Below are 175,297 nucleotides of genomic sequence, written 5' to 3' on the forward strand. Positions count from 1 at the left end.
CCAGGCCGCCGATGGAGACGGCCAGGACCATGAACAGGGCCAGCAGGCCGACGTTCTTCTCGAGGACTTCATGCTGTTTCATTAGTGGGCTCCTGCTACCGAGAACTTCGCAGCGGCTTCCATGTCGGCCGCCTTGGCCGCGCTAACGGTGCGCCAGGTGTTGTAGGCCATGATCACCATGCCGGCGAGGAAGATCGCGCCGCCGATCATGCGCACGATATAGCCAGGGTGGCTGGCTTCCAGCGCTTCGACAAAGGAGTAGGTGAGGGTGCCGTCATCGTTGACTGCGCGCCACATCAGACCTTGGGCGATGCCGTTGACCCACATCGAGGCGATGTACAGCACGGTGCCGATGGTCGCCAGCCAGAAGTGGGTGTTGATCAGGCCAACGCTGTACATGTTGTCGCGGGCGAAGACCTTGGGGATCAGGTGGTACAGGGCACCGATCGATACCATGGCTACCCAGCCGAGCGCGCCGGCGTGTACGTGGCCGATGGTCCAGTCGGTGTAGTGGGACAGGGCGTTGACGGTCTTGATGGCCATCATCGGGCCTTCGAAGGTGGACATGCCGTAGAAGGCCAGGGACACCACCAGGAAGCGCAGGATGGGGTCGCTGCGCAGCTTATGCCAGGCACCCGAGAGGGTCATCATGCCGTTGATCATGCCACCCCAGCTCGGGGCGAGGAGAATCAGCGACATCACCATGCCCAGCGACTGTGCCCAGTCGGGCAGGGCGGTGTAGTGCAGGTGGTGCGGGCCGGCCCAGATGTACACGGCGATCAGTGCCCAGAAGTGCACGATCGACAGGCGGTACGAGTAGACCGGGCGACCTGCCTGCTTGGGTACGAAGTAGTACATCATGCCGAGGAAGCCGGCGGTCAGGAAGAAACCTACGGCGTTATGGCCGTACCACCATTGCACCATGGCATCCGTGGCACCCGCATAGAGCGAGTAGGACTTGGTCAGGGTGACCGGGATTTCCAGGTTGTTGACCACGTGCAGCAGGGCTACGGTGAGGATGAAGGCGCCGAAGAACCAGTTGCCCACGTAGATGTGCTTGGTGTTGCGCTTGATCAGCGTGCCGAAGAACACCACGGCGTAAGCGACCCAGACCACGGTGATCAGCAGGTCAATCGGCCACTCCAGCTCGGCGTATTCCTTGGAGCTGGTCCAGCCCAAGGGCAGGCTGACGGCAGCCAGGACGATGATCAGTTGCCAGCCCCAGAAGGTGAAGGCAGCCAGGCCGTCCGAAAACAGGCGGGTCTGGCAGGTGCGTTGTACGGCGTAGTAGGACGTAGCGAACAGGGCACAGCCGCCAAAGGCGAAGATGACCGCGTTGGTGTGCAGCGGGCGCAGACGACCGAAGCTGGTCCACGGCAGGTTGAGGTTGAGGTCGGGCCAGACCAACTGGGCGGCGAGTAGGACACCGACGGCCATGCCGACGATCCCCCACACCACCGTCATGATGGCGAATTGGCGGACTACTTTATAGTTATAAGCAGTCTGTGTGATTGATGTGCTCATGTTGAGGGCTTCCATCCACTGTTATGGCGCTGTCACGCATCGTCCAGACGCACGGAAAAACCGCCCGTATGGGGACTTGAGACAGGGTTGGCAAGTTGCGAGGTAAGCATGAGCAATGCAAAGGGGGCGGTTATTGACAAGGATCAATGCCCACACACCTATCAGGGGCTTGAAGGGTGGCTGTTTGCCGCACCTGCCGAGCCCTGGGCAACCCTGTTGCTGGCGCATGGCGCGGGTGCCGGGATGGACAGTGAGTTCCTTGAGCAACTGGTCGCACAGCTGCTGGGCGCGGGCCTGGCGGTATGGCGTTTCGAGTTTCCCTATATGGCGGCACGGCGTACCGATGGGCGCCGTCGACCGCCCAGTCCCCAGGCGCAGCTACTCGATAGCTGGCGTGCGCGTGTGGCGGACGCACGCCTGCGTAGCGCCGGGCCGCTGGTGCTGGCCGGCAAGTCAATGGGGGGGCGCATGGCCAGTCTGTTGGCGGATGAATTGGCATTGCCGGTAGTGTGCTTCGGCTATCCCTTTCACCCGCCGGGCAAGCCGGACAAGCTGCGCATCGCGCATTTGCAGGCGCTGCGTATGCCGGCGCTGATCGTGCAGGGTGAGCGAGATCCCTTCGGGCGGCGCGAGGAGGTGTCCGGCTACGCGCTGTCGGCCAGTGTGCGCCTGCACTGGCTGGTCGATGCCGACCATGACTTCAAAGCCCTGCGGCGCAGTGCTCTGGATCAAGCGGCATTGATCCGCGAAGCTGCCCGGCAGACGGCCGCCTTTGTCCGGCAACAGCTCAGCGATTGAAACGCTCGACCAGGGCCTGTTGGCTGGCCGCTGTCTGTTTGAGCGTTTCACTGAGCTGCGAGGTGCGTTGTGCTTCCTGGGAGGCCTGTTCGGTATGCGTGGCAATGCTGCTGATGCTGTGACTGATCTGTAGGGCTACGCTGCTTTGCTCTTCCATGGCGCTGGCGATCTGTTCGGTCATGCCGCTGATCTCGGCGACTGCCTGATTGATGCCCTGCAGGGCCAGATGGCTGTCCAGCACGCGCTGTACGCCTGCGGCGGCCTGGTCTTGTCCGTTGCGCATGCTGTCCACGGCGGCCTGGGCGGTTTGCTGCAGGCGGCTGATCAGTTGCTGGATCTGCTCGGTGGACTGACCGGTACGTTGCGCCAAGGCACGTACTTCATCGGCTACCACAGCGAAGCCGCGGCCCATGTCGCCGGCTCTGGCTGCCTCGATGGCTGCATTCAGGGCCAGCAGGTTGGTCTGTTCGGCGATGCTGCGGATGACTTCGACCATCCCGCCGATTTCACGGCTATCCTCGGCCACTCGGGCTACCGTGTCACTGCTGCCACTGATCAGAGTGGCCAATTGCTCGATGGCTGCACGGGTACCGTCGGCCACCTGCTGGCCCTGGCCGCTCAGTTGGCGCGCCTGCTGGCTGGCTTGTGCAGCCTGCTGCACATGTTGCGCGACTTCGCCTGTGGTGGCAGCCATCTGCTGTACGGCAGTGGCTACCTGTTCGCTTTCCAGGCGCTGCTGATGCAGGCTGTGGGCGCTGTGTTGTGCCAGTTCCTCGGCCTGGGTGGCTTGCTGGTAGAGGTGCATGGCGCTTTCCTGCAGGCGTGTAAGGCAGGTGCGCAGGTGAGCGCGCTGGCTGTGCATGGCCATTTCCAGGCGTGCTTCGGCGCCGCGGCTGTCGGTGTACATGCTGGCCGTCAGGGCGTCGCAGCTGGTGTCTTCGGCATGACGTAGCAGGCGGCGAATGACCCGCTGTTGCCAGTGCAGGCCAGCCAGGCCCAGGGGGACGCTGAGCAGGGCAGCGAGGGCAAAGCCCCAGCCGCTGCCGAGCCAGCTGCCGATCAGGAAGCCGATCTGACTGATGAGGATGAACGGCAGCCAGTCCTGGGCGAGCGGCAGCCAGCGATGGCTGGAGGCGATGGCCGGTTGTCCGTTGTTCAGCCGGCGGTAGAGTTGTTCGGCGCGCCGGATCTGGCCGGGTGTTGGCTTGCTACGTACGGACTCGTAGCCAGTGATCGTGCCGCCTTCAAAAATCGGTGTGACATAGGCATTGACCCAGTAGTGATCACCGTTCTGGCAGCGGTTTTTGACGATGCCCATCCACGGCTTGCCTTGCTTGAGGTGCTGCCACATGTGTGCGAAGACCGCAGGCGGCACATCCGGATGGCGGACGATATTGTGCTCTGCGCCGACCAGTTGCTCGCGGTCGAAACCACTGATCTGCACGAATGCGTCATTGCAGTAGCGGATGCGACCGTGCAGGTCGGTGATGGAGATCAGGCGCTGCTCGTCCGGGAAACGACGTTCTTGCTGGGTGACGGGCTGGTTGTTGCGCATGGTGAGCATCCATCGGTGTAGGGGCGGGATTCCCCTTTAGGGTGCGACATTTTACCTCATGGGAGGTATTGCATTGCTTAAAACTAGCAGTTGTTGAGCGATAGGGAAGTCGCCGGACGGGCGGGTAATCGTGACAGCGTTTATCATGGGCGCCTGCTGAGGAGCCTTGATCGATGAATACCCTGTTGCTGCACTGCCGTCCTGGTTTTGAAGGTGAAGCCTGTGCCGAAATCAGTGAATACGCCGCAGCCTTGCAGGTGACTGGTTTTGCGCGTGGCAAACCGGCTAGCGCCTATGCGGAGTTCGTTTGCAGCGAAGCCGATGGTGCGCAGCGCCTGATGCACGGATTGCGTTTTAATCAGCTGATTTTCATTCGCCAGTGGGCACGGGGTGGCTGGCTGGCGTTGCCGGAGCAGGACCGTATCAGTGTCCTGCTGGAGGCGCTGCAGGACTATCCCTGTGCGGGTAGCCTGTGGCTGGAGGTGTTTGACAGCAATGCGGGTAAGGAACTGTCGAATTTCTGCAAGAAGTTCGAGGCGCCTCTGCGCAAGGCGTTGCTCAAGGCCGGCAGGCTGCTTGAAGATGCGCACAAACCACGTTTGCTGCTGAGCTTCAAGAGCGGTCGGGAGGTCTTTGTTGGCCTGGCTGAAGCGAGCAATTGCGCACTGTGGCCGATGGGCATTCCACGGCTGAAATTCCCTCGCGAGGCGCCGAGTCGCTCGACCCTCAAGCTGGAAGAGGCCTGGCATACTTTTATCCCCCGTGAACAGTGGGATGAGCGTTTGTCTGGCGAGATGACTGGGGTCGATCTGGGCGCGGCACCCGGCGGCTGGACCTATCAGTTGGTTCGCCGCGGCATGCTGGTCACTGCTATCGACAACGGGCCCATGGCCGAGAGCCTGATGGACACCGGTCTGGTGCAGCACCTGATGGTCGATGGCTTTACCTGGACACCCAGGCAGCCGGTGGACTGGATGGTCTGCGATATCGTGGAGAAGCCCGCGCGTACGGCCGCCATGGTGGAACGCTGGATTGGTGAGGGGCATTGCCGCGAGGCGGTGGTCAACCTCAAGCTGCCGATGAAGCAGCGTTATGCCGAGGTGCGTCGCCTGCTTGAACGACTCCAGGAAGGCTTTGCCGCACGTAAACTCAAGGTCTCCATCGCCTGCAAGCAGCTCTACCACGACCGAGAAGAGGTGACCTGTCACCTGCGGCGCCTGGGTAGATGACCTACGGCGTCCGATGGGGGAGAATGCCGGCCTGTTTGTGGAGTAAGACCATGCCCCTGATCGCTGATGCCACCCTGGATGCCACCGGATTGTTCTGCCCTGAGCCGGTGATGATGTTGCACAACAAAGTCCGCGATTTGGCACCGGGTGCGTTGCTGGAAGTCATCGCCAGCGATCCCTCGACGCAGCGTGATATCCCCAAGTTCTGTCTGTTCCTTGGTCATGAGCTGGTGCAGCAAGAGGCCGAGGCAGACGTCTTTCGCTACTGGATACGCAAGCAAGCCTGAGCAGGCTGGGTGTCAGTCAAGTGAGTATCACGGACGCAATGGCGTGCAGGTTGATGACCTGGTCGACGCCGCCCAGCTTGATTGCCTCCTTGGGCATGCCAAATACCACACAGCTCGCTTCGTCCTGAGCGTAGGTACGTGCGCCGCTGTCATGGAGCTCCTTGAGGCCGCGGGCGCCATCATCGCCCATGCCGGTCATGATGATGCCGGTGGCATTGCGCCCGGCGAAGCGCGCCACCGAACGAAACAGTACATCCACTGACGGACGGTGGCGGTTGACCAGCGGCCCATTGACCACCTCGACGTGATAGTAGGCGCCGCTACGCTTGAGCAGCATGTGCTTGCCGCCCGGGGCGATGAGCGCCAGGCCGGGAATGACCCGGTCATTGTTTCTAGCCTCACGAATCTCGATCTGCGCCAGACTGTTCAGTCGCTCCGCGAAAGAGGCGGTGAACTTTTCCGGCATGTGTTGCACGATCACGATACCCGGGCATACCCGTGGCAAGGCCGTCAACACGACTTCCAGTGCCTGCGTGCCGCCGGTGGAGGTGCCGATGGCGACGACGCGCTCGGTGGTTTGTGCCATCGCCTGCCCGTTGCCTGCGGGCAGAATGACATCGGCATGTAGTTTGGCGGGTACTGGGGGGGCGCTGGCTGCATGTTTGATCAGTTGATTCAGGTTGGCTTGGGCTGCAGCCCGGATGGCAGCTAGCAGTTCCGCGGCGGAGTCCTGCAGGAAGCTTTTCAGGCCAATTTTGGGTTTGCTGATGATTTCGACAGCGCCGGCTGCCAAAGCCTGTAGCGTGGTTTCTGCTCCCTTTTCCGTCAGTGATGAGCAAATCACCACCGGAGTGGGGCGTTCTGCCATGATCTTGCGCAAGAAGGTGATGCCGTCCATGCGGGGCATCTCCACGTCAAGCAGAATGACATCCGGCCACTGCTTGGCCATCTTGCCCATGGCGAACAACGGGTCGGAGGCGGTGCCAATGACCTGTATGTCCGGTTCGCGCTCCAGCAAGGCCAGGACGACCTGACGTACCACCGCAGAGTCGTCTACCAGCAAGACCTTGATTTTCCTCATTGGTACGTCAACTCCCTGTCAGGCGGTGGTGGCGTACCCATACGTCGCCCGTGGCAATATCGAAAAGGACTTGGCGGTGCCCCGTGTGGCCCAGGCTTTCGGCGACCAGTTGCAGTTGATGTCGGGCAACCAACCGACGTGCCGCTGCGATGTTGTTTTCGGCCACGCTGCCCTGTGCGGAAGGTTTGCTGAAGGCAGGAAACATGTTGCCGCCGCCGAACAGTTTGACCTGATATTCCTGGGGTAAGGTGCCATGGCGTGCGGCCTGCCGCAGGAACATCTGCATGGCCTCTTCGGCGTACCTGCCGTCCAGCTCATGGGTGGAGGTATGCCGGCTGGGCAGCATGTAGTGGCACATGCCACCAATGCGGCGTATGGGGTGCCACAGGGTGATGGCAACACATGAGCCGAGCAGTGTCTGAATACGTGTATTGGCACCGCCGAAGTGGAATTCGCCCGGTTGCAGAGTAACGAGTTGCATGCTGTCAGCGGTATTCATGGCTTGCGGTAGATCGACGGGCTGATGAGTTCCAAGGCATCGGTGACGCCATTTAGGCTTTCCGAGTGGCTAACGATGAAATAGCCCCCTGTCCTGAGCAAAGGCAGCATGCGCGCTACGACCTGCTGCTTGGTGGGCTGATCGAAATAGATCATCACGTTGCGCAGGAAAATGACCTCAAACTCGCCTATTGGCGGAAGCGTCTGGTTGAGGTTGATCTGCATGAAGTGCACGCGCTCGCGCAAGTGGCGTTCGATCAAAAAGGTGCCTTCCTGCCTGCCGGTGCCTTTCAGGCAATATCTGAACAGTTGCGGCTTGCCGATGTGGCGTGCACGCGCCAGTGGGTAGTGGCCACTGCGTGCCTGGGCCAGTACCTGGCTGCTGATATCCGAGGCAAGGATTTCCCAAGGCGCACTACCCAGGCAGTCCGCCAGGGTCATGGCAAGGCTATAGGGCTCTTCGCCGGTTGAGCTGGCGGCACTCCACAGGCGAAAAGGCCTGCCACTGAGCGGCTTGCCGAGTACCTGGCTACGCAGGAAGTCGAAATGCCGAGGCTCACGGAAAAAATAGGTTTCATTGGTGGTGAGCAGGTCCAGGGCAATCTGTTGCTCCTCCCCCGGCGTTTTGCTCATGATCAGTTGGAAGTAGTCACCATAGCTTTGCAGTTGGTGGTATTTCAGGCGCTTGCTCAGACGTCCGGCTACCAGAGCTTTCTTGGCAGGGCTGAGGCTGATTCCCGCGGTGCGGTACAACCAGCCGCGGAACTGTTGGAATTCGCCATCCTGTAGTGGGGTGACATCCATCGTATTGCGTCCTTGGCCGAGCCCTGTTCGTTTTAGCTGGGGGTGGCGAGTGCGGGGCCGCTGGCTTCGGAGAGCAGGGTCATTTCATCGACGGACAGCACCTGGTCAACATTCAGCACGATGACAAAGGCGCCGTTGACCTTGGCCATGCCGCTAATGAAGTCCGCACGAATCTTCGCGCCGAACGCAGGTGGCGGTTCGATCTCGCTGCGGGCGATTTCCAGCACTGCCGAGACGGAGTCGACCATCAGGCCAATATCCTGTGTATTGCCATCGTTATCGGCCTCGATGATGACGATGCAACTGCGCCTTGTGACCTCTGCGTTATGCCGCCCAAAGCGCGCCGACAGGTCGATGACGGGCACCACGGCACCGCGCAGGTTGATCACCCCGCGCACAAAGGCCGGCATCATGGGGACGCTGGTGAGCTGGCCGTATTCGAGTATTTCCTTGATGCCCAGTATGCCAATGGCAAACATTTCTCCACCGAGCATAAAGGTCAGGTACTGCGCCTCTTCCTGGGACTGGCGTAGGTCCGTTTCGCGAGTGAGCAGAGCGCCCATGCTGACCTCCTCTAGAAGCGGGTGAAGTCGGCTTCCGCCGGACTGTTTGCGGCATGCAGCGAGCTGTTGGCCTGGCTGTGCAACGGCACGTGAGCAGGCTTGCCGGCGCGCATGGCGCGATGCACGACGGCCTTGTGTGCTGTGCCGGTCGAACCGGATACGCTGAAGAAACTCATGGCCTGCTGCAGTTGCTCGGCCTGGCTGCTCATTTCTTCGGCGGTGGCGGCCAGTTCCTCACTGCTGGAGGCGTTCTGCTGGGTGATCTGGTTGAGCTGGGTCATCGCCGTATTGATCTGCGCCACGCCACTGGATTGCTCCTCGGACGCCGCGCTGATCTCCTGTACCAGGTCGGAGGTCTTGTTGATTGAAGGCAGCATGGCGTCGAGCAGTTTGCCGGCTTTCTCGGCCAGCTCCACGCTGCTGGACGACAGCTCGCCAATTTCCTGTGCGGCAATCTGGCTGCGTTCAGCCAGCTTGCGGACCTCGGCGGCCACCACGGCAAATCCCTTGCCATGCTCGCCGGCCCGGGCGGCTTCGATAGCGGCGTTAAGCGCCAGCAGGTTGGTCTGGTAGGCAATGTCGTCGATGATGCTGATGCGCTGGGCAATCTGTTTCATGGCGGCGACCGTTTGCTGAACCGACTCGCCTCCCTCGGTAGCTTCTTTGGCCGCCTTGCTGGCCATGCCGTCGGTGACCTTGGCGTTTTCCGTGTTCTGGTTGATGCTCGCGCTCATTTGTTCAATGGAGGCGCTGGTTTCCTCGACGCTGGCGGCCTGTTCACTGGTTGCCTGGCTCATCGCTTGAGCGGTGGCGCTGACCTGCTCGGAGGCGCTGGCCAGGCTGTCCGCCGAGTTGCGTACTTCGCCGATGATCTGTGCCAGCTTGCCGACCATATCCCTGATCGAGGCAAGCAGGCTGCTGCCGTCGTCCTTGCGCAGGTTGATATCCACCGTCAGGTCGCCATTGGCGACTTGCTGGGCAATTCTCGCCACATAGCCCGGCTCGCCGCCGAGTTGGCGTGTCAGATTGCGGGTAATCAGCCAGGCGGCGACGAGCGCGATCAGTACCGCAGTGCCTGCGGCAATCAGCATTAGCAGGCGGGCATTCAGGTAATTCTTGTGCGCGGCCTCACCCGAGGCGACCAGCAGATCAGCCTGATAGGCTTGCAGTCCTTTGGCGCTGGTCTGGTAGGCGATCAGTATGGGGCGCAATTCATTTTGCAGGTATTGCCGTGATTGCTCGGGAGAGCCCTGCTCGATGAGTTGCAGCAGTTGATCCTGGCTGGCGACATAGGCCTGGCGGTGCTGGATGATTTCCTGGAGTAGTTCCAGGCCCCTGACGGAGGTCAGTTCCTTTTCCAGTTTGTCGATGATGGCGCCCAGTTCAGCACGGGTTTGCAGAATGGTCTGTCGCTGCTGGGCACGGTCCTGCGGGTCGTCGGTCAGCATCATGTTGCGCAAGGCAATGGCGATGGTGTTGGTTCGCTCCACGATGCCATAGGCCATTTCGGTCCTTGGCCAGCGTTGCTCCATGACCTGATCCAGCGACTCATTGATCTGGCCCATTCGGCTGATGCCGATAAAGGACACAATAGTCAGCATGATGATCAGCACACCGAAGCCCAGGGCCAGCTTGGTTGCGACTTTCATATCGTTGAGCATGAGTTCTATCCCTTTTCTCAAGTTAAGCGATGCGGCAATCTGGCTGACCTGCTGTCGGGCTGGGTCGCGCAACCGTGTCAGTTATCTGTGCTCGATGTGTCTGTCATGGCATGTGCATGGTTCCTTGCTGTGCACCGCTTGTTTAGCGAGCGAAAATCGACAGCGCAGCGGGTCGCTGGGCGGCGTGAGATTCCTGGCGGGTAATCTGCTGCACCAGAGCGGGTACATCGAGAATCAGGGCTACGGCACCGTTGCCAAGAATGGTTGAACCACTGATCCCGCGTAATGTGCTGAACAGCTTGCCCAACGGTTTGATAACCGTCTGGAATTCGCCCAGCAACTCATCGACAACCAGGCCGGCCTTGTGCTCGGCACTGCGTACGACCACTACGTTTTCACGCCGCCCCGGGCTACCGTCGATGTTGAAGTGTTCGCGCAGGAAAATCAGTGGCAGTACCTCGCCCCGCAAATTGAGGTAGCCACGCTCGCGCGTGGCGCGCCGATCATCGGCAGATAGTTCCACGCATTCCTGCACCATGTTCAGCGGCACGACATAGCTGGCCTGGCTGATGCCCACCAGAAAACCATCGATAATGGCCAGGGTCAGTGGTAGGCGAATGCGCACGCGGGTGCCGAGGCCTGGCTGGCTATCCAGCTCCACGCTGCCACGCAGGGCGGTGATGTTGCGTTTGACGACATCCATGCCTACACCACGTCCGGATAAGCTGGTGATGGCACTGGCTGTCGAGAACCCGGCTTCGAAGATCAGGTTGTACAGTTCCGCATCCGTAGGTGTGGCGGTACTGCTGATCAGGCCTCGCTCGCGGGCCTTTTGCAGGATGCGTTGACGGTCAAGGCCGCGCCCGTCATCGCTGATCTCGATAACGATGCTGCCGGAATCATGATAGGCATTGAGGTGCAGGTTGCCTTTGCTGGGCTTCCCGGCAGCCTGGCGTACTTCCGGCAGTTCTATGCCATGGTCCATGGCATTGCGGAGCAGGTGCATCAGCGGATCACCAATCTTCTCCACTACGCTCTTGTCCAGTTCGGTCTCCGCGCCGCTGATATGCAGCTCGATGTCCTTGCCCAGCTCCTGGCTGACATCACGTACCACGCGCTGGAAGCGATTAAAGGTATCGCCTATCGGTACCATGCGCAGACGCAGTGCGCCGTCACGGATTTCTTCAACCAGCCCTCTGACTACCGAGGTGGCTTCTTGCAGCGCTTCGTCCTGGCAGCTCTGTGCCAGCAGGCTGGCTCCAGCTCCTGCAATGACCAGTTCGCCGACCAGGTTGATCAGTTCGTCGAGCTTGTCGGCCTGCACCCTGACGTAGCGCTGCTCACGGCTACGCTGCTCCTGTAGCTGGCTCTGCTTGTCGAGTGCAGCCTGGACGACCGCTGGTTGCACGACGCGCTGTTCAAGGAGAATTTCCCCGAGCAGCTGCTGGGGCTGGTCGCCAGATGGGTTTTCCTGGGCCGCCAGCCCGCGCTCTAGCTCCTGGGGCGTCAGCGCGCCGCTGCTGACCAGCAGTTCGCCCAGGCGGGAAAAGTCTTCTGGTAGTTGCTGGAGCATCTCGATGTATTCAGCGATCTTGCCGTGGGGTGGCAGGATATGAATCTGGCAGTCGTCACGAACGAAGTCGAAGGTTTCGGCGATCGTGGCACGCTCGGCATCACTTTGTAGCTCGATCTCAAAGCCCAGATAACAGCTTTCCGCATCCATGCTGTCCATGGGCGGCATGCTGTCGCTTAGTGTGCTGATGCGCTGAATCGAGCCGATGCTGTTGAGGTAGCGCAAAAAGGACAGTGGGTCCATGCCGTTGCGCAGTACCTGTGGGCCGAAGCGTAGGGAGATGTGCCATAGCTCGGAGCTGACGTGCTGCTCGTCGCACACCTCAATGGTGGGCTCCGGGGCATGCACCACTGGCATGCAGGCTTCTTCGGTGACAGCTTGCTGGTAGCTGTACAGGCGCTCGCGCAAGCCGCACTCGTGGGCATGGGCAGTGGCGTCCAGTTGCCCGCCCTGTACAGCAACGACCTCGATCAGTTGTTGCATGTGATCGCCGCATTCGAGCAAGAGGGCAATCAACTGGGCCGTGACAGCAAGATTACCGTCACGCAGGCGTTGCAGGATGTCTTCGACGATATGCGTAAAACTGACGATAGGATCAAGACCAAACAGGCCTGCCGAGCCCTTGATGGTGTGTGCGGCACGAAAAATGGCTCCGAGTGTTTCGGCGTCATCCGGTGCACTTTCCAGACGAAGCAATGCTGCTTCCATCTCCTCCAGCAATTCGCGGGCTTCGGCGATGTAGGTTTGCAGGGCCTGATCCAGGGATGTGCTCATGGGGCATTCCTTTAGCGTTGGCTCAGCCGTTGGGCGAATGGGCAATCACCAGTGGGTCGCCGAAAAAGGCGGCCAGGTTGCATAGGTCGAAGACCTCGAGCACAGCCCGGCTATGCCGGCTCAGGCGCAAGGCTGTCTCGTTACGACTGGCTTCGCGCTTGGCCAGGATCAGTAGTTGCAGGCCGGCACTGTCGATTTCGCAGACATCGGCCAGGACGATTTCCAGCTCGCCGTCCTGCCCCAGGTGTGGCATGAGCTGCGCCTTGAGGTCGGCGGCGGTGTAGATCGTCATTTCGCCTTCGATGTGCAGCAGCGTGCGTCCATCATGGCTTTCCGTGCGTATGCTCATGGCGGGCTCCTGGCTGGCAGTCAGGGCAATATGAGCTTGGAAACGGCAGCCAGCATTTGTGCCGGCTGGAATGGCTTGACTACCCAGGCTTTGGCGCCTGCAGCCTGACCTTCCTGTTTCCTGGCTTCCTGGGATTCGGTGGTCAGCATGATGATCGGCGTGAATTTGTAGTTGGCGAGCTTTTTCACTTCCTTGACGAACGTGATGCCGTCCATATTTGGCATGTTCACGTCACTGATCATCAGGTGGATTTTCTGTCCGCTGAGCTTGTTCAGGGCATCCTTGCCGTCGCAGGCTTCGATGACCTCGTAGCCGGCACCCTTGAGGGCGATGCTGACTACCTGGCGAACACTGCTGGAGTCGTCGACGACCATTACCGTTTTAGCCATGTGCTTCTCCTAGAAAAAGGTGATTGCCTGTTCCCGCGAGTTGTCCAGTGCCTGTCCGTGGTGAATCTGTCGCTGTTCGGTGGTGGCGTAGGTCAGTGCCATGTCGGCCAGCCAGGCGTCTGCGTCGATTTGCTGGAGCAGTTCTGGTTGTTCAAGGCAGTCCTGCAGGTGACTGTGCAGCGCCTCCATGTTTTTGCGGACATGCGCCAGGATCTGGCTGACCCGATCCTGGAATTGCAGGGCAACCATGACCTCACTGATTTCGTCACGAATGCCTACACTTTCCTGCTGGAGCATTTCGGTGGATTGGCAAAGGCTCTGGGTAATGCCATGGAAGCGATCCAGCACATGCTGGATGCTCTCTTCCGAGCTGCGGATGGAGTGGTTGTCGTTGTCGGCAGTATTGCCGGCGACTTCCACCAGTTGCTGGATGGCGTTGTTGATAATGTCCACCGTGGCAGACATCTTTTGCCCTGTTTGACTCGATAGGCTCGACAGGCTGCGGACTGCGTCGGCGACAACCGCAAATCCCCTGCCGGCTTCCCCGGCACGGGCGGCTTCAATGGCGGCATTCAGTGCCAGCAGATTGGTTTGTGCAGCGATAGCCGCTACTTCGGTGGCCATGCTGCGAAGTTCGCCGGTATATCCGGTCAGTCCGCGGACCTGTTGGAGAAGCTCATCGCGGCTGGATTGGGCCGCCTTGAGCCTGTCGATGACCTTGGTCAGGGCGCTTTCGCTGTGTGCCATCACCCCCAGCACTCCGTCCTGATGATCGGTGGCCAGGTTGCCGGCGGCTTGCTGTGAGGTCTGCACGGCTTCTTGTAGTTTGTCGTAAAGACCGGCGAAGCGTGCAGTAAGGGCGACGATGGCTTCTTCAGTCTGCTCGCGTGAGCTTTCCACTTGCTGGGACCAGATGGGCATTGCGCGCAGGCACACGGCTTGGAGGCCCCGTGAAGTAGCTTGCTGCTGAGTCAGCTGTTGCGCCTGCTGCTCTCTATCCAGGTGTTCCTGCAGTTGCGCCAGTGCCTGCCGATGGCCGCGCAAGACCATGCGACAGGCCAGCGCGGCCAGAGCGAGCAGGCATAGCGTGGCGCCAGCCGTGGCTGTGTTGGCGCCCCCCAGAGCGAGCAGGAACCCACAAGCGACTAGTCCCAGCGCTACTAACGGGCCGAGCAAGACCATGCTGGAGGCCTGGTGGTTGCCGGCAGGGCGGGAATCGACAGGGAAGGAGGCTTGGCTGGGCATGTGATTATCCTTAATCAGTGCGCTCCGTGAGGTGTTGCCATGTTCAGTCTGGTCGCAGGCAGGAGAGGCTGGTTGTCTCTTGCCAAGGTTATTCAGTGAGCAAACCGGCGTCGCAGTGGTTTTGTCTTGATGGCTATCACTGTGGCAACAGCTTGCACCAAGCCCACTACAGGCAATCCTGGGCGGGGTATGGCCAATGTTTTCGAGCGTAGAACAGGTCGTGCTGACTGCAAGGTCAGGTATTGAAAAAAATCGGACAGGCTGACCAGTGGTTTGCCAGGGAGAAGCTGCGTGTTGCGCGGCCAGGTCTTTCTATGGCTCAGCGCAGGCGCCAGCGTGGCTGGCCAGGGGCCATCTGGCAGCTGCGTAGTAGCGCTTGCCAGTGCTCGACATGCGCCTGGCGGCTGGCCTGGAACGACTGCCACAGCGAGTGCTCGGTAGCGCTCAAACGGGCCAGATACTCATCCAGTGCCGGCGGTATGCCGGGTGTCTGGCGTAGCGCCTGCAGGGCCTGCTGCCAGGCCTGTCCCTGTTGTTCCACCTCGGCCAGGTAGGGCTGCAACTGGCCGGCGTAGTAGCGCTGAAAAACCCTCAGCACCGCCTGGGCGCGTGGATTGTCGTAGCCGCCAGGGCACAACGGGCGCTGTAGGCGGGCGCGCAGCAGCACATTGCCGCGCTCCAGGCTCTGTTGCAGGCTGAGCAGGCTGGTCAGCAACTGCGCCAGGCTGTGATTGCGTTGCAGCGCCTGGAACAACTCGTCGCTGACTGGGCGTGGCGGGCCGGCATGCGGTGTCTGACCAATCAGTGCCAGGCGCTGCAGCGCAGCGAGGGCTTGCTGATCCATCGGCTGGCCGGGTGGCAGGCTGTGCCGTGCAGCGCGTAGCAGGTGCTCGAACTCGCTACTGGCATTCAGCGCGTTCCAGAATACCGCGGGCATTTGCGCACGCTTTTGCTGGTAAAGCCCTTGCAGGCGCTCGGCGGCGGCCCCCTGTAGATGAGGTTGACAGTCCTGCATGGCCTGCAACAGTTCGTTGTCAAAACCCAGGCGCTGGCTGGCGGTGAGTTGTCGACCAAGACTGCCGTTGCGCTCGCCGAGCAGTTGCTGCAGGCGCGGACACGGCTGGATGTCGACCAGCAGCTCCAGCAGGCTGATGCGGATTTCCTCGATGGGCAGCAGGCGCGTGCGGCGTGCGGGCAGCCGGTAGTCGCTGCGCGGTAGCGGCTGAGCGCTGGGCAGTGGGCTGTCGAGAACCCGCGCCAGACGCTGCAGGTAATCATCCTGCAGGGCCTGCCCCGTATCCTGAGGCTGGCAGGCGGCCAGGCACAGGGCGCTGAGTATCAGCAGTGCCCGGCCGCGCATCAGGCGTTCCTGATCTGCCGTCGGGCGCTGCGCGCCAGGCGGATGCCGAGCATCAGTGCGGCACAGGTCAGCCCCACCACCAGACCCTGCCAGAGACCGGCCGGGCCGCTGGGCGTACCGAACCAGTGGCTGAGCCCCAGGCCGTAGCCGACCGGCAGGCCGATGCCCCAGTAGGCGAACAGGGTGAGCAGCATGGTCACCCGGGTGTCCTGATAGCCGCGCAGGGCACCGGCTGCAGTGACCTGGATGGCATCGGAAAACTGGAACAGCGCGGTGTAGACCATCAGGCTGGCGGCGAGGCTGATCACCGCCGCATCGTGGGTGTATAGGGCAGCAATCGACTCGCGTAGCCAAAGCATGCTGCTGGCCGACAGACAGGCATAGGCCAGTGCGCTGGCCATGGCCACGCCTGCGGCAAAGCGCGCGGCACGTGGCTGGCCGGCACCGAGGGTCTGGCCAACCCGTACCGTGGCGGCCATGCCCAGCGAGTAGGGAATCATGAACACCATGGAGCTGAAGTTGAGGGCAATCTGGTGGCCGGCTACTACCTCGGCGCCCAGGCCGCCGATCAGCAGGGCGATTACCGAGAAGATGCTGGCTTCGGCGAAGATGGCAATGCCAATCGGCAGGCCAACCGCCAACAGGCGCTTCTGTACAGCCAGTTGCAGCCCGTCATAGCGCTGGAATACCTGGCAGGCGCGGTAGTAGGGCGCCCAGCAGACCCACCAGAGCATACCCAGCAACATGGCCCACATGACCAGGCCGGTGGCCCAGCCGCAGCCGACACCGCCCATTGCCGGCAGGCCGAGTTTGCCGTAGATGAACAGGTAGTTGAGGGGAATATTCAGTAGCAGGCCAAGGATGCCCAGCACCATGGCCGGTCGGGTGTGTCCCAGGCCATCACTGAAGCAGCGCAGCACGTGATACAGCGCCACGGCAGGAAAGCCGCAGGCCACGGCCTGCAGGTAACCCATGGTGGGCGGGATCAGCGCTGCATCGACACCCATCAGGCGCAGCACGGGTTCGCTGTGCCAGAGCAGCAGGCCGCACAGGCCGCCGGTCAGCAAGGCCAGCCAGAGCGCCTGGCGTACCAGTGGGCCGATGCTGGCGTGCTCGCCGGCGCCAAAGCGCACTGCAACCTTGGGTGTGGTGGCCAGCAGGACGCCGGTCATCAGCAGGAACAGCGGTACCCACAGCGAGTTGCCAAGGGCTACGGCAGCCAGGTCGGCGGCACTGACCCGGCCGGCCATGAGGGTGTCGACGAAGCCCATGGCGGTATGTGCCAGTTGGGCGATGATGATGGGCACGGCGAGGCCGAGCAGGGCGCGCAGCTCGTGGCCGATGCGCTGGGTTTTGCTTTGCACGGTGTTCACACAACTTGCCGATAAGGTAGGGCGGCAGGGCAGTCTACGCCTGGCCGGACAGTCAGGAAAGCGCCTGCCCCCAGCGCCTGTCGACTGGCGTAGAATGGCGGCCCCGCGAAGGAGTCCTGCATGCATATCCTGGCTGACGAAAACATTCCCCTGGCGGAGGCATTCTTCGCTGAGTTCGGCACCTTGCGCCGTCTGCCGGGACGGCAGATCAGCGCGGCAGACCTGGAGGATTGCCAGGTGCTGCTGGTGCGCTCGGTCACCCGGGTTGACCGTGAGTTGCTGGCCGGCAGCGCGGTACGTTTTGTCGGTACCTGCACCATCGGCACCGATCATCTGGATCTCGACTACCTGGCCACTGCCGGCATCCACTGGGCCAGTGCGCCCGGCTGCAATGCCCAGGGGGTGCTCGACTATGTGCTGTCGAGCCTGCTCTGTCTGGCTGAGCGTAACGGCGAAGCGCTGCACGACAAGGTCTACGGGGTGGTCGGTGCCGGTCAGGTCGGCGGTCGTCTGGTGGCCCTGCTGCGTGGCCTGGGCTGGCAGGTGCGCGTCTGCGATCCGCCTCGCCAGCGCCGTGAGGGGGGGGATTTCGTCAGTCTGGAGCAACTGCTCGCCGAATGCGACGTGATCAGCCTGCATACCCCGTTATCCCGTGAGGGCGAGGATGCTACCTGGCACCTGCTTGACCAGGCGCGCCTGGCAGCCCTGCGCCCAGGCTGCTGGCTGATCAATGCCAGTCGTGGCGAGGTGGTCGACAATGCCGCGCTGAAAGGCTGCCTGCAGGCCGGGCAGGCGTTGCAGGTGGTTCTGGATGTCTGGCAGGGCGAGCCGCTGGTGGATGTCGAACTGGCCGCGCTGTGCCAGTTGGCGACACCACATATCGCCGGCTATAGCCTGGATGGCAAGCTGCGCGGTAGTGAACAGATCTATCGGGCGCTGTGTGCCTGGCTGGGGCAGGAACCACATCACCAGCTGTGCGACCTGCTGCCGTCGCCCTGGCTGGCCGGCTTGGCGTTGAGCGCACAAGCCACGCCGGAATGGCTATTGGCCACGCTGTGCCGTGCCGTGTATGACGTGCGCCGTGATGATGCGGATTTTCGCCGTAGTCTGCAGGGCGACGCTATCCAGCGTCGCCAGCAGTTTGATCTGTTGCGCAAGCATTACCCCATGCGCCGTGAGCTGCAGGGGCTGGCGGTCAGCCTGCAGGGTGACAACCAGCAACTGGCCGCGCTGCTGCAGGCCCTGGGTTGCCGGCTTCAGGCTGGACGTGACTGAGTAGCCAGGCTTTGCTCCAGCTCGCGGCAGGCTTGCTGGATCATTTGCTCGGTGATGGGAATCTCCCGGCCTTCGGCATCGATGATTGCCGCGCTGTACAGCGGCTGGGCGGCACGGCTGGCGGGTTGGCGGGTAGCGGTAGCGTCGAGCTGTTGCATGGAGCGGTCCTCGTCAGATCGGGTTCTAGGCTGGGTACAGGCTAGACGCCGCTGATGACCGCGGGGTTACACGAAGATGTCAGGAATATGCACGGGGAGCAGGTGCTATGCGTATCGGTTTGATCATCAACCCGCTGGCCGGGCTAGGCGGCAGTGTGGCGCTCAAGGGCAGTGACGGGGTGGCCGAACAGGCCCTGGCACTGGGCGCCGAGCCGCGTGCCGTGTGGCGTACCGAGCAGGCCCTGCAGGTGCTGCTGCCCTGGCGAGAACAGGTGGAATTCCTCAGTCTGCCAGGGGCGATGGGCGGTGATCTGCTGGCGCGCATGGGCTTTCGTCATCAGTTGCTGACGCGGCCGCTGCAGGAAACGACTAGCGCAGCCGATACGCGCGCCGCGGTGATCGCTCTGCAGCAAGCCGGCTGTGCTCTGCTGCTGTTTGCCGGTGGCGATGGCACGGCACGTGATGTCGCCGAGGTCGTTGCGCCCGGTCAGGCCGTGTTGGGTATTCCGGCCGGGGTGAAGATCCACTCCGGGGTGTATGCGTTCAGCCCGCAGGCGGCGGGCGAACTGCTGGTGCGTCTGCTGCAGGGCGGTCTGGTGCGCCTAACCCAGGGCGAGGTGCGCGACCTGGATGAACAGGCACTGCGCGAGGGACGGGTGACTGCCCGCTGGTATGGCGAGATGACGGTACCGCAGGAGGGGCACTTCCTACAGCACGTCAAGCAGGCGGGGGTGGAGTCTGAAGAACTGGTACTGCTCGAACTGGCCGACTGGCTGCGTGAAGAGTGGCAGCCAGGCGTGCGCTATGTATTTGGCCCGGGCTCGACCCTGCACGGCCTGGCCAGCCAGCTGGGGTTGCAGACCACGCTGCTCGGCGTGGACGTGATCGAGGATGGGCGGGTGCTGGCTCGCGACGTGGATGCCGCGCAGTTGCTGGCGCTGGTCGACGGGCACGCAGCCCGCCTGCTGGTCACCGCGATTGGCGGGCAGGGGCATATCCTCGGCCGTGGCAACCAGCAGATCAGCCCGCAGGTGGTGCGGGCGATCGGTCTGGACAACCTGCGCGTGGTGGCCACCAAGCGCAAGCTGGCCACCCTGCAGGGGCGGCCGTTGCTGGTCGATAGTGGCGATCCCGCCCTGGATCAGGCCTTTCCCCCCGCGGTGCGGGTATGGGCTGGTTATCGCGAGGAATTGCTCTACCCGCTGGGCTGGACGAGTTCGGCTACGCCTTGCTGATCAGGTTGCCGGCGTGCAGGCCGCACTCCTTGTGAGTGGCTTCCTCCCACCACCAGCGACCTTCGCGCTCGTGCTGGTTGGGTAGTACCGGGCGGGTACAGGGCTCGCAGCCGATGCTGATAAAGCCACGCTCATGCAGCGGGTTGTAGGGAATCTCCAGCATGCGGATGTAGCCCCAGACTTCCTCGCTGGTCATCTGGGCCAGCGGGTTGAACTTGTAGAGCGGCTTGTCGGCTGTCGAGAAAGCGCCATCCAGCTCCAGCGCCGCTACCTGGCTGCGCGTGCCCGGACTCTGGTCGCGGCGTTGGCCGGTGGCCCAGGCACGTACGCTGGCCAGCTTGCGCTTGAGCGGGGCGATCTTGCGCACCCCGCAGCACTCGCCATGGCCGTCCTTGTAGAAGCTGAACAGGCCCTTGTCACGTACCAGAGCTTCGACCGCGGCGGCTTCCGGCGACAACACTTCAATGGCGATGCCATAGTGCTCGCGGACCTGCTCGATGAGCCGGTAGGTCTCGGGATGCAGGCGCCCGGTGTCCAGGCTGAAGACCTTGACCTGCTTGTTCAGCTTCCAGGCCATGTCGACCAGCACCACATCTTCGGCGCCGCTGAAGGATATCCACAGGTCATCGCCGAAGTGCTCGAAAGCGAGCTTGAGGATGTCCTGCGGGGACTTGCTGGCATAGGCCGCGGCGAGGGCGGCGACGTCGAAGGCTTGGCTCATGCTTCAGGTTTCCTCATGGCTGGGTGCTGCGTGCACCTCTGTAGGCGGGCGATGGTAGCAAAGGCGTGTTATTCGCCTAAATAACGAAGTTCCATGATGACTATGGGTTTTAGATATAAGGATGTGCCAGCTCGGATTGCGTGTGTCGCGCGCTGCCGCTAGAGTGCCGCCTTCTCCCACTCTTGCCGAGGATGTACTTGTGGAAATCGCCTGTCTTGACCTGGAAGGTGTGCTGGTTCCGGAAATCTGGATCGCCTTCGCCGAAAAAACCGGAATCGATGCGCTCAAGGCGACCACGCGTGACATTCCCGACTATGACGTCCTGATGAAACAGCGCCTGCGCATCCTCGATGAGCATGGCCTGAAGCTCAAGGATATCCAGGACGTGATTGCCACCCTCAAGCCGCTGGACGGCGCGGTGGAGTTCGTCGACTGGCTGCGCGAGCGCTTCCAGGTGGTGATCCTTTCCGACACCTTCTACGAGTTCTCCCAGCCGCTGATGCGCCAGCTGGGCTTTCCGACCCTGCTTTGCCACAAGCTGATCACCGACGAGACGGATCGTGTGGTGGACTATCAGCTGCGCCAGAAGGATCCCAAGCGTCAGTCGGTGATTGCCTTCAAGAGCCTGTACTACCGGGTCATCGCTGCCGGCGATTCGTACAACGACACCACCATGCTCAGCGAAGCGCATGCCGGCATCCTGTTCCATGCCCCGGACAATGTGATCCGCGAGTTCCCGCAGTTCCCGGCGGTGCACACCTATGAAGATCTCAAGCGCGAGTTCCTCAAGGCCTCCAATCGCTCGCTGAGCCTGTAATCTGCGGCGCTCGGTGGTGGGCCGCTCAGAGGTTTTCCAGGCTGCCCAGCAAGACGCTGACCTTGCTGATCGATTCGCGGTATTCGGCCTCGCAGGCCGAGTCCGCGACGATGCCGCCACCCCCCCAGCAGTACGCCTGACCGTCCTCCAGCAGCAGGGTGCGGATGGCAATCGAGCTGTCCATCTCTCCGCGCACATCCAGATAAAGCAGTGAGCCGCAGTAGATGCCGCGTTGGCAGGGCTCCAGTTCGTCGATGATCTGCATGGCGCGGATCTTTGGCGCGCCGGTGATCGAGCCGCCGGGGAAGCTGCCCAGCAGCAGGTCCAGGGCATCCTTGCCGGGCGCCAGACGCGCGGTGATGCTGCTCACCAGATGATGCACGTTGGGATAGCTTTCCAGGCTGAACAGTTCTGGTACGCGCACGCTGCCAGTGGCGCAGCTGCGCCCCAGGTCGTTACGCAGCAGATCGACGATCATCAGGTTTTCCGCACGATCCTTGCTGCTGGCCAGCAATTCACGCGCCGCTGCCTGGTCGCTGCTCGGCTCGCTGCCGCGTGGCCGGGTCCCCTTGATCGGTCGGGTTTCCACCTGGCCCTGGCTGACCCGCAGGAAGCGTTCGGGGGACAGGCTGAGGATGGCGTTGTCACCGCCCAGCGCCAGGTAGCCGGCAAAGGGCGTTGGACAGGCCTGGCGCAGATGCTGGTAGGCCGTCCAGGGCGAGCCACGGTAGGCCGCCTGAAAGCGTTGTGCATAGTTGACCTGATAGCAGTCGCCGGCGGCGATATAGGTCTGGATACGTGCAAAGGCCTGGGCGTACTGCGCGGCGCTTTGCTGGGCCTGGAAAGGTGCCAGCAGCTTGAAGGGTGGCGCAACGTCTGTTGTCGGCTGACTGAACAGGGCAATCAGGCGTTGCTGCTCTGTCTCGTCGAGGGCCGGATGGAACAGCAGTTGACTGCTGCGTTGCTGGTGGTCCGTGATCAGTGCCCAGGCATACAGACCCAGGCTGGCATCCGCCAGTTGCAGATCGCGCGTGCGAGGTGCCAGGCAGTGCTCGATATGTCGGCCAAAATCATAGCCGAGGTAGCCGAGCAGGCCGCCAGCGAAGGGCAGTGCGCAGTCGGCCGGCAGGCTGGCCGGGCCAAGTGACTGCAGGGCCTGGCGCAGCCGTTGGGCAAACTGCGTGGCAGATTCTTCCGCGTGTGGCTGTAGCTGTTGCACAGGCCAGGCGCTCATCAGGTCAAAGCGCGCGGTGCGGCCATGGGGTTGCCCGGCATCCAGCAGGACGGCGCCAGGCGCCTGGCTGAGTCGGCTGAAATAATGGCTGGGGTCGGCCTGGTAAGGCAGGCGGTACAGGCTGCAGCGGGGCATGGGCTGTTCGCAGGCTACGGGAGGGCGATTGTAGGGCGCAGGGCAGGCCTGGCAAAGAGCTTGGCAGCGGTACAGCGTACCGCTGCCGGGTCACTCAGGCCTCGTTGACGTGACCGAACAGGCTTTGCGAGAAGCGCACGCGCTCTTCCGGAGTTTCCGAGACGCCCTGTTTTTTCAGGGTTTCCAGGTGTGCCTCGATGGCCAGGGTGCGTTTGGCCAGGCCGCAGTCGTTGGCGATCTGGATATTCAGGCCAGGGCGGGCGTTGAGCTCAAGAATCAGCGGGCCTTTCTCTTCGTCGAGCACCATGTCCACGCCGATATAGCCTAGCCCGCACAGCTCGTAGCAGCCGGCAGCCAACTTCATGAAGCCGTCCCAGTTGGGCAATTGCACGCCGTCCACGGCGTTGCCGGTATCCGGGTGCTTGCTGATCTTGTTGTTCAGCCAGGTGCCCTTGAGGGTGATGCCGGTGGCCAGGTCGACCCCAACGCCGATGGCCCCCTGGTGCAGGTTGGCCTTGCCGTTGGACTGGCGGGTTGGCAGGCGCAGCATGGCCATCACCGGATAGCCCATCAGTACGATGATGCGGATGTCCGGCACACCTTCGTAGCTGATGCTCTTGAAGATCGGGTCGGGGGTCACCCGGTACTCGATCAGTACGCGGTCGCGGTGGCCGCCCAGCGAGTACAGGCCGGAGAGGATGCTCGACAATTGCTGGTCGATCTCCTCGCGGCTGATGATCTTGCCGGAAACCGACTTGAAGCGATCTTCGAAACGGTCGGCGATCACGATAATGCCGTCACCGCCGGCGCCTTGTGCCGGCTTGATGACGAAGTCGTTATGGCCTTCGACGATGCGCTCGAAGTTGTCGATTTCCTTTTCCGTGGAAATGATCCCGTACAGCTTGGGCACATGGATGCCGGCGGCGATGGCACGTTCCTTGGTGAGGATCTTGTCATCGACGATGGGGTACAGGTGCCGTTTGTTGTACTTCAGCACGTAATCCGCATTGCGCCGGTTGATACCCATGATGCCCTTGGCTTCCAGGGCCTTCCAGCGTTTGATCAGACCGAACATGGCATCAATCCTTGAGGAAGGCTTTGAAACGGAACAGTTCGGTCAGGCGGTAGCCGCGGTAGCGACCCATCGCCAGCATGAACCCGACCAGAATCAGCAGCACGGCGGGGAAGGTGAAGATGAAGTAGGTCAGCTCATCAATGCTCATCAGCAGGTGCGCCAGGGTCGCAGCGATCAGCGTGCCGACGGCCACCTTGAAGGCATGGCTGGCACCGCGCTCTTCCCAGGTAATGGACAGGCGCTCGATGGTCATGGTCAGGATCACCATCGGGAACAGTGCCACCGACAGGCCACGCTCCAGGCCCAGCTTGTGGCTGAGCAGGCTGATGATGGCGATCAGCACGACCACGAAGGTCAGCACGATCGACAGGCGCGGCAGCATCTGTAGCTTGAGGTGCTCCAGGTACGAGCGCAGCGACAGGCCCAGGGCGGTAATCAGGGTGAACAGCAGGATACCGAAGCCCAACTGGGTTTCCCGGAAGGCCAGGGCAATCAGTACCGGGGTGAAGGTACCGAGGGTTTGCAGGCCGCCGAGGTTGCGCAGGATGAGGATTACCAGCACGCCAATCGGGATCATGATCATGATCTGGTAGGTCTGCTGGGTCTGCAGCGGCAGACCGTACAGCGAGTACTCGAGGAACGCTGCATCGGTATTTTCGTCGGTCAGCTTGGCCAGGCGGATGGCATTCATCTCGCTGTTGTTGAGGGTGAAGCTGACTTCGGCCTTCTTGCCGCCGTCCAGGGTGAGCAGTTCATCGGCACCGGTCCACCAGACCAGACGGTCAGCCGGCAGGCCCTGCTCGCCGGTATCCGGGTTGAAGTACAGCCACTTCTCGCCGTTGAAGCTGCGCACCCAGAGTTCCGGGCTTTGCTGCTGGTTGGCGACCAGGCGAATGGTGTGCAGTCGCTCCAGTGGCACGTGGGCAATCGACAGCAGCAGTTCGATGACGCGGGCCTTGTTGGCGGTGGAGTTGTCACCGCCGAGCAGCAGCTTGACGTTGTCGTCGCCCTTGGCGTTGACGCGCTTGATGGTTTCGCTGATGAAGGTCTCGACATCCGCCGAGTGCTGGCGAATGGGTGCCAGCAGGGCTTCGGCGGCGATCTTCTCGGCGCCGGCTACCGGCAGGCTGTCACGGAAGATCGGGCCCTTCTCGATGGGCCGCTCACCGCTGTAGCGCTTGGTCAGCACCAGGCGATAGTAGAGGGTCTGCTTGCCGTTGGCGCGACGGGCCGACCAGGTCACCTTGCGGTTGCCGTTGGCGCGGTTGATGCTCACCCCGTAGTTATTGGAGATGAAGCTCTCGTTGAGGCTCACGTAGTCCTGGTTGAGCGGCGGTACGTACATCTGCAGCTTGACCGGCTCGCGCGGACTGGCCTGGAACTCGATGCGCGCATCGATATTCCACAGGTCATCGGTTTCATCCTCGGTAACCGGGATGCCGAGGACGAAGATCTGGTAGGCGGTGATCGCCACACCCAGGGTCACCAGCAGGGTAATGAGAACTTTCAAGTGAAGCGAGAGCGCGCGCATGCTGTTTACTCGGCAGAGTTGGCGACGGTGGTTGTGCAGTCGGGTTTGCCGGCTGCGTATTTCTGGCTCGGATCAACCAGCGCATCAAAGGTTTCCAGCGCGGTAGAGCCGATCAGCAAGGGGTATTCAAAGGCACTGCGGTCGGTCAGGTTGACCTCGATGCGCCGATAGCTTTCGCCCATGCAGACGTTCACATACACCACCGGGCGGGCGGTGTAGGTTTTGCCCTGCTTGGGATCATAGTCGCCGGCACGGCGCTTGATCTTGCTGATGCGTGCCAGCGGTTTTTCGATCTGTTGCGGTTGTTCACTGTCGGTGGCTACTTCGAAGCGCACCCAGGTCTCTCCATCACGCTTGAAACGCTGGATGTTGCGTGCGCTGAGCGATGCAGTCATCGCCCCGGTATCCAGTTTGGCCGGCAGTTTCATGCCGAAGTCATCCAGCAGCACGTATTCATTGAGACCGTAGATGGTTTTTTCCGTGGCCTGCGCTAGGGAGGGCAAGCAACAGAGGCAGCTAAGCAGGACGGCGAAATAATTGGATTTCATGGTGCCTTGGCTGAGACAGAGTGGCACGTCGAGGCGCCGGACAGACGGGAAGCTGTGTGACAGCTTCTTGATGGCGGTCATTCTAGCAGGGCTTTTTTAGCCGGCACAGGTACTTGCGGCTATCTGCTGAAGGACTTTACGGAGCGTGCCGGTAAAAAGTACCCAGATACATTGTCGACAATCCTAAGGTATTAGTTGACGGGTTGTCGGCTTTGTCCTAGTTTTTGCGCCACGCACTCTTGCAGGTTGTCGACAATATGCATTCAGCCGTAGAGCCTCTGCTGTTACCTGAGACTGATTCGGAAACGCTTTCCGAACACGTCTTCCGGCGTATTCAGGCAGCGATCGTCAAAGGCGAGATCCCGCCGGGCAGCAAGATTTCCGAGCCCGAACTGGCGCGTACCTATGGAATCAGCCGTGGCCCGTTGCGCGAGGCCATTCATCGCCTGGAAGGGCAGAAGCTGCTGGTGCGTATTCCGCATGTCGGTGCGCGGGTGGTTTCACTCAGCCATGCCGAGCTGATCGAGCTCTACGAAATCCGTGAATCGCTGGAAGGCATGGCTTGTCGGCTGGCCGCGCAGCGCATGAGCCAGCAGGAAATCGATGAGCTGCGCCGGGTCCTCGACCTGCATGAGCAGGACGCGGCGTTCAAGGCTGGGGTCGGTTACTACCAGCAGGAAGGCGACTTCGACTTCCACTACCGGATCATCCAGGGCAGCGGCAACCAGACGCTGGTGCGCATGCTGTGTGGCGAGTTGTACCAGCTGGTGCGCATGTATCGCCTGCAGTTTTCCGCCGTGCCCAGTCGGCCGCGTCAGGCCTTCAATGAGCACCACCGCATACTCGATGCCATCGCCGAGCGAGACGGCGAACTGGCCGAGCTGCTGATGCGCCGCCACATCGGCGCTTCAAAACGCAATATCGAGCGTCACTTCGCCATGAGCGCGGGGCAGGGCGCACTTCCCAAGACAGCCAAAACCCGAGGTGAGTCATGAGTCAGCTTTCTCCAGGTCAGCGTTTCCGTCAGGCCCTTGCCGAAGAACAACCCCTGCAGGTGATCGGCGCGATCAACGCCAACCATGCACTGCTCGCCAAGCGCGCCGGCTTCCGTGCCATTTACCTGTCCGGTGGTGGTGTGGCGGCCGGTTCGCTGGGCCTGCCGGATCTGGGAATCAACACGCTGGATGACGTGCTCACCGACGTGCGGCGTATCACCGATGTCTGCGACCTGCCGCTGCTGGTCGACATCGACACCGGTTTCGGGCCGAGTGCCTTCAACATCGAACGCACCATCAAGAACCTGATCAAGGCCGGTGCCGCCGCCGCGCATATCGAGGATCAGGTCGGTGCCAAGCGCTGCGGCCACCGTCCGGGCAAGGAAATCGTCTCCTGCGAAGAGATGGTCGACCGCGTACGTGCCGCCGCCGATGCCAAGACCGACCCGGACTTCTTCCTCATCGCGCGCACCGATGCGATCCAGGCCGAGGGCGTGGACGCGGCCATCGAGCGTTGCCAGCGTTACGTCGAGGCTGGTGCCGACGGCATCTTCGCCGAGGCCGCCTACGACCTGCCGACCTACAAGCGCTTCGTCGATGCCCTGAAGGTGCCGGTGCTGGCCAATATCACCGAGTTCGGTGCCACCCCGCTGTTCACCCGCGATGAGTTGGCCTCGGTGGGCGTAGCCATCCAGCTCTATCCGCTGTCGGCGTTCCGCGCCGCCAACAAGGCCGCCGAGGCGGTGTACACCGCGATCCGCCAGAACGGCCACCAGAAGGACGTGATCGAACTGATGCAGACCCGTGCCGAGCTGTACGACCGCATCGGCTACCACGCCTTCGAGCAGAAACTCGACGCGCTGTTTGCTGCCGGCAAGAAATAACCAGAACCCTGAGGAGATATCCATGAGCACCGAGACCACCCCAGGCTTCAAGCCGAAGAAATCCGTGGCCCTCTCCGGCACTGCCGCCGGTAACACCGCGCTGTGCACCGTAGGGCGCAGTGGCAACGATCTGCACTACCGTGGCTATGACATTCTCGATGTCGCCACGGCCTGCGAGTTTGAGGAAATCGCCCACCTGCTGGTGCACGGCAAACTGCCCAACGTCGCCGAACTGGCCGGCTACAAGGCCAAGCTCAAATCCCTGCGTGGTCTGCCGGCTGGGGTCAAGGTGGCGCTCGAGCAACTGCCGCCCTCGGCGCACCCGATGGACGTGATGCGTACCGCGGTGTCGGTGCTCGGCTGCCTGTCACCGGAGAAGGACGATCACAACCATCCCGGCGCGCGCGACATTGCCGACAAGCTGATGGCCAGCCTGGGCTCGGCACTGCTCTATTGGTATCACTTCAGCCACAACGGCAAGCGCATCGACGTGGAAACCGACGATGACTCCATTGGCGGGCACTTCCTGCACCTGCTGCATGGCGAGAAGCCGCGCGAGTCCTGGGTACGCGCCATGCACACCAGCCTGGTGCTGTACGCCGAGCACGAATTCAATGCCTCGACCTTCACCGGCCGGGTGATCGCCGGCACCGGTTCGGATATGTACTCCTGCATCGCCGGCTCCATCGGTGCGCTGCGCGGGCCCAAGCATGGCGGCGCCAACGAAGTGGCCTTCGAGGTGCAGAAACGCTACGACAACCCGGACGAAGCCGAGGCGGATATCCGTGCTCGCGTAGAGAAGAAGGAAGTGATCATCGGCTTCGGCCATCCGGTCTACACCGTGGCCGATCCGCGCAACAAGGTGATCAAGGACGTGGCACGCCAGCTGTCGGTGGAGCAGGGCAACACCAAGATGTACGACATTGCCGAGCGCCTGGAGAGCGTGATGTGGGATATCAAGAAGATGTTCCCCAACCTCGACTGGTTCAGTGCGGTCAGCTACCACATGATGGGTGTGCCCACCGCCATGTTCACCCCGCTGTTCGTCATCGCCCGCACCTCCGGCTGGTCCAGCCACGTCATCGAACAACGTATCGACGGCAAGATCATTCGTCCCAGCGCCAACTATGTCGGCCCTGAAGACCTGACCTTCGTGCCGCTCAAGGATCGTCGCTAATCATGAACAGTCAATTTCGCAAACCGCTGGCCGGCACCGCGCTGGATTATTTCGATGCACCCGCCGCCGTGGATGCCCTGCAGGCCGGCGCCTGGGCGCGCCTGCCCTATGTCAGCCGGGTGCTGGCCGAGCAACTGGTGCGCCGTTGCGAGCCGCAGCTGCTGAATGACGCGCTGCGCCAGCTCATCGAGCGTAAGCAGGATCTCGACTTCCCCTGGTATCCGGCGCGGGTGGTCTGCCACGACATTCTCGGCCAGACCGCGCTGGTCGACCTGGCCGGCCTGCGCGACGCCATCGCCGAGAAGGGCGGTGACCCGTCCAAGGTCAACCCGGTGGTGCCGACCCAGCTGATCGTCGACCACTCGCTGGCGGTGGAAGCGCCGGGCTTCGACCCGGATGCCTTCGAGAAGAACCGCGCCATTGAGGAGCGCCGCAACGAGGACCGTTTCCACTTCATCGAGTGGACTAAGACCGCGTTCAAGAACGTCGACGTGATCCCGGCCGGCAACGGCATCATGCACCAGATCAACCTGGAGAAGATGAGCCCGGTGATCCAGGCGCGCGGCGGCGTGGCCTTCCCGGACACCTGCGTGGGCACCGACTCGCACACCCCGCACGTGGACGCGCTGGGCGTGATCGCCATCGGTGTCGGCGGCCTGGAAGCCGAGACCGTGATGCTTGGGCATCCGTCGATGATGCGCCTGCCCGACATCGTGGGTGTCAAGCTCACCGGCAAGCGCCAGCCGGGCATCACCGCCACCGATATCGTCCTGGCACTGACCGAGTTCCTGCGCAAAGAACGCGTTGTGGGGGCCTGGGTCGAGTTCTTCGGCGAGGGCGCGGACAGCCTGTCGATCGGCGACCGTGCGACCATCTCCAACATGTGCCCGGAGTACGGTGCCACCGCGGCGATGTTCTACATCGACCAGCAGACCATCGACTACCTCAAACTCACCGGCCGCGAGCCGGAGCAGGTGGCGCTGGTCGAGCAGTACGCCAAGACCCTTGGTCTGTGGGCCACTGCGCTGCAGACCGCCGAATATGAGCGGGTGCTGGAGTTCGACCTGTCCAGCGTGGTGCGCAACATGGCCGGCCCGAGCAACCCGCACAAGCGCCTGCCGACCTCGGCGCTGCATGAGCGGGGGATTGCCGACGAGGCCAAGCTGGCCGCGGCGCGTGCCGAAGAAGCCCAGGGCCTGCTGCCCGATGGCGCGGTGATCATCGCCGCCATCACCAGCTGCACCAACACCTCCAACCCGCGCAACGTGGTCGCCGCCGGCCTGCTGGCGAAGAAGGCCAACGCCCTGGGCCTGGTGCGCAAACCGTGGGTGAAGACTTCCTTCGCCCCGGGTTCCAAAGTCGCCAAGCTGTACCTGGAAGAAGCCGGTCTGCTCAGCGAGCTGGAAAAGCTCGGCTTCGGCATCGTTGCCTACGCCTGCACCACCTGCAACGGCATGTCCGGCGCGCTGGACCCGGTGATCCAGCAGGAAATCATCGACCGCGACCTGTATGCCACCGCGGTGCTGTCGGGCAACCGCAACTTCGACGGGCGCATCCACCCCTATGCCAAGCAGGCCTTCCTCGCCTCGCCGCCGCTGGTGGTGGCCTACGCCATCGCCGGTACCGTGCGCTTCGATATCGAGCAGGACGTGCTGGGTCATGACGCCAATGGCCAGCCGATCACCCTCAAGGACCTGTGGCCGAGCGACGAGGAAATCGACGCCATCGTTGCTGCGAGCGTGAAGCCGGAGCAGTTCAAGCAGATCTACATCCCGATGTTCGATCTGGGTGCCGTCAAGGAAGCCGACAGCCCGTTGTACGACTGGCGACCGATGTCCACCTACATCCGCCGCCCACCGTATTGGGAAGGCGCGCTGGCCGGTGAGCGTACGCTCAAGGGCATGCGGCCGCTGGCGATCCTGCCGGACAACATCACCACCGACCACCTGTCGCCGTCCAACGCCATCCTGCTGGATTCGGCAGCGGGCGAGTACCTGGCGAAGATGGGCCTGCCGGAGGAGGACTTCAACTCCTACGCCACCCACCGGGGCGACCACCTGACCGCGCAGCGTGCGACCTTTGCCAACCCGCAGCTGGTCAACGAGATGGTGGTGGTCGATGGCCAGGTGAAGAAGGGCTCGCTGGCCCGCGTCGAGCCGGAAGGTCAGGTCATGCGCATGTGGGAAGCCATCGAAACCTACATGAACCGCAAGCAGAACCTGATCATCGTCGCCGGTGCCGACTACGGCCAGGGCAGCTCGCGTGACTGGGCGGCCAAGGGCGTGCGCCTGGCCGGGGTCGAGGTGATCGTCGCCGAGGGCTTCGAGCGCATCCACCGCACCAATCTGGTCGGCATGGGCGTGCTGCCGGTGGAGTTCAAGCCGGGTACCACCCGCCTGACCCTCGGCCTGGACGGCACCGAGACCTACGACATCGAAGGCCAGCTGGCGCCGCGTGGCGACCTGACCCTGGTGGTCAACCGGCGCAACGGCGAGGTGCTGCGCGTGCCGGTCACCTGTCGCCTAGACACCGCGGCCGACGTGCGTGTCTACCAGGCCGGTGGCGTGCTGCAGCGCTTTGCCCAGGACTTCCTCGAGTCGTCCCAGGGCTGAGGCATCACCGGGGCGGCAACGCCCCGGTCTTCTTTGAGGAGAATGCTTTATGGCTCATGCAGCCCAGATCAGAATCCCCGCCACCTACATGCGCGGCGGTACCAGCAAGGGTGTGTTCTTCCGCCTGCAGGACCTGCCGGCCAGCTGCCAGGTGCCGGGTGCAGCGCGTGATGCGCTGTTCATGCGGGTGATCGGCAGTCCCGATCCCTATGCCGCGCATATCGACGGCATGGGCGGCGCCACTTCGTCGACCTCCAAGTGCGTGATCCTGTCGAAAAGCACCCAGCCGGAGCACGACGTCGATTACCTGTACGGCCAGGTGTCGATCGACAAGGCCTTCGTCGACTGGAGCGGCAACTGCGGCAACCTGTCCACCGCCGCCGGGGCCTTCGCCATCCATGCCGGGCTGATCGATCCGGCGCGGGTGCCGCAGGATGGCGTGTGCGTGGTGCGCATCTGGCAGGCGAATATCCAGAAAACCATCATCGCCCATGTGCCGGTGAGCAATGGCCAGGTGCAGGAAACCGGCGATTTTGAGCTGGACGGGGTGACCTTCCCGGCCGCCGAGATCGTGCTGGAGTTCCTCGACCCGTCCGATGACGGCGAGGAAGGCGCCTCGATGTTCCCCACCGGCAACCTGGTGGACCAGCTGGAGGTCCCCGGCGTCGGTACCTTCCCGGCCACCCTGATCAGCGCCGGCATCCCCACGGTGTTCGTCAACGCCGCGGACATCGGCTACCAGGGCACCGAGCTGCGCGAGGCCATCAACGGCGATCCGGCACAGCTGGCACGCTTCGAACAGATCCGCGTGGCCGGCGCGCTGCGCATGGGCCTGATCAAGAGTGCCGAAGAGGCCTTGACCCGCCAGCACACGCCGAAGATTGCCTTCGTCAGCCCGCCCAAAACCTACACGGCGTCCAGCGGCAAGACCATCGCGGCCAACGAGGTCGACCTGCTGGTCCGTGCGCTGTCCATGGGCAAGCTGCACCACGCGATGATGGGCACCTGCGCGGTGGCCATCGGCACGGCGGCGGCGGTGCCCGGCACCCTGGTCAACTTGGCGGCGGGCGGTGGCGAACGCGGGGCGGTGCGCTTCGGTCATCCGTCCGGCACCCTGCGCGTCGGCGCTCAGGCGGTGCAGGCCGACGGGCAGTGGACGGTAACCAAGGCGAGCATGTCGCGTTCGGCACGCATCCTCATGGAAGGCTGGGTACGCGTGCCGGGCGACCTGCTGTAACAGGCGGTTATTCGACGAACAGGTCGGTCATCAGTTGCCCGGCCGGGTCATAACGGTACTGCTCGAAGTCCGTCTGGCCCTGTTCGCGCAGGATCTCCTCGTCGATCAGCAGCCGGCCGCTGATGCAGCGGCCGCTGCTGCTGAGGATGGCATGGGCGGCATCGGCCATAATCGCCGGCAGGCGCGCGGCCTTCATCACGGCGGGGCCGCCGGCCTCGAACTCGATGGCCGCGGTGGCAATTACCGTCTTCGGCCACAGCGCGTTGACGCTGATGCCGTATTTCCTGAATTCCTCGTGCATCCCCAGGGTCAGCATGCTCATGCCGTACTTGGTGGTGGTGTAGGGGCCGTAGCTGGCGAACCACTTGGGGTCGAGGTTCAGTGGCGGCGACAGGCTGAGGATATGACCCTGGGTTTTCTTCAGGTAGGGCAGCGCCGCCTGGCTGCAAACCATCACCGCGCGGGTGTTGATCTGGAACATCAGGTCGTAGCGCTTGGGCTCCAGATGCTCAACGCCCTTGAGGCGGATGGCGCCGGCATTGTTGATCAGCGCATCGATACCACCGAAGTGCTCGGCAGCCTGGGCCATGGCCGCTTTCACCGCTTCTTCGTCGCGCACGTCCAGTTGCAGGGGCAGGGCTTGCCCACCAGCGGCGACGATTTCCTCGGCTACCGAGAAGATGGTGCCTGGCAGTTTTGGGTGGGCCTCGGCGCTTTTGGCCGCGACCACGATATTGGCGCCGTTGGCGGCGGCCTTGAGGGCGATCTCGCGACCGATGCCGCGGCTGGCGCCGGTGATGAACAGGGTTTTTCCGTTAAGTGACATAGGGCCTCCAAGGCGGCGCTTGCACAGAAATGGGCAAACCCCGCCCAGGATTTCCTGGCGCGGGGCTTGGTATCAGCCATTGGAATTAAGGTCAGGCTTCGTCGGCTTCGATTTCCACCAGCAACTGGCGGTTCTTGACCTGGTCGCCCTGGCTCACGCCAACCCGGCGGACCACACCGTCCACGCCGGCCTTGAGCGGGTGTTCCATCTTCATGGCTTCCAGCACCACCAGGAGCTGGCCCTTGCTGACGCGCGCGCCTTCCTCGACCAGTACGTCGACGATGGCGCCATCCATAGGGGCCTTCACCGCACCGGAGCTGGCGGCGTTCTGGCCACCGGCCGGTTCGTGGGTCACGTCGGTGAGTTCCAGGTTGCCGAAGTGGCCGAACAGCCACAGGCGGTCGCCATCGTGCTGGTAGGCCTGACGGCGGCGAATACCGTCCTGCTCCAGGGTCAGCCAGCGGCCGTCGCTGGCCAGCAGGCGCAGTTCAATCTGGTTGTCGCCCACGCGGGCGCGCAGCTGTGGCTGGGCGCCGTCGCCGAGCACATCCAGCTCGACACTGTGCTTGTGTTCGCCCTGTTTGAGGATGAAGCGCCACGGCGCGCTGCCGGCACTGCGCCAGCCAGCCAGACCGGACTGGTGGCTGCGGCTGTTGGCCGACTCCTGATAGAGCAGAGCGGCGGCGATGGCCAGCTCGCTGGCGGCCGGCGCCTGCGGGGTCAGGCTTTCGTCGCTGGCAAAGTGCTCGGCGATAAAGGCCGTGGTGGCGTTGCCGGCGGCGAACTCGGGGTTGGCCAGCAGGTTGGCGAGGAAGCGCTGGTTGCCGTTGACCCCCAGCAGCACGCAGTTTTCCAGGGCACGCACCAGCTTGCGCCGGGCGTCCTCACGGGTCGCGCCGTAGGCGATGACCTTGGCCAGCATCGGGTCGTAGAAGGGCGTGACTTCCTGACCTTCGACCAGGCCATGGTCGATGCGGGTGCCTTCCAGCAGTTCCGGCTCCCAACGCAGCACGCAGCCGGTCTGCGGCAGGAAGTTGTGCGCCGAATCCTCGGCGTACAGGCGCACTTCCATGGCGTGGCCGGTGAGGGTGATCTCGTCCTGCGCCAGCGGCAGCGGTTGGCCTTCGGCCACGCGGATCTGCCACGCCACCAGGTCCTGCCCGGTGATCAGTTCGGTGACCGGGTGCTCCACCTGCAGGCGGGTGTTCATTTCCAGGAAGAAGAACTCGCCGCTGGCATCGAGCAGGAATTCCACCGTGCCGGCGCCGACATAGTTGACCCGCGCGGCGGCCTTGACCGCCGCCTCGCCCATGGCGCGGCGCAGCTCGGGCGTCATTACCGGGCAGGGCGCTTCCTCGACCACTTTCTGGTGGCGGCGCTGCACCGAGCAGTCACGCTCACCGAGGTAAACGATATGGCCGTGCTGGTCGCCGAACACCTGAATCTCGACGTGGCGCGGGCGGATCACCGCGCGCTCGAGAATCAGCTCGCCGGAGCCGAAGGCGTTCTGCGCTTCCGAACGTGCGGTGCGGATCTGCTCCTGCAGCTCGCTGCCCTGATGCACCAGGCGCATGCCGCGACCACCGCCGCCGGCGCTGGCCTTGATCATCAGCGGATAGCCGATGCGCTCGGCTTCACGCACCAGGGTCTCGTCGTCCTGGGCCGCGCCCTCGTAGCCGGGAATGCAAGGCACGCCGGCTTCGAGCATGGCGATCTTCGACAGGCGCTTGCTGCCCATCAGGTGGATGGCTTCCACGGTCGGGCCGATGAAGACGATCCCGGCGGCCTCACAGGCGCGGGCGAAGTCGGCGTTCTCGGAGAGGAAGCCGTAGCCGGGGTGGATGGCATCGGCGCCGGTTTTCTGCGCTGCCGCGATGATGTTGTCGATCACCAGGTAGGACTGGTTGACCTGCGCCGGGCCGATGCAGACTGCTTCATCGGCCATATGGACATGGCGGGCACCGGCATCGGCCGAGGAATACACCGCCACGGTGCGGTAGCCGAGTGACTGGGCGGTACGCATGACGCGGCAGGCAATTTCACCGCGGTTGGCGATCAGGATCTTGTGAAAGGCGGGCATGCTGCTGCTCCGTTCGATGTTCTTATTGTGCCCAACGGGCAGCGCGTTTCTGTACGAAAGCCATGGTGCCCTCGATGCCTTCGGCACCGGTGACGGCGGCGGCGAACTGCTCGGCGGCGCGGTCGAGCAGCGGGCCGAGGGCCTCCTCCTCGCTGGCCAGCAACAGGGCCTTGGTCGCCGCATTGGCGCCCGGCGCGCACTGGCGGACCTGGCCGAGGACTTCGCCCAGGCGTTGTTCCAGCCCGGCAGCGGAGGCTTCGCAGTAATGCACCAGGCCCAGACGCAGGGCCTCGGTGCCGTCGAAGCGGGCCGCGGTCAGCGCCAGCCGGCGTGCCTGGGTCAGGCCCACGCGCTTGACCACGAAGGGGGCGATCTGTGCCGGCAGGATGCCGAGGGTGGTTTCCGGCAGGCCGAACTTGCAGGCCTGATCGGCGATGGCGATATCGCTGATGCAGGCCAGACCGAAGCCGCCACCCAGCACCGCGCCTTCGAGCAGCGCGATCACCACCTGCGGTGCCTGCTGGAACTCCTCCAGCATGGCGCCGAAGGCACGGTTCAGCTCGCGGTAGGCGTCGCCGCGCCCTTCACCTTGAGAGCGTGCTCTGGCTCCCGCCATGTCCTTGATGTCGCCGCCGGCACAGAAGTGGCCACCGGCGCCGCGCAGAACAATGGCGCGTACCTCGGCGTTGGCACGTACACTGTCCAGCACCGCGCGTAGCTCACCGACCATGGCCAGGCTCATGGCGTTGCGGCTGTCCGGGCGGTTGAGGGTGACGTGCAGCACGCCACCTTCCAGGTTGAGCAGCAGGGTTTCGCAGTTCGGCAGCTCGGCCATGACGTGCTCCTTACTTCTTTTTGCCGGGCAGAATGCCCATCAGCTTGCAGATGATACCCAGCATGATTTCGTCGGCGCCGCCGCCAATCGACACCAGACGCACGTCGCGGTAGGCGCGGGAAACCGGGTTGTCCCACATGAAGCCCATGCCGCCCCAGTACTGCAGGCACGAGTCGGTGACTTCGCGGCCTAGGCGGCCGGCCTTGAGCTTGGCCATGGAGGCCAGCTTGGTCACGTCACGGCCTTTGATGTACATCTCGGTGGCCTGGTAGACGAGGGCGCGCAGGGCTTCGATTTCGGTCTGCAGTTCGGCCAGACGGAAGTGGATGACCTGATTGTCGATCAGCGGGTTGCCGAAGGTGTGGCGCTGCTTGCAGTACTCGATGGTGCTGTCCACGCAGTGCTCCAGGCCCTTGATCATGTTGGCCGCGCCAAACAGACGCTCTTCCTGGAACTGCAGCATCTGCATCATGAAGCCGGCGCCTTCGTGGCCGATGCGGTAGCGCTGCGGTACGCGCACGTTGTCGAAGAACACCTGCGCGGTTTCCGAGCTGCGCATGCCGAGCTTGTCCAGGTGCGGGCTGACGGTGATGCCCGGGGTGTTCATCGGCACCATGATCAGCGACTTGTTGACGTGCGGCTTTTCGTCGCTGGTGTTGGCCAGCAGGCAGATGAAGTCGGCCGACGGGGAGTTGGTGATCCACATCTTGCTGCCGTTGATCACGTAGTCATCGCCGTCCTTGCGCGCGGTGGTCTTCAGACCGGCCACGTCGGAGCCGGCGCCGACCTCGGAGACGCCGATGCAGCCGACCATGTCGCCGGCAATCGCAGGCTTCAGAAACTCTTCGCGCAGCTCATCGGAACCGAAGCGGGCCAGGGCCGGGGTGCACATGTCGGTCTGCACGCCGATGGACATCGGGATGCCGCCGCAGCGGATGGTGCCGAACTCTTCGGCGGCGACGATGGAGTAGCTGTAGTCCAGGCCCATGCCACCGAACTTTTCCGGCTTGGAGATGCCCAGCAGGCCCAGATCACCGGCCTTCTTGAAAATTTCGTGGATCGGGAAGCGGCCGTCCTTTTCCCATTCGTCGACGTGCGGATTGATTTCCTTGTCGACAAAGTTGCGTACGGTGCGGCGGAGTTCTTCGTGTTCCTGGGTGAAGATCATCTTGTTGTTCTCCTGCGATCTCGAATGAAAGGTGGGCGACCGGCTCAGAGCCGGGCTACGCCGAAGGTGTTGGGTTTGAGCGGCCGTACCGCGGCCTCCGCGCAGATGTCGAGCAGAAAGCCCAGCAGCTTGCGCGTGTCACGCGGGTCGATCAGGCCGTCGTCCCACAGGCTGGCAGTGCCGTAGAGCGCGGTGGATTGGCTGTCGAGTTTCTGCGCAGTGACTTGCTCGAGCATGTCGAGCATTTTCGGATCGGCTTCCTTGCCTTCCTTGCGGTGCTTGTCCTCGGTGACGATGCGCAGCACCTTGCCGGCCTGAGCGCCGCCCATCACGGCGGTCTTGCTGTTGGGCCAGGCGAAGATGAAGCGCGGGTCGAGGCCGCGGCCGCACATGGCGTAGTTGCCGGCGCCGTAGGAGCCGCCGACGACGATGGTCAGCTTCGGCACGCTGCAGTTGGCCACGGCCTGGATCAGTTTGGAGCCGTGCTTGATCACGCCGTTCTGCTCGGACTCGGTGCCGACCATGAAGCCGGTGGTGTTGTGGAAGAACAGGATCGGCGTGTTGCTCTGCTCGCACAGCTGGATGAACTGGGCGGCTTTCGCCGCGCCGCGCGGGGTGATCGGGCCGTTGTTGCCGATAAAGCCGCAGGGCTGGCCTTCGATCTGCAGGTGGCCGCAAACGGTCTGGCTGTCGAACTCGTTCTTGAAGTCGAGGAACTCGGAGCCATCGGCGATACGGGCGATGATTTCGCGCACGTCATAAGGCTTCTTGGCATCGGCCGGGACGATGCCCAGTAGTTCCTCGGCCGGGTACAACGGCTCGCGCCAGGTGCGTTTCTCACGAGCGGGCAGTTGTTGGTTCCACGGCAGCATGCCGACGATCTCGCGAGCCAGGCGTACGCCATCGGCGTCGTTCTCGGCCAGGTATTCGGCGGTGCCAGCGACCTGGGCATGCATCTCGGCACCGCCCAGTTGCTCGTCGGTGGCCACTTCACCGGTGGCGGCCTTGAGCAGGGGCGGGCCGGCGAGGAACATCTTGGCCTTGCCGCGCACCACCACCACGTAGTCGGACAGGCCCGGCTGGTAGGCGCCGCCGGCCGTGGAGGAACCGTGCACCACGGTGATCTGCGGCAGGCCCATGGCCGACATGCGCGCCTGGTTGGCGAAGCCGCGTGCACCTTCGACGAAGATGTCGGCGGCATAGTTGAGGTTGGCGCCGCCGCTTTCCGCGAGGGTCACCACCGGCAGTTTGTTCTCGAAGGCGATCTGCTGCAGGCGCAGGGATTTCTTCAGGCCGGTGGGGGAGATGGTGCCGCCCTTGATCGCGCTGTTGTTGGCGATCACCAGGCTGCGCACGCCGGCGATGTAGCCGATGCCGGCGATGATGCCGCCGCCGGCCATGCTGCCGTCCTTGTCGTCGTGCAGCTTGTAGCCGGCCAGCGAGGACAGCTCGAGGAACGGTGCGCCCGGATCGAGCAGCAGGTTCAGGCGCTCGCGTGGCAGCAGCTGGCCACGGCGCTCGAACTTGGCCTTGGCCTCATTGGCCTTGTCCAGCACCTTCTGCTCCACGTCGCGGAAGCTGGCGATGGCGGCAAGCATGGCCTCGCGGTTTTGCGCGAAGCCTTCGCCGTGAACGTCGATTTCCGACTGAATGACAGGCATCGGGTTACTCCTTGAACACGTCGGGCAAATAGGCCCGGTGGAAGCCGTTGTAGGACTCGCTGGATTTCGCCTTGCCCAGGGTCCAGGCGCGGGTGCCCTGGCTGGCGGCGCCATCGATGCGGATGGTATTGCCGCTGATGAAGTTGGCGCCGGGGGTGAGCAGGAAGACGATGGCCGAGGCCACCTCCGACTCGCTGCCGATGCGCTGCAGCGGCACGTGATCCTTGAGGTTGCGGATCATGTTCTTCATGGATTCCGGGTAGGTATCCATGCCGCTGGAGGCAATCCAGCCCGGCGCCACGGCATTGACCCGCACGCCCGAATGGCCCCACTCATAGGCGGCGGTCTTGGTGAAGTTCTCCATGCCAGCGCGGGCAGCACCGGAGTGGCCCATGCCGGGCATGCCGCCCCACATATCGGCGAGCATGTTGACGATGCTACCGCCGGTCTTGCTCAGGCTCTGCAGGTAGACTTCCTTGGCCACGAGGAAACCGCCGACCAGGTTGGTCCGTACCACCGTCTCGAAGCCTTTCTGGTTGATGCCGATCAGCGGGGCCGGGAACTGGCCGCCGGCGTTGTTGACCAAGTGATGGATGGGGCCGTGCTCGGCGAGCACTGCCTTGACCATGACCTTGACCGCTTCCTCGTCACGGATGTCGCACACCTGGAAACTGGCCTGGCCGCCGTCTTCGAGGATTTCGCCGCAGGTCTTTTCCAGCTTTTCCAGCTTGCGGCCGACCAGCACCACCTGGGCGCCCAGGTGAGCCAGTTCGTGGGCCACGCAGCGGCCGATACCGCTGCCGCCACCGGTGACCAGGATGGTCTGGCCGCTGAACAGGCCGGGCTTGAATACGGAGTCGTAACTCATCGTGCGTGTTGTCCTTACAGGCTGTCAGCCAGTGCACGCGGCACCGGAATCGGGAATTCCAGCAGCTGCTGGGCGAAGGCCTTGCCCTGCGGATCGATGCGCAGGCTGGCCACGCCGCCGCCACCCAGGGCGTTTTCCAGCAGGAAGTTCAGGCTGTGGCTGCCCGGCAGGTGCCAGCGGCTGACCTTGCCGCTCTGGCCGTCGAGTACATGCGCCATCCATTGCGCCACGGCGCCTTCGGAGAGCGCAGCCGCGATCCACGCCAGATACTCGGGCTTTCTGGCCATCACGCCGATATTGCTGTGGTTGCCTTTGTCACCGGAGCGGGCCACGGCCAGCTTGACCAGCGGTACCGTTGCATCGGCGCTGCCGGCCGGGGCGGGCAGGGCAGCCTCGCTGGCGATCTGGGCCGCGTCGAACACGGCGACTTCCGGCAGGGTGACCGGCTGGCGCTCGTTGTTGATTTCGATCTCCAGCGCGCAGGCGCTCTTGTCGACCAGAAAGCTGAACAGGCGGATCACCGGGTACACGGTGGGGCGCCCGCCGACGATGCCGGTCAGGCCGGGCGCCATTCCGGTGGCCGCCTGGGCGATCTCGCGGGAGAACAGGATCAGCGCTTCCTTCTTGGCGTGGCGCACGCCGAGCTTGACCACCACTTCGCGGGTGTCAGCGCGCTGGCCGCGCGGGCCATAGGTGGCTTCGCTGCCCAGCAGCTCGATGCACACTTCCTTGTAGGGGCCCCAGCCGCGCTCGGCGAACATCTCTTCGGTCTTGTTGATGATCGCCTGGCTGACCCGTTCGGCCTTGGCTACCGCATCGATACCGGCCAGCAGGCAGCTGGCGGTGCAGCGGAAGCCGTCCGGGTGGGTGGCGCTGACCTTGTACTGGTCGGTCGGCGGCAGGCCCTTGGCGCCTTTCAGCTCGACGCGGTTGGCGCCGACCTGGGTCAGTTCAACGCCGGTGAAGTCACAGACCACATCGGGCAGGTAATAGGCGCGCGGGTCGCCGATCTCGTAGAGCATCTGCTCGCCCACCGACAGGGTGGAGATCAGTCCGCCGCTGCCCTCGGGCTTGGCGACCACGAAGCGGCCATCGGCCTGCATCTCGACGATCGGGAAGCCGATATGTTCGTAGTCCGGCACGTCGCGCCAGTCGGTGAAGTTGCCGCCAGTGCACTGTGCGCCGCATTCGATGATGTGGCCGGCCAGCGCGGCCTGGGCCAGCTTGTCGTAGTCCGTCCAGGCCCAGCCGAATTCATGCACCAGCGCGGCGCTGACCACCGCGCTGTCGACCACGCGGCCGGTGATGACGATATCCGCGCCGGCTTCCAGCGCGGCGACGATGCCGGGGGCGCCCAGGTAGGCATTGACCGACACGCACATCGGCGGCAGCGGGGCGCCGCTGAACATCTCGGTGGTGCCGGCCTTGGCCAGCTCGCCCAGCTTGGGTTGCAGGTTGTCGCCATGCAGCACGGCGATCTTCAGACTCACCCCGGCTTTGTCGCAGGCGGCGGCCAGGGCGGCGGCGCAGGCGCTCGGGTTGACCCCGCCGGCGTTGCTCACCACGCGGATCTTCTTCTGCGCGATCTCGCCGAGCAGCGGCGCCATCACCTCGACGAAGTCGGTGGCGTAGCCTTCGTCCGGCTTCTTCATGCGCGCGCCGGCCATGATCGACATGGTCACCTCGGCGAGGTAGTCAAACACCAGGTAATCCAGTTCGGCGCTGCGAACCAGTTGGGCGGCGGCAGTGGAGGTGTCGCCCCAGAAGGCGGAGGCGCAGCCGATGCGTACGGTTTGGGTCATTGGAGTTATCCGCAACACATGAATAGGGTGAAGTGAACACTACCAAGCAAGCGCTTGGTTGAAAAGAGGGTGTGGCAATTTAATCCAAGCGCTTGCTTGGTTGGCTGCCTGCGCCTAGAGTGCGCGGCATCAGCAGTATGAGGCCCAAGACATGAGTCTGGATGAGCAGAAAGCCCGTGAGGTCATGCAGCAACTGGTGGCCAGCGGCCAGGTCACCGACCCCGAGAGTGCACGCGGCAAACTGCTGCAAACGGCTGCACACCTGTTTCGCAGCAAGGGTTATGAGCGCACTACGGTGCGTGATCTGGCTGGCGCGGTGGGTATCCAGTCGGGGAGCATCTTTCATCACTTCAAGAGCAAGGATGAGATCCTCCGTTCGGTGATGGAGGAGACCATTCGCTACAACACGGCATTGATGCAGGCCGCGCTGGCCGATGCGCAGGATATTCGCGGGCGCGTACTGGCGCTGATTCGTTGTGAGCTGCAGTCGATCATGGGCGGTACCGGCGAAGCCATGGGCGTGCTGGTGTACGAATGGCGTTCGCTGTCCGACGAGGGGCGTACCTATATTCTCGGTCTGCGTGACACCTACGAGCAGCTCTGGCTGCAGGTGCTGAACGAGGCACGGGATGCCGGGTTCTTCCATAGCGATCCGTTCATCATGCGCCGCTTGCTGACCGGTGCGTTGTCTTGGACAACCACCTGGTTTCGTGCCGATGGCCCGATGAGCCTGGACCAGTTGGCAGAGGAAGCCCTGGCGCTGGTCATCAAGGAACGCTGAACTGGCAAACGGCTGGCACTGCGCTAGCCTGACACTTCAGGCGTCCTCATTGATCAGTTGAGGTTTTGATGTCGTTACCCTGGCGCGGGCTGAAGCCGGTGGGCTTGGCCCTCATGCTGTTGTTCCATTCCCTGCAGGCACTGGCCGAACCACAGGATGTGCGTGTCGGCGCCTACCATTTCCCGCCCTATGTCGAGCATCCGGAGCGTGCCGGTGCTGCCGGCCTGTTGCCGGAGCTGCTGGTCTTGCTAAATCGCCAGCAGGCTGACTTTCGCTTCCACTTGGTGCCGACTTCGGCTACCCGGCGCTATCAGGACATGGCACGCGGGCGTGTCGACCTGATGTTTTTCGAGTCGTTGCGCTGGGGTTGGCAGACGCAGCCGGTGCAAACTGTCGATCTGCTGATCGAGGATGCCGAGGTGTATGTGGCCAAGGCCATGGCCGGGCGTGATCAGCGTTATTTCGATGATTTCACTGGCAAGCGCATGGCCCTGTACAGCGGCTACCACTATGGCTTTGCCGGCTTCAACGCCGACCAGGAACAACTACGTCAAACCTTCCAGGCGGTGTTGACCTACTCGCACGACAGTAACCTGCTGATGGTACAGCGCGGTCGTGTCGATCTTACCGTGGTGGCGCGTTCTTACCTGGCCCTGTACCTGACCCGGCACCCGCAGCTACGTCAGGCCCTCTTGGTATCAGAGCGCGCCGATCAGTATTACCAGCATCAGGCATTGCTGCGGGCGCAAGCACCGATCAGTAGCACACAGCTCAGTCAATTGCTCGAACAGCTGCGGGGCACGGCCGAATATGCTGCCTTGCTGGCGCGCTACGACCTGCAGGCGCGTTAACCACGCTAGGCCTGTTCGTCGCGATCGGCCTGGGCGTTGCGCTGGCGTATGCGCTCAAGTTGCTCGGGTGTGAGGTCGATCTTGCGGGCGCTGTCGCGTAGCAGCAGCAGGTTGCCGATGATCGCGCCGAGGGCCAGGGCGATGATCAGCCAGGCATACCAAGGCATGCTGTTCTCCTTGAGGGCGATTGATGGCCTGTGCAGTGTTGCAGAGATCAGGCCGACTACGCCAGCCGGCTACAGCTACAGGTAATTGAGCAGGATATCGTCATACAGGCTTGGGCCGATCTTGCCGGGTAGGCGGCGTACACGATCGAGGGCTTCCTGTAGCTGGCGTACCTGCTGATCATCGGTCTGTGGATGAAAGGCGTACCACAACTCACCTTCCTGCAGCACGTGGACTACTTCGAAATCCTCCGGGTCCAGGCGCACATTGCGCAGGAACCAGCGTGCCACATGCTCGTCGTAGGCCCACAGGTCGATGCGTCCGGCATGCAGCTGGCGGGCCAGGGCATCGGCGCTGGATGAACGCTGCAGTTGCTGGCGTGGCACGCCGACGCGCAGGCTGGCGACTTCGCCGATATCCTCGGGCACTACGCCGATGCGGTATTGCCTGAGCTGTTGTGGATCATCGATGCGGATCTGCCGGCTTTTCAGGGCGAGCAGTACGACCCGGGTCGCACAGATAGGGCCTGCCCATTTGAAGAGTGTTTCACGCTCGGCGCTGCGTGTGGTGGAAAACAGCACGCTGCCAGGCTCCTGCAGGGCCATGCGGTAGGCGCGAGGCCAGGGCAGCAAGCGGATCTGGCTGCGCGTCACCGGCCGGGCGCTGCCCTGGGTGGCGCTGACCAGCAAATCCACGGCAATGCCGCGCAGCACGTTGCTGTCGCTGTAGTTGTAGGGGGGAAAGGATTCGGTCAGGTAATGCAGCACCGGCGGTTCAGGTTGTGCGGCCAACAGGACGCCGGATAGTGTAAGACCGAGCAGGAACAGGGTTGGGCGGGTAAGCATGGGCGTCCTCCTTGGCCGTTGTCGGGCTGATTAACAGCATAGTTGCCTGGGCGCTGGCCTGCCTTGCGCCGGTCGGCACTCCGGCCTGCTAGAATGCCCAGCGTTTTTTTGCCGAGAGCTGTCCATGTCCTGCCAGTCCCCCCTCATCGTCGCCCTTGATTTCCCCAACCGCGAAAGCGCCATGGCGCTGGCTACCCAGTTAGATCCGCAGCAATGCCGGGTCAAGGTCGGCAAGGAGCTGTTCACCCGCTGCGGCCCGGCTATCGTCGAGGACCTGCAGGGGCGCGGCTTCGAGGTATTCCTTGACCTGAAATTCCACGATATTCCCAATACCACGGCCATGGCGGTACGTGCCGCCGCCGAGCTGGGTGTGTGGATGGTCAATGTGCACTGCAGTGGAGGGCTGCGCATGATGGCGGCCTGCCGCAACGAGCTGGACAAGCTCGCCGGGCCACGCCCTTTGCTGATCGGAGTGACCGTACTGACCAGCATGGAACGCGATGACCTCGTGGGTATCGGCCTGGATGTGCTGCCGCAGGCGCAGGTGTTGCGTCTGGCCAGCCTGGCTGCCGAGGCTGGCCTGGATGGCCTGGTCTGTTCCGCCCAGGAAGCACCGGCCTTGAAGCAGACCCAGCCACAGCTCAAACTGGTCACACCGGGCATTCGCCCCGCCGGCAGCGCCGCGGATGACCAGAAGCGTATTCTCACGCCGGCCCAGGCGTTGCTCGCTGGTGCCGACTACCTGGTGATCGGTCGGCCAATCAGCCAGGCGAGTGATCCGGCCCAGGCGCTGGCAGGGGTGCTGGCCGAGCTGCGCTGAGCCGCTCAGGGCGCGCATGATCAATGCGCCGCATGGTCCGGCCATTACCCGGCTGATGATGCTGCCGATGCCAGGCCCGGCATGACTAGACTGCAGGGGTTTTTTACTCAATGCAGAGGATCATGCAATGGCGATGAAGTTTTCCGGGCAGGTCGCCCTGGTGACGGGGGCAGCAGCAGGAATTGGCCGGGCCACGGCGCTGGCCTTTGCCGGCGAAGGGCTCAAGGTAGTGCTGGCTGACCGCGATGCGCACGGTGGCGAGGAAACTGCCGAGCTGATTCGTGCTGCCGGCGGCGAGGCTTTTTTCCAGGCATGCGACGTGACTTGCGCTGAGCAGGTCAAGGCGCTCATCGAGGCCGGCAAGGCGCGCTACGGTCGCATTGACTATGCCTTCAACAATGCCGGTATCGAGATCGAACAGGGGCGTCTGGGCGAAGGCAACGAAGAAGCCTTCGACGCCATCATGGGCGTCAATGTCAAAGGTGTCTGGCTGTGCATGCGCGAGGAACTGAACCTGATGCTTGGCCAAGGCGGCGGGGTCATCGTCAATACTGCGTCGGTGGCCGGGGTCAATGCGGCACCGAAGATGAGTATCTACAGCGCTTCCAAGCATGCGGTGATTGGCCTCAGCAAGTCGGCGGCCATCGAATACGCCAAGAAGAACATCCGCGTCAATGCGGTATGCCCGGCGGTGATCGATACCGAAATGTTCCGCCGTGCCTATCAGGCTGATCCGAAGAAAGGCGAATTTGCTGCCGCCATGCACCCGGTGGGGCGCATTGGTAGCGTCGAAGAAGTGGCCATGGCGGTGCTTTACCTGTGCTGTGACCAGGCGGCCTTTACCACCGGGCATGCCTTGGTGGTCGATGGCGGAGCGACGGTCATCTGAGTCCTTCGGGGCTTGCCAGGCGCCTGTTCAGGCGCCTTTTTTCTGCGCGTTGCCGGGTAGCAGGAGTAGGCACAGCAGCCCGGCGGCCAGGCCCCAGAATGCCGAGCCGATCCCCAGCAGGGTCATGCCCGAGGCGCTGACCAGAAAGGTCAACAGTGCCGCTTCGCGTTCGCTCGGCTCGCTCATCGCCTGGGTCAGGCCGCCGCTGATCGAACTGAACAGCGCCAAAGCGGCAATGGACAGGATCAGTGCACTCGGCAGGGCGCTGAACAGTGCCGCCAGCGTCGCTCCGAAAACCCCGGCAATGGCGTAGCACAGCCCGCAACAGACGGCAGCCGTATAGCGTCGGTGGGGGTCTTCGTGGGCTTCCGGACCGGCGCAGAGTGCAGCACTGATGGCCGCCAGATGGATGCCATGGCTGCCGAAGGGCGCCAGCAGAAGCGAAGCCAGACCGCTGCTGGTCAGCAAGGGGGAAGCCGGTACGTCGTAGCCGTTGGCGCGCAATACGGCCATACCGGGCAGGTTTTGCGAGGTCATGGCGACGACGAACAGCGGAATACCGATGCTGATCGTCGCCGCCAGCGAGAAGCTGGGGGTGGTCCAGTGCGGGGTCGCCAGCTGTAGCTGGAACCTATCGAAGTTCAGCAAGCCGAAACAGCCGGCCAGCAGGCTGCCGGTCAGCAGGGCAACGAGTACGGCGTAGCGTGGCCACAGGCGTTTGCCGAGCAGGTAGGCGAGCAGCATGGCGATGACTAGGACGGGCTGCTGTTCGGCGGCTACGCAGATTTCCAGGCCGATCTTGAACAGCACCCCAGCCAGCAGGGCGGCGGCTAGCGAGCCGGGGATACGCCGCATGAGACGATCAAAGCTGCCGCTCAGGCCGATCAGCACGATCAGTGCGGAGGCCAGTATGTAGGCACCGATGGCTTCCCCGTAGGGCACTTGCGGCAGGCTGCTGACCAGCAGTGCGGCGCCTGGCGTCGACCAGGCGATCATTACCGGTGCCCGGTAGCGCAAGGACAGGCCGATGCAGCACACGGCCATGCCGATCGACAGGGCGGCGATCCATGAGGAAATTTGCCCGTTGCTCAAGCCGGCTGCCTGGCCCGCCTGAAACATCAGGACCAGCGAGCTGGTGTAGCCGGTGAGCATGGCTATGAAGCCGGCGATCAGGGTGCTGGGGGCTGAGTCGCGCCACAGGCGCTGCAAAAACGGCATGCTCATAGGCTACGCTCGGCGAGGATGGGGTAGAGCGACAGTACCAGCAGCATGGCCATGCCATGGTTGAACAGACGCCGTTTGCGCGAGTCCTGCAACAGCTTGCGTAGCAGGCTGCCGGCCACGGTCCAGAGACCTACGCTGGGCCCGTTGACCAGGGCGAACAGCGGGGCCAGCAGCAACAGATTGCCGAGGAAATCCTCTTGGGGGATGTAGGTGCCTATGGCGGTGATCGCCATGATCCAGGCCTTGGGGTTGATCCACTGGAAGGCCGCGGCCTGGACGAAGGTAAAGGGCTTTCCGGGGGCTGCGCCGCTGTCGCTCGGCGCGACGCTGCGGGCGATCTTCCAGGCCAGGTACAACAGGTAGGTCGCGCCGCCCCAGGCCAGCAGCGCGTGCAGCAACGGCCAGCGCTGGAACAGCTGGCCCAGACCCAGGCCGACAGCCAGCACCAGTAGCATGAAACCCAGGCTGACCCCGAGCATGTGTGGCACGCTGCGGCGCAGGCCGAAATTCACGCCGCTGGCCAGCAGCATCATATTGTTAGGCCCCGGGGTGACCGAGGTGACAAAGGCAAACAGGACAAAGGCCAACAGCAGTTCTGGGGTCATGACAGGCTCCGCGACAGCAGGCAAGCCTAGGCGTTGAGCGTGCCGGACGTCACGGTACAGTCAGCGGGTCAGTGAGCCGTACAGTCACGAGCCGACGTTGCGACCGTGGGCCAGGGCCAGATTGACCTTCAGCCAGCCCTGCACGGCGTCTTCGCCCACCTCGGCGAAGACGCGTTGCAGCAGGCGTGCCTGCTCACGGCGCAGGGCCTGTTCCAGGCGTGCACCTTCGGCGGTAAAACCGAGCAGGCGCTTGCGTTTGTCATCGGAGGCCGCCTCGCTCTGCACCAGATGCATTTCCATCAGCTGGCGCAGGGGCGTATTGAGTGCCTGCTTGCTCACCCCCAGGTAGCCAAGTAGTTCCTTCATGCTCAGTCCCGGGTACTTGGCGATGAAGAACAGGATGCGGTGATGCACGCGCGACAGCCCTCGGCGCGCGAGCATTTCGTCCGGCTTGGCGGTGAAGGCCTGGTAGCCGAAGAAGAAGGCTTCCATGGCGGCCTGTTGCACCTGTGGATTTTTTAGGTCAGGCATATTGACGTATCCCTGGGTGGCGGCGTAGTTTCGGTCAATCAGTTTGACTCATCTTTCTTGTCTTTTGCACCCAGGTATTTCCATGGCCTTCTCCGAACGCATCGCCCGCCTGAAAAGCTCCCTGATCCGTGAAATCCTCGCTGCCGCGCAGCGCCCGGAAGTCATGTCCTTTGCCGGCGGCTTGCCCGCCGAGCCGATGCTGCCGAAGGTGGAGTGGGACGAGATGCCGGCGGCGCTGAGCCAGTACGGCATGAGCGAAGGCGAGCCGGCACTGCGTGAGGCGATTGCCGCCGAGGCGCGCCGCCTTGGTGTGCCCTGCGATGCCAGTCAGGTGCTGGTGACTTGCGGTTCGCAGCAAGCGCTCGATCTGGCCAGCAAGCTGTTCATCGATCCGGGTACCGAGATTCTGCTCGAGGCGCCGACCTACCTGGCCGCACTGCAGTCCTTCCAGCTGTTCGGTGCCGATTGCCTGACCGTGCCACAAGAGGCTGATGGCCCTGATCTGGCCGTGCTGCGCGAGCGGCTGCAGCAGCACAAACCGGCTTTCGCCTACCTGATCCCGACTTTCCAGAATCCGTCTGCGGTGCGTTACAGCGAGGCCAAGCGGGATGCCGTGGCGGCGCTGCTGGATGAATTCCAGGTCACCCTGATCGAGGATGAACCCTATCGCGAGCTGGTATTCGACCAGGCGGACGCTACGCCGATTGTCAGCCGCCTCAAACGGGCCAGCTGGATCTATACCGGCACGCTGTCCAAGACCCTGCTGCCGGGCTTGCGCGTCGGTTTCCTGATCGCCACGCCGGATCTGTTCCCTTATCTGCTGCGCTTGAAGCAGGCGGCCGACCTGCACACCAACCGTATTGGCCAGTGGCAGGCGTTGCAGTGGCTGGGCACGGACAAGTACCGCGCGCACCTGGCCGAGTTGCGCGACTTCTATCGCCTGCGTCGTGATGCCATGCAGGTTGCGCTGGAGGAGCACTTCAGCGACCTGGCGACCTGGCAGGTGCCGCAGGGCGGGCTGTTCTTCTGGCTGACCCTCAAGCACAAGCAGGACACTCGCCAGCTGCTGGCGGCGGCCATGGCCGAACAGGTGGCGTTCATGCCGGGTGAGCCGTTCTTCGTTGATCCCGAGGCCAATCCGGGTTATCTGCGGCTGAACTTCAGCCACGTTCCGCCGGAAAAGCTGTCTGAGGGCCTGCGCCGCCTGGCGGCGGTGATCCGTCGGGCGCAGGGAGTGTGCTAGCCATGCTCAAGGTCTATGGCGATGAGCGTTCCGGTAACTGCTACAAGGTCAAACTGCTGCTGAACCTGTTGCAGCAGGATTACCAGTGGCAGGCTGTCGATGTGCTCAAGGGCGAAACGCGCAGCGCCGAGTTCCTGGCCAAGAACCCCAACGGCAAGATTCCTCTGCTGGAGCTGGAGGATGGCAGCTTTCTCTGGGAGTCCAATGCCATCCTCAACTACCTGGCCGACGGCACGGCCTGGATTCCGCACGAGCCGCGTTTGCGTACACAAATGCTGCAATGGCAGTTCTTCGAGCAATACAGCCACGAACCCTATGTCGCTACCGCGCGCTTCATTCGCCTGTTCCAGGGCTTGCCGGATGAGCGTCGCGATGAATACGCGCAGTGCCTGTTGGGCGGCGACAAGGCCTTCCGGGTGATGGAGCAGCAGTTGCAGCGCACGCCGTTTCTGGTCGGGGAGCAGTACACCCTGGCGGATATTGCGTTATATGCCTACAGCCATGTGGCCGAGCAGGCGGGTTTTACGCTGCACGCTTATCCGGCCGTACGCGCCTGGCTGGCACGGGTTGCCAGCCAGCCCGGGCACCTGGCCATGGCCTGTTAGGCGAAGCGTTGCTCCAGATAGGCGATGATCGCCTTGGACTCGTAAAGCCACTGGCTCTGGCCGTTTTCTTCGATGCGCAGGCAGGGCACCTGGATCTTGCCACCCTGTTCGGCCAGTGCCTGGCGATGCTCGGCGTTGTTTTTGGCATCACGCAGAGCAACCGGCACATTCAGGCGATGCAGGGCGCGGCGTGTCTTCACGCAAAACGGGCAGGCGTGAAACTGGTAGAGGGTCAAGTGCTGGGCGGCCTGTTCGACTTCGGCCTGGGCCTGTGGTGTGCGCTGTTGCTTGCGTGGGCGGGTCAGCAGGTCGAGCAGTACGATAAGTTGGCCAAGGGCCAGGCGTAATGTCTTGATAAGCATGATCACTCCTGGTTAGCGACGAATCAGGCTGAGAAATTCACTGCGTGTAGCTGGGTTGTCGCGGAATTCACCGAGCATGACCGAGCTGACCATGCTGGAGTTCTGCTTTTCCACACCGCGCATCATCATGCACATGTGCTGGGCTTCGATAACCACGGCTACGCCGAGTGCGCCGGTCACCTGCTGGATGGCATCGGCAATCTGCCGGGTAAGGTTTTCCTGGATCTGCAGGCGCCGCGCATACATGTCGACGATGCGCGCTACTTTGGATAAGCCCAGCACCTGGCCATTGGGAATGTAGGCAACCTGGGCCTTGCCGATGAAGGGCAGCAGGTGATGCTCGCACAAGGAGTACAGCTCGATGTCGCGCACCAGCACCATCTCGCTGTTGTCCGAGCTGAACAGCGCGCCGTTGGTGACCTCCTCAAGGCTTTGCTGGTAGCCGCGGCACAGGTACTGCATGGCCTTGGCGGCACGCTTGGGGGTATCGCGCAGGCCCTCACGAGCCGGGTCTTCACCCAGTTGTTCAAGGATGGCGTGGTAATGCTGTTGCAGGGGCATGGCAGGGGTCTCTGGCAATACGGGGCGGGTGCGGCAGGCGGACGACTTATTCGTCGCGCCCTTCGAGCATGCTGCGCTTGAGCAACACATAGAGTGCGCCGGTGCCGCCATGACGCGGCAGGCAGGAGGTGAAACCGAGTACTTGCGGATGCTGGCGCAACCAGGTGTTGACGTGGCTCTTCAGCAAGGGCTTGCGGCCATCGAGGCGCGCGGCCTTGCCGTGGGTGATGCGCACGCAGCGCACTTCCAGGCGGGTGGCTTCGGCGAGGAATTCCCAGAGGTTTTCCCGGGCTTTTTCCACGCTCATGCCATGCAGGTCGAGACTGCCCTCGAAAGCCACCTGGCCAGCCTTGAGCTTGCGCAGCTGGCTATCCTGGAGGCCGTCACGCCCCCAGTACAGTGCATCTTCGGCGCCGACATCAATGACGAACAGATCGGACAGACCGTCCACCTGCAGACTACTTGTGGTCTGTAGCGCCTGTTGACGGCGTCGCTCGATCAATTGTCGATCGGCTCGGGGTTTGCCCGTGTCGGCCTGGTCGACCTGTAGCCGGCGTATGCCATGCATCTGGCGAGTGAACAGGAAAAAATCGTCGTCTTGCATCGGGCTCTCCACAAGGGGGCGGCATTCTACCCGGGTTGCCGCCCGCTCAGCGACCCTTCTTCAGCAGGCGTGGATCAAGCACCAGGCTGTTGTGTTGCAGGCGGCGACCCTGACGGCGACGTACCAGCCAGGCACTTGCCAGCAGCAGGCCGGCACCTGCCAGGTAGGCAATGGCCTGTTCCATGTCTGCCGCGGGCGTTGTGCGATAAGGCCAGACGCTGAATCCGGCCAGCCCAGTCAACAGCAGTCCGCCGAGCAACAGGGCGTGGGTGAGGAGGCGCAGTGGCCAGCAGCGCACCGTGTGTTGGCGCAGGCAGCGGGGGTTGAAACCGTTGTTCGACTTCATCGGCGATCCTCGCAGGGTTGGCCGTGAGACCGTATCGGAGGCGAGCGGTTCCTGGAGGATACTCAGTTGAGCGCCTGCAGGTTGTCGACCACGCAGGCAAAGTTGTCAGCCAGGGCGATCAGTTCGGCACGTTGTACCTGCTCGGCTGGCATGCTGCCACCGGTGCGGTCGGGCAGGTCGCGGGTGGCGCAGGCAGACTCGACCAGGGTGACGCGATAACCGTAGTCCTTGGCCGCTCTGACCGTGGTGCTGACACTGGAGTGAGTCATGAAACCAACCACGATCAGGTCAAGATTGCCAATGCTTTGCAGCTGCTCATGCAGTTGCGGATTGGAGAAGGCATTGGGCAGGCGCTTCTCGATCAGCACTTCGCCAGGCTGCGGGATGCACTCGGGGAGATGTGCGCCGCGCGGGCCACTGGGGTCGAGGATGCCACCGGGCACGCCCAGATGACGAACATGCACGATGGGACGTTGCTGTTCGCGGGCCTGCTGCAACAGGCGGCTGATTTCCGCCACGGCACTTTCCAGCGCGGGCAGGCGTAAGGCACCGCTGCGGTATTCTTCCTGCGTATCGATCACCACCAGGGTGGCATTCTTCAGGCTGGCCGGCGCATAGCTGCGCCCGGTCAGCTGTAGCAGGGTCTTGACGCTGGACATTGGCGGCTCCTTGTTGACGGCAGGGCGCTATTGTCAGTCCTCTGCCGTCCGTTGTGAACCGTCGCGACTCAATACAGGGCGAATACCTGATATTGCACGTACCAGGCGCCGAGCGAGCCAAAGAAGTTGACCAGAATGGCCGGCAGGAAGCGCAGGTGGACGCCGAAGCTGTAGCTGCGATCCAGGGTCATGGCCATGATCCCGGCTGCCGAGCCGACGACGGTCAGCGAGCCGCCGATACCGACCATCAGGGTGTTGAGAGCCCACTGGTCAGCGCCCAGGTTGGGTTTGGACATCAGCGCGGCGGCCTCTACCGGCACGTTGTCCATGATCCCGGAGATAACCCCGAGCAGCAGGTTGACCGTGGTCGGGTCGAACATCTCGAACAGTCGGGAGATGTAGCTGAGCCAGCCGACATGGTTGAGGCAGGCCACCGAGGTGATGATGCCGATGAAGAACAGCAGGGCGTTCCACTCGACCTTTTGTAGCTGATCCTGCCAGGGCAGTTCGATGCCGCGGCGCATCAGGGTCCAGGTGTAGAGGGCGACGAAGCCCAGGCCGATGCCAATGGCGAATTCGATACTGACATGCAGCACGACGTTGCACAGTACGGCACCCACCACGGCGAGCAGTCCGACCAGGGCAATACCGGCACCGCCAGGTTTGAGGGCACTGTCGACCGTGTCGCTGACGTCCAGCAGATCTTCACCCTTGAGTGGGCGCAGGTAGAAGAGGTGCATGACCAGGGCGAATAGCAGCCAGCCGATCAGCGCCGAGGGTAGCAACAGCAACAGGCCCAGCAGGCTGATCTTGCCTGCCAGCAGGACCATCAGGCTGGTTGAAGTGCCGAGAAACCAGACGCCGCTGTTGGACGCTACGACGATATTGCACAGGGCGATATGCCGGTAGCGGGTGTGGCTGGACATGTGGGTGATCGACTTGCCGAAGATCATTGCCGTGGTGAAGTTGTTGATGAAGGGCGCAAGCATCGCCGACAGTGCGCCGGTCGCCCAGAACATGCCGCGTGCACCGAGGCCACGCGCTTTCAGCCAGCCATTCAGGGCATTGAACACATTACGTTCATTGAGCAGTTCGACGATCATCCACATGAAGGCCATGAAGGCGATCAGCCCGAACAGCTCCTCTTTGGTTTCGTTCTGCGCCTCGAGGAAACGCGGGAAGCCGCTGGGGTCGTAGAAGGCATAGTGCACGCCAATGACCACCAGCCCGGACATCATGAACATCGCTGGCTTGAACTTGTCCATTTCCAGCTGGGCTTCGAAGATGATCAGCGTCATGCCAATCAGGAATATCGCCAGGACCAGCAAGCCGGTCAGCGAGAAGGGTTCAATAACCATGGTAGGCGTCTCGTAGGATGGGAAAGTGGCGTTCTGCCCGCAGCGGCGACTGCCTTCCTTGGAGAGCTTTGCCCCTGTTAGAGCGCCTGCCGGGCGGTCGAAAAAATTTGTTGCAAACTAGCTGGAAGCCCCGTCTGGGGCAAGATGTCGCAGCCTGGCTGGCAAAATATTTTTTTCAGCTTGACCGGCAGGCTAAACTGCCGGCCCCTTTCAAGGAGCGCATTTCGTGGCCACTACTTCCTCCCTGCGTACCCTGCGCGACCATATCCGCTGGGCGGTCAGCCGCTTTCACCAGCATGAACTGTTCTTTGGTCACGGCACTGACAATGCCTGGGATGAGGCGCGGCAACTGGTTCTGGGCGCCTTGCAGTTGCCCTGGAACATGGCCGATGCCTACCTGGACTGTGCCCTGGAGGACGACGAGCGCGAGCATTTGCAGTATCTCTTGCGTCGACGTATCGAAGAGCGTGTGCCGACGGCCTACCTACTCGGTGAAGCGTGGTTCTGCGAGCTGCCGTTCGTGGTCGACGAGCGTGTGTTGATCCCGCGCTCGCCCATGGGTGAGCTGATCCAGCAGGGCTTCGAGCCCTGGCTGGCCGAGCCACCGCAGCGTGTGCTGGATCTGTGTTGTGGCTCGGGTTGTATCGGTATTGCAGCGGCCTATGCCTTCCCCGAAGCGGAGGTCGTGCTGGGCGACCTGTCTTTCGAGGCGCTGGAAGTGGCTAACCTGAACATCGAGCGACATGGCCTGGAGCAGCGGGTGTACACCGTACAGGGCGATGGGTTTGCCGGGCTGCCCGGGCAGCGTTTCGATCTGATCCTGTGCAATCCGCCTTATGTGGATGCCGAGGATATTGCCGATATGCCGGCCGAGTACCGACATGAGCCCATGCTGGGCCTGGCCTGTGGCGAGGATGGCCTGGATCTGGTGCGTCAGTTGCTGGCCGAAGCGGCTGATCATCTCAATGAACGCGGTCTGCTGTATGTCGAAGTCGGCAACAGCCAGGTGCATGTCGAGGCGCTGTACCCGGAAGTGGATTTCGCCTGGCAGTCGTTCAGCCAGGGTGGGCACGGGGTGTTCATGCTGAGCGCCGAGCAGTGTCGCCAGCACCAGGCCTTGTTTCGCAGCCGCGCGCAGAAGGAGTGATCAGGCTAGGGCCATCCAGATCAGCAGGCCAGTCTGAAACAGGCAGAATACCAGCAGGCTGGTGATGGTGAAGCGCAGACCATGCTCGTCGCGCTTGTGGGCGCGCAGTTGCTCGTCCAGTTGGCGCAGGCGGGCATCCTGCTCGCGCAGGTTCTGGTCAGCCTGCTGGAGCATGTTGGCGGCATCCAGCAGGCTGACCAGCTGGACTTTGTCGCGGTTCCACTCACCCTTGAGCTCGCTGATTCGACAGGGCTTCAGCTGCAGCTGGGTAAACAGTGGATCAAGGTACTCGTAGGCAATGCCCAGGCTGTCCAGCATTTGCTCGCGGCGTTGCCGCAGCTCCTCGTCGAGCGGGTTCTTCGGTTGTAGCAGTTGCCCTTCCAGCAGGTAATGCGCCCAACGCTGGCGTAGCCAGAGAATCGCCTGGGCCAGGATGAAACGGCCCAGGCCGCGGTTTTCCGGGTTGAGGCTCAGGCCGCCGGCAGGCCCCAGGCGAACCCGTTTATGGCCATGATCGACCCATATTTCCAGCAGGTTGTCTTCCTTGTGCAGCAGTTGGCCAGGCAGGGCCAGGCTCAGGCGTAGCAGGCTCAGGCGTGGGTGGTGGCGTTCGACCCGGCCCAGCTCGACAAAGCGCAGGGGGCGCGCACCACTCTTGCGTTCGATCGGCAAGGGGGCCAGGCGCAATAGCTGAAAACGCTCGGCCGGCAGGTCGGTCCAGGGATGCGCCTGGTCTTCCCGTGGGAAAGCACTCGGCAGTTCCTCAGGCTCGCTGGCGAGGGGAGTCTCCGGGCTATGTGGGGCGGTTTCGCTCATGCGCAGGGCCTGTGGTGGTTTTCTGCAGTCTGCCGCAAGCATTGCGCCAGGCCAACAAGCTATCGGCCGCTATGCGCTGCGCTTGAAGCCGCTGTTATACTGCGCGGCCTTTGATCCTGCTGAATTTGCGGAGCTGCTGCATGTCCGGTAACACCTTTGGCAAGCTGTTCACTGTCACCACGGCCGGCGAGAGCCACGGTCCGGCCCTGGTGGCCATCGTCGACGGTTGCCCGCCGGGCATCGAGCTGAGCCTGGCTGATCTGCAGCACGACCTTGATCGTCGCAAGCCGGGCACCAGCCGCCACACTACCCAGCGCCAGGAAGACGACGTCGTCGAAATCCTCTCCGGGGTGTTCGAGGGCAAGACCACCGGCTGTTCCATCGGCCTGCTGATCCGCAATACCGACCAGAAGTCCAAGGATTACTCGGCGATCAAGGATCTGTTCCGCCCGGCCCACGCCGACTATACCTACCACCACAAGTACGGCATCCGCGACTACCGCGGCGGCGGGCGTAGCTCGGCGCGCGAAACTGCCATGCGCGTGGCCGCCGGTGCCATCGCCAAGAAGGTGCTGGCTGCGCAGGGCATCATCATTCGTGGCTATATGAGTCAGCTCGGTCCGATCGAGATCCCGTTCAAAACCTGGGACAGCGTCGAGCAGAATGCCTTCTTCAGTCCCGACCCGGACAAGGTGCCCGAACTGGAGGCCTACATGGACCAGCTGCGCCGCGACCAGGATTCGGTGGGCGCAAAGATCACCGTGGTCGCCGAAGGCGTGATGCCCGGACTGGGTGAGCCGATTTTCGATCGCCTGGACGCCGACCTTGCCCATGCGCTGATGAGTATCAACGCGGTCAAGGGTGTGGAAATCGGTGCCGGCTTTGCCTGCGTGGCCCAGCGCGGCACCGAGCACCGCGATGAGCTGACTCCCGAGGGCTTCCTCAGCAACAATGCCGGCGGCATCCTCGGTGGAATCTCCAGCGGCCAGCCAATCGTCGCGCACCTGGCGCTCAAGCCGACCTCCAGCATTACCACGCCGGGGCGTTCCATCGATGTCGACGGCAACCCGGTGGACGTTATCACCAAGGGCCGCCACGACCCCTGCGTCGGCATCCGCGCCACACCGATCGCTGAGGCGATGATGGCCATCGTGCTGCTCGACCACCTGTTGCGCCAGCGTGGTCAGAATGCCGAGGTGCGTGTACAGACGCCGGTGTTGGGACAGTGCTGAATGTCCCTCTGCCTTGTGTGGCTTAGCCCGGCGCTACTCGCCACAAGGTGATGTCAATGCGCGCCGCCTTGCCCTATTGGCGCCTGTCCGGCTTCTATTTCTTTTACTTTGCCTTGTTGGGGGCTACGGCGCCTTATTGGGCGCTGTACCTCGCCGAGCTGGGCTTTTCCGCGGCGCGCATCGGTGAGTTGCTGGCTATTCCCATGCTTATGCGCTGTCTGGCACCCAACCTGTGGGGGTGGCTGGCTGATCGCAGTGGTCAGCGGCTGCTTATCGTGCGCCTGGGGGCGTTGGCCACGCTGCTCAGTCTGGCGTTGATCTTCGTCAGTCAGCAGTTCTTCTGGCTGGCGCTGGTCATGGCCCTGCATGCGTTCTTCTGGCATGCGGTGCTTCCACAGTTCGAAGCACTGACCCTGGCGCACCTGCAGGAGCGTCCGGAGTTGTACAGCCGCCTGCGTCTGTGGGGGTCGGTGGGCTTCATCGTCAGCGTGGTGGGCCTGGGATATCTGTTGCAGTGGTTGCCGTTGCGCCATTATCCCTGGCTCTTGCTGCTCATCATGGCGGGTATTTTGCTGGCCAGTCTGTGGGTGCCCGATGTGCGCCAGACGGTGGCGGCGGCGCGTGCCGCGAGCGGTTTTCTGCAGCAGTTGCGTGCCCCGGGCGTGCTGTTGTTCTACCTGGCGGTGGCGCTGATGCAGTTGTCCCATGGCCCTTACTACACCTTTATCAGCCTGTATCTGGAAGGTTTGGGCTACAGCCGCGGGTTGATTGGTCAGCTGTGGGCGCTGGGGGTGGTGGCGGAAATCCTTCTGTTCCTCGCCATGCTGCCGATCCTTGCGCGCGTGACGCTGCGCCAGTTGTTGCTGCTTAGCCTGTTGCTGGCCGCCTTGCGCTGGCAGGTGCTGGCCTGGTGGGCAGATCAGTTGGCGCTGCTGCTGTTCAGTCAGCTGTTGCATGCTGCCACCTTTGGCTGTTTCCACGCCGCTGCCATTCATTTCATCCAGCGCCACTTTGCCGCTGGCCAGCAAGGGCAGGGGCAGGCACTCTATGCCACCCTGTCGGGTATTGGTGGTGCGTTGGGAGCCCTGTACGCGGGCTATGCCTGGACTGTCCTGGGGGCGAGCTGGACCTTCGCGCTGGCCAGTCTGGCTGCATTGCTGGCTTTTCTGTTACTGGCCTGGCGCCTGCCTGTTGATCGCTGACCTGGAGTTGCCCATGAGTCGCTTGAGTGTGTTTGCCCTGGCCCAGCCTGCCCAGCCCTGGAAGACCCTGACGCATGCCGAGGATATTGCCACGACCCTGGCTGAGGCGGGCGTGACACTCCTGCACCTGCCTGATACGGCAGCCTGGCGACGTGCTCGTCAGGCTAACGATGATTGGTTGGAAGCCGTGCGCCAGCTCGAGGGTGTGCAAGCGCTTCTGGCCACTCTACCAGCCTTGCAGTTGTTGAGCTGTGGCCCGCGCCAGCCCTTATCGGAAGGCTGCCGGGAGCGCCTGGGCATGCCGCAGCGCTTTGTCGGGGCAGAGGCGCGCCTGGTGCTGGAGGGCAGTTGTCTACTGTCGCTGGTTTGTCAGGAGCAGGTCTGGCAGCTCTGGCTGGATGCGGGGGAGGGGCTAAGCCTGCCCGCCGGCACGCTGCACTGGATGCAGGTGGATTGCCAGCATGACACGCATGTACTGCGCCTGAGTGCGCTCGCCGGTGACTGGCAGGGGCAGGAGGAGTTGGCGTTGTGCGAAGTCGCTCGTCTGATGGCGGACGAGGCGCTCCTCTGAACGCCGCTCCTGGCGGGACTGCATGACCCGCCGGGGCTATCTGGACTAGCGTTCGATCACCGTCTTGATGGTGTCTTGAGGCACCTGCTGAATCCGCCCTTCGCTATCGGTGAACTCCAGCAATCCGTTGTTCTTGTCGAGTTCCGGCTTGCCGTAGCTGGTCAGCACATCACCGTTGTTAGTGATCAACAGGTACTCGCTGGCACAGCCGGTCAGCAGCAGGGCAGCCAGGCCAAGGGTGAGCAGTTTTTCATGGGCAAACTCCTTTTGTGATGGAAACGGTACGCCGGTACGGTGCGATACCAGAGCACTCATCTGACAATAATCCGCTTCGTTGTGGCTTGCCAGCGGATTGCATGTGCTGGGCTGCTGTAGCAGGCGCGATAAGCTGATTGCCAGGTCAAGTTATAGATATGCGACATTGCTGAATGTCTTGCCGACGCTCCGCCGGCTGTGCATCGCGGTACCTGCCGGCTTCCTTTAAGGTGCGCCACTTTGTCAAGCCGCTGCCTCCCACAAGGAGGCTGATGGTCTGTTGTGCAGCCAGCCAACCGCTGGCACGCACAGCGTGCGGCCAACCGCCCGAGCACGCGCCCGAACCGAATACTTTCCGTGTGGTGCTAACGCTTATGAACCAATTGCGCAGCCAGGACCTGTTGGCCCTTGGCTTTATGACCTTTGCCCTGTTCCTCGGGGCAGGCAATATCATTTTCCCGCCCAGCGCCGGGCTGGCCGCAGGGGAAAACCTCGTGCAGGCCGCACTGGGCTTTCTGCTTACCGGAGTCGGTCTGCCCCTGTTGACCGTGGTAGCTCTGGCGCGTGTGGGCGGAGGCATGGATCGCCTGACCGCACCGCTAGGCAAAGTGGCCGGGAGCCTGCTGGCCGTGGCGGTCTACCTGGCAATCGGCCCGCTCTTCGCAACACCGCGCACTGCCGTGGTGTCTTTCGAAATGGGCGTGGTGCCTTTCGTTGGCAATAGCGCGCAGGCCTTGTTGATCTACACGCTGGTGTATTTTTCTGCGGTGTTGTTCCTGGCACTCAATCCCGGGCGCTTGGTCGATCGCATTGGTAAATTCATCACCCCGGTATTGCTGGCCGCCTTGCTGGTGCTGGGTGGCGCTGCGGCGTTTGCTCCGGCTGGAGAGATTGGCCAGGTGGCTGACAGCTATCGCGAGGCGCCGTTCGTGCAGGGCTTCCTGCAGGGCTATCTGACCATGGATACGCTCGGTGCACTGGTGTTCGGCATCGTTATCGCCACGGCTATTCGTGATCGTGGGGTCAGCGCAGCGGCGCTGGTAACCCGCTACTCGGTGATTGCCGGGGTAATAGCTGCCTGCGGTCTGTCGCTGGTTTACCTGGCGCTGTTCTATCTGGGGGCGACCAGCCAGGGCATTGCCGGTGAGGCGCAGAATGGCGTGCAGGTACTCACCGCGTATGTCCAGCACAGCTTTGGCACGTCAGGCAGCCTGTTGTTGGCGGTGGTTATTACCCTGGCCTGCCTGACCACCGCGGTAGGCTTGCTGACGGCCTGTGGTGAGTTTTTCAGCAATCTGTTGCCGGTGTCCTACCGCACAGTCGTCGTCGTGTTCGGTGTGTTCAGTCTGCTGGTGGCCAACCAGGGGCTGACCCAGTTGATCAGTGTTTCGATCCCTGTTTTGGTTGGACTCTATCCGCTGGCCATTGTGTTGGTGGCGCTGAGCCTGGCAGATCGTTTGTGGTTGTCGCCGGCGCGGGTGTTCGTGCCGGTGATGCTGGTGACGCTGCTGTTTGGGCTGTGCGACGGCCTGGCTGCGGCCGGCCTGAACGAATGGGTGCCGGCCTGGATTGGTGGGCTGCCTTTGGCCGAGCAGAGCCTGGGCTGGTTGTTGCCGGTACTGGCCATGTTGTTGGTGGCGGTACTGGTTGATCGCCTGCTCGGGCGCCCGCGCGTGGTTTGCCTGGGTTAAGCGGCGCGCCGCTCAGCGCGCTTGCTGGTGGTAGCTGGCAGCGGCCTGGCGCAGGAAGTTTTCCAGCGCTGCGCCGCGCAGCTTGCGTTGCTGGGCCTGTTGCAGTTGTTCGAGCATGAACGGGCGCATCTGTGGGTTGTCTGCAGCCATGGATAAGGCCAGGTCGCGTTGTGTCCACAGGCGGATGCGCCGGTATAACCAGTAATGGAAATACAGTCCGGCGGCCGTGGTGATGAAAATGATGAAGTAGTCCATGTGCGGCACTCCTGATGATTGGGCTGGCGGGAAAGAGCAGCTATTCTAGGGCCAGTTACGCCTTGCTGGCGTCTCGAAGAACACAAAGGATTGAACCAGATGCCGCTCGCCCTGCTCTAACAGGGTGCAGTCAAACAATGCATGGGCGCCAGAGGCGACCTGCCATAGGGAGAGAGTCATGGGTAAATCGATGTGGCTGGGTGTTACCCTCAGCGCCATGCTGCTGGGGATGGCTGGTTGTACCTCCAACCTGAGCGGCGATACCTACAGTCGGGATGAAGCACGCCGGGTGCAGACCGTGCGCCTGGGGACCATCGAGTCGTTACGTCCGGTGCAGATCGAAGGCACCAAGACGCCGATCGGCGCAGGGGCGGGTGCGGTGATCGGTGGTATCGGTGGCAGTAGCGTAGGTGGTGGTCGGGGCAGTGCCGTGGCCGCGGTGATCGGTGCAGTGGCTGGCGGCATGCTGGGTGCCGCTGCCGAGGAAGGCTTGACCCGCACCCAGGGTGTCGAGATCACCGTGCGCGAGGATGATGGCAGCCTGCGAGCCTATGTACAGGAAGTACAACCCAACGAAATCTTCCGTGTGGGCGACCGGGTCCGTATCCTCACGGTCAACGGCACTAGCCGCGTCGCACGCTGAACCTGCCGCCGCCCCTGTTCTGGGGCGGCTTTTCGTTCTGGCACGGCCTGTGCTAGAAAGCTATCTCATTGCGTGGCCTGTTGATCGGCATATGACGTTCAACGGCCACTCCGTTCGTGTTTGGAAATAATTGCGTACCTGACGATTGTCGTCAGGCTCGTGATAATCCGCGCTTTTGCCGAGTGCACCGCCGAGGTGCTTGGAGGATCACCCTAGATGACCCTGGCGCTGTTGATCGCCCTGCCGTTCCTTGGTGCCGGCCTGCCTTTGCTGGCCGAGCGTTATGGTCGTTCGCTGTGTGCCGTGGCAGCCGCCTTGGCACCCTTACTGGCTTTGGGGCTGCTGCTGGGGCAGGCGGGGGCGGTGATCGATGGCGCGCGTCCGAGCCTGTACTGGCAGTGGTTGCCGCAGTTGGGCCTCAACTTCAGCTTGCGCCTGGATGGCTTGGCGCTGCTGTTCGCCTTGCTAATCCTCGGTATTGGCTTGCTGGTCATCCTCTATGCACGTTATTACCTGGGCAAAGAAGAGCCCATGGGGCGCTTCTATGCCTATCTCCTGCTGTTCATGGGGGCGATGCTCGGGGTGGTGTTGTCATCCAACCTGTTGCTCATGCTGGTGTTCTGGGAGCTGACCAGCCTTTCGTCTTTCCTGCTCATTGGCTTCTGGGGGCAGCGTAGCGACGCTCGGCGTGGTGCGCGGATGGCCTTGACGGTGACAGCGGGTGGTGGCCTGGCGCTGCTGGCCGGTATCCTGCTGTTGGGGCATGTGGTCGGCAGCTTTGAGTTGCAGGATGTGCTGGCGGCCGGTGATCAGGTGCGGGCCCATGCGCTCTATCCCGTGTTGCTGGTACTGATCCTGCTGGGCGCTTTTACCAAGTCGGCGCAGTTTCCCTTCCATTTCTGGCTGCCACAGGCGATGGCGGCGCCTACCCCGGTTTCCGCTTACCTGCATTCGGCGACCATGGTGAAAGCCGGGGTATTCCTGTTGGCACGTCTCTATCCGGCATTGTCCGGGCATGAGCTTTGGTTCTATCTGGTCAGCCTGACGGGGCTGACCACCTTGCTGGTAGGCGCTTGCATGGCGCTATTCCAGCACGACCTGAAAGGCCTGCTGGCCTATTCGACGATTAGCCACCTGGGGCTGATTACCCTGTTGCTCGGGCTGGATTCGCGCTTGGCGGCGGTAGCGGCGATTTTTCATGTGATCAACCACGCCACCTTCAAAGCCTCGTTGTTCATGGCCGCCGGTATAATCGATCACGAGACGGGGAGCCGCGACATGCGGCGCATCAACGGCTTGTGGAAGTACATGCCACATACCGCGGTGCTGGCCATGGTGGCGTCTTCGGCGATGGCCGGGGTACCGCTGCTTAACGGTTTCCTGAGCAAGGAAATGTTTTTCGGGGAAACCCTCGACCAGCACATGCTGGGTAGCTTCAGTTGGCTGATTCCCGCAGCGGCGACCCTGGCCGGGGTGTTTTCGGTGGCCTACTCACTGCGTTTCATCCACGACGTGTTTTTCAATGGTGAGCCGATCAACCTGCCCAAATACCCGCCGCATGAGCCGCCACGCTACATGAAGGTGCCGGTCGAGGTGCTGGTGTTCCTTTGCCTGCTGGTTGGCATGCTGCCGGCTTATACCGTAGCGCCCTTGCTGGCGGTAGCTGCCGAGGCCAGTGTCAATGCTGCGTTGCCGAGCTACAGCCTGGCGATTTGGCATGGCTTCAATCTGCCTTTGGCAATGAGTGTGGTGGCATTACTGGGGGGGATTCTGGTCTATGCGCTGCGCCAGCCACTGTTTCGCTGGTATGCCGGCTTGCCCAGCGTGGACGCCAAGGACTTCTTCGAGCAGCAGGTGCAACGTCTTGTGGCGCTTTCAGGCTGGCTGACCGACAGGCTGGAAAACGGTTCGCTGCAACGCTATCTGGCCTGGATGATGCTGGCCGCCCTGGTGCTGGTGGCCGTCGCGCTGGAGCCGCTACCCAGTCTGGGGGGGACTTTGCCTCGCATGCCGCTGGATGGCATCACGGCGCTGGGCTTGCTGCTGCTGGCGCTGGCCGCATTGGCCACCGTGCTATTTCATCGCCAGCGCCTGGTGGCCTTGCTGGCGGTCGGCGTGGTGGGGCTGATGGTCAGCCTGCTGTTTACCCGCTACTCGGCGCCGGACCTCGCGCTGACCCAGTTGTCAGTCGAGGTGGTGAGCATGGTGTTGCTGATGCTTGCCCTGTTCTTCATGCCGGCCTATACCCCGCAGGAATCGAGCAGCCTGCGCGGCCTGCGCGATTTCCTGCTGGCCGGGGGGATTGGCACGCTGGTAGCTACGCTGGTCTATGCGGTGCTGACCCGGCCCTATGAGAACATTTCCGGATTCTTCATCGACAACAGCGTGCCGGGCGGCGGCGGCAAGAACGTGGTGAACGTTATCCTGGTGGACTTCCGCGGTTTCGATACGCTGGGTGAGATTACCGTGCTGGCGATTGCCGGTGTTGGCATCTACGCGTTGTTGCACGGCCTGCGCCTGTTCCAGCCGAGCACCGATGCACAGGGGCGCAGTTGGGCGCGTGACCGCCACCCGCTGGTGCTGGCCACCTTGTCGCGAATTTTGCTGCCGATGGCGTTGCTGGTCTCGGTGTTCATCTTCCTGCGCGGCCACAACCTGCCGGGTGGTGGCTTTATCGCCGGCCTGGTGACGGCTGTCGCGCTGATCCTGCAGTACGTGGCGATGGGCGTGCAGTGGACGCAGCAGCGCCTGCCCTTCAACTATCACCGTATGGCGGCTCTGGGGGTCATCCTGGCCACGCTGACCGGCCTGGGCAGCTGGCTGTTTGGCCGGCCATTCCTCACTACCGCCTTCGGTCACTTCAGCCTGCCGCTGGTGGGGGAATTCGAACTGGCCACGGCGATGCTCTTCGACCTGGGCGTGTATCTCACGGTAGTGGGTACCACGCTGCTGATTCTTGCCAACCTGGGCAAGCTGACTCAGGAACCCGCTACCAAGGAGGCAACCTGATGGAAGCGTTGTATGCCATCACGCTTGGCCTGCTGACGGCCTGTGGTGTCTATTTGCTGTTGCGTGCCCGCACCTTTGCCGTGGTACTTGGGCTGACGCTGATTTCCTATGCGGTCAACCTGTTCCTGTTTGCCATGGGGCGCCTGAAGAGCGGGGCGGCTGCGGTCATTGGCCAGTCCACTGAATATGCCGATCCCCTGCCGCAGGCGCTGGTGCTCACCGCCATCGTCATCGGCTTTGCCATGACCGCCTTTGTCGTGGTGCTGGCACTGCGCAGCCTGGCCGAGCAGGGCAATGATCATGTCGATGGCGAGGAGCCGCGCCCATGAACCATGCGCTGATCCTGCCTATCCTGCTGCCCCTGTTGAGTGGCGCCTTGCTGTTGTTTGCCGCGCGCCTGAATCTGCTACACCAGCGCCTGCTGTCCTGCCTGGCAACCTGGGCTTCGTTGCCGCTGGCCGGCTATCTGCTCTGGCAGGCTGACAGCGGGCAGCTGTACAGCTATGCGCTGGGAGACTGGCCTGCTCCTTTCGGTATTGCATTGTTGCTGGATCGCCTGGCAGCCCTGATGTTGCTGGTGACCGCGTTGCTGGCCAGTGTCGCGGTGTTCTATGCCTGCCGTGGTGATGATCAGCGCGGTGCCAACTTCCATGCACTGTTCCAGTTCCAGTTGCTGGGCATCAATGGCGCATTCCTGACGGCTGACCTGTTCAACCTGTTCGTCTTCTTCGAGATCCTGCTGATTGCCTCCTATGCCCTGTTGCTGCATGGCGCGGGCGCTGCGCGGGTGCGCGCGGGGCTGCACTATGTGGTGCTCAATCTGCTCGGCTCGTCGTTTTTCCTGATTGCCGTGGGGGTGCTTTATGGCATCTGCGGCACGCTGAACATGGCCGACCTGGCACGCCAGGTGGCCCAGGCTACGCCTGATCAGCAACCCTTGCTGGCCGCTGCGGGGCTGTTGCTGCTACTGGTGTTCGGCCTCAAGGCCGCCGTGCTGCCGCTGTACTTCTGGTTGCCGCGTGCCTACGCCGCCGCCAGTGCGCCGGTTGCCGCGTTGTTTGCGGTGATGACCAAGGTGGGTTTCTACGCCATTCTGCGTGTCTACACGCTGCTCTTTGGCAGTGCCGCCGGCGCGCTGGAAGGCCTCGGGCATGCCTGGCTGTGGCCGATGGCGTTGCTGACGCTGCTGCTGGCGGCGGTGGGTGCGCTGGCCGCGCGTAGCCTGGGTGTGCTGCTGGGCTATCTGGTACTGGTGTCGGTAGGCACCTTGCTGGCCGGCCTGGCCATGGGCCATGTCGAGGCGCTGAGTGCCAGTCTCTATTACCTGCTGCATAGTACCTGGCTGGCGGGTGGCCTGTTCCTGCTGGCTGATCTGATTGCCCGCCAGCGTGGCGACAAGGCCGGCGAATTGCAGCAGGGGCCGGCTATTCTGCAAGGCCGCCTGCTGGGTGGCTTGTTCTTCCTTGCGGCAATTGCCGTGGCTGGCCTGCCGCCTTTCTCGGGGTTTCTTGGCAAGCTGCTGTTGCTGCAAGCCACGCCCGCCGCGCAAGCCTTGTGGCTGTGGCCGCTGCTTCTGCTGGCCAGCCTGCTGGTGTTGGTGGCGCTGAGCCGCGCCGGCAGTACCCTGTTCTGGCGTACCGCGCGGGATGTGCACGGGCGTGCTGAGGTGGATGGCGGGCGTACCCTGGCTTGCGTCCTGTTGCTGTCTTGCAGTCCGCTTCTGGTGCTGCTGGCCGGGCCGGTGCTGGCCTATTGTGAGGCGACGGCGCGCCAGTTGCTCGATCTTGCCCCTTACCTGGCGCTGGTTTCCGGAGGTCGCACATGATCGCCCGCTGTTTGCCTCACCCTTGGCTAAGCCTGACGCTGTTGCTGGTCTGGCTGCTGCTGGTCAACGATTTCAGCGCTGGGCAATGGCTGCTGGGGGCTTTGCTGGGCGTGTTGATTCCCCTGCTCAGTCGCGTGTTGTGGATCAATCCGCCGCGTACGCATCAGCCCTGGCGACTGTTGCCGTTCTTTCTGCGCGTGCTGGGCGATATCGTCGTCGCCAACCTGCAGGTGTCCCGGCGTATCCTCGGTTCCATGGACGATCTGCAGCCAGCCTTCGTCGAAGTGCCGCTGGAGGTGCATGACGAGCTGGCCCTGACCCTGCTGACCAGCATCGTTTCGCTGACTCCGGGTACGGTGTCCGCCGATCTCTCCGATGACCGTCGTCGCCTGTTGCTGCATTGCCTGAATGTGCAGGACAGCGCGGCGCTGGTGGCGGAAATCAAGGCGCGCTATGAGGCGCCACTGCTGGAGGTATTCCCATGCTCAGCCTAGTGATCCCGCTGTGCCTGGTGCTGATCGGTCTGGCGGTGTTGCTGACGCTGGCCCGGCTGTTCAAGGGGCCTGACTTGCCGGATCGTATCCTCGCCCTGGATACCCTGTACATCAACGCCATTGCGCTGATCGTGCTGTTCGGTATCTGGCTGGGCTCGAACATCGTTTTCGAAGCGGCCTTGCTGATCGCCCTGATGGGCTTCGTCGGTACGGTGGCGGTCGCCAAATACCTGTTGCGCGGCGACATCATCGAATAAAGGAGGAGCTATGCATCCCTGGATCGAAGCGCTGGTGGCGCTGTTTCTCTTGCTCGGCAGCCTGTTCGCGCTGATCGGTGCCATCGGCCTGTATCGCCTGCCGGACTTCTATACGCGTCTGCATGGGCCGACCAAGGCTACCACCCTGGGAGTGGGTGGCATGGTCATCGCCTCGATGATCCACTTCAGCGTCAGTGAGCAGAGCCTCAGCTTGCACGAGTTGCTGATTACCCTGTTCTTGTTCATTACCGCGCCAGTCAGCTGCCACATGCTGGCCAAGGCTGCCTTGCAGCAGAAGCTGCCGATTCGCCCCGGTACAGGTGGTCAGCCCTGGGAACAGTGAACACTTAGCGAGCCAGCCAGTGCAGGCTGACATCCAGCATGCGGTTGGCAAAAGCCCATTCGTTGTCATACCAGGCCAGCAGCTTGACCAGTTTGCCCTGTACCCGGGTATGGTTGAGATCGACCACGCAGGACACCGGGTAGCCGGCAAAGTCGCAGGACACCAGCGGTAGCTCGTTGCACTCCATGACCCCCATTGGCAGCTGGCGCGCCAGGCGTTGCAGCGCGGCATTCAGCTCCTCGGCCGGCCGTGGACGCTGTACCTGCAGGCTGAGGTCGAGCAAGGACACTGCAGCTGTAGGCACCCGCACGGCAAGGCCATCCAGGCGTCCGGCCAGTTCCGGGAGAATCAGCCCGATGGTCTTGGCGGCGCCAGTACTGGTGGGGATCATCGACAGGCCCGCCGCACGTGCGCGATACGGATCGACATGCGTCTTGTCCAGCAGGTTCTGGTCGTTGGTGTAGGCATGCACGGTGGTCATCAGACCCTGCTCGATACCCAGCTCCTGATGCACCAGCATGGCCAGCGGCGCCAGGCAATTGGTGGTGCAGGACGCGTTGGAAACGATCTGCTGGCTGTTCAGCAGTGTGTGATTGACACCGTACACCACGCTCAGGTCGGCGCTGTCCAGTGGATGGGAGAGCAGCACCCGCGGGGCTCCGGCCTGCACATGCTGCTCGACCTGGGCGCGGCTCTTGAAGTTGCCGGAGCACTCCAGAACCAGATCCATGCCCAGCTCCGCCCAGGGTAGCTGTCGTGGATCGCGCTCGCGCAGCAGGCGAATCGACTGGCCGTTGACCTGCAGGATGTCGTCATGCTGGGCGACCCGTGCATTGAAACGGCCGAAGGTCGAGTCGAAGCGCGTCAGATGGCTGAGGGTGCTGGCATCCCCCAGGTCGTTGATGGCTTCCAGATGGATCTGCTGTTCCAGGCCGCGTTCAAAGAGTGCCCGCAGGATGGCACGGCCGATACGCCCGTAACCGTTGATGGCAATGCGTAACATGGCGAGCTCCTAGGCTTGCAGGTTTACCTGCAAGCCTAGTGGGCTGTCCGGCTAATTCAACTCGCCGCCCAGGCTACGCGGTTTTGCTCAGTCAGTAGCAGGCTTCAGCGGGCCTGGCGGGCGCCACCGAAATAAGCACAGCCGGTATGCCGCTGGCCATTCAGGCGCAGTTCGGCACGCAAGTGGCTGATCGCCCCCGTCATGCTGTCGACACAGCGCGCGCTGACCAGCCACAGCTGGATATCTTCGCCGTCAGCCTGGCTGCTGACCTGCAGGCGGCCGTCAGGAAGTTGCTCTTCGATGTAGGGCAGGGCCAGTGCGGGCTGTCCTGGGCGACTGAGCAGCAGGCCGCGTTGGCCCAGCTGGATCGACCAGGCCGGCTCGTTGCCCGTGGCGCGCAGCAGCAGGCGGGAGAACGCCACGTCGTTGCACGCGGGTCCTTCACCCTGCAGGCGCCAGCGCTGGGTGAGCTGCAACAGACCATCCTGCTGGGCAGCTGCCTGCAGGTAGCCACCGAGGTCGGCGAACAGTACCGGGCCGGCATCCTCGGCCAGACGTTGCAACTCCTGGTTGAATCCTGGCAGCTGGCGACTATCCAGCTGAAACAGGCGTGCTTCGCCACAAGGCCGCAACAACCACTGGCCATCCTGCAGACGTAACTGGCCTTGCAGGCGTACCTCGTCGGCGGGGGCGACGGGAGCTTCGCTGAACAGCTGGCAACCGCCGAGTAACAGGCTGGAGATGAATGCAAGTAGCAGGCGCATGATGGAGCTCCGGGAAAACCTCGGCGCAGGCTACCGGGCGTGGCTGGGTGGGGCAAGGCTGCTGATCTGCGAATTACTGCACGCTTTGACAGTTCCATGTGCCAGAGACTGGCCAGTCAGCGCCGTGCTGCGCATGATGTGCGACTGATTTTGCCGCGTGGATCGGTGTATTCATGACTCTCGCCAGCCCTTGCACCATGGCCTATTTTGCTGCGCTCAGCGATCCAGGGCAGCTGCGCCCGCATAACGAAGACAGCCTGCTGTGCCTGCCGCAACAACAGCTATGGGCCATCGCCGATGGCATGGGCGGTCACCAGCGTGGCGAAGTCGCCAGTGCCCTGGCGTTGCAGGTGCTGGCGGAGCGCGTACAGGCCGGCGATGAGCTGCTGCAGGCGACTGCGGCAGCGCATCAGGCGATCTGCCAGGCTGCCGAAGACGACCCGGCCAGCCAGGGCATGGGTACCACGCTGGTGGCGGTACGTTTGCAGGCGCAGCGCTTCCAGCTGGTCTGGGTGGGCGACAGCCGTGCCTACCGTGTTGGCCCGCAGCACATCGAGCAGCTCAGCCATGACCACAGCTGGGTGCAGAGCATGCTGGACATTGGCCAGCTGGATGCTGAACAGGCTCGTCAGCACCCACAGCGCAATCTGATCCTGCAGTGCCTCGGCCAGGTGGGCGCCGAGTTGCAGCCCGGCTGGCTGGAGGGCCAGTTGGCCGACAATGAAATCCTTCTGCTGTGCAGCGATGGCCTGAGCAGCGAGCTGGAGGACGCAGAGATTCTGGCCTGCTGCAACACGGCCGCGACGCTTGAAGAGCTGGTCAGCCAGCTGGTTGGCGCCGCGAATGCCGCAGGCGGGCGCGATAATATTTCCTGCCTGGTACTGGCGCCGGCGTTGGCCGCCCGTGCGCTGCCAGCCGACAAACCGGGGCTGCTAGGCCAATGGCTGGCAGCATGGCGCAACCTATGAATAGCCCGAGCAGCATGACCGACAGCGAGATCTTCATTCCCGGGTACAGCATCCATGGCCGCCTGGGCAAAGGCGGCATGGCCGAGGTTTACCTGGCGACCCAGCAAAGCCTGCAGCGCAAGGTGGCGATCAAGGTGCTGAGTGCCGGAACCGATCCGGCGTTGTGCATTCGTTTTATCCAGGAAGGGCACATCGTCGCTTCGCTGCATCATCCGTCGATCGTCACAATCTATGACATCAACCGGCTTGATGACGGTCGCCACTACATGGCCATGGAGTACCTGCCGGGCGGCGACCTGGCTGCACACAAGGGTGAAGTGTTTGCCCCGCAGCGTGCCCTGAAGATCGTCCAGCAAATCGCCAGCGCCCTGGCGGTCGTGCATGAGAAGGGGCTGGTACACCGTGACATCAAACCGGCCAATATCCTTTTTCGCACGCCCGACACGGCAGTACTCACCGACTTCGGGATTGCCAAGGAAGTGCAGCTGGACAGCGACATGACCCAGTGCGGTGTGGCGGTTGGCAGCCCGGCCTACAGCAGCCCAGAACAGACCCAGTGCCAGCGACTGGATGCGCGTAGCGATATCTACAGCCTGGGGGTGATCCTCCTCGAGATGCTCACCGGCAAGAATCCCTATCGCGGCGCCAACTATCCGCTGACCGTGCTCAACCATTTGCAGATGCCCATGCCGGTGCTGCCGGACAGCCTGGCGATGTTCCAGGCGGTGCTGGAACGCATGCTCGCCAAGGACCCGGCGCAGCGCTTTGCCGGTTGCGCCGAGCTGCTCAAGGCGCTCGGGCAGATCGAGCTGCATGACCTGGATGCCACCCAGCTGCTTCCGGCTGTGCCGCTCAAGGCGGCCAGCCCTGCGCCTGTCAGGCCGGCGCGTAGCCCGCAGCGGCGCCGCTGGCTGTTGCCAGCGACGACTGCGCTGGTAGCGCTGCTTACCCTGTTGGCCAGTGGGCTGTACCTGCGTCAGCAGTGGCAGCTTGCCGAGTGGCTGGCGCTGGGCGAGCAGCGTCTGGCGGAGGGGCGCTGGATAGAGCCGGCCGAGGACAGTGCCGAGCATTATTTCAATGCGGTACTGGCGCAACGCCCACAGCATGCCGAAGCGCTGTCTGGTTTGCGGCGTTTGCGTGATGCACGGGTAGCCGCCGCGTTGCTGCTAGGTGAGCAGCGCTTGAGCGAGGGCCAGTTGATCGAGCCGGCTGGCGATAGCGCGCGTGATCATTTCCAGCTGGCGTTGAATCTGGATAGCGACAGTGCAGCAGCGGCCACGGGTTTGCAACGTGTCCAGCAGGCGCGTATCCAGGCCTGGCTGGATCTGTTCAATCAGCGCCTGGCCAGTGGCCACTGGCAGACACCGGCTGATGACAGTGCCGAGTTCTACCTGCAGCTGGCACAAACCCTGGATGCCAGTGATGCACAGGTACTGGCTGCCGCGGCCGCACTGCAGCAGGCGCGTATCAATGCCCTGCTCGAGCAGGCGCGAGCCAGCCTGGCGGACAAGCGCCTGCTGCTGCCGGAGGATGACAGTGCGGTCTATTACTATCGCCAGGTGTTGCTCCTGCAAGCCGATCAGGCGGATGCCCTGGCGGGTCTGGAGCGCGTTGCGCAGATGTATCGTGAGCTGGCTCAGGCCGCCTATGCGCGGGGAGACTTTCCGGCCGCGCTGGCGATGATTGAGCGGGGCCTGCAGGTGCAGCCCGAGCACGGCGAATTGCGGCGCCTCAAGCGCGAACACCAGGGCTTGCTTAATGCGGCCAGGGCCGCGCGCAACGAGCGCAGCCAGCGTGTCGAGCCGGTAGCTGTTGCGCCGGCCAGCGAACCGGCCGAGCCACAGGCGACAGCTCCCAATCCGGTCAAGCGGCTGTGGAACAGCCTGTTTGGCAACTGAAACGCTGACAGAAGAACAACTAGATCATCATGCTCAAACTGCATTTCAAAGACGCTCGCCAGGCACCTCTGTGGCTAACCGAGGAGCGCTTCACCCTGGGGCAGGATCCGCGTAACCAGCTACAGCTGGATGACCCTGGAATCAGTGCATTTCATGCCGAGATTCGTCAGGAACAGGGTTATTACTACCTGTCCGATTGTGGCAGCCTGGCTGGCACCTGGGTCAACGAAGAGCGGGTGACCACCGGCCTGCAGTTGCGCAGTGGTGATCAGATCCGCCTGGCCAGTGTCGAGTTGCAGGTGCTTGATCCGGTCAAGCAGTCAACAGCGCCGCGCGCTGCTGCGGGCGGCTGGTCCTTGCAGGTGCTCAAGGGCGAGCGTGAGGGCAGCAAGTATCCGGTCAATGCCGCGCTGACGCTGGGACGTGCCAGTGATTGCGAACTGTGCTTCGCCGGTGATCAGCAGTTGTCGCGGCGGCACTGCCAGTTCTATCTCAAGGAGGGCGGACTGCATTTCAAGGACCTCGGCTCGGCCAATGGTGTGCTGCTCAACCAGCAACCGAGCAAGGCGGCGCCGCTGCATGCCGGCGACCAGCTGCAGCTGGGCTCCATGAGCCTGCTGGTGATAGGCCCCAAGATCACTCAGCACAGCGCCGAGGAGGATCAGGATGCCACGCGCTTCATGCCCATGGTCAGTGCCCCCCGTGCACCAGTACAGCGCCAGAGCAGTCGCGGTGCGGCGGTCAATCCGGCCCGCGCCAGTGCAGCGGACACGCCGCCAAGCGGGGCCGAGCCTGTGCGCCGTGGAGCCCCCTGGCCTTTGCTCGCCGCCCTGCTGCTGGTCGTTGCAGGCGCCGCGTGGGTGTTGTTGGGACGCTAGGTGATCAGTCTGTGTCGAGTCCAGCAGCTGCCCGAGGCGTTGCCCGGCCGCTGGCTGCTGGTCGATCGTCTGTGGCCTCGCGGCTTCAGTCGTGAACGGCTGCAGGTGCTGCAGTGGATGCCGGGCCTGGCACCCAGCCATGCGCTGCGTCGAGCCTTTCACCAAGATGATGATTTTGCGGCGTTTCGCCTGGCCTATCGGCGCGAACTGGCAGCGCAACCGGGCCTCTGGTGGGGCTTGCTGGACAGTGCCGAGCGAGGCGAGCTGACGTTGTGCAGCGCAGTACGCGACCTGCCGCGTAGCCATGTCGGGGTGCTTGCCGATTGGCTGGATGAAGCACTGGAGCGGCGTGGGCCGCCCAGTTCGTCCGTTTGCTATAGCGGCTTGCCGCCCGAGTAGCTGATCAGGCCTGACGCCGCTCGTCGGCCTGGCAGGCTGCGGCGGTGAACAGTACGTCGGTCGAGGAGTTGAGGGCGGTTTCCGCACTGTCCTGCACGATACCGATGATGAAACCGATGGCCACCACCTGCATGGCCGTCTCCGCATCAATGCCGAACAGACTGCAGGCCAGCGGAATCAGCAGCAGCGAACCCCCGGCTACGCCCGAGGCGCCGCAGGCGCATACCGCAGAAACCACGCAGAGCAGCAGTGCGCTGGGCAGATCCAGGTTGATGCCCAGGGTGTGTGCGGCCGCCAGGCTGAGTACGCTGATGGTGATGGCTGCGCCGGCCATATTGATGGTGGCGCCCAGCGGAATGGATACCGCATAGGTGTCTTCATGCAGGCCAAGGCGTTCGCACAGTGCCAGATTGACCGGTACGTTGGCCGCCGAACTGCGCGTGAAGAAGGCCGTGATGCCGCTTTCACGCAGGCAGGTAAAGACCAGTGGATAGGGGTTGCGACGAATCAGGCTGAATACGATTAGGGGGTTGACCACCAGCGCCACGAACAACATGCAGCCGACCAGCACCAGCAGCAGTCGCGCATAGCCGGCCAGTGCCGCCAGGCCGGCATCGGCCAGGGTGCTGGCGACCAGGCCGAATACGCCCAGCGGCGCACAGCGAATCACCACGCGAACGATCAGGCTGACACCGTGCGACAGGTCGCTAAACAGGTTGCGCGTGCTGGCGCTGCCGTGGCGCAGGGCAATGCCCAAGCCGATGGCCCAGGCCAGGATGCCAACAAAATTGCCGCGCAGCAGGGCATTGATGGGGTTGTCCACCAGATTCATGGCCAGTGTCTTGAGTACTTCGGCAATGCCCCCGGGCGGTGTGCTGCCGCTGGCGGCTTCGCGGAGTACCAGGGTCGTTGGCCACAGGCTACTGGCCAGTACGGCGACCATGGCGGCGGCCAGGGTGCCGATAACATAAAGCAGGAGAATCGGGCGGATATGGGTTGGCTGGCCGGGCGTGTGGTTGGCGATGGCCGAGGCAACCAGGATGAATACCAGGATGGGCGCGACGGCCTTGAGCGCGGCGATGAACAGGCTGCCGAGGAAGCTGACCTGGGCGGTGGCCTGGGGGAAGAACAGGGCCAGGGCGATGCCGGCGAGCAGGCCAAGGGCAATCTGTGCGACCAGGCTGGTGCGCTCGATGAAATGCAGGAGGGGACGAAGAAGCATGGCTAGGTGTTCCTGTGCGGGCAACCGGGCGCGTAGCACGGTGCGAAACGAGCGCCGTCATGCGGCGCTCGGTGAAAGACTGGCCGGAGGGATTGCCGCCGCTGCCAGTCGTTGGTTTTCGCAGGTCCGGCGGACTCAACCGCCGAGGTAGGCGTCGCGCACCTTGGGGTCGTGCAGCAGATCGTGGCCGCTGCCCTGCATGACGATATGGCCATTTTCCAGCACGTAGGCCCGGTCAGCCAGCTTGAGTGCCTGGTTGGCATTCTGCTCGACGAGGAAGATGGTCACGCCTTCCTCGCGCAACTGCTCGATGATCTGGAAAATCTGCTGGATGATGATCGGTGCCAGGCCCAGCGAGGGCTCGTCGAGCAGCAGCAGGCGGGGCTTGCTCATCAGCGCCCGGCCAATCGCCAGCATTTGCTGTTCACCGCCGCTCATGGTGCCGGCGCGCTGGTCGTAGCGTTCCTTGAGGCGCGGGAACAGATGCAGCACCTTGTCCAACTGGGCCTGGTTGTCGGCCTTGCTGCCAAAGAAGCCGCCCATGGCCAGGTTTTCCTCGACGGTCAGGCGGGCGAACACGCGACGCCCTTCCGGCACTACGGCAATGCTCTTGCGCATGATGGCGGCGGAGTCCAGACCGATCAGCTCCTCGCCTTCATAGCGGATACTGCCGCTGGCCGCGCGCGGGTCGCCACACAGGGTCATCAGCAGGGTCGACTTGCCGGCACCGTTGGCACCGATCAGCGTAACAATTTCGCCTTTCTGCACTTCCAGGCTGATGTCATGCAGGGCCTGGATCTTGCCGTAGAACGTGCAGACATTTTCAAAACGCAGCATCAGGCTTCTCCCAGATAGGCTTTGATCACATCGGGGTTGTTATGCACCTGTTGCGGTGTGCCGTCGGCCAGGGGGGTGCCCTGGTTGATCACGTAGATGTGGTCGGAAATGCTCATCACCAGCTTCATGTCGTGCTCGATCAGCAATACGCTCACCGCATGCTGGTCGCGCAGCAGGCTGATTAGCGCCTTGAGATCGTCGGTTTCCTTGGGGTTGAGGCCGGCGGCCGGCTCATCGAGCATGAGCAGACTCGGCTTGGTCATCATGCAGCGGGCGATTTCCAGGCGGCGCTGCTGGCCATAGGCGAGGGTGCCGGCCGGCCGGTTGGCGACGTCCAGCAAGTCGACCTGTTCCAGCCAGTAGGCGGCCAGCTGCATGGCCTCGCGTTCGCTGCGGCGGAATCCTGGAGTTTTCAGCAGGCCGGCGAGGAAGTTGGTGTTGAGGTGCATGTGCTGGGCGACCAGCAGGTTTTCCACCGCGGTCATTTCCTTGAACAGACGCACATGCTGGAAGGTGCGCACCATGCCCTTGCGGGCGATGCGGAAGCCGGGTAGCCCGGACACTTCCTCCCCCTGGAAGCGTACGCTGCCCGAGGTGGGTTGATAAAAACCGGTGAGGCAGTTGAACACGGTGGTCTTGCCGGCGCCGTTGGGGCCGATGATCGAGACCACCTGGCCCTTGTCGATGCGCAGGGCGACATTATTGACGGCCAGCAGGCCACCAAAGCGCATGGTCAGGCCGGAGACTTCTAACAGGGCTTGGCTCATGTGCGCAGCTCCAGATGCGGACGTTTCATCGGCAGCAACCCTTGTGGGCGCCAGATCATCATGACCACCATCAGCAGCCCGAACAGCAGCATGCGGTACTCGTTGAACTCGCGTGCCAGTTCCGGCAGCACGGTCATCACGATGGCGGCGAGGATCACCCCGAGCTGCGAGCCCATGCCGCCGAGCACGACGATGGCGAGGATGATCGCCGACTCGATGAAGGTGAAGGACTCAGGGCTGATGAAGCCCTGACGGGCGGCGAAGAAGCACCCGGCAAAGCCGGCAAAGGTGGCGCCGATGGTGAAGGCGGTCAGCTTGATGTGCGTCGGGTTGAGGCCCAGCGCGCGGCAGGCAATCTCGTCTTCGCGCATGGCTTCCCAGGCGCGTCCCAGCGGCATGCGCAACAACCGGTTGATGACGAACAGGGTGGCGAGTACCAGAGCCAGGGCCAGCAGGTAAAGGAACATCACCCGGTGGTTGGTGTTGAAGGCGATGCCGAAGAATTCATGGAAGGTCTGTGCGCCTTCCGCTGCGCGGCGGTTGAACTCCAGACCGAACAGAGTGGGCTTGTCGATGCCGCCAATGCCGTTGGGACCGTTGGTCAGCCAGGTCATGTTGTTCAGCAGGATACGGATGATCTCGCCAAAGCCGAGGGTGACGATGGCCAGGTAGTCACCGCGCAGGCGCAGCACCGGGAAGCCGAGCAGGAAGCCGAACAGCGCGGCGAGGGCACCGGCAGCCACCAGGCCGGTCCAAAAACCCACCTGAAAGTACATGGCCAACAAGGCATAGCTGTAGGCGCCGACTGCGTAGAAGCCCACGTAGCCGAGGTCCAGCAGGCCGGCCAGGCCGACCACGATGTTCAGGCCCAGGCCGAGCATCACGTAGATCAGCACCAGGGTGGCCAGGTCGATGGCGCCGCGGTTGGCAAAGAACGGGAAGACGATCGCCGCGGCAATCACGAAACACCAGAACAGCCGGCGTACCGCGACCAGTTCACTCAGCTGGCTGATACCGCCCGGCACGCCCGGCAGTGCTGGCAGGCGCCCGCGTGCCGCATCGATCCAGTCGCGCAGGAGGTTGAAGAGGAAGATGAACAGGCCGGCGCCGGCCATTTTCCACAGTACGTCGGGCGTCGCACCGCTGAGGCTCAGGCTGGTGCCTTGCTGCTCCAGGCGTACGCCCAGCAACAGGCCGGTGAGGGCTACCACCACAGTCAGCGAGAGCAGGGCGGCTTTGAAATGCAAACGCTTCATACCTTCTCTACCTCCGGGCGGCCGAGGATGCCGGTCGGACGGAACAACAGGATCAGGATCAACAGACTGAAGGCCACCACGTCTTTGTATTCGGTGCTGAAGTAACCGGCGGTGATAGCCTCGGTAACGCCCAGTAGCAGGCCGCCGAGCACCGCCCCCGGAATGCTGCCGATGCCGCCCAGTACGGCCGCGGTGAACGCCTTGAGACCGGCCATGAAGCCGATGTAGGGGTTGATTACCCCGTAGTACAGGCTGAGCAGTACGCCGGCCACGGCAGCCAGCGCGGCGCCGATGACGAAGGTCAGGGCGATCACGTTGTTGGTGTTGATGCCCAGCAGGTTGGTCATCTTGATGTCTTCGGCACAGGCGCGGCAGGCGCGGCCCATGCGCGAACGGGAGATGAACAGGGTCAGGGCAGTCATGGTGATGAAGGTGACGATGAAGATCACCAACTGCATGTACGACAGGGTGGCGTGGAAGCCTTCCTCCGGGCCGATGCTCCAGCCGCCGGTGATCAGGCTGGGCATGGCGATGTCGCGTGAACCCTGGGCCAGACGCACCACATTCTGCAGGAAGATCGACATGCCGATGGCCGAGATCAGCGGGATCAGGCGGTTACCACCGCGTAGTGGGCGATAGGCGACGCGTTCGATGCTGAAGCCGTAGGCGCTGGTGACGATCATGCTGATGGCAAAGGCGCCGATCAGCATCAGCGGTAGTGAGTCGAGGCCCAGCAAGGCCAGCGCGGCGAGGACGATGAAGGCAATGTAGCTGCCGATCATGTACACCTCGCCGTGGGCGAAGTTGATCATGCCGATGATGCCGTAGACCATGGTGTAGCCAATGGCGATCAGCGCATAGGTGCTGCCCACGGTCAGGCCGTTGAGCAACTGCTGGATAAAGTAGTACAGGGGTTCGGTCATAACTGCGTAACCTGCAAGAGCGGACAGACAAAGCCCACTGCGCGAGCAGTGGGCTTTGTGTTCAGGCGGGGCGGGTTATTCGCCGAGAGCGGTCTTGGTGCCGTTGGCGTGCCACTGATAGACCACGAAGCTGAAGTCCTTCAGGTCGCCTTTCTCGTCGAAGGCCAGCGTGCCGGTGGGGGTGTCGAAGCTGGTGCTGCGAATGGCTTCGGCAACCTTGTCGGTGTCGGTGCTGCCGGCTTTCTGGATGCCTTCGGCAATCACTTGCACGGCGGCATAGGCGGGGAACACGAACGGACCGCTCGGGTCTTCTTTCTTGGCCTTGAAGGCTTCGACCAGATGAGCGTTCTTCGGATCTTCATCGAACGCCTTGGGCAGAGTAACCAGCATGCCTTCCGAGGCTTCGCCGGCGATGGCCGAGATGTCGGCGTTACCCACGCCTTCCGGACCCATGAACTTGGCATTCAGGCCCTGCTCCTTGGCTTGGCGCAGGATCAGGCCCAGTTCCGGGTGGTAGCCACCGTAGTAGACGAAGTCGACATTCTGACGCTTGAGCTTGGCAATCAGTGCGGAGAAGTCCTTGTCGCCGGCGGTCACGCCTTCGAACAGGGCGACCTTGTAGCCGGCGGCTTCGACGGTCTGCTTGACCGCCGTGGCGATGCCTTCGCCGTACTGCTGCTTGTCATGTACCACGGCAATGTTCTTCGGCTTGACCTGCTCGGCAATGTACTTGCCGGCGGTAGGGCCCTGCAGGCTGTCCAGGCCGATGGTGCGGAATACCAGCTGGTAGCCGCGCGCGGTGATTTCCGGGCTGGTGGAGGCCGCGGTAATCATCAGAATGCCTTCGTCTTCGTAAATGTCCGAAGCGGGCTGAGTGGAGCTTGAGCAAAGGTGGCCGACCACGAACTGCACGCCGTCATTGACGATCTTGTTGGCTACCGCAACGGCCTGCTTGGGATCGCAGGCGTCGTCATAGACCACGCCTTCCAGCTGTGCGCCGTTGACGCCGCCGGCCTTGTTGATCTGCTCGATGGCCATCTTGGCGCCGATGAACTGCATGTCACCGTATTGCGCCACGGCACCGGTCACCGGACCGGCCATGGCGATCTTGATGGTGTCGGCGGCAACGGAGTAGCTGGCCATGCCGGCCAGGGCCATGGCTGCGAACAGCTTGGATACGTGCTTGGTAGCCTTGTTCATAGTGCTCCACTCATGGTTGGTCATTGTTCTGTTGCGGATCTGCACCGGCCTGCTGGCAGGGCAATGGCGGCTTCGACGACGCTCGGAAGGGTCGAAAAAACTGTACCGGTACAGTGTAGGGGGCTGTCCAACGCCTTGAAAAGCGTGCAAATCGTCGCCTGTCATGGTCGTGTCGCCTGATTGAAATATTGATATAGAAAAGCGGCATTTATTGACTGCCTGATCAATAAAAAGCCTGGCTGGCGGCGTGGCCAGGCACAGGTATCATGTGCGCCTTTTCCAATGAGGAGAGCCGCATGAACGAAGAGACTAGCCTGCTTTATGCCAAGCTGCTGGGCGAGACGGCGCAGATCACCTGGGCCGAGCTGCAACCATTCTTTGCCCGTGGGGCGTTGCTTAGCGTGCAGCCGGGTGAGGATATGGTGGGGGTGGCCCTGGCCATGGCCGAGAATGACCAGGCGCGTCTGCGCGACTGGTTGCAAGGTGGGCAGTTGGTGCGCCTGAGCGATGACCAGGCGCAGGACTGGCAGGCTCGTGATCCGCTCCTTTGGGCTGTAGTGGTAGCGCCCTGGGTGCTGGTTCAGGAGCGTGACAGCGCTACACTGCCTGGTAACTGACCCGCAGGAGAAAACCCGCATGTTCAAGCCAGGCCATTTGCACAGGCAGCGTGCCCCCGGGGTGACTGATGTGCCGGACTACGTGGTAGACGTCTATTACGAGGTGCAGGAGGAGCCGGGCGAAGGCCTCTTGCTGTGCCTGACCATGCAGGGGGTCGTCGATGGCCGGGCTTTCACCGAGCAGGTGCGTTTGCATCGGGATACCGCCTTCAATTTTGCCGCAGTGCTGGGGCGTCTGGCCGGTCGTTACGGCCTGCCGCGTAATGCCAGTCCGATCATGCGCGAACATGCCGAGTATGATGCGATGTATCGCGACATCCGCGAGCGCCTTGGCGCGGTGAGTGGCGAACCCGTCGATTTCGCACACCTGGAGCAGGACTTGCGCCAGCTGTAACGCTGTTCAGTAGTTTGAGAGACATCATGCAAATCATGCCTTCCCTGGGCTTTGCCGGCATCGGCCTGATGGGCCTGCCGATGTGCCGTCGCCTGTTGGCGGCTGGTTATCCCCTGCGAGTGTGGAACCGCAGTGCGGACAAATGCCTGCCTTTATTGCAGGAGGGGGCCGGGCGTGTCGAAACCCCGGCCGAGCTGTGTGCTGATGCCGAGGTGGTCATGCTCTGCCTGGCAGACACGGCGGCGGTGCGCGAGGTGGTATTCGGCGCGGGTGGCCTGGTCGAAAGCGCCCGTCCTGGCCAGTTGCTGGTGGACTTCTCCAGCCTGGAGCCCGCGGCTACCCGTGAGATGGCGGAGGAGTTGTTGCAGCGCACCGGGATGCACTGGCTGGACGCACCGGTTTCCGGCGGCACGGCTGGCGCAGAGGCGGGTAGCCTGGCGATCATGGCCGGTGGTCGTGCGGACGATGTGCAGCGCGTGCGGCCGATTCTGGCGCATCTCGGACAACGCCTGACCCACATGGGCGAGGTGGGCGCGGGACAAGTCAGCAAGGTGTGCAACCAGATGCTGGTGGCGTGCAATGCGCTGGTGATCGCCGAGGTGGTGGCGCTGGCCGAGCGTAGCGGGGTGGATGCCAGCCTGTTGGCCAGCGCCCTGGCCGGTGGCTTTGCCGACAGCAAACCCTTGCAGATTCTCGCGCCGCAGATGGCCGCGAGCCAGTTCGAGCCGGTTCGCTGGCATGTGCGTACGTTGCTCAAGGACCTGGATACGGCGGTCAAGCTCGCCCGTGAGCAGGGCAGTGCCACGCCGATGAGCGGCCTGGCGGCGCAGTTGATGCGCCTGCATGGCAGCCAGGGCAACCTGTCGCGTGATCCGTCGACGTTGATCGAGATGCTGCGCGAGGCCTGTCCATGAAGATCGCCGCCAACCTCAGTCTGCTATTCAGCGAATTGCCGCTGCTGCACCGCGTACAGGCGGCGGTGGCGGCTGGCTTTTCCGGGGTCGAGGTACAGTTTCCCTATGAACAGCCGGCGATGCTTTGGCATGAAGCCTTGCAGCGCGCCGGCGTGCCGTTGGTGCTGTTCAACCTGCCGGCGGGCGATCTATTGCAAGGGGGACGCGGCCTGGCGGCACAGCCGGATTGCCGCGAGGCTTTTGCCGAGGGTCTGCAGCTGGCTTTGCGCTATGCCGCCTTGCTGCGGCCGCGTGCGGTCAATGTGCTGGCCGGTCGTCTGGTCGCCCCGCTAACCCGCGAAGTGGCCTGGCAAACCCTGGTGGATAATCTGCGGCAAACGGCCGATGCCTTTGCCATACTGGGCATCAAGGTGCTGGTCGAGGCAATCAACCCGCTGGATATGCCGGGATTCCTGATCAATACCCCTGAAGATCTGCTGCGCCTGCTGGATGATGTGGCACATAGCAATTGCCTGGCTCAGCTGGACCTGTATCACATGGCGCGGCAGGGGCTGGATATCCCGCAGGCTATCGAGTGCCTGGCGGGGCGCATCGGCCATGTGCAGTTTGCCGACTGCCCCGGGCGGGGACAGCCGGGCACCGGCAGCCTGGACTTTTCACGGGCGTTTGCAGCCTTGCACAAGGTAGGTTACGAGGACTGGCTGGCTGCGGAGTACCACCCGCAGGGCGAGACGCGCGAGAGCCTGGCTTGGCTGGCACAGTGGCGGGTATCGGGGGTCTGAAGTGAGCAAGGGGCGGGCAGCCTATCACCAGGCCCATCAGGCGCGGGCCGAAGCCGAAGCACAGCGCTTGTGGGCGCAACGTGAGGTTTTGCAGGGGCGCTGGCATGCCTGGGTGGCCCTGCAGCTCTATCAGCTGACACCTGCGCCTTATGCCAGCATGGTGCGCCGTGCGCTGCAGCAGCGGCGTGACGCAGCGGGCGAATGAGCGGCCTGGCAACCAGCCCGCCTTGTGGAAAGCGCGGACTGGTTGCGGCCTCGGTTACAGCAGGGGAATGGTGTAGCTGACGATCAGGCGGTTTTCGTCCAGATCGCCGATCGAGGCGTTGGAGCGCACCATGGCGTTGCGCCAGCGGAACGCCAGGTTCTTCAAGGTGCCTTCCTGGATGGTGTAGCTGATGTCCAGGTCGCGTTCCCATTCCTTGCCGTCGACGTTGCCGACCTTGAACTCGTCGCCGCGTACGTAGCGCACGAAGGCGTTCAGCCCGGGTACGCCGTAACTGGCGAAGTTGAGGTCGTAGCGGGCTTGCCAGGAGCGCTCGCCAGCGCGGGTGAAGTCTAGAATCTGCAGGTAGCTGGAAATTGCCGGATCGGTTTCCTGCAGGAACGGGAAGGGATTGTCGCCGTCACTGTGCTGATAACCCAGGCGGAAGGTATGCGCGCCGGTGTTGGCCGAGAGCATCAGGCTGGTCAGGTCGTTGTCGATTTTGCCGGCCAGCTGGCGGCCGTTCTCGTCAGAGTCGAAATAGCCAAAGACTGCACCGAGTTTCCATGCACCTACGGCCTGGTTGTGGCTCAGTTGCAGCAGCTTCTGGTCATAGACGTCCTGCAGTTCGGAGTACCACAGGCCGACCGCAGTATTGTCCTGGTTGAACTTGTAGTCGCCGCCGAAGTAGTTGAACCGATCACTGGTAGCCGTTGCCGCATAATTGCTGGCACGCATTTTCTGCATGTCGGTGGAGTCACGGTAGTTGACCTCGCGCAGCTGACCGGCATTGACGGTCAGGCCAGCGATTTCCTGCGAGGTCAGCATGGCACCATTGAACACTTGGGGCAGCAGGCGTGCATCACCCGAGGAGACGACCGGCAGCTTGGGCATTAGGCCGCCGACCTTGGCGACAGTCTTGGACAGGCGCACCTTGGCGGCGACCGCCGCTTCGGAATACTCGTCGCTGCCTTCGCTACCGTAGCTGTTGGGCAGCAGGTTGCTGCCGGCGCGATCGTCCGAGGAGCTGAGCTTGACGCCCAGCCCGGCATAGGCATCCAGGCCAAAGCCGATGGTGCCTTCGGTGAAGCCGGATTCGGCCTTGAGAATGAAGCCCTGGGCCCACTCCTCGCGTTTGGCCTGGCTGCCGGGGGCACTGTTGCGCAGGTCACGGTTGAAATAGAAATTGCGCAGTTCCAGAGTGGCCTTGCTGTCATTGATGAAGTCGGCCTGGGCCAGGCTGGGAAGGGCCAGGCCGGCGCCGGCGGTGGCCAGTGCTACCGCCTGGGCGAGCAGAGTGCGGCTCATGGTGGTGAGGTCTCCTGATTGTTCTTATGAATGCCGCCCTGTGCATGGAGGGGGCAATGTTGCAGCGCCGTGACTAAAACACGACAGCCGGCGGGCTGCCCTTAGACCATAGTCGAAACGTGGGAATTAACGCAGGCGCTGCCTGTCGTGCTGCTTCAGCTGGCCAGCAAGTGGGCTTCGCTGCTTTCAATGGCGGCCAGCGGGCCCGCCAGGAGCAGGGTGTCGCCAGCTTGCAGGCGCAATTGCGGAGCGGGGCTGAGCTCCTCGCCATGGCGGCGGATGCCCTGTATCTCGACGCCCAGTTGCTCGAGTTGTAGTTCGTCCAGGCTGCGCTGGCAGGCGCTGGCTTGCGCGCTGAGTGTCACTGCGTGCAACAGGGTGCGCGGCTGTTGATGTTGCCCCAGCAGGTCGGCATGACCGCCATGGTAGAAGCCATGCAGCAAGCGGTAGCGTCCGGCTCGTACGGCATCCATGCTCTGCTGTACCCGCGATTCCGGCAGGCCGAGCATGACCAGCGCGTGTGAAGCGAGCATCAGGCTGGATTCCAGCAGCTCCGGCACGACTTCATTGGCGCCCAATGCCAACAGGGCATCCAGCTTGCTATCGTCGCGGGTGCGAACCAGTATCTGCAGTTCCGCCTGCAGGCGCCGGGCCTGCTCGACAATCTGCAAGGCAGCCTCGCTGTTGTCCACGGCGACCACCAGCAGGCGTGCCTGGGCAATGTTCATGGCTTGCAGCAGATCGGCACGTCGGCAGTCGCCGTAGTGCACGTGATCTTCGCCGGCTGCCGCCTCCTGGACGCGTACCGGATCGTCATCGAGGGCAATGTAGGGGATGTTTTCGCGCCGCAGGAAGCGGCCGATGGATTGGCCGACCCGACCGTAGCCGCAAATCAGTACATGTCCCTGCTGGGCTTCGCCGCTGGCACTGATGGCCTCCAGTGAGCTGTCTCCGCTGTGGCGACGTTGCAGGCGTGCCGCCAGGCGCGGAGCACCACGCAGCAACAGGGGGGTGACGCTCATCGAGCAGAACACCGCCGCGAGCAACAGGCTGGCCAGATTGCTGTCGAGCAGCGTGCTACTTTGCATCTGGGCCAGCAGGGCAAAGAAGAACTCGCCGCCTTGCGCCAGGGCCAGGCCGCTGCGCCAGGCGACGGTTGTGGTATTGCCGCGCAGGCGCACCAGCAGGGCCACGATCAGCCCCTTGATAGCGATCAGCAGCAGCGTCAGGGCAATAATGGTCAGGCCATGACTGAGGAACAGGCGCAAGTCGATGAGCATGCCGACACTGACGAAAAACAGGCCCAGCAACACGTCGCGAAATGGACGGATGTCGGCTTCGATCTGGTGGCGGTAGTGGCTTTCCCCGAGCAGCATGCCGGCGAGAAAGGCGCCCAGTGCCATGGACAGGCCAAGCAGGTGGGTCAGCCAGGCCGTCAGCAATACGATGACCAGGGCCATGAGCAGGAACAGTTCATTGGAGCGTGCTGCCGCCACTTCATGAAACAGGCGCGGCAGCAGCCAGCGACTGGCCACCAGCAAGCCAATGAACAGCAGTACGGCTTTGCCCAGGGTCAGCGGCAACGCCACGTACCAGGCTTGCTCGGAACCGCCGCTGATCAGTGGCAGCAGGGTCAGCAACAGTACCGCGACCAGATCCTGGAAGAGCAATACGCCAATGGCGTTCTGTCCATGGGGGGTAAAAATCTCCCCCAGGCTGCTCAACTCCTTGCTGACGATGGCCGTGGAGGATAGCGCGAGGCCGGCGGCCAGGGTCAGCGACACGGCCAGTGACAGGCCGTATAGATGTAGCAGCGCCGCCAGTGGCAGGCTGGTACAGATGACTTGCAGGCTGCCCAGGCCAAATACCGTACTTTTCAGGGCTAGCATGCGTGGCAGGGAGAACTCCAGGCCGAGGGTAAACAGCAGGAACACCACACCCATTTCTGCAAGGATCGACATGTCCTGGCCGCCTGCGCTGATCCAGCCGGCGGCAAAGGGGCCACACAGCACGCCGACACACAGGTAGCCGAGCAGGGGAGGCAGGTTCAGGCGGCGGAACAAGGCAATGGTGATCAGTGATGCGACCAAAATGATCAGCAGGTTGGCGAACAAGATGAACTTCCCCCATGTCGATCTGCCAAGCATGCGATCTGCGGGTTACGGCGTCCAGCACGTCGACCGTCTGTCGCCTGCCTTGTTGACCTGACTCAAGCGTCGCGCCGCTCTGCCGTCATATAGGCATGCACAGCATGCTGCCAGTGAGGTAAACCCGATGAGCGCTCTCTCTTCCCTGACTGCTCAGCCGCGTGCGGCGCTCATGCCCGCTCCGCTCAGCAACGCCCCCTCGGCCGGCACGGGCGTGTTGGCCAATCGTCTGGCCGAGCGCCTGGGCGTATCGCCGTCCAGCCTGCAGGCGCCTACCGAGCAGTTCACTCCCACGCGGGTCGCCGAGCGTGTCTTGGGCTTCATCGAGCAGCGCTTGCAGCGCGAAGCAGCGGATGGCGCTGATCAGGAAAAGTTGCAGGGGCTTTTGCAGCAGGCCCGCGAAGGTATCGAGCAGGGCTTTGCCGAGGCGCGCAAGATCCTGGATGGGCTGGGTGTGCTGCAGGGCAAGATCGCCACGGATATCGATGAAACCTATGCGCGTCTGCAGGACGGTTTGCAAGGCTTGCAGGCCCGCACACTGCCGGCCGGGCAGGGCGTGGCAGCCCTGCAAATGAGTAGCGAACGTCTGACGGCGCGCAGCGAAACCTTCGAGCTACAGGTAACCACGCGCCAGGGTGATCGCCTGCGTATCAGCCTGGCGCAGGCTGCGCTGGACTATCGGCAGACCGATGTGAGTCTTTCCACTGCTAGCGAAGGAACGCGCCTGAGTGTCCAGCAGCGCAGTACCAGCTTGCAGGTAGGGAGCTTCATGGTGGTCGTGGAGGGCGATCTCAACGACCAGGAGCGTGGTGCACTGAATGACCTGCTGCGTCAGGTGCAAGGACTTTCCGGGCAGTTCTACGCGGGTGATCTGGCCGGGGCCTTCGACAGTGCGCTGTCTTTGAACATGGATGGCAGTCAGTTGGCGAGTATGTCATTGCGCCTGACCCAGACCCAGTTGCGTCAGGCCAGCGATACCTATGCCGCGGTGGCGCAGAGTGGCGGTCAGGGGCGTTCCGTTGGTAATGGCTTGCTGGCCGATTACGCACAGGGCCTGCTGCAGGCACTGCGTAGTGCCGAGACGCTGGTCGAGGCCTCCCGGGAGTTGCTGGAGCCGTTGTTGCAGGCGGCGTTCAGCCTGGACCCGCGCTTGAGCGATGTGCAGTTGCCGCGTGCCGAGCAACTCAACAGCCGCCTGCTCGATGGCCTGCAGCAGCGGCCTGCCGCCTGATAGACTGCGCGTCGGAATGGGTGAGCTGGGGCGCGGCATATGGCGATAGAGGTTCAGTTGCTAGGCACGTTGGGTTGTCACCTGTGCGAACAGGCTGAACAGCTGTTGATGCCCTGGTTGGCACGCGACGTGGTGGTCGAGTTGCTGGATATTGCCGAGAGTGAGGCGTTGGTAGCGCGCTATGGCTTGCGCATACCCGTGTTGCGTCGTGAGCGCGATGGCGCCGAGCTGGGCTGGCCGTTTGACGAACGCAGCCTGGCGGCTTTTCTGCAGGGGGGCTGATGGCAGCAGCCATAAAAAAACCCGCTTTCGCGGGTTTTTTTATGGGTCAACCTTGCTGGCAAGGTGACTCGGGATGTTTGGTCGGAGCGACAGGATTCGAACCTGCGACCTTCTCGTCCCGAACGAGACGCGCTACCAAGCTGCGCTACGCTCCGTTTGATGGCCGGCATTCTACCGAAAAAGTTTTGATGCACAAGGGGTTAGCGAAAGTTTTTTGTCATGCCCGAGGTGTCTGGGCGGCAGCCAGCAGCTCGGGGCTGTTGAGATTGGCCAGGCGTGGGTCGTCGATCGGGCATTGCAGTGTCTGGCAACCGAGCTGGCGCAGTACACGTTGCGGGCTGCGTTCGCCGGCCTGCCAGGCTGCCTCGATCTGTGCCTGCACGGCACGTGGAATCAGGCTGAACAGCGGCTCCAGATAATCGCCGCGCGACAGACAGACAGGCTGTGTGCCGGCGCGCTGCAGCAAGGTCAGGAGCAGTTGGCGATCCAGGCAGGGCGCGTCGCAGGGCAGTACCAGTAGGTGGGCATGGCGTGCCGCGGCCAGGCCAGCACGTATACCGGCCAGCGGGCCGGGGAAGTCTTCCTCGGCATCACGTACCAGCTGGTCGGCATAGGCGACGTAGTGTTCAGCGTTACGGTTGCAGGAGATGATCAGGTCATCGCTGAGCGGACGCACCAGTGCATGCAGCCAGGCAATCAGTGGCCGGCCCTGCCAGTCGATCAGTCCCTTGTCGCGCCCGCCCATGCGCTGGCCGCGGCCACCCGCCAGCAGCAGTACGGAACAAGGGGGCAGGTTGGCTGTGCTCATACGGCATTCTTCCTCAGCGGGGCGCGCTGTATAGCACTGCACTGCTTATCCGCCAAGCCCGCTGGTGGCTTTGTGCTGCTCGCGGTATTGCCCTGGCGTGCAACCGGTCCATTGCTTGAAACTGCGATGGAAGGAGCGTGTCTCGCTGAAGCCCAGGTAGGCGGCAATATCCTGGATGGGCAGTTCGCTGTGCTGCAGATAATGCTCGGCCAGTTCACGGCGCAGCTGGTCGAGGATCTCCTGGTAGCTGGTGCCGGCCTGTTGTAGGTGGCGTTGCAGGGTGCGCAGGGTCATGTGCAACTGCTCGGCAACGCGCTCTTTACGCGGCAGGCCCTCGCCGAGCATCTGTCGTAGCAGATTGCGCACCCGCTGGGGCAAGGGTTGTTGCTCATCGAGACGGGCCAGCAGACCGCTGGCATGTTGCTCCAGGGTGCGCAGCAGGCTGGCATCAGCCTGGCGCAGGGGCAGTTGCAGGTAGTCCTGGGGAATCAACAGGGCGTTGCAGGGTTGCTCGAACAGCACCGGGCAACCAAAGTGTTCCTCGTACTCGGCCTGGCGGCAGTCGGCTGGCCGGGCGTGTTCCAGCCACACTTGCTGCGGTGAGTAGTGCATGTCGGCAATCCAGCGCGCGAAGTGCAGCCAGGAGGCCAGCACGTTTTCGATCAGCTGGCGACGTACCGGCGAGTTGGGATAGTGGCACTGCCAGCTCAGCTGCACCTGCGTATCGTGCGTAGCGATATGGCTGGTGCCCATGTCGCCGACCAGTTTCTCATAGGGCAGGATGCGCGCCATGGCCTGACCGAGGGTGGCGCAGTTCATGGTGATGTAGCCCAGCACGCTCCATGAACCCGGTTGCACATAGCGTGCAGCATGCAGGCCGAACAGTGGATCGCCGGACTGCTCGAGGAGATTGAGCAGTAAGCGTTCGTGTTGTTCGCCGCTGATCCGCCGGCTGTTGTCGCTCAGCAGGTGGTTGTCCAGGCCGGCGGCTCGCAGCGCCGCCTGGCAGTCCAGGCCCAGCGCCTGAGCGTGGCTGAAATATTTGAGCAGAACCGCAACGGCGGTGTAGCCGAGACTGTGCATCTTGCTGATTTTGGCTCGATTGGCGAATGGGCTTGACCGCATCGGACAATGTCCGGCGCGCGCGGCTGGCTAGTATAGGCAGCCTGATCACATCACCGACAAGAGGAGCAGGGCATGCGGCGCTGGAACGGGTGGGGCGAGGAAGCAACTGAAGTCGAACTGCCGGCACATGGGGCGGCGTTTCTAAGCCAGCGGATTGGCGAGGGTCAGCCCTTGCACGATGCCAGCCTGGCCGAGGTGCTGGCCAAGGTGCCGCCGTCGCGCCTGCCCGCCCATCCGCTGGTCAGCACCGATGCCGAGCTGCGGGTGCGTCACGCCCGTGGGCAGAGCCTGCCGGACTGGCTGGCCATGCGCTCCGGGGAGTTTGGCCGGTTTCCTGATGGCGTGGCACTGCCGCAGAGCGCCGAGCAGATTCGCGAGCTGCTGCGCTGGGTGGCCGCCGAGGACATCTGTCTGGTGATCTACGGTGGCGGTACTTCGGTGGCCGGGCACATCAACCCGCCGGCCGTGGAGCGTCCGGTGCTGACGCTGTCGCTGGCACGCATGAACCAGTTGCTGGCGTTGGACGAGCAGAGCCGCCTGGCCACCTTCGGCCCCGGCGCCAGCGGCCCGCAGGTCGAATCGCAGCTGCGCGCACGGGGTTACACCCTGGGGCATTTTCCGCAATCCTGGGAGTTGTCGACCCTGGGTGGCTGGGTGGCCAGCCGTTCCAGCGGCCAGCAGTCGCTGCGCTATGGGCGTATCGAACAGCTGTTTGCCGGCGGCAGCCTGGAAACCTTCGCCGGCACCCTGGAGCTGCCGAGCTTTCCGGCCTCGGCCGCCGGCCCGGACCTGCGCGAGCTGGTGCTGGGCAGCGAAGGGCGTTTCGGGGTGATTTCCCAGGTCAAGGTGCGTGTCACGCCAGTGGCCGAGCAGGAGCGTTTCTACGCCGTCTTTCTGCCGGACTGGACGCGGGCCTTGCAGGCTATCCGCGAGCTGGTGCAGGCGCGCATTCCGTTGTCCATGCTGCGCCTGTCCAATGCCGTGGAAAGCGAAACCCAGCTTGCCCTGGCCGGGCATCCGCGGCAGATCGCCTGGCTGGAAAAATACCTGGCCTGGCGCGGCGCGGCTGCCGGTAAATGCCTGATGACCTTTGCGGTCACCGGCAACCCGGCGCAGAACGCCTTGTCGCTGCGTCAGACGCAACGTCTGCTCAAGGGCTTTGGCGGGGTATTCACCGGCACCCTGCTGGGTAACAAGTGGGCGCAGAATCGCTTTCGCTTCCCCTACCTACGCCATGGGCTGTGGCAGGCCGGGTATTGCGTGGATACTCTGGAAACCGCCTGTGACTGGCCGCATGTCGATCAGTTGTTGCAGGCGGTAGAGCACAGCCTGCGCGAAGGCCTGGCCGATGAGGGCGAGCGGGTGCATGTGTTTACCCACCTGTCGCATGTCTACGCACAGGGTTCGAGCATCTACACCAGCTACGTCTACCGGCCCGGTGGTGATTATGCCCAGGCCCTGGCCCGCTGGCAGCGTCTCAAGCATGCCGCCAGTCAGGCCATCGTTGCCAACCATGGCACCATCAGCCACCAGCATGGCGTAGGGCGTGACCACGCACCTTACCTGGCGGTAGAGAAAGGGGCGCTGGGCATGGCCACTCTGCACAGCCTGGCGCAGCATTTCGATCCGCAGCAGCGTTTGTTGCCCGGCGTGTTGCTGGAGTCCTGAGCATGGTCTGGAATGCGCAATGGCGGGCCGCTGCGCTGCCTGCGCTGCTCGCGCAGCCGTGGGACCTGCTGGTTGTTGGCGGGGGGATCAGCGGGGCGGGGATTCTGCTTGAGGCGGCGCGTGCCGGTTGGCGCTGCCTATTGCTGGAGCAGCGCGATTTTGCCTGGGGGACGTCCAGTCGTTCCTCGAAAATGGTGCATGGCGGTCTGCGTTATATCGCCCAGGGCCAGCTGGGCCTGACCCGGGCTGCGGTGCGTGAGCGCCAGCAGATGCTGCGCGAGGCGCCGGGGCTGGTCGAGCCGTTGGGCTTCCTGTTTCCCCATTACCGCCGGGCGTTTCCCGGGCCACGGGCTTTTGGCGGCTTGCTGGCGCTGTATGACGCGCTGGCCGGTCAGCGCAACCGTGCCTATCACGACCTGTGCCGGCTGGGCTATCTGCAGCCCGGTTTGCAGCCCCAGGAGCTGCGCGGCGCCAGTGGCTTTGTCGATGCGTTGACCGATGATGCGCGGCTGGTCATGCGCGTGCTGCATGAAGCGCGCGCAGCCGGTGGCGAAGCGCTGAGTGGCGTACAGGTGCAGGGGCTGCTGCATGCGCCGGATGGACGGGTCGAGGGCGTGCAGCTGCTTGATCGGGAAAGCGGTCTGCGCAGTGAGCTGCGCTGCCGCATGCTGGTCTGTGCGACGGGCAGCTGGGCCGGGCAACTACAGGCGCCGGCTGGCACTGAACGGATCCGCCCGCTGCGTGGCAGTCATCTGTTGTTGCCGCACTGGCGCCTGCCGGTCGCCCAGGCGGTGAGCTTCATGCATGCCCGCGATGCGCGCCCGGTGTTCGTCTACCCCTGGCAAGGCGCCACCGTGGTCGGCACCACGGATGTTGACCACGCCGAGCCTCTCGACGAAGAAGCACGCATCAGCCCGGCCGAACTGGAGTACCTGCTGGCCGCCTGCGCTCAGCAGTTTCCCCAGGCGCGCATCGTGGCCGGCGACGTGCTGTCCACCTGGGCGGGTGTGCGTCCGGTGGTCAGCACAGCCGGCAGCCAGCGTGCGCCCTCGGCGGAGAAGCGCGAGCATGTGCTCTGGCAGCAGCCAGGCTGCCTGACCCTGGCGGGCGGCAAGCTGACCACTTTTCGCCTGCAAGCCCGCGAGGTCATCAAGGCCTGTGCCGCCAGCCTGGGCGAGGCCGTACCAGCCTGTCCGGCGCATATCTTCTCCTCGCCGCAAAGCGTAGCGTTGCCCGCCGGGCTTGGTGTGGATCAGCAGCGTCGCCTACGGGGCTACTACGGCCCGCTGCTGGAGCGCCTGGTCGAGTTGCTGGCGGTGTGGGGACATGGCTGCGTGGCACATACTCAGGTCCTCTGGGCCGAGCTGGCCCAGGCCTGCGAGGCAGAACAGGTGTTGCACCTCGATGACCTGCTATTGCGCCGTACCCGCCTGGGCCTGCTGTTGCCCGAGGGTGGGCGGGCCTGGCTGGAGCCCATAGGCGCGCTGTGCCGTACCTGCCTGGGCTGGGATGAAACGCGCTGGCGTGAGGAAGCCGAGCGCTACCAGACACTCTGGCAGCAGTGCTATAGCCTGCCCGCCGCCTACCATGACGAGCTCGACTATGCCTGAAGCCAATTACCTGCTGGCCATCGACAACGGCACGCAAAGCGTGCGTGCGCTGCTGTTCGACCTGCAAGGCAACCTGCTGGGCAAGGGCAAGGTCGAGCTGCAGCCCTACTACAGCAGCCAGCCCGGCTGGGCCGAGCAGGATCCCGAGTATTACTGGCAAAGCCTTGCTGAAGCCTGCCGGCGCCTGTGGGCCAGCGTGGATATCGACAAGGCACGGATTGCCGGGGTGTCGCTGACCACCCAGCGCGGCACCCTGATCAATGTCGATGAGCAAGGCCGCCCGCTGCGCCCGGCCATGCTCTGGCTGGATCAGCGCCAGGCGGCACCCGGCCCGGCCATGCGTGGTCCCTGGGCCTGGTTGTTCAAACTGTTGCGTGAGGAACAGACGATTGCCTATTTCCGCGCGCAGGCCGAGGCCAACTGGATTGCCCAGCAGCAGCCGGAGGTGTGGGCACGCACCCATAAGTTCCTGCTCCTCTCGGGGTTCCTGACCCATCGCCTGTGTGGACGTTATGTCGACTCTACGGGCAGCTGTGTCGCCTACCTGCCGTTCGATTACCGGCGTTTGCGCTGGGCCGGCCCGCGTGACTGGAAGTGGCAAGCCATGCCGGTGCGCCGGGAGATGCTGCCGGAGCTGCTGCCGCCCGGTGAGTTGCTGGGCCATATCACCGAGCAGGCCAGTGCGCTGACGGGCATTCCCGTCGGGCTGCCAATGATTGCCGCGGCGTCGGACAAGGCCTGCGAGGTGCTGGGTGCCGGAGCGCTGGATGCGCATATCGCCTGCCTGTCCTACGGCACCACGGCGACCATCAACACCACGCGGGCCGACTATGTGGAAACGGTGCGGCATATTCCGCCCTATCCGGCGGCCTTGCCGGGCCACTACAACACCGAGGTGATGATTTTTCGCGGCTTCTGGATGGTCAGCTGGTTCAAGGAGCAGTTTGCCCACGACCAGCGCCAGCGTGCGCTGGATCTTGGCGTGGAGGTGGAAACGCTGTTCGACGAGTTGGTCAACAGTGTGCCGGCCGGCTCCATGGGGCTGATGTTGCAACCCTTCTGGTCGCCGGGGATTCGCGAACCGGGGCTGGAGGCCAAGGGCTCGATCATCGGCTTTGGTGATGTGCATACCCGCGCGCACCTGTACCGGGCCATTCTCGAAGGGCTGGCGTATGCCCTGCGCCAGGGGCGCGAGCGTATTGAACAGCGTACCGGTACGCCGATCACACGCCTGCGGGTCTCCGGGGGCGGTTCGCAAAGTGATGCGGCCATGCAGCTGACCGCGGATATCTTCGGCTTGCCAGCCGAGCGGCCGCACCTTTATGAAACGTCCGGGCTGGGCGCCGCGATCGACTGCGCGGTGGGGCTGGGCCTGCACGCCGACTTTGCCTCGGCGGTGGCGGCCATGACCCGCGTCGGCCAGGTGTTCATGCCGCAGCCTGAAGCGCAGGCACGTTATGAGCGGCTGTATCGTCAGGTCTACCTGCGCATGTACCGGCAATTACGCCCGTTGTATCGCAGTATTCGCGAGATAACCGGTTATCCAGCGTGAACCTTGCCGGCTGCCTGATGCTGGCGGTTGTCGCGCGGCTGGGCCATGATGAAGGGGCCTGTCCGCTCAAGAGATGAGCGCCCAGGCCGATAGCAAGCCTGATTCGGGGAAAATCCCGTCGTTTTCTCCTGGGGAGCACGCAATGGCCGGCATTCTCGATACGGTGGATCAACGCACCCAACTGGTGGGTGAGAACCGCCTGGAAATTCTCATGTTCCGTTTGGTGGGCCGGCAGTTGTTCGCCATCAACGTGTTCAAGGTGCAGGAAGTTCTGCAACTACCGAAGCTGACCCTGATGCCGCATCGCCATCCTTATGTGTGTGGCGTGGTCAACCTGCGTGGGCAGACCCTGCCGGTGATCGATCTGTCGCAGGCGATCGGCATGCGCCCACTGGTGCCCAGCGAGCAGAGCACCATCATCGTCACCGAGTACAACCGTTCGGTGCAGGCGTTCCTGGTGGGTAGTGTCGATCGCATCATCAACCTGAATTGGGAGTCGATCCTGCCGCCTCCCGGCGGGGCAGGCCGCCAGCACTACCTGACGGCTATTACCAAGGTCGAGGAACAGATCGTCGAGATCATCGACGTGGAAAAGGTGCTGGCGGAAATCAGTCCGATGAGTACCCGGGTGTCCGAGGAAAAGCTTGCCGATCCGGTTCTTGAGAAAGCCCGTGGCCGTGAAGTGCTGCTGGTTGATGACTCCACCGTAGCGCTCAATCAGTTGCGCGAGACCCTCGCGCAACTGGGCATACGCACCCATAGCGCCAGCGATGGCCTGCGTGCCTTGAATCTGCTGAAAAAGTGGGCCGATGAAGGGCAGGACATGACGGAGCGCCTGCTGATGATCTTTACCGATGCGGAAATGCCGGAAATGGACGGCTATCGGCTGACCACGGAGATTCGTCAGGACCCGCGTCTGCGCGACCTCTACGTGGTCTTGCATACCTCGTTGTCGGGAAGTTTCAACGAAGCGATGGTGAAGAAGGTCGGCTGTGACAACTTCCTCTCCAAGTTCCAGCCTGACCGCTTGGTGGAAGTGATCCGCGAACGTTTGTTGCGTGACCGTTGACCGCCTGGGCGAGGCCGCTGGCATAGGCTTGGCGGCCCCTAAAAACAGACGCTACGTAGCGCGGCAGAGTAATCGCAGCGTAACTGCACAAGCTCGGCGCGCGGGGCTACTCTCTTGAGCTGATTGCTCTGGCAGCGCCGCGGGGCCCTTGATCTTTTGTCTGTGCCTGGTCGGCTGTCTGTTCTTGGACTGACCCTCGACAAGGCTATAAACCGCCTTTCAGTGAACGCAGGGAGTGCTGTCGTGTTGCAGTTGAGCCAGCTTTACCGATACCCGTTGAAGTCCGGCGCTGCCGAGCTGCTGCGCAGCGCGTGGATTGATGCGCTGGGCGTACAGGGTGATCGGCGCTGGATGGTGGTGGATGAGCAGAATGGGCGCTTTCTCACGCAACGCCTGTTGCCTGCGTTGGGCCGCATCGTCGCCCGCTGGCAGGGTGAACAGCTGCTGCTATGTGCACCGGGCTGTGCGGATCTGCTGGTGCGGGTCACGGATCACGCTGCCGCCCGGCGCATAGTGCAGGTGTGGCGTGACACCCCGCAGGTGGTCGATGCCGGTGAGGCGGCGGCACACTGGCTCAGTTGCCTGCTGCAACGCCCCTGCCGGCTGGTGCAGATTACCGAGGAGACGGCGCGCCAGGTCGACCTGCAATATGCCCGTCCCGGCGAGCGGGTAGGCTTTGCGGATGGCTTCCCGCTGCTGCTGATTGGTGAGGCGTCCCTGCAAGCCCTGAGTGATGAAGTGGGCCGGCCGCTGGAGATGTTGCGCTTTCGCCCCAACCTGGTGGTGTCGGGTAGCCCGGCCTATGCCGAAGATGGCTGGCAACGTATCGCCATTGGTGAGTTGACCTTTCGCCTGGTGAAGCCCTGCGGCCGTTGTGTGATGACCACTCTGGATCCGCAGACCGGCGAGCGTAGTGCGGACAACGAGCCGTTGGCTACTCTCAAGCGTTTGCGCCAGCACAACGGCGAGGCGTTGTTCGGACAGAATCTGATTGCCGAAGGCTGTGGCGAGTTGCGCCTGGGAATGCCGGTGCGCGTGTTGCAGTAAGTCGCGTAGGCAGGCTTGGCAAAGGGCCAGCAGGCCTTGCAGCCTGCTGCGCATACAACCTCGGGTGTTGTCGGTTTAGCTCTGGGCGGGCAGGCCTTCAGGGTGTGAACTCGCGTTCGTGCCATTCCACCAGTTTCTGCGGGCTGCCCAGCTTCTGTCCGTAAATGACCGCGTAAGTCAGTACGTTTTGTACGTAGCTGCGCGTTTCATCGAAAGGAATGTTCTCTACCCAGACATCGAATGGCAGGTGGCGCGTGTCTTTCAACCACTGGCGCACCCGACCCGGACCGGCGTTATAGGCTGCGGAGGCGAGGATGCGGTTGCCATTGAACTGGCCGTAGACCTGGCTCAAGTAGGCCGCGCCCAGTTGGATATTGGTCTGCGGATTGAGCACATTCTGCGGATTGGCCAGAGGGATCTGGAAGCGTCGGGCAGTTTCCTTGGCGGTAGCCGGCATCAGTTGCATCAAGCCCATGGCACCGGCGTGCGAGCGTGCATCGGCCATGAAGGCGCTTTCCTGGCGGGTGATGGCAAATACCCAGCTGGAGTGCAGGCCGCGTAGTTTTGCCTGTTGCCGCAGTGTCTGGCTGTGCGGCATGGGGAAGCGCACTTCCAGGTCATCCCAGTACTGCGCTTGACTGATGCTGCGGATGGCTGGGAAATACCATTCCATTTCATAACCCAGACGTGCCTGGGCGAGGAGTTCTTCGCGGCTGAACAGGCGGCTGGCGTGGTACCACTCACGACGTGCGTCGACGATCTGCCCACGCGCATGGAACTCCACGGCACGGCGAATGGCCGCAGCGTTGCGAACCTTCTGCATGACCTTGGGGGCGACGGGCGCAGGCTGGTGGCGCAACTGATAGGGCTGCTGCAGCTGGTCGGCAGCGAGGAAGCCGTAGAAGTCCCGTTCATTGGCCACCGGCTGGTAGAGACCGATGGCTGCACTGTTCTGCGGCTGGGCCAGTTGCAGGCTGCGTGCCTGCCAGTAGCGCCAGCGATTGCTGCCGGCCAGCTCGCTGGGCATTTTTCGGGTCAGCTGGTACAGCTCGTCCCAGCGGCCATCGCGCATCAGCAGGCGTGCACGCCATTCGCTGACGGTATTGTCGCGCAGTTGCGGGTCGTACTTGGCCATGATCGCCAGCGCCCGGGCATCGAAGCGGCGCGCCAGGGTCAGGCCGATCTCGCGGGCGATAGCCACTTTTTCCGTATCGGAAAATGCCAGGCGCGGTGAGTAGTGCTCCAGCAGGCGCAGCGCCTGCTCCGGGTCCTGGCGTGCCAGGCGGCGCAGGCCCAGGCTGACCACATCGGCCGTGGCACTGTCGGTCTGATTGAAACGACTGGTTTGGGCGATTGCCGCGGGATTCTTGGCGACCTCTTGGAGCAGGGCGCCCTGCTGCGACAGGCTCGGCAGGTCTTTGATCAGGAAGGCCAGCAGGCCGAAATTACGCTCCTGGGCGGCCAGTTTGGCACGTTGCCAACGCAACGCTTCACTGAGCAGGCCTTCCTCGCGCCAGCGTTGAAACAGCGGATCGCAGGCATTGTGCTGCGATTTGCCGACCAGCCAGAGTTTTTCTGCCTGGGCCCGTGCCTGCGGCAGCAGGTTGGCTTGATACAGGTACAGACCATACAGGCAGTCCAGCTCCGTGAAGTTCAGCGCGGGATCATAGTGAGCAGCGAAACGCGGCCATTCACCGCGTTCAGCCAGCCAACGCAGCCAACGCAGCTTCATCCAGCCGATCTGCGGAAGGTCGCCGTGTTCGATGAGAAACTTCTCGATTTCATCGTTACTGGCCCATTTCAAGCGATGGGTCAGCTCGTCATAGGCGAGGTACGCGGTCAGCGGATAGTCGCGCAAGGCCTGGGCGTGGCGTTTGTAGGGAGCGCTGTCGCCCTTGGCCAGGGCGCGCTTGGCTTCATCGTAGAGCAGGCGCTGCTGGGCCAGGGAGGTGGCCTGGGCGCTGGCCAGGGGGAGCAGGGCAAGCAGCAGGCAGGTCAGCAGGCGAGGTAGAGGCAACAGCATGGCTTTTCCGCGAATCGAACGAACAGGGGGCGCGATGGCACCGGCGGGAGGCTAGATTAGCGGTTGGTCAGGCGTCCCGGAAGCCTTGTGCAAAGCGTTGCAACGAGTTTTCTAGCGCCCGGAAGCAGTGCGACAGGCGTCGCATTATCCCCGTCCTGCACAGAAAAATGCCGGCAATGTGCCACGCTAACTCGGTTAGAATGCGCGCCCTGTTTCCGGAGGCTGCCCATGACCCTGCTCAAGTTCACCGATGTATCCCTGGCCTACGGCGCCATGCCGTTGCTGGACAAGGTGTCCTGGCAGATCGCGCGCGGTGAGCGGGTGTGCATCATCGGCCGCAACGGCACCGGAAAGTCGAGCATGCTGCGCCTGGTGAAAGGCGAACAGAAAGCCGACGATGGTGAGATCTGGCGCGCACCGGCCTTGAAAATCGGCGAACTGCCTCAGGAGTTGCCGCGCGCCGATGAGCGTACGGTGTTCGATGTGGTGGCCGAGGGCTTGTCCGGCGTGGGTGAGCTGCTGGCGCGTTACCATCAGCTCAGTCAGAACATTCACAGTGAGGCCGATCTTGAGCAGCTCATGCATGTACAGCAGGAGCTGGAAGCCAAGGATGGCTGGCGTTTGCAGCAGTTGGTCGACAGCACGCTAAGCCGTTTGCAGTTGCCTGCGGATAAGACACTGGCCGAACTGTCCGGTGGCTGGCGACGCCGAGTGCTGCTGGCGCAGGCGCTGGTTTCCGAGCCTGATCTGCTGCTGCTGGATGAGCCGACCAACCACCTGGATATTGGTGCCATCGCCTGGCTGGAAGAAGCCTTGCAAGGCTTCAATGGCGCCGTGCTGTTCATTACCCACGACCGGGCTTTCCTGCAGAACCTGGCCACGCGCATTCTTGAGCTGGATCGCGGTGGCCTGATCGACTGGAATGGCGACTATGCGAGCTTCCTCGTGCACAAGGAGCAGCAACTGGCGGCTGAAGAAACCGCCAATGCGCTATTTGACAAGAAGCTGGCCCAGGAAGAGGTGTGGATTCGTCAGGGTATCAAGGCGCGTCGTACACGTAACGAGGGGCGTGTGCGCGCGCTCAAGGCCATGCGTGCCGAGCGTGCCGAGCGACGCGAGCGTCAGGGTAAGGCCAGTTTCCAGCTGGAAACGGCCGACAAGTCCGGTAAGCAGGTCATCGTCGCCGAGCAGGTGAGTTTCGCCCATGCTGGGGGAGAAACGCTGCTCAGGGATTTCTCGCTGGTCCTGCAACGTGGCGATCGGATTGGCCTGCTCGGTGCCAATGGCACGGGCAAGACCACTCTGCTCAAGCTGTTGCTGGGTGACCTGCAGCCGAGCAGTGGGCAGATTTTGGTCGGTACGCGCCTGGAAGTGGCATATTTCGACCAGTTGCGTCACCAGCTCGATCCGGAGAAAACCGTCGTTGATAACGTCTCGGAAGGGCGCGACTTCATCAGTATCGATGGCCAGAATCGTCATGTGCTCAGTTACCTGGGCGATTTTCTGTTCAGCCCGCAGCGTGCGCGTACGCCGGTCAAGGCGCTGTCCGGGGGGGAGCGGGCACGTCTCTTGCTGGCCAAGCTGTTCAGCAAGCCGGCTAACCTGCTGGTGCTGGATGAGCCGACCAATGACCTGGATGTGGAAACCCTCGAATTGCTGGAGGAGGTGCTGCTGAACTTCCCGGGAACCGTGTTGATCGTCAGCCACGACCGGGCTTTCCTCGACAACGTGGTGACCAGCACGCTGGTCTTCGAAGGGCAGGGCAAGGTGCGTGAGTATGTTGGCGGCTACCAGGACTGGCTGCGCCAGGGCGGAAGTATCCGTCTGTTGGGCGTGACGGAGCAGCGTACCGGCAACAAGATGCCGGTTGCCGAAGCTGTAAGTAGTGCGCCAGCGCCTGTTGCAGTTGCCAGCACACCGGGCGAGTCGAGCAAGAAGAAACTCAGCTACAAGCTTCAACGTGAGCTGGAAGCGCTGCCGGCGCAGATCGAGTCGGTCGAAAAACAGTTGGCCGAGGTGCAGGCACAGATTGGCCAGCCATCATTTTATCAGCAGCCTGCGGCACAGACCCAGGCCGTACTGGCTCGTTTGCAGACCCTGCAAAGCGAGCTGGATGCCTTGCTTGAGCGTTGGACTGAATTGGAAGCGTAAGCCTTAGGAATGCACGGAGCGGCCATGGCCATTGAGTACCGTATTACCCTGGATGATAACCACGAGTTCAACTATCGCATCGAGGTGGAGCGCCCAGCCGAGCAGCCGGCGGAGGCGCCGAGCTGGACGCGGCTAGAGTACAACCAGTGCAGCAATTGCCCGCTCAAGAAGGAAAGCTGTAGCCACTGCCCTGCCGCGGTTGATCTGCACAGAGTGGTAGAGGATTTCCACGGCTTGCCGGCCTTCAAGAAGGCGCGGGTTTGGGTGCGCACGCCGGAACGGGAGTACAGCAAGCATGTCGGCCTGGAAGAGGCCTTGCGTTCCCTGTTGGGCTTGATCATGGCGACCAGCGCCTGCCCGGTGCTGTCTCGCCTCAAGCCGATGGCCTACCAGCATCTGCCTTTTGCCAGTAGTCAGGAGTTCATCCTGCGCACCATTTCCCTGTATCTGGCTCGCCAGTATTTCAACTTCCGTGAAGGGCGTAGGCCGGATTGGGAATTGCGCGGCCTGGTAAAGAACTTCCAGCAGTTGCAACTGGTTAACCAGGCGTTGTGGCAGCGTATCCACGATACCTGCGAAGGGGACTCCAATCTCAAGGCGTTCCTGTCGTTCTTCTCCATGGCGTCAAGCATGACCTATTCGCTGGAAACCCAGCTGCAGAAGATCCGTCCGATGGTGATGAGTGCCGGTGACGCTGCTGAATAGCGGGTTCCGGCTGGCTCACGCCTGTTCCGGGTGAGTCAGTCGGCCAGGTGGACGGCCAGTACATCCAGCCGGGCGCCGTGTAGTAGTTCGTTAGCCGTGGAACCCAGCAGTAGAGCCAGGCCATGGCGTCCGTGGCTGCCAACGACGATAAGGTCGCAACACAGCTGTTCGGCGAGGCTGTGGATTTCATGCCGCGGCTGACCGCTTAGCAGGTGTCTGTCTTCGTCACGCAGAGCGCTGTATTGCGCAGCGAATTGCCTGAAACGCTGCATGGCTTGTTCGGTCTGTTGTTGCTGGAGCAGTGACAGGTCCATGGGGACGTCGGCAGCAAAGGCCATGGCGAGGGGTTCTATGACGTGTACCAGGCTGAGCCGGGCTTGGCTGCACTGAGCCAATGCCATGGCCCGCTGCATGACCGCATGACACTGTTCGCTGAGATCCACGGCTACCAGAATGTGCGTGTAGGGCATGCTGCTCTCCTGGGGTCAGGGCTGGGTATGGCGCGCCTTGTGCAGTTTGGCGAGCAATTTTTCCTCACTGGCCAGTATGTCCTGTAACGCAGGTCGTGCTACGCAGCGTGCAAAGAGCCCGGCCAGTCCCGGCCAGCGCTGGCTGTCCAGGATTTCTCCGCCATGACGCATGTTGATCAGTTGGCAGCACAGCGCCAGGTCAGCCAGGCTGAATGCATCACCGAGCAGATAGGCCTGGTTGCCCAGCTGTTTTTCCAGGTAATCGAAGTGGGCCGGCAGGCGTTCCTCGAGGGCCTTGCGGACGATCTGCTCGTCGCAGGGTTGCCCCATGCTCGGCTGCAGAACGCGCTGGCGGAAAATCGCGAAAGTGGCGTGTGGCGCCAGTTCATAGTCAGCGTATTTCTCCAGCCACAGTACACGAGCCCGTTGTCGTGCATTGCTACCGTACAGGGCCTGCGGATGGGCGTGGGCTTCGGCCAGGTACTGGCAGATGACGCTTGAGTCGGCTAGTTCGAAATCACCATCGCGCAGGGCAGGAATGCGTCCCAGTGGGCTGAGTTGGTAGTACCACTGTGGTGGATTGAAGGGCAGAACCATCTCCAGCTGATAGTCCAGGCCTTGTTCTGCCAGATACCAGCGCACCTTGCGAACAAAGGGGGAGAGGGCGGCGCCAAATACGCAGAGGCTCATGCTCGGCTCCTTGCTAGTGGACGGTTAAAAAGATTTTTTCTTCCAGTCGTCTTCTTCATCCAGGGCTTGCAGCCCTTCGGTCAGTGCGTTGCTGAGGTTTTCGTCGGGAGCGGAGGCTTGCAGTACCAGCGCATTGATACGCTCGAGCTGCTGTTCAAAAAGTTGCAGGGCTTTCTGATGCTTGGCTGGTTCAGGCTGCTTCTTCAGGTATTGCACGCCGCGCTCGATTGCCAGGCGGGCTTGTCGTGGTTCATTTTTCTGCAGGTAGTGCTGGCCCAGGTTGCTGAACAGTTCGATGTGCGTGTGTACCAGTGCCTGGCGAATCTCGCCGGCCCATTGCTTGCTTTCTGCAGCGCTGAGTTGCTGCTCCTGGGTGGCGCGGGTCAGCAGGCTATGGAAATTTTCCAGGAGAAAACGGATTTCCTTGGCTTGCGCCTCGTTGCTGACAGCGCGAGGTGCATTGCGTACGGGAATGCCATCTGCTTTTGACACCAGATTGCGCAACTCCTCAATACGAGTGCGCAGGTCGCTGTTGTTCTTTTCCAGGGGCAGCAATCGCTCGCTGAGCTTGAGCTCCATGTTGCTGAGTAGCAATTTCATGGCAGGGGTCATCAACTGACCGGGCATGCTTTCCGATACGTCGGCACAGCGACGGATACGGTCTTGCAGGTCGGCGCGCTGGCGTGCCTTTTCCAGTTTGCTGTTTTCCACCACATGGTTGATGTAGGCAATGCTGCCGAGAAGAATGATGCCGATGACAATCAGTAGGGTGATCAACAATGGCGACACGGGACTGCTCTCTTCACTGGATATGCCAAGGAGTGTAGTGCCTAGGCGTGTCGGCTGATAGAGGTGAGGGACTTTTTGCGCCAGGCCGACGTTTGGCGAGCTAACGGATGATACGAAGGTTGGGCTGAAGTCTTTGATTTTAAAAATGTTTGCAAGAGGCTTGACGCCCGTCTGCAGGCTCCATAGAATGCGCGCCACTTCCACTGACAAGCCGCAAGGCGGTTGATGGTAAGTGTTGAAACGTTGGTTTTGCTGCTGTGTCCCCTTCGTCTAGTGGCCTAGGACACCGCCCTTTCACGGCGGTAACAGGGGTTCGAGTCCCCTAGGGGACGCCACTTAAGTGGCGTCACTGGCACGGTAGTGATAGAGCGGGAATAGCTCAGTTGGTAGAGCACGACCTTGCCAAGGTCGGGGTCGCGAGTTCGAGTCTCGTTTCCCGCTCCAGTTTCAAGCAGACGGTACTTTTAGTATTGTTTGTCCCCTTCGTCTAGTGGCCTAGGACACCGCCCTTTCACGGCGGTAACAGGGGTTCGAGTCCCCTAGGGGACGCCATGTTTGCGGGAATAGCTCAGTTGGTAGAGCACGACCTTGCCAAGGTCGGGGTCGCGAGTTCGAGTCTCGTTTCCCGCTCCAAATTTAAAAAGCCAGTCTAACGACTGGCTTTTTTTATTCCTGAAAAAAGCCTTGTTGGCTAGTCCAGCGCAAAGGCTTCCAGTCGTGCTTCCTGTGCGGTGATTTCCAGTGCCCAGCCTTGTTGGTCCCAGTCGCCGAGGACGATGCGTTCGCCTGGTTGTTCGTTGACCTGCAGCGAGTGACGTGCGGGGCGATGCGTGTGGCCGTGGATCAGTCGTTGTACGCCGTGAAGTTGCATCTGGCGCAGAACTTCCTCGGGCGTGACGTCGACAATGTCGTTTGCTTTCATGCGCACCTGGTTGCGGCTTTCGTTGCGCAGTTTGCGGGCTAATTTGTGGCGTGCCGAGAGCGGCAGGTGGCGCAGAATAAACAGCGTTGCCGGGTGGCGCAGGATACGACGTAGCTTCATGTAGCCGAGGTCGCGGGTGCACAGGCTGTCACCGTGCATGAGTAGCGTGGGGATGCCGTAAATATCGATGCAGGTGGGGTCGTTGAGTAGTTGGCAGCCGGCGCGGCGACAGAACGCCTGGCCGATCAGGAAGTCGCGGTTGCCGTGCATCAGCCCTATGCGTGTGCCGTGTTCGCTGAGTTGGCGCAGTTCATCGGCAATTTGCTGCTGTAGCGGTGACATGCCGTCATCGCCAATCCATGCCTCGAAGAAGTCGCCGAGTATGTACAGCGCTTCGGCCTGTCGTGCGCGACCATGCAGGAAATGCACAAACGCCCGGGTGATATCCGGGCGTTGTTCTTCCAGGTGCAGATCAGAGATCAGCAGGATCATCGGTTTACTCGATGATCTCGGCTTTCTCGATGATCACATCCTCCACCGGGACATCCTGATGGCCCATGCGGCTGGTGGTCGCTACGCCCTTGATGGCATTGACCACGTCCATGCCTTCCACGACCTCGCCGAATACCGCGTAGCCCCAGCCCTGCACGGTGGGAGCGCTGTGGTTGAGGAAGCTGTTGTCAGCAACATTGATGAAAAACTGTGCGCTGGCCGAGTGCGGCTCCATGGTGCGTGCCATGGCAATGGTCCCGACCTTGTTGGCAACGCCGTTGTTGGCTTCGTTCTTGATCGGAGCGCGGGTGCTTTTCTGCTGCATGCCCGGCTCGAAACCGCCGCCCTGAATCATGAAGTTGCTGATCACGCGGTGGAAGATGGTGCCGTCGTAGTGGCCGTCTTTCACGTACTGCTTGAAGTTGGCCACGGTTTCCGGGGCTTTGTCTTCAAAGAGGTTGAGAGTGATGACGCCGTGGTTGGTGTGCAGTTTGATCATTGCGGTATCCGTGATTGAGGCATTCTGACCCCGAAAGTGCAGCCGCTCTGTCGGGGGCTTGACAGGTTGGTTATCATACGGACTTTGCCCGAGACGGCCTACCCTGTGCCGCATATCTGCCAAGTTAAGGATCACATGAGCAAGCCCACCGTCGAAAAAGCCGCGAACTTCCTGCGCCCCATCGTCCAGGCCGATCTGGACAGTGGCAAGCACGCCAAGATCATCACCCGCTTCCCGCCTGAGCCCAACGGTTACCTGCATATCGGTCATGCCAAGAGCATCTGCCTGAATTTCGGCCTGGCTCAGGAGTTCGGCGGCGAGTGCAACCTGCGTTTCGACGACACCAACCCGGCCAAGGAAGACCAGGAATACATCGACGCGATCAAGGCTGACGTCGAGTGGCTGGGCTTCCAGTGGGCCGGCGAGGAACGCTACGCCTCCAATTACTTCGATCAGCTGCATGCCTGGGCCATCGAGCTGATCAAGGCCGGCAAGGCCTTCGTCTGCGATCTGAATGCCGACGAGATGCGCGAATACCGCGGCAGCCTGACCGAGCCGGGCAAGAACAGCCCGTTCCGCGACCGCTCCGTGGAAGAGAACCTCGACCTGTTCGCCCGCATGAAGGCCGGCGAGTTCCCGGACGGCGCCCGTTCGCTGCGCGCCAAGATCGACATGGCCTCGCCGAACATCAACCTGCGCGACCCGATCCTCTACCGCATTCGCCATGCTCATCACCACCAGACCGGCGACAAGTGGTGCATCTACCCGAGCTACGACTTCACCCACGGCCAGTCGGACGCGCTGGAAGGCATCACTCACTCCATCTGCACTCTGGAGTTCGAGGATCACCGCCCGCTGTACGAGTGGTTCCTGGCCAACCTGTCGGTGCCGGCGCAGCCGCGCCAGTACGAGTTCGCCCGCCTCAACCTGAACTACACCGTCACGAGCAAGCGCAAGCTCAAGCAGCTGGTTGATGAAAAGCATGTGCAGGGCTGGGATGACCCGCGTATGTCGACCCTGTCCGGCTACCGTCGCCGTGGCTATACCCCGGCCTCGATCCGCACCTTCTGCGACATGATCGGCGTCAACCGCGCCGGCGGCGTGGTCGATATCGGCATGCTGGAATTCGCCATTCGCGAGGACCTGGACGCCAACGCCGCGCGCGCCATGTGCGTGCTCAAGCCGCTCAAGGTGGTGATCACCAACTACCCGGAAGGCCAGGTCGAGAACCTCGAACTGCCGCGCCACCCGAAGCAGGACATGGGCGTGCGCGTGCTGCCGTTCAGCCGCGAGATCTACATCGACGCCAGCGACTTCGAGGAAACACCGCCAGATGGCTTCAAGCGCCTGATCCCGGGCGGCGAAGTGCGCCTGCGCGGCAGCTACGTGATCCGCGCGGATGAAGCCGTGAAGGACGCCGCCGGCAATATCGTCGAGCTGCGCTGCTCCTACGACGAGAACACCCTGGGCAAGAACCCGGAAGGCCGCAAGGTCAAGGGCGTGATCCACTGGGTGCCGGCCGCCGAGAGCGTCGAGTGCGAAGTGCGCCTGTACGACCGCCTGTTCCGCTCCGCCAACCCGGAGAAGAGCGAGGAGGGCGGCAGCTTCCTCGACAACATCAACCCGGATTCGCTGGTCGTTCTCACCGGCTGCCGCGCCGAGCCGTCGCTGGCCAACGCCGTGCCGGAAGAGCGCTTCCAGTTCGAGCGCGAAGGCTACTTCGTCGCCGATCTGAAGGACACCCAGCCGGGCAAGCCGGTGTTCAACCGTACAGTCACCCTGCGCGACTCCTGGGGTCAGTAAATGGCACTTTCCATCTACAACACCCTCTCCAAGACCAAGGACGTCTTCCAGCCGCTGGAAGGCAACAGCGTGCGTATGTACGTGTGCGGCATGACCGTGTACGACTTCTGCCATATCGGCCATGCCCGCGTGATGGTCGCCTTCGACGTGGTCACCCGCTGGCTGCGTGCGCGCGGCTATGACGTGACCTACGTGCGCAACATCACCGACATCGACGACAAGATCATCAAGCGTGCCAACGAAAACGGCGAGCCGTTCGAGGCGCTGGTCGAGCGCATGATCGCCGCCATGCACGAGGACGAGGCGCGCCTGTCCGTGCTGCGCCCGGACATCGAGCCGCGTGCCACCGGGCATATCGCCGGCATGCACCAGATGATCCAGACCCTGATCGACAAGGGCTACGCATACGCCCCGGGCAATGGCGACGTGTACTACCGCGTCACCAAGTTCGAGACCTACGGCAAGCTGTCGCGGCGCAAGATCGACGAGCTGAAGATCGGCGCGCGCATCGAGGTCGACGAGATCAAGGAAGATCCGATGGACTTCGTGCTGTGGAAAGGCGCCAAACCGGGCGAGCCGAGCTGGGATTCGCCGTGGGGCAAGGGCCGTCCGGGCTGGCACATCGAGTGCTCGGTGATGTCCACCTGCTGCCTGGGCGAGACCTTCGACATCCACGGCGGTGGCCCGGACCTGGTGTTCCCGCATCACGAGAACGAGATCGCGCAGAGCGAGGCGGCCACCGGCAAGCTCTACGCCAAGGCCTGGATGCATGCCGGCGCGGTGCGTGTGGACGGCGAGAAGATGTCCAAGTCCCTGGGCAACTTCTTCACCATCCGCGAGGTGCTGGAGAAGTACCACCCGGAAGTGGTGCGCTACCTGCTGGTGTCCAGCCACTACCGCAGCCCGATCAACTACTCGGAAGAGAGCCTCAAGGAAGCCAAGGGCGCCCTGGAGCGCTTCTACAACGGCCTGAAAGGTCTGCCGGAAGTCGCGCCGGCTGGCGGTGAGGCATTCGTCGAGCGCTTCGGCGCGGCCATGGACGACGACTTCAACTCGCCGGAAGCCTGCGCCGTGCTGTTCGAGATGATCCGCGAGGTCAACCGCCTGCGCGAGTCGGATGAACAGGCTGCCGCCGGCCTGGCCGCCCAGCTCAAGCAGCTGGCCGGTGTGCTCGGCGTGCTGCAGCTGGAGCCGGAGGACTTCCTGCAGGCCGGCGCTGCCGGCAAGGTCGATGCCGCCGAAGTCGAAGCCCTGATCGCCGCGCGCCTGCAGGCCCGTGCCGAGAAGAACTGGGCAGAAAGCGATCGCATCCGCGACCAGCTCACCGCCATGGGCGTGGTGCTGGAAGACGGCAAGGGCGGCACCACCTGGCGTCTCGTTGACTGAAAAATACGCTGCACACAAAAAAGCCGCTCTGTAGAGCGGCTTTTTTGTGCTCCCGCCATGGGCGGGAGCTGTTTGCGCTTAGCGCTTGTCCAGCGGATTGTAGTCGCGCTGCGCATAGCCGGTGTACAGCTGGCGCGGACGCCCAATCTTGTACGGGCCGGAGAGCATTTCCTTCCAGTGCGAGATCCAGCCGACGGTACGAGCCAGGGCGAAGATCACGGTAAACATGCTGGTTGGGATGCCGATGGCCTTGAGGATGATCCCCGAATAGAAGTCTACGTTGGGATACAGGTTGCGCTCCACGAAGTAAGGGTCGTTGCGCGCAATTTCCTCCAGCTTCATCGCCAGTTCCAGTTGCGGGTCGTTGATGCCCAGTTCGGCGAGTACTTCGTCGCAGGTCTGCTTCATGACCTTGGCGCGCGGATCGAAGTTCTTGTAGACGCGGTGACCAAAGCCCATCAACTTGAACGGATCGTTCTTGTCCTTGGCCTTGGCTACGAACTTCTCGATGTTTTCCACACTGCCGATTTCTTCCAGCATGGTCAGTACGGCTTCGTTGGCGCCGCCGTGGGCCGGGCCCCAGAGTGCGGCAATACCGGCTGCGATGCAGGCAAATGGGTTGGCGCCCGAAGAGCCTGCCAGGCGTACGGTGGAGGTGGAAGCGTTTTGCTCGTGGTCGGCGTGCAGAATGAAGATGCGGTCCATGGCCTTGGCCAGTACCGGGCTGATCGGTTTGATCTCGGCCGGGGTGTTGAACATCATGTGCAGGAAGTTTTCCGCGTAGTTCAGGTCGTTACGCGGGTACATGATGGGCTGGCCCATGGAGTACTTGTAAACCATTGCGGCAATGGTCGGCATTTTGGCGACCAGGCGGTGTGCGGAGACTTCACGGTGCTTGGGGTTATTGATGTCCAGCGAGTCGTGGTAGAACGCTGACAGGGCGCCCACGATACCCACCATGATGGCCATCGGGTGCGAATCGCGACGGAAACCGTTGAGGAAGCTCTTCAGTTGCTCGTGAACCATGGTGTGGTTCTTGATGGTTTCGAAGAACTTGGACTTTTGCTCGGCAGTCGGCAGTTCGCCATTGAGCAGCAAATAGCAGGTTTCCAGATAGTCGGAATGCTCGGCGAGTTGCTCGATCGGGTAACCGCGGTGCAGCAGGATGCCCTTGTCGCCGTCGATATAGGTGATTTTCGACTCGCAAGAGGCAGTCGACATAAAGCCAGGATCAAAGGTGAACCGACCCGTGGAGGTCAGGCCCCGCACATCGATAACATCAGGGCCTACGGTGCCGCTCAGGACGGGCAGTTCGACGGGGGCTGCGCCCTCGATGATCAACTGCGCTTTTTTGTCAGCCATGCTGGCCTCCTATTTATGCTTGGAATCATCAGTGGCCCCCCACGCAGGGCCCGCATCACTATAGAGGCATAAATGCGAATGTCAATTTGCCTGAGCCCTGTAGTTAGACGGGTTTTTGCCGGGTCTGGCCGGGCAAAAGGGGGCTATTTACGGCATTTGCAAAGGCTCTGCAATCCGCTCTTTGGGTAGGGTGGTCGCGTTGTCATTAGTTCCCTAACTGTCTATACTCGGCGACCGACCGGCAGGGCTTTGCCAGCCTGAATTCTGCCGTTCGGCACTCCCGTGGTGAGGGGTACCTGACCAGTGCACTTCCCGACAACTTGCCTGTTTGTTACGGGCCACAGTGTGAAAATAAAGCCGTGAATAGCCAACGACCTGTAAACCTAGATCTTCGGACGATAAAACTTCCGATCACTGCTTATACCTCCATCCTGCACCGCATTTCCGGTGTCATTCTCTTTGTCGGTCTTGTCGTGATGCTTTATGCGCTCGATAAGTCGCTGGCATCCGAGCAGGGTTTCAAAGAGGTACAGGAATGCTTGTCCAGCCCGCTGGCCAAGTTGGTGACGTGGGGGCTGCTGTCCGCACTGCTGTATCACCTGGTGGCCGGTATTCGCCATCTGATCATGGACATGGGCATCGGTGAGACGCTGGAAGGCGGCAAGCTGGGCTCGAAAATCGTCATCGCCGTTTCGGTGGTGCTGATCCTGCTCGCGGGGGTGTGGGTATGGTAACCAACGTAACCAATCTGTCGCGTTCCGGTCTGTACGACTGGATGGCGCAGCGTGTTTCCGCCGTGGTTCTGGCGGCTTACTTCCTGTTTCTGCTCGGCTACATGGTGGCCAGTCCCGATCTGGGCTATGCCCAGTGGCATGCATTGTTCTCCCAGAACTGGATGCGCATTTTCAGCCTGATGGCGCTGGTCGCCCTCTGTGCGCATGCCTGGGTTGGCATGTGGACCATCTCCACCGACTACCTGACCTCCATGGCCCTGGGCCGTTGGGCAACGGCAGTGCGTTTTCTCTTCCAGGCAGTCTGCGGCATGGCCATGTTCGTGGTGTTTGTCTGGGGCGTGCAGATTCTTTGGGGTGTCTGATCAATGGCTAGCATTCGTACTCTTTCCTATGACGCCATCATCGTCGGTGGCGGTGGTGCGGGCATGCGTGCCGCACTGCAACTGGCTCAGGGTGGTCACAAGACTGCCGTAGTCACCAAGGTTTTCCCGACCCGCTCGCACACCGTGTCCGCCCAGGGTGGCATCACCTGCGCCATTGCTTCGGCTGATCCGAACGATGATTGGCGCTGGCACATGTACGATACCGTCAAGGGTTCCGACTACATCGGTGACCAGGACGCTATCGAGTACATGTGCTCTGTCGGTCCGGAGGCCGTGTTCGAACTCGAGCACATGGGCCTGCCGTTCTCGCGTACCGAGCAGGGGCGCATCTATCAGCGTCCGTTCGGTGGTCAGTCCAAGGGGCCGGATAATCCCACCCAGGCTGCCCGTACCTGCGCTGCTGCCGACCGTACCGGTCACGCCCTGCTACATACCCTGTACCAGGGTAACCTGAAGGCAGGCACCTCGTTCCTCAATGAATGGTATGCCGTTGACCTGGTGAAGAATCAGGATGGCGCCATCGTCGGCATCATCGCCATCTGTATCGAGACCGGCGAGACCGTCTACATCCGTTCCAAGGCCGTGGTTCTGGCTACTGGCGGTGCCGGCCGTATTTACGCCTCCACCACCAATGCGTTGATCAACACCGGTGATGGCGTGGGCATGGCCCTGCGTGCCGGTGTGCCGGTGCAGGACATCGAAATGTGGCAGTTCCACCCGACCGGCATCGCCGGCGCCGGTGTGCTGGTCACCGAAGGTTGCCGTGGCGAGGGTGGTTACCTGATCAACGCGCACGGCGAGCGTTTCATGGAGCGTTACGCACCGAACGCCAAAGACCTGGCCGGTCGCGACGTGGTTGCCCGCTCCATGGTCAAGGAAGTCATTGCCGGCAACGGCTGTGGTCCGAACAAGGATCACGTGCTGTTGAAGCTGGATCACCTCGGTGAAGAAGTGCTGCACAGTCGCCTGCCGGGTATCTGTGAGCTGTCCAAGACCTTTGCTCACGTCGATCCGGTGGTTGCGCCGGTTCCGGTCATTCCGACCTGCCACTACATGATGGGTGGTGTGGCTACCAACATCCATGGTCAGGCGATCACCCAGGACGCCAATGGCAACGACAAGATCATCGAAGGTCTGTTTGCTGTCGGTGAAGTGGCTTGTGTGTCGGTACACGGTGCCAACCGCCTGGGCGGCAACTCGCTGCTTGACCTGGTGGTATTCGGTCGTGCGGCTGGCCTGCACCTGGAAAAAGCACTCAAGGAAGGTGTTGAGGCGCGCGGTGCCAGCGAAACCGACATCGAGCAGTCGCTCAAGCGTCTGGCTGGCGTCAACGAGCGTAATACGGGTGAAGATGTGGCGCCGCTGCGTAAGGAACTGCAGCAGTGCATGCAGAACTATTTCGGTGTATTCCGTACCGGCGAATACATGGAGAAGGGCATCAAACAACTGGCCGACCTGCGTGAGCGCATCGCGAACGTCAAGATCGCGGACAAGAGCCAGGCGTTCAATACTGCGCGTATCGAAGCGCTGGAACTGCAAAACCTGCTCGAAGTGGCCGAGGCTACTGCGATTGCCGCGAATACTCGTACCGAGTCTCGTGGTGCGCATGCCCGTGAAGACTTCGAGGAGCGCGATGACGAAAACTGGCTGTGCCACACCCTGTACTTCCCGGGTGACAAGCGCGTAGCCAAGCGTGCCGTCAACTTCGCGCCGAAGACTGTTCCGGCGTTTGAACCCAAGGTTCGGACTTATTAAGGGTGCCTGATATGTTGCAAGTCAGTGTTTATCGTTACAACCCGGAGAAAGACGCTTCTCCCTACATGCAGGACTTCCAGGTCGATACCGGCGGCAAGGATGTCATGGTCCTTGACGTACTGGCCTTGATCAAGGAACAGGATCAGAGCTTTTCCTACCGTCGCTCTTGCCGTGAAGGGGTCTGTGGCTCCGATGGCATGAACATCAACGGCAAGAATGGCCTGGCCTGCATCACGCCGCTGTCGGCTGCTGGCCTGAAGGGCGGCAAGCTGGTCATCCGTCCGCTGCCGGGTCTTCCGGTGATTCGTGACCTGGCCGTCGATATGAGCATCTTCTATAAGCAATACGAGAAGGTGCAGCCGTACCTGCAGAACGACACGCCGGCTCCGGCCATCGAGCGTCTGCAGTCTCCGGAAGAGCGCGAGAAGCTGGACGGTCTGTACGAGTGCATCCTGTGCGCGTGCTGCTCCACCAGCTGCCCGTCCTTCTGGTGGAACCCGGACAAGTTCCTCGGTCCTTCGGCGTTGCTGCAGGCCTACCGTTTCCTGGCTGATAGCCGCGATACGCAGACTGCCGAACGTCTGGCTGCACTCGATGATCCGTTCAGCGTGTTTCGCTGCCGCGGCATCATGAACTGCGTGAATGTCTGTCCGAAGGGCTTGAACCCGACCAAGGCGATCGGACATATTCGCAACATGTTGCTGCAAAGCGGTACCTGATTACACCTTGCGTTACCTGCAACACCTGCGGCGGCAGATTTAACCCTGCCGCCGCAGTCAATCCAGGGTTCAGGCTCACAAAGCCAGGCCCTATAACTGAATAATATGAAGACCAGCAGGGGCGACCGGGCTGGTGCCCGGACTATCTGCGGGATTCGTAGTGGCTTTACCAAGGTCGCTGCATCAGGACTTTGCACAGCAGACTGCGTAGTCACCGCTGGTGGTGTCCCCTTACCGAGGGTGACCTAGCATGCAAGAAAGCGTAATGCAGCGCATGTGGAGCAGCGCCCACCTATCCGGTGGTAACGCGGCCTATGTGGAAGAGCTTTATGAGCTCTACCTGCACGATCCTAACGCTGTGCCCGAAGAGTGGCGCACCTACTTCCAGAAATTGCCGGCTGACGGCAATCCTGCCAACGACGTCTCACACTCCACGATTCGTGATCATTTCGTCCTGCTGGCCAAGAACCAGCGGCGTGCCCAGCCTGTTTCGGCCGGAACCGTCAGCAGCGAGCATGAGAAGAAGCAGGTTGAAGTACTGCGCCTGATTCAGGCCTTCCGCATGCGCGGCCACCAAGCCGCCCAACTCGATCCGCTGGGGCTTTGGCAGCGCAAGGCGCCTGCCGACCTGTCGATTCATCATTACGGTCTGACTGATGCCGATCTGGACACCACCTTCCGTACCGGTGAACTGTTCATCGGCAAGGAAGAGGCCACCCTGCGAGAAATCCATCAGGCGCTGCAAGAGACCTATTGCCGCAATATTGGTGCAGAGTTCACGCATATCGTCGACTCTGAACAGCGCAAGTGGTTTGCCCAGCGCCTGGAAAGTGTGCGCGGTCGCCCGTTGTACTCCGCCGACGTGCGCGGCCACCTGCTGGAGCGTCTGACGGCCGCCGAGGGTCTGGAAAAATACCTGGGTACCAAGTATCCCGGTACCAAACGCTTTGGTCTTGAGGGTGGGGAAAGCCTGATTGCCCTGCTTGACGAAATCATCCAGCGCAGTGGTTCCTACGGCACCAAGGAAATCGTCATCGGCATGGCGCACCGCGGTCGCCTCAACGTCTTGGTGAATACCTTCGGAAAGAATCCGCGCGATCTGTTCGACGAGTTCGAGGGCAAGAAGACCGAGGGGCTGTCTTCCGGTGACGTGAAATATCACCAGGGCTTCTCGTCCAACGTCATGACCCAGGGCGGGGAAGTACACCTGGCGCTGGCCTTCAACCCTTCCCACCTGGAGATTGTCTCTCCGGTGGTCGAAGGCTCGGTGCGGGCCCGCCAAGATCGTCGCAGCGACAAGACTGGCGACAAGGTATTGCCGATTTCCATCCATGGTGACGCTGCGTTCGCCGGCCAGGGCGTGGTCATGGAAACCTTCCAGATGTCGCAGACCCGTGGTTACAAAACGGGCGGCACCATTCATCTGGTGATCAATAATCAGGTAGGTTTCACCATCAGCAATCCTCAGGACTCGCGCTCGACCGAGTACTGCACGGATGTGGCGAAGATGATTCAGGCGCCGATTCTCCATGTGAATGGCGATGACCCCGAGGCAGTGCTGTTTGTCACCCAGCTAGCCGTTGACTACCGCATGCAGTTCAAGCGCGATGTGGTTATCGACCTGGTTTGCTACCGTCGCCGCGGTCACAACGAAGCAGACGAGCCGTCCGGCACGCAGCCGTTGATGTACCAGCAGATTGCCAAGCAACGCACCACTCGCGAGCTGTATGCCGATTCGCTGGTACAGGCTGGCGTACTCGATGCTCAGCGTGTTCAGGAGAAGATCGACGAGTACCGTACGGCCCTGGATAACGGTCAGCATGTGGTCAAGAGCCTGGTCAAGGAGCCCAACAAGGAGCTGTTTGTCGACTGGCGCCCTTATCTGGGGCATGCCTGGACAGCCCGTCACGATACCCGCTTCGAGCTCAAGACCCTGCAGGAACTGGCTGCCAAGCTGGTCGATGTACCGGAAGGCTTCCTGCTGCAGCGCCAGGTGGCGAAGATCCTCGAAGACCGGCAGAAGATGACGGCCGGTGCCTTGCCGATCAACTGGGGCTACGCCGAGAACCTTGCCTATGCCACCTTGCTCTTCGAAGGTCACCCGGTACGTATTACCGGCCAGGACGTAGGCCGCGGCACCTTTTCGCACCGTCATGCGGCGCTGCATAGTCAGAAAGACGGTAGCACCCATCTGCCGCTGCAGAACCTCTATGCCGGTCAGCCGGCGTTCGAGCTGTATGACTCCTTCCTTTCCGAGGAGGCCGTACTGGCATTTGAGTACGGTTACGCAACCACCACGCCGAATGCGCTGGTGATCTGGGAAGCGCAGTTCGGCGACTTTGCCAACGGTGCCCAGGTGGTGTTCGACCAGTTCATTTCCAGTGGTGAGCACAAGTGGGGACGCCTGTGTGGCCTGACCGTGCTGCTGCCGCATGGTTATGAAGGGCAGGGCCCTGAGCACAGCTCGGCGCGTCTGGAGCGTTATCTGCAGCTGTGTGCCGAGCACAACATCCAGGTCTGCGTGCCGACCACTCCGGCGCAGGTCTACCACATGCTGCGTCGCCAGGTGATTCGTCCGCTGCGTAAGCCCTTGGTCGCATTGACGCCCAAGTCGTTGCTGCGTCATAAGCTGGCCATCTCGACCTTGGAAGAGCTTGCTGAAGGCTCCTTCCAGACGGTGATTGGTGAAGTGGATGCGCTGGAAGCCAAGAAAGTGGAACGGCTGATTCTGTGCAGTGGCAAGGTCTACTACGACTTGTTGGAGAAGCGGCGTGCCGAAGGGCGCGAAGATATTGCCATCGTGCGTATCGAGCAGCTCTATCCGTTCCCCGAGGAAGACCTCGCGGAGGCTTTGGCACCGTTCAAGCATCTCAAGCACATTGTCTGGTGCCAGGAAGAGCCGATGAACCAGGGCGCGTGGTACTGCAGTCAGCACCACATGCGCCGTGTAGCCAGTGCGCACAAGAAGGATCTGTTCCTGCAATACGCCGGTCGCGATGCTTCGGCAGCGCCTGCCTGTGGCTATGCTTCGATGCATGCCGAACAGCAGGAGAAACTGCTGCAGGACGCCTTCACCGTTTAACTGCCTTGCTTTGCTACGCCAGCCTGTAGCTGGCGTAGTACGACATCACCGAATTAGATAGGAACTGAACAACATGGCTATCGAGATCAAAGCCCCTACATTCCCTGAGTCGGTCGCCGACGGCACGGTTGCTACCTGGCACAAGAAGCCGGGCGAGGCGGTCAAGCGTGACGAGCTGATCGTCGACATCGAGACCGACAAAGTGGTCATGGAAGTACTGGCCGAAGCTGACGGCGTGGTTGGCGAGATTCTCAAGAACGAAGGCGACACCGTGCTCAGCGGCGAACTGCTGGGCACCCTGGTCGACGGCGGCGCGGCCAGTGCGCCGGTAGCCGCAGCACCGGTTGCTGCGGTAGCGGCCCAGGTCGCTGCTCCGGCGTCTGCCGAAGAAGCCCTGCTGTCTCCGGCAGCGCGCAAGATCGCCGAGGAAAATGGCCTGAATCCGGCGGCCATCGCCGGTACCGGCAAAGGTGGTCGGGTGACCAAGGAAGACGTGGTGGCGGCTGTCGAGGCACGCAAGACTGCTCCGGTTGCGGCGCCAGCTGCCAAACCGGCCGCGCCGGCTGCCGAAGCACCGCTGTTCGCTGCCGGCGAGCGTGTCGAGAAACGCGTACCGATGACCCGCCTGCGCGCCAAGATCGCCGAGCGCCTGGTCGAGGCGCAGTCTTCCATGGCCATGCTGACCACCTTCAATGAAGTGGACATGCATGAAGTCATGGCCCTGCGCAGCAAGTACAAGGACCTCTTCGAGAAGACCCATAACGGTGTGCGCCTGGGCTTCATGTCGTTCTTCGTCAAGGCCGCGGTCGAGGCGCTCAAGCGCTTCCCGGCCGTGAATGCCTCGATCGATGGCAACGATATCGTCTACCACGGCTACCAGGACATCGGCGTGGCCGTATCCAGTGACCGTGGACTGGTGGTGCCGGTACTGCGCAATGCCGAATTGATGAGCCTCGCAGAGATCGAGAACGGCATTGCCACCTTCGGTAAGAAGGCGCGTGACGGCAAGCTGTCCATCGAAGAAATGACCGGTGGCACCTTCACCATCACCAATGGCGGCACCTTCGGTTCGATGATGTCGACGCCGATCGTCAACCCGCCACAAGCGGCCATCCTCGGCATGCACAACATCATCCAGCGTCCGGTAGCGATCAACGGCCAGGTGGTGATTCGTCCGATGATGTACCTGGCGCTGTCCTACGATCACCGCCTGATTGATGGCAAGGAAGCAGTGAGCTTCCTGGTCACCATCAAGAACCTGCTGGAAGACCCGGCGCGCCTGCTGCTGGATATCTAAACATCAGCGGCAAGCTGCAAGTCTGCAAGCTGCTTAGCTTCGACTTGCGGCTTAAGGCTTAAAGGAGAAAGTTATGACCCTGAAATTTGACGTGGTAGTGATTGGTGCAGGCCCGGGCGGCTATGTGGCGGCCATCAAGGCGGCCCAGCTGGGCCTGAAGACTGCCTGCATCGAGAAATACCAGGACAAGGACAACAAGGTAGCACTCGGTGGTACCTGCCTGAACGTCGGCTGCATTCCCTCCAAGGCGCTGCTCGACAGCTCCTGGAAATACCATGAGGCCCAGGAAGGTTTTGCCGTGCATGGTATTACCGCCAAGAGCGTCAGCATCGACGTGCCGGCAATGATTGCACGCAAGGCTCAGATCGTTAAGAACCTCACCGGCGGTATCGCCGGCCTGTTCAAGGCCAATGGTGTAACCCTGCTGGAGGGGCATGGCAAGCTGCTGGCCGGCAAGCAGGTGGAAGTCACCGGCAGCGACGGCAGCGTGACCTTGGTGCAGGCGGAGAACGTGATCATCGCGTCCGGCTCCAAGCCTATCGACATCCCACCGGCGCCGGTCGATCAGGAAGTGATCGTGGATTCTACCGGTGCTCTGGAGTTCCAGAGCGTACCGAAGAAACTCGGGGTGATTGGTGCGGGGGTTATCGGCCTCGAACTGGGTTCGGTCTGGGCGCGCCTGGGGGCTGAAGTCACCGTGATCGAGGCCCAGGACAAGTTCCTCCCGGCGGCTGACGAGCAGATTGCCAAGGAAGCCCTGAAGACGCTCACCAAGCAAGGCCTGAGCATTCGTCTGGGGGCTCGCCTGACGGCTTCTGAAGTGAAGAAGAAGCAGGTGACTGTGAGCTTCACCGATGCCGAAGGTGAACAGCAAATGACCTTCGACAAGCTGATCGTTGCGGTTGGCCGTCGTCCGGTAACGACTGATTTGCTGGCTGCCGATTGCGAGGTGACGCTCGACGAACGTGGCTATATCTATGTTGACGACTACTGCGCGACCAGCGTGCCCGGCGTGTATGCGGTGGGTGACGTAGTGCGTGGGCCGATGCTCGCTCACAAGGCATCGGAAGAGGGCATCATGGTGGCCGAGCGTATTGCCGGTCACAAGGCACAGATGAACTACGACCTGATTCCCGGGGTGATCTATACCCATCCGGAAATCGCCTGGGTCGGCAAGAACGAGCAGCAACTCAAGGCCGAGGGCGTGGAAATCAATGTCGGCACCTTCCCGTTTGCTGCCAGTGGCCGCGCCATGGCTGCCAACGATACCGGTGGTCTGGTCAAGGTCATTGCCGATGCCAAGACAGACCGCGTGCTGGGCGTGCATGTGATTGGCCCAAGTGCTGCCGAACTGGTACAGCAGGGAGCCATTGCCATGGAGTTCGGCACCAGTGCCGAAGACCTGGGCATGATGGTGTTCTCGCACCCGACGCTGTCCGAAGCGCTGCATGAAGCGGCACTGGCGGTAAACGGCCAGGCGATCCATATCGCCAACCGCAAGAAACGCTAAGCAGGTTGCAGGGGGCGCGACAGTTGCTCGCCGCCCTCTGTGCAAGGAACCACGGTGCACGGCCCGCGGGTTTTCGCCTGACGGAAAGTGTGCCGGGCCATCAAAAGGTGGCCACAGGTGGCGCGGCGTCAAAAGCGCAGCGCCGTACGCGCAATACCCAAACACAAACGGTAGACAAGCATGAATCTCCATGAATATCAGGGTAAGCAGCTGTTCGCTGAATACGGCCTGCCCGTATCCCAGGGCTATGCCGTAGACACCCCGGAAGAGGCCGCAGCGGCATGTGACAAAATCGGCGGCGATATGTGGGTGGTCAAGGCCCAGGTGCATGCCGGTGGTCGTGGCAAGGCTGGCGGCGTCAAGCTGGTCAAGAACAAGGAAGACGCCAAGGCATTCGCCGCCCAGTGGCTGGGCAAGCGTCTGGTGACCTACCAGACCGACGCCAGTGGCCAGCCGGTGACCAAGATTCTGGTCGAAGCCTGCACTGATATCGACAAGGAACTCTACCTGGGCGCGGTGGTTGACCGTTCCAGCCGCCGTATCGTGTTCATGGCGTCTACCGAAGGTGGCGTGGAAATCGAGAAGGTTGCCCACGACACCCCGGAAAAGATCCTCAAGGCCACTATTGATCCGCTGGTTGGCGCACAGCCCTTCCAGGGCCGCGAGCTGGCCTTCCAGCTGGGCCTGCAGGGCGACCAGATCAAGCAGTTCACGCACATCTTCGTTGGCCTGGCCAAGCTGTTCCAGGACTACGACCTGGCCCTGCTGGAAATCAACCCGCTGGTCATCAAGAAAGACGGCAACCTGCACTGCCTGGATGCCAAGATCAACATCGACGGCAACGCCCTGTATCGCCAGCCCAAGCTGCGCGCCATGCATGACCCGTCGCAGGACGACCCGCGCGAAGCCCACGCGGCCAAGTTCGAACTGAACTACGTGGCCCTGGAAGGCAACATCGGCTGCATGGTCAACGGTGCCGGCCTGGCCATGGGCACCATGGATATCGTCAACCTGCACGGCGGCAAGCCGGCCAACTTCCTTGATGTCGGCGGTGGTGCCACCAAGGAGCGGGTGACCGAGGCGTTCAAGATCATCCTTTCCGACAGCAACGTGCAGGCCGTACTGGTCAACATCTTCGGTGGCATCGTGCGCTGCGACATGATTGCCGAAGGCATCATCGGCGCGGTCAAGGAAGTCGGCGTGAAAGTGCCGGTGGTGGTGCGTCTGGAAGGTAACAATGCCGAACTCGGCGCCAAGGTACTGGCCGAGAGTGGCCTGAACATCATCGCGGCAACCAGTCTGACCGACGCGGCTCAGCAAGTGGTCAAAGCGGCGGAGGGCAAGTAATGAGCGTCCTGATCAATAAAGACACCAAGGTCATCTGCCAGGGCTTTACCGGCTCGCAGGGTACTTTCCACAGTGAGCAGGCGATTGCCTACGGTACGCAGATGGTCGGTGGGGTAACCCCGGGCAAGGGCGGTACCACGCATCTCGGTCTGCCGGTGTTCAACACCGTCAAGGAAGCCGTGGCTGCCACGGGGGCCGATGCCTCGGTGATCTATGTGCCGGCTGCCTTCTGCAAGGACTCGATCCTCGAAGCCGCCTTCGGCGGTATCAAGCTGATCGTCTGCATTACCGAAGGCATCCCGACCATCGACATGCTGGAAGCCAAGGTCAAGTGCGACGAGCTGGGCGTACGCCTGATCGGCCCGAACTGCCCGGGCGTGATCACTCCCGGCGAGTGCAAGATCGGTATCATGCCGGGGCACATCCACCTGCCGGGCAAAGTCGGCATCGTGTCGCGCTCCGGCACCCTGACCTATGAAGCCGTGAAGCAGACCACCGACGCCGGCTTCGGCCAGTCGACCTGTGTAGGTATCGGTGGTGACCCCATCCCGGGCTCCAACTTCATCGATATCCTCAAGCTGTTCCAGGAAGATCCGAAGACCGAAGCCATCGTGATGATCGGTGAAATCGGTGGTAGTGCCGAGGAAGAGGCTGCAGCCTTCATCAAGGCCAATGTCACCAAGCCGGTAGTTTCCTATATCGCGGGTGTGACGGCTCCTGCCGGCAAGCGCATGGGCCATGCGGGCGCCATCATTTCCGGCGGTAAAGGCACTGCGGATGAGAAGTTCGCTGCCCTGCAGGATGCCGGCGTGAAAACCGTGCGTTCCCTGGCGGATATCGGCAAGGCCCTGGCCGAGCTGACTGGTTGGGAAATGAAGAAGGCCTGATTCATTCAGTCTTCTTTAAGAACCCCGGGGCGCCTGGCGCCTCGGGGTTTTTTATGCGCCTTCGGAAAAATGCTTCAGCGCGGGTAAAGCGGGGGCAGACTGTTGTCGCTGTTGCCGGACTGGTCTTCGTGCCTGGCTGGCAAGTTGCGCACGGCCTGCCACAACTGTTCGCCGTGCCAATCACTGGCTGCCTCGCTGTACAGCGCGCCATTCAGGCCATCCAGCGCTTGCGAGAGCGCCTCGTAGCGTGCCGCCATGTCGGCGAGGGTTTCGGGTTGTTGGCGAGCCCAGGCATCGAGGGCCTGGCGGGTTTGCTGGGGGTCACCGGCCAGGCAGGCGCGCTTGAGTTCGTCGAGCAGAGTGCGCGGGCTGGGGCCGCTGGGGGCCGTCGCGTTACTGGCTACGGCAGGTTGGCGTCGTGCATGCCACCACAGGGCAAAGCCCAGCAGGGTAGTGCAGGCCAGCACGGCCGTGGCCAGCTGCCAGGTCCACAGCAGCGGGTGCGCAGGCTGTTCGTCCAGTTCGTTGCTGAAGCGTGCCGGTTCGCGCAGCAGTGCCGGGTTGTCCTGTACCTGCAGGACTTCTTCGGCGAGCTCTATGCGCTCAAGGCTGTCAGTTTCGGTGTTCCACCAGTACAGGGTCAGGGCGGGTAAACGCAGTTCGCCGACCTGTAGGGGAATCAGGGCCTCACGTTCCTCGCGGCCACCGATCAAGCCATGTTCCTCGCGCTGGTCGGTGAGGTTCGGCTGGTCAGGGTAGCGGCGTAGATGCTCGGCTTCGCTAATCGGCAGGGGCGGCAGTTGGGCGCTGGATAGTCCTTCGGCCTTGAGCAGCAGGCTGCGGGTGATCGATTCGCCCAGGCGTGCGGCGTCCGGTTGCGGTTGCCAGGCTTGTACCAGGCTGACCTTGCGTGCCGGCAGCCAGGGGGCTCCGGGTGGGTAGCTGGCCGGTTGCGGGCGAACCTGCAGGAGCAAGTCCGGAGCGCGCACATGGCGTCGTCCGCTGCGCCGGCTGAGGCTGTCGCTGTCGGCCAGGGTGGCACTGAATACCTGCCCTGGAATGCGTAGCTCGCCACTCTGCTGGGGATAAAGCGCATAACGCACTTCGATCACGCCATGGCGTATGCCGTTAAGCAGTTTCTCGAAGGTGCGCGGCTCGCCAAGACGTTCGATGCGTGCGCTATCGACCTGTGGAGCTGTCAGGCTGCTGTCATCGAACAGCGAAACCGAGTGATAGATGCGTACGGTGAGGAGGGCCTGTTGCTGTACATAAACCTGGTCCTGCTCCAGATGTGCGTCGATGAATAGCGGTGCCAGGCTGGCTTGTGGGTTATGGTTTTCCTGCACCTGCAACTGCAGGGGCGCGCTGGCCTGTGGTGGATTGCCCAGGCTGGGTAGCTGCAGTAGGCCGCTGCGCTTGGGGAGCAAGGTGATGACCCAGCGCATGCTGGTGCGTGCACTGCCCTCGCGGCTGCTCAGACTGTTCAGCTGACGGCTGGCGAGAATCTCAAAGTCCTTCTCCAGGGGGGACAGGTCGGGACGACGGAACTGCGTGGGGTCATCGGCCTCTAGCGTCAGTTCCAGGGTTTCCCCGGCCTGCAGTACCTGGCGATCCACTTCGGCGGTCAACGCCAGGCTCATGCCGGGCATGGTCAGCAAGGCCAGCCAGAACAGTGGTTTGCCTCGGCGCAGTAGAACAGACAGAAGACTCATGGCTGCGCTTCCTCAGCATGCTGTTGTTGGTACCAGAATTTGCGGCGCAGCAACTCGGCCGGGTCATCCGGCACGTCACGCAGCCATTGTTCGAGCGCTTGCTGCTGTTCGCGGCTGGCCGGGGTGCTGCTGGCCTGGCCGAGTGCGGCGCCGTTTTCCGGACCGGTTGCGCCTGGCGCCAGGCTGTCAGCCTGTGGGCCTGGGCCAGTGCTTTCGTCCGCAGCGCCTGGCTCCGTGGCGTTCTGGGCAGGGCTACCCTGTTGTGTAGGATGGTCGGTTTCCTGAGCCGGTTGGGCCGGTGTGCCGGCTGTGCTGGGCTGATTGGCTGTCGGCGTCGGCGGATCGCTCGGCGGGCTGGCCTGGGTGTCCTGCTGACGACGCAGTGCCAGTAATTGCTCGACCAGTTGCTTGTTGTGCAAGGCCACGCTCAGCTTGCCATCGATTTCCAGCGCCGTTTCGTAGGCATCCAGCGCTGCTTCCAGATCGCCATTGCGGGCCAGGGCATTGCCACGGTTGTAATGATCGGCGGCGTGCTGGCCGAGGGCAAAGCGTTGCGCAGCAGCGACATAGTCGCCGGCCTGGTAGAGCGCATGACCTTGCCACTGTGGATCAATGAAACGCTGTGCGGCCTGTGCAGGCTGGCCTTGGCGCAACAAGCGTATGCCCTGCTGATCGGCGCGTAGCCAGAGGTCCTCCCAGTTCATGGCCTGTGCTGGCGGTGCCAGCAACAGGCCCACTGGCAGAATGAACAGCCAGCCGCGTCGCGCCGCACAGGCGGCCAGCAGTAACAAAGGCAGCAGCAACCAGTGGCCATGATCCAGCCAGACATCCAGGCGTAGTTGCTCGCCGCTGTGACGCAACTGCCCGCCACTGTCGAGCAAGCCCAGAGCGATCAGGTCGCTGTTGCCCAGTTGCAGATTGGTGTAGCGGCCGGCCACTGCCTCGGCCAGGGCTTGCAGGCCCGTTGCGTCGAGACGGGTCAACTGGATGGCACCCTGTGCGTCCTTGCGCAAGCCACCCTGGCTATCCGGTATCGGTGCGCCGGCCTGACTGCCCAGGCCGAGGATCAGCAACTTCTGGCTGTTGCGCCCCAGTCGTTGGCGGATACCCAGCTGCTCCTGAGCGGACAACTCGGCGGTTAGCAACAGCAGGCGGCCGGCTCCGTTGGCACCTTGTTCCAGCAGTTGTTGCGCCTTGCCGATGGCCAGGTCGGCGCGTTGTCCCGCGCGGGGCATGATGTCGGGGTGCAGCGCGTCGAGCAGGTTCAGGCTGGTGTTCAGGTCATCCGAGAGGGGCACTACGCTGTGCGCACTACCGGCATACACGACCATGGCGGTTTGTGCATCGCCACGCAGTTGCAGCAGGTCGGCAATTTTGTGGCGCGCCTGCTGCAGGCGATTCGGCGTGAGATCGGCAGCGAGCATGCGCGGCGTCATGTCGAGGATGATCACCAAAGGATCGTGGCGTTTCAGCTCGTTATGACTCAGCCGCTCTCCGCTGGGCCCCAGCAAGGCCAGGCTGGCCAGTAGCCAGCCCAGCCCGAGGAGCACCCAGGGCAGGCGCTGACGGCCGCTATGGCTGTGCTCCAGCAACCAGGGTTGCAGGGCACGGGGCAGCAGTTGTTGCCATTGCCCATGGCGTTGCTGGCGTTGCCAGAGACGCCAGAGCAGGTAGCCCAGTAATGGCAGTAGCAACAACCAGAGTGGGCGTAGCAGGAAGAACCCGTCGCTCATGCTGATCGCCTCCCGCGTGGCCAGCGCACATTCAGTTGCGGCAGGCAGAGCAACACACTGCCCAGTAGGGCCAGGGCCAGCGGCCAGGGGTAGAGGGGCTGGTTGAGGCGGGTCAGGCTGGCCTGCTGGGCTACGGGCTCGAGACGATTGAGTTGTTCGCCGATGCGTTCGAGGTCCTTACTGTCGCGAGCACGGAAATATTCGCCGCCGGTCAGCTCGGCAATATCGCGCAGGGTCGGCTCATCCAGCTCAAGGGCGCCTGCGCCGGCCAGCAGTCCGGGGCCGTTGGTGGGGGCCTGGGCGCCTATGCCCAGGGTGTAGATGCGTACCTGTTCGGCGGCAGCCAGGCGTGCAGCGACCAGTGGGTCCAGGCTGCCGGCGTTGCTGGCGCCATCAGTGATCAGCAGCAGTACCCGGCTATTTTGCGGGCGCAGGCGCAGGCGTTTGATGGCCACGCCGATGGCGTCGCCGAGTGCCGTTTCGCTGCCGGCAATACCGACCTGTGCCTCGCTCAGCCAATGGCTGATGCTACGCCGGTCATAGGTCAGCGGTGCCTGCAGGTAGGCGCGTGAGCCGAACAGGATCAGCCCCAGGCGATCACCCTGGCGGCTTTCGATGAACGGGGCAAACAGCTGTTGCAGCAAGGCCAGGCGTGACAGGCTCTGGCCCTGCCAGTGCATGTCGGGGTAATCCATCGAGCCGGAGACATCCACGGCCAGTAGCAGGTCGCGGCCACTGCTTGGTACAGGCAGCGGCTCACCCTGCCATTGCGGGCGTGCGGCGGCGCTCAGCAGCAGTAGCCAAATCAGCAGAAAGGGTGTCTGGCGATGCCAGGCGGGCAGATAGCCGCGCGGTACACGGCCGCTCAGTTCGGCCAGTTCCTGCAGAAAAGGCACGCGCAGCGCGGCTTCTTCAGGCGGCGCAGGGGGCAGCACGGCGCGCATCAGCCAGGGCAATGGCAGCAGGCTGAAGATCCAGGGCCAGGCGAACTCAAACATGCTTGCGAATCCAGGTGGCGACGGCCAGTGCCAGCTCATCGATGGCCTTGTCATCCAGCTGGCAGCGACTGCGATAGGCGCCGTCGACCAGCACCATCCAGCGGGTGAGTCCGGCTGCTGGACAGCGGCTGTCGAGGAAGGCCAGCCACTGCCGTCCGCTCAGGGTATGGCTGCCGGCGTCGGGATAATGAGCCAGACATACGCGCTTGAGCAGTTCATTGAGCTGTTGCAGCCAGGGGCCGGCGTCCTGCTGATAGGGCTTGGGCAGTGCCTGCAGCGCCTGCAGCGCAGCCTGGCGCTGCGCATCGAGTTCCTGGGTAATGTTTTCCACTGGGCGCTGGCGTGTCTGCCAGCGCTGCCCTAAACGCCAGCTTGCCCAGACCAGCAGGAGCAACACGAACGGCAGCAGCCACCAGCCGATTGCGGGTGGCCAGAGGCCTATCGGCGCAGCCGGCAACAAGGGCTGGAGCTGCTCCAGCGCCTGCTGTTCCGTGGCGCTCAGGCTCATGGCGAAGGCCTCCCTTGCGCGAGGTGCTGCTTGAGCTGATCGAGCAGAGGGCTGGCACTGCTCAGCGGCAGCAGCAGCACGCCCAGTTGCTGGGCCAGGCGCTCCCAGCGCGCCTGGCGATTGCTCGCCTGAGCTTGCCACTGGCGTCGCAAGGCGGGTTGCTGGCAGTCCAGGGTCAGACTCTGCTCACCCTGGCAAAAACGCAGCAGGCCGGCCAGTGGCAGGGCATGCTCAAGGGGGTCGGAGATCGGCATGAGGATCAGGTCGTTGTGGCGCGCCAAGAGAATCAACTGCTGTTCGACCGTTTCATTCAGTGCGCGTTCATCACAGATGATTGGCAGCAGGCTGCCTGGGCGCATGACCTCTCGACTGCGCCGCAGCGCCTGGGTGAAGGCTTCCGCATCTTCGCGCGGATTATCTTGCAGGCTGGCATTGGCCTTGGCCAGGCGCGCAAGCAGTTGCAGCAGGCTTTGCTTGCTGCGGCGTGGACGAACTTCCTGAGGTGCCAGACAGCCGAAGACCAGTCCTCCGATCCGATCGTTGTGTTCCAGTGCCGACCAGGCAAACAGGCTCGCCGCCTGTGCCGCCAGCACGGACTTGAACAGCAACTGGCTGCCGAAAAACAACCGCGGGCTTTGTTCAACCAGAATGAATACCGGGCGTTCGCGCTCTTCGTGGAACAGCTTGGTGTGCGGCTCCTGGCTGCGTGCGGTCACGCGCCAGTCGATACTGCGTACATCATCGCCCGGCTGGTATAGGCGTACCTGGTCGAAGTCTACGCCACGCCCACGCAGCCGCGAGTGATGCAAGCCGATCAGCGGGCTGCGCCGGGCATTGCTGGAAAACAGCTGCACCTCGCGCAGTTGGTGACGCATATCGATCAGCTCGGCCAGGCTGATCTGGCAAGGGCTGGCAGGCAAGGCGCTGTGTCGGCTCATCAGCCCACGGCAACCCGATCGAGAATGCGCTGGATGACCCGGTCCTGGTCGATGCCGGCCGCTTCGGCCTCGAAGGAGAGGATCAGGCGGTGACGCAGTACGTCAAAGAGTACCGCCTGGATGTCTTCCGGGCTGACGAAGTCGCGGCCAGCCAGCCAGGCGTGCGCGCGAGCGCAACGGTCCAGGGCAATCGAGCCGCGCGGACTGGCGCCGTAACTGATCCATTCGGCCAGCTCGCTGTCGTACTTGGCAGGGGTGCGTGTGGCCATTACCAGTTGCACCAGGTACTCCTCCACGGCGTCGGCCATGTACAAACCGAGGATTTCCTGGCGCGCGGCAAAGATCGCTTCCTGGCTGACCTTTTGCGGGGCTTCGGCCTCGCCGTGCAGGGCCTCGCCACGTGCCTGCTGGAGAATCTTGCGCTCCACCGCGGCATCGGGAAAACCGATGCGCACATGCATGAGGAAACGATCGAGCTGGGCTTCCGGCAGGGGATAGGTGCCTTCCTGCTCGATCGGGTTCTGCGTGGCCATGACCAGGAACAGTGGCGGCAGCGGATAGGTACAGCGACCCACCGAGACCTGGCGCTCGGCCATGGCCTCGAGCAGCGCTGACTGCACCTTGGCGGGGGCGCGGTTGATCTCGTCGGCCAGCACCAGGTTGTGAAAGACCGGCCCCTGCTGGAAGGCGAAGCTGGCGGTTTCCGGGCGGTAGATCTCGGTGCCGGTGATATCCGCCGGCAGCAGGTCGGGGGTGAACTGGATGCGGTGAAACTCGGCTTCCAGGCCTTCGGCCAGCTCCTTGATGGCGCGGGTCTTGGCAAGCCCCGGCGCGCCCTCGACGAGCAGGTGGCCGTCGGCCAGCAGGGCAATCAGCAGTCGCTCGATCAGACGTTCCTGGCCGAGGATCTGGGTTGAAAGAAAATGTCGCAACGCGACAAGCGCTTCACGGTGTTCCATCGCTAAGCTCTGCTGGGCGGAATGACTGGCCGGTCACTGTGGGCGGCCGTTTTGATTGCGCCACTGTAATGCAATCGCCCTGCTCTGGACTAATGTTCAGCCTGGGGACTGTGCAAGTGATCATGTCTCTGGCGCCGTTGGCGGCACCAGAGACATGGCCGCCGCCAGTCTCCGTATTCCCTTCACGGTAAATGGAGCCTCACCATGACCTTTTTCACTGCCGCCAGTAAGGCTGACTTCCAGCACCAACTGCAAGGAGCCCTGGCGCAGCATGTCGACGAACAGGCGCTGCCACAAGTAGCGCTGTTCGCCGAGCAATTCTTTGGCATCGTGGCCCTTGATGAGCTGTCGCAGCGGCGGCTGGGCGACCTGGCGGGCGCCACCTTGTCAGCCTGGCGTCTGCTGGCGCACTTCGATCCTGCGCAGCCGATCGTGCGGGCCTTTAATCCGGACTACGAGAAACATGGCTGGCAGTCCACGCACACGGCTATCGAAGTGCTGCATGGCGATATCCCGTTTCTGGTCGACTCGCTGCGTATGGAACTCAACCGGCGTGGCTACAGCATCCATACCCTGCAGAACAGCGTGTACAGCGTGCGGCGCAATGCGGCTGGCGAGCTGCTCGAAGTGTTGCCGCGTGGCAGTAGCGGAGAGGAAGTGCGTCAGGAGGCGCTGATCTATCTGGAGATCGATCGTTGTGCCAGTGGCGCCGAGCTGCATGCGCTGGAGCAGGGACTGCTTGATGTGCTGGGCGATGTGCGTCTGGCCGTCGCCGATTTCGCGCCGATGCGTGCGCGCGCGCAGCAACTGCTGGCCGGCCTGGACAAGGCGCGCGGCAAGGGTGCGCCTGCCGAATTGGAGGAGGTCAAGACCTTTCTTGCCTGGCTGTTGGACAATCACTTCACCTTCCTGGGTTACGAAGAGTTCACGGTGCATGAGCAGGCGGAGGGCGGCTGCCTGGTCTATGACGAACAGTCGTTGCTGGGCCTGTCGCGTTTGCTGCGTAGCGGATTGAGCGAACAGGAGCGACATATCGAGCCGCAGGCGCTTGCCTACCTGCGCGAACCACAGCTGCTGTCCTTTGCCAAGGCGGCGGTGCCGAGTCGGGTGCATCGTCCGGCCTATCCGGATTTCGTCTCGTTGCGTGAGTTGGACGGCAAGGGGCAGGTGGTGCGTGAGTGCCGCTTCATGGGGCTGTACACCTCCACGGTGTACGCCGAAAGTGTCCGGCGTATTCCTTTCATTCGCCTGAAAGTGGCCGAAATTACTCGGCGCTCCGGCTTCGAGAGCAGTGCGCACCTGGGCAAGGAGTTGGCTCAGGTACTTGAAGTGCTGCCGCGCGATGATCTGTTCCAGACCCCGGTGGACGAGTTGTTCAATACCGCTATCGCCATCGTGCAAATCCAGGAACGCAACAAGTTGCGCCTGTTCCTGCGGCGTGATCCCTACGGACGCTTTGCCTATTGCCTGGCCTATGTGCCACGCGATGTGTATTCCACCGAAGTGCGTCTGAAGATCCAGCAGATCCTGATGGAGCGTCTGCAGGCCAGCGACTGCGAGTTCTGGACCTATTTCTCCGAGTCGGTGCTGGCCCGTGTGCAGTTCATCCTCAAGGTGGACCCGCGGCAGTCGCCGGTCATTGACCCGCAACGCCTGGAGCAGGAAGTGATCCTGGCTTGTCGCTCCTGGCAGGATGATTTTGCCGGCCTGATCGTGGAAAGTCTGGGCGAGGCCCAGGGGACCCAGGTGCTGGCGGACTTTCCCAAAGGCTTCCCGGCCGGTTATCGCGAGCGTTTTGCTGCGCACTCGGCGGTGGTCGACATGCAGCACCTGCTCGGCCTCGACGAGCAGCGTCCGCTGGCCATGAGTTTCTACCAGCCACTGGCGCACAGCGGTGGCCAGCTGCACTGCAAGCTCTATCATGCCGACACACCGCTGCCGCTGTCGGATGTCTTGCCTATTCTCGAGAACCTCGGCTTGCGTGTGTTGGGTGAGTTTCCCTACAAGCTACGGCGTGCCGATGGCCGGGAGTTCTGGATTCATGATTTCGCCTTTATCACCGCCGAAGGCGTGAAGGCGGATATCCAGCAGCTCAACGACACCCTGCAGGATGCCTTCGTGCATATCGTGGCTGGTCAGGCGGAAAACGATGCCTTCAACCGCCTGGTCTTGAGCGCTGCGATGCCATGGCGCGAGGTGGCCTTGTTGCGTGCCTATGCGCGCTATCTCAAGCAGATTCGCCTGGGCTTCGATCTCAGCTATATCGCCGCCACGTTGGTCAATCATGCCGAGATTGCCCGCGAGCTGGTGCGTCTGTTCCGTACGCGCTTTTATCTGGCGCGCAAGCTGTCGGCCGAAGACCTGCAGGACAAGCAGCATAAGCTGGAGCAGGCGATTCTCGCTGCGCTCGACAATGTGGCGGTACTCAACGAGGACCGCATCCTGCGGCGCTATCTGGACCTGATCAAGGCCACCCTGCGCAGCAACTTTTTCCAGAGCGCTGCCGACGGCCAGGCCAAATCCTACTTCAGCTTCAAGCTCAGTCCGCGACTCATTCCGGACATTCCCAGACCGGTACCGAAGTTCGAGATTTTCGTCTACAGCCCACGCTTTGAAGGCGTACACCTGCGCTTTGGCGATGTGGCGCGTGGCGGTCTGCGCTGGTCGGATCGCGAGGAGGATTTCCGCACCGAGGTGCTGGGCCTGGTCAAGGCCCAGCAGGTGAAGAACGCGGTGATCGTGCCGATGGGCGCCAAGGGGGGCTTCGTGCCGCGACGTTTGCCGCCAGGTGGCACGCGCGATGAAGTCCTCGCCGAAGCGATTGCCTGCTACCGGCTGTTCATCAGCGGTCTGCTGGATATCACCGATAACCTGCGCGAGGGACAGATTGTCGAGCCAGAGGGCGTGGTACGCCATGATGCTGACGATCCCTATCTGGTGGTGGCCGCCGACAAGGGCACCGCGACTTTCTCGGACATTGCCAATGGCATTGCCCGCGACTATGGCTTCTGGCTGGGCGATGCCTTTGCCTCGGGTGGTTCGGCTGGCTATGACCACAAGGGCATGGGCATTACCGCCAAGGGCGCCTGGGTGAGTGTGCAGCGTCATTTCCGCGAGCGTGGTATCGACGTGCAGAAAGACCCGATCACGGTCATCGGTATTGGTGACATGGCTGGCGATGTGTTCGGCAATGGTTTGCTGCTCTCGGAGAAATTGCAGTTGGTGGCTGCGTTCAACCACCTGCATATTTTCATCGACCCTGATCCGGATGCAGCAAAGAGCTTCGTCGAGCGCAAGCGTCTGTTCGAGCTTCCGCGCTCATCCTGGGCCGACTATGACGCACAGCTGATTTCCGCAGGGGGCGGGGTTTTCCTGCGCAGCGCCAAGAGCATCGCCATCACTCCGCAGATGCAGGCACGTTTTGCGATCCAGGCCGAACGCCTGGCGCCCAATGACCTGATCAGCGCATTGCTCAAGGCACCGGTAGACCTGATCTGGAACGGCGGCATCGGCACCTATGTCAAATCGAGCAAGGAGAGCCATGCCGATGTCGGCGATAAAGCCAACGATGCGCTGCGGGTCAACGGTTGCGAGCTGCGCACCAAGGTGTTTGGTGAAGGCGGCAATCTGGGAATGACCCAGCTAGGGCGGGTCGAGTTTGGCCTGGCAGGGGGCGCCGGCAACACCGACTTCATTGATAACGCGGGTGGTGTGGACTGCTCCGACCACGAAGTCAATATCAAGATACTGCTCGGTGAGATCGTCGCGGCCGGTGACATGACCGAGAAGCAGCGCAACCAGTTGCTGGCGCAGATGACTGACGACGTGGCGGCACTGGTGCTGGCAAACAACTACAAGCAGACTCAGGCCCTGTCCCTGGCCGAGCGTCGCGCCCGTGAACGTTTGCCGGAATACAAGCGTTTGATGGCAGCTCTGGAAACAGCTGGCAAGCTGGATCGGGCCCTGGAGTTCCTGCCCGGTGACGATGAGCTGAACGAGCGTGCCGCCAATGGCCGGGGGCTGACTCGGGCAGAGCTGGCGGTACTGATTTCCTATAGCAAGATCGATCTCAAGGAGGCGTTGCTCAGGTCCAGCCTGGTGGATGACGGCTATCTGGTTCGGGAGATGCGCACGGCCTTCCCGGCGCGCCTTGGCGAACAGTTTGCTGAGGTGATGCAAGGGCATCGCCTGAAGCGGGAAATCATCAGCACGCAGGTTGCCAATGACCTGGTCAATCACATGGGCATCACCTTCGTGCAACGCCTCAAGGAGTCGACCGGCATGGATGCGGCCAGTGTGGCCGGGGCCTATTTGGTGGTGCGTGACGTATTCCGCCTGCCGTACTGGTGGCAGCAGATCGAGGCGCTGGACTATCAGGTTCCCGCTGAGCTACAGCTGCAGCTGATGGATGAGCTGATGCGTCTGGGACGTCGCGCTACCCGCTGGTTCCTGCGCAGTCGCCGCGACACGCTGGATGCGGCACGCGACGTGGCGCATTTTGCGCCCCGTGTAGCGGAGCTGGCTGGCAGTCTTGATCAGCTCCTCGAAGGACCGGCGCGCGAGCAGTGGTTGGCGCGTTTCCAGAGCTATGTCGAGGCGGGGGTTGCCGAGCCGTTGGCGCGCCTGGTGGCAGGCACCAGTCACCTGTACACGCTGCTGCCGATCATCGAGGCAGCGGATGTCTGCGGGCGTACGCCGCAGGAGGTGGCCAGTGTGTACTTTGCCGTGGGTGGTGCACTCGAGCTGTCCTGGTATCTGCAGCAGGTCACTAACCTGCCGGTGGAAAATACCTGGCAGGCGCTGGCGCGCGAGGCGTTTCGCGATGACCTGGATTGGCAGCAACGGGCGATTACCGTGGCGGTATTGCAGTGCGAGGAGCCGTGTGCCGAACTGGAGCAACGCCTGGCCAGCTGGTTGCAGCAGCATCAGCCACTGGTCCAGCGCTGGTTGGCCATGCTGGCTGAGCTGCGTGCTGCCAGTAGCGTCGACTATGCCATGTATACCGTGGCCAGCCGCGAACTGATGGACCTGGCGCAAAGCCAGGGTTGAACGCTGTGCGGCGGCGGGTTGATGGCCCGTCGCCGTGCAGTACTGGCCATTGCCTGGGGCATTGCGTAGGCTCGTTGCTCATTGCCTTGCGGGGAGTACAGGATGTTCGAGTCTGCCGAAATCGGCCATGCCATCGATAAACAGAGTTATGACATCGCGGTGGCCGATCTGCGCGAGGCCTTACTCGAAGCGCAGTTCGAGTTGCAGCAGCACAAGCGTTTTGCCGTGCTGATTCTGATCAATGGCATTGAGGGGGCTGGCAAGGGCGAAACTGTCAAACTGCTCAACGAATGGATGGACCCGCGTGGCATCCAGGTAGAGAGTTTCATGGCGCCCACCGATGAGGAGTTGGAGCGGCCTGCACAGTGGCGCTTCTGGCGCAAGCTGCCGGCCAAGGGGCGCATCGGCATCTTCTTCGGCAACTGGTATAGCCAGATGCTCCAGGCACGTGTCGATGGACGCATCAGCAATGCCCGTCTGGATCAGGCGATCCACAATACTGAGTGTTTCGAGCGCATGCTCTGTGACGAGGGCACACTGATCTTCAAGTTCTGGTTCCATCTGTCCAAGCAGCAGCTCAAGGCGCGCCTGCAGAGCCTGGAGCAGGATCCGCAACGCAGTTGGCAGATCAGCCAGCTGGACTGGAAGCAGAACCGCGTCTACGACAAGTTCGTCAAATTTGGCGAGCGGGTACTACGGCGAACCAGTCGCGACTATGCGCCCTGGTATGTAATCGAAGGGGCGGATGCCAACTATCGCAGTCTGAGTGTCGGGCGCATTGTCCTGGAAGGCTTGCAGGCCGCCCTGCATCATCAGGAACGCCGGCAGCGCAACCCGCATTCCGCACCGTTGGTGCATAGCCTGGATAATCGCAGTCTGATCGACAGCCTGGATCTTCGCCTGCAACTCAGCAAGGAGGAGTATCGCCAGCAATTGGCCAGCGAGCAGGCCAGGCTAGCCTTGTTGATGCGTGACAAACGGATGCGCAAGCATGCGTTGATGGCGGTTTTTGAAGGTAACGATGCCGCTGGCAAGGGAGGCGCGATTCGCCGCGTGGCCGAAGCGTTGGATCCGCGCCAGTATCGTATCGTGCCGATTGCCGCGCCGACCGAAGAAGAGCGGGCGCAACCCTATCTGTGGCGATTCTGGCGACATGTTCCGGCACGCCGGCAATTCACTATCTTCGATCGCTCCTGGTATGGCCGGGTACTGGTGGAGCGAGTCGAGGGCTTTTGCGCGCAGGCTGACTGGCTGCGCGCCTACGGCGAGATCAATGATTTCGAGGAGCAGTTGCATGACGCCGGCATCGTGCTGGTGAAGTTCTGGTTGGCGATTGATCAGGATACCCAGCTCAAGCGCTTCGAGGAGCGGGCGAGCATTCCCTTCAAACGCTACAAGATTACCGAGGACGATTGGCGTAATCGGGAGAAGTGGCCGCAGTATGTCGATGCAGTGGGCGATATGGTCGATCGCACCAGCACCGAGCTGGCACCCTGGACGCTGGTGGAGGCCAATGACAAGCGTTATGCACGCATCAAGGTCCTGCGAACCCTCAATGCAGCCCTGGAAGCAGCCTTTGCCCGTGACGGCAAAGGCTGAGTGGCTTGCGCAGGCGTCAGGTCAGACGCTCAGACCGACGTAGACGTTCTGAACATCATCGTGGTTGTCGAGTGCTTCAAGAAAGGCTTCGACTTCTTCCAGTGCGCTGCCACTGAGGGTGACCGGGTTCTTGGCGCGATAGCCAAGCTTGGCCGAGTTGACGGTAAAGCCATACTCGGGTAAGGCGCGGCACACGGCGTCCAGATCGGTGGCTTCGGTGTAGAACAGGCTGTCGCTGTCTTCGCTGGCCTCGAAATCCTGGGCGCCAGCTTCGATGGCTGCCAGCTCCGCATCGGCTTCTGCGCTGTTGGGTGTGGCTTCGATCATGCCCAGGTGTTCAAAGTCCCAGGCTACCGAGCCGGAGGTGCCGAGCTGACCTTTGCGAAACAGTACGCGGATCTCGGCAACGGTACGATTGACGTTGTCGGTCAGGCACTCGACGATCAGTGGCACCTGGTGTGGCGCAAAGCCTTCGTAAAGGGTGCGCTCGTACTGGATGATCTCGCCGGACAGTCCCGCGCCTTTCTTGATGGCGCGCTCCAGCGTGTCCTTGGGCATCGAGGCTTTCTTGGCTTGCTGCACCGCTAGGCGCAGCTTGGGGTTCATGTCCGGGTCGGCGCCGTTACGCGCAGCGATCATGATTTCCTTGACCAGCTTGCCGAACAACTTGCCTCGGGCATTGGCGGCGGCTTCTTTGGGTTTGGCTTTCCACTGGGCACCCATGGTGTGTCTCCCTGGCAGTCGGTTGGTGAGGTGGGCTTCAGCGCTTGCCCATGGAACGACGCGAGCCGCGTGGCGCGGGGCCCGGGCGTTGGTCGTGGTTGCTGTTCTTGTCGTTGCCTGGCCAGGCAGTCTTGGCGTCTTTCTTCGGCGCGTAGGTGTCGGCAGCAAAGGGAAAACGGAAGGGCGCGCTGGCAGATTGCGGGGTGGGGGAGGTCTGGGTAGCGGCCTGTTCGGTGGGGCCAGGCGGAGTGGAGCGGGGCATGGGCACGTCCTGTAACAGCCAACAAAGGCGCGCATTATACGCGTAGCAATGGCTGCTGGCAGCGTATTGCCGTTGCGTCGTGCTGACGCAACGGCAAGTGCGCTTCAGTCCTGACGGCTGGTGACTTCCAGCAGGTGGTAGCCAAACTGGGTGCGCACCGGACCCTGCACAGTATTCAGCGGTGCGCTGAAAACCACGGTGTCGAACTCTTTGACCATCTGGCCGCGGCCAAAGGTGCCCAGATCGCCACCGTCACGGGACGAGGGACAGGTGGAGTGCTGACGGGCGATTTCGGCGAAGTCGGCACCGCCTTCGATGGCGGCTTTCAGTTCGTTGCAGCGTGCTTCACTGGCAACCAGGATATGACGGGCGCTGGCGCGGGCCATAAGGTTATTCCTTGAATAGTGGGTGAATGAGGGCTAACGCGCTCGCCACGTCAGAGGACGGGCGAGCCTCTGGGTCAGCGCTTGGCGACCAGGTCTTCCAGATGCTCAAGGGCATCCTGCGGCTTGAGTACCAGTACATCGCTTTCCAGGGCGTCTAGCACGACTTCCGCGGTGTTGCCGATCAGTGCACCGGACAGTCCGGTTCGCGCCACGGTGCCCAGTACGGTTACCACGGCCTTGATCTGGCTGGCTACATGGGGGATCAGTACGTCTGCCGGGCCTTCGGCGATGTGCAGTTGGCTATCGCTGAGCGCGTACTGCTCCTGGAAGCTCTTGCAGCTTTCGCGGTAGCGGCTTTCGATGGTGTCCTTGAGCTGGAAGGTCGGATCGGCTGCAGAGAGCATGGGCGAGGGGTGCGCGCATACCACGTGCAACTGGCCTTTGGCCATGTCGGCCATGTCGTTGCAGTGGCTGACAATGCTCGCATGCAAGGTACGGTGCTCGCTGTCACTGTTGCCAACATCCACGGCCGCGAGGAAGTTGCCTCCGGTCCAGGGCGTGTCGGTCTTGACCATCAGTACCGGAGCTGGGCAGTAGCGCAGCAGTTTCCAGTCCTCCGGAGTCAGCAGGGCTTTCTTGAGGGGGTTATCCGGGTAGTGCTGCTTGATGACCAGTCCGCAGCCTTCGGCCTGCTGGGCGGCAATGATGGTTTGGTATTGGTTTTCCAGCCAGGACTGCTGGCTGCTCACTGAGTAGCCCTCCTCGCTCAGGCCGGCGCACAACTCGGCAAGATAGGCCGCATGGTCATGCTTCTTCTCGCAGACCAGCAAATGCAGGTGCGACTGGGTCACGCCGGCGATCAGCTTGGCACGCTTGAGCGCCAGGCCTTCCGGGCGGTCGGGCTCCATTACCACCAGAATGCTGCGGATGGCATGCATATTCCTATCTCCTTAAGTACGAATGGCTTATAGCTGTATCCAATATAGGCAGTGAGCATCGCAGGCAGGTTGATATATATCAAGCCAGTGAAGCTGCCGCGGCCAACTACTGACCGTATAATGCGCTGCCTTTGTGAAGCCTGCCACTTCACTGTGTTATCGAGTGTAAACGCTGGGTTTTAGTGCAACGGCCCAGTCGCTGGAGGAGACCTGCGTGATGCCCCCCGAGACAGCAGCAAGCCCCATGCTTGAGGAGATTTTGCAGTTCCTTGGCGGCCTGGCGACTCCGCCAGCCTGGATTGAACGTGCGCTGGTCGAGCAGGAAACGCTACTCCTGGATCATCGGACGCTGGAGTTCAAGGCGGCACAAACGGCCTTGAGCCTGATGGGCCGCTACCTGACACGCAGCGAACTGGCTGCGCGGATGTCGCGTCTGGCACGCGAAGAATTGGTGCATTTCGAGCAGGTCACGCGGATTATTCGCCGGCGCGGTATAGAGTTGCGCCATGTGACGGCATCACGCTATGCGTCGGGCCTGCGTGAACAGGTACGCAAGAACGAGCCGGAGCGACTGGTGGATACGCTAATCGTCGGTGCCTTTATCGAGGCGCGTTCCTGTGAACGTTTTGCCGCGCTGGTGCCGCACCTGGATAACGAACTGGCCAAGTTCTATGCCGGGCTGCTGGAGAGCGAGGGGCGTCACTACCAGGGCTATTTGCAGCTGGCTTTGCTGTATGGCGATGCGGGTGATGTGGCGCAGCGCATCGAAGTGATCCGCCAGGTCGAAAATCACTTGATTGCCAGCGTTGATGAGCAGTTTCGTTTCCATAGCGGTTTGCCCGCCTGAACAAGAAGACTCGCTCAATAAAAAAGCCGACCTGGTTGCCCAGGTCGGCTTTTTTTATAGCCGGGAGGCTATTACTTGCGGCTGGCTTTTTCCAGCATACGCAGAGCGCGCTCGTTGGCTTCGTCAGCAGTTTGCTGAGCCTTCTGAGCAGCGGCCAGAGCGTCGTCGGCCTTGCGGTAGGCTTCGTCGGCACGAGCTTGAGCGCGGGCAGCGGCGTCTTCGGTAGCGGTCAGGCGAGCTTCTGCTTCTTTGGACAGGCTGCTGCAGCCAGTAGCCAGAACGGCAGCCAGAGCCAGGGCGGACAGTTTCAGAGCGTTGTTCATCGTTTTCCCCTTAAGGTGGTCTTTCCATATGGGTAATTTCTCCATATGGAGAAATCAGCCGGCGTACATGCTACCTGTTTCTTTTAGTAAGTAAACGGAGCCAAGGCAAGCCGTGCAGGTTTTTTTCTTAAATTTCTCGATTGCCGGAGTTGACTGGCGCCAGTAAGTCGGTGTTCTACAATGGCGATAGCTCGCAGTGCGTAAAACAAGGAGATCATGACGAACATGGCAAGGCGTTTTGACATTACCCACGATCTGGCTGCCCATCAGTTTGAAACGCAGCTCGATGGTCATCGCGCTTACCTGGCCTACATGGATCTGGGTAAGGCAACACTGGATATCTACCGGACTTTTGTGCCGGATGCCTTGCGTGGTCAGGGGGTCGCCGCTGCATTGGCTGAAGCGGCGTTGAACTATGCCGAGAGCAGCGGCTATACGGTGATCCCTTCCTGTTCCTATATCGAGCGCTACCTGCAGCGGCGCCAGCGTTCGCGTCACCTCGAGTAGGGCAGGCACATCGCGCCTGCCCTGTCAGGGATCAATCACGCTGCCGCTTGGGCAGTACATCCTTCAGCTTGTGATGCATGCTGCGGATGCTCTTCTCGGTGGTGTCCCAGTCGATGCAGGCGTCGGTAATCGAAACGCCGTACTTGAGTTGACAAAGATCCTTGGGAATCGACTGGTTGCCCCAGCCCAGGTGGCTTTCCACCATCAGGCCGACAATCGACTGGTTGCCTTCGGCTATCTGGTTGGCCACGTTATCCATGACCAGCGGTTGCAGGGCTGGATCCTTGTTAGAGTTGGCGTGGCTGCAATCGACCATGATGTTCGGGCGAATGCCGGCCTTGGTCAGTTCCTGTTCGCACAGGGCAACGCTCACCGAATCATAGTTGGGCTTGCCATTGCCGCCACGCAGTACCACGTGACCATAAGCGTTGCCCTTGGTGGTGACGATGGAAACACCGCCCTGCTGGTTGATGCCCAGGAAACGATGTGGGCTGGATACCGACTGCAGGGCATTGATGGCCACGGTCAGGCCGCCGTCGGTGCCGTTCTTGAAGCCGACGGCCGAAGACAGGCCGGAGGCCATTTCACGGTGGGTTTGCGATTCGGTGGTGCGTGCACCGATGGCTGACCAGCTAATCAGGTCCTGCAGGTATTGCGGGGAAATCGGGTCGAGCGCTTCGGTGGCTGTCGGCAGGCCCATTTCGGCGAGGTCGCGCAGCAGTTGGCGGCCGATGTGCAGGCCATCCTGGATTTTGAAAGAGTCATCCAGGTAGGGGTCGTTGATCAGGCCTTTCCAGCCCACGGTAGTGCGCGGCTTTTCGAAATATACGCGCATGACCAGAAAGAGCGTGTCGGCTACTTCAGCGGCCAACGCCTTGAGGCGCTCGGCATACTCATGGGCGGCCTTGATATCGTGGATCGAGCAGGGACCAATGACCACGAACAGTCGATGGTCCTTGCCATCGAGGATGTTGCGGACGACTTCACGACCATGCGCGACAGTCTGCAGGGCCGCCGGCGTGAGGGGAATCTCGCGCTTGAGCTGCTCGGGGGTGATCAGGGTTTCATTGGAGGCGACGTTCAGGTCATCTATCGGTAAATCAGCCATCGTGCTCATCATCTGGTCAGGGTCGTCGAGGGGCTCTTGCACGCGGAGGTTGTGATTGGGCAGCACTGGTAAAGGTGTTAGGGCAGGCTGGATGTTGCAGAAAACGGCATGCGCAAAACGACGTGTGGCAGTGAGGCCGATAGGACAACCCATGATGTGCAAGTAGCTCAAGCGTTGTGCTGGCACAGCGCCAGGCTGGAAGCCAGCCAAGCCTGAACCTTAGCGCGTCGCAGGCGTGCTCGACAATGACCAAAATGTACCTGACGATGGCCTGGTAGGGCTTAGTTGAACAATGGGTCAGATAAAGCTGGCGCGGGCGAACTCAGCGGCGTGTCGAGTGATCCACTCGTGGGCCATGCTCTCGCTATCGAGTGGTTGGCCGCGTAGCTGCTCCTGCTCACGCCGATAATGTTCGATCTGGCAGATCTGCTCGACCATGCGGGCACGAAACAGGGTGTCTTCGTCGAGGAAGGCGATGCCAACCAGAAAGGCGTCAGCCTGGCGTCTGCACCAGGCTACTACGCCACGGTAGCGCGCCTGTTCGCCGAGTGCCGGAATACGTAGCTCTACGGCGCTGCCGCGTCGAAAGCGTCGCGAGCTGTTGCAGGCCAGACCGCCTAGGCTGATGTTGCAGAGTTGTTGGCGACTGATCGGTGGCAGGCGCCGCAGGCGCAGTTCTACCGGCATATCGCTGGGGTGGCGCAGGTAAGTACGCATGCTCATACCCTCCCATTTGAGCCAGTTATCGGCCTGGGATGTCTGCAGTTTAGTGGATGGATGCGCAAGCGGCTGTTGCACTTTGGTCGAGCCGCCTTGGTCTGCTGTGGCAGACTAGTTGTTGCTTGCCGGCAACGCATTGCCGAGGCATGCAACGAAATGGCGAGACTGAAGGGGACACTGATGAGTGAACAGGCAGGGCCGCGCATCGGCATTGTCGGGGCAGGGGCCATTGGCGGCTTCTACGGGCTGTTATTGGCGCGTGCCGGTTTCGATGTGCACTTTTTGTTGCGCAGTGATTACCCGGTTGTGCGCGAGCAGGGATGGCATCTGGAGAGTTGCAGCCTGGGCACGCTCTGCCAGCCGGTCAAGGTGTATGAGGATGCGGCAGCCATGCCTCGTTGTGACTGGCTGTTGCTGGCCTGCAAGACCACCAGCAATGCCGAACTGGCGCCGCTGCTGGCACAGGTTGCGGCGGACAATGCCCGGGTCGTCCTGCTGCAGAACGGTCTGGGCGTCGAAGAGGCAGTGCGTCCTCTGTTGCCTGATTCGTTGCACCTGTTGGGCGGGCTGTGTTTTATCTGCGTGCACCGCGCCGCTCCAGGCAAGCTGGTGCATCAGGCCCAGGGCAGCATAAGCCTGGGTTATCACAGCGGGCCGGGTGAGCAGGGTGCGGCGGTGCTTGCTGAAGGTGTGGCGCTGTTGCGTGCGGCTGGTATTGATGCGCGTGGCGTTGCCGATCTGCAGCAGGCGCGTTGGCAGAAGTTGGTCTGGAATGTGCCTTTCAATGGCCTGTCAGTGGTGCTCAATGCCCACACCGGAATGCTGCTGGGGAATCCGGCAACGCGAGAACTGGTGCAGACGTTGATGGAGGAGGTCATTGCGGCCGCTGTCAGCGCCGGATGCACATTGCCTGCCGGCTACGCGCAGACGCTACTCAAGGTGACGGAGAACATGCCGGACTACTGGCCGAGCATGCACCATGATTATCGTCATGCTCGCCCGCTGGAGTTGGCGGCCATCTATGCGCAACCGCTACAGCGGGCCCGCGCCATGGCAGTGGAGATGCCCGCGACGCGCATGTTGTACCAGCAGCTGGAATTTCTTCAGGAGGGCGCCGTCGATGGCCAGCCTTGATGAGCAACTGGTGTTGGCGATTTCTTCACGGGCGCTTTTTGATTTGAGTGAAAGCCATCGAATCTATGAGTCGCAGGGCGTTGAAGCCTATCGCCAGTATCAGATCGATAACGAGGAACAGGTATTGGCGCCCGGCGAGGCGTTTCCTTTGGTGCACAAGCTCCTGGCGCTCAACAAGCGTCTTGGGCGGCAGCGTGTCGAGGTCATTCTGGTGTCGCGCAACAGTGCCGATACCGGGCTGCGTATCTTCAACTCCATCGAGCACTATGGTCTAGGGATCAGTCGGGCAGCCTTTGTGGGAGGGCGTAGCCCTTATCCCTATCTGGCGGCCTTCGGCTGTCACTTGTTTTTATCCAGTCATGCAGAGGATGTTCGCAGTGCGCTGGATGCCGGTTTTGCGGCGGCGACACTGTTGCCCGGAGGCGTACGGCGAGCCGAGAGTCATGAGTTGCGTATTGCCTTCGATGGCGACGCCGTGCTGTTTACCGATGCCTCGGAGCGAGTCTTTCAGCAGGATGGCCTGGCCGCTTTCCAGGCGCATGAGCGCACTGCAGCAAGACAGCCTCTGGAAGGCGGTCCTTTCAAGGCCTTTCTGGCGGCACTGAACCAGTTGCAGCAGGAGTTTTCCGTCGAGGACTGCCCGATTCGTACGGCCTTGGTCACGGCGCGCTCCGCACCGGCCCATGAACGGGTCATTCGTACATTACGGGCCTGGGATATTCGCCTGGATGAGTCGCTGTTTCTTGGTGGCTTGGAAAAATCGGCGTTTCTCGAGGCATTTGCCGCCGATCTGTTTTTCGATGACCAGACCGGCCATTGCCTGAAGGCCAGTCAGGTGGTGGCGACGGGGCATGTACCGCATGGCGTGAGCAACCCGCCGCAACCCTGACTAAGCTGTCTGACAGGCCAGTCAGGATGTCGAGGAGGCCAGATGGTTCGCTCTATTCTCTATGCCACGGACCTAGGGCTTTACGCACCCTACGTATTGCAGCATGCGCTGAGCCTGGCGCATGCCTATCGTGCCGAATTGTACGTAGTGCATGCGGTGGAGCCGATGGGGTTGTTTGCCGAGTCGGTGCTGCAGACCTACCTTGATCAGGAGCGCCTGCAGGATCTGCGTGGTGGTGGGTTGCATACCGTGATGTGCAACATCGAGCAGCGTGTGCTGGAGGCTTTCCGCGAGGAAATGGCCGAAGCGGTACAGGACATGTCGATGATCAGTGCGGTGCATGTGCTGCAGGGGGATCCACCGCAGGTGATTCTTGATGAAGCGCATAAGCTGGGCGCTGACTTGCTGGTGCTGGGCAGCCACAGCCATGGAGCGCGCTTGGATATACCGCTGGGACGTACCGCAGCGCGTGTTCTGCAGTTGTCCGAGGTGCCGGTGTACCTGGTGCCGATGTTGCAGCATCGCGGGCGCGGTGAGCTGTAAGCGCTTTGCTCAGGAACTTTGTCGCTATGTGGCTCTCCATGCAGGCATGGTTGTACGGAATCATCGCGACGATAAGGATTAAATCGTCTAAATTGTCTTTTTAAACCAATTCAAAGGTTATAAAAGAGCGGCGCCGCCAGCAGGCGGCCGCGTCCGTTCTGTTGCCGAGGGATGCACATGAAACTGCAGCAATTGCGCTATATCTGGGAAGTGGCCCATCACGACCTCAACGTGTCGGCTACAGCGCAGAGCCTGTTCACATCGCAACCGGGAATCAGCAAGCAGATTCGCCTGCTGGAAGATGAGCTGGGCGTGGAGGTTTTTGCGCGCAGTGGCAAACACTTGACCCGGGTGACCCCGGCGGGCGAGCGGATCATCACTACCGCCGGAGAAATCCTGCGCAAGGTGGAAAGTATCAAGCAGATTGCCCAGGAGTTTTCCAACGAGAAGCGCGGCACACTGTCGATCGCCACCACGCATACCCAGGCGCGTTATGCATTGCCTCCGGTGATCAGCAGTTTCATTCGGCAGTACCCTGAGGTGACCTTGCACATGAACCAGGGGACGCCCATGCAGATTGCCGAGATGGCTGCCGATGGCACTGTCGATTTCGCCATTGCCACCGAAGCGCTGGAGCTATTTGGCGATCTGGTAATGATGCCTTGCTATCGCTGGAATCGCTGCGTGATCGTCCCGCAGGGACATCCACTGGCCAGTTTGCCCAAGCTGACCCTGGCTGACCTGGCTGAGCATCCTCTGGTGACGTATGTGTTTGGCTTTACCGGGCGTTCCAAGCTGGATGACGCCTTCGCCCGTGAGGGGCTTACGCCAAAGGTAGTGTTTACCGCAGCGGACGCCGACGTGATCAAGACCTACGTACGTCTGGGGCTGGGCGTGGGCATCGTGGCGGGTATGTCTGTGGATGCCAAGCTCGACAGTGACCTGGTGGTGTTGGATGCCAGTGAGTTGTTCGAGGCCAGTGTCACCAAGATTGGCTTTCGCCGTGGGACTTTCCTGCGCGGTTTCATGTATGACTTCATCGAGGCTTTTGCACCGCACCTGACGCGCGAGCGGGTGAATCAGGCGGTGCAGTGCCATAGCAAGGCGGAAGTCGACGAGTTGTTCGCGACCGTCAAGCTACCGGTGCACTGAGTGCTACAGGCACAAAAAAACCCGGCGAGCCGGGTTTTTTTGTGTTGCTGACGTCTCCCGAAGGAGACGTCGAACCTGTTCTTAGTGGAACTGGTTCATGGTGTTGTCTTTACCGCTTGCCTTCAGAGCCGCTTCGCCAGCGAAGTACTCTTTGTGGTTGTCGCCGATGTCGGAGCCAGCCATGTTCTGGTGCTTGACGCAGGCGATACCCTGACGCAGTTCCTGACGCTGAACGCCTTTCACGTAGGCCAGCATGCCCTGGTCGGCGAAGTAGCCTTTGGCCAGGTTGTCGGTCGACAGAGCGGCAGTGTGGTAGGTCGGCAGGGTGATCAGGTGGTGGAAGATGCCGGCGTGAGCAGAACCGTCGCGCTGGAAGGTACGGATCTTCTCGTCAGCGATCTGAGCCAGTTCAGTCTCGTCGTACTCGACGCTCATCAGCTTGGCGCGGTCGTAGGCGGAAACGTCCTTGCCTTCGGCGACCATGGCATCGAATACCTGCTGGCGGAAGTTCAGGGTCCAGTTGAAGGACGGGCTGTTGTTGTAAACCAGCTTGGCGTTCGGGATGACTTCGCGGATGCGGTCAACCATGCCCTTGATCTGGCCAACGTGCGGCTTCTCGGTTTCGATCCACAGCAGGTCGGCACCGTTCTGCAGCGAGGTGATGCAGTCCAGTACGCAGCGGTCTTCGCCAGTACCAGCGCGGAACTGGAACAGGTTGGACGGCAGACGCTTCGGACGCAGCAGCTTGCCACCGCGGTTGATCACGACGTCACCGTTGCCTAGGTCGGAGGCGGCAACTTCTTCGCAATCCAGGAAGGAGTTGTACAGGTCGCCCAGGTCGCCCGGCTCTTTGGTCACGGCGATCTGCTTGGTCAGGCCAGCACCCAGGGAGTCGGTGCGCGCAACGATTACACCGTTGTCGATGCCCAGCTCGAGGAAGGCGTAGCGAACGGCAGCGATCTTGGCCAGGAAGTCAGCGTGCGGAACGGTGACTTTACCGTCTTGGTGACCGCACTGCTTCTCGTCGGAAACCTGGTTTTCGATCTGGATGCAGCAAGCGCCTGCTTCGATCATGCGCTTGGCCAGCAGGTAGGTGGCTTCCGGGTTACCGAAACCAGCGTCGATGTCGGCGATGATCGGGACGATGTGGGTTTCGTAGTTGTCGATCTGGTTCTGGATCTCGGCAGCCTTGGCGTTGTCGCCGGCAGCGCGGGCAGCGTCCAGAGCGGTGAACAGCAGGTCCAGTTCGCGGCTGTCAGCCTGACGCAGGAAGGTGTACAGCTCTTCGATCAGGTCGGAGACGGCAGTCTTCTCGTGCATCGACTGGTCCGGCAGCGGGCCGAAGTCGGAACGCAGCGCAGCAACCATCCAGCCGGACAGGTACAGGTAGCGCTTGTTGGTGGTGCCCAGGTGCTTCTTGATGGCGATCAGCTTCTGCTGGCCAATGAAGCCGTGCCAGCAACCCAGCGACTGGGTGTACTTGGACGAGTCGGCGTCGTACTCGGCCATGTCCTTGCGCATGATGTCGGCGGTGTACTGAGCGATTTCCAGACCGGTCTTGAAGCGGTTCTGAGCGCGCATGCGGGCGACAGATTCCGGGTTGATAGCGCTCCAGCTGCTGCCAGCGGCTTCTTTCAGCGCGGCAACGGCCTTGATGTCGTTTTGATATGCGGACATGGTCAATCCTTCAGAAAATATGTTTGGTTGAGCACCGACTACCCAGGCACGCGGCAACAGGGCTGCTGTGTAGGGCGGCTTCCGCGGATCGAAGAGGGGACAACCTGAACCTGGCTGGCGCTGACAAGGAGGGGGACGAACAGTATCGAGCGCGGATTTTGATTGTTCAGAAAAACTTGCCGGCTCGTGGGTGCCGTTGGGTGTAGCTGAACTTTACCGTGCATCGGGCTGATACGTGATGACGCTTCCCCGTCCCTCAGGACAACTTGGTTCCAGTCGCAACCTCGTCGAACGGCCTTGTGGGCTGTGTCAGACACGAATCGGCAAGCCAGTACGGCAGGCCGATCTGGAGGTTCCTGACGGAAACCCCAGGCTAGCGGGAGCGGCGCAATGATGCGCCTCTGTGCGCGCTCAGTCAAACCTTTTGTAGTGCCTTTGGTCGCTGCACTACAAGTGCGCAGTGGCCGTGCCAGGGCCCTGCAGGTCAGTCGAGTGCTTCGACCTTGATGCGCAGCCCCATGTCCTGGCTGCCCTGGGTGCTGTGCTGGCGCAGGAAGGCCGAGTCATTGCCGCTGCGCTGCTCACTGATACCGCCCAGGGTGATCCACTCGCCGAGACGACCGCTGATGCGTGTGTCAGTCAGCTGCGTGTCGATGCTCCCGGGGTGTTGCTGGCTGAGTCGATCGTTGTGACTGCTCAGAGTAATGTGCACCAGCTCGCCGCTCAGCGTTGCGGTCACGTAGATGCCGCGGGTGACATTGCGGTATTCGGTGCTTTGGTAAACCTGTCCGTAGGGGCCTGTGCCGCGTTGTTGCAGGGGCACGCTCTGGCCAGTCTGGATCAGTGCCGGATACCCCTCGCTGGCCTGGATCTGCTGCAGGCCGCCACTGCGGCTTTGCGTGCTGCGGTTGATGATACGCACCTGATCATTGCCGTGACGTTCGCCGCGCCCGCTGATGACCTCGACATCGCCGATGCGCGCGCTGCCATCGACCCGATAGCCCTGGTCGTGCTGCTGCAGGCTGTCCTGCGTATCGACACTGATCAGCAGGCGGCGAGCCGGGCGGTCCAGTTGTTGCAGCAGACTTTTCAGCTCTTCGATGCGTTCACTGGGCGCATTGACGATCAGCTGGTTGCCGTAGGCGGTGACGCGCCCCTCATGGCCGAGTACCGAACGGGCAACTTCAATGACATCCTCGGCCATGCGGTTGTTAAGGCTGATGGCTTCGGTGGCCGCCAGGCTCAGGCTGCTGGCAAAGGTCAGGAACAGGGCGAGCAGGCCAGCTTTCACAGTAGAAAACTCCGCAGTTCAGGATCGCTTTGGCTGGTGTTCCAGGCCTGCTCGAATTGCAACAGGCGCTGGCGAACACGTGCCGGTTCGTTGTATTGCACATAGCCGGTCGGCAGGTTGGGCTGAGGGCGGGTCAGCAGGGCGCAATCATCGACCAGTAGGAAGCAGATGTCTTCGGCAGGATAGTCCGGGTGCACGCGGCGAATCTGCAGGTTACTCGACAGGCGGCGTGCAAGGTTGAGCAAGCGGTGGCCTTGTTTGACGATCAGGCTGCTGTCGCGCAGCAGGATGCGCAGGCTGTTCTTCGGGCTGGCCAGCAGGAAATTCTTGCAGGCTTCCTGCACGCTGCGGTGATCGTACAGCCAGGGCTCCAGATTGTGGCTGTACAGGCACAGGCGAAAACGTGCCTGCTGAAGCAGAGTCAGCGCATGCTGGCAGGCCTGCTCGGGACTGCTGAAACGTTTCAGCCCCGCTGGCAGAGCTGGCTGTGCACTACTGCCGCTGGCGGGCAGACCAGGGGTTGCCGGACTTGCAGGGTTGTGGATGCTGAAGCGTCCGGGTGATTGGAAGTCGATAGCCGGCAGTTCCGGGCTTTCGGCGTCCTGCGGGCTAGCGTCTTCTTCGTGCATGGCGGGGCCTCAGTGGCTTTCGCGCAGCATATCCACATGGGGGATGCCGGCTTCCAGGTATTCATCGCTGACTATCCGAAAGCCTAGTCGTTCGTAGAACGCTGTGGCGTGAACCTGAGCGCTGAGGCGTTGCTGGCGCAGACCGCGTTGTTCGGCCTCGGCAATGGCCGCCTGCATGAGTCGTTCGCCGACCTTGAGACCGCGCCAGTCGCGAAGTACCGAAACCCGACCGATATGCCCATCGCTGAGCAGGCGTGCGGTGCCTATCGGGTAGTCATCCTCAAGCGCCAGGAAATGGATGGCCTGGCTGTCCTCGCTGTCCCATTCCAGTTCGGGGGCCACACTCTGTTCGTTGATGAAGACCGCCTCGCGGATGCGTCGCAGTGCGGCATTATCCTTGTGCCAGTCGGCCAGGCGTACGTGAACTTTACTCATCGGCAAACTCCAGGCTGCCTTGCTTGATCAGTTCCAGAAGCAGGGTATGGGCTTCTTCCTGCTGCAACCATGGCGCCAGGTTGTCGGCGTGCAGCGCCGGAGCCTGACAGAGTAGCTGGAGCAGTTCGCGCAGCTCACCACCCAGCAGGCGGCCCTGGCCGCTGGCGAACAGCATCAGCTCGTCACCCAGTTCCGCCCAGGCCAGGCGCGCGCTGGGATTGCGCACCAGCATGGCGCCTTCATCCAGTGCCTGCTGCAGTTGCGAGGCTTGCAGGTCCTCGCCCTGCAGCAGTTCCGGGTAGCGCGGTTCGGTCATGAACTGGCCGAACCAGGCCATCAGCAGGCGGTCATCCTGCAAGTGCTGATTGAGCAGGCCACGCAGGCGCTGCAGTGCGTCAGCCTGGATTTGCTGGGGCTCGCCGCCAGGTTGCAGGTCGGCGTCGGCATAGCGCTCTTCGTCGGGGAGGAACTGCGCGACGAAATCTGTGAAGTGCACCAGCACTTCGCTGGCACTGGGGGCGCGGAAGCCTACCGAATAGGTCATGCAGTCATCTTCGGCGATACCGTAATGCGCCAGTCGCGGGGGTAGGTAGAGCATGTCGCCGGGCGCCAGCAGCCATTCGTCGGTTTGCTGGAAGTCGGCCAGGATGCGCAGGTCCGGATGATCGAGCAGCGCGCTGTCGCTGTCGCACATCTGGCCAATCCGCCAGCGGCGATGGCCGTGACCCTGGAGGAGGAATACGTCGTAGTTATCGAAGTGTGGTCCGACTCCGCCACCCGGTGCGGCGTAGCTGATCATCACGTCGTCGATACGCCAGCTGGGCAGGAAGCGGAAGTGCTCAAGCAGTTCGGCCACTTCCGGCACGAATTGGTCGACGGCCTGTACCAGCAGGGTCCAGTCGCGTTCGGGGAGCTGGCTGAAACTGTCTTCGGCAAACGGTCCGCGGCGCAGCTCCCAGGGCTGCGCGCCATGCTCGATGATCAGGCGTGATTCGACGCAGTCTTCCAGGGACAGTCCGGCCAATTCATCGGGGCTTAACGGGCTTTCGAAGTCCGGGAACGCCTGGCGCACCAGCAGCGGCTTTTTCTGCCAGTAGTCGCGCAGGAACTGGCGAGGCGTCAGGCCGCCGAGAAGTTGCAGGGGGGTGTCGGCATTCATGTCGGTGTCCTTGAAGAAAGACGCCCGGTATTGCCGGGCGTAGCGCGTGACGACAGGCTGAGCACCTGACCTTGTTGGGCAAGGTCAGGTGTTGTCAGGGGCACGGCAGGCTCAGATGCGCTTGGCCTGGGCGATAGCGTTGCCGATATAGCGCGCCGGCGTGAGCTCCTTGAGCTCCTCCTTGGCAGCGGTCGGCATGTCCAGGTCGTCGATGAAGGTCAGCAGCGCGTCGGGGCTGATGCCCTTGCCGCGGGTCAGCTCCTTGAGCTTCTCGTAGGGGTTCTCGATGGCGTAGCGGCGCATCACGGTCTGGATCGGCTCGGCCAGGACTTCCCAGCAGGCGTCCAGGTCTTCGGCGATGCGCGCTTCGTTCAGCTCCAGCTTGCCGATACCCTTGAGGCTGGCCTCGTAGGCAATGACGCTGTGGGCGAAGCCGACACCCAGGTTGCGCAGCACGGTGGAGTCGGTCAGGTCGCGCTGCCAGCGGGAGATCGGCAGCTTGCTGGCTAGGTGCTGGAAGATCGCGTTGGCGATGCCCAGGTTGCCTTCGGAGTTCTCGAAGTCGATCGGGTTGACCTTGTGCGGCATGGTCGAGGAGCCGATTTCACCCGCCACGGTCTTCTGCTTGAAGTAGCCGAGGGAGATGTAGCCCCACACATCACGGTCAAAGTCGATGAGGATGGTATTGAAGCGGGCAATGGCGTCGAACAGTTCGGCGATGTAGTCGTGCGGCTCGATCTGCGTGGTGTAGGGGTTCCACTGCAGACCCAGGTCGTCCTCGATGAACTGCTTGGCGTTGGCTTCCCAGTCGATCTGCGGGTAGGCGGACAGGTGGGCGTTGTAGTTGCCTACGGCGCCGTTGATCTTGCCCAGCAGCGGTACGGCGGCTACCTGTGCGACCTGCCGCTCCAGGCGGTAGACCACGTTGGCCAGTTCCTTGCCCAGAGTGGTCGGCGAGGCCGGCTGGCCATGGGTGCGCGAGAGCATGGGGACGCTGGCGAACTTGACGGCCAATGCGCGGATGGCGTCGGCGATCTGCTTCATCAGCGGCAGCAGAACGGTGTCGCGGCCTTCGCGCAGCATCAGGGCGTGGGACAGGTTGTTGATGTCCTCGCTGGTGCAGGCGAAGTGGATGAATTCGCTGACCGCGGCCAGTTCCGGCAGCTTGGCGGCCTGCTCCTTGAGCAGGTATTCCACGGCCTTGACGTCGTGGTTGGTGGTGCGTTCGATCTCTTTCACACGCTCGGCGTGTTCGATGGCGAAGTTCTCCGCCAGCTCGTTGAGCAGGGCGTTGGCTGCGGCGGAGAAGGGCGCCACTTCGGTGATGCCTTCATGGGCGGCCAGGCGTTGCAGCCAGCGGACTTCGACCAGAACGCGATTACGGATCAGGCCGTACTCACTGAAGATCGGGCGCAACGCTGCAGTTTTGCCGGCATAGCGGCCATCGACGGGGGAAACGGCGGTGAGCGAGGAAAGCTGCATGGGGCGTTCTCGGCAGTGGGTCGGCGAAAAGGGCGCGCATTATACCTGAAACTCGAGGTGGCGAGCTTAGCGGGTGGTGCGGCTCCGCCAGAGGCTTAGCAGGCTGGCAGTGAAAATCAGTGCGGCACCGAGCAGCGAACTGCTGTCCGGCGTTTCGCCCCAGCGCCACCAGGCGATCAGCCCGGCGAAAACAATCGCCAGATAGGCAAAGGGGCCGATGCGTCCGGGAGGGGCCAGCGAATAGGCCTTGGACATGATGATCTGGCTGACCGTCGCCAACAGGCCAACGCCTAGCAGCAGCCATAGTTGCTGGGCCTGCAGGGGCTGCCAGGCCCAGGTCATGGGAATCGCGGAGAGCAGGGTGCTGAACAGAGCGAAGTAAAACACCATGCGAAAAGCCGGTTCGGTGTCGCTCATTTCACGGATCGAGACGAAGGCAAAGGCGGCCAGAATGCTGGCTGCCAGGCCGACCAGTGCCTGGCCTTGCAGTAGGGCGCCGGATGGCTTGGCGACCAGTAGCACGCCGGCCAGGCCGATCAGGCTGGCCAGCAGCATGCGCGCATTGAGGGGTTCCTTCAGCCACCACCAGGCAATCAGTGGGGTAAACAGGGGGGCTGAGTAGGTGAACAGCATGGCGTCAGCCAGGGGGAGGTGGGCGATTGCATAGAAGAAGCAGTACATCGCCGCCAGGCCGTAGGTGGTGCGCCACAGATGCGACTTCAGGCGTGTGGTGCGCAGAGGGGCAAGCCCCTTGAAAAGCAGCAGGGGCAGAAAGAACAGGACGCCAATCAGATTGCGGAAGAACACCACCGACTCGTTGTTCACGCTGCTGGAGGCTTCGCGGATCAATACGCCCATCAGAGCAAACAGCAGTGCCGACAGGGTCAGCAGCGCCGCGCCATGCAAGGGGCGGACGCTGCGTGTGGTGGTTTCCTTCATGCCTGGTCGCGCAGCCGTGGGTAGATTGCCTGCAGCAGTTTCTGGCGACTGAACACCAGTTGCCAGCGATGGCCGCCGAGCTGTCGCCACAGTCGGGCGCAGCGAATGCCGGCCAGTAACAAAGCGCGAATGCGTGCGGCATTGTCCGGTTGCTGCAGGAAGCGCATATCACCGTGTACCTGGATCCGCTGGCGGAAGGTGCTGATGGTGTCCTGATATAGACCGCCGCATGCGGCGATCACATTGGCATGGGTCAGCCCGAAGTGTCCCACCTGTTGTTCGATCTGTTGCAGGCGCTGGCCAATGATCTGCAGCAGGTCGTCACGCTTGGCCAGTTGGCGCTCCAGCATCAGCAGGGCCAGGGCGTAGCGCAGCGGTTCACGTTGCAGGCTGCTGCTGTTGCGCTCCAAAGCGCCAGCCAGGGCTTTGTAGCCTTCGCGCAGGTTGAGGTCGTCACCGCCAAAGACTTCCAGGGTGTTTTGCGGGTCGCGTACCAGTAGGCTGCCTAGCAGGCAGCTGAGTTGTGCTTCCGGTGCCTGGCCGGTGCGCGCAATGCGATCGGCCAGTGCGGCGGCAGTAAACACCCCGCCCAGCGCGAGCAGTTGTTCGTCAAGACGATTCATGCCGGGCGCCCCGAGCCAGGCAAAGGTTCGGCCTGTTCGATGACGCCGCCGCCCAGGCACAGCTCGCCGTCGTAGAACACCACCGACTGGCCGGGTGTTACGGCACGCTGTGGCTGATCAAAGACTACCCGGTAACCCTCTGCGCTCTGCTGCAGTGTGCAGGCCTGGTCGGCCTGGCGGTAGCGCACCTTGGCAGTCAGGCGGCGTGGCTCGTTCAGGTGCAGCGGGTTGATCCAATAGATCTGCGAGGCAGTCAGCGCCGGCGAATACAGCCAGGGATGCTCGTTACCCTGGCCGACGACCAGCACATTGCGCGTCAGGTCCTTGTGCAGCACGTACCAGGGCTCATCGCTGGCGTTCTTCATGCCGCCGATGCCCAGCCCCTGGCGCTGGCCGATGGTGTGGTACATCAAACCGTGGTGGCGGCCGATGACCTGGCCGTCGGTGGTTTCGATGTCGCCCGGCTGGGCGGGCAGGTATTGCTTGAGGAAGTCGCTGAAGCGTCGCTCGCCGATGAAGCAGATGCCGGTGGAGTCCTTCTTCTTGGCGGTGGCCAGTTGGTACTTCTCGGCGATGGCGCGTACCTGGGGCTTTTCCAGTTCGCCTACCGGGAATAGCGTGCGGCCGATCTGTTCGCCGCCCACTGCGTGCAGGAAGTAACTCTGGTCCTTGTTCGGGTCGAGGCCTTTGAGTAGTTCACTGCGCCCGTCGACGTCGCGGCGCCGCACGTAGTGGCCGGTGGCGATCAAGTCAGCGCCGAGGCTCAGGGCATAGTCGAGGAAGGCTTTGAACTTGATCTCGCGGTTGCACAGGATGTCCGGGTTTGGTGTCCGCCCGGCCCTGTATTCGGCGAGAAAATGCTCGAACACGTTGTCCCAGTATTCGGCGGCAAAGTTGGCGGTATGCAGTTTGATACCGATCCGCTCGCATACGGCCTGGGCGTCGGCCAGGTCATCCATGGCGGTGCAGTATTCGGTGCCGTCGTCTTCCTCCCAGTTCTTCATGAACAGGCCTTCGACCTGATAGCCCTGTTCCAGCAGGAGCAGGGCCGAGACGGAGGAGTCGACGCCGCCGGACATGCCGACGATGACTCGGGTATTGGCTGGTACGGACATGGCAAGAGCACGCTTGGATCAAAGGCGCCGATTCTAACAGAAGGGGGGCGCCGGGTTGCCAGCCGCGTGCGCTCAGCGGATCAGACTGAGCGGATGACGATGCCCGCTGAGGTAGTCATCGATGCAGCGCAGTACCAGTTCGCTACGCCAACGCTCCGCTTCGCCAAGTAGTTGTTCGCGGGTCATCCAGCACGGCCCGACAATGCCGTCGTCCAGTTGGCGTTCCGGATGGTGTCTGCGGGGTTTGGCGGCAAAACAGACGCGTTGATAGGTCACGCCATTGCTGGGTGCGGTGTACAGATAAATGCCCACTACGGCAAAGGGTTCGACTTCCCAGCCGGTTTCCTCCAGGGTTTCGCGGATGGCTGCCTGGATCAGACCTTCGTCGGCTTCCAAATGCCCGGCAGGTTGGTTTAGAACGATACGCTGGTTGGCCTGCTCTTCGACCATAAGGAACAGGCCGTCGTTTTCAACGATGGTGGCAACGGTGACGTGAGGGGTAAAGCGCATGGATATCTCCCGAACTGGGCGCCCAGTGTGATGTATCGGGCGAGGGACGTGCGGCGATGAATTTTGCAACTATTCTGGAGGAGGCGTGGTCATCGTCAGCAGGATTTTGCTTTTCATTATCTTCAGGCTGTTGCCGGGCGACGATGACCAAAAGCAAAAAAGTCGGCGTGTATTGATAGGTTTTTGTAGGTTCTCTGTAGTTTGACTACAAAACCTTGCAAGGCCCGTTTTTCACGCAGGCGAGCAGTAGGGAGGTGGGCGTTGGCGCGTAAAAGTGCGTGACTTTCTGTAGAAAAACTACAAGAATGCAGTGCCTTTCCGAGACCCATAAATTCAGCCTTCATGCCATCCGCATGAAGGTATGTCAGACCAGAAAACAACGGAGTCCAGCATGGGATACCAAAAGATCCAGGTGCCTGCAGTCGGTGACAAAATCACCGTCAATGCCGACATGTCCTTGAACGTACCGAACAATCCGATCATTCCCTACATCGAGGGTGACGGTATCGGTGTCGACATCAGTCCGGTGATGATCAAGGTGGTCGATGCCGCCGTTGAGAAGGCCTACGCGGGCCAGCGCAAGATCGCCTGGATGGAAGTCTATGCTGGCGAGAAAGCCACCCAGGTCTATGATCAGGACACCTGGCTGCCCAAGGAAACCCTCGAAGCCGTGCGCGACTACGTGGTGTCGATCAAGGGCCCGCTGACCACGCCGGTAGGGGGTGGTATCCGTTCGCTGAACGTCGCGCTGCGTCAGGAGCTTGACCTGTATGTCTGCCAGCGTCCGGTGCGCTGGTTCACTGGCGTGCCCAGCCCGGTCAAGAAGCCGGGCGATGTCGACATGGTGATCTTCCGCGAGAACTCCGAAGATATCTACGCGGGTGTCGAGTGGAAGGCTGGCAGCCCTGAGGCCGAGAAGGTCATCAAGTTCCTCACCGAGGAAATGGGCGTCAAGAAAATTCGCTTCACCGAGAATTGCGGTATCGGCATCAAGCCGGTTTCCCTCGAGGGCACCAAGCGCCTGATGCGCAAGGCACTGCAGTATGCGGTAGATAACAACCGCAGCTCGGTGACTATCGTGCACAAGGGCAACATCATGAAGTTCACCGAAGGTGCCTTCAAAGAGTGGGGCTACGAGGTGGCGCGCGACGAGTTTGGTGCCGAGCTGCTGGATGGCGGCCCGTGGATGCAGTTCAAGAACCCCAATACCGGCAAGAATATTGTGGTTAAAGACGCGATTGCTGACGCCATGCTGCAGCAGATCCTGCTGCGTCCGGCCGAGTACGACGTGATCGCCACCCTGAACCTCAATGGTGACTACCTGTCCGACGCCCTGGCGGCTGAAGTCGGTGGTATCGGTATTGCTCCGGGTGCCAACCTCTCGGATACCGTAGCCATGTTCGAGGCTACTCATGGTACTGCGCCGAAGTATGCCGGTCTCGACAAGGTCAACCCGGGTTCGCTGATTCTTTCTGCCGAGATGATGCTGCGTCACATGGGCTGGACCGAAGCGGCTGATCTGATCATCAAGGGCACCGAAGGCGCCATCGCGGCCAAGACCGTGACCTACGACTTCGAGCGTCTGATGGAAGATGCCAAGCTGCTGTCCTGCTCCGAATTCGGTGATGCGACCATCGCGCACATGTAATTCGCTTGCTGGTAAACAACAAGGCCGCTGATTTCAGCGGCCTTGTTGTTTATGCGTTATTTCAGGCTTCGGCGGTATGGCGCAAAGGTGCTGTGGTCTGTGCTTCGCCGCTGCTGGTAACGGCGCGGATATTGACCGCATGCAGGCCCTTGGGGCCCTGAATGATTTCGAACTGAACCGGCTGTCCGGCCTTGAGGGTCTTGTATCCGTCCATCTCGATGGCGGAATAGTGTGCGAACAGGTCCTCATCGCGACCTTCGGCGAGGACGAAGCCATAGCCTTTGGCGTTGTTGAACCACTTGACCTTACCACTGAGCATGCTGTCATCCCTCTGCAAAGGACCCCATGGCTGGGGTATCATCCACCCTGAATCCGATCTGGCGTGGTCACGCTGTGCCTGGATCGAACCCTGCACTACCCGGTCACGGGTATGCACTGTTTTTATCATTCTTTTGACGTTAGTCAAGGCGCTATGCTGTGCCTGTGCGCAGGCGCGCAAACCTGACGGCCATTCGCAGGTGGTTTTCTCGAAATGAGTACAACCTTTCAATTTCGCCCATTGCGCGCGCAGGGGCCGCAACAGCCGGCTGAGCATGACGCCGACGACCTGTTGCTGGAGGAGGCTCGGCCGAGCCTGCAAGCGCCCCCCATGTACAAGGTGGTCATGCTCAACGATGACTACACGCCAATGGATTTTGTCGTGGAAGTTCTCGAAACATTTTTTGGCCTGCAGCGTGAGGCGGCAACGCGCATCATGCTGGCAGTGCATACCGAAGGGCGGGCGGTATGCGGACTGTTTACCCGCGATGTGGCAGAAACCAAGGCCATGCTAGTGAATCAGTACGCGCGCGAATGCCAGCATCCGCTACTCTGTGAAATAGAGAAAGACGGCTAGCAGCGGCCTGTGGTCAGGCTGAGCTGATGGTCGAGCAGGCTTGGGTCGGGACGATGAGGTGAAGTTATGTTGAATCGTGAGCTGGAAGTCACCCTCAATCTCGCTTTCAAGGCGGCGCGTGCCAAGCGCCATGAATTCATGACGGTCGAGCATTTGCTCCTGGCGTTGCTCGACAATGATGCCGCGATGCACGTACTGCGTGCCTGTGGGGTCAATCTGGAGCGCCTGCGTCGTGAGTTGCAGGAGTTCATCGACTCCACGACGCCGTTGATTCCCACGCAGGATGAAGAGCGCGAAACGCAGCCCACCTTGGGTTTCCAGCGCGTGCTGCAGCGCGCGGTGTTTCATGTACAGAGTTCGGGCAAGCGGGAGGTGACCGGCGCCAATGTGCTGGTGGCCATCTTCAGCGAGCAGGAGAGCCAGGCGGTATTTCTGCTCAAGCAGCAGAACGTGGCGCGTATCGATGTGGTCAATTTCATTGCTCATGGCATTTCCAAGGTGCAGGGGCCTCATGAGCAGCCGGATGCCGAACAGGAAAGCCAGGATGAAGAGGGCGGTGAGGTGGTCAGCGCCAGTAATCCGCTGGAAGCCTATGCGTCCAACCTCAATGAGCAAGCGCGTCAGGGGCGGATTGATCCGTTGGTTGGCCGTGAGCCTGAAGTGGAGCGCGTAGCGCAGATCCTGGCGCGTCGGCGTAAGAACAACCCATTGCTGGTGGGAGAGGCCGGTGTGGGTAAGACGGCCATCGCCGAAGGCCTGGCCAAGCGCATTGTCGATGGTCAGGTGCCGGACTTGCTGACTGACAGCGTGGTCTATTCCCTTGATCTCGGCGCTTTGTTGGCGGGCACCAAGTACCGTGGTGACTTCGAGAAGCGCTTCAAGGCCTTGCTCAACGAGTTGCGCAAGCGCCCACAGGCCATCCTGTTCATCGACGAGATCCACACCATCATTGGTGCTGGTGCCGCGTCCGGGGGCGTCATGGATGCCTCCAATCTGCTCAAGCCGCTGCTCTCCTCGGGGGAGATTCGCTGCATTGGTTCGACGACCTTTCAGGAGTTTCGTGGGATTTTCGAGAAGGATCGTGCCTTGGCGCGGCGCTTCCAGAAGGTCGATGTGGTTGAGCCGTCGGTCGAGGATACGGTCGGCATCCTGCGTGGCCTGAAGGCGCGTTTCGAGGAGCATCACCATATCCAGTACAGCGACGAAGCCCTGCGTGCGGCGGCTGAGCTGGCGGCGCGCTATATCAATGACCGGCATATGCCGGACAAGGCGATCGACGTGATTGACGAGGCGGGCGCCTATCAGCGCCTGCAGCCGGAAGACAAGCGAGCCAAGTGCATCGATGTCGCTCAGGTCGAGGATATCGTGGCGAAGATCGCGCGAATTCCGCCGAAGCATGTCAGCAGCTCGGACAAGGAGTTGCTGCGCAATCTGGAGCGTGACTTGCGCCTGACGGTGTTTGGTCAGGACGAGGCGATCGACTCGCTGGCTACCGCCATCAAGTTGTCGCGGGCTGGGCTCAAGTCGCCTGACAAGCCGGTGGGTTCTTTCCTGTTCGCCGGCCCCACCGGGGTGGGCAAGACCGAGGTGGCGCGGCAGCTAGCCAAGTCACTGGGTGTGGAGTTGCTGCGCTTCGACATGTCTGAATACATGGAGCGGCATACGGTGTCGCGGTTGATTGGTGCGCCGCCTGGCTACGTTGGCTTCGATCAGGGGGGCTTGCTTACCGAGGCAATCAGCAAACAGCCGCATTGTGTATTGCTGCTCGATGAGATCGAGAAGGCGCATCCCGAGGTCTTCAACCTGTTGCTGCAGGTAATGGATCACGGCACCTTGACCGATAACAACGGGCGTAAGGCCGACTTCCGCAACGTGATTCTGGTGATGACCACCAATGCCGGGGCAGAAACCGCTGCACGTGCTTCCATGGGCTTTACCCAACAGGATCACTCCTCGGATGCCATGGAGGTGATCAAGAAGGGGTTCACTCCAGAGTTTCGCAACCGCTTGGATGCAATCATCCAGTTTGGTCGCCTGAGCCACCAGGTCATCAAGAACATCGTCGACAAGTTCCTGGTGGAGCTGCAGGCGCAGCTTGAGGATAAGCATGTGCAGCTGGATGTCAGCGAAGCGGCGCGTGACTGGCTGGCCGAACACGGTTATGACCCGCAGATGGGGGCACGGCCGATGGCACGACTGATCCAGGACAAGATCAAGCGGCCCTTGGCCGAGGAGATCCTGTTTGGTGAGTTGGCAGAAGGCGGCGGGTTGGTGAGGGTCGAGCTGGAGGGCGAGAGCCTGGCCTTTCATATCGAAAGCACGCTGCCACAGCCAGCCTGAGGTTGTTGTACGCAACGCAAAACGCCCGGCTTGACCGGGCGTTTTGTTGACTGCCTGAGATCAGCGGGCGCGGTAGGTAATGCGGCCCTTGCTCAGGTCATAGGGCGTCAGCTCCACGCGGACCTTGTCGCCAGTCAGAATGCGGATGTAGTTCTTGCGCATCTTTCCGGAGATATGCGCGGTAACGACGTGCCCGTTTTCCAACTCCACGCGGAACATGGTGTTGGGCAGGGTGTCGACGACAGTGCCTTCCATTTCGAAGCTGTCTTCTTTCGACATGCAGTAAAGCCCTCGGTAACCAATGAGTGGCCTGGCGCATGGCGCGACAGGCAAAAACGGCGTGCATTGTGCACGAAATAAGGGTAGGACGCCAAGGGGCATCAGTTGGCTTGCAGCCATTGCTGGCGAATCAGCAATTGCAGCGGGCGGTATTCGCTCTTGTAATTCATCTTGCGGCAGTTCTTGATCCAGTAGCCTAGGTACAGGGCTTCCAGGCCCAGGCGGCGGCACTCTTCGATCTGCCAGAGAATGGCAAAGCGTCCCAGGCTGCGTGCTGCCTGGTCGGGGTCGAAAAAGGTATAGACCGCTGAGAGGCCGTTGGGCAGGACGTCGGTCACGGCTAGGGCCAGTAACTCGCCTTGCAGGCGAAACTCATAAAAACGCAGGAAATCCAGGTTGCGAACCAGGAAACTATGGAACTGCTCGGGGCTTGGGGGGTACATGTCACCGTCGGCGTGTCGGCTGTCGATGTAGCGCGCATACAGGCGGTAATACTCCTCGCTGAAGATGGGGAGTGCTGCTTGTACCTGCAGGTCGCGATTGCGTTGCAGGATTCTCCGCTGGCTGCGGTTGGCGCGAAACTGGGCGGCCGGGATACGTGCCGCCACGCAAGCCTGGCAGTGTTGGCAGTGAGGGCGATACAGGTGATCGCCGCTGCGCCGGAAACCTCGCTCGGAGAGCGCCGCATAGAGTTCGGCAGACATTGGCAGGCTGGGGTCAAGGAAAAGCGTAGTGGCCTGTTGCTCCGGCAGGTAGCTGCAGGGGTGTGGCTGGGTGGCGTAGAACTTCAGTTCGCTCAGCTCGGTCATGCGCGCCTCGTACATGGCGGGTGGCCGGTGGGTCAGGTGGCCTGCGAGGGCCTGTGTTCAGTGTATGTCAGTGACTGTTGTTTGTCGGCGTGGCCTGCCAGCAATCCGGCTGATCGAGACAATCCTGCAGGTACTGGGCGAAGCGCTGCCGGGAAATTTCTTCGGCGCCGAGGCTGTGCAGGTGTGCCGTGCTCATCTGACAGTCGATCAGCTGGCAACCGCCCGCGGCAAGGCGCTGCACCAGATGGACAAAGGCAATCTTGGACGCGTTGGTGCAGTGGCTGAACATCGATTCGCCGAAGAACAGCTGTCCCATGGCCAGGCCATACAGGCCGCCGACCAGTTGGTCGTCCAGGCGCACTTCCACGGAGTGGGCAATGCCGCGCTGGTGCAGTTGCAGGTAGGCGGCCTGCATGTGCTCGGTAATCCAGGTGCCGTCGGCGTCGCGCCGTGGCCCCGCGCAAGCGCTGAGTACGGCGGCGAAGTCCTGGTCGAAGGTCACGCGGAAACGCTGTTGGCGGAGCAGCTTGGCCAGGCTGCGCGAAACGTGCAGATGCTGGGGGAGCAGCACGCAGCGCGGGTCGGGCGACCACCAGAGGAGCGGTTGGCCCTGCTGGTACCAGGGAAAGCAGCCGTGCCGGTAGGCGGCAATCAGCCGTTCCACCGAGAGATCACCACCCGCTGCCAGCAGGCCGTTGGGCTCGCGCCAGGCCTGCGACAGGGGAGGGAAGTGCAGTGACTCGCGATCGAGCCAGGTCAGGGTCGGCACTGATCAGTGATCGTCGAGGTACTTTTCGGCATCCAGTGCGGCCATGCAGCCGGTTCCGGCGGAAGTGATCGCCTGGCGATAGACCTGGTCAGCCACGTCGCCGGCGGCAAACACGCCTTCGATACTGGTGGCGGTGGCGTTGCCCTGATTGCCGCCCTGGATCAGCAGGTAACCGTCGTTCATCTCCAGTTGGCCCTTGAACAGATCGGTATTGGGTTTGTGGCCGATGGCGATGAACACGCCGGCCAGGGCCAGCTCGCTGAGGCTGTTGTCCTGGGTGCTTTTCAAGCGTACCCCGGTCACCCCGCTGGCATCACCCAGCACCTCATCGAGGGTGGTGTTCCAGTGCAGGCGTACATTGCCGTTGGCGGCGCGCTCAAGCAGCTTGTCCTGGAGGATTTTCTCGCAGCGCAGCTTGTCGCGACGGTGGATCAGGTGCACTTCCTTGGCGATGTTGGCCAGGTAGAGCGCTTCTTCGACGGCTGTGTTGCCGCCGCCGACCACGCAGACCACCTGGTTGCGGTAGAAGAATCCATCGCAGGTAGCGCAAGCGGATACGCCCTTGCCCATGAAGGCTTCTTCGGAAGGCAGGCCCAGGTACTGAGCGCTGGCGCCGGTGGCGATGATCAGCGCGTCGCAGCTATAGCTGCCGCTGTCACCCTTGAGCAGGAACGGCTTGCTGCCCAGTTCGGCGGTATGGATGTGATCGAAGAGGATCTCGGTATCGAAGCGCTCGGCGTGCTTTTGCATGCGTTCCATCAGCGCCGGACCGGTCAGGCCTTCGACATCACCAGGCCAGTTATCGACTTCGGTGGTGGTGGTCAGCTGGCCGCCGGGCTGAATGCCGGTGATCACCAGCGGCTTGAGGTTGGCGCGCGCAGCATACACGGCAGCGGTGTAGCCCGCGGGGCCGGAGCCCAGGATGATCAGACGTGAATGCTTGACTTCGCTCATAGAAAAACCTCATAAGTCTTTGTCGCAAAAGGAAAAGCGTGCGCGTATCGCGCGCCGCGCGAAAAACTGTCGGGTATGCTACACCGAAGCGGCCGAGCTGCGGGAGCTTGTCTGGAACTGCGCGTGGCGCTGCTGGTCGAACGGCAGCGCATGGCAAGCGTCCGGCAAACCCGTACAATGCCGGCCAGGTATTGTGTTTCAGGCGTCCCTGCGCACCCAAGGAATCGTTGCGTTTTGAAGAGCACCCCGAAAACCCAGGCGCTGCCGCAATGGCGGCAACAGTTGCACTACCGGCTCAAGGAGGGCGCCTTGATCGCCTTCGTCGCCTTGTGCCTGTTCCTCTTGATGACCTTGATGACCTACAGCATCAATGATCCGGGCTGGGATCATAATGTGCGTGTGGCGCAGATCCAGAATGCCGGTGGAGCCATCGGTGCGTGGATTTCCAGCATCCTGTTCATGGCGCTGGGCTATTTTGCCTTTCTCTTTCCGCTGCTGCTGGGGATCAAGGCCTGGCAGGTATTTCGCCAGCGCCACCAGCCGTTTCAATGGAGTGGCTGGCTGATTTCCTGGCGGGGCATTGGCCTGGTGCTGCTGGTGATTTCCGGCTCGGCGCTGGCCTATATCCATTTTCAGAGCAACAGTGAATTGCCGGCTTCGGCGGGCGGGGCGCTGGGGGAAAGCATTGGCCAGCTGGGCATCCAGATGCTCAATGTGCAGGGCAGTACGTTGCTGTTCCTCGCGGTGTTCCTGTTCGGCTTGACCGTGTTTGCCGATTTCTCCTGGTTTCGCCTGATGGACCTGACCGGCAAAATCACCCTCGACCTGATCGAGCTGGTACACAGCCTGATTACCCGCTGGTGGGAGGCGCGTCTGGAACGCAAGGCGCAGCAGGCCCAGTTGCGTGAGCTGGACTCGGTAGTCGCCGAGGTGGCCGCGCCGGTACTCAGCGACAAGCGTGAGCAGGCTCGGGTCAAGGAACGCCTGCTGGAACGCGAGGAAGCCCTGACCAAGCACATGCACAGCCAGGAAAGCCGCGCACCGGTGGTGATTGCCCCGCCCGTGGAAAGCAAGCCGGCGGCGCCGAGCAAGCGTGTGCTCAAGGAAAAACAGGCCCCGCTGTTTGTCGACAGCGCCGTCGAAGGTACCCTGCCGCCGATTTCCATCCTCGATCGTGCCGAGAAAAAGCAAAAGAGCTTCTCGCCTGAGTCGCTGGAGGCCATGTCGCGCCTGCTGGAGATCAAGCTCAAGGAGTTCGGCGTCGAGGTGGTGGTCGAGTCGGTGCATCCGGGGCCGGTGATCACCCGCTTCGAGATCCAGCCGGGCGTGGGCGTCAAGGTCAGCCGCATTTCCAACCTGGCCAAGGATTTGGCGCGTTCGCTGGCGGTGATCAGTGTGCGCGTGGTTGAGGTGATTCCCGGCAAAACCACGGTGGGCATCGAGATTCCCAACGAGGACCGGCAGATCGTCCGCTTCTCCGAGGTGCTGGAGTCCAGCGAATACGACGACGCCAAGTCGCCGGTGACCCTGGCGCTGGGTCACGATATCGGCGGGCGTCCGGTGATTGCCGACCTGGCGCGTATGCCGCACCTGCTGGTGGCCGGTACCACCGGCTCCGGTAAGTCGGTGGGGGTCAATGCGATGATCCTGTCGATCCTCTTCAAGTCCACGCCGGAAGAGGCGCGGCTGATCATGATCGACCCGAAGATGCTTGAACTGTCCATCTACGAGGGCATTCCCCACCTGTTGTGTCCGGTGGTGACCGACATGAAGGAGGCCGCCAACGCCCTGCGCTGGTCGGTGGCCGAGATGGAACGGCGCTACAAGCTGATGGCAGCGATGGGCGTGCGTAACCTGGCCGGCTTCAACCGCAAGGTCAAGGATGCCCAGGAGGCCGGCCAGCCGCTGCATGACCCGCTGTACAAGCGCGAGTCGATGGATGACGAGCCGCCTTACCTGAAGACCTTGCCGACCATCGTGGTGGTGGTGGATGAATTCGCCGACATGATGATGATCGTCGGCAAGAAGGTCGAAGAGCTGATCGCGCGCATCGCCCAGAAGGCACGTGCCGCCGGTATCCACCTGATCCTCGCCACCCAGCGCCCGTCGGTGGATGTGATCACCGGCCTGATCAAGGCCAACATCCCCACGCGCATGGCGTTCCAGGTGTCGAGCAAGATCGACTCACGAACCATCCTCGACCAGGGCGGTGCCGAACAGCTGCTTGGCCACGGCGACATGCTTTACCTGCCGCCGGGCACCGGCCTGCCGATCCGCGTACACGGTGCCTTCGTCTCCGACGACGAGGTGCATCGCGTGGTGGAGGCCTGGAAGCTGCGCGGTGCACCGGACTATATCGAGGACATCCTCGCCGGAGTCGAAGAGGCTGGCAGCGGCTTTGAGGCCGGCAGTGGCGAGGGCAGCGAAGGCAGCGAGGAAGATCCGCTGTATGACGAGGCGGTGGCATTCGTTCTGGAAAGCCGCCGCGCGTCCATTTCGGCCGTGCAGCGCAAGCTGAAGATCGGCTACAACCGGGCGGCACGCATGATCGAGGCCATGGAAATGGCCGGCGTGGTCAGCTCTATGAATACCAACGGCTCGCGCGAGGTGCTGGCACCCGCGTCGATGCGTGACTGATGTGCTGACGAGGAAGCCCATGCGCCTGATCCTGACTGCTGTTGTTGCCCTGACCTGGCTGTTTGCCGGCCAGGCTTATGCCGATGCGGCGACTGCCCGTCTCAGCGATCTGCTTGGCAAGGCAGAAACCCTCAGCGGGCGCTTTTCCCAGCTGACCCTGGACGCCTCGGGCACCCACCTGCAGGAGGCCACCGGGCAGATGGAGCTCAAGCGCCCCGGGCTGTTCCGTTGGCACACCGATGCGCCGCTGGAGCAGTTGCTGGTCAGCAACGGCCAGCAGGTCTGGCTGTATGACCCGGATCTGGAGCAGGTAACCATTCAGCAGCTCGATCAGCGCCTGACCCATACCCCGGCGCTGCTGCTGTCCGGCGATGTGTCGAAGATTGGTGAGAACTTCACCATCGAGTTCAAGGAAGCCGGCGATGTGGTGGACTTCATCCTGCGTCCGAAAGCCCGCGATACGCTGTTCGACACGCTGCGCCTGTCGTTTCGCGGTGGGCTGATCAACGACATGCAGCTGATCGACAGCGTAGGGCAGCGCACCAATATCCTGTTCATGGGCGTGCAGCTGAATCAGCCGCTGGCTGCCGAGCGTTTCACCTTCGAGATCCCGGCCGGGGTCGATGTGATCCAGCAGTAAGCCATGCAGCTGTTTGCCCCGGCCGCGCCGCCACAGCCCCTGGCTGCGCGCATGCGCGCCAGCTGCCTGGATGAATATGTCGGCCAGCAGCACCTGCTGGCGCCGGGCAAGCCGCTGCGCGAAGCGCTGGAACACGGCGCGCTGCACTCGATGATCTTCTGGGGGCCGCCCGGGGTGGGCAAGACTACCCTGGCGCGCCTGCTTGCGCAGGTCAGTGATGCGCACTTCGAAACGCTCTCGGCGGTGCTGGCCGGGGTCAAGGAAATCCGCCAGGCCGTTGAAGTGGCTCGCCAGCAGGCGGCCATGGGGCGGCGCACCATCCTCTTCGTCGACGAAGTACATCGTTTCAACAAGAGCCAGCAGGATGCCTTTCTGCCCTACGTGGAAGACGGCACCGTGCTGTTCATCGGCGCGACCACGGAAAACCCTTCGTTCGAGTTGAACAATGCCTTGCTCTCGCGGGCGCGGGTCTATGTGTTGCAGAGCCTGGATGAGGCCGCGATGCAGCAGCTATTGCAGCGTGCACTCAGCGAGTCGCGCGGGCTGGGCGATCGCCATTTGCGCCTGGGCGATGCGGCTGCGCAGTTGTTGATCAGCGCGGCCGATGGCGATGGCCGTCGCCTGCTCAACCTTTTGGAAAATGCCGCCGACCTGCTGGAGGACGGTGGGGAAATCGACCCGGCGCTGTTGCAGGGCCTGCTGGGCGATGGCCGGCGACGCTTCGACAAGGGTGGCGAGGCCTTCTACGACCAGATTTCCGCGTTGCACAAGTCGGTGCGTGGCTCCAATCCCGATGCGGCGTTGTATTGGTACGCGCGCATGCTCGATGGCGGCTGCGATCCGCTGTACCTGGCGCGGCGTGTGGTGCGTATGGCCAGCGAGGACATCGGTAATGCCGATCCGCGTGCGCTGACCCTGTGCCTGAATGCTTGGGATGTGCAGGAGCGCCTGGGCAGCCCCGAGGGCGAGTTGGCGGTGGCGCAGGCGATTGTCTACCTGGCCTGTGCGCCAAAGAGCAATGCCGTGTACATGGCCTTCAAGGCAGCGATGCGCGATGCTGCCGACTTGGGCTCGCTGGAAGTGCCGCTGCACCTGCGTAACGCCCCCACCAAGCTGATGCGGCAACTGGGTTACGGCGAGGAATACCGCTACGCGCATGACGAGCCGGACGCCTATGCCGCGGGTGAGGATTATTTCCCCGAAACGATGGCACCGCGTCGTTACTACGCACCTGTGCCGCGCGGATTGGAAGTGAAGATCCGCGACAAATTGGCCCACCTGGCTGCGCTGGATGCGGCAAGTGTGCGACAAAGGAGAAAACCGTGATCAAGGTTCTGCTGGCGGTCGCGGCGGGTGGCGCGTTGGGTTCCAGCCTGCGCTTCCTGGTCAGTGCCTGGGTGGTGGCGAACTGGCCGCGTCACTATTACCTGGCGACCCTGGGGGTCAATCTGCTCGGCTGTTTTGCCATCGGTTTTCTGGCCACCCTGTTTGTCCTGCGTAGCGACCTGCCACTGCCTTTGCGCACGGGCCTGCTGGCCGGGGTGTTGGGTGGCCTGACGACGTTTTCCAGCTTCAGCCTGGAGTTGCTCAAGCTGGCCGAGGGCGGCCAGTACGCAGTGGCTGCCGGCTATTTGCTGGGCAGTGTGGCGGGGGGCTTGCTGGCCGCCTGGCTGGGCATGTGCCTGGCACGCTGCTGAGGAAAAACGCTGGCTTGCGCCGGCAGACTCCGTAAACTGCCGGGCATGGCGCCTGGCGCGCATTTATCTGATTGACCTGTTTTGAGATAGCCAACCATGCTCGATTCCAAACTCGTACGTTCGCAGCTCTCTGATGTGGCCGCACGCCTGGCCACCCGTGGCTTCCAGCTCGACGTCGCGCGTTTCGAAGCGCTCGAGGCGCAGCGCAAGACCGTGCAGACCCGCACCGAACAACTGCAGGCCGAGCGCAATACTCGCTCCAAGGCCATTGGTCAGGCCAAGGCGCGTGGCGAAGATATCGCCCCGTTGCTCGCCGAAGTCGACCAGATGGGCAGTGACCTGGAATCTGCCAAGCGCGAGCTGGAAACCATCCAGGCCGAGCTGGACAACCTGCTGCTGAACATCCCCAACCTGCCGCACGAATCGGTGCCGGTCGGTGCCGACGAAGACGGCAACGTCGAGGTGGCGCGCTGGGGTAATCCGCGCAGCTTCGACTTCGCGATCAAGGATCACGTCGCCCTCGGCGAGCAGCATGGCTGGCTGGACTTCGAGACCGCCGCCAAGCTCTCCGGCGCGCGTTTCGCCCTGCTGCGCGGCCCCATTGCCCGCCTGCACCGCGCCCTCGCGCAGTTCATGATCAACCTGCACACCGGCGAGCATGGCTATGAAGAAGCCTACACGCCTTACCTGGTGCAGGCTCCGGCGCTGCAGGGCACCGGCCAGCTGCCGAAGTTCGAGGAAGACCTGTTCAAGATCAGCCGCGAAGGCGAGGCGGACTTCTACCTGATCCCGACCGCCGAAGTGTCGCTGACCAACATCGTTTCCGGCGAGATCCTCGACGCCAAGCAGCTGCCGCTGAAGTTCGTCGCCCACACCCCGTGCTTCCGCAGCGAGGCCGGCGCTTCCGGTCGCGACACCCGCGGGATGATCCGCCAGCACCAGTTCGACAAGGTCGAGATGGTGCAGATTGTCGAGCCGAGCAAGTCCTTCGAGGCGCTGGAGAGCATGACCGGCAACGCCGAGCGCGTGCTGCAGCTGCTCGAACTGCCGTACCGCAAACTGGCCCTGTGCACCGGCGACATGGGTTTCTCCGCCGTGAAGACCTACGACCTGGAAGTCTGGGTGCCGAGCCAGGACAAGTACCGGGAGATTTCCTCCTGTTCCAACTGTGGCGACTTCCAGGCGCGGCGCATGCAGGCGCGCTACCGCAACCCGGAAACCGGCAAGCCGGAGCTGGTGCACACCCTGAATGGCTCGGGACTGGCCGTGGGCCGCACCCTGGTTGCCGTGCTGGAAAACTATCAGCAGGCCGATGGGCGCATTCGCGTGCCGGAGGTGCTCAAGCCCTACATGGGCGGTGTGGAGTTGATCTGAGTTGCTCGCGGAATGCTGTGCATGACGCGCGCCATGCGCCATCAGCCCGCCAAGTCCGTAGCAGGTACGTCGTCGGCGTGGCTCGCCGGTATCGAATTCGTTAACTGAGGCTGTCGTCATGGATTACCTTCCGCTGTTTCACAATCTGCGCGGGCGCACCGTTTTGGTGGTCGGCGGTGGCGAAGTCGCGCTACGCAAAGCGCGTCTGCTCGCCGATGCGGGTGCCTGCCTGCGTGTGGTGGCACCCGAGGTGCGTGAGGAGCTGCAACAGTTGGCCGCCGAGAAGGGTGGTCAGGTGCTGTTGCGCGGCTACGCCGACGAAGACCTGGCGGATATCGGCCTGATCATTGCGGCGACCGATGACGAACCGCTGAATGCGCGGATTTCCGCCCAGGCGCAGGCGCGTGGCATCCCGGTCAATGTGGTGGATGCCCCGGCGCTGTGCAGCGTGATTTTCCCGGCGATCGTCGATCGTTCGCCGTTGATTGTCGCGGTGACCAGCGGCGGCGATGCGCCGGTGCTGGCACGCCTGATCCGCGCCAAGATCGAAACCTGGATTCCCTCGACCTATGGTCAGCTGGCCGGCCTGGCCAAGCGTTTCCGTCAGCAGGTCAAGGCGCTGTTCCCCGATGTGCAGCAGCGTCGCATGTTCTGGGAAGATGTGTTCCAGGGGCCGATTGCCGAGAGTGTGTTTGCCGGCAAGCAGCAAGAAGCGGAACGCCTGCTGGCCGAACGCGTGGCCGGCGCCACGGCGCAGCAGGTCGGTGAGGTCTATCTGGTGGGCGCCGGCCCGGGCGACCCCGACTTGCTGACCTTCCGTGCCCTGCGCCTGATGCAGCAGGCTGACGTGGTGCTCTACGACCGCCTGGTGGCAGCGCCGATCATCGAGCTATGCCGACGCGATGCCGAGCGTATCTATGTCGGCAAGCAACGTTCCGATCACACCCTGCCGCAGCAGCAGATCAACCAGTTGCTGGTCGAGCTGGCCCGCGAGGGTAAGCGCGTGTTGCGTCTGAAAGGCGGCGACCCGTTCATTTTCGGGCGGGGTGGTGAAGAAATCGAAGAGCTGGCGGCACAGGGTATTCCCTTCCAAGTGGTGCCGGGGATTACCGCGGCTTCTGGCTGCGCGGCCTATGCCGGTATTCCGCTGACCCACCGTGATCATGCGCAATCGGTGCGTTTCGTTACCGGGCACCTCAAGGAAGGGCATTGCGACCTGCCCTGGGCAGAACTGGTCGCACCCGGCCAGACGCTGGTGTTCTACATGGGGTTGGTGGCCCTGGAGCAGATTTGCAGCCAGTTGATCGCCCATGGCCGTGCCGCCGATACGCCGGTGGCGCTGGTGCAGCAAGGCACTACGGCCGAGCAGCGCGTCTATAGCGGTACATTGGCCGACTTGCCGCAGCGTTTGCAGGGTCAGCCGGTGAAGGCGCCTACCCTGGTGATCGTCGGTGAGGTGGTTAGCCTGCGCGACAAGCTGGCCTGGTTCGAAGGTGCCGATGGCTGAAAACCCGGCAGCGCTGGGTTATTCAGCCGTCTGGGCGCCCCGCAAGGTACTACTGGGGCGCCTTGCTGCGTGAGTTAGCGCGGGCGTTGCTGCCATAGCTCGGCGGCACGTTGCAGCGCCGCTTCACGTTGCATGCCGAGACCACGCAGGGCCAGCGCCATGCTGCCGAGCACTGCTTGCTCGCCGTAGTCATTGTGCTGTTCACCCCGCCAGAAACTAACTAACTGGCTGACCTCCAGGTGTGCGGGCTTGACATGCCGCTGGCTGGCCATGGCCGGCCACTGCTCATCCCAGGCCAGACCGTCGGTGGTGCCGAACAGCTGGCAGGGGCTGTCCGGGTTCACTTCAATCTCGCCGCCTTCGCCCTTGATTACCAGTGCACAATCGCCGAGCAGACGACTGGCCTCGCGGTGGCTCTCCTGGTAACCCGGATGAAAGATGCTTTGCAGGCCACAGCGTGCGCCCAGCGGGTTGATCAACCGGGCCAGCGAGTGAATCGGCGAGCGCAGGCCGAGAATATTGCGCAAGTCGATCATCTGCTGCAGCGGTGCACACCAGTCGCCCAGCGGCATGAAAGCCGGCTGGCGGTTGTCCAGTGCCTGCGCCACGGCCTGCCAGTCATGGCACAGGGGAATTTCCAGCAATTCCAGCAGCTGTTCGCTGTACAGGCGTCCGGCGGTATGCAGGCCACCACCGTGCATGAACAGGCGCACGCCACCGGCCGCCAGGGCCTTGGCGGCCAGCAGGTACCAGGGCAGGTGGCGTTTCTTGCCGGCATAGCTGGGCCAGTCGATGTCCACCTGCAGGTCGGGTACGTTCAGGCTGGCGCGCACCGCTTCGGTAAAGCCGGCGAGTTCCGCCGGGCTTTCTTCCTTGTGGCGTAGCAGCATGAGAAAGGCGCCCAGCTGGCTGTCCAGCGCCTGCCCGCTGAGCAGCAGGTGCATCGCCTCACGGGCTTCCTCGCGGGTCAGGTCGCGGGCGCCTTGCTTGCCCTTGCCGAGAATGCGCACGAAGGGGGCGAAGGGATGTTCCACCGGCATGGCAGGTTTCATAGGCAGTTACTCGGTTTGGGCAGGCCGGCCAGCTTGGCGGCCAGTTTGGCGGGCGTGCCCTTGAACAGGCGGTTGAGATACAGGCTGTTGCCTTTGTCCGGGCCCAGCTGCTGGGCCACGTAGCGCACCAGCGCACGGTTGGCCGGCGACAGTTGAAACTGGGCGTAGAAGGCCCGCAGCAGATTGAGGATTTCCCAATGCGCCTCGCTGAGTTGGAGGTCTTCGCGGGCGGCCAGTTGCTCGGCGACGGTGCACGACCAGTCGTCCAGATTGCACAGGTAACCGTCCTGATCCAGCGGCGGCATGCTCATAGCCAGCTGTTGCTCCGCGCATAGTCGAGGGTCAGCGCCACGAAGGCCGGGTAGTCGACCACCTGCAGACGTGCCGGCCAGTCGTGCAGGCCACGTGCATCGAGGTCTTCCTGCAACGCGTAGAGGGCGATCTGTTCCGGCATCAGCTCCAGGGCCTGGCGGGGCGCGCAGTCGGGGTTGAGGGCGTATACCGCATCGCCACACAGCAACAGGCCGTCACCTGGGCTGAGCAGGCGCAGGCAACTGGCCAGGCGCTGGTCGGCAAACGGCGAAGTACTGAGGATATGCAAGGTCGTCACAGGGTCACCAGCAGGTCATGGTACGCCAGTAGCTGGCGTACCTCTTCATCATCCAGTCGCTGTACCGGCAGGCCGAGTTCAGCGTGTTGTAGACCGCGTTCGGTGAGGCTGCGCTGGCTGGCATACAACTGCTCGATGCCGAACAGCGGCAAGGCCTGCAGGTTGGCGCCAAGGTCTTTTTGCTGAAGCTGCTGCGGCTGTTGGCCGCTGGTCAGTTGCAGCACGCCGTCATCGAGAAACAGCAGGCTCAGCGGCAGGTCGAACGCTCCGCCAGCCAGAGCCAGGTCGAGCGCCTCGCGTGCGGCGGGGCCAGCCCAGGGCGCCTGGCGGCTGATCAGTAGCATGGAACGGGCCATCAGTCGCCTCCAAAACAGACCAGGCGGTCGGCCTGCTGCGCCGCTTCGTGTAGCTGGCCCAAACCGGACAGGCTATAGCCGGATGCCAGTGTGGCGGCCGGGCGCCCATAGCGCTGGGCTTCCTGGCTGTCCAGCAAACCGCGGCGCAGCGCGGCGGCAATGCACACCACGGCATCCAGCTGGTGGCGTTCGATGAACTCGCGCCAGGCGGCCGGCAGGTCAAATTCGTCCTGGGCCTGCACCTGGCTGTTGCTGGCGATGCTCACGGCATCCTGATAGAAAAACAGCCGGTTGATCTGGTGGCCGCCGGCCAGAACCGCCTCGGCAAAGCGCAGGGCACGCCGGGCACTGGGCTGGTGGCTGGCAGCAAAAAGGGCTATCACGAACTGCATGGTGGCTCCCGCGAAATCAGCTGGCAATCATACCCAGACAGGCATGAAAAAGCCCGCGCTGCAGGGCAGGGCGGGCTTTGCCAGCGGTGGGCTGATCAGTCGTCGCCACCGGCCAGGCCGACCAGTTGCAGCAGGCTGACGAACAGGTTGTAGATCGATACATACAGGCTGATGGTGGCCATGATGTAGTTGCGCTCGCCGCCGTGGATGATCGCGCTGGTCTGGTAGAGGATGCACACCGAGGAAAACAGCACGAAGCCGGCGCTGATGGCCAGTTGCAGACCGCTGATCTGGAAGAAGAAGCTGGCCACCACGGCACCGAGCAGGACAAAGAAGCCCGCGGTGATGAAACCGGAGAGGAAGCTCATGTCCTTGCGGGTGGTCAGTACGTAGGCCGACAGACCGCAGAACACCAGGGCAGTCATGGCAAATGCCGCGCTGATCACTTCGCCGCCGTTGGCCATGCCCAGGTAGCGGTTGAGGATCGGGCCGAGGGTGTAGCCCATGAAGCCGGTCAGGGCGAAGGTGGACAGCAGGCCCCAGGCCGAGTCACGCAGCTTGACGGTGAGGAAGAACAGGCCGTAGAAGCCGATCAGCACCACGAAGATGCTCGGATAGGCGACCTGCATTTGCTGGGCGATGAAGGCCACCAGGCCGCTGAACGCCAGGGTCATGGCCAGCAGGGCATAGGTATTGCGCAGCACACGGCTGACATCCTGTTGTTCGACCAGTGCCTGGTCGAGAGTAAATTCGCGTTCTTGCATGGTGGGCATCTCCTTGTCAGTGCTCAGGCCTGGCGGCCGGGCAGGGGCCGGCGGCAAGGGTTGCAGCGATCATAGCAAAGCCTGCTGACAGGCCAATGCCGAGTGTTTGTCGATGTGTTGCATATCGCGCTCAGTCAAGCCTTTGCCGCGCCACAAGTTTGCGGTAGGATTGCGCCCAGTTCGCGACAGCGTCGCAACGACCTACCTATTGGAAGCGTGGCCGAGTGGTTTAAGGCAGCGGTCTTGAAAACCGCCGACGGGCAACTGTCCTAGAGTTCGAATCTCTACGCTTCCGCCATTTACAAAAAAGCCCTGCACGTGCAGTAATGCTGTTCACTTAAGCGGAGCAGCCTTTCGATCCACTGGATAACGGGTCTTTGAGATCTTCACCGTCCTTGGTCTTGATGGCCTTGGACGGTGATCCAGAAACAGCCCACCGATTCCTGCTCTCAGCTCCGACAATCGTGTTCCTGTTGCTGAAATCGGGTTGGCCGCCGCCATCACGATCAATTGCACGGCGATGTATTGAGCTACTGGTTTGAAGCGGATGTCGCCCGGAGAGCGGCCGAAGGCGACGGCTGCCTGACCGGCTTCGCGGCGGATGATGTTGTAGGCCAACAACAAGCCCCAGACCTCCTGGTAGACCAGCTCCGTTACCTTGCTGCGCAGGGTCATCGCATTCTGCTGCAGAGAGCTTTTGATATCCCGGAAGCCCAGCTCGATCTCCCAGCGCTCCTGATACAGCTTGGCGATGGTCTTGGCGCTGTAAGTATCCGCAGGCAGCGAGGTGAGCACTGTCTTGATCTTGTCCTTCACGGCGTAGCTGACTTCACGTACCTCCCAGTGCGTCGGCAGGTCGGGGTTGCGCTTTCGTGCCTGTGCCGACACCTTCATGCGCAGCAAACGATCGCCCTTGCCGTAACGAGCGACTTCCTCGCCAACCAGCCCTTGGCGGGCCGGAATCAGCCAGTGCCGGCTTTCCCCTGCGGCGCCCAGGCGCAACAGCAAGTCGGCACTCCAGAAGCCCTTATCGAACAGCGTCACCGACTGATTGGGAATCTGCTGCATAAACTCATCGGCCAAGCGCATCTCACTGCGCCGGTAGGGACTCACCTGCGCATCCAGAATCAGGTGCGAGCGCACGTTCATCAGGGCTACCAGTCGCAGCATGGGAAACGGCGTCTGGCGCTCGGTGGAGGTATTGCCGGAGCCGAAATGCTCTCGGAGTTCAGGCGTGTCTGGGGTGCGCAGGAGTGCGCCATCCACGGCCAATACTTGCAGGCCCTGCCAGGTATCGCCCTCATAGCGCTCGCAACCCCACTGGTTACCCGTCTGACGAAACAGCCACTCAACCGGATCGGCACCCAATCGTTTACGCGCCTCGGTGACACCGCTTCGGGCCAGCAGGTCGTGAGAGGCCAGCCCCTGGGCACAGATATTCAGGCGTCGTGCGACCTCATGCACCGGCTCGTCACGGAACAAGGCCATGCCAAGCACCAGCCAGAGCACCTGATCGCTGGGCAGACGCCGCCGCCTTATGGTGGCCTGGGCGGACAAGTCCAGAGCGGATGCCACCCACTCGATCGGGATGTTTTGGGTGAAGGTGCTCAGATCCGAGAAGTTGAACAGTTCACCTAAGTCGAGCAGTTGCTGTTGCAGAGACATAAAAAATCCGATGCCAGG

At 62.3% G+C, this 175,297-nt stretch carries 170 protein-coding genes, 6 tRNA genes and 2 pseudogenes; 80 read left to right on the top strand and 98 right to left on the bottom strand.

Translation table 11 applies throughout. The annotated features are described in order from the left end of the window. Together CW360_RS07760 and ccoN are read right to left on the bottom strand one after the other, a co-directional pair. Positions 1–82 (bottom strand): annotated as a pseudogene (locus tag CW360_RS07760) (cytochrome-c oxidase, cbb3-type subunit II); the annotation flags it as partial. Further along, the gene (gene ccoN, locus CW360_RS07765) at positions 82–1,524 is read right to left on the bottom strand and encodes a cytochrome-c oxidase, cbb3-type subunit I (RefSeq protein WP_101193312.1); all 1,443 of its coding nucleotides are present in this window, start codon (positions 1,522–1,524) and stop codon (positions 82–84) included. The pseudogene CW360_RS07760 and the gene ccoN, both read right to left, overlap by 1 nt. Before the next feature lie 108 nt (positions 1,525–1,632). Here ccoN and CW360_RS07770 point away from each other — a divergent pair, with 108 nt between their 5' ends. After that, positions 1,633–2,322, top strand: coding sequence for an alpha/beta family hydrolase (locus CW360_RS07770; protein WP_157825266.1), 690 nt, complete (start codon positions 1,633–1,635; stop codon positions 2,320–2,322). Here the strand turns inward: CW360_RS07770 and CW360_RS17305 are convergent. Both CW360_RS17305 and CW360_RS17310 read right to left on the bottom strand, forming a co-directional pair. Continuing rightward, positions 2,312–3,229 carry a methyl-accepting chemotaxis protein gene (locus CW360_RS17305; RefSeq protein ID WP_425439756.1) on the bottom strand — a complete coding sequence of 306 codons (918 nt, stop codon included), beginning with the start codon at positions 3,227–3,229 and terminating at the stop codon, positions 2,312–2,314. The two genes, CW360_RS07770 and CW360_RS17305, sit on opposite strands and share 11 nt — an antisense overlap. Positions 3,230–3,556: 327 nt before the next feature. Beyond that, positions 3,557–3,886 (bottom strand): annotated as a pseudogene (locus CW360_RS17310) (PAS domain-containing protein); the annotation flags it as partial. A gap of 164 nt (positions 3,887–4,050) precedes the next feature. Here CW360_RS17310 and rlmM point away from each other — a divergent pair. Together rlmM and tusA are read left to right on the top strand one after the other, a co-directional pair. Then, positions 4,051–5,106: a 23S rRNA (cytidine(2498)-2'-O)-methyltransferase RlmM gene (rlmM, locus tag CW360_RS07780; protein ID WP_093986325.1), complete on the top strand. Its 1,056-nt coding sequence runs from the start codon at positions 4,051–4,053 to the stop codon at positions 5,104–5,106. A gap of 50 nt (positions 5,107–5,156) precedes the next feature. Continuing rightward, on the top strand, positions 5,157–5,393 hold the full coding sequence (gene tusA, locus CW360_RS07785; protein WP_093986326.1) for a sulfurtransferase TusA: 237 nt from the start codon (positions 5,157–5,159) through the stop codon (positions 5,391–5,393). 16 nt (positions 5,394–5,409) lie between these two features. Here the strand turns inward: tusA and CW360_RS07790 are convergent, their stop codons facing one another. The 11 genes from CW360_RS07790 to CW360_RS07840 all read right to left on the bottom strand — a co-directional run bounded on the left by CW360_RS07790 (position 5,410) and on the right by CW360_RS07840 (position 17,054). Next, the gene (locus tag CW360_RS07790) at positions 5,410–6,474 is read right to left on the bottom strand and encodes a protein-glutamate methylesterase/protein-glutamine glutaminase (protein WP_101193313.1); all 1,065 of its coding nucleotides are present in this window, start codon (positions 6,472–6,474) and stop codon (positions 5,410–5,412) included. Positions 6,475–6,481: 7 nt separating this feature from the next. Then, complete coding sequence (locus CW360_RS07795; protein WP_229727156.1) at positions 6,482–6,955, bottom strand: chemotaxis protein CheD; 474 nt, start codon at positions 6,953–6,955, stop codon at positions 6,482–6,484. 14 nt (positions 6,956–6,969) lie between these two features. Then, a complete protein-coding gene (locus CW360_RS07800; protein WP_093986329.1) occupies positions 6,970–7,776 on the bottom strand; it encodes a CheR family methyltransferase in 807 nt (268 codons plus the stop codon). A 32-nt stretch (positions 7,777–7,808) separates the two neighbouring features. Beyond that, positions 7,809–8,339: a chemotaxis protein CheW gene (locus tag CW360_RS07805; protein ID WP_101193314.1), complete on the bottom strand. Its 531-nt coding sequence runs from the start codon at positions 8,337–8,339 to the stop codon at positions 7,809–7,811. 11 nt (positions 8,340–8,350) lie between these two features. Then, entirely contained in the window at positions 8,351–10,000 is a 1,650-nt protein-coding gene (locus tag CW360_RS07810; RefSeq protein WP_101193315.1) for a methyl-accepting chemotaxis protein, read from the bottom strand. A 142-nt stretch (positions 10,001–10,142) separates the two neighbouring features. After that, positions 10,143–12,347: a chemotaxis protein CheA gene (locus tag CW360_RS07815; protein ID WP_101193316.1), complete on the bottom strand. Its 2,205-nt coding sequence runs from the start codon at positions 12,345–12,347 to the stop codon at positions 10,143–10,145. A 22-nt stretch (positions 12,348–12,369) separates the two neighbouring features. After that, positions 12,370–12,696, bottom strand: a complete 327-nt coding sequence (locus CW360_RS07820) for an STAS domain-containing protein (RefSeq protein ID WP_101193317.1) — start codon at positions 12,694–12,696, stop codon at positions 12,370–12,372. Positions 12,697–12,716: 20 nt separating this feature from the next. Beyond that, on the bottom strand, positions 12,717–13,085 hold the full coding sequence (locus CW360_RS07825) for a response regulator (RefSeq protein ID WP_093986334.1): 369 nt from the start codon (positions 13,083–13,085) through the stop codon (positions 12,717–12,719). 9 nt (positions 13,086–13,094) lie between these two features. After that, positions 13,095–14,330: a methyl-accepting chemotaxis protein gene (locus CW360_RS07830; RefSeq protein WP_425439751.1), complete on the bottom strand. Its 1,236-nt coding sequence runs from the start codon at positions 14,328–14,330 to the stop codon at positions 13,095–13,097. Positions 14,331–14,649: 319 nt separating this feature from the next. Further along, positions 14,650–15,690, bottom strand: coding sequence for a DUF3080 family protein (locus tag CW360_RS07835; protein WP_101193318.1), 1,041 nt, complete (start codon positions 15,688–15,690; stop codon positions 14,650–14,652). After that, a complete protein-coding gene (locus CW360_RS07840; RefSeq protein WP_279305026.1) occupies positions 15,690–17,054 on the bottom strand; it encodes an MATE family efflux transporter in 1,365 nt (454 codons plus the stop codon). Before CW360_RS07840 ends, CW360_RS07835 begins: the two co-directional genes overlap by 1 nt. 129 nt (positions 17,055–17,183) lie before the next feature. Between CW360_RS07840 and pdxB the strand changes: the two genes are divergently transcribed. Beyond that, a complete protein-coding gene (gene pdxB, locus CW360_RS07845; protein WP_101193319.1) occupies positions 17,184–18,338 on the top strand; it encodes a 4-phosphoerythronate dehydrogenase PdxB in 1,155 nt (384 codons plus the stop codon). On the opposite strand, the gene CW360_RS16905 is transcribed toward pdxB, so the two are convergent. After that, positions 18,320–18,496: a PA1571 family protein gene (locus tag CW360_RS16905; RefSeq protein WP_170307373.1), complete on the bottom strand. Its 177-nt coding sequence runs from the start codon at positions 18,494–18,496 to the stop codon at positions 18,320–18,322. The two genes, pdxB and CW360_RS16905, sit on opposite strands and share 19 nt — an antisense overlap. 107 nt (positions 18,497–18,603) lie before the next feature. Between CW360_RS16905 and CW360_RS07850 the strand changes: the two genes are divergently transcribed. Next, a complete protein-coding gene (locus tag CW360_RS07850) occupies positions 18,604–19,731 on the top strand; it encodes an ATP-NAD kinase family protein (RefSeq protein WP_101193320.1) in 1,128 nt (375 codons plus the stop codon). On the opposite strand, the gene CW360_RS07855 is transcribed toward CW360_RS07850, so the two are convergent. After that, entirely contained in the window at positions 19,718–20,452 is a 735-nt protein-coding gene (locus tag CW360_RS07855; RefSeq protein ID WP_101193321.1) for a phosphoadenylyl-sulfate reductase, read from the bottom strand. The two genes, CW360_RS07850 and CW360_RS07855, sit on opposite strands and share 14 nt — an antisense overlap. A gap of 199 nt (positions 20,453–20,651) precedes the next feature. Here CW360_RS07855 and thrH point away from each other — a divergent pair, with 199 nt between their 5' ends. Further along, positions 20,652–21,269 carry a bifunctional phosphoserine phosphatase/homoserine phosphotransferase ThrH gene (thrH, locus tag CW360_RS07860; protein WP_093986340.1) on the top strand — a complete coding sequence of 206 codons (618 nt, stop codon included), beginning with the start codon at positions 20,652–20,654 and terminating at the stop codon, positions 21,267–21,269. Positions 21,270–21,294: 25 nt separating this feature from the next. Here the strand turns inward: thrH and pabB are convergent, their stop codons facing one another. The 4 genes from pabB to rloA form a co-directional block, all read right to left on the bottom strand. After that, complete coding sequence (pabB, locus tag CW360_RS07865; protein WP_101193322.1) at positions 21,295–22,638, bottom strand: aminodeoxychorismate synthase component I; 1,344 nt, start codon at positions 22,636–22,638, stop codon at positions 21,295–21,297. A 94-nt stretch (positions 22,639–22,732) separates the two neighbouring features. After that, entirely contained in the window at positions 22,733–23,713 is a 981-nt protein-coding gene (locus CW360_RS07870) for an alpha-L-glutamate ligase-like protein (RefSeq protein ID WP_093986342.1), read from the bottom strand. A gap of 4 nt (positions 23,714–23,717) precedes the next feature. Further along, positions 23,718–25,244, bottom strand: coding sequence for an osmotic stress tolerance membrane protein RloB (rloB, locus tag CW360_RS07875; protein WP_093986343.1), 1,527 nt, complete (start codon positions 25,242–25,244; stop codon positions 23,718–23,720). Positions 25,245–25,249: 5 nt separating this feature from the next. Then, the gene (rloA, locus tag CW360_RS07880) at positions 25,250–25,792 is read right to left on the bottom strand and encodes a retropepsin-like aspartic peptidase RloA (protein ID WP_093986344.1); all 543 of its coding nucleotides are present in this window, start codon (positions 25,790–25,792) and stop codon (positions 25,250–25,252) included. Positions 25,793–26,049: 257 nt separating this feature from the next. Between rloA and CW360_RS07885 the strand changes: the two genes are divergently transcribed. The 5 genes from CW360_RS07885 to prpF are packed head-to-tail and all read left to right on the top strand — an operon-like array spanning position 26,050 to position 32,697. Next, positions 26,050–26,787, top strand: a complete 738-nt coding sequence (locus CW360_RS07885) for a GntR family transcriptional regulator (protein ID WP_093986345.1) — start codon at positions 26,050–26,052, stop codon at positions 26,785–26,787. Further along, positions 26,784–27,671, top strand: a complete 888-nt coding sequence (prpB, locus tag CW360_RS07890) for a methylisocitrate lyase (protein ID WP_101193323.1) — start codon at positions 26,784–26,786, stop codon at positions 27,669–27,671. Before CW360_RS07885 ends, prpB begins: the two co-directional genes overlap by 4 nt. Positions 27,672–27,693: 22 nt before the next feature. Beyond that, complete coding sequence (gene prpC / locus CW360_RS07895; protein ID WP_093986347.1) at positions 27,694–28,848, top strand: bifunctional 2-methylcitrate synthase/citrate synthase; 1,155 nt, start codon at positions 27,694–27,696, stop codon at positions 28,846–28,848. Positions 28,849–28,850: 2 nt separating this feature from the next. Next, the gene (gene acnD / locus CW360_RS07900; RefSeq protein ID WP_101193324.1) at positions 28,851–31,460 is read left to right on the top strand and encodes a Fe/S-dependent 2-methylisocitrate dehydratase AcnD; all 2,610 of its coding nucleotides are present in this window, start codon (positions 28,851–28,853) and stop codon (positions 31,458–31,460) included. A gap of 49 nt (positions 31,461–31,509) precedes the next feature. Next, on the top strand, positions 31,510–32,697 hold the full coding sequence (gene prpF, locus CW360_RS07905) for a 2-methylaconitate cis-trans isomerase PrpF (protein WP_101193325.1): 1,188 nt from the start codon (positions 31,510–31,512) through the stop codon (positions 32,695–32,697). A gap of 7 nt (positions 32,698–32,704) precedes the next feature. On the opposite strand, the gene CW360_RS07910 is transcribed toward prpF, so the two are convergent. From CW360_RS07910 to CW360_RS07940, 7 genes are all read right to left on the bottom strand, one after another. After that, complete coding sequence (locus CW360_RS07910) at positions 32,705–33,523, bottom strand: SDR family oxidoreductase (RefSeq protein WP_101193326.1); 819 nt, start codon at positions 33,521–33,523, stop codon at positions 32,705–32,707. A gap of 91 nt (positions 33,524–33,614) precedes the next feature. Next, a complete protein-coding gene (locus tag CW360_RS07915) occupies positions 33,615–35,603 on the bottom strand; it encodes an acetyl/propionyl/methylcrotonyl-CoA carboxylase subunit alpha (RefSeq protein ID WP_101193327.1) in 1,989 nt (662 codons plus the stop codon). A gap of 22 nt (positions 35,604–35,625) precedes the next feature. After that, entirely contained in the window at positions 35,626–36,438 is an 813-nt protein-coding gene (locus tag CW360_RS07920; RefSeq protein ID WP_101193328.1) for an enoyl-CoA hydratase/isomerase family protein, read from the bottom strand. Between the two features lie 10 nt (positions 36,439–36,448). Next, positions 36,449–37,606 (bottom strand): citronellyl-CoA dehydrogenase, encoded by a 1,158-nt coding sequence (gene atuD, locus CW360_RS07925; protein ID WP_101193329.1) that lies wholly within the window; start codon positions 37,604–37,606, stop codon positions 36,449–36,451. Positions 37,607–37,650: 44 nt separating this feature from the next. Continuing rightward, on the bottom strand, positions 37,651–39,267 hold the full coding sequence (atuC, locus tag CW360_RS07930) for a geranyl-CoA carboxylase subunit beta (protein ID WP_101193330.1): 1,617 nt from the start codon (positions 39,265–39,267) through the stop codon (positions 37,651–37,653). A gap of 4 nt (positions 39,268–39,271) precedes the next feature. Then, positions 39,272–40,135: an SDR family oxidoreductase gene (locus CW360_RS07935; RefSeq protein WP_101193331.1), complete on the bottom strand. Its 864-nt coding sequence runs from the start codon at positions 40,133–40,135 to the stop codon at positions 39,272–39,274. A 14-nt stretch (positions 40,136–40,149) separates the two neighbouring features. Next, the gene (locus CW360_RS07940; protein WP_101193332.1) at positions 40,150–41,937 is read right to left on the bottom strand and encodes an acyclic terpene utilization AtuA family protein; all 1,788 of its coding nucleotides are present in this window, start codon (positions 41,935–41,937) and stop codon (positions 40,150–40,152) included. 157 nt (positions 41,938–42,094) lie between these two features. Between CW360_RS07940 and CW360_RS07945 the strand changes: the two genes are divergently transcribed. Together CW360_RS07945 and CW360_RS07950 are read left to right on the top strand one after the other, a co-directional pair. Beyond that, on the top strand, positions 42,095–42,718 hold the full coding sequence (locus CW360_RS07945; RefSeq protein WP_188390268.1) for a TetR/AcrR family transcriptional regulator: 624 nt from the start codon (positions 42,095–42,097) through the stop codon (positions 42,716–42,718). Between the two features lie 68 nt (positions 42,719–42,786). Further along, entirely contained in the window at positions 42,787–43,569 is a 783-nt protein-coding gene (locus CW360_RS07950) for a PhnD/SsuA/transferrin family substrate-binding protein (protein WP_245874687.1), read from the top strand. Between the two features lie 5 nt (positions 43,570–43,574). Here the strand turns inward: CW360_RS07950 and CW360_RS07955 are convergent, their stop codons facing one another. Beyond that, positions 43,575–43,736 (bottom strand): DUF2897 family protein, encoded by a 162-nt coding sequence (locus CW360_RS07955; protein ID WP_093986357.1) that lies wholly within the window; start codon positions 43,734–43,736, stop codon positions 43,575–43,577. A 75-nt stretch (positions 43,737–43,811) separates the two neighbouring features. Next, complete coding sequence (locus CW360_RS07960; protein WP_101193333.1) at positions 43,812–44,579, bottom strand: substrate-binding periplasmic protein; 768 nt, start codon at positions 44,577–44,579, stop codon at positions 43,812–43,814. A 124-nt stretch (positions 44,580–44,703) separates the two neighbouring features. Between CW360_RS07960 and pyrF the strand changes: the two genes are divergently transcribed. After that, entirely contained in the window at positions 44,704–45,399 is a 696-nt protein-coding gene (pyrF, locus tag CW360_RS07965; protein ID WP_093986359.1) for an orotidine-5'-phosphate decarboxylase, read from the top strand. Positions 45,400–45,526: 127 nt separating this feature from the next. Next, positions 45,527–46,288: an SDR family oxidoreductase gene (locus CW360_RS07970; protein ID WP_101193334.1), complete on the top strand. Its 762-nt coding sequence runs from the start codon at positions 45,527–45,529 to the stop codon at positions 46,286–46,288. Positions 46,289–46,315: 27 nt separating this feature from the next. Here CW360_RS07970 and CW360_RS07975 read toward each other — a convergent pair whose 3' ends face one another. The 3 genes from CW360_RS07975 to CW360_RS07985 form a co-directional block, all read right to left on the bottom strand. Then, positions 46,316–47,512, bottom strand: a complete 1,197-nt coding sequence (locus CW360_RS07975) for a benzoate/H(+) symporter BenE family transporter (protein WP_101193335.1) — start codon at positions 47,510–47,512, stop codon at positions 46,316–46,318. After that, complete coding sequence (locus tag CW360_RS07980; RefSeq protein ID WP_101193336.1) at positions 47,509–48,117, bottom strand: LysE family translocator; 609 nt, start codon at positions 48,115–48,117, stop codon at positions 47,509–47,511. Before CW360_RS07980 ends, CW360_RS07975 begins: the two co-directional genes overlap by 4 nt. Before the next feature lie 84 nt (positions 48,118–48,201). Continuing rightward, positions 48,202–48,648 carry a MarR family winged helix-turn-helix transcriptional regulator gene (locus CW360_RS07985; RefSeq protein ID WP_101193337.1) on the bottom strand — a complete coding sequence of 149 codons (447 nt, stop codon included), beginning with the start codon at positions 48,646–48,648 and terminating at the stop codon, positions 48,202–48,204. Positions 48,649–48,730: 82 nt separating this feature from the next. Between CW360_RS07985 and CW360_RS07990 the strand changes: the two genes are divergently transcribed. Next, complete coding sequence (locus CW360_RS07990) at positions 48,731–49,891, top strand: aminotransferase-like domain-containing protein (RefSeq protein ID WP_093986364.1); 1,161 nt, start codon at positions 48,731–48,733, stop codon at positions 49,889–49,891. Between the two features lie 2 nt (positions 49,892–49,893). Further along, on the top strand, positions 49,894–50,496 hold the full coding sequence (locus tag CW360_RS07995) for a glutathione S-transferase family protein (protein WP_101193338.1): 603 nt from the start codon (positions 49,894–49,896) through the stop codon (positions 50,494–50,496). Here the strand turns inward: CW360_RS07995 and CW360_RS08000 are convergent. The 6 genes from CW360_RS08000 to nhaD all read right to left on the bottom strand — a co-directional run bounded on the left by CW360_RS08000 (position 50,493) and on the right by nhaD (position 54,386). Beyond that, on the bottom strand, positions 50,493–50,858 hold the full coding sequence (locus CW360_RS08000) for a glutaredoxin family protein (RefSeq protein ID WP_101193339.1): 366 nt from the start codon (positions 50,856–50,858) through the stop codon (positions 50,493–50,495). The two genes, CW360_RS07995 and CW360_RS08000, sit on opposite strands and share 4 nt — an antisense overlap. Before the next feature lie 12 nt (positions 50,859–50,870). Continuing rightward, a complete protein-coding gene (gene folE, locus CW360_RS08005; RefSeq protein ID WP_093986366.1) occupies positions 50,871–51,419 on the bottom strand; it encodes a GTP cyclohydrolase I FolE in 549 nt (182 codons plus the stop codon). 46 nt (positions 51,420–51,465) lie between these two features. After that, on the bottom strand, positions 51,466–52,023 hold the full coding sequence (locus CW360_RS08010) for a Smr/MutS family protein (RefSeq protein ID WP_101193340.1): 558 nt from the start codon (positions 52,021–52,023) through the stop codon (positions 51,466–51,468). A 46-nt stretch (positions 52,024–52,069) separates the two neighbouring features. Continuing rightward, on the bottom strand, positions 52,070–52,369 hold the full coding sequence (locus CW360_RS08015; protein WP_101193341.1) for a hypothetical protein: 300 nt from the start codon (positions 52,367–52,369) through the stop codon (positions 52,070–52,072). 62 nt (positions 52,370–52,431) lie between these two features. After that, the gene (locus tag CW360_RS08020; RefSeq protein WP_093986369.1) at positions 52,432–53,028 is read right to left on the bottom strand and encodes a cysteine hydrolase family protein; all 597 of its coding nucleotides are present in this window, start codon (positions 53,026–53,028) and stop codon (positions 52,432–52,434) included. Between the two features lie 68 nt (positions 53,029–53,096). Further along, complete coding sequence (nhaD, locus tag CW360_RS08025; RefSeq protein WP_093986370.1) at positions 53,097–54,386, bottom strand: sodium:proton antiporter NhaD; 1,290 nt, start codon at positions 54,384–54,386, stop codon at positions 53,097–53,099. A gap of 226 nt (positions 54,387–54,612) precedes the next feature. Between nhaD and prmB the strand changes: the two genes are divergently transcribed. Then, positions 54,613–55,533: a 50S ribosomal protein L3 N(5)-glutamine methyltransferase gene (prmB, locus tag CW360_RS08030; protein WP_101193342.1), complete on the top strand. Its 921-nt coding sequence runs from the start codon at positions 54,613–54,615 to the stop codon at positions 55,531–55,533. Here prmB and CW360_RS08035 read toward each other — a convergent pair whose 3' ends face one another. Further along, positions 55,534–56,349 carry a hypothetical protein gene (locus tag CW360_RS08035; RefSeq protein ID WP_245874688.1) on the bottom strand — a complete coding sequence of 272 codons (816 nt, stop codon included), beginning with the start codon at positions 56,347–56,349 and terminating at the stop codon, positions 55,534–55,536. It lies immediately after the preceding gene. A gap of 140 nt (positions 56,350–56,489) precedes the next feature. Here CW360_RS08035 and aroC point away from each other — a divergent pair, with 140 nt between their 5' ends. Genes aroC through CW360_RS08050 form a run of 3 tightly spaced genes read left to right on the top strand, consistent with a single transcriptional unit; the run spans position 56,490 to position 59,354 of the window. Beyond that, positions 56,490–57,581, top strand: coding sequence for a chorismate synthase (gene aroC / locus CW360_RS08040; protein WP_093986372.1), 1,092 nt, complete (start codon positions 56,490–56,492; stop codon positions 57,579–57,581). Between the two features lie 56 nt (positions 57,582–57,637). Further along, entirely contained in the window at positions 57,638–58,783 is a 1,146-nt protein-coding gene (locus tag CW360_RS08045; RefSeq protein ID WP_093986373.1) for an MFS transporter, read from the top strand. A 13-nt stretch (positions 58,784–58,796) separates the two neighbouring features. Further along, positions 58,797–59,354, top strand: a complete 558-nt coding sequence (locus CW360_RS08050; RefSeq protein ID WP_157825267.1) for a cupin domain-containing protein — start codon at positions 58,797–58,799, stop codon at positions 59,352–59,354. 45 nt (positions 59,355–59,399) lie between these two features. Here the strand turns inward: CW360_RS08050 and CW360_RS08055 are convergent, their stop codons facing one another. Next, a complete protein-coding gene (locus tag CW360_RS08055; RefSeq protein WP_101193343.1) occupies positions 59,400–59,669 on the bottom strand; it encodes a YgdI/YgdR family lipoprotein in 270 nt (89 codons plus the stop codon). Positions 59,670–59,983: 314 nt separating this feature from the next. Here CW360_RS08055 and brnQ point away from each other — a divergent pair, with 314 nt between their 5' ends. Then, on the top strand, positions 59,984–61,300 hold the full coding sequence (gene brnQ / locus CW360_RS08060) for a branched-chain amino acid transport system II carrier protein (protein ID WP_101193344.1): 1,317 nt from the start codon (positions 59,984–59,986) through the stop codon (positions 61,298–61,300). Between the two features lie 12 nt (positions 61,301–61,312). Here brnQ and CW360_RS08065 read toward each other — a convergent pair whose 3' ends face one another. Continuing rightward, positions 61,313–61,555 (bottom strand): hypothetical protein, encoded by a 243-nt coding sequence (locus CW360_RS08065; RefSeq protein ID WP_093986377.1) that lies wholly within the window; start codon positions 61,553–61,555, stop codon positions 61,313–61,315. Between the two features lie 178 nt (positions 61,556–61,733). On the opposite strand from CW360_RS08065, the gene CW360_RS08070 reads away from it, so the two are divergent. From CW360_RS08070 to CW360_RS08100, 7 genes are all read left to right on the top strand, one after another. Further along, positions 61,734–62,198 carry an outer membrane lipoprotein gene (locus CW360_RS08070; protein WP_101193345.1) on the top strand — a complete coding sequence of 155 codons (465 nt, stop codon included), beginning with the start codon at positions 61,734–61,736 and terminating at the stop codon, positions 62,196–62,198. 216 nt (positions 62,199–62,414) lie between these two features. Then, positions 62,415–65,207: a monovalent cation/H+ antiporter subunit A gene (locus tag CW360_RS08075; RefSeq protein WP_101193346.1), complete on the top strand. Its 2,793-nt coding sequence runs from the start codon at positions 62,415–62,417 to the stop codon at positions 65,205–65,207. Then, positions 65,207–65,536: a Na+/H+ antiporter subunit C gene (locus CW360_RS08080; RefSeq protein ID WP_101193347.1), complete on the top strand. Its 330-nt coding sequence runs from the start codon at positions 65,207–65,209 to the stop codon at positions 65,534–65,536. The genes CW360_RS08075 and CW360_RS08080 overlap by 1 nt, the downstream gene beginning before the upstream one ends. Then, positions 65,533–67,032 (top strand): monovalent cation/H+ antiporter subunit D, encoded by a 1,500-nt coding sequence (locus tag CW360_RS08085; RefSeq protein WP_101193348.1) that lies wholly within the window; start codon positions 65,533–65,535, stop codon positions 67,030–67,032. Before CW360_RS08080 ends, CW360_RS08085 begins: the two co-directional genes overlap by 4 nt. After that, positions 67,029–67,526: a Na+/H+ antiporter subunit E gene (locus CW360_RS08090; RefSeq protein WP_101193349.1), complete on the top strand. Its 498-nt coding sequence runs from the start codon at positions 67,029–67,031 to the stop codon at positions 67,524–67,526. Before CW360_RS08085 ends, CW360_RS08090 begins: the two co-directional genes overlap by 4 nt. After that, on the top strand, positions 67,514–67,783 hold the full coding sequence (locus CW360_RS08095; protein ID WP_093986383.1) for a K+/H+ antiporter subunit F: 270 nt from the start codon (positions 67,514–67,516) through the stop codon (positions 67,781–67,783). Before CW360_RS08090 ends, CW360_RS08095 begins: the two co-directional genes overlap by 13 nt. Before the next feature lie 10 nt (positions 67,784–67,793). Continuing rightward, complete coding sequence (locus CW360_RS08100; protein ID WP_093986384.1) at positions 67,794–68,126, top strand: Na+/H+ antiporter subunit G; 333 nt, start codon at positions 67,794–67,796, stop codon at positions 68,124–68,126. A gap of 4 nt (positions 68,127–68,130) precedes the next feature. On the opposite strand, the gene gap is transcribed toward CW360_RS08100, so the two are convergent. Continuing rightward, on the bottom strand, positions 68,131–69,129 hold the full coding sequence (gene gap / locus CW360_RS08105; RefSeq protein ID WP_101193350.1) for a type I glyceraldehyde-3-phosphate dehydrogenase: 999 nt from the start codon (positions 69,127–69,129) through the stop codon (positions 68,131–68,133). Positions 69,130–69,233: 104 nt separating this feature from the next. Continuing rightward, positions 69,234–69,893, bottom strand: coding sequence for a COG3650 family protein (locus CW360_RS08110; protein ID WP_101193351.1), 660 nt, complete (start codon positions 69,891–69,893; stop codon positions 69,234–69,236). A gap of 173 nt (positions 69,894–70,066) precedes the next feature. Between CW360_RS08110 and CW360_RS08115 the strand changes: the two genes are divergently transcribed. Genes CW360_RS08115 through CW360_RS08130 form a run of 4 tightly spaced genes read left to right on the top strand, consistent with a single transcriptional unit; the run spans position 70,067 to position 74,036 of the window. Further along, on the top strand, positions 70,067–70,861 hold the full coding sequence (locus CW360_RS08115) for a PP2C family protein-serine/threonine phosphatase (RefSeq protein WP_101193352.1): 795 nt from the start codon (positions 70,067–70,069) through the stop codon (positions 70,859–70,861). Next, positions 70,858–72,759, top strand: coding sequence for a serine/threonine-protein kinase (locus tag CW360_RS08120; RefSeq protein WP_245874689.1), 1,902 nt, complete (start codon positions 70,858–70,860; stop codon positions 72,757–72,759). The genes CW360_RS08115 and CW360_RS08120 overlap by 4 nt, the downstream gene beginning before the upstream one ends. A gap of 29 nt (positions 72,760–72,788) precedes the next feature. After that, the gene (locus tag CW360_RS08125; RefSeq protein WP_101193353.1) at positions 72,789–73,637 is read left to right on the top strand and encodes an FHA domain-containing protein; all 849 of its coding nucleotides are present in this window, start codon (positions 72,789–72,791) and stop codon (positions 73,635–73,637) included. Continuing rightward, entirely contained in the window at positions 73,638–74,036 is a 399-nt protein-coding gene (locus CW360_RS08130) for a DUF488 domain-containing protein (RefSeq protein WP_101193354.1), read from the top strand. Between the two features lie 4 nt (positions 74,037–74,040). Here CW360_RS08130 and sstT read toward each other — a convergent pair whose 3' ends face one another. From sstT to CW360_RS08160, 6 genes are all read right to left on the bottom strand, one after another. After that, the gene (gene sstT / locus CW360_RS08135; protein WP_101193355.1) at positions 74,041–75,258 is read right to left on the bottom strand and encodes a serine/threonine transporter SstT; all 1,218 of its coding nucleotides are present in this window, start codon (positions 75,256–75,258) and stop codon (positions 74,041–74,043) included. 135 nt (positions 75,259–75,393) lie between these two features. Next, positions 75,394–76,095, bottom strand: a complete 702-nt coding sequence (locus CW360_RS08140; RefSeq protein WP_093986391.1) for an ABC transporter ATP-binding protein — start codon at positions 76,093–76,095, stop codon at positions 75,394–75,396. Further along, positions 76,095–76,862 (bottom strand): high-affinity branched-chain amino acid ABC transporter ATP-binding protein LivG, encoded by a 768-nt coding sequence (gene livG / locus CW360_RS08145; protein ID WP_093986392.1) that lies wholly within the window; start codon positions 76,860–76,862, stop codon positions 76,095–76,097. Before livG ends, CW360_RS08140 begins: the two co-directional genes overlap by 1 nt. Continuing rightward, positions 76,859–78,118 (bottom strand): high-affinity branched-chain amino acid ABC transporter permease LivM, encoded by a 1,260-nt coding sequence (gene livM, locus CW360_RS08150; protein ID WP_101193356.1) that lies wholly within the window; start codon positions 78,116–78,118, stop codon positions 76,859–76,861. The genes livG and livM overlap by 4 nt, the downstream gene beginning before the upstream one ends. Further along, a complete protein-coding gene (gene livH / locus CW360_RS08155) occupies positions 78,115–79,041 on the bottom strand; it encodes a high-affinity branched-chain amino acid ABC transporter permease LivH (RefSeq protein ID WP_101193357.1) in 927 nt (308 codons plus the stop codon). The genes livM and livH overlap by 4 nt, the downstream gene beginning before the upstream one ends. A gap of 75 nt (positions 79,042–79,116) precedes the next feature. After that, on the bottom strand, positions 79,117–80,241 hold the full coding sequence (locus CW360_RS08160; protein ID WP_093986395.1) for a branched-chain amino acid ABC transporter substrate-binding protein: 1,125 nt from the start codon (positions 80,239–80,241) through the stop codon (positions 79,117–79,119). A gap of 296 nt (positions 80,242–80,537) precedes the next feature. On the opposite strand from CW360_RS08160, the gene CW360_RS08165 reads away from it, so the two are divergent. From CW360_RS08165 to CW360_RS08185, 5 genes are read left to right on the top strand one after another with little or no spacing between them, the layout of a single operon-like run. Then, entirely contained in the window at positions 80,538–80,858 is a 321-nt protein-coding gene (locus CW360_RS08165; RefSeq protein WP_101193358.1) for a DUF2288 domain-containing protein, read from the top strand. Positions 80,859–80,877: 19 nt separating this feature from the next. After that, positions 80,878–81,252: a DUF5064 family protein gene (locus tag CW360_RS08170; RefSeq protein ID WP_093986396.1), complete on the top strand. Its 375-nt coding sequence runs from the start codon at positions 80,878–80,880 to the stop codon at positions 81,250–81,252. Positions 81,253–81,278: 26 nt separating this feature from the next. Then, a complete protein-coding gene (locus CW360_RS08175; RefSeq protein WP_101193359.1) occupies positions 81,279–82,166 on the top strand; it encodes an NAD(P)-dependent oxidoreductase in 888 nt (295 codons plus the stop codon). Then, positions 82,163–82,948, top strand: coding sequence for a hydroxypyruvate isomerase family protein (locus CW360_RS08180; RefSeq protein ID WP_101193360.1), 786 nt, complete (start codon positions 82,163–82,165; stop codon positions 82,946–82,948). The genes CW360_RS08175 and CW360_RS08180 overlap by 4 nt, the downstream gene beginning before the upstream one ends. 1 nt (position 82,949) lies before the next feature. After that, a complete protein-coding gene (locus tag CW360_RS08185) occupies positions 82,950–83,153 on the top strand; it encodes a hypothetical protein (RefSeq protein ID WP_101193361.1) in 204 nt (67 codons plus the stop codon). 54 nt (positions 83,154–83,207) lie between these two features. Here CW360_RS08185 and CW360_RS08190 read toward each other — a convergent pair whose 3' ends face one another. Both CW360_RS08190 and CW360_RS08195 read right to left on the bottom strand, forming a co-directional pair. After that, complete coding sequence (locus CW360_RS08190; protein ID WP_101193362.1) at positions 83,208–84,458, bottom strand: OprD family porin; 1,251 nt, start codon at positions 84,456–84,458, stop codon at positions 83,208–83,210. 155 nt (positions 84,459–84,613) lie between these two features. After that, positions 84,614–86,572, bottom strand: a complete 1,959-nt coding sequence (locus CW360_RS08195) for a monovalent cation:proton antiporter family protein (protein WP_101193363.1) — start codon at positions 86,570–86,572, stop codon at positions 84,614–84,616. A gap of 160 nt (positions 86,573–86,732) precedes the next feature. Between CW360_RS08195 and CW360_RS08200 the strand changes: the two genes are divergently transcribed. Continuing rightward, positions 86,733–87,836: a DUF5610 domain-containing protein gene (locus CW360_RS08200; RefSeq protein ID WP_101193364.1), complete on the top strand. Its 1,104-nt coding sequence runs from the start codon at positions 86,733–86,735 to the stop codon at positions 87,834–87,836. A gap of 39 nt (positions 87,837–87,875) precedes the next feature. After that, positions 87,876–88,118: a glutaredoxin family protein gene (locus tag CW360_RS08205; protein WP_101193365.1), complete on the top strand. Its 243-nt coding sequence runs from the start codon at positions 87,876–87,878 to the stop codon at positions 88,116–88,118. A 78-nt stretch (positions 88,119–88,196) separates the two neighbouring features. Here the strand turns inward: CW360_RS08205 and CW360_RS08210 are convergent. The 3 genes from CW360_RS08210 to gliR form a co-directional block, all read right to left on the bottom strand. Beyond that, positions 88,197–88,273 (bottom strand) — tRNA-Pro (locus tag CW360_RS08210). A gap of 62 nt (positions 88,274–88,335) precedes the next feature. Then, positions 88,336–88,926 carry a molybdenum cofactor guanylyltransferase MobA gene (gene mobA, locus CW360_RS08215; RefSeq protein WP_101193366.1) on the bottom strand — a complete coding sequence of 197 codons (591 nt, stop codon included), beginning with the start codon at positions 88,924–88,926 and terminating at the stop codon, positions 88,336–88,338. 45 nt (positions 88,927–88,971) lie between these two features. Further along, positions 88,972–90,009, bottom strand: coding sequence for an AraC family transcriptional regulator GliR (gene gliR / locus CW360_RS08220; RefSeq protein WP_101193413.1), 1,038 nt, complete (start codon positions 90,007–90,009; stop codon positions 88,972–88,974). 114 nt (positions 90,010–90,123) lie between these two features. Here gliR and CW360_RS08225 point away from each other — a divergent pair, with 114 nt between their 5' ends. The 5 genes from CW360_RS08225 to CW360_RS08245 all read left to right on the top strand — a co-directional run bounded on the left by CW360_RS08225 (position 90,124) and on the right by CW360_RS08245 (position 96,997). Continuing rightward, complete coding sequence (locus tag CW360_RS08225) at positions 90,124–91,719, top strand: FAD-binding oxidoreductase (RefSeq protein WP_101193367.1); 1,596 nt, start codon at positions 90,124–90,126, stop codon at positions 91,717–91,719. Beyond that, entirely contained in the window at positions 91,716–93,329 is a 1,614-nt protein-coding gene (locus CW360_RS08230) for a glycerol-3-phosphate dehydrogenase/oxidase (RefSeq protein WP_101193368.1), read from the top strand. The genes CW360_RS08225 and CW360_RS08230 overlap by 4 nt, the downstream gene beginning before the upstream one ends. Then, positions 93,322–94,881 carry an FGGY-family carbohydrate kinase gene (locus CW360_RS08235; RefSeq protein WP_101193369.1) on the top strand — a complete coding sequence of 520 codons (1,560 nt, stop codon included), beginning with the start codon at positions 93,322–93,324 and terminating at the stop codon, positions 94,879–94,881. Before CW360_RS08230 ends, CW360_RS08235 begins: the two co-directional genes overlap by 8 nt. Positions 94,882–95,023: 142 nt before the next feature. Beyond that, positions 95,024–95,950 carry a chemotaxis protein CheV gene (locus CW360_RS08240; RefSeq protein ID WP_093986409.1) on the top strand — a complete coding sequence of 309 codons (927 nt, stop codon included), beginning with the start codon at positions 95,024–95,026 and terminating at the stop codon, positions 95,948–95,950. Between the two features lie 243 nt (positions 95,951–96,193). Continuing rightward, on the top strand, positions 96,194–96,997 hold the full coding sequence (locus CW360_RS08245) for an MOSC domain-containing protein (RefSeq protein ID WP_101193370.1): 804 nt from the start codon (positions 96,194–96,196) through the stop codon (positions 96,995–96,997). 97 nt (positions 96,998–97,094) lie between these two features. Here the strand turns inward: CW360_RS08245 and CW360_RS08250 are convergent, their stop codons facing one another. Further along, positions 97,095–99,020 carry a transglycosylase SLT domain-containing protein gene (locus tag CW360_RS08250; RefSeq protein ID WP_101193371.1) on the bottom strand — a complete coding sequence of 642 codons (1,926 nt, stop codon included), beginning with the start codon at positions 99,018–99,020 and terminating at the stop codon, positions 97,095–97,097. A 228-nt stretch (positions 99,021–99,248) separates the two neighbouring features. Between CW360_RS08250 and CW360_RS08255 the strand changes: the two genes are divergently transcribed. Together CW360_RS08255 and CW360_RS08260 are read left to right on the top strand one after the other, a co-directional pair. After that, on the top strand, positions 99,249–101,171 hold the full coding sequence (locus CW360_RS08255) for an ATP-binding cassette domain-containing protein (RefSeq protein WP_093986412.1): 1,923 nt from the start codon (positions 99,249–99,251) through the stop codon (positions 101,169–101,171). 24 nt (positions 101,172–101,195) lie between these two features. Next, a complete protein-coding gene (locus CW360_RS08260) occupies positions 101,196–101,876 on the top strand; it encodes a DUF6901 family protein (RefSeq protein ID WP_093986413.1) in 681 nt (226 codons plus the stop codon). Between the two features lie 35 nt (positions 101,877–101,911). Here CW360_RS08260 and CW360_RS08265 read toward each other — a convergent pair whose 3' ends face one another. From CW360_RS08265 to CW360_RS08275, 3 genes are read right to left on the bottom strand one after another with little or no spacing between them, the layout of a single operon-like run. Continuing rightward, positions 101,912–102,346, bottom strand: a complete 435-nt coding sequence (locus CW360_RS08265) for a universal stress protein (RefSeq protein ID WP_093986414.1) — start codon at positions 102,344–102,346, stop codon at positions 101,912–101,914. Positions 102,347–102,361: 15 nt separating this feature from the next. Beyond that, positions 102,362–103,036 (bottom strand): glutathione S-transferase family protein, encoded by a 675-nt coding sequence (locus tag CW360_RS08270; protein ID WP_101193372.1) that lies wholly within the window; start codon positions 103,034–103,036, stop codon positions 102,362–102,364. Between the two features lie 24 nt (positions 103,037–103,060). Continuing rightward, complete coding sequence (locus CW360_RS08275) at positions 103,061–103,825, bottom strand: hypothetical protein (RefSeq protein WP_093986416.1); 765 nt, start codon at positions 103,823–103,825, stop codon at positions 103,061–103,063. A gap of 259 nt (positions 103,826–104,084) precedes the next feature. Between CW360_RS08275 and CW360_RS08280 the strand changes: the two genes are divergently transcribed. The 4 genes from CW360_RS08280 to CW360_RS08295 all read left to right on the top strand — a co-directional run bounded on the left by CW360_RS08280 (position 104,085) and on the right by CW360_RS08295 (position 104,458). Beyond that, a tRNA-Glu gene (locus CW360_RS08280) sits at positions 104,085–104,160 on the top strand. A 33-nt stretch (positions 104,161–104,193) separates the two neighbouring features. Next, a tRNA-Gly gene (locus tag CW360_RS08285) sits at positions 104,194–104,269 on the top strand. 32 nt (positions 104,270–104,301) lie between these two features. Next, positions 104,302–104,377 (top strand) — tRNA-Glu (locus CW360_RS08290). A 5-nt stretch (positions 104,378–104,382) separates the two neighbouring features. Further along, positions 104,383–104,458 (top strand) — tRNA-Gly (locus tag CW360_RS08295). A 58-nt stretch (positions 104,459–104,516) separates the two neighbouring features. Here CW360_RS08295 and lpxH read toward each other — a convergent pair. Together lpxH and CW360_RS08305 are read right to left on the bottom strand one after the other, a co-directional pair. Continuing rightward, positions 104,517–105,239 carry a UDP-2,3-diacylglucosamine diphosphatase gene (gene lpxH / locus CW360_RS08300; RefSeq protein WP_093986417.1) on the bottom strand — a complete coding sequence of 241 codons (723 nt, stop codon included), beginning with the start codon at positions 105,237–105,239 and terminating at the stop codon, positions 104,517–104,519. A 4-nt stretch (positions 105,240–105,243) separates the two neighbouring features. After that, on the bottom strand, positions 105,244–105,738 hold the full coding sequence (locus CW360_RS08305) for a peptidylprolyl isomerase (RefSeq protein ID WP_101193373.1): 495 nt from the start codon (positions 105,736–105,738) through the stop codon (positions 105,244–105,246). Between the two features lie 135 nt (positions 105,739–105,873). On the opposite strand from CW360_RS08305, the gene CW360_RS08310 reads away from it, so the two are divergent. Next, a complete protein-coding gene (locus tag CW360_RS08310; protein WP_101193374.1) occupies positions 105,874–107,541 on the top strand; it encodes a glutamine--tRNA ligase/YqeY domain fusion protein in 1,668 nt (555 codons plus the stop codon). Then, entirely contained in the window at positions 107,542–108,927 is a 1,386-nt protein-coding gene (gene cysS / locus CW360_RS08315) for a cysteine--tRNA ligase (RefSeq protein WP_101193375.1), read from the top strand. Positions 108,928–109,005: 78 nt separating this feature from the next. On the opposite strand, the gene gltA is transcribed toward cysS, so the two are convergent. Continuing rightward, the gene (gene gltA / locus CW360_RS08320) at positions 109,006–110,289 is read right to left on the bottom strand and encodes a citrate synthase (protein ID WP_093986421.1); all 1,284 of its coding nucleotides are present in this window, start codon (positions 110,287–110,289) and stop codon (positions 109,006–109,008) included. Between the two features lie 359 nt (positions 110,290–110,648). Here gltA and sdhC point away from each other — a divergent pair, with 359 nt between their 5' ends. The 9 genes from sdhC (at position 110,649) to sucD (ending at position 122,003) form a co-directional block, all read left to right on the top strand. Then, entirely contained in the window at positions 110,649–111,023 is a 375-nt protein-coding gene (gene sdhC, locus CW360_RS08325; protein ID WP_093986422.1) for a succinate dehydrogenase, cytochrome b556 subunit, read from the top strand. Continuing rightward, on the top strand, positions 111,017–111,385 hold the full coding sequence (gene sdhD, locus CW360_RS08330; RefSeq protein ID WP_093986423.1) for a succinate dehydrogenase, hydrophobic membrane anchor protein: 369 nt from the start codon (positions 111,017–111,019) through the stop codon (positions 111,383–111,385). Before sdhC ends, sdhD begins: the two co-directional genes overlap by 7 nt. Before the next feature lie 3 nt (positions 111,386–111,388). Continuing rightward, complete coding sequence (gene sdhA / locus CW360_RS08335) at positions 111,389–113,161, top strand: succinate dehydrogenase flavoprotein subunit (RefSeq protein ID WP_093986424.1); 1,773 nt, start codon at positions 111,389–111,391, stop codon at positions 113,159–113,161. Between the two features lie 11 nt (positions 113,162–113,172). Next, positions 113,173–113,880: a succinate dehydrogenase iron-sulfur subunit gene (locus CW360_RS08340; protein ID WP_093986425.1), complete on the top strand. Its 708-nt coding sequence runs from the start codon at positions 113,173–113,175 to the stop codon at positions 113,878–113,880. Between the two features lie 250 nt (positions 113,881–114,130). Next, positions 114,131–116,962, top strand: a complete 2,832-nt coding sequence (locus CW360_RS08345; protein ID WP_093986426.1) for a 2-oxoglutarate dehydrogenase E1 component — start codon at positions 114,131–114,133, stop codon at positions 116,960–116,962. Between the two features lie 73 nt (positions 116,963–117,035). Continuing rightward, positions 117,036–118,259 (top strand): 2-oxoglutarate dehydrogenase complex dihydrolipoyllysine-residue succinyltransferase, encoded by a 1,224-nt coding sequence (odhB, locus tag CW360_RS08350; protein WP_093986427.1) that lies wholly within the window; start codon positions 117,036–117,038, stop codon positions 118,257–118,259. A gap of 73 nt (positions 118,260–118,332) precedes the next feature. Next, on the top strand, positions 118,333–119,769 hold the full coding sequence (gene lpdA / locus CW360_RS08355; RefSeq protein ID WP_101193376.1) for a dihydrolipoyl dehydrogenase: 1,437 nt from the start codon (positions 118,333–118,335) through the stop codon (positions 119,767–119,769). A 180-nt stretch (positions 119,770–119,949) separates the two neighbouring features. Next, positions 119,950–121,116, top strand: coding sequence for an ADP-forming succinate--CoA ligase subunit beta (sucC, locus tag CW360_RS08360; protein ID WP_093986429.1), 1,167 nt, complete (start codon positions 119,950–119,952; stop codon positions 121,114–121,116). Continuing rightward, positions 121,116–122,003 (top strand): succinate--CoA ligase subunit alpha, encoded by an 888-nt coding sequence (gene sucD, locus CW360_RS08365; RefSeq protein ID WP_093986430.1) that lies wholly within the window; start codon positions 121,116–121,118, stop codon positions 122,001–122,003. Before sucC ends, sucD begins: the two co-directional genes overlap by 1 nt. 74 nt (positions 122,004–122,077) lie before the next feature. Here the strand turns inward: sucD and CW360_RS08370 are convergent, their stop codons facing one another. The 6 genes from CW360_RS08370 to CW360_RS08395 are packed head-to-tail and all read right to left on the bottom strand — an operon-like array spanning position 122,078 to position 128,851. Next, complete coding sequence (locus tag CW360_RS08370) at positions 122,078–123,715, bottom strand: BatD family protein (RefSeq protein WP_425439754.1); 1,638 nt, start codon at positions 123,713–123,715, stop codon at positions 122,078–122,080. Continuing rightward, entirely contained in the window at positions 123,712–125,448 is a 1,737-nt protein-coding gene (locus CW360_RS08375; protein WP_101193377.1) for a VWA domain-containing protein, read from the bottom strand. Before CW360_RS08375 ends, CW360_RS08370 begins: the two co-directional genes overlap by 4 nt. Continuing rightward, on the bottom strand, positions 125,445–126,446 hold the full coding sequence (locus CW360_RS08380) for a VWA domain-containing protein (RefSeq protein WP_101193378.1): 1,002 nt from the start codon (positions 126,444–126,446) through the stop codon (positions 125,445–125,447). Before CW360_RS08380 ends, CW360_RS08375 begins: the two co-directional genes overlap by 4 nt. Continuing rightward, positions 126,439–126,954 carry a DUF4381 domain-containing protein gene (locus CW360_RS08385; RefSeq protein WP_101193379.1) on the bottom strand — a complete coding sequence of 172 codons (516 nt, stop codon included), beginning with the start codon at positions 126,952–126,954 and terminating at the stop codon, positions 126,439–126,441. Before CW360_RS08385 ends, CW360_RS08380 begins: the two co-directional genes overlap by 8 nt. Continuing rightward, entirely contained in the window at positions 126,951–127,892 is a 942-nt protein-coding gene (locus CW360_RS08390) for a DUF58 domain-containing protein (RefSeq protein ID WP_101193380.1), read from the bottom strand. Before CW360_RS08390 ends, CW360_RS08385 begins: the two co-directional genes overlap by 4 nt. Then, the gene (locus CW360_RS08395) at positions 127,892–128,851 is read right to left on the bottom strand and encodes an AAA family ATPase (RefSeq protein ID WP_093986436.1); all 960 of its coding nucleotides are present in this window, start codon (positions 128,849–128,851) and stop codon (positions 127,892–127,894) included. The genes CW360_RS08390 and CW360_RS08395 overlap by 1 nt, the downstream gene beginning before the upstream one ends. A gap of 204 nt (positions 128,852–129,055) precedes the next feature. Between CW360_RS08395 and CW360_RS08400 the strand changes: the two genes are divergently transcribed. Together CW360_RS08400 and pap are read left to right on the top strand one after the other, a co-directional pair. Beyond that, a complete protein-coding gene (locus CW360_RS08400) occupies positions 129,056–133,900 on the top strand; it encodes an NAD-glutamate dehydrogenase (protein ID WP_101193381.1) in 4,845 nt (1,614 codons plus the stop codon). Positions 133,901–134,002: 102 nt separating this feature from the next. Continuing rightward, positions 134,003–135,499 carry a polyphosphate:AMP phosphotransferase gene (gene pap, locus CW360_RS08405; RefSeq protein ID WP_101193382.1) on the top strand — a complete coding sequence of 499 codons (1,497 nt, stop codon included), beginning with the start codon at positions 134,003–134,005 and terminating at the stop codon, positions 135,497–135,499. A gap of 21 nt (positions 135,500–135,520) precedes the next feature. Here pap and CW360_RS08410 read toward each other — a convergent pair whose 3' ends face one another. The 4 genes from CW360_RS08410 to CW360_RS08425 form a co-directional block, all read right to left on the bottom strand. Continuing rightward, a complete protein-coding gene (locus CW360_RS08410) occupies positions 135,521–136,222 on the bottom strand; it encodes a YebC/PmpR family DNA-binding transcriptional regulator (RefSeq protein WP_101193383.1) in 702 nt (233 codons plus the stop codon). Between the two features lie 37 nt (positions 136,223–136,259). Next, complete coding sequence (locus tag CW360_RS08415; protein ID WP_101193384.1) at positions 136,260–136,484, bottom strand: hypothetical protein; 225 nt, start codon at positions 136,482–136,484, stop codon at positions 136,260–136,262. A gap of 104 nt (positions 136,485–136,588) precedes the next feature. Then, positions 136,589–136,870, bottom strand: a complete 282-nt coding sequence (locus tag CW360_RS08420; RefSeq protein ID WP_093986560.1) for a peptidylprolyl isomerase — start codon at positions 136,868–136,870, stop codon at positions 136,589–136,591. A gap of 74 nt (positions 136,871–136,944) precedes the next feature. Beyond that, the gene (locus tag CW360_RS08425; protein ID WP_093986561.1) at positions 136,945–137,808 is read right to left on the bottom strand and encodes a universal stress protein; all 864 of its coding nucleotides are present in this window, start codon (positions 137,806–137,808) and stop codon (positions 136,945–136,947) included. 244 nt (positions 137,809–138,052) lie between these two features. On the opposite strand from CW360_RS08425, the gene CW360_RS08430 reads away from it, so the two are divergent. Continuing rightward, positions 138,053–138,655: a MiaE family protein gene (locus CW360_RS08430; protein ID WP_093986562.1), complete on the top strand. Its 603-nt coding sequence runs from the start codon at positions 138,053–138,055 to the stop codon at positions 138,653–138,655. A 71-nt stretch (positions 138,656–138,726) separates the two neighbouring features. Here CW360_RS08430 and CW360_RS08435 read toward each other — a convergent pair whose 3' ends face one another. Further along, positions 138,727–138,978 carry an Lpp/OprI family alanine-zipper lipoprotein gene (locus tag CW360_RS08435; protein WP_093986563.1) on the bottom strand — a complete coding sequence of 84 codons (252 nt, stop codon included), beginning with the start codon at positions 138,976–138,978 and terminating at the stop codon, positions 138,727–138,729. A gap of 225 nt (positions 138,979–139,203) precedes the next feature. Here CW360_RS08435 and CW360_RS08440 point away from each other — a divergent pair, with 225 nt between their 5' ends. After that, complete coding sequence (locus CW360_RS08440) at positions 139,204–139,485, top strand: GNAT family N-acetyltransferase (RefSeq protein WP_093986564.1); 282 nt, start codon at positions 139,204–139,206, stop codon at positions 139,483–139,485. A gap of 31 nt (positions 139,486–139,516) precedes the next feature. Here CW360_RS08440 and CW360_RS08445 read toward each other — a convergent pair whose 3' ends face one another. Both CW360_RS08445 and CW360_RS08450 read right to left on the bottom strand, forming a co-directional pair. Further along, positions 139,517–140,593, bottom strand: a complete 1,077-nt coding sequence (locus tag CW360_RS08445; protein ID WP_093986565.1) for a 3-deoxy-7-phosphoheptulonate synthase — start codon at positions 140,591–140,593, stop codon at positions 139,517–139,519. Positions 140,594–140,890: 297 nt separating this feature from the next. After that, complete coding sequence (locus tag CW360_RS08450; protein ID WP_093986652.1) at positions 140,891–141,310, bottom strand: PilZ domain-containing protein; 420 nt, start codon at positions 141,308–141,310, stop codon at positions 140,891–140,893. A 183-nt stretch (positions 141,311–141,493) separates the two neighbouring features. Between CW360_RS08450 and CW360_RS08455 the strand changes: the two genes are divergently transcribed. The 4 genes from CW360_RS08455 to cysB all read left to right on the top strand — a co-directional run bounded on the left by CW360_RS08455 (position 141,494) and on the right by cysB (position 145,031). Beyond that, complete coding sequence (locus CW360_RS08455; RefSeq protein WP_101193385.1) at positions 141,494–142,447, top strand: putative 2-dehydropantoate 2-reductase; 954 nt, start codon at positions 141,494–141,496, stop codon at positions 142,445–142,447. Then, positions 142,434–143,336 (top strand): 5'-nucleotidase, encoded by a 903-nt coding sequence (locus tag CW360_RS08460; protein ID WP_101193386.1) that lies wholly within the window; start codon positions 142,434–142,436, stop codon positions 143,334–143,336. Before CW360_RS08455 ends, CW360_RS08460 begins: the two co-directional genes overlap by 14 nt. Before the next feature lie 42 nt (positions 143,337–143,378). Beyond that, a complete protein-coding gene (locus CW360_RS08465; protein WP_093986568.1) occupies positions 143,379–143,879 on the top strand; it encodes a universal stress protein in 501 nt (166 codons plus the stop codon). Positions 143,880–144,056: 177 nt separating this feature from the next. Then, positions 144,057–145,031 carry an HTH-type transcriptional regulator CysB gene (cysB, locus tag CW360_RS08470; protein ID WP_101193387.1) on the top strand — a complete coding sequence of 325 codons (975 nt, stop codon included), beginning with the start codon at positions 144,057–144,059 and terminating at the stop codon, positions 145,029–145,031. Positions 145,032–145,112: 81 nt separating this feature from the next. Here cysB and CW360_RS08475 read toward each other — a convergent pair whose 3' ends face one another. From CW360_RS08475 to CW360_RS16775, 11 genes are all read right to left on the bottom strand, one after another. Next, positions 145,113–146,708 carry an isocitrate lyase gene (locus tag CW360_RS08475; RefSeq protein WP_093986570.1) on the bottom strand — a complete coding sequence of 532 codons (1,596 nt, stop codon included), beginning with the start codon at positions 146,706–146,708 and terminating at the stop codon, positions 145,113–145,115. Positions 146,709–147,192: 484 nt separating this feature from the next. Beyond that, entirely contained in the window at positions 147,193–147,999 is an 807-nt protein-coding gene (locus CW360_RS08480; protein ID WP_101193388.1) for a secretin N-terminal domain-containing protein, read from the bottom strand. Next, positions 147,996–148,628, bottom strand: coding sequence for a DUF7931 domain-containing protein (locus CW360_RS08485; protein WP_101193389.1), 633 nt, complete (start codon positions 148,626–148,628; stop codon positions 147,996–147,998). Before CW360_RS08485 ends, CW360_RS08480 begins: the two co-directional genes overlap by 4 nt. 9 nt (positions 148,629–148,637) lie before the next feature. After that, complete coding sequence (locus CW360_RS08490; protein ID WP_101193390.1) at positions 148,638–149,063, bottom strand: GNAT family N-acetyltransferase; 426 nt, start codon at positions 149,061–149,063, stop codon at positions 148,638–148,640. Beyond that, positions 149,056–150,222, bottom strand: coding sequence for a ribosomal protein uL16 3-hydroxylase (locus CW360_RS08495; RefSeq protein ID WP_101193391.1), 1,167 nt, complete (start codon positions 150,220–150,222; stop codon positions 149,056–149,058). Before CW360_RS08495 ends, CW360_RS08490 begins: the two co-directional genes overlap by 8 nt. Positions 150,223–150,333: 111 nt before the next feature. Further along, positions 150,334–151,704 carry an adenylosuccinate lyase gene (purB, locus tag CW360_RS08500; RefSeq protein WP_101193392.1) on the bottom strand — a complete coding sequence of 457 codons (1,371 nt, stop codon included), beginning with the start codon at positions 151,702–151,704 and terminating at the stop codon, positions 150,334–150,336. 66 nt (positions 151,705–151,770) lie between these two features. Next, on the bottom strand, positions 151,771–152,643 hold the full coding sequence (locus CW360_RS08505) for a DMT family transporter (RefSeq protein ID WP_101193393.1): 873 nt from the start codon (positions 152,641–152,643) through the stop codon (positions 151,771–151,773). Beyond that, on the bottom strand, positions 152,640–153,266 hold the full coding sequence (gene hflD / locus CW360_RS08510) for a high frequency lysogenization protein HflD (RefSeq protein ID WP_093986577.1): 627 nt from the start codon (positions 153,264–153,266) through the stop codon (positions 152,640–152,642). The genes CW360_RS08505 and hflD overlap by 4 nt, the downstream gene beginning before the upstream one ends. Then, positions 153,263–154,381: a tRNA 2-thiouridine(34) synthase MnmA gene (gene mnmA, locus CW360_RS08515; protein WP_101193394.1), complete on the bottom strand. Its 1,119-nt coding sequence runs from the start codon at positions 154,379–154,381 to the stop codon at positions 153,263–153,265. The genes hflD and mnmA overlap by 4 nt, the downstream gene beginning before the upstream one ends. 72 nt (positions 154,382–154,453) lie before the next feature. After that, a complete protein-coding gene (locus tag CW360_RS08520) occupies positions 154,454–154,891 on the bottom strand; it encodes an NUDIX hydrolase (protein ID WP_093986579.1) in 438 nt (145 codons plus the stop codon). Between the two features lie 122 nt (positions 154,892–155,013). Beyond that, on the bottom strand, positions 155,014–155,235 hold the full coding sequence (locus tag CW360_RS16775) for a hypothetical protein (RefSeq protein WP_157825268.1): 222 nt from the start codon (positions 155,233–155,235) through the stop codon (positions 155,014–155,016). A gap of 47 nt (positions 155,236–155,282) precedes the next feature. Here CW360_RS16775 and icd point away from each other — a divergent pair, with 47 nt between their 5' ends. Continuing rightward, positions 155,283–156,539 carry an NADP-dependent isocitrate dehydrogenase gene (gene icd, locus CW360_RS08525; protein ID WP_093986580.1) on the top strand — a complete coding sequence of 419 codons (1,257 nt, stop codon included), beginning with the start codon at positions 155,283–155,285 and terminating at the stop codon, positions 156,537–156,539. A gap of 61 nt (positions 156,540–156,600) precedes the next feature. Here the strand turns inward: icd and cspD are convergent, their stop codons facing one another. Next, positions 156,601–156,858, bottom strand: coding sequence for a cold shock domain-containing protein CspD (gene cspD / locus CW360_RS08530; protein ID WP_093986581.1), 258 nt, complete (start codon positions 156,856–156,858; stop codon positions 156,601–156,603). A gap of 213 nt (positions 156,859–157,071) precedes the next feature. Between cspD and clpS the strand changes: the two genes are divergently transcribed. Together clpS and clpA are read left to right on the top strand one after the other, a co-directional pair. Continuing rightward, the gene (gene clpS / locus CW360_RS08535; RefSeq protein ID WP_093986582.1) at positions 157,072–157,434 is read left to right on the top strand and encodes an ATP-dependent Clp protease adapter ClpS; all 363 of its coding nucleotides are present in this window, start codon (positions 157,072–157,074) and stop codon (positions 157,432–157,434) included. A 66-nt stretch (positions 157,435–157,500) separates the two neighbouring features. After that, positions 157,501–159,774 carry an ATP-dependent Clp protease ATP-binding subunit ClpA gene (clpA, locus tag CW360_RS08540; protein WP_101193395.1) on the top strand — a complete coding sequence of 758 codons (2,274 nt, stop codon included), beginning with the start codon at positions 157,501–157,503 and terminating at the stop codon, positions 159,772–159,774. A 60-nt stretch (positions 159,775–159,834) separates the two neighbouring features. Here the strand turns inward: clpA and infA are convergent, their stop codons facing one another. The 4 genes from infA to trxB form a co-directional block, all read right to left on the bottom strand. Then, on the bottom strand, positions 159,835–160,053 hold the full coding sequence (gene infA / locus CW360_RS08545) for a translation initiation factor IF-1 (protein WP_002553999.1): 219 nt from the start codon (positions 160,051–160,053) through the stop codon (positions 159,835–159,837). Between the two features lie 101 nt (positions 160,054–160,154). Further along, the gene (locus CW360_RS08550; RefSeq protein WP_093986653.1) at positions 160,155–160,862 is read right to left on the bottom strand and encodes an arginyltransferase; all 708 of its coding nucleotides are present in this window, start codon (positions 160,860–160,862) and stop codon (positions 160,155–160,157) included. A 67-nt stretch (positions 160,863–160,929) separates the two neighbouring features. Beyond that, positions 160,930–161,631 carry a leucyl/phenylalanyl-tRNA--protein transferase gene (gene aat, locus CW360_RS08555; protein WP_101193396.1) on the bottom strand — a complete coding sequence of 234 codons (702 nt, stop codon included), beginning with the start codon at positions 161,629–161,631 and terminating at the stop codon, positions 160,930–160,932. Between the two features lie 3 nt (positions 161,632–161,634). Further along, complete coding sequence (gene trxB / locus CW360_RS08560) at positions 161,635–162,585, bottom strand: thioredoxin-disulfide reductase (protein WP_101193397.1); 951 nt, start codon at positions 162,583–162,585, stop codon at positions 161,635–161,637. 234 nt (positions 162,586–162,819) lie between these two features. Here trxB and CW360_RS08565 point away from each other — a divergent pair, with 234 nt between their 5' ends. The 6 genes from CW360_RS08565 to cysG all read left to right on the top strand — a co-directional run bounded on the left by CW360_RS08565 (position 162,820) and on the right by cysG (position 170,440). Then, positions 162,820–165,222, top strand: coding sequence for a DNA translocase FtsK (locus CW360_RS08565; protein ID WP_268237299.1), 2,403 nt, complete (start codon positions 162,820–162,822; stop codon positions 165,220–165,222). A gap of 19 nt (positions 165,223–165,241) precedes the next feature. Next, positions 165,242–165,862, top strand: coding sequence for an outer membrane lipoprotein periplasmic chaperone LolA (gene lolA, locus CW360_RS08570; protein ID WP_101193398.1), 621 nt, complete (start codon positions 165,242–165,244; stop codon positions 165,860–165,862). A 3-nt stretch (positions 165,863–165,865) separates the two neighbouring features. Further along, positions 165,866–167,188 (top strand): replication-associated recombination protein A, encoded by a 1,323-nt coding sequence (locus CW360_RS08575; RefSeq protein WP_101193399.1) that lies wholly within the window; start codon positions 165,866–165,868, stop codon positions 167,186–167,188. After that, positions 167,185–167,559: a fluoride efflux transporter CrcB gene (gene crcB, locus CW360_RS08580; protein WP_101193400.1), complete on the top strand. Its 375-nt coding sequence runs from the start codon at positions 167,185–167,187 to the stop codon at positions 167,557–167,559. The genes CW360_RS08575 and crcB overlap by 4 nt, the downstream gene beginning before the upstream one ends. A 96-nt stretch (positions 167,560–167,655) precedes the next feature. After that, positions 167,656–168,933, top strand: a complete 1,278-nt coding sequence (serS, locus tag CW360_RS08585; protein WP_101193401.1) for a serine--tRNA ligase — start codon at positions 167,656–167,658, stop codon at positions 168,931–168,933. Positions 168,934–169,051: 118 nt separating this feature from the next. Then, the gene (gene cysG, locus CW360_RS08590; RefSeq protein WP_101193402.1) at positions 169,052–170,440 is read left to right on the top strand and encodes a siroheme synthase CysG; all 1,389 of its coding nucleotides are present in this window, start codon (positions 169,052–169,054) and stop codon (positions 170,438–170,440) included. Positions 170,441–170,514: 74 nt separating this feature from the next. Here the strand turns inward: cysG and CW360_RS08595 are convergent, their stop codons facing one another. From CW360_RS08595 to CW360_RS08620, 6 genes are all read right to left on the bottom strand, one after another. Continuing rightward, positions 170,515–171,492 carry a glycosyl transferase family protein gene (locus tag CW360_RS08595; RefSeq protein ID WP_101193403.1) on the bottom strand — a complete coding sequence of 326 codons (978 nt, stop codon included), beginning with the start codon at positions 171,490–171,492 and terminating at the stop codon, positions 170,515–170,517. Beyond that, entirely contained in the window at positions 171,489–171,803 is a 315-nt protein-coding gene (locus CW360_RS08600; protein ID WP_093986592.1) for a TusE/DsrC/DsvC family sulfur relay protein, read from the bottom strand. The genes CW360_RS08595 and CW360_RS08600 overlap by 4 nt, the downstream gene beginning before the upstream one ends. After that, positions 171,800–172,102 (bottom strand): sulfurtransferase complex subunit TusB, encoded by a 303-nt coding sequence (gene tusB, locus CW360_RS08605; protein WP_093986593.1) that lies wholly within the window; start codon positions 172,100–172,102, stop codon positions 171,800–171,802. The genes CW360_RS08600 and tusB overlap by 4 nt, the downstream gene beginning before the upstream one ends. After that, positions 172,099–172,458 (bottom strand): sulfurtransferase complex subunit TusC, encoded by a 360-nt coding sequence (gene tusC / locus CW360_RS08610; protein WP_101193404.1) that lies wholly within the window; start codon positions 172,456–172,458, stop codon positions 172,099–172,101. The genes tusB and tusC overlap by 4 nt, the downstream gene beginning before the upstream one ends. Continuing rightward, positions 172,458–172,850: a sulfurtransferase complex subunit TusD gene (gene tusD, locus CW360_RS08615; protein WP_101193405.1), complete on the bottom strand. Its 393-nt coding sequence runs from the start codon at positions 172,848–172,850 to the stop codon at positions 172,458–172,460. Before tusD ends, tusC begins: the two co-directional genes overlap by 1 nt. Positions 172,851–172,945: 95 nt before the next feature. Further along, a complete protein-coding gene (locus CW360_RS08620) occupies positions 172,946–173,614 on the bottom strand; it encodes a Bax inhibitor-1/YccA family protein (RefSeq protein ID WP_101193406.1) in 669 nt (222 codons plus the stop codon). Positions 173,615–173,824: 210 nt separating this feature from the next. On the opposite strand from CW360_RS08620, the gene CW360_RS08625 reads away from it, so the two are divergent. Next, a tRNA-Ser gene (locus CW360_RS08625) sits at positions 173,825–173,912 on the top strand. A 35-nt stretch (positions 173,913–173,947) separates the two neighbouring features. On the opposite strand, the gene CW360_RS08630 is transcribed toward CW360_RS08625, so the two are convergent. Then, complete coding sequence (locus CW360_RS08630) at positions 173,948–175,279, bottom strand: IS4 family transposase (protein WP_170307333.1); 1,332 nt, start codon at positions 175,277–175,279, stop codon at positions 173,948–173,950. Between the last annotated feature and the right edge of the window lie 18 nt (positions 175,280–175,297).

It is taken from the genome of Pseudomonas fluvialis, assembly GCF_002835605.1.
In the GTDB taxonomy this organism is placed as follows: Bacteria; Pseudomonadota; Gammaproteobacteria; order Pseudomonadales; family Pseudomonadaceae; genus Aquipseudomonas; species Aquipseudomonas fluvialis.

Excerpts from the sequence above, each read along its gene's own strand:
- ccoN (WP_101193312.1), bottom strand. The coding sequence starts at position 1,524 with ATGAGCACATCAATCACACAGACTGCTTATAACTATAAAGTAGTCCGC.
- CW360_RS07770 (WP_157825266.1), top strand. The coding sequence starts at position 1,633 with ATGAGCAATGCAAAGGGGGCGGTTATTGACAAGGATCAATGCCCACAC.
- CW360_RS17305 (WP_425439756.1), bottom strand. The coding sequence starts at position 3,229 with ATGTACACCGACAGCCGCGGCGCCGAAGCACGCCTGGAAATGGCCATG.
- rlmM (WP_093986325.1), top strand. The coding sequence starts at position 4,051 with ATGAATACCCTGTTGCTGCACTGCCGTCCTGGTTTTGAAGGTGAAGCC.
- tusA (WP_093986326.1), top strand. The coding sequence starts at position 5,157 with ATGCCCCTGATCGCTGATGCCACCCTGGATGCCACCGGATTGTTCTGC.
- CW360_RS07790 (WP_101193313.1), bottom strand. The coding sequence starts at position 6,474 with ATGAGGAAAATCAAGGTCTTGCTGGTAGACGACTCTGCGGTGGTACGT.
- CW360_RS07795 (WP_229727156.1), bottom strand. The coding sequence starts at position 6,955 with ATGCAACTCGTTACTCTGCAACCGGGCGAATTCCACTTCGGCGGTGCC.
- CW360_RS07800 (WP_093986329.1), bottom strand. The coding sequence starts at position 7,776 with ATGGATGTCACCCCACTACAGGATGGCGAATTCCAACAGTTCCGCGGC.
- CW360_RS07805 (WP_101193314.1), bottom strand. The coding sequence starts at position 8,339 with ATGGGCGCTCTGCTCACTCGCGAAACGGACCTACGCCAGTCCCAGGAA.
- CW360_RS07810 (WP_101193315.1), bottom strand. The coding sequence starts at position 10,000 with ATGCTCAACGATATGAAAGTCGCAACCAAGCTGGCCCTGGGCTTCGGT.
- CW360_RS07815 (WP_101193316.1), bottom strand. The coding sequence starts at position 12,347 with ATGAGCACATCCCTGGATCAGGCCCTGCAAACCTACATCGCCGAAGCC.
- CW360_RS07820 (WP_101193317.1), bottom strand. The coding sequence starts at position 12,696 with ATGAGCATACGCACGGAAAGCCATGATGGACGCACGCTGCTGCACATC.
- CW360_RS07825 (WP_093986334.1), bottom strand. The coding sequence starts at position 13,085 with ATGGCTAAAACGGTAATGGTCGTCGACGACTCCAGCAGTGTTCGCCAG.
- CW360_RS07830 (WP_425439751.1), bottom strand. The coding sequence starts at position 14,330 with ATGCCCAGCCAAGCCTCCTTCCCTGTCGATTCCCGCCCTGCCGGCAAC.
- CW360_RS07835 (WP_101193318.1), bottom strand. The coding sequence starts at position 15,690 with ATGCGCGGCCGGGCACTGCTGATACTCAGCGCCCTGTGCCTGGCCGCC.
- pdxB (WP_101193319.1), top strand. The coding sequence starts at position 17,184 with ATGCATATCCTGGCTGACGAAAACATTCCCCTGGCGGAGGCATTCTTC.
- CW360_RS16905 (WP_170307373.1), bottom strand. The coding sequence starts at position 18,496 with ATGCAACAGCTCGACGCTACCGCTACCCGCCAACCCGCCAGCCGTGCC.
- CW360_RS07850 (WP_101193320.1), top strand. The coding sequence starts at position 18,604 with ATGCGTATCGGTTTGATCATCAACCCGCTGGCCGGGCTAGGCGGCAGT.
- CW360_RS07855 (WP_101193321.1), bottom strand. The coding sequence starts at position 20,452 with ATGAGCCAAGCCTTCGACGTCGCCGCCCTCGCCGCGGCCTATGCCAGC.
- pabB (WP_101193322.1), bottom strand. The coding sequence starts at position 22,638 with ATGCCCCGCTGCAGCCTGTACCGCCTGCCTTACCAGGCCGACCCCAGC.
- CW360_RS07870 (WP_093986342.1), bottom strand. The coding sequence starts at position 23,713 with ATGTTCGGTCTGATCAAACGCTGGAAGGCCCTGGAAGCCAAGGGCATC.
- rloB (WP_093986343.1), bottom strand. The coding sequence starts at position 25,244 with ATGCGCGCGCTCTCGCTTCACTTGAAAGTTCTCATTACCCTGCTGGTG.
- rloA (WP_093986344.1), bottom strand. The coding sequence starts at position 25,792 with ATGAAATCCAATTATTTCGCCGTCCTGCTTAGCTGCCTCTGTTGCTTG.
- CW360_RS07885 (WP_093986345.1), top strand. The coding sequence starts at position 26,050 with ATGCATTCAGCCGTAGAGCCTCTGCTGTTACCTGAGACTGATTCGGAA.
- prpB (WP_101193323.1), top strand. The coding sequence starts at position 26,784 with ATGAGTCAGCTTTCTCCAGGTCAGCGTTTCCGTCAGGCCCTTGCCGAA.
- prpC (WP_093986347.1), top strand. The coding sequence starts at position 27,694 with ATGAGCACCGAGACCACCCCAGGCTTCAAGCCGAAGAAATCCGTGGCC.
- acnD (WP_101193324.1), top strand. The coding sequence starts at position 28,851 with ATGAACAGTCAATTTCGCAAACCGCTGGCCGGCACCGCGCTGGATTAT.
- prpF (WP_101193325.1), top strand. The coding sequence starts at position 31,510 with ATGGCTCATGCAGCCCAGATCAGAATCCCCGCCACCTACATGCGCGGC.
- CW360_RS07910 (WP_101193326.1), bottom strand. The coding sequence starts at position 33,523 with ATGTCACTTAACGGAAAAACCCTGTTCATCACCGGCGCCAGCCGCGGC.
- CW360_RS07915 (WP_101193327.1), bottom strand. The coding sequence starts at position 35,603 with ATGCCCGCCTTTCACAAGATCCTGATCGCCAACCGCGGTGAAATTGCC.
- CW360_RS07920 (WP_101193328.1), bottom strand. The coding sequence starts at position 36,438 with ATGGCCGAGCTGCCGAACTGCGAAACCCTGCTGCTCAACCTGGAAGGT.
- atuD (WP_101193329.1), bottom strand. The coding sequence starts at position 37,606 with ATGATCTTCACCCAGGAACACGAAGAACTCCGCCGCACCGTACGCAAC.
- atuC (WP_101193330.1), bottom strand. The coding sequence starts at position 39,267 with ATGCCTGTCATTCAGTCGGAAATCGACGTTCACGGCGAAGGCTTCGCG.
- CW360_RS07935 (WP_101193331.1), bottom strand. The coding sequence starts at position 40,135 with ATGAGTTACGACTCCGTATTCAAGCCCGGCCTGTTCAGCGGCCAGACC.
- CW360_RS07940 (WP_101193332.1), bottom strand. The coding sequence starts at position 41,937 with ATGACCCAAACCGTACGCATCGGCTGCGCCTCCGCCTTCTGGGGCGAC.
- CW360_RS07950 (WP_245874687.1), top strand. The coding sequence starts at position 42,787 with ATGTCGTTACCCTGGCGCGGGCTGAAGCCGGTGGGCTTGGCCCTCATG.
- CW360_RS07955 (WP_093986357.1), bottom strand. The coding sequence starts at position 43,736 with ATGCCTTGGTATGCCTGGCTGATCATCGCCCTGGCCCTCGGCGCGATC.
- CW360_RS07960 (WP_101193333.1), bottom strand. The coding sequence starts at position 44,579 with ATGCTTACCCGCCCAACCCTGTTCCTGCTCGGTCTTACACTATCCGGC.
- pyrF (WP_093986359.1), top strand. The coding sequence starts at position 44,704 with ATGTCCTGCCAGTCCCCCCTCATCGTCGCCCTTGATTTCCCCAACCGC.
- CW360_RS07970 (WP_101193334.1), top strand. The coding sequence starts at position 45,527 with ATGGCGATGAAGTTTTCCGGGCAGGTCGCCCTGGTGACGGGGGCAGCA.
- CW360_RS07975 (WP_101193335.1), bottom strand. The coding sequence starts at position 47,512 with ATGAGCATGCCGTTTTTGCAGCGCCTGTGGCGCGACTCAGCCCCCAGC.
- CW360_RS07980 (WP_101193336.1), bottom strand. The coding sequence starts at position 48,117 with ATGACCCCAGAACTGCTGTTGGCCTTTGTCCTGTTTGCCTTTGTCACC.
- CW360_RS07985 (WP_101193337.1), bottom strand. The coding sequence starts at position 48,648 with ATGCCTGACCTAAAAAATCCACAGGTGCAACAGGCCGCCATGGAAGCC.
- CW360_RS07990 (WP_093986364.1), top strand. The coding sequence starts at position 48,731 with ATGGCCTTCTCCGAACGCATCGCCCGCCTGAAAAGCTCCCTGATCCGT.
- CW360_RS07995 (WP_101193338.1), top strand. The coding sequence starts at position 49,894 with ATGCTCAAGGTCTATGGCGATGAGCGTTCCGGTAACTGCTACAAGGTC.
- CW360_RS08000 (WP_101193339.1), bottom strand. The coding sequence starts at position 50,858 with ATGCTTATCAAGACATTACGCCTGGCCCTTGGCCAACTTATCGTACTG.
- folE (WP_093986366.1), bottom strand. The coding sequence starts at position 51,419 with ATGCCCCTGCAACAGCATTACCACGCCATCCTTGAACAACTGGGTGAA.
- CW360_RS08010 (WP_101193340.1), bottom strand. The coding sequence starts at position 52,023 with ATGCAAGACGACGATTTTTTCCTGTTCACTCGCCAGATGCATGGCATA.
- CW360_RS08015 (WP_101193341.1), bottom strand. The coding sequence starts at position 52,369 with ATGAAGTCGAACAACGGTTTCAACCCCCGCTGCCTGCGCCAACACACG.
- CW360_RS08020 (WP_093986369.1), bottom strand. The coding sequence starts at position 53,028 with ATGTCCAGCGTCAAGACCCTGCTACAGCTGACCGGGCGCAGCTATGCG.
- nhaD (WP_093986370.1), bottom strand. The coding sequence starts at position 54,386 with ATGGTTATTGAACCCTTCTCGCTGACCGGCTTGCTGGTCCTGGCGATA.
- CW360_RS08035 (WP_245874688.1), bottom strand. The coding sequence starts at position 56,349 with ATGAGCGAAACCGCCCCACATAGCCCGGAGACTCCCCTCGCCAGCGAG.
- aroC (WP_093986372.1), top strand. The coding sequence starts at position 56,490 with ATGTCCGGTAACACCTTTGGCAAGCTGTTCACTGTCACCACGGCCGGC.
- CW360_RS08045 (WP_093986373.1), top strand. The coding sequence starts at position 57,638 with ATGCGCGCCGCCTTGCCCTATTGGCGCCTGTCCGGCTTCTATTTCTTT.
- CW360_RS08050 (WP_157825267.1), top strand. The coding sequence starts at position 58,797 with ATGAGTCGCTTGAGTGTGTTTGCCCTGGCCCAGCCTGCCCAGCCCTGG.
- CW360_RS08055 (WP_101193343.1), bottom strand. The coding sequence starts at position 59,669 with ATGAGTGCTCTGGTATCGCACCGTACCGGCGTACCGTTTCCATCACAA.
- brnQ (WP_101193344.1), top strand. The coding sequence starts at position 59,984 with ATGAACCAATTGCGCAGCCAGGACCTGTTGGCCCTTGGCTTTATGACC.
- CW360_RS08065 (WP_093986377.1), bottom strand. The coding sequence starts at position 61,555 with ATGGACTACTTCATCATTTTCATCACCACGGCCGCCGGACTGTATTTC.
- CW360_RS08070 (WP_101193345.1), top strand. The coding sequence starts at position 61,734 with ATGGGTAAATCGATGTGGCTGGGTGTTACCCTCAGCGCCATGCTGCTG.
- CW360_RS08075 (WP_101193346.1), top strand. The coding sequence starts at position 62,415 with ATGACCCTGGCGCTGTTGATCGCCCTGCCGTTCCTTGGTGCCGGCCTG.
- CW360_RS08080 (WP_101193347.1), top strand. The coding sequence starts at position 65,207 with ATGGAAGCGTTGTATGCCATCACGCTTGGCCTGCTGACGGCCTGTGGT.
- CW360_RS08085 (WP_101193348.1), top strand. The coding sequence starts at position 65,533 with ATGAACCATGCGCTGATCCTGCCTATCCTGCTGCCCCTGTTGAGTGGC.
- CW360_RS08090 (WP_101193349.1), top strand. The coding sequence starts at position 67,029 with ATGATCGCCCGCTGTTTGCCTCACCCTTGGCTAAGCCTGACGCTGTTG.
- CW360_RS08095 (WP_093986383.1), top strand. The coding sequence starts at position 67,514 with ATGCTCAGCCTAGTGATCCCGCTGTGCCTGGTGCTGATCGGTCTGGCG.
- CW360_RS08100 (WP_093986384.1), top strand. The coding sequence starts at position 67,794 with ATGCATCCCTGGATCGAAGCGCTGGTGGCGCTGTTTCTCTTGCTCGGC.
- gap (WP_101193350.1), bottom strand. The coding sequence starts at position 69,129 with ATGTTACGCATTGCCATCAACGGTTACGGGCGTATCGGCCGTGCCATC.
- CW360_RS08110 (WP_101193351.1), bottom strand. The coding sequence starts at position 69,893 with ATGCGCCTGCTACTTGCATTCATCTCCAGCCTGTTACTCGGCGGTTGC.
- CW360_RS08115 (WP_101193352.1), top strand. The coding sequence starts at position 70,067 with ATGACTCTCGCCAGCCCTTGCACCATGGCCTATTTTGCTGCGCTCAGC.
- CW360_RS08120 (WP_245874689.1), top strand. The coding sequence starts at position 70,858 with ATGAATAGCCCGAGCAGCATGACCGACAGCGAGATCTTCATTCCCGGG.
- CW360_RS08125 (WP_101193353.1), top strand. The coding sequence starts at position 72,789 with ATGCTCAAACTGCATTTCAAAGACGCTCGCCAGGCACCTCTGTGGCTA.
- sstT (WP_101193355.1), bottom strand. The coding sequence starts at position 75,258 with ATGCTTCTTCGTCCCCTCCTGCATTTCATCGAGCGCACCAGCCTGGTC.
- CW360_RS08140 (WP_093986391.1), bottom strand. The coding sequence starts at position 76,095 with ATGCTGCGTTTTGAAAATGTCTGCACGTTCTACGGCAAGATCCAGGCC.
- livG (WP_093986392.1), bottom strand. The coding sequence starts at position 76,862 with ATGAGCCAAGCCCTGTTAGAAGTCTCCGGCCTGACCATGCGCTTTGGT.
- livM (WP_101193356.1), bottom strand. The coding sequence starts at position 78,118 with ATGAAGCGTTTGCATTTCAAAGCCGCCCTGCTCTCGCTGACTGTGGTG.
- livH (WP_101193357.1), bottom strand. The coding sequence starts at position 79,041 with ATGACCGAACCCCTGTACTACTTTATCCAGCAGTTGCTCAACGGCCTG.
- CW360_RS08160 (WP_093986395.1), bottom strand. The coding sequence starts at position 80,241 with ATGAACAAGGCTACCAAGCACGTATCCAAGCTGTTCGCAGCCATGGCC.
- CW360_RS08165 (WP_101193358.1), top strand. The coding sequence starts at position 80,538 with ATGAACGAAGAGACTAGCCTGCTTTATGCCAAGCTGCTGGGCGAGACG.
- CW360_RS08170 (WP_093986396.1), top strand. The coding sequence starts at position 80,878 with ATGTTCAAGCCAGGCCATTTGCACAGGCAGCGTGCCCCCGGGGTGACT.
- CW360_RS08175 (WP_101193359.1), top strand. The coding sequence starts at position 81,279 with ATGCAAATCATGCCTTCCCTGGGCTTTGCCGGCATCGGCCTGATGGGC.
- CW360_RS08180 (WP_101193360.1), top strand. The coding sequence starts at position 82,163 with ATGAAGATCGCCGCCAACCTCAGTCTGCTATTCAGCGAATTGCCGCTG.
- CW360_RS08190 (WP_101193362.1), bottom strand. The coding sequence starts at position 84,458 with ATGAGCCGCACTCTGCTCGCCCAGGCGGTAGCACTGGCCACCGCCGGC.
- CW360_RS08200 (WP_101193364.1), top strand. The coding sequence starts at position 86,733 with ATGAGCGCTCTCTCTTCCCTGACTGCTCAGCCGCGTGCGGCGCTCATG.
- CW360_RS08205 (WP_101193365.1), top strand. The coding sequence starts at position 87,876 with ATGGCGATAGAGGTTCAGTTGCTAGGCACGTTGGGTTGTCACCTGTGC.
- mobA (WP_101193366.1), bottom strand. The coding sequence starts at position 88,926 with ATGAGCACAGCCAACCTGCCCCCTTGTTCCGTACTGCTGCTGGCGGGT.
- gliR (WP_101193413.1), bottom strand. The coding sequence starts at position 90,009 with ATGCACAGTCTCGGCTACACCGCCGTTGCGGTTCTGCTCAAATATTTC.
- CW360_RS08225 (WP_101193367.1), top strand. The coding sequence starts at position 90,124 with ATGCGGCGCTGGAACGGGTGGGGCGAGGAAGCAACTGAAGTCGAACTG.
- CW360_RS08235 (WP_101193369.1), top strand. The coding sequence starts at position 93,322 with ATGCCTGAAGCCAATTACCTGCTGGCCATCGACAACGGCACGCAAAGC.
- CW360_RS08240 (WP_093986409.1), top strand. The coding sequence starts at position 95,024 with ATGGCCGGCATTCTCGATACGGTGGATCAACGCACCCAACTGGTGGGT.
- CW360_RS08250 (WP_101193371.1), bottom strand. The coding sequence starts at position 99,020 with ATGCTGTTGCCTCTACCTCGCCTGCTGACCTGCCTGCTGCTTGCCCTG.
- CW360_RS08255 (WP_093986412.1), top strand. The coding sequence starts at position 99,249 with ATGACCCTGCTCAAGTTCACCGATGTATCCCTGGCCTACGGCGCCATG.
- CW360_RS08260 (WP_093986413.1), top strand. The coding sequence starts at position 101,196 with ATGGCCATTGAGTACCGTATTACCCTGGATGATAACCACGAGTTCAAC.
- CW360_RS08265 (WP_093986414.1), bottom strand. The coding sequence starts at position 102,346 with ATGCCCTACACGCACATTCTGGTAGCCGTGGATCTCAGCGAACAGTGT.
- CW360_RS08270 (WP_101193372.1), bottom strand. The coding sequence starts at position 103,036 with ATGAGCCTCTGCGTATTTGGCGCCGCCCTCTCCCCCTTTGTTCGCAAG.
- lpxH (WP_093986417.1), bottom strand. The coding sequence starts at position 105,239 with ATGATCCTGCTGATCTCTGATCTGCACCTGGAAGAACAACGCCCGGAT.
- CW360_RS08305 (WP_101193373.1), bottom strand. The coding sequence starts at position 105,738 with ATGATCAAACTGCACACCAACCACGGCGTCATCACTCTCAACCTCTTT.
- CW360_RS08310 (WP_101193374.1), top strand. The coding sequence starts at position 105,874 with ATGAGCAAGCCCACCGTCGAAAAAGCCGCGAACTTCCTGCGCCCCATC.
- cysS (WP_101193375.1), top strand. The coding sequence starts at position 107,542 with ATGGCACTTTCCATCTACAACACCCTCTCCAAGACCAAGGACGTCTTC.
- gltA (WP_093986421.1), bottom strand. The coding sequence starts at position 110,289 with ATGGCTGACAAAAAAGCGCAGTTGATCATCGAGGGCGCAGCCCCCGTC.
- sdhD (WP_093986423.1), top strand. The coding sequence starts at position 111,017 with ATGGTAACCAACGTAACCAATCTGTCGCGTTCCGGTCTGTACGACTGG.
- sdhA (WP_093986424.1), top strand. The coding sequence starts at position 111,389 with ATGGCTAGCATTCGTACTCTTTCCTATGACGCCATCATCGTCGGTGGC.
- CW360_RS08340 (WP_093986425.1), top strand. The coding sequence starts at position 113,173 with ATGTTGCAAGTCAGTGTTTATCGTTACAACCCGGAGAAAGACGCTTCT.
- CW360_RS08345 (WP_093986426.1), top strand. The coding sequence starts at position 114,131 with ATGCAAGAAAGCGTAATGCAGCGCATGTGGAGCAGCGCCCACCTATCC.
- odhB (WP_093986427.1), top strand. The coding sequence starts at position 117,036 with ATGGCTATCGAGATCAAAGCCCCTACATTCCCTGAGTCGGTCGCCGAC.
- lpdA (WP_101193376.1), top strand. The coding sequence starts at position 118,333 with ATGACCCTGAAATTTGACGTGGTAGTGATTGGTGCAGGCCCGGGCGGC.
- sucC (WP_093986429.1), top strand. The coding sequence starts at position 119,950 with ATGAATCTCCATGAATATCAGGGTAAGCAGCTGTTCGCTGAATACGGC.
- sucD (WP_093986430.1), top strand. The coding sequence starts at position 121,116 with ATGAGCGTCCTGATCAATAAAGACACCAAGGTCATCTGCCAGGGCTTT.
- CW360_RS08370 (WP_425439754.1), bottom strand. The coding sequence starts at position 123,715 with ATGAGTCTTCTGTCTGTTCTACTGCGCCGAGGCAAACCACTGTTCTGG.
- CW360_RS08375 (WP_101193377.1), bottom strand. The coding sequence starts at position 125,448 with ATGAGCGACGGGTTCTTCCTGCTACGCCCACTCTGGTTGTTGCTACTG.
- CW360_RS08380 (WP_101193378.1), bottom strand. The coding sequence starts at position 126,446 with ATGTTTGAGTTCGCCTGGCCCTGGATCTTCAGCCTGCTGCCATTGCCC.
- CW360_RS08385 (WP_101193379.1), bottom strand. The coding sequence starts at position 126,954 with ATGAGCCTGAGCGCCACGGAACAGCAGGCGCTGGAGCAGCTCCAGCCC.
- CW360_RS08390 (WP_101193380.1), bottom strand. The coding sequence starts at position 127,892 with ATGAGCCGACACAGCGCCTTGCCTGCCAGCCCTTGCCAGATCAGCCTG.
- CW360_RS08395 (WP_093986436.1), bottom strand. The coding sequence starts at position 128,851 with ATGGAACACCGTGAAGCGCTTGTCGCGTTGCGACATTTTCTTTCAACC.
- CW360_RS08400 (WP_101193381.1), top strand. The coding sequence starts at position 129,056 with ATGACCTTTTTCACTGCCGCCAGTAAGGCTGACTTCCAGCACCAACTG.
- pap (WP_101193382.1), top strand. The coding sequence starts at position 134,003 with ATGTTCGAGTCTGCCGAAATCGGCCATGCCATCGATAAACAGAGTTAT.
- CW360_RS08410 (WP_101193383.1), bottom strand. The coding sequence starts at position 136,222 with ATGGGTGCCCAGTGGAAAGCCAAACCCAAAGAAGCCGCCGCCAATGCC.
- CW360_RS08415 (WP_101193384.1), bottom strand. The coding sequence starts at position 136,484 with ATGCCCCGCTCCACTCCGCCTGGCCCCACCGAACAGGCCGCTACCCAG.
- CW360_RS08420 (WP_093986560.1), bottom strand. The coding sequence starts at position 136,870 with ATGGCCCGCGCCAGCGCCCGTCATATCCTGGTTGCCAGTGAAGCACGC.
- CW360_RS08425 (WP_093986561.1), bottom strand. The coding sequence starts at position 137,808 with ATGCATGCCATCCGCAGCATTCTGGTGGTAATGGAGCCCGACCGCCCG.
- CW360_RS08430 (WP_093986562.1), top strand. The coding sequence starts at position 138,053 with ATGCTTGAGGAGATTTTGCAGTTCCTTGGCGGCCTGGCGACTCCGCCA.
- CW360_RS08435 (WP_093986563.1), bottom strand. The coding sequence starts at position 138,978 with ATGAACAACGCTCTGAAACTGTCCGCCCTGGCTCTGGCTGCCGTTCTG.
- CW360_RS08440 (WP_093986564.1), top strand. The coding sequence starts at position 139,204 with ATGGCAAGGCGTTTTGACATTACCCACGATCTGGCTGCCCATCAGTTT.
- CW360_RS08445 (WP_093986565.1), bottom strand. The coding sequence starts at position 140,593 with ATGGCTGATTTACCGATAGATGACCTGAACGTCGCCTCCAATGAAACC.
- CW360_RS08450 (WP_093986652.1), bottom strand. The coding sequence starts at position 141,310 with ATGCGTACTTACCTGCGCCACCCCAGCGATATGCCGGTAGAACTGCGC.
- CW360_RS08455 (WP_101193385.1), top strand. The coding sequence starts at position 141,494 with ATGAGTGAACAGGCAGGGCCGCGCATCGGCATTGTCGGGGCAGGGGCC.
- CW360_RS08460 (WP_101193386.1), top strand. The coding sequence starts at position 142,434 with ATGGCCAGCCTTGATGAGCAACTGGTGTTGGCGATTTCTTCACGGGCG.
- CW360_RS08465 (WP_093986568.1), top strand. The coding sequence starts at position 143,379 with ATGGTTCGCTCTATTCTCTATGCCACGGACCTAGGGCTTTACGCACCC.
- cysB (WP_101193387.1), top strand. The coding sequence starts at position 144,057 with ATGAAACTGCAGCAATTGCGCTATATCTGGGAAGTGGCCCATCACGAC.
- CW360_RS08475 (WP_093986570.1), bottom strand. The coding sequence starts at position 146,708 with ATGTCCGCATATCAAAACGACATCAAGGCCGTTGCCGCGCTGAAAGAA.
- CW360_RS08485 (WP_101193389.1), bottom strand. The coding sequence starts at position 148,628 with ATGCACGAAGAAGACGCTAGCCCGCAGGACGCCGAAAGCCCGGAACTG.
- CW360_RS08490 (WP_101193390.1), bottom strand. The coding sequence starts at position 149,063 with ATGAGTAAAGTTCACGTACGCCTGGCCGACTGGCACAAGGATAATGCC.
- CW360_RS08495 (WP_101193391.1), bottom strand. The coding sequence starts at position 150,222 with ATGAATGCCGACACCCCCCTGCAACTTCTCGGCGGCCTGACGCCTCGC.
- purB (WP_101193392.1), bottom strand. The coding sequence starts at position 151,704 with ATGCAGCTTTCCTCGCTCACCGCCGTTTCCCCCGTCGATGGCCGCTAT.
- CW360_RS08505 (WP_101193393.1), bottom strand. The coding sequence starts at position 152,643 with ATGAAGGAAACCACCACACGCAGCGTCCGCCCCTTGCATGGCGCGGCG.
- hflD (WP_093986577.1), bottom strand. The coding sequence starts at position 153,266 with ATGAATCGTCTTGACGAACAACTGCTCGCGCTGGGCGGGGTGTTTACT.
- mnmA (WP_101193394.1), bottom strand. The coding sequence starts at position 154,381 with ATGTCCGTACCAGCCAATACCCGAGTCATCGTCGGCATGTCCGGCGGC.
- CW360_RS08520 (WP_093986579.1), bottom strand. The coding sequence starts at position 154,891 with ATGCGCTTTACCCCTCACGTCACCGTTGCCACCATCGTTGAAAACGAC.
- CW360_RS16775 (WP_157825268.1), bottom strand. The coding sequence starts at position 155,235 with ATGAAGGCTGAATTTATGGGTCTCGGAAAGGCACTGCATTCTTGTAGT.
- icd (WP_093986580.1), top strand. The coding sequence starts at position 155,283 with ATGGGATACCAAAAGATCCAGGTGCCTGCAGTCGGTGACAAAATCACC.
- cspD (WP_093986581.1), bottom strand. The coding sequence starts at position 156,858 with ATGCTCAGTGGTAAGGTCAAGTGGTTCAACAACGCCAAAGGCTATGGC.
- clpS (WP_093986582.1), top strand. The coding sequence starts at position 157,072 with ATGAGTACAACCTTTCAATTTCGCCCATTGCGCGCGCAGGGGCCGCAA.
- clpA (WP_101193395.1), top strand. The coding sequence starts at position 157,501 with ATGTTGAATCGTGAGCTGGAAGTCACCCTCAATCTCGCTTTCAAGGCG.
- infA (WP_002553999.1), bottom strand. The coding sequence starts at position 160,053 with ATGTCGAAAGAAGACAGCTTCGAAATGGAAGGCACTGTCGTCGACACC.
- CW360_RS08550 (WP_093986653.1), bottom strand. The coding sequence starts at position 160,862 with ATGACCGAGCTGAGCGAACTGAAGTTCTACGCCACCCAGCCACACCCC.
- trxB (WP_101193397.1), bottom strand. The coding sequence starts at position 162,585 with ATGAGCGAAGTCAAGCATTCACGTCTGATCATCCTGGGCTCCGGCCCC.
- lolA (WP_101193398.1), top strand. The coding sequence starts at position 165,242 with ATGCGCCTGATCCTGACTGCTGTTGTTGCCCTGACCTGGCTGTTTGCC.
- CW360_RS08575 (WP_101193399.1), top strand. The coding sequence starts at position 165,866 with ATGCAGCTGTTTGCCCCGGCCGCGCCGCCACAGCCCCTGGCTGCGCGC.
- serS (WP_101193401.1), top strand. The coding sequence starts at position 167,656 with ATGCTCGATTCCAAACTCGTACGTTCGCAGCTCTCTGATGTGGCCGCA.
- cysG (WP_101193402.1), top strand. The coding sequence starts at position 169,052 with ATGGATTACCTTCCGCTGTTTCACAATCTGCGCGGGCGCACCGTTTTG.
- CW360_RS08595 (WP_101193403.1), bottom strand. The coding sequence starts at position 171,492 with ATGAAACCTGCCATGCCGGTGGAACATCCCTTCGCCCCCTTCGTGCGC.
- CW360_RS08600 (WP_093986592.1), bottom strand. The coding sequence starts at position 171,803 with ATGAGCATGCCGCCGCTGGATCAGGACGGTTACCTGTGCAATCTGGAC.
- tusC (WP_101193404.1), bottom strand. The coding sequence starts at position 172,458 with ATGGCCCGTTCCATGCTACTGATCAGCCGCCAGGCGCCCTGGGCTGGC.
- tusD (WP_101193405.1), bottom strand. The coding sequence starts at position 172,850 with ATGCAGTTCGTGATAGCCCTTTTTGCTGCCAGCCACCAGCCCAGTGCC.
- CW360_RS08620 (WP_101193406.1), bottom strand. The coding sequence starts at position 173,614 with ATGCAAGAACGCGAATTTACTCTCGACCAGGCACTGGTCGAACAACAG.
- CW360_RS08630 (WP_170307333.1), bottom strand. The coding sequence starts at position 175,279 with ATGTCTCTGCAACAGCAACTGCTCGACTTAGGTGAACTGTTCAACTTC.